212 protein-coding genes, 1 tRNA gene and 14 pseudogenes (1 of these 227 only partly in view) are annotated in these 227,420 nt (G+C 70.0%); 111 read left to right on the top strand and 116 right to left on the bottom strand.

Features of this window, described 5'->3' with window-relative positions:
- Positions 1–54: 54 nt before the first annotated feature.
- A pseudogene (locus tag OG858_RS01320) lies at positions 55–539 on the bottom strand (ATP-binding cassette domain-containing protein); the annotation flags it as partial.
- Between the two features lie 524 nt (positions 540–1,063).
- On the opposite strand from OG858_RS01320, the gene OG858_RS01325 reads away from it, so the two are divergent.
- The 4 genes from OG858_RS01325 (at position 1,064) to OG858_RS01340 (ending at position 6,959) form a co-directional block, all read left to right on the top strand.
- Complete coding sequence (locus tag OG858_RS01325; protein ID WP_319316017.1) at positions 1,064–1,522, top strand: GntR family transcriptional regulator; 459 nt, start codon at positions 1,064–1,066, stop codon at positions 1,520–1,522.
- Positions 1,522–2,463 (top strand): ABC transporter ATP-binding protein, encoded by a 942-nt coding sequence (locus tag OG858_RS01330; protein WP_408059465.1) that lies wholly within the window; start codon positions 1,522–1,524, stop codon positions 2,461–2,463. The genes OG858_RS01325 and OG858_RS01330 overlap by 1 nt, the downstream gene beginning before the upstream one ends.
- Positions 2,460–3,479: an ABC transporter permease subunit gene (locus OG858_RS01335; RefSeq protein ID WP_328545227.1), complete on the top strand. Its 1,020-nt coding sequence runs from the start codon at positions 2,460–2,462 to the stop codon at positions 3,477–3,479. The genes OG858_RS01330 and OG858_RS01335 overlap by 4 nt, the downstream gene beginning before the upstream one ends.
- 123 nt (positions 3,480–3,602) lie before the next feature.
- Positions 3,603–6,959: a S8 family peptidase gene (locus tag OG858_RS01340; protein ID WP_328545226.1), complete on the top strand. Its 3,357-nt coding sequence runs from the start codon at positions 3,603–3,605 to the stop codon at positions 6,957–6,959.
- A 672-nt stretch (positions 6,960–7,631) separates the two neighbouring features.
- On the opposite strand, the gene OG858_RS01345 is transcribed toward OG858_RS01340, so the two are convergent.
- Positions 7,632–7,705: transfer RNA gene (locus OG858_RS01345), tRNA-Met, on the bottom strand.
- 78 nt (positions 7,706–7,783) lie between these two features.
- On the opposite strand from OG858_RS01345, the pseudogene OG858_RS01350 reads away from it, so the two are divergent.
- Positions 7,784–7,930, top strand: a pseudogene (locus OG858_RS01350) (DNA-binding transcriptional regulator); the annotation flags it as partial.
- A 1,066-nt stretch (positions 7,931–8,996) separates the two neighbouring features.
- Positions 8,997–9,263, top strand: coding sequence for a hypothetical protein (locus tag OG858_RS01355; RefSeq protein ID WP_256960395.1), 267 nt, complete (start codon positions 8,997–8,999; stop codon positions 9,261–9,263).
- 758 nt (positions 9,264–10,021) lie between these two features.
- On the opposite strand, the gene OG858_RS01360 is transcribed toward OG858_RS01355, so the two are convergent.
- Positions 10,022–10,387, bottom strand: coding sequence for a hypothetical protein (locus tag OG858_RS01360; RefSeq protein WP_328545225.1), 366 nt, complete (start codon positions 10,385–10,387; stop codon positions 10,022–10,024).
- Between the two features lie 234 nt (positions 10,388–10,621).
- Complete coding sequence (locus tag OG858_RS01365) at positions 10,622–11,533, bottom strand: LysR family transcriptional regulator (RefSeq protein WP_086748259.1); 912 nt, start codon at positions 11,531–11,533, stop codon at positions 10,622–10,624.
- Positions 11,534–11,682: 149 nt separating this feature from the next.
- Between OG858_RS01365 and OG858_RS01370 the strand changes: the two genes are divergently transcribed.
- From OG858_RS01370 to OG858_RS01390, 5 genes are all read left to right on the top strand, one after another.
- A complete protein-coding gene (locus tag OG858_RS01370; protein ID WP_319316031.1) occupies positions 11,683–12,129 on the top strand; it encodes a nuclear transport factor 2 family protein in 447 nt (148 codons plus the stop codon).
- A gap of 75 nt (positions 12,130–12,204) precedes the next feature.
- The gene (locus OG858_RS01375; RefSeq protein ID WP_319266153.1) at positions 12,205–13,401 is read left to right on the top strand and encodes an NAD(P)/FAD-dependent oxidoreductase; all 1,197 of its coding nucleotides are present in this window, start codon (positions 12,205–12,207) and stop codon (positions 13,399–13,401) included.
- 149 nt (positions 13,402–13,550) lie between these two features.
- On the top strand, positions 13,551–14,384 hold the full coding sequence (locus tag OG858_RS01380; RefSeq protein ID WP_086748256.1) for an NAD(P)H-binding protein: 834 nt from the start codon (positions 13,551–13,553) through the stop codon (positions 14,382–14,384).
- Complete coding sequence (locus tag OG858_RS01385) at positions 14,381–15,049, top strand: NAD(P)-dependent oxidoreductase (RefSeq protein WP_319266155.1); 669 nt, start codon at positions 14,381–14,383, stop codon at positions 15,047–15,049. The genes OG858_RS01380 and OG858_RS01385 overlap by 4 nt, the downstream gene beginning before the upstream one ends.
- Positions 15,050–15,199: 150 nt before the next feature.
- Positions 15,200–15,706 carry a DUF1772 domain-containing protein gene (locus tag OG858_RS01390; RefSeq protein ID WP_319266158.1) on the top strand — a complete coding sequence of 169 codons (507 nt, stop codon included), beginning with the start codon at positions 15,200–15,202 and terminating at the stop codon, positions 15,704–15,706.
- 74 nt (positions 15,707–15,780) lie between these two features.
- On the opposite strand, the gene OG858_RS01395 is transcribed toward OG858_RS01390, so the two are convergent.
- The 4 genes and pseudogenes from OG858_RS01395 to OG858_RS01410 form a co-directional block, all read right to left on the bottom strand.
- Positions 15,781–16,544, bottom strand: a protein-coding gene (locus OG858_RS01395) for an IS5 family transposase (protein WP_319266196.1) whose coding sequence is annotated in 2 segments (ribosomal slippage) — positions 15,781–16,241 and positions 16,241–16,544 — 765 coding nt in all. Because the reading frame shifts where the segments join, the coding sequence is not laid out codon by codon here.
- Positions 16,545–16,773: 229 nt separating this feature from the next.
- Entirely contained in the window at positions 16,774–16,944 is a 171-nt protein-coding gene (locus OG858_RS01400; protein WP_086747943.1) for a hypothetical protein, read from the bottom strand.
- Between the two features lie 202 nt (positions 16,945–17,146).
- Positions 17,147–17,954 (bottom strand): annotated as a pseudogene (locus tag OG858_RS01405) (transposase family protein).
- A 765-nt stretch (positions 17,955–18,719) separates the two neighbouring features.
- Positions 18,720–18,929, bottom strand: a pseudogene (locus OG858_RS01410) (NF041680 family putative transposase); the annotation flags it as partial.
- Between the two features lie 80 nt (positions 18,930–19,009).
- Here OG858_RS01410 and OG858_RS01415 point away from each other — a divergent pair.
- From OG858_RS01415 to OG858_RS01445, 7 genes and pseudogenes are all read left to right on the top strand, one after another.
- A complete protein-coding gene (locus OG858_RS01415; RefSeq protein ID WP_319266160.1) occupies positions 19,010–19,162 on the top strand; it encodes a hypothetical protein in 153 nt (50 codons plus the stop codon).
- Between the two features lie 196 nt (positions 19,163–19,358).
- Positions 19,359–19,922: pseudogene (locus OG858_RS01420) on the top strand (flavodoxin family protein); the annotation flags it as partial.
- 78 nt (positions 19,923–20,000) lie between these two features.
- Positions 20,001–20,393, top strand: coding sequence for a nuclear transport factor 2 family protein (locus OG858_RS01425; RefSeq protein WP_086747944.1), 393 nt, complete (start codon positions 20,001–20,003; stop codon positions 20,391–20,393).
- 27 nt (positions 20,394–20,420) lie between these two features.
- Positions 20,421–21,119, top strand: a complete 699-nt coding sequence (locus tag OG858_RS01430) for a type 1 glutamine amidotransferase domain-containing protein (protein WP_319266162.1) — start codon at positions 20,421–20,423, stop codon at positions 21,117–21,119.
- A 175-nt stretch (positions 21,120–21,294) separates the two neighbouring features.
- A complete protein-coding gene (locus OG858_RS01435; protein WP_328545224.1) occupies positions 21,295–22,164 on the top strand; it encodes a helix-turn-helix domain-containing protein in 870 nt (289 codons plus the stop codon).
- 188 nt (positions 22,165–22,352) lie between these two features.
- Positions 22,353–23,609: an MFS transporter gene (locus OG858_RS01440; RefSeq protein WP_086750289.1), complete on the top strand. Its 1,257-nt coding sequence runs from the start codon at positions 22,353–22,355 to the stop codon at positions 23,607–23,609.
- A gap of 122 nt (positions 23,610–23,731) precedes the next feature.
- Positions 23,732–24,664, top strand: coding sequence for an NADP-dependent oxidoreductase (locus OG858_RS01445; protein ID WP_086750290.1), 933 nt, complete (start codon positions 23,732–23,734; stop codon positions 24,662–24,664).
- Positions 24,665–24,996: 332 nt separating this feature from the next.
- Here the strand turns inward: OG858_RS01445 and OG858_RS01450 are convergent, their stop codons facing one another.
- Positions 24,997–25,866: a helix-turn-helix transcriptional regulator gene (locus OG858_RS01450; protein WP_327742950.1), complete on the bottom strand. Its 870-nt coding sequence runs from the start codon at positions 25,864–25,866 to the stop codon at positions 24,997–24,999.
- A gap of 107 nt (positions 25,867–25,973) precedes the next feature.
- Positions 25,974–26,849, bottom strand: coding sequence for a helix-turn-helix domain-containing protein (locus OG858_RS01455; protein ID WP_327742952.1), 876 nt, complete (start codon positions 26,847–26,849; stop codon positions 25,974–25,976).
- Positions 26,850–27,221: 372 nt separating this feature from the next.
- Here OG858_RS01455 and OG858_RS01460 point away from each other — a divergent pair, with 372 nt between their 5' ends.
- From OG858_RS01460 to OG858_RS01500, 9 genes are all read left to right on the top strand, one after another.
- Positions 27,222–27,758 carry an alpha/beta hydrolase gene (locus tag OG858_RS01460; protein ID WP_328545223.1) on the top strand — a complete coding sequence of 179 codons (537 nt, stop codon included), beginning with the start codon at positions 27,222–27,224 and terminating at the stop codon, positions 27,756–27,758.
- Positions 27,759–27,957: 199 nt separating this feature from the next.
- Positions 27,958–28,290, top strand: coding sequence for a carboxymuconolactone decarboxylase family protein (locus OG858_RS01465; RefSeq protein ID WP_327723150.1), 333 nt, complete (start codon positions 27,958–27,960; stop codon positions 28,288–28,290).
- 122 nt (positions 28,291–28,412) lie between these two features.
- The gene (locus OG858_RS01470; protein ID WP_306300405.1) at positions 28,413–28,583 is read left to right on the top strand and encodes a cupin domain-containing protein; all 171 of its coding nucleotides are present in this window, start codon (positions 28,413–28,415) and stop codon (positions 28,581–28,583) included.
- Between the two features lie 128 nt (positions 28,584–28,711).
- On the top strand, positions 28,712–29,728 hold the full coding sequence (locus OG858_RS01475; RefSeq protein WP_319266178.1) for a zinc-dependent alcohol dehydrogenase family protein: 1,017 nt from the start codon (positions 28,712–28,714) through the stop codon (positions 29,726–29,728).
- Positions 29,729–29,837: 109 nt separating this feature from the next.
- Positions 29,838–30,263, top strand: coding sequence for a nuclear transport factor 2 family protein (locus OG858_RS01480; RefSeq protein WP_086750295.1), 426 nt, complete (start codon positions 29,838–29,840; stop codon positions 30,261–30,263).
- 134 nt (positions 30,264–30,397) lie between these two features.
- The gene (locus tag OG858_RS01485) at positions 30,398–30,769 is read left to right on the top strand and encodes a DUF2255 family protein (protein WP_086750296.1); all 372 of its coding nucleotides are present in this window, start codon (positions 30,398–30,400) and stop codon (positions 30,767–30,769) included.
- Between the two features lie 67 nt (positions 30,770–30,836).
- Positions 30,837–32,423, top strand: coding sequence for a Na+/H+ antiporter (locus OG858_RS01490; protein WP_327723152.1), 1,587 nt, complete (start codon positions 30,837–30,839; stop codon positions 32,421–32,423).
- Between the two features lie 50 nt (positions 32,424–32,473).
- The gene (locus OG858_RS01495) at positions 32,474–33,427 is read left to right on the top strand and encodes an amidohydrolase family protein (protein ID WP_328545222.1); all 954 of its coding nucleotides are present in this window, start codon (positions 32,474–32,476) and stop codon (positions 33,425–33,427) included.
- Positions 33,428–34,067: 640 nt separating this feature from the next.
- The gene (locus OG858_RS01500) at positions 34,068–34,298 is read left to right on the top strand and encodes a hypothetical protein (protein WP_327723153.1); all 231 of its coding nucleotides are present in this window, start codon (positions 34,068–34,070) and stop codon (positions 34,296–34,298) included.
- A 19-nt stretch (positions 34,299–34,317) separates the two neighbouring features.
- Here the strand turns inward: OG858_RS01500 and OG858_RS01505 are convergent, their stop codons facing one another.
- The gene (locus OG858_RS01505) at positions 34,318–35,382 is read right to left on the bottom strand and encodes a quinone oxidoreductase family protein (RefSeq protein ID WP_328545221.1); all 1,065 of its coding nucleotides are present in this window, start codon (positions 35,380–35,382) and stop codon (positions 34,318–34,320) included.
- 451 nt (positions 35,383–35,833) lie between these two features.
- Between OG858_RS01505 and OG858_RS01510 the strand changes: the two genes are divergently transcribed.
- Complete coding sequence (locus tag OG858_RS01510) at positions 35,834–35,962, top strand: hypothetical protein (protein WP_319318067.1); 129 nt, start codon at positions 35,834–35,836, stop codon at positions 35,960–35,962.
- 473 nt (positions 35,963–36,435) lie between these two features.
- Here OG858_RS01510 and OG858_RS01515 read toward each other — a convergent pair whose 3' ends face one another.
- From OG858_RS01515 to OG858_RS01525, 3 genes are all read right to left on the bottom strand, one after another.
- Complete coding sequence (locus OG858_RS01515; RefSeq protein ID WP_328545220.1) at positions 36,436–37,566, bottom strand: sensor histidine kinase; 1,131 nt, start codon at positions 37,564–37,566, stop codon at positions 36,436–36,438.
- A 22-nt stretch (positions 37,567–37,588) separates the two neighbouring features.
- Positions 37,589–38,629, bottom strand: coding sequence for a response regulator transcription factor (locus tag OG858_RS01520; RefSeq protein WP_319266184.1), 1,041 nt, complete (start codon positions 38,627–38,629; stop codon positions 37,589–37,591).
- Positions 38,630–38,841: 212 nt separating this feature from the next.
- A complete protein-coding gene (locus tag OG858_RS01525) occupies positions 38,842–39,930 on the bottom strand; it encodes an amidohydrolase family protein (RefSeq protein ID WP_319266186.1) in 1,089 nt (362 codons plus the stop codon).
- A gap of 736 nt (positions 39,931–40,666) precedes the next feature.
- On the opposite strand from OG858_RS01525, the pseudogene OG858_RS48495 reads away from it, so the two are divergent.
- A pseudogene (locus OG858_RS48495) lies at positions 40,667–40,835 on the top strand (IS701 family transposase); the annotation flags it as partial.
- Between the two features lie 322 nt (positions 40,836–41,157).
- Here OG858_RS48495 and OG858_RS01535 read toward each other — a convergent pair.
- Together OG858_RS01535 and OG858_RS01540 are read right to left on the bottom strand one after the other, a co-directional pair.
- A pseudogene (locus tag OG858_RS01535) lies at positions 41,158–41,328 on the bottom strand (IS6 family transposase); the annotation flags it as partial.
- Positions 41,329–41,420: 92 nt separating this feature from the next.
- Entirely contained in the window at positions 41,421–41,693 is a 273-nt protein-coding gene (locus tag OG858_RS01540) for an nSTAND1 domain-containing NTPase (RefSeq protein ID WP_327723154.1), read from the bottom strand.
- Between the two features lie 98 nt (positions 41,694–41,791).
- Between OG858_RS01540 and OG858_RS01545 the strand changes: the two genes are divergently transcribed.
- From OG858_RS01545 to OG858_RS01560, 4 genes are all read left to right on the top strand, one after another.
- Positions 41,792–42,103 (top strand): histidine kinase dimerization/phosphoacceptor domain-containing protein, encoded by a 312-nt coding sequence (locus tag OG858_RS01545; RefSeq protein WP_328545219.1) that lies wholly within the window; start codon positions 41,792–41,794, stop codon positions 42,101–42,103.
- Positions 42,104–42,121: 18 nt separating this feature from the next.
- A complete protein-coding gene (locus tag OG858_RS01550) occupies positions 42,122–42,649 on the top strand; it encodes a sensor histidine kinase (RefSeq protein ID WP_328545218.1) in 528 nt (175 codons plus the stop codon).
- A 208-nt stretch (positions 42,650–42,857) separates the two neighbouring features.
- On the top strand, positions 42,858–43,034 hold the full coding sequence (locus OG858_RS01555) for a hypothetical protein (protein WP_179201397.1): 177 nt from the start codon (positions 42,858–42,860) through the stop codon (positions 43,032–43,034).
- A 218-nt stretch (positions 43,035–43,252) separates the two neighbouring features.
- Positions 43,253–43,660, top strand: a complete 408-nt coding sequence (locus OG858_RS01560; protein ID WP_408059369.1) for an MmyB family transcriptional regulator — start codon at positions 43,253–43,255, stop codon at positions 43,658–43,660.
- Positions 43,661–44,229: 569 nt separating this feature from the next.
- Here the strand turns inward: OG858_RS01560 and OG858_RS01565 are convergent.
- Complete coding sequence (locus OG858_RS01565; RefSeq protein WP_086752833.1) at positions 44,230–44,829, bottom strand: TetR/AcrR family transcriptional regulator; 600 nt, start codon at positions 44,827–44,829, stop codon at positions 44,230–44,232.
- Between the two features lie 142 nt (positions 44,830–44,971).
- Between OG858_RS01565 and OG858_RS01570 the strand changes: the two genes are divergently transcribed.
- Both OG858_RS01570 and OG858_RS01575 read left to right on the top strand, forming a co-directional pair.
- On the top strand, positions 44,972–45,766 hold the full coding sequence (locus OG858_RS01570; RefSeq protein WP_328545217.1) for an alpha/beta fold hydrolase: 795 nt from the start codon (positions 44,972–44,974) through the stop codon (positions 45,764–45,766).
- Between the two features lie 168 nt (positions 45,767–45,934).
- Positions 45,935–46,306, top strand: a complete 372-nt coding sequence (locus OG858_RS01575; protein ID WP_086748252.1) for an antibiotic biosynthesis monooxygenase family protein — start codon at positions 45,935–45,937, stop codon at positions 46,304–46,306.
- A 160-nt stretch (positions 46,307–46,466) separates the two neighbouring features.
- Here OG858_RS01575 and OG858_RS01580 read toward each other — a convergent pair whose 3' ends face one another.
- The 5 genes from OG858_RS01580 to OG858_RS01600 all read right to left on the bottom strand — a co-directional run bounded on the left by OG858_RS01580 (position 46,467) and on the right by OG858_RS01600 (position 51,606).
- A complete protein-coding gene (locus OG858_RS01580) occupies positions 46,467–47,342 on the bottom strand; it encodes a CoA-binding protein (RefSeq protein WP_328545216.1) in 876 nt (291 codons plus the stop codon).
- Positions 47,343–47,421: 79 nt separating this feature from the next.
- Positions 47,422–48,960, bottom strand: coding sequence for an FAD-dependent monooxygenase (locus tag OG858_RS01585; RefSeq protein ID WP_328545215.1), 1,539 nt, complete (start codon positions 48,958–48,960; stop codon positions 47,422–47,424).
- A 23-nt stretch (positions 48,961–48,983) separates the two neighbouring features.
- Positions 48,984–49,706: a maleylpyruvate isomerase family mycothiol-dependent enzyme gene (locus OG858_RS01590; RefSeq protein ID WP_328545214.1), complete on the bottom strand. Its 723-nt coding sequence runs from the start codon at positions 49,704–49,706 to the stop codon at positions 48,984–48,986.
- Complete coding sequence (locus OG858_RS01595) at positions 49,703–50,533, bottom strand: fumarylacetoacetate hydrolase family protein (RefSeq protein WP_327742963.1); 831 nt, start codon at positions 50,531–50,533, stop codon at positions 49,703–49,705. Before OG858_RS01595 ends, OG858_RS01590 begins: the two co-directional genes overlap by 4 nt.
- Positions 50,530–51,606 (bottom strand): cupin domain-containing protein, encoded by a 1,077-nt coding sequence (locus OG858_RS01600; protein ID WP_328545213.1) that lies wholly within the window; start codon positions 51,604–51,606, stop codon positions 50,530–50,532. The genes OG858_RS01595 and OG858_RS01600 overlap by 4 nt, the downstream gene beginning before the upstream one ends.
- 119 nt (positions 51,607–51,725) lie before the next feature.
- Between OG858_RS01600 and OG858_RS01605 the strand changes: the two genes are divergently transcribed.
- Positions 51,726–52,499 (top strand): IclR family transcriptional regulator, encoded by a 774-nt coding sequence (locus OG858_RS01605; protein WP_327742965.1) that lies wholly within the window; start codon positions 51,726–51,728, stop codon positions 52,497–52,499.
- Between the two features lie 98 nt (positions 52,500–52,597).
- Here OG858_RS01605 and OG858_RS01610 read toward each other — a convergent pair whose 3' ends face one another.
- The 5 genes from OG858_RS01610 to OG858_RS01630 form a co-directional block, all read right to left on the bottom strand.
- Positions 52,598–54,088, bottom strand: coding sequence for an aldehyde dehydrogenase family protein (locus OG858_RS01610; RefSeq protein WP_086748248.1), 1,491 nt, complete (start codon positions 54,086–54,088; stop codon positions 52,598–52,600).
- A 79-nt stretch (positions 54,089–54,167) separates the two neighbouring features.
- Positions 54,168–54,626 carry a zinc-binding dehydrogenase gene (locus OG858_RS01615; RefSeq protein WP_328545212.1) on the bottom strand — a complete coding sequence of 153 codons (459 nt, stop codon included), beginning with the start codon at positions 54,624–54,626 and terminating at the stop codon, positions 54,168–54,170.
- Complete coding sequence (locus OG858_RS01620; RefSeq protein WP_256960391.1) at positions 54,518–55,087, bottom strand: alcohol dehydrogenase catalytic domain-containing protein; 570 nt, start codon at positions 55,085–55,087, stop codon at positions 54,518–54,520. The genes OG858_RS01615 and OG858_RS01620 overlap by 109 nt, the downstream gene beginning before the upstream one ends.
- Positions 55,088–55,149: 62 nt before the next feature.
- Positions 55,150–56,115: an amidohydrolase family protein gene (locus tag OG858_RS01625; RefSeq protein ID WP_256960390.1), complete on the bottom strand. Its 966-nt coding sequence runs from the start codon at positions 56,113–56,115 to the stop codon at positions 55,150–55,152.
- A gap of 478 nt (positions 56,116–56,593) precedes the next feature.
- Complete coding sequence (locus OG858_RS01630; RefSeq protein ID WP_319269662.1) at positions 56,594–58,129, bottom strand: aldehyde dehydrogenase family protein; 1,536 nt, start codon at positions 58,127–58,129, stop codon at positions 56,594–56,596.
- Between the two features lie 336 nt (positions 58,130–58,465).
- On the opposite strand from OG858_RS01630, the gene OG858_RS01635 reads away from it, so the two are divergent.
- Positions 58,466–58,717, top strand: coding sequence for a hypothetical protein (locus OG858_RS01635; RefSeq protein ID WP_319269664.1), 252 nt, complete (start codon positions 58,466–58,468; stop codon positions 58,715–58,717).
- 479 nt (positions 58,718–59,196) lie between these two features.
- Here the strand turns inward: OG858_RS01635 and OG858_RS01640 are convergent, their stop codons facing one another.
- The gene (locus OG858_RS01640; protein ID WP_086748246.1) at positions 59,197–60,012 is read right to left on the bottom strand and encodes an SDR family NAD(P)-dependent oxidoreductase; all 816 of its coding nucleotides are present in this window, start codon (positions 60,010–60,012) and stop codon (positions 59,197–59,199) included.
- Between the two features lie 73 nt (positions 60,013–60,085).
- Here OG858_RS01640 and OG858_RS01645 point away from each other — a divergent pair, with 73 nt between their 5' ends.
- From OG858_RS01645 to OG858_RS01665, 5 genes are all read left to right on the top strand, one after another.
- The gene (locus tag OG858_RS01645) at positions 60,086–60,541 is read left to right on the top strand and encodes a MarR family winged helix-turn-helix transcriptional regulator (protein WP_086748245.1); all 456 of its coding nucleotides are present in this window, start codon (positions 60,086–60,088) and stop codon (positions 60,539–60,541) included.
- A 183-nt stretch (positions 60,542–60,724) separates the two neighbouring features.
- Positions 60,725–61,180, top strand: a complete 456-nt coding sequence (locus OG858_RS01650; RefSeq protein WP_086748244.1) for a MarR family winged helix-turn-helix transcriptional regulator — start codon at positions 60,725–60,727, stop codon at positions 61,178–61,180.
- A gap of 4 nt (positions 61,181–61,184) precedes the next feature.
- Positions 61,185–61,403 (top strand): hypothetical protein, encoded by a 219-nt coding sequence (locus tag OG858_RS01655; protein WP_327749407.1) that lies wholly within the window; start codon positions 61,185–61,187, stop codon positions 61,401–61,403.
- A gap of 108 nt (positions 61,404–61,511) precedes the next feature.
- The gene (locus OG858_RS01660) at positions 61,512–62,783 is read left to right on the top strand and encodes a sensor histidine kinase (protein WP_328545211.1); all 1,272 of its coding nucleotides are present in this window, start codon (positions 61,512–61,514) and stop codon (positions 62,781–62,783) included.
- The gene (locus OG858_RS01665; protein ID WP_328545210.1) at positions 62,780–63,445 is read left to right on the top strand and encodes a response regulator transcription factor; all 666 of its coding nucleotides are present in this window, start codon (positions 62,780–62,782) and stop codon (positions 63,443–63,445) included. The genes OG858_RS01660 and OG858_RS01665 overlap by 4 nt, the downstream gene beginning before the upstream one ends.
- A gap of 64 nt (positions 63,446–63,509) precedes the next feature.
- Here OG858_RS01665 and OG858_RS01670 read toward each other — a convergent pair whose 3' ends face one another.
- From OG858_RS01670 to OG858_RS01685, 4 genes are all read right to left on the bottom strand, one after another.
- Positions 63,510–64,673 carry an XdhC family protein gene (locus OG858_RS01670; protein ID WP_327749406.1) on the bottom strand — a complete coding sequence of 388 codons (1,164 nt, stop codon included), beginning with the start codon at positions 64,671–64,673 and terminating at the stop codon, positions 63,510–63,512.
- 148 nt (positions 64,674–64,821) lie between these two features.
- Positions 64,822–67,008, bottom strand: a complete 2,187-nt coding sequence (locus tag OG858_RS01675) for a xanthine dehydrogenase family protein molybdopterin-binding subunit (protein WP_327723161.1) — start codon at positions 67,006–67,008, stop codon at positions 64,822–64,824.
- Positions 67,005–67,985, bottom strand: coding sequence for an FAD binding domain-containing protein (locus tag OG858_RS01680; protein ID WP_319269679.1), 981 nt, complete (start codon positions 67,983–67,985; stop codon positions 67,005–67,007). Before OG858_RS01680 ends, OG858_RS01675 begins: the two co-directional genes overlap by 4 nt.
- A 12-nt stretch (positions 67,986–67,997) precedes the next feature.
- Entirely contained in the window at positions 67,998–68,645 is a 648-nt protein-coding gene (locus tag OG858_RS01685) for a (2Fe-2S)-binding protein (RefSeq protein WP_086752398.1), read from the bottom strand.
- An 849-nt stretch (positions 68,646–69,494) separates the two neighbouring features.
- Here OG858_RS01685 and OG858_RS01690 point away from each other — a divergent pair.
- The 3 genes from OG858_RS01690 (at position 69,495) to OG858_RS01700 (ending at position 71,857) form a co-directional block, all read left to right on the top strand.
- Complete coding sequence (locus tag OG858_RS01690; RefSeq protein ID WP_327742972.1) at positions 69,495–70,682, top strand: sensor histidine kinase; 1,188 nt, start codon at positions 69,495–69,497, stop codon at positions 70,680–70,682.
- Positions 70,679–71,371, top strand: a complete 693-nt coding sequence (locus OG858_RS01695; protein WP_086747985.1) for a response regulator — start codon at positions 70,679–70,681, stop codon at positions 71,369–71,371. The genes OG858_RS01690 and OG858_RS01695 overlap by 4 nt, the downstream gene beginning before the upstream one ends.
- A 138-nt stretch (positions 71,372–71,509) precedes the next feature.
- Positions 71,510–71,857 carry a DUF4333 domain-containing protein gene (locus OG858_RS01700; RefSeq protein ID WP_319269073.1) on the top strand — a complete coding sequence of 116 codons (348 nt, stop codon included), beginning with the start codon at positions 71,510–71,512 and terminating at the stop codon, positions 71,855–71,857.
- 166 nt (positions 71,858–72,023) lie between these two features.
- Here OG858_RS01700 and OG858_RS01705 read toward each other — a convergent pair whose 3' ends face one another.
- Entirely contained in the window at positions 72,024–72,509 is a 486-nt protein-coding gene (locus OG858_RS01705; protein WP_328545209.1) for a MarR family winged helix-turn-helix transcriptional regulator, read from the bottom strand.
- A gap of 175 nt (positions 72,510–72,684) precedes the next feature.
- Here OG858_RS01705 and OG858_RS01710 point away from each other — a divergent pair, with 175 nt between their 5' ends.
- The 3 genes and pseudogenes from OG858_RS01710 (at position 72,685) to OG858_RS01720 (ending at position 75,057) form a co-directional block, all read left to right on the top strand.
- A complete protein-coding gene (locus OG858_RS01710; protein ID WP_328545208.1) occupies positions 72,685–73,644 on the top strand; it encodes a YhgE/Pip domain-containing protein in 960 nt (319 codons plus the stop codon).
- Between the two features lie 144 nt (positions 73,645–73,788).
- Positions 73,789–74,247: a MarR family winged helix-turn-helix transcriptional regulator gene (locus OG858_RS01715; RefSeq protein ID WP_328545207.1), complete on the top strand. Its 459-nt coding sequence runs from the start codon at positions 73,789–73,791 to the stop codon at positions 74,245–74,247.
- Between the two features lie 179 nt (positions 74,248–74,426).
- Positions 74,427–75,057: pseudogene (locus OG858_RS01720) on the top strand (TetR/AcrR family transcriptional regulator).
- A gap of 130 nt (positions 75,058–75,187) precedes the next feature.
- Here the strand turns inward: OG858_RS01720 and OG858_RS01725 are convergent.
- The 5 genes from OG858_RS01725 to OG858_RS01745 all read right to left on the bottom strand — a co-directional run bounded on the left by OG858_RS01725 (position 75,188) and on the right by OG858_RS01745 (position 78,835).
- The gene (locus tag OG858_RS01725; RefSeq protein ID WP_179200928.1) at positions 75,188–75,340 is read right to left on the bottom strand and encodes a hypothetical protein; all 153 of its coding nucleotides are present in this window, start codon (positions 75,338–75,340) and stop codon (positions 75,188–75,190) included.
- Between the two features lie 172 nt (positions 75,341–75,512).
- Complete coding sequence (locus tag OG858_RS01730) at positions 75,513–76,616, bottom strand: alcohol dehydrogenase catalytic domain-containing protein (RefSeq protein ID WP_086747983.1); 1,104 nt, start codon at positions 76,614–76,616, stop codon at positions 75,513–75,515.
- Positions 76,616–77,605, bottom strand: a complete 990-nt coding sequence (locus OG858_RS01735) for a hypothetical protein (RefSeq protein WP_256960352.1) — start codon at positions 77,603–77,605, stop codon at positions 76,616–76,618. The genes OG858_RS01730 and OG858_RS01735 overlap by 1 nt, the downstream gene beginning before the upstream one ends.
- 93 nt (positions 77,606–77,698) lie before the next feature.
- On the bottom strand, positions 77,699–78,442 hold the full coding sequence (locus OG858_RS01740) for a methyltransferase domain-containing protein (protein WP_086747981.1): 744 nt from the start codon (positions 78,440–78,442) through the stop codon (positions 77,699–77,701).
- Positions 78,443–78,556: 114 nt separating this feature from the next.
- The gene (locus tag OG858_RS01745; RefSeq protein ID WP_327723166.1) at positions 78,557–78,835 is read right to left on the bottom strand and encodes a hypothetical protein; all 279 of its coding nucleotides are present in this window, start codon (positions 78,833–78,835) and stop codon (positions 78,557–78,559) included.
- 566 nt (positions 78,836–79,401) lie between these two features.
- On the opposite strand from OG858_RS01745, the gene OG858_RS01750 reads away from it, so the two are divergent.
- Complete coding sequence (locus OG858_RS01750; RefSeq protein ID WP_328545206.1) at positions 79,402–81,102, top strand: FAD-dependent monooxygenase; 1,701 nt, start codon at positions 79,402–79,404, stop codon at positions 81,100–81,102.
- Positions 81,103–81,112: 10 nt separating this feature from the next.
- Here the strand turns inward: OG858_RS01750 and OG858_RS01755 are convergent, their stop codons facing one another.
- Positions 81,113–81,697, bottom strand: coding sequence for a TetR/AcrR family transcriptional regulator (locus OG858_RS01755; RefSeq protein ID WP_179200927.1), 585 nt, complete (start codon positions 81,695–81,697; stop codon positions 81,113–81,115).
- 172 nt (positions 81,698–81,869) lie between these two features.
- Here OG858_RS01755 and OG858_RS48040 point away from each other — a divergent pair.
- Positions 81,870–81,998 (top strand): annotated as a pseudogene (locus tag OG858_RS48040) (helix-turn-helix domain-containing protein); the annotation flags it as partial.
- A gap of 599 nt (positions 81,999–82,597) precedes the next feature.
- On the opposite strand, the pseudogene OG858_RS01760 reads toward OG858_RS48040, so the two are convergent.
- A pseudogene (locus OG858_RS01760) lies at positions 82,598–82,848 on the bottom strand (helix-turn-helix domain-containing protein); the annotation flags it as partial.
- A gap of 115 nt (positions 82,849–82,963) precedes the next feature.
- On the opposite strand from OG858_RS01760, the pseudogene OG858_RS01765 reads away from it, so the two are divergent.
- Positions 82,964–83,913 (top strand): annotated as a pseudogene (locus tag OG858_RS01765) (LysR family transcriptional regulator).
- 715 nt (positions 83,914–84,628) lie between these two features.
- On the opposite strand, the gene OG858_RS01770 reads toward OG858_RS01765, so the two are convergent.
- Positions 84,629–86,005 (bottom strand): DUF5685 family protein, encoded by a 1,377-nt coding sequence (locus OG858_RS01770; protein WP_319269059.1) that lies wholly within the window; start codon positions 86,003–86,005, stop codon positions 84,629–84,631.
- A 549-nt stretch (positions 86,006–86,554) separates the two neighbouring features.
- Here OG858_RS01770 and OG858_RS01775 point away from each other — a divergent pair.
- Positions 86,555–86,683, top strand: a complete 129-nt coding sequence (locus tag OG858_RS01775; RefSeq protein ID WP_319269057.1) for a hypothetical protein — start codon at positions 86,555–86,557, stop codon at positions 86,681–86,683.
- Positions 86,684–86,850: 167 nt separating this feature from the next.
- Here the strand turns inward: OG858_RS01775 and OG858_RS01780 are convergent, their stop codons facing one another.
- Together OG858_RS01780 and OG858_RS01785 are read right to left on the bottom strand one after the other, a co-directional pair.
- Positions 86,851–87,735 carry an aldo/keto reductase gene (locus tag OG858_RS01780; RefSeq protein ID WP_319269054.1) on the bottom strand — a complete coding sequence of 295 codons (885 nt, stop codon included), beginning with the start codon at positions 87,733–87,735 and terminating at the stop codon, positions 86,851–86,853.
- A gap of 14 nt (positions 87,736–87,749) precedes the next feature.
- Positions 87,750–88,688 (bottom strand): NAD-dependent epimerase/dehydratase family protein, encoded by a 939-nt coding sequence (locus tag OG858_RS01785; RefSeq protein ID WP_319269051.1) that lies wholly within the window; start codon positions 88,686–88,688, stop codon positions 87,750–87,752.
- A gap of 70 nt (positions 88,689–88,758) precedes the next feature.
- Between OG858_RS01785 and OG858_RS01790 the strand changes: the two genes are divergently transcribed.
- The 3 genes from OG858_RS01790 to OG858_RS01800 all read left to right on the top strand — a co-directional run bounded on the left by OG858_RS01790 (position 88,759) and on the right by OG858_RS01800 (position 92,043).
- A complete protein-coding gene (locus OG858_RS01790; RefSeq protein WP_328545205.1) occupies positions 88,759–89,667 on the top strand; it encodes a LysR family transcriptional regulator in 909 nt (302 codons plus the stop codon).
- Between the two features lie 101 nt (positions 89,668–89,768).
- The gene (locus tag OG858_RS01795) at positions 89,769–89,897 is read left to right on the top strand and encodes a hypothetical protein (protein WP_319269046.1); all 129 of its coding nucleotides are present in this window, start codon (positions 89,769–89,771) and stop codon (positions 89,895–89,897) included.
- A gap of 571 nt (positions 89,898–90,468) precedes the next feature.
- Complete coding sequence (locus OG858_RS01800; RefSeq protein WP_319315510.1) at positions 90,469–92,043, top strand: TIGR03086 family metal-binding protein; 1,575 nt, start codon at positions 90,469–90,471, stop codon at positions 92,041–92,043.
- 260 nt (positions 92,044–92,303) lie between these two features.
- Here OG858_RS01800 and OG858_RS01805 read toward each other — a convergent pair whose 3' ends face one another.
- The 5 genes from OG858_RS01805 to OG858_RS01825 form a co-directional block, all read right to left on the bottom strand.
- A complete protein-coding gene (locus tag OG858_RS01805; protein WP_086753389.1) occupies positions 92,304–93,563 on the bottom strand; it encodes an MFS transporter in 1,260 nt (419 codons plus the stop codon).
- 397 nt (positions 93,564–93,960) lie between these two features.
- Entirely contained in the window at positions 93,961–94,797 is an 837-nt protein-coding gene (locus tag OG858_RS01810) for an endonuclease/exonuclease/phosphatase family protein (protein ID WP_086753391.1), read from the bottom strand.
- Positions 94,798–95,372: 575 nt separating this feature from the next.
- The gene (locus OG858_RS01815) at positions 95,373–95,765 is read right to left on the bottom strand and encodes a hypothetical protein (protein WP_328545204.1); all 393 of its coding nucleotides are present in this window, start codon (positions 95,763–95,765) and stop codon (positions 95,373–95,375) included.
- 595 nt (positions 95,766–96,360) lie between these two features.
- A complete protein-coding gene (locus OG858_RS01820; RefSeq protein WP_328545203.1) occupies positions 96,361–97,467 on the bottom strand; it encodes a hypothetical protein in 1,107 nt (368 codons plus the stop codon).
- A gap of 390 nt (positions 97,468–97,857) precedes the next feature.
- On the bottom strand, positions 97,858–98,484 hold the full coding sequence (locus OG858_RS01825) for a class I SAM-dependent methyltransferase (RefSeq protein WP_319269035.1): 627 nt from the start codon (positions 98,482–98,484) through the stop codon (positions 97,858–97,860).
- 305 nt (positions 98,485–98,789) lie between these two features.
- On the opposite strand from OG858_RS01825, the gene OG858_RS01830 reads away from it, so the two are divergent.
- Together OG858_RS01830 and OG858_RS01835 are read left to right on the top strand one after the other, a co-directional pair.
- Positions 98,790–99,236, top strand: a complete 447-nt coding sequence (locus tag OG858_RS01830; RefSeq protein ID WP_319269032.1) for a pyridoxamine 5'-phosphate oxidase family protein — start codon at positions 98,790–98,792, stop codon at positions 99,234–99,236.
- A gap of 402 nt (positions 99,237–99,638) precedes the next feature.
- Complete coding sequence (locus OG858_RS01835; RefSeq protein WP_328545202.1) at positions 99,639–100,787, top strand: hypothetical protein; 1,149 nt, start codon at positions 99,639–99,641, stop codon at positions 100,785–100,787.
- Positions 100,788–101,222: 435 nt separating this feature from the next.
- Here OG858_RS01835 and OG858_RS01840 read toward each other — a convergent pair whose 3' ends face one another.
- Positions 101,223–102,101, bottom strand: a complete 879-nt coding sequence (locus OG858_RS01840) for an LLM class flavin-dependent oxidoreductase (RefSeq protein ID WP_319269028.1) — start codon at positions 102,099–102,101, stop codon at positions 101,223–101,225.
- A gap of 253 nt (positions 102,102–102,354) precedes the next feature.
- On the opposite strand from OG858_RS01840, the gene OG858_RS01845 reads away from it, so the two are divergent.
- Complete coding sequence (locus OG858_RS01845) at positions 102,355–102,753, top strand: hypothetical protein (protein WP_256960466.1); 399 nt, start codon at positions 102,355–102,357, stop codon at positions 102,751–102,753.
- Complete coding sequence (locus OG858_RS01850) at positions 102,713–103,156, top strand: sigma-70 family RNA polymerase sigma factor family protein (RefSeq protein ID WP_328545201.1); 444 nt, start codon at positions 102,713–102,715, stop codon at positions 103,154–103,156. The genes OG858_RS01845 and OG858_RS01850 overlap by 41 nt, the downstream gene beginning before the upstream one ends.
- Positions 103,157–103,217: 61 nt before the next feature.
- Here OG858_RS01850 and OG858_RS01855 read toward each other — a convergent pair whose 3' ends face one another.
- Both OG858_RS01855 and OG858_RS01860 read right to left on the bottom strand, forming a co-directional pair.
- The gene (locus OG858_RS01855) at positions 103,218–104,057 is read right to left on the bottom strand and encodes an aldo/keto reductase (RefSeq protein ID WP_327749399.1); all 840 of its coding nucleotides are present in this window, start codon (positions 104,055–104,057) and stop codon (positions 103,218–103,220) included.
- A 253-nt stretch (positions 104,058–104,310) separates the two neighbouring features.
- Positions 104,311–104,643 carry a cupin domain-containing protein gene (locus tag OG858_RS01860; RefSeq protein ID WP_086748814.1) on the bottom strand — a complete coding sequence of 111 codons (333 nt, stop codon included), beginning with the start codon at positions 104,641–104,643 and terminating at the stop codon, positions 104,311–104,313.
- A 575-nt stretch (positions 104,644–105,218) separates the two neighbouring features.
- Between OG858_RS01860 and OG858_RS01865 the strand changes: the two genes are divergently transcribed.
- The gene (locus tag OG858_RS01865) at positions 105,219–105,659 is read left to right on the top strand and encodes a maltose acetyltransferase domain-containing protein (protein ID WP_328545200.1); all 441 of its coding nucleotides are present in this window, start codon (positions 105,219–105,221) and stop codon (positions 105,657–105,659) included.
- Positions 105,660–105,724: 65 nt separating this feature from the next.
- Here the strand turns inward: OG858_RS01865 and OG858_RS01870 are convergent, their stop codons facing one another.
- Positions 105,725–106,654, bottom strand: coding sequence for a sensor histidine kinase (locus OG858_RS01870; RefSeq protein ID WP_179201028.1), 930 nt, complete (start codon positions 106,652–106,654; stop codon positions 105,725–105,727).
- Positions 106,651–107,010: a hypothetical protein gene (locus OG858_RS01875; RefSeq protein ID WP_256960467.1), complete on the bottom strand. Its 360-nt coding sequence runs from the start codon at positions 107,008–107,010 to the stop codon at positions 106,651–106,653. The genes OG858_RS01870 and OG858_RS01875 overlap by 4 nt, the downstream gene beginning before the upstream one ends.
- Before the next feature lie 287 nt (positions 107,011–107,297).
- Between OG858_RS01875 and OG858_RS01880 the strand changes: the two genes are divergently transcribed.
- On the top strand, positions 107,298–108,149 hold the full coding sequence (locus OG858_RS01880; RefSeq protein ID WP_086748815.1) for an RNA polymerase sigma factor SigF: 852 nt from the start codon (positions 107,298–107,300) through the stop codon (positions 108,147–108,149).
- 123 nt (positions 108,150–108,272) lie between these two features.
- Here OG858_RS01880 and OG858_RS01885 read toward each other — a convergent pair whose 3' ends face one another.
- The 3 genes from OG858_RS01885 to OG858_RS01895 all read right to left on the bottom strand — a co-directional run bounded on the left by OG858_RS01885 (position 108,273) and on the right by OG858_RS01895 (position 115,649).
- A complete protein-coding gene (locus OG858_RS01885; RefSeq protein WP_086754331.1) occupies positions 108,273–108,689 on the bottom strand; it encodes an ATP-binding protein in 417 nt (138 codons plus the stop codon).
- A 92-nt stretch (positions 108,690–108,781) separates the two neighbouring features.
- Positions 108,782–111,307: a SpoIIE family protein phosphatase gene (locus tag OG858_RS01890; RefSeq protein ID WP_327749396.1), complete on the bottom strand. Its 2,526-nt coding sequence runs from the start codon at positions 111,305–111,307 to the stop codon at positions 108,782–108,784.
- Positions 111,308–111,383: 76 nt separating this feature from the next.
- Positions 111,384–115,649 carry a HAMP domain-containing protein gene (locus OG858_RS01895; protein ID WP_319315525.1) on the bottom strand — a complete coding sequence of 1,422 codons (4,266 nt, stop codon included), beginning with the start codon at positions 115,647–115,649 and terminating at the stop codon, positions 111,384–111,386.
- Positions 115,650–116,460: 811 nt separating this feature from the next.
- On the opposite strand from OG858_RS01895, the gene OG858_RS01900 reads away from it, so the two are divergent.
- From OG858_RS01900 to OG858_RS01910, 3 genes are all read left to right on the top strand, one after another.
- A complete protein-coding gene (locus OG858_RS01900; RefSeq protein WP_328545199.1) occupies positions 116,461–116,868 on the top strand; it encodes a YciI family protein in 408 nt (135 codons plus the stop codon).
- Positions 116,869–116,876: 8 nt separating this feature from the next.
- The gene (locus OG858_RS01905; protein WP_319269265.1) at positions 116,877–118,022 is read left to right on the top strand and encodes an RNA polymerase sigma factor; all 1,146 of its coding nucleotides are present in this window, start codon (positions 116,877–116,879) and stop codon (positions 118,020–118,022) included.
- 210 nt (positions 118,023–118,232) lie between these two features.
- The gene (locus tag OG858_RS01910; protein WP_086750731.1) at positions 118,233–118,631 is read left to right on the top strand and encodes a hypothetical protein; all 399 of its coding nucleotides are present in this window, start codon (positions 118,233–118,235) and stop codon (positions 118,629–118,631) included.
- A gap of 223 nt (positions 118,632–118,854) precedes the next feature.
- Here OG858_RS01910 and hypE read toward each other — a convergent pair whose 3' ends face one another.
- From hypE to OG858_RS01995, 18 genes are all read right to left on the bottom strand, one after another.
- Positions 118,855–119,937, bottom strand: coding sequence for a hydrogenase expression/formation protein HypE (gene hypE, locus OG858_RS01915; protein ID WP_328545198.1), 1,083 nt, complete (start codon positions 119,935–119,937; stop codon positions 118,855–118,857).
- Positions 119,930–121,060 (bottom strand): hydrogenase formation protein HypD, encoded by a 1,131-nt coding sequence (gene hypD / locus OG858_RS01920; RefSeq protein WP_319269254.1) that lies wholly within the window; start codon positions 121,058–121,060, stop codon positions 119,930–119,932. Before hypD ends, hypE begins: the two co-directional genes overlap by 8 nt.
- Positions 121,057–121,362 carry a HypC/HybG/HupF family hydrogenase formation chaperone gene (locus tag OG858_RS01925; protein WP_086750728.1) on the bottom strand — a complete coding sequence of 102 codons (306 nt, stop codon included), beginning with the start codon at positions 121,360–121,362 and terminating at the stop codon, positions 121,057–121,059. Before OG858_RS01925 ends, hypD begins: the two co-directional genes overlap by 4 nt.
- A gap of 31 nt (positions 121,363–121,393) precedes the next feature.
- Positions 121,394–123,781, bottom strand: a complete 2,388-nt coding sequence (gene hypF, locus OG858_RS01930; RefSeq protein WP_319269251.1) for a carbamoyltransferase HypF — start codon at positions 123,779–123,781, stop codon at positions 121,394–121,396.
- A complete protein-coding gene (gene hypB, locus OG858_RS01935; RefSeq protein WP_328545197.1) occupies positions 123,778–124,533 on the bottom strand; it encodes a hydrogenase nickel incorporation protein HypB in 756 nt (251 codons plus the stop codon). Before hypB ends, hypF begins: the two co-directional genes overlap by 4 nt.
- A gap of 3 nt (positions 124,534–124,536) precedes the next feature.
- Positions 124,537–124,935, bottom strand: a complete 399-nt coding sequence (locus OG858_RS01940) for a hydrogenase maturation nickel metallochaperone HypA/HybF (protein ID WP_328545196.1) — start codon at positions 124,933–124,935, stop codon at positions 124,537–124,539.
- Positions 124,936–125,077: 142 nt separating this feature from the next.
- Positions 125,078–125,182, bottom strand: a complete 105-nt coding sequence (locus OG858_RS48045; protein WP_373420869.1) for a DUF6893 family small protein — start codon at positions 125,180–125,182, stop codon at positions 125,078–125,080.
- A gap of 11 nt (positions 125,183–125,193) precedes the next feature.
- The gene (locus OG858_RS01945; protein WP_328545195.1) at positions 125,194–125,739 is read right to left on the bottom strand and encodes a hydrogenase maturation protease; all 546 of its coding nucleotides are present in this window, start codon (positions 125,737–125,739) and stop codon (positions 125,194–125,196) included.
- Positions 125,736–127,166: a hypothetical protein gene (locus tag OG858_RS01950; RefSeq protein WP_328545194.1), complete on the bottom strand. Its 1,431-nt coding sequence runs from the start codon at positions 127,164–127,166 to the stop codon at positions 125,736–125,738. Before OG858_RS01950 ends, OG858_RS01945 begins: the two co-directional genes overlap by 4 nt.
- Positions 127,163–127,855: a DUF6084 family protein gene (locus OG858_RS01955; RefSeq protein WP_086750722.1), complete on the bottom strand. Its 693-nt coding sequence runs from the start codon at positions 127,853–127,855 to the stop codon at positions 127,163–127,165. Before OG858_RS01955 ends, OG858_RS01950 begins: the two co-directional genes overlap by 4 nt.
- Positions 127,852–128,523: a DUF5947 family protein gene (locus tag OG858_RS01960; RefSeq protein WP_086750721.1), complete on the bottom strand. Its 672-nt coding sequence runs from the start codon at positions 128,521–128,523 to the stop codon at positions 127,852–127,854. The genes OG858_RS01955 and OG858_RS01960 overlap by 4 nt, the downstream gene beginning before the upstream one ends.
- The gene (locus OG858_RS01965; RefSeq protein ID WP_086750720.1) at positions 128,520–129,053 is read right to left on the bottom strand and encodes a hypothetical protein; all 534 of its coding nucleotides are present in this window, start codon (positions 129,051–129,053) and stop codon (positions 128,520–128,522) included. Before OG858_RS01965 ends, OG858_RS01960 begins: the two co-directional genes overlap by 4 nt.
- Entirely contained in the window at positions 129,050–130,834 is a 1,785-nt protein-coding gene (locus tag OG858_RS01970) for a nickel-dependent hydrogenase large subunit (RefSeq protein ID WP_037692601.1), read from the bottom strand. The genes OG858_RS01965 and OG858_RS01970 overlap by 4 nt, the downstream gene beginning before the upstream one ends.
- Positions 130,835–130,945: 111 nt before the next feature.
- Positions 130,946–132,034, bottom strand: coding sequence for an NADH-quinone oxidoreductase subunit B family protein (locus tag OG858_RS01975; RefSeq protein ID WP_086750718.1), 1,089 nt, complete (start codon positions 132,032–132,034; stop codon positions 130,946–130,948).
- Between the two features lie 138 nt (positions 132,035–132,172).
- The gene (locus tag OG858_RS01980) at positions 132,173–134,005 is read right to left on the bottom strand and encodes a hydrogenase maturation protein (RefSeq protein WP_408059371.1); all 1,833 of its coding nucleotides are present in this window, start codon (positions 134,003–134,005) and stop codon (positions 132,173–132,175) included.
- Positions 134,006–134,102: 97 nt separating this feature from the next.
- Entirely contained in the window at positions 134,103–134,360 is a 258-nt protein-coding gene (locus OG858_RS01985; RefSeq protein WP_086750716.1) for a hypothetical protein, read from the bottom strand.
- Positions 134,347–134,661: a DUF6400 family protein gene (locus OG858_RS01990; protein ID WP_086750715.1), complete on the bottom strand. Its 315-nt coding sequence runs from the start codon at positions 134,659–134,661 to the stop codon at positions 134,347–134,349. Before OG858_RS01990 ends, OG858_RS01985 begins: the two co-directional genes overlap by 14 nt.
- Positions 134,662–134,873: 212 nt before the next feature.
- Positions 134,874–135,491, bottom strand: a complete 618-nt coding sequence (locus OG858_RS01995) for a TOPRIM nucleotidyl transferase/hydrolase domain-containing protein (RefSeq protein WP_086750714.1) — start codon at positions 135,489–135,491, stop codon at positions 134,874–134,876.
- Positions 135,492–135,689: 198 nt separating this feature from the next.
- On the opposite strand from OG858_RS01995, the gene OG858_RS02000 reads away from it, so the two are divergent.
- Positions 135,690–135,815 carry a hypothetical protein gene (locus OG858_RS02000; protein ID WP_256960717.1) on the top strand — a complete coding sequence of 42 codons (126 nt, stop codon included), beginning with the start codon at positions 135,690–135,692 and terminating at the stop codon, positions 135,813–135,815.
- Positions 135,816–135,833: 18 nt separating this feature from the next.
- Here OG858_RS02000 and OG858_RS02005 read toward each other — a convergent pair whose 3' ends face one another.
- The 12 genes from OG858_RS02005 to OG858_RS02060 all read right to left on the bottom strand — a co-directional run bounded on the left by OG858_RS02005 (position 135,834) and on the right by OG858_RS02060 (position 142,494).
- Positions 135,834–136,283 (bottom strand): spore-associated protein, encoded by a 450-nt coding sequence (locus OG858_RS02005; protein ID WP_086750713.1) that lies wholly within the window; start codon positions 136,281–136,283, stop codon positions 135,834–135,836.
- A 394-nt stretch (positions 136,284–136,677) separates the two neighbouring features.
- Positions 136,678–136,833: a DUF6131 family protein gene (locus OG858_RS02010; RefSeq protein ID WP_086750712.1), complete on the bottom strand. Its 156-nt coding sequence runs from the start codon at positions 136,831–136,833 to the stop codon at positions 136,678–136,680.
- A gap of 150 nt (positions 136,834–136,983) precedes the next feature.
- A complete protein-coding gene (locus tag OG858_RS02015; RefSeq protein WP_037692589.1) occupies positions 136,984–137,262 on the bottom strand; it encodes a gas vesicle protein K in 279 nt (92 codons plus the stop codon).
- On the bottom strand, positions 137,259–137,486 hold the full coding sequence (locus tag OG858_RS02020) for a gas vesicle protein (protein WP_086750711.1): 228 nt from the start codon (positions 137,484–137,486) through the stop codon (positions 137,259–137,261). Before OG858_RS02020 ends, OG858_RS02015 begins: the two co-directional genes overlap by 4 nt.
- A gap of 3 nt (positions 137,487–137,489) precedes the next feature.
- Positions 137,490–138,293, bottom strand: a complete 804-nt coding sequence (locus tag OG858_RS02025; RefSeq protein WP_327742982.1) for a GvpL/GvpF family gas vesicle protein — start codon at positions 138,291–138,293, stop codon at positions 137,490–137,492.
- Between the two features lie 45 nt (positions 138,294–138,338).
- On the bottom strand, positions 138,339–138,674 hold the full coding sequence (locus OG858_RS02030) for a gas vesicle protein (RefSeq protein ID WP_086750709.1): 336 nt from the start codon (positions 138,672–138,674) through the stop codon (positions 138,339–138,341).
- Positions 138,667–139,764 (bottom strand): SRPBCC family protein, encoded by a 1,098-nt coding sequence (locus OG858_RS02035; RefSeq protein ID WP_327742984.1) that lies wholly within the window; start codon positions 139,762–139,764, stop codon positions 138,667–138,669. Before OG858_RS02035 ends, OG858_RS02030 begins: the two co-directional genes overlap by 8 nt.
- A gap of 6 nt (positions 139,765–139,770) precedes the next feature.
- Positions 139,771–140,655 carry a histone protein gene (locus OG858_RS02040; protein ID WP_319269224.1) on the bottom strand — a complete coding sequence of 295 codons (885 nt, stop codon included), beginning with the start codon at positions 140,653–140,655 and terminating at the stop codon, positions 139,771–139,773.
- Positions 140,656–140,662: 7 nt separating this feature from the next.
- The gene (locus OG858_RS02045) at positions 140,663–140,917 is read right to left on the bottom strand and encodes a gas vesicle protein GvpG (protein ID WP_086750707.1); all 255 of its coding nucleotides are present in this window, start codon (positions 140,915–140,917) and stop codon (positions 140,663–140,665) included.
- A gap of 1 nt (position 140,918) precedes the next feature.
- Positions 140,919–141,668 carry a GvpL/GvpF family gas vesicle protein gene (locus OG858_RS02050; protein ID WP_327742985.1) on the bottom strand — a complete coding sequence of 250 codons (750 nt, stop codon included), beginning with the start codon at positions 141,666–141,668 and terminating at the stop codon, positions 140,919–140,921.
- A 3-nt stretch (positions 141,669–141,671) separates the two neighbouring features.
- Positions 141,672–142,139 (bottom strand): gas vesicle protein GvpJ, encoded by a 468-nt coding sequence (gene gvpJ / locus OG858_RS02055; protein ID WP_086750705.1) that lies wholly within the window; start codon positions 142,137–142,139, stop codon positions 141,672–141,674.
- A 34-nt stretch (positions 142,140–142,173) separates the two neighbouring features.
- Positions 142,174–142,494 (bottom strand): gas vesicle protein GvpO, encoded by a 321-nt coding sequence (locus tag OG858_RS02060; protein ID WP_086750734.1) that lies wholly within the window; start codon positions 142,492–142,494, stop codon positions 142,174–142,176.
- A gap of 598 nt (positions 142,495–143,092) precedes the next feature.
- Between OG858_RS02060 and modA the strand changes: the two genes are divergently transcribed.
- From modA to OG858_RS02085, 5 genes are all read left to right on the top strand, one after another.
- Positions 143,093–143,917 (top strand): molybdate ABC transporter substrate-binding protein, encoded by an 825-nt coding sequence (gene modA / locus OG858_RS02065; protein WP_328545193.1) that lies wholly within the window; start codon positions 143,093–143,095, stop codon positions 143,915–143,917.
- Positions 143,914–144,780 (top strand): molybdate ABC transporter permease subunit, encoded by an 867-nt coding sequence (gene modB, locus OG858_RS02070; RefSeq protein WP_319315534.1) that lies wholly within the window; start codon positions 143,914–143,916, stop codon positions 144,778–144,780. The genes modA and modB overlap by 4 nt, the downstream gene beginning before the upstream one ends.
- A complete protein-coding gene (locus OG858_RS02075; protein ID WP_086750702.1) occupies positions 144,777–145,874 on the top strand; it encodes an ABC transporter ATP-binding protein in 1,098 nt (365 codons plus the stop codon). The genes modB and OG858_RS02075 overlap by 4 nt, the downstream gene beginning before the upstream one ends.
- Positions 145,875–146,063: 189 nt before the next feature.
- Positions 146,064–146,483 (top strand): TOBE domain-containing protein, encoded by a 420-nt coding sequence (locus OG858_RS02080; RefSeq protein WP_327742987.1) that lies wholly within the window; start codon positions 146,064–146,066, stop codon positions 146,481–146,483.
- Positions 146,484–146,699: 216 nt separating this feature from the next.
- Positions 146,700–147,905 (top strand): MFS transporter, encoded by a 1,206-nt coding sequence (locus OG858_RS02085; RefSeq protein WP_327742988.1) that lies wholly within the window; start codon positions 146,700–146,702, stop codon positions 147,903–147,905.
- Between the two features lie 95 nt (positions 147,906–148,000).
- Here the strand turns inward: OG858_RS02085 and OG858_RS02090 are convergent, their stop codons facing one another.
- Positions 148,001–148,297, bottom strand: coding sequence for a hypothetical protein (locus OG858_RS02090; protein WP_086750699.1), 297 nt, complete (start codon positions 148,295–148,297; stop codon positions 148,001–148,003).
- Positions 148,298–148,412: 115 nt separating this feature from the next.
- Positions 148,413–149,348 (bottom strand): ADP-ribosylglycohydrolase family protein, encoded by a 936-nt coding sequence (locus tag OG858_RS02095; RefSeq protein WP_327742989.1) that lies wholly within the window; start codon positions 149,346–149,348, stop codon positions 148,413–148,415.
- Positions 149,349–150,097: 749 nt separating this feature from the next.
- Between OG858_RS02095 and OG858_RS02100 the strand changes: the two genes are divergently transcribed.
- The 5 genes from OG858_RS02100 to OG858_RS02120 all read left to right on the top strand — a co-directional run bounded on the left by OG858_RS02100 (position 150,098) and on the right by OG858_RS02120 (position 153,878).
- Positions 150,098–150,616 (top strand): toxin-antitoxin system HicB family antitoxin, encoded by a 519-nt coding sequence (locus tag OG858_RS02100; protein ID WP_086750697.1) that lies wholly within the window; start codon positions 150,098–150,100, stop codon positions 150,614–150,616.
- Between the two features lie 82 nt (positions 150,617–150,698).
- Positions 150,699–151,553: a DUF4097 family beta strand repeat-containing protein gene (locus OG858_RS02105; RefSeq protein ID WP_086750696.1), complete on the top strand. Its 855-nt coding sequence runs from the start codon at positions 150,699–150,701 to the stop codon at positions 151,551–151,553.
- Positions 151,554–151,637: 84 nt separating this feature from the next.
- Entirely contained in the window at positions 151,638–152,633 is a 996-nt protein-coding gene (locus OG858_RS02110; protein WP_328545192.1) for an ATP-binding cassette domain-containing protein, read from the top strand.
- Positions 152,630–153,421: an ABC transporter permease gene (locus OG858_RS02115; protein WP_086751444.1), complete on the top strand. Its 792-nt coding sequence runs from the start codon at positions 152,630–152,632 to the stop codon at positions 153,419–153,421. Before OG858_RS02110 ends, OG858_RS02115 begins: the two co-directional genes overlap by 4 nt.
- Before the next feature lie 136 nt (positions 153,422–153,557).
- Positions 153,558–153,878, top strand: a complete 321-nt coding sequence (locus OG858_RS02120; protein WP_086751446.1) for a DUF6191 domain-containing protein — start codon at positions 153,558–153,560, stop codon at positions 153,876–153,878.
- Between the two features lie 118 nt (positions 153,879–153,996).
- Here OG858_RS02120 and OG858_RS02125 read toward each other — a convergent pair whose 3' ends face one another.
- From OG858_RS02125 to OG858_RS02145, 6 genes and pseudogenes are all read right to left on the bottom strand, one after another.
- Positions 153,997–154,248 (bottom strand): aldo/keto reductase, encoded by a 252-nt coding sequence (locus OG858_RS02125; protein ID WP_319268230.1) that lies wholly within the window; start codon positions 154,246–154,248, stop codon positions 153,997–153,999.
- The gene (locus OG858_RS48050; protein ID WP_086751447.1) at positions 154,232–154,924 is read right to left on the bottom strand and encodes a TetR/AcrR family transcriptional regulator; all 693 of its coding nucleotides are present in this window, start codon (positions 154,922–154,924) and stop codon (positions 154,232–154,234) included. The genes OG858_RS02125 and OG858_RS48050 overlap by 17 nt, the downstream gene beginning before the upstream one ends.
- Before the next feature lie 40 nt (positions 154,925–154,964).
- Entirely contained in the window at positions 154,965–155,075 is a 111-nt protein-coding gene (locus OG858_RS48055) for an SDR family oxidoreductase (protein ID WP_408059466.1), read from the bottom strand.
- Between the two features lie 131 nt (positions 155,076–155,206).
- Positions 155,207–155,770, bottom strand: a pseudogene (locus OG858_RS48060) (SDR family NAD(P)-dependent oxidoreductase); the annotation flags it as partial.
- Between the two features lie 103 nt (positions 155,771–155,873).
- Positions 155,874–156,071: an MmcQ/YjbR family DNA-binding protein gene (locus tag OG858_RS02135; protein WP_328545376.1), complete on the bottom strand. Its 198-nt coding sequence runs from the start codon at positions 156,069–156,071 to the stop codon at positions 155,874–155,876.
- Positions 156,072–156,237: 166 nt separating this feature from the next.
- Positions 156,238–156,633, bottom strand: coding sequence for an MmcQ/YjbR family DNA-binding protein (locus OG858_RS02145; protein ID WP_327723190.1), 396 nt, complete (start codon positions 156,631–156,633; stop codon positions 156,238–156,240).
- 234 nt (positions 156,634–156,867) lie between these two features.
- On the opposite strand from OG858_RS02145, the gene OG858_RS02150 reads away from it, so the two are divergent.
- Entirely contained in the window at positions 156,868–157,716 is an 849-nt protein-coding gene (locus OG858_RS02150; protein WP_327723191.1) for a helix-turn-helix domain-containing protein, read from the top strand.
- 491 nt (positions 157,717–158,207) lie between these two features.
- A complete protein-coding gene (locus OG858_RS02155; RefSeq protein ID WP_328545191.1) occupies positions 158,208–158,399 on the top strand; it encodes a hypothetical protein in 192 nt (63 codons plus the stop codon).
- On the opposite strand, the gene OG858_RS02160 is transcribed toward OG858_RS02155, so the two are convergent.
- Entirely contained in the window at positions 158,380–159,051 is a 672-nt protein-coding gene (locus tag OG858_RS02160) for a hypothetical protein (protein WP_086751455.1), read from the bottom strand. The two genes, OG858_RS02155 and OG858_RS02160, sit on opposite strands and share 20 nt — an antisense overlap.
- 297 nt (positions 159,052–159,348) lie before the next feature.
- Positions 159,349–159,810: a VOC family protein gene (locus OG858_RS02165; protein ID WP_328545190.1), complete on the bottom strand. Its 462-nt coding sequence runs from the start codon at positions 159,808–159,810 to the stop codon at positions 159,349–159,351.
- A 677-nt stretch (positions 159,811–160,487) separates the two neighbouring features.
- Between OG858_RS02165 and OG858_RS02170 the strand changes: the two genes are divergently transcribed.
- Positions 160,488–161,195 carry a hypothetical protein gene (locus OG858_RS02170; protein ID WP_086751459.1) on the top strand — a complete coding sequence of 236 codons (708 nt, stop codon included), beginning with the start codon at positions 160,488–160,490 and terminating at the stop codon, positions 161,193–161,195.
- A gap of 740 nt (positions 161,196–161,935) precedes the next feature.
- Here the strand turns inward: OG858_RS02170 and OG858_RS02175 are convergent.
- The 4 genes from OG858_RS02175 to OG858_RS02190 all read right to left on the bottom strand — a co-directional run bounded on the left by OG858_RS02175 (position 161,936) and on the right by OG858_RS02190 (position 163,931).
- Positions 161,936–162,301 carry a DUF805 domain-containing protein gene (locus OG858_RS02175; RefSeq protein WP_256960831.1) on the bottom strand — a complete coding sequence of 122 codons (366 nt, stop codon included), beginning with the start codon at positions 162,299–162,301 and terminating at the stop codon, positions 161,936–161,938.
- Between the two features lie 235 nt (positions 162,302–162,536).
- Positions 162,537–162,914, bottom strand: a complete 378-nt coding sequence (locus OG858_RS02180; RefSeq protein ID WP_319268180.1) for a GntR family transcriptional regulator — start codon at positions 162,912–162,914, stop codon at positions 162,537–162,539.
- Entirely contained in the window at positions 162,911–163,231 is a 321-nt protein-coding gene (locus OG858_RS02185) for a GntR family transcriptional regulator (protein ID WP_319268182.1), read from the bottom strand. The genes OG858_RS02180 and OG858_RS02185 overlap by 4 nt, the downstream gene beginning before the upstream one ends.
- Before the next feature lie 172 nt (positions 163,232–163,403).
- Positions 163,404–163,931 carry an aspartate/glutamate racemase family protein gene (locus OG858_RS02190; RefSeq protein ID WP_328545189.1) on the bottom strand — a complete coding sequence of 176 codons (528 nt, stop codon included), beginning with the start codon at positions 163,929–163,931 and terminating at the stop codon, positions 163,404–163,406.
- A 407-nt stretch (positions 163,932–164,338) separates the two neighbouring features.
- Here OG858_RS02190 and OG858_RS02195 point away from each other — a divergent pair, with 407 nt between their 5' ends.
- From OG858_RS02195 to OG858_RS02210, 4 genes are all read left to right on the top strand, one after another.
- On the top strand, positions 164,339–164,833 hold the full coding sequence (locus OG858_RS02195) for a MarR family winged helix-turn-helix transcriptional regulator (RefSeq protein WP_086751462.1): 495 nt from the start codon (positions 164,339–164,341) through the stop codon (positions 164,831–164,833).
- 153 nt (positions 164,834–164,986) lie between these two features.
- Positions 164,987–165,613: a DsbA family protein gene (locus tag OG858_RS02200; RefSeq protein ID WP_319268187.1), complete on the top strand. Its 627-nt coding sequence runs from the start codon at positions 164,987–164,989 to the stop codon at positions 165,611–165,613.
- A gap of 35 nt (positions 165,614–165,648) precedes the next feature.
- A complete protein-coding gene (locus tag OG858_RS02205) occupies positions 165,649–166,455 on the top strand; it encodes an MBL fold metallo-hydrolase (protein ID WP_319066232.1) in 807 nt (268 codons plus the stop codon).
- A gap of 2 nt (positions 166,456–166,457) precedes the next feature.
- On the top strand, positions 166,458–166,868 hold the full coding sequence (locus tag OG858_RS02210; RefSeq protein ID WP_218779672.1) for a nuclear transport factor 2 family protein: 411 nt from the start codon (positions 166,458–166,460) through the stop codon (positions 166,866–166,868).
- Between the two features lie 125 nt (positions 166,869–166,993).
- Here the strand turns inward: OG858_RS02210 and OG858_RS02215 are convergent.
- The 3 genes and pseudogenes from OG858_RS02215 to OG858_RS02225 all read right to left on the bottom strand — a co-directional run bounded on the left by OG858_RS02215 (position 166,994) and on the right by OG858_RS02225 (position 170,895).
- Positions 166,994–168,020, bottom strand: a pseudogene (locus OG858_RS02215) (alpha/beta hydrolase).
- A 169-nt stretch (positions 168,021–168,189) separates the two neighbouring features.
- Positions 168,190–169,710, bottom strand: a complete 1,521-nt coding sequence (locus tag OG858_RS02220) for a glycoside hydrolase family 43 protein (RefSeq protein WP_319268189.1) — start codon at positions 169,708–169,710, stop codon at positions 168,190–168,192.
- 99 nt (positions 169,711–169,809) lie between these two features.
- Positions 169,810–170,895: a LacI family DNA-binding transcriptional regulator gene (locus OG858_RS02225; RefSeq protein ID WP_319268191.1), complete on the bottom strand. Its 1,086-nt coding sequence runs from the start codon at positions 170,893–170,895 to the stop codon at positions 169,810–169,812.
- 434 nt (positions 170,896–171,329) lie between these two features.
- On the opposite strand from OG858_RS02225, the gene OG858_RS02230 reads away from it, so the two are divergent.
- Positions 171,330–172,007 (top strand): DNA alkylation repair protein, encoded by a 678-nt coding sequence (locus OG858_RS02230; RefSeq protein WP_408059372.1) that lies wholly within the window; start codon positions 171,330–171,332, stop codon positions 172,005–172,007.
- Positions 172,008–172,257: 250 nt separating this feature from the next.
- On the opposite strand, the gene OG858_RS02235 is transcribed toward OG858_RS02230, so the two are convergent.
- The 4 genes from OG858_RS02235 to OG858_RS02250 form a co-directional block, all read right to left on the bottom strand.
- On the bottom strand, positions 172,258–172,650 hold the full coding sequence (locus tag OG858_RS02235; RefSeq protein ID WP_086751550.1) for a VOC family protein: 393 nt from the start codon (positions 172,648–172,650) through the stop codon (positions 172,258–172,260).
- Positions 172,647–172,949 (bottom strand): ArsR/SmtB family transcription factor, encoded by a 303-nt coding sequence (locus OG858_RS02240; RefSeq protein WP_086751561.1) that lies wholly within the window; start codon positions 172,947–172,949, stop codon positions 172,647–172,649. The genes OG858_RS02235 and OG858_RS02240 overlap by 4 nt, the downstream gene beginning before the upstream one ends.
- A 113-nt stretch (positions 172,950–173,062) precedes the next feature.
- Positions 173,063–174,799 (bottom strand): hypothetical protein, encoded by a 1,737-nt coding sequence (locus OG858_RS02245; RefSeq protein ID WP_086751548.1) that lies wholly within the window; start codon positions 174,797–174,799, stop codon positions 173,063–173,065.
- Positions 174,800–175,033: 234 nt separating this feature from the next.
- A complete protein-coding gene (locus tag OG858_RS02250; protein WP_086751546.1) occupies positions 175,034–176,008 on the bottom strand; it encodes an amidohydrolase family protein in 975 nt (324 codons plus the stop codon).
- Positions 176,009–176,217: 209 nt separating this feature from the next.
- On the opposite strand from OG858_RS02250, the gene OG858_RS02255 reads away from it, so the two are divergent.
- Positions 176,218–176,829: a dihydrofolate reductase family protein gene (locus tag OG858_RS02255; RefSeq protein WP_086751545.1), complete on the top strand. Its 612-nt coding sequence runs from the start codon at positions 176,218–176,220 to the stop codon at positions 176,827–176,829.
- Between the two features lie 3 nt (positions 176,830–176,832).
- Here the strand turns inward: OG858_RS02255 and OG858_RS02260 are convergent, their stop codons facing one another.
- Positions 176,833–178,281, bottom strand: coding sequence for an eCIS core domain-containing protein (locus OG858_RS02260; RefSeq protein ID WP_086751543.1), 1,449 nt, complete (start codon positions 178,279–178,281; stop codon positions 176,833–176,835).
- A gap of 291 nt (positions 178,282–178,572) precedes the next feature.
- Here OG858_RS02260 and OG858_RS02265 point away from each other — a divergent pair, with 291 nt between their 5' ends.
- Complete coding sequence (locus OG858_RS02265; RefSeq protein WP_086751541.1) at positions 178,573–179,082, top strand: SRPBCC family protein; 510 nt, start codon at positions 178,573–178,575, stop codon at positions 179,080–179,082.
- A gap of 296 nt (positions 179,083–179,378) precedes the next feature.
- Positions 179,379–180,308: a hypothetical protein gene (locus tag OG858_RS02270; RefSeq protein WP_319268199.1), complete on the top strand. Its 930-nt coding sequence runs from the start codon at positions 179,379–179,381 to the stop codon at positions 180,306–180,308.
- A gap of 317 nt (positions 180,309–180,625) precedes the next feature.
- On the opposite strand, the gene OG858_RS02275 is transcribed toward OG858_RS02270, so the two are convergent.
- A complete protein-coding gene (locus OG858_RS02275; RefSeq protein WP_319268201.1) occupies positions 180,626–181,474 on the bottom strand; it encodes an SDR family oxidoreductase in 849 nt (282 codons plus the stop codon).
- Positions 181,475–181,621: 147 nt separating this feature from the next.
- On the opposite strand from OG858_RS02275, the gene OG858_RS02280 reads away from it, so the two are divergent.
- The 6 genes and pseudogenes from OG858_RS02280 (at position 181,622) to OG858_RS02305 (ending at position 187,131) form a co-directional block, all read left to right on the top strand.
- Positions 181,622–182,062 carry an RrF2 family transcriptional regulator gene (locus tag OG858_RS02280; RefSeq protein ID WP_086751537.1) on the top strand — a complete coding sequence of 147 codons (441 nt, stop codon included), beginning with the start codon at positions 181,622–181,624 and terminating at the stop codon, positions 182,060–182,062.
- A 142-nt stretch (positions 182,063–182,204) separates the two neighbouring features.
- The gene (locus OG858_RS02285) at positions 182,205–183,410 is read left to right on the top strand and encodes a globin domain-containing protein (protein WP_086751535.1); all 1,206 of its coding nucleotides are present in this window, start codon (positions 182,205–182,207) and stop codon (positions 183,408–183,410) included.
- 114 nt (positions 183,411–183,524) lie between these two features.
- Positions 183,525–184,067, top strand: a complete 543-nt coding sequence (locus OG858_RS02290) for a group III truncated hemoglobin (protein WP_256960840.1) — start codon at positions 183,525–183,527, stop codon at positions 184,065–184,067.
- Positions 184,068–184,124: 57 nt separating this feature from the next.
- Positions 184,125–184,376 (top strand): annotated as a pseudogene (locus OG858_RS02295) (FAD-binding protein); the annotation flags it as partial.
- Between the two features lie 309 nt (positions 184,377–184,685).
- Entirely contained in the window at positions 184,686–185,588 is a 903-nt protein-coding gene (locus OG858_RS02300) for a UTP--glucose-1-phosphate uridylyltransferase (protein WP_086752349.1), read from the top strand.
- Between the two features lie 469 nt (positions 185,589–186,057).
- A complete protein-coding gene (locus tag OG858_RS02305) occupies positions 186,058–187,131 on the top strand; it encodes a glycoside hydrolase family 5 protein (RefSeq protein WP_086752345.1) in 1,074 nt (357 codons plus the stop codon).
- 136 nt (positions 187,132–187,267) lie between these two features.
- Here the strand turns inward: OG858_RS02305 and OG858_RS02310 are convergent, their stop codons facing one another.
- Entirely contained in the window at positions 187,268–188,869 is a 1,602-nt protein-coding gene (locus OG858_RS02310; RefSeq protein ID WP_328545188.1) for an acyl-CoA synthetase, read from the bottom strand.
- A 932-nt stretch (positions 188,870–189,801) separates the two neighbouring features.
- On the opposite strand from OG858_RS02310, the gene OG858_RS02315 reads away from it, so the two are divergent.
- Complete coding sequence (locus OG858_RS02315) at positions 189,802–190,185, top strand: winged helix-turn-helix transcriptional regulator (RefSeq protein WP_319066229.1); 384 nt, start codon at positions 189,802–189,804, stop codon at positions 190,183–190,185.
- Positions 190,186–190,217: 32 nt separating this feature from the next.
- Here OG858_RS02315 and OG858_RS02320 read toward each other — a convergent pair whose 3' ends face one another.
- Positions 190,218–191,549, bottom strand: coding sequence for a cytochrome P450 (locus OG858_RS02320; protein WP_319066228.1), 1,332 nt, complete (start codon positions 191,547–191,549; stop codon positions 190,218–190,220).
- A 245-nt stretch (positions 191,550–191,794) separates the two neighbouring features.
- On the opposite strand from OG858_RS02320, the gene OG858_RS02325 reads away from it, so the two are divergent.
- The 3 genes from OG858_RS02325 to OG858_RS02335 all read left to right on the top strand — a co-directional run bounded on the left by OG858_RS02325 (position 191,795) and on the right by OG858_RS02335 (position 195,013).
- The gene (locus OG858_RS02325) at positions 191,795–192,520 is read left to right on the top strand and encodes a DinB family protein (protein ID WP_328545187.1); all 726 of its coding nucleotides are present in this window, start codon (positions 191,795–191,797) and stop codon (positions 192,518–192,520) included.
- A gap of 63 nt (positions 192,521–192,583) precedes the next feature.
- Positions 192,584–193,828: an LmeA family phospholipid-binding protein gene (locus OG858_RS02330; RefSeq protein WP_319066227.1), complete on the top strand. Its 1,245-nt coding sequence runs from the start codon at positions 192,584–192,586 to the stop codon at positions 193,826–193,828.
- A gap of 135 nt (positions 193,829–193,963) precedes the next feature.
- Positions 193,964–195,013, top strand: coding sequence for a glycoside hydrolase family 5 protein (locus OG858_RS02335; protein WP_328545186.1), 1,050 nt, complete (start codon positions 193,964–193,966; stop codon positions 195,011–195,013).
- Positions 195,014–195,627: 614 nt separating this feature from the next.
- On the opposite strand, the gene OG858_RS02340 is transcribed toward OG858_RS02335, so the two are convergent.
- Entirely contained in the window at positions 195,628–196,494 is an 867-nt protein-coding gene (locus OG858_RS02340; RefSeq protein ID WP_328545185.1) for a LuxR C-terminal-related transcriptional regulator, read from the bottom strand.
- A 439-nt stretch (positions 196,495–196,933) separates the two neighbouring features.
- On the opposite strand from OG858_RS02340, the gene OG858_RS02345 reads away from it, so the two are divergent.
- From OG858_RS02345 to OG858_RS02385, 9 genes are all read left to right on the top strand, one after another.
- Positions 196,934–198,166, top strand: coding sequence for an acyl-CoA dehydrogenase family protein (locus tag OG858_RS02345; protein ID WP_330346558.1), 1,233 nt, complete (start codon positions 196,934–196,936; stop codon positions 198,164–198,166).
- Positions 198,163–199,041 (top strand): SCO6745 family protein, encoded by an 879-nt coding sequence (locus tag OG858_RS02350; RefSeq protein ID WP_328545183.1) that lies wholly within the window; start codon positions 198,163–198,165, stop codon positions 199,039–199,041. Before OG858_RS02345 ends, OG858_RS02350 begins: the two co-directional genes overlap by 4 nt.
- 50 nt (positions 199,042–199,091) lie before the next feature.
- Positions 199,092–199,718, top strand: a complete 627-nt coding sequence (locus OG858_RS02355; RefSeq protein WP_179201236.1) for a nuclear transport factor 2 family protein — start codon at positions 199,092–199,094, stop codon at positions 199,716–199,718.
- A 10-nt stretch (positions 199,719–199,728) separates the two neighbouring features.
- Complete coding sequence (locus OG858_RS02360; RefSeq protein WP_328545182.1) at positions 199,729–201,387, top strand: PfaD family polyunsaturated fatty acid/polyketide biosynthesis protein; 1,659 nt, start codon at positions 199,729–199,731, stop codon at positions 201,385–201,387.
- Between the two features lie 158 nt (positions 201,388–201,545).
- Positions 201,546–207,827: an SDR family NAD(P)-dependent oxidoreductase gene (locus OG858_RS02365; RefSeq protein WP_328545181.1), complete on the top strand. Its 6,282-nt coding sequence runs from the start codon at positions 201,546–201,548 to the stop codon at positions 207,825–207,827.
- Positions 207,828–207,835: 8 nt separating this feature from the next.
- Positions 207,836–214,609 carry a beta-ketoacyl synthase N-terminal-like domain-containing protein gene (locus tag OG858_RS02370; RefSeq protein WP_328545180.1) on the top strand — a complete coding sequence of 2,258 codons (6,774 nt, stop codon included), beginning with the start codon at positions 207,836–207,838 and terminating at the stop codon, positions 214,607–214,609.
- A gap of 39 nt (positions 214,610–214,648) precedes the next feature.
- Complete coding sequence (locus OG858_RS02375) at positions 214,649–215,929, top strand: phenylacetate--CoA ligase family protein (RefSeq protein WP_086746407.1); 1,281 nt, start codon at positions 214,649–214,651, stop codon at positions 215,927–215,929.
- A 185-nt stretch (positions 215,930–216,114) separates the two neighbouring features.
- Entirely contained in the window at positions 216,115–216,978 is an 864-nt protein-coding gene (locus OG858_RS02380; RefSeq protein ID WP_319268220.1) for a helix-turn-helix transcriptional regulator, read from the top strand.
- Positions 216,979–217,013: 35 nt separating this feature from the next.
- Positions 217,014–217,838, top strand: a complete 825-nt coding sequence (locus tag OG858_RS02385; RefSeq protein ID WP_319268222.1) for a methyltransferase domain-containing protein — start codon at positions 217,014–217,016, stop codon at positions 217,836–217,838.
- A 60-nt stretch (positions 217,839–217,898) separates the two neighbouring features.
- Here OG858_RS02385 and OG858_RS02390 read toward each other — a convergent pair whose 3' ends face one another.
- From OG858_RS02390 to OG858_RS02400, 3 genes are all read right to left on the bottom strand, one after another.
- Positions 217,899–218,942, bottom strand: coding sequence for a 2-oxoglutarate and iron-dependent oxygenase domain-containing protein (locus OG858_RS02390; protein WP_086746405.1), 1,044 nt, complete (start codon positions 218,940–218,942; stop codon positions 217,899–217,901).
- A gap of 138 nt (positions 218,943–219,080) precedes the next feature.
- The gene (locus tag OG858_RS02395) at positions 219,081–219,740 is read right to left on the bottom strand and encodes a response regulator transcription factor (protein ID WP_046703799.1); all 660 of its coding nucleotides are present in this window, start codon (positions 219,738–219,740) and stop codon (positions 219,081–219,083) included.
- Positions 219,737–220,882, bottom strand: a complete 1,146-nt coding sequence (locus OG858_RS02400; RefSeq protein ID WP_319268224.1) for a HAMP domain-containing sensor histidine kinase — start codon at positions 220,880–220,882, stop codon at positions 219,737–219,739. The genes OG858_RS02395 and OG858_RS02400 overlap by 4 nt, the downstream gene beginning before the upstream one ends.
- A 359-nt stretch (positions 220,883–221,241) precedes the next feature.
- Between OG858_RS02400 and OG858_RS02405 the strand changes: the two genes are divergently transcribed.
- Entirely contained in the window at positions 221,242–221,712 is a 471-nt protein-coding gene (locus tag OG858_RS02405; RefSeq protein WP_086746403.1) for a cation:proton antiporter regulatory subunit, read from the top strand.
- A gap of 28 nt (positions 221,713–221,740) precedes the next feature.
- A complete protein-coding gene (locus tag OG858_RS02410) occupies positions 221,741–223,048 on the top strand; it encodes a cation:proton antiporter (RefSeq protein WP_319066225.1) in 1,308 nt (435 codons plus the stop codon).
- 39 nt (positions 223,049–223,087) lie between these two features.
- On the opposite strand, the gene OG858_RS02415 is transcribed toward OG858_RS02410, so the two are convergent.
- A complete protein-coding gene (locus tag OG858_RS02415) occupies positions 223,088–223,627 on the bottom strand; it encodes an SRPBCC family protein (RefSeq protein WP_328545179.1) in 540 nt (179 codons plus the stop codon).
- Positions 223,628–223,961: 334 nt separating this feature from the next.
- Here OG858_RS02415 and OG858_RS02420 point away from each other — a divergent pair, with 334 nt between their 5' ends.
- The 4 genes from OG858_RS02420 to OG858_RS02435 all read left to right on the top strand — a co-directional run.
- On the top strand, positions 223,962–224,891 hold the full coding sequence (locus OG858_RS02420; protein ID WP_086754089.1) for an ABC transporter ATP-binding protein: 930 nt from the start codon (positions 223,962–223,964) through the stop codon (positions 224,889–224,891).
- Positions 224,891–225,721, top strand: a complete 831-nt coding sequence (locus OG858_RS02425; RefSeq protein WP_319265184.1) for an ABC transporter permease — start codon at positions 224,891–224,893, stop codon at positions 225,719–225,721. The genes OG858_RS02420 and OG858_RS02425 overlap by 1 nt, the downstream gene beginning before the upstream one ends.
- An 87-nt stretch (positions 225,722–225,808) precedes the next feature.
- Positions 225,809–227,176: a sensor histidine kinase gene (locus tag OG858_RS02430; RefSeq protein ID WP_319265187.1), complete on the top strand. Its 1,368-nt coding sequence runs from the start codon at positions 225,809–225,811 to the stop codon at positions 227,174–227,176.
- Positions 227,173–227,420, top strand: partial view of a response regulator transcription factor gene (locus OG858_RS02435; RefSeq protein WP_319066221.1) — the start only. It continues 421 nt past the right edge of the window; 248 of the gene's 669 nt are visible here — the first part of the coding sequence; its start codon is at positions 227,173–227,175; its stop codon lies beyond the right edge, outside the window. Before OG858_RS02430 ends, OG858_RS02435 begins: the two co-directional genes overlap by 4 nt.

A 227,420-nucleotide genomic window follows, 5' to 3' on the forward strand; every position in this document is an offset into this window, starting at 1 on the left:
GCCGAGGCCGTGCACATGGTCACCGAGAGTTCACGTAACACGCGTTCGAGGCCGTCAGTGGTGGTGCTTCTTCTCGGCGACCAGGGGTAGCTCCAGGCGGGGTCCGTGGAAGCGTTCGCGCAGGAGCCGGTCGTGCCTCACCACGACCGGCGTGCCGGTGTAGTGGGCCAGGGCTGCCTCGATCCCTTCCGTCAAGGCAGGGGCCAGGTGGTTCGTCGGCTCGTCGAGCAGTAGCAGATCGAGCGGGCCGGCCGTCACCAGCCGGGCCAGTTCGAGCTTGCGGCGCTGCCCGACGGACAGGTTCCGAACCGGAACAGCCAGGTCCGCGGCATGGAACAGGCCGAGCGCGAGGATCACGTCGGCATGCTCGTCGGGCTGCCCCGCCTGTCGGCTGCGAAGGCCGCGAGCACCGTTCGGGCATCGTACGGGTCGTCGGTCGCACTGTACTGACGTAGGAATCCGACCCGGTGCGGTCGGCGCACGATACCGGTGTCAGGTGTCAGTTCCCCTGCCAATAGCCGGAGCAGGGTGCTTTTGCCGACGCATCAGAGTGGCCCACGAGGACAGTGTCCAGCTGCACCGGATGCATACGCGTCAGTCACCCGCCAGAACGTCGCGCCGTACCTGGCTCACCCACAGGACAGCGCCAACTCCGGCACCAGATAGCAGATGCCGTCCACGCCGGGTGTGACCGAAGCCCCTCTCTGCCAATTGAGAACATTCGCGATAGTTAATACAACACAGATGGAGGGAGTGCCGGACATGGAGACAGATCCCCACCGAGTCACGGAAAGCGAAGCCCAATTCGTTGTGAACCACGGGCAGAACCTGCTCAGTCCAGCATCCTACTCACCCCTGTCAGCCCGACAACCCCTGTACGCCTGACAGTCACCCCGACTGCGCGCGTAGGCGTTTCAGGCATTGCTGTCGAGAACATGTCCGTTCTTGCGGTGCCACTCCGCCACGGGCCACGCGCTCCGCCGCGTCGCCTGCGCCCCGACCTGTGGGCTTTGACAGGTCCGCGATCCGTGCTCCATCATCATTTCACTAGTCGACTAGTGAAATGGTGGTGAAGGGGTTGGAGTTCCGCATCGACAGGCGGAGCGGGGTCGCCGCCTATCAACAGATCGTTCAGCAGACCAAGCAGGCGCTGCGGCTCGGCGTACTGGGGCCCGGGGATCAGTTGCCCACCGCCAAGGCGGTTGCCCAGACCTCCGCGGTCAACCCCAACACCACGCTCAAGGCGTACCGCGAACTGGAGCGGGAGGGCCTGGTCGAAGCGCGGCCGGGACTGGGGACCTTCGTACGTCAGTCGCTTGCTCGTCCTCAGGCGGGGGCGGATTCGCCGCTGCGCGGTGAGTTGGCTGACTGGATGGACCGGGCCCGCGAAGCGGGTCTTGAGCAGGACGACGTGGCCGCTCTGGTCGCGTCGGTGATGGACGAGCGGTACGCCGGGACCGGGCCTGCCGCCGAGCACGAGCGAACAACAACAGGAACAACAGAAACAAGGGGACACGCATGATGAGCTATGAGACGGGTTACGGGGGGCCGGCGGACACCGCCGCGATAGAAGCCCGTGGGGTCGGCCGGAAGTACCGCCGGGGCTGGGCGCTGCGGGACTGCTCCTTCCGGTTGCCGGCCGGGCGCATCTGCGGTCTGGTGGGTCCCAACGGGGCCGGTAAGACCACACTGATGGCCATCGCCGCCAACCTGCTGGAGCCGACCACCGGCGCCCTGCGCGTGTTCGGCGCGGCCCCGGAGTCGGCGGAGGCCACTCGGCGTACCGCGTTCCTCGCTCAGGAGAAGCCCCTTTTCCGGCGATTCACCGTCGCCGAGACCCTGAGAATGGGCCGTGAACTCAACCCTGGCTGGGACCAGCGGGCCGCCGAGAACATCGTCCGCGCGGGCAACGTGCCCTTCGACGCGAAGATCGGCACACTCTCCGGCGGCCAGCGCACCCGGGTTGCCTTCGCCGTCTCCTTCGGCAAGCGTCCCGACCTGCTGCTCCTCGACGAGCCGATGTCGGACCTCGACCCGCTGGTGCGCCACGAGTTGATGGGCACGCTGCTGGCCGAGGCCACCGAGCGCGGCACCACCGTGCTGATGTCCACGCACATGCTCGCCGAGCTGGAGAACACTTGCGACTACCTGCTGGTCATCGCGGGTGGTGGACTGCGCCTGGCCGGTGAGGTCGACGAACTGCTCACAGCCCACGCCGTGCTGACCGGGGTCCACATGGACGGGCGGACGCCCCCGGAGCTGGCATACCACACCATGGTCGAAACACGTACCAGCGGACGGCAGTTCACCTCACTGGTACGTCCCGACGGACCCGTCACCGGCCCCTGGGAGGCGAGCACCCCGAACCTGGAGGAGCTCCTGCTCGCCTATCTGCGCTCGCCCGAAGCCCCGCCGCTGATCAGTCCCAGTTCCTACGTCGCCCCGCAGGCGGTGGCGGCATGAGCACGATGACCAGCACCGGCGGCACCGGCAGCACCTTCTCCGACTCCGCCCGCAGCGAGACCGGCCGTGGCCGTGGCCTCCGGCTCAGCGGCATGAACTGGCTCGTCTGGCGTCAGCACCGCGCCGCCTACTGGACGCTGCTGGCCGCCGCCGCGATCACCGTCGCGGTGATCGTCTACCAACGCCAGCAAATGATCACGTACCTCGACGGGTACGGCTACCCCGACCTCAAGTCGGGCTGGGAAACCAAATACGACCAGGATCCGCTCAACGTGGCCGCCACGACGCTCGGGTTCCTGCCCGTCCTGATCGGTGTCTTCGTCGGTGCGCCCCTGCTCGCCGGCGACCTGGAGACCGGCACCGCCAAGCTGGTCACCGCGCAGTCCGTCAGCCGCGTTCGCTGGATCGCCACCAAGCTCGGGGTGACCGCGCTCGTGGTCGTGGTGTGCACCATGGCGCTCTCCGCCGCGTTCACCTGGTGGTGGTCGCCCGTCAAGTCGTCGCCGTACGTCATGAGTTGGATCGACGGTCCCGCCTTCGACAACACCGGACCCGTGCCCGTGGCGCTCACCCTGCTCACCGTCGTCGGTGGCGTGGCGATCGGCATGCTGCTGCGCAGGACCCTGCTGTCCATGGTCGTCACCCTGGGCTTCGCCGTCGTGCTGCAGGTGGTCTGGTCGTACTTCCGGACGTCCCTCGGGAACGTCATCACGGTCACCACCCACAACGGTGTCGGGAACGACTCCACGCCGAACATGCCCGAGGGCGCCCACCAGCTGGACGAGTTCTACCTCACCGCCTCCGGCGACCTCATCGGCTGGGGCAGCTGCGCCGAGGCGACGGAGAAGGCCCGCGACGCCTGCCTGGACAAGGCACAGGTCGTCGGCTGGTCGGTCGACTACATCCCGATCTCCCAGATGTCCGCCATGCAGTGGCTCGGCGCCTCGATCCTGCTGGCCCTGACCGCCGGCATCGCGGCGTTCGTCATCCTCTGGGGTCGCAAGCGCCTCGTCTGACATCCGTCCGAGCGCCTCGTCCGACCCGACCCTCCTCGCAGTTCTCTCTCCGTACGCGGCCGAGCGGCCACAGCGTCGCTCCGCCGCGTCCCGAGGCTGCCCCGATTCGGTGAGCACATCGCCATGAACCATGTCGAAAGGCCCAAGTTGAAGTCGCACAAGCGCAGGAAACGCGTGGTCACCACCGTCCCGCTGGCGGCCGCCCTGGCGGCGGCGCTCGGCGCCGGGCTGCTGGCGAGCACGCCCGACAGCGCCAAGGCCGCGCCCTCCACCGGCACCGGCACCGGCGCCCCCGCCAGGACCGTCACCCTCGTCACCGGCGACCGGGTGACCCTCGACGCCGAGGGCAAGGTGACCGGTGTGACGGCCGCCGAAGGCCGCGAGGGGATGGCCTTCCGCATCCAGCAGGCCGCGGGCCACGCGTACGTCCTGCCGCGCGATGCCGAACCGCTGATCGCGAACGGGACCGCCGACCGGCGGCTGTTCGACGTGACGCAACTGGTGAGTTCGCGCTACGACGACGCCCGCCGCTCCGACCTGCCGCTGATCGTCACCTACGACAAGGGCGCATCCCTCTCGGCGAGTACGTTCCGCAGCTCGGGCGCGACCGTCCGGCGGGACCTGCCGAGCATCAACGGCGACGCCGTACGGACCCGCAAGTCCGAGGGATCCGCCCTGTGGGAGACCCTCACCAGCGGCACCGGCTCCGCGAAGGTCAGGAAGATCTGGCTGGACGGCAAGGTGAAGGCGACCCTGGACAGGAGCATGCCGCAGATCGGCGCGCCCGCGGCCCACGCGGCGGGATACGACGGCAAGGGCGTCGAGGTCGCCGTCCTCGACAGCGGCGTCGACTCCACGCACCCGGACCTGAAGGACCGGATCGCGGCGGCGAAGAACTTCTCCACCGCCGCGGACACCGTCGACCGAGCGGGGCACGGCACGCACGTGGCCTCGACGATCGCGGGTTCCGGGACCGTGTCTCCCGCGGGCGCGAAGTACGAGGGCGTCGCGCCCGGCGTCCGGCTCCTGGTCGGCAAGGTGCTCGACGACGAAGGCTCGGGTGAGGACTCTGGTGTCATCGCCGGTATGCAGTGGGCCGTCGCACAGGGTGCCAAGGTCGTCAACATGAGCCTGGGCGGCACCGACACCCCCGGCATCGACCCCGTCGAGCAGGCCGTCAACGACCTGTCGGCCAGTTCCGGCGCCCTGTTCGTCATAGCCGCCGGCAACGAGGGCCCGGGCGAGGGCACCATAGGCACCCCCGGCAGCGCGGCCGCCGCGCTCACCGTCGGCGCGGTCGACCGCAAGGACGCCATCGCCGAGTTCTCCAGCCGCGGCCCCACGGCCGACGGCTTCCTCAAGCCCGACGTCACCGCGCCGGGCGTGGACATCGTCGCCGCCAAGGCCGCCGAGGGCTTCATGGGCGACCCCGCCGCCGACGGCTATGTCTCCATGAGCGGTACGTCGATGGCGACCCCGCACGTGGCGGGCGCCGCGGCGATCCTGGCGCAGCAGCACCCGGACTGGTCGGGCCGGCAGATCAAGGCCGCCCTCACCGCCTCCGCGAAGCCGACCGCCGCCACCTCCGCGTACACGCAGGGCACCGGCCGGGTGGACGTCGCCAGGGCGATCGACCAGCGGCTCACCAGCAGTCCGACCGCGCTGGGCTTCGGGACACAGGCGTACCCCCACACCGACGACCAGCCGGTCAGCAAGGACGTCACCTACCGCAACGCGGGCACCGAGCCGGTCACCCTCGACCTGGCCACCGAGGCCTACGGCAACGACGGAAAGCCCGCCGCCGAGGGCCTGTTCACGGTCTCCCCGCAGCGGCTCACCGTCCCGGCGGGCGGTGAGGCGACCGCCACCGTGACCACCGACACCCGCGTGGGAACGGCCGACGGCAGCTTCGGCGGCTCGCTGACCGCCACCACCGCAGACGGCACCACGACCGCGCGCACCTCCCTGGGCGTGGTCCGCGAGGTCGAGTCGTACGACCTGACCCTCAAGCACCTCGACCTCAAGGGCAAGGCCCCAAGAGACGCCGCGACGGGTATCTACGGCCTGGACAACGACATCTGGACGGAGGCCGTCTCCGACAGGGACGGCGAGGTCACCATCCGTCTGCCGAGGGGCCGTTACGCCCTGGAAGGAATGTTCGTCACCGGCAGCGCCGGACGGTCCGTGCTGCTGCACCCGAAGTTCGCGCTGACCAAGGACACGACCCTGGTCATGGACGCCCGGAGGACGAAGCCCGTCAAGGTCACCTTGCCGGACGGCGCGGCCAAGCCCAATGGCGCGATGTTCTTCTTCCACGTCGACGTCAACGACAAGCCGTACACCTCTGTGTACGACGCCCCCTCTTTCGGCAGCATCCGCGTCGGACAGCTCGGTGCCCCGGCGCCGGCCGCCGAGGTGTCCGCGATGTACCACGGCATCTGGACCCACAAGTCCGTCAACTACCGGCTGGCCTGGAACCGTACGGGTGACCTGTCCGGCTTCACCAAGAACGTCAAGCGCTCGCAGCTCACCAAGGTCAAGGTCGTCGTCGGTGCGCCGGTCAAGGGCAGGACGGGGAGCGTCTGGGCCGCGCCGCTGATGCCCGGCGGCTTCTACAACCTCTTCCAGACCGAGGGCCGCCTGCCGCTGACCGGCACCGACTACGTACTGCCCAACGGAATCAAGTGGTTCTACCAGACCAGCCAGCTCGGCGCCCCCGACGCCGAGGGCGAGCCGACATGGGAGAACACACAGGTCAGCACGGCCAGGGCGTACGCGGCGGGCAGGGACTACACACAGCGCTTCAACATCGGCGTCTTCGGCCCGTCCCTCCCTTCGGACCCCTTGGCGAACGGCGGCGACAGTACCGGAGCGGTCCGCGTCGGCAACACCTTCGCGGCGTACGTGCCCTTGTTCTCCGACGGCGTCGGCAACACGGGCACCTCCACCCACACCAAGGCCAAGAGCTCCCTCTACGCCGACGGCAAGAAGATCTTCGCCGTGAACGACCCGCTGAACGGCGACTCGTACACGGTTCCCGCAGGCAAGCGCACGTACAAGCTCGGCGTGGACGTCTCCCGCGCTCCGGCGCAGTTCGCGGTCAGCACGCGGACGACCGCCACCTGGACCTTCACCTCGGCCCACGTCCCCGGTGACACCGCCAAGCGGCTCCCGCTGACCGTCGTCCGCTACACGCCCAAGCTGTCGACGGCCAGTACCGCCAAGGCCGGTACGACCCTCGCCGTGCCCTTCGGCCTGGAGGGCGCGGCCACCAAGGTCGGCACGCTGCGCAAGCTGGCCTTCACCGTCTCCTACGACGACGGCAGGACCTGGAAGAAGACCACCGCCGTGAACGGCAAGCTGCTCAAGCTGCGCAGCCCCGCCGAGCCCGGCCCCGTCTCCCTTCGCGTCGCCCTCACCGACGCCGACGGCAACACCCTGACCCAGACCATCCACCGCGCCTACCGCACCACCAAGTAGACGGACAGAGGACGCGGTTGGCCCCTGACGGTAGCCCGTCGGGGGCCAACCGCTTTGCTAGCAAGTCCAGTTCGGTGGTGTTGCGGAGCAGCGCGCGGCAAGGCGTCGTAGACGAGACACGCGGCCTTTCCCCGTGTCCCCGCCGAGTCCGGCGAGGAGGCGGGAGACGAGACGCCGCACGGACTCGGAGTGGACGGGCTCACAGCGGGCGAAGCGCGGGGCGCTCGCCGATCGAAGCAGCGCGGTGCACTCGCGGCTGAACCTCATCACGACGATGCGGGCGCGACGGCCGGCACGGGACCGACTGCGTGGCCTGACGTCGTCCATCCGGGCATCCCGCGCCTGCCCGCAATCGTTCGTCCTGCGGGTGGGGTGTCGGGCGCCGGGCGGGAAGCCTGACCGTCAGAGCCGGCCCTGCGCGGGCGGGACACAGCCGCAGCGGTCAGTGGTGCGCGTCCTGCCGGACGGCCTCGTAGCTGGCCGGCAGCAGCCCCTCCCCCGGCACGGTGTGAGCGGTACGGAGGTGGGGAGGGACAGGGGCGGATCCATCCCGACCGGATGTGGCCGAGCCCGCGAGGCCCGGCGCGGCAGACACCTTCTTTGGCACCGAGCCCGCGGGTCGGACATCGCGCTTCATGCGGAAGGGCCCGTTCACCCGGGCCCTTCCGTTCGTAGCGGGGACAGGATTTGAACCTGCGACCTCTGGGTTATGAGCCCAGCGAGCTACCGAGCTGCTCCACCCCGCGTCGTTGCTCCCACTGTACACACCATCCGTGCGGACCATGACGATTATGGAGTCGGCCGGGGATATGTGAGGAACGGCTCAGCACAGAGGTTTCGCGTTGTTGCCCGGCTTCAGGACCGAACTGACGGGTCTGAACCGCGACGAGGCCCTTGCGTTGCTTACCGCCGGATCGGCGCGCGGCGAGCAGGTGTTCGGCCTCGGCTCGGCACTCGCTTCGGACATGCGAATGGGACGGGAACGCCCAGGGTCTTCGGATACTCGCCCTGTGCGGCGTCGGTACGCGCATCATCTGGCGGCAGGCCGGGCGGTTCGTACGACGCGGACCACTGATACGCCAATAGGTTGATCTTGCCACGCGGCTCTCAAGTCCGATGATCTGCGGGTCGATGCCGCAAGGGGAACGGAGATCGTTCCGGAAGCACACGCCTTTAGGTCCCTCAAGGAGCGAACATGAACCCTGATCGCGGGCAGAGGTCGACGCTCGGTCCGCTCCCCAGAAGGGGGAGATGGACTGCCGGCGGCGCGATGGCATCGCTGGTGCTCGTGATGCTGGCCTTCAGCAGCCCTGCGCTGGCGACCGCTGCGCCCCAACCGGAGGCCCCGGTAAGCCAGGCAGACCCGGAACCCGACTGGGGCTATGGTGGAGTCCCGACCGGTCCTGCGGGTCCGGCCGGACCGGCAGGACCCACGGGGCCGACCGGGCCAGCTGGAATCGCAGGGCCCACGGGTGCAACGGGGGCGGCCGGACCCGCAGGAACCACAGGTGCAACCGGGCCGGCCGGACCGACAGGCCCTGCCGGAACCACAGGTGCAACCGGTGCTACCGGTGCTACCGGTGCAACCGGTGCAACGGGCCCGGCCGGTTCGCCGGGTACGCGCGAGGTCGTCACCTTGACCGAAGGCGTTGACGTGGGCGGCGGCCTCACTCGTACTCCGGTATGCCCGGAGGGGCTGGAGCCCGTCTCGGGCGGCGCGCAGTCGGGCACTACAGCGACGGTGATCGGCCAGTCCTACCCCAATACAGAGGCCAACGGCTGGACCACCAGTGTGACGAACAACTTCCCAGTCCCCCTCGACGTAACCTGGTACTCCGTCTGCGAAACGCCTGCATGAGGCGCACGGGGCGGCGCGTGAACGGGTGACCAGCGCGGCCGCCGGTTCGACATGGTCGACCTCGCCCCGTTCGGCTACGCCACCCCGCCGAGATCACCGCCTTCCTTGACCACCTGGCAGGCATTGAGTACCAACTCGGGCTCCTGCGCTCTTTCGCGGGCCTGCCGGCCACCGGCGAGATGCCCGAGTACCTCTTCGACCGGACCCACGGCGTCGTCGGCCTGCTGCGGCGCCTGATCGAGGACGACTGCACCGACGCGATCACCACAGGCGAAGAGCGCCTCACGCCCGGCCTGCTCGCGCGTGCCACGATCCGTCTGGGCAACCTCGACGATCTCGATCCCGGGGCCGGCAAGGTCCCCGACATCCCGCAGATGGCACCGCCTCGCCCAGCCAAAGCCCCGCCGCCGACGCGGACGAAACACTGTCCTCGACGACCGCGGTAACAGGTCGGCCGCAGGTGATCGACACGACCTCAGGGATGGCCTGGAACGGCGGGCGCCTCCATCACTGCGGGCGTGTCGTTGCCATCGCCCTCCGTGCCGGCCACGGTCGAGGCGTCCACGGCGACCAAGTTCACCGCCGTGCGCACCGTGGCAGTTGCCGGAGTTGGTCACGGCGGTGCACGGTGTGCAGTGTGCGTACGGTGTGCGGGCGGTGCGGGTGGCTGCGTAGTACCCCGACGAACCGGTGCGGTGTTGCGCCGTACCGGATACCGCCGATCGCGCGGGCGCCTCGCACGCCGAAATCGATGCGTTGGGCGTGGTGGCCGGCCCGGACCGCAGTGAAGAGCCGCGATGAACAGCCCGCCTCAACCGCAACCCAGCGGTTTCCGTTGAGGCCCTGTTCTGAGGTGGCGGCGACTCGTCAGGTACCGGGGCTGAGACGGTTCCCGGGGCGGGGGGCCATCCCGCGCGGAGCGCCATGATGCACGGCTTCGCCCGCGGCAACGGTCTGGTGTCGCCACAACCACAGGGACGTCACGGACAACAGCCCCATGAAGACCACCAGTAGGAGCAGAGACACCCACGTGGGCCGGCTCCCTGGATGCTCCCAACCCTCCCAAGCAGCCAATGCCGCCCACAGGGTGGCAGCCGCCGCATAGAAGACGCGAATCCGGCGCAGCTGCCGCACTGCCCGCAAGGGCATTGAGTGATCACTTTTCGGTGCCATGTCAGTCCGTGTACCCCCAACCTTCCCTGATTCACGAGGCCTGCGGCCAGAAGACCGGGCTGTAGGGGAGCCTGCCGACGCCTTCGGCGTCGAGTCGCGGCCTGCGGGGAGGGCTTGCCCCCTCCGATCCCGCTGCCCGCCTCGTCCGCCGGGGATGACGGGACGCCGCTGCGCTTGTGCGCCGACTGTCCGCAGGGGCGAACTTCGGGTCGGTGGCGGTCTTGGCGTTGGTGACGGTCACGGTCACGGTCACGGTCACGGTCACGGTCACCGGAGCGTCGGGCCTTGCGGTGAACGACTTGGACGGCTTGTAGAGGTCGTACCCGGCGGAGGCCTTGATCTCCTTGCCCCAGAGCTCCGTCTTCCGGCTCGACACCGGCAGTTCTCGGGAGGCCATGCCCTTGTTACCGCGACTGCCGCCTCTTCCTACGATTCGCCGCCCGACACCCCCGACGACTCCGCTGTGATCAGGAACCGCGGTCCGATCGCTGAGTAGGGATTCGTCAGCGAGGTCGTCTGTTGTACAGGTAGACATACGCCCCTCGCGGCGTCGGCTCTCCCCAGCCGACCGGAGCAGGGTCAGGCCGGCGCTGCCGGCTCCGGTCGAACCGACGCGGCTTGCGCTACCCGATCAACTGCCCGTCATCGGCTGCCGCAGGGAGATGGGACCGAGGTCAGCGGCGGTCTGAGCCAGTGCGCGGAGGGTGGGACCGTCGGCGGTGGATCGCCACGTGAGGGCCCAGTGCATGGTGGGGGCGTCGTGAATGGGGAGGAAGACGATGCCGGGGGGACGGTTGTAGCGGGCGGCGATCTCGCCCAGCGGGTGGACACACTGTCCGGAGGCGACCAGAGAGAGAACCTCGTAGAAGGTCCGCGCGGCGGGCCCGCGCGGGATACGGCGGCCGAGCGGCGTACGCGTGGGGATCATGGCCGCGATCCAGTACTCGGGGGCGTCGGGGCCGAGGTCGACGACATGGTTGTCGCCGAGGTCTTCCAGGGACGCGATGCCGCGCTCGGCCAGCGGATGGTCTGCCGCCACGGCGAGCACGCGGCCTCCGGTCAACACGGTCGGGCCGACCATGAGGTCCGGTTCGGCCACCGGAAGCCACAGCACGTGCGCGTCGTGCTCTCCGGTGCGCAGCGCGGTGAACGGGTCGCTGCCGTTGATCTCGCCGAACTGGACATCGCTGCCGGGGTGGCGGGAGCGGAAGGCCTCGATGAGGGGGCGCAGTTCGTGGCCGGCATGGCCGAACACACCCAGGCGCAGGGTCTGCCCCGTCCTCGCGCCTGCCGCTTCGGCGCGGGCGAGCCCCTCCCGGAGAAGGTCGATGGCCTGCTGGAGGTCCTCGCGGAGACGCCGGCCGACCGGGGTCAGGGCGACGCGCCGGCTGGTGCGGTCGAACAGAACGACGCCGAGGCGCCGTTCCTGCTTGGCGATGGCCTGACTGACACGGGCCTGGGACACATGAAGCCGCTCCGCGGTGCGTCCGAAGTGCAGCTCCTCGGCCAAGGTCAGGAAGATCTCGATGTCACGCAGCTCCATGCACAACCCCCGTCCATGCATAACCACCACATTATGAATAGCCCAAGGAACCTTACATTGTTCCGCCGGCCCGCCCCGCCGATGCTGGATGCATCACCACCGGACAGGCGGCACACGCCTGACGCACACATGGATGGGGAGGGAAACCGATGGGCGACATGCGGGCCATCGCCGATCGCATCGAAATAGAGGCGCTGCGAGCCGAGCTCACGGACGCGGTGATGATGCGTGACTTCGACCGCGCCGTCTCGCTGTTCACGCCCGAGGGCGCCATGGGCTGGCCGCACATCGACAAGGAGTTCGTCGGCCGCGAGGAGATCCGCGTGGGGATCGAGTGGGGCCAGTCGCTCTGGGAGTTCTTCGTGCAGAACGTCCACCCGGGCGTCATCCGGCTGGACGGCGACACCGCGGCCGGCCGGGCGTACATCCAGGAGTTCGGACGGATGCGCGACGGCAGCTCCCACCTGAACTACGCCTTGTACCACGACCGTTACGAGCGAACCGCCGACGGCTGGAAGTTCAGCGAACGCATCTACGAGGTCCGGTACCTGGACTCCACCCCGCTCCGTGTCTCGTCGCCGGAGCGCCTCGTCTGATCCGTCCCGCACGCCGTCATGGCGTGCCGAGTCGACATCTTGCATGCGAATCCCCCAAAGCGGAGGAAAGAAACCATGGCTGAGAACACCGAAGTCGTCGTGATCGGAGGCGGTTACGCCGGGGTGATGGCGTCCAACCGGCTGATGCAGCGCGACGACGTGACCGTGACGCTGATCAACTGCCGCCCGGACTTCGTCGAGCGGATCCGGCTGCACCAGCTGGCAGGCGGGACGCACGACGCCGTCAGCGACTACCGGAAGGTCCTGGGCGAGCGCGTCCGGCTGGTGGTCGACACCGTGACCCGGATCGACGCGACGGGGCGCGGGGTGGAGCTGGCGAGCGGCGACACGGTCGGCTACGACTACCTGATCTACGCGGTGGGCAGCGGCAGCGCCGACCCGGGCGTGCCCGGAGCTGCCGAGTTCGCCCACCCGATCGCCACGTTCGAGGAGGCGCAGCGGCTGCGGTCGGTCCTCGACGCCGCTCCCGCCGCGGCCCCTGTGATGGTGGTCGGAGCCGGTCCGACCGGTATCGAGACCGCCGCCGAACTGGCGGAGGCGGGCCGCACCGTGACCCTGGCCTGCGGCGGGCTGCTCGGGCCCTACCTGCACCCGAACGGCCGCCGCTCGGTCGCCGAGCGGCTGGCCCGCCTCGGTGTGACCGTGCTGCAGGGCCCCGGCACAAAGGTCACGGAGGTGACCGGCGACACCGTGCGGCTCGGCGACGGCCGTGAGCTGTCGAGCGAGGTCACCGTCTGGACCGCCGGGTTCGGCGTGCCGGACCTGGCCGCCCGGAGCGGGCTCACCACCGACGCCCTGGGCCGGCTGCTCACCGACGAGACCCTGACGAGCGTCGACGACGAGCGGATCGTCGCCGCCGGGGACTCGGCGGCACCGTCGGACATGCCGTTCCGGATGAGCTGCCAGGCCGCCGGCCCGCTGGGCTCACACGCCGCCGACACGGTGCTCAGCCGCATCGCGAACAAGCGGCCCGCACCGATCGACCTGGGGTTCGCCGGCCAGTGCATCAGCCTGGGGCGCCGCGCGGGCATTTTCCAATTCGCCCACAAGGACGACACCGCCAAGCGGCTCCACCTTGGTGGCCGAACAGGCGCGAAGGTGAAGGAACTCGTGTGCAAGCTCACCATCAAGCAGCTGGTGAACGAGGCGCGCAAGCCCGGCTCACACACCTGGGCCAAGGGCGAGCAGGGCCGCCGACTGCTGCGGACCCAGCGCCGCGAGACGGCGGCCACCGCCGAACGGTCCGCCTGAACCACGCACCGGCAGCCGGCGTGGGGCCGCATGCCGATGGTCCTGGCGCACGGCTCAGCCCGTGACGTCCTCCCGCGACACGAACGGCGATCATCCACCGCGCAAGATCGATTACCGACACAGGTATGACACGTACTGGGGGTTCAGTCATGATCCTGATTACCGGGGCCACCGGCGTCGTCGGCCGGACAACCGTCCGCCTCCTGGTTGAGGGCGGAGCGAAAGTCGCCGCTGTCACCCGCGACCCGCACGCCGAATTCCCCGCGGGTACACAGCTCGTCCACCCCGCGGAGGTTCCCGCCATCGACGGCGTGGAGGCCATCCTGCTCAGCCCGCGTGCCGCCGGATCCGCCGCTGTCGACCTGTTGGCCCGTGCAAGCGAGACGGGCGCGGCAAGAGTGGTCGTACTGTCCGCCGTGACCGTGCAATACCCGGCTGGGCACCCACGATTTCGACAGCAGTTCCACGCGGTTGAGGACATCGCCAAGGGGAGCCGCTTGGACTGGACGATCCTGCGCTGCGCCGATTTCGCCGCCAACACCCTGGCTTGGGCCGGGCAGATCCAGGCGACCGGAACCGTGCGGGCGGCATACCCGCACGCGAGGACCTCGACCGTCGACGAGCGTGACATCGCCGCGGTGGCCGCCCTCGCCCTGACCCACCCGCAGCACAGCGGTCGGACGTACCTGCTCACCGGAGAGCAGTCGCTGAGCCAGCCGGAGAAGGTCGCCGCGCTCGGCGCGGCGCTCGACCGGACACTGTCTTTCGTCGAGGCCGCACCGGACGAGATCCGCCGCGGCATGCTCGCCGCCGGCCTGCCCGACGAGGTACCCGACCGACTGCTCGGCTCGCTGGCCGACTACACCCGCGAGGCCGGGCCCACCACCGACACCGTACGGCGGCTGCTGGGCCGCCCGGCACGCACGTACGCCACCTGGGCACAGGACCACCGCGCCGCCTTCGCCGCAGGAGGACCCCGATGAAACTCACGATCGTGGCCGCCACCGGCGGCATCGGACGGCACCTGGTCGAGCAGGCGGTGGCCAGCGGGCATGACGTCACCGCCGTGGCCCGCCGCCCACGTGAACTGCCGGACGGCGTCCGGACGGTCGCCGTCGACCTCACCCGCCCCGACACGCGGACGCTCGCCGCAGCGGTACGCGGCGCCGACGCCGTACTGTCCGGGCTCGGCCCGCGGAACCCGCGCGCGGACGCGGGCATCACCTCGCGTGGCACCCGCGCGATCGTCGCGGCGATGCGTGCCGAGCACCTCCGGCGGATCATCATCGTCAGCGCCGCACCCGTCGGACCGGTGCCGGTGCCTGGCCGGCCGACGCCACCCAGGCACGATCCCGGCGACGGCTTCTTCATGCGCTACCTGGGCGTCCCGTTGACCCGCGCAATGTTAGGCCGGCACTACGCCGACCTCGCAGTCACCGAGCAGACCCTGCGTGACAGCGGGCTGGAATGGACGGTGTCGCGCCCGCCCAAGCTCACCGACAAACCCCTGACCGGCAGGTACCGGACCGCGTGGAACCGCAACATCCGAGGCGGGTTCTCCGTGTCACGCGCCGACGTCGCCCACCACATGCTCGCCATGGTGAACCAGCCGGACACCATCGAGCAGGTCGTCGGAATCGCGAACTGACGAATACCGGCCACGCACACGACCCGGGCGGCGGGTGAGGAAGCGGGCGACGACCCACGACGGTCACCAACAAGGTCAAGAAGATGCCTCAGCCGTCCCGCCCGCCCCTTCGCCGCCCGGGTCGGTCACCCATCACGAAGGAGCGTGATCATGACGAAGTACACCCGTTTCGTCAGTCTCGTATTCGCGGGGCTGTTCGCCGGATTCCTCACTTCGGTCCTGGTCCTGGAACTCTCGCTGCGCGACTTCGACAGCACCGTCTACACCCAGGTCCGGCTGGTCGAACTCGACTCCCTCGACAAACTCGCCGTCGCCACACTCCTGCCGGCGCTGATCGCCACAGCGGTACTGGTCCACCAGACCTACCGAACGAACACCCGATGGTTGACCGTGGCCGCACTCGCCCTCCTGGTCTTCGTTTTCGGCCTCACGCTCATCGTCAACCTGCCCATCAACTCCGACCAGCTCCACTGGAACGCCCAGGCCCCGCCCTCCAACTGGACCGACATACGGGACCGCTGGCAGATCGCCCACGCCGCCCGGACGATGGCCGCGGTCCTCGCCTTCGCGGTCCTCGCCCTTGCAGCACCGTTGCCTTGTACACGCCGTTCAAGCTCGCCGAACACCTCGGCGCGGAGGGATCGGCTGCGCGCATGAGGTGAGGGAGTCCAACGTCAGTATGTGAGAACAGAGTTGGACTCCCTTTCGCGACCGCGCTCTAAGACGTCATCTCATTTGGTGAGTCTGCGATAGCAGATGAGGGTGCAGGCGATGCTGGTGAAGGCCAGGAAGTGTTCGGCTTTGCGCTCGTAGCGGCGGTGCAGTCTGCGGCATCCGGCGAGCCAGGACATCGTGCGTTCTATGGTCCAGCGGTGGCGGCCCAGTCGGGTCGAGGACTCGATGCCTTTGCGGGCGATACGGTGCCGGATGCCGCGCCCACGTAACCATCGCCGCAGGTGGTCGTAGTCGTATCCCTTGTCGGCGTGGAGCTTTGTCGGTCTGCACAGCCGGCGTCCGCGCCGCGAGCGGATCGGCGGTATCCCCTTCACCAGCGGGATCAGCGCCTGGCTGTCGTGCAGGTTCGCCCCGGAGATCCCGACGGACAGGGGCAGACCGGTCCGCTCGGTGATCAGGTGGATCTTTGAGCCGTACTTGCCTCGATCGACAGGATTCGGACCTGTCAGCTCCCCCTTTTCAGGGCCCGCATGTTCACCGAGTCGATCGCGCAGCGGGACCAGTCCAACTCGCCGCCGGAGCCGAGTTCGTCGAGGACCAGGCGGTGGAGTTTTGCCCACACGCGGGCCTTCGTCCACTCGGTGAATCGTCGGTGGGCCGTCGCACCCGATGGCCCGAACGATGCGGACGGCAACTGCTGCCACGTGCAGCCCGAGGTCGCCACGAAGACGATTGCGGCCAGCACCTCGCGGTCGCCGTGCCGACGTCGGCCACCTCCCTGAGGCCGCGACGGCGCTTCCGGCACCACCCGCTGGAACATCTCCCACAACTCGTCCGGCACCAGCCGCTCAACGATCCCTGCCACGGTCGGCAGCTTACCCAGCCAAATGAGATGACGTCTTAGTGCCTCATCTCTGTCCGTGCGCGCCGCTTTCGTGCCGTTTCCGTAGTCAGCCCGGGGCCCGAAGGCGCAGGCCAGTGTCCGTGCAGCCAACCGGGGCGAGGTGAGATGCCGTTATGGCCTCACCCCACCCCGGGTTCCGACTCTGTCAGCGTCTGCGGCCGGACCAGCCACTCCCGATCCCCGCGACGTGCAGGGCCAGGAGCATCAGGCCGAGGAGCATGACGTTCGACGAAGAGAAGACATCGTTCGTCGTGATCTCGGCGGCGTTGATCAGGAACGCGATGAAGAACAGTACTGCCGCGGCTATACCAAGCATGGAGCGATTCCTCTCGAAAGACTGAGGTCCGTGTGCCCCCGTATCCCCTGGGTAGACATCTGAGCGTCAGAACCGCGTAGCTGTTGATTTGTTGTCCGTGTCCCTGTCATGGGTTGGTATCGCCGAGATCTGACAGTTCTGTGTGCGGCCGGCGACCGCAGCTGGAAATCCGAGCCCTCTCGACGTGGTCACTGAACCTCTTTCATCCTGAATATGCGCAGGTCAAGAGTGTGTGGATGGATGGCTTGGACAGCGGTGCCGATACGCCGGGTGGAACATCGGGCTCGCCGGAGCAGTCGCCAGGACTTCAGCTGCGCCAAGGCGCGCTCGCCGGGAGCCCGCAGCCGGGCGTGGTCACGGTTGAACTCCTGGTAGTGCTCGGGCTGTTCGCGGTGGTGGTAATAGGGGGTGCGGACAGTGGCGCCGGCACCCTGGTAGGCCCGGTCCGCGAGGACGAGGATCTGTCGGGTCAGGCACGCTTGGATGATGCCGTGGGTACGGGCCGCGGTGAGGTCATGGGTACGTCCCGGTGTCGCGCGTGAGAACCACAGTGGTGTGCCGTCCGGGGCCGCGATGACCTGTACGTTCATGCCGTGCTTGCGGTGCTTCTGTGAGTAGTAGGGCTCATCCGCCTTGATGCGGTCGGTTGGGATGAGCGTCCCGTCGACGATGACCAAGTCCCCCTCGCCCAGCCCGACCAGGGCCTCGTGCAGGCCCGGCGCCCAAGCGGCCAAGACCTCAAGCGTCTCGTCGACGTAGCGCCAGGCCGCCGCCTCCGACACCCCGAACCCGGCGCCGACCTGTGCGAACGTCTCGTTCTTCCGCAGGTGGGCCAGTGTCAGCAGGGCCTGCTTGAAGCAGCTCAACTTCCGCCATGGTGAGCGAAGTTCACGCCTTCGGGTGTAGACGCGCCAGGAGACATGCTCGACCAGCTCGTACGGGATGTCGAGCATGGAAGGATACGGAACCAACGAAGCCTCGGCCGTCGGCGTGTTGAGTGAGATCACCACACCAACGACGAGGGGCTTCGCCACGTCACCACCCACGCTGACCAGTCTGTTTCACTCCTCAGACCCCAGGATGAAAGAGGTTCACTGATCGGGTGACGCTGAGGAGATGCGCAGCAGACGCACGAGTCCCGTATCACTGTGGGCGTTCGCAGGCGCAACCAACATGCACAGAGGCCCCGTTGGCTCTCTCGATTCTGCCGCACTCGAACTACCCCATGTTTCCGGTGTACCTGCGCAAACACGACACCCTTCTCCCCTCCCCAGATCACGATCACCGCCGGATTCGGACGGCGTCGTTTCCGGTGGCAAGGATCCTGGTCTTGGGCTTGGCGGGGTTCTTGCCCAGGCGGACACGGTCTGCCGTAACGGCGCCCCCATTGGCCCGGCTCTTCTTCGGCGGCGGAGGGCGGCAGGAGGGTCGGCTGGCACGCGGGGTACCGCTGCTACGGGGGCGTGGACACGCCATGAAGCTACTGCACACGCAGCTCGCGCATGGCGTGGTAGCCCCTCGACCGCCGCCTCTTCACCGATGGTCCCGGCACCGTTCACCCCCGCGTGGATGTCCTGGGCGTAGGTGTCGTTGAAGGCCTTCGCCTCACCTGAGCCGAGACAACAGCTGCTGGGCTGTTGACCCATCCTCGTCGACCTTGATCGCGGAGACATACGCTTCGAGACCCTCGAGCGCCACCAATGGAAAACCCAACCACCTGACCTGGCTGCGTCCGTCCAGGACCGCACTTACGGGACATCACTTTAGCTTGAGCTTTAACCTGTGCGGCGAGGTCGTGGGGTGGTTGACTTCTTCGTTCGCTGCTTCGGCGCCGGTGTTTTGCGGGGTGTGTGCACGTCGTGGCGGGGTGTGGGCCGGGCAGGTGGCTTGTGGGCGGATGTGCCGGAAGTCGCGGCGGACTCGGGCGGGGGTGAGTCTGTCGGCGGGGTTGGTCTCTCCCAGGGACGTCGTAGGTCGGCTGCCAGCGTTCAACGACGGGCTCGCCGCTGCGCGGGCCCGAGGGTGGGTCGGCGGGCGCCGGCCGAAACTCACCGTGGACCAGGCCGTGCTTGCTCAACGGCTCTACGACGAGCGGGAGAAGACCGTCCAACAGATGCCCGACATGTTCGGCGTCCCGCGGTCCACGGTGTACGGGCACCTCGACAAGGCCAAGACTGTGCCTCGCCAGCCGAAGAAGACTGTGATCACGAAGCCCTGAAAGCTACCGGCTGGTTACATGTTCCCTGGCGCCCGGGCCAGAACTCCGGGGCCCGCTCTGCAGGGTCCGGACGTCGGACCGGATCCCATATCTGGAGAACAGTAGGGAGGGGAAAATTTCTTACCCCTCACAGTGCGCTCATCCGATGCGATGCTCGGTCACACACCGCACAAAGCCTTCGAGGAGCCCGATCGCCATGTTCCCTTCCGGCCGCACCACGATCGCCATTGCCTTTCATTCGGGCCACGGCCACGCGGCCGTCGTCGCAGAGGCCGTGGCGCGGCGGGAGCCGGCGCCGAGGTGGTCTTGATCTCCGTGGACACCATCACCGACGAGCAGTGGGCGCAACTGAACGCCGCTGACGCGATCATCTTCGGTGCCGCCACGTACATGGGTACCGCCTCCGCGGCCTTCCACACGTTCGCCGAGGCCAGCAGTCGGCGCTGGTTCTCCCATGTCCGGGTGGACAAGTTCGCCGCGGGCTTCACCAACTCCGTTGCCAAGAGCGGCGACAAGACTTCCACCCTGAGCTATTTCGCCACCTTGGCCGCCCAGCACGGCATGCACTGGATCAGCCTGGGTCTGATACCGGGCTGGGGTTCCACCAAGGGCAGCGAGGACGACGTCAACCGGCTGGGCTTCTTCGTGGGCGCCGGCACCCAGAGCCCAAACCGAGGCCGGACCAGAAGTGGTCCACAGGTCTGACATCGCCACCGCCGAGCACCTGGGTGCGCGCGTCGCACGCCAGGTCGCTGTCGGGCCGGGCGGGCCGCTCTCGCCGCCTGATGACCAGGTCATTTTTCCCGTATGCGATTTCCCCCGCCGCAAGGAGCAACTCGTGTCCGACTCCCCGAACCTCGCCCTCATCCGCCGGGTATACGAATCCCGAATGGCGCCCGAGGTGACCTCGGAGGTCATGGCCCCGGACCTCGTCTGGGACATCACTCCGGGCTTCCCGAACAGCGGCGTGTACCACGGCTGGAACAGCGTGGCGAAGGACTTCTTCGGCACGCCGATGCCGAACATCGTCTCCTTGGGCGCGGTGCCCGAGGAGTTCTACGCCGACGACGAAGGCCATGTCTTCGTGTTCGGGCACTACCACGCCGAGACCAAGACCGGGAACACGGCCGACGTCCGGTTCATCCACCTGTGGACCGTCCGTGACGGCAAGGCTGTCAGCATGCGGCAGGCCGCCGACAGCCACGTCCTCCAGGAAGCCCTCAAGGGCTGAGCCCACCCCCCAAGGAGCCCAACTCTCATGGCGAAGATCCTTTTCGTGATCACCGCGTCCGACCACTGGACGCTGGCCGACGGAACCCGGCAGCCGGCCGGCTTCTGGGCCGAGGAGGCAATCGGCCCCTTCCAGGTCTTCAAGGAGGCCGGATACGAGATCGCGGCGGCGACACCTGACGGGGTGCCGCCCACAGCGGACGCGCTCAGCCTCACGGCGGAGTTCAACGGCGGCGAGGAAGGCGCGCAGCGCATGCGCACCGCCTTGCGCGAGGCGACCGAACTGTCACACCCGATGCGCATCGAGGACGTGAACATCGACGAATACGTGGCCGTGTTCTACCCCGGCGGCTGGGGCCCGATGGAGGACCTGCCCGACAACGCTGCCTCCGGCAAGCTGCTCACCGAGTGGCTCGCCTCGGGCAAGGCGGTGTCCCTGGTGTGCCACGGCCCCGCGGCACTGCTGGCCACTATCGGCCCGGACGGATCGTCCCCGTTCGCCGGCTATCGGATGACCGGCCTCTCCAATGCCGAGGAGAAGCTCAACGGCCTCGCGGACCGCGCGAAGTGGCTGCTTCAAGACCGCCTCGTCAACGAGCTCGGCGCGGACTACCGCGAGACCGAGCCGTTCGCCCCGCACGTCGAGGTCGACCGAACCCTGTACACCGGTCAGAATCCGGGCTCGGCTGTTCCGCTGGCCCATGAGCTCGTCAAGGCACTGGGCTGACGCCACAGCGTCGTGTGCTCGCTCGGCGGCCCGGGGACGCACTCCGGGCCGCCCAGTCCCCTTGCGTCTTTTGCCATACAGGCCGGAGCCGATACCATTCTCATATATACTTAAAGCCCCACATGGGCAGAATCTACCCCTTACAGCACCGGGCTTTTGTGCGAGGCTGCCATTCATGACCCGCAATCCTCATCTGAACGAGCTGGGTGAGTTCCTCAAGGCCCGCCGCGCCGGGCTCAGTCCATCCGAGGTCGGACTCCGCGCCGGGGAACGACGGCGTGTGAGCGGTCTGCGCCGTGAGGAGGTGGCCCTTCTCGCCGCGATCAGCACCGAGTACTACACAAGGATCGAGCAGGGCCGGCTCCAGGCATCGGCCCCCCTGCTCGATGAAATCGCCAAGACGCTCCGTCTGAACGACGACCAGCGCACCTACCTCTTCGACCTCGCGGCGAAAGAGAGGGTGCGTCCGCCCGCGTCGGGCGATCGCCAGCAGGTGGACACGCAGCTGCAGCGCATGCTGGACGATCTCACCGCCTCCCCGGCCTTCGTCATCGGCCGACGCACCGACATCCTGGGCTGGAACCAGCTCGCCGCCGCCCTGTGGACCGATTTCGGGCGCTACCCGGAGCAGGAGCGCGTGTTCGTCCGGCTACTGTTCACCGAACCCTGGATGCGCGAGCTGTACGCGGACTGGGAGGAGGTCACCCGGCTGGCCATCGCGCAACTGCGGATGGAGAGCGCGCGCTACCCCGGTGACCAGCGCCTCACCGTTCTGGTCGAGGAGCTCTCCGCCCGTGACGCACAGTTCCGGCAGTGGTGGACCGCGCATGACGTCGCAATGCGGGGCAAGGGCGTCAAGAAGCTCCGTCACCCGGTGGTGGGCGAGCTGACACTCGACTGGAACACGCTCACGTGTGGCACGGACCCCGACCAGCACATCATCGTGTGGAACGCCGAACCCGGTTCCCCGTCCCACGACGGGCTACGCCTCCTGGCCTCCTGGGCCGCTGACCAGAAGCGGACGGCGTCCGACACCGTCTCGTAACACTCCCCCAAGACCACTGCGGCTGCTCCAAGGGGGAGGTTTCCCCCTTGGAGCAGGGCTGTCCCGGGTGGAAGGTCTCCCCTGCACGGACTCAGATACGGAGAGGAGAAGTCGGCGAACATCGCCGCGCGAGAGAGCGATCTCACCAACTGCCTCCCGTATCGAGCCCAGCCCAGAGGAGAAGGATCATGGCCACGCCGGAGAAGTCGACGCCATCGCCGGCTGTGACCGAATCCGAAGCCCGGACGCCGCCCACCCCGCACCGGAAATTCATGACCCGCGGGCTGACCTTCCTCTTCGCGGTGGCGGGCGGCGCCGCCGTGGGCAACCTCTACTGGGCGCAGCCGCTGCTCGACTTCATCGCCGAGGACCTGCACGCCACGACCTCCGCCGCAGGATGGCTCGTCACGGCCACCCAGATCGGTTACGCCGCGGGCATCCTTCTCCTCGTGCCGCTCGGTGATGTACGGGACCGGCGAAGGCTCATCCCCGTGATGCTGCTGTGCTCTGCGGTCGCGCTGCTCTTGTGCGCGCTGGCACCCTCGTTCGGCATGCTGCTGGTCGCCATCACCCTGCTGGGGGTGACGACCGTCTCCGGGCAGCTGCTTGCTCCGCTCGCTGGTGACCTGGCCGACGACGCCGACCGCGGGCGCGTGGTCGGGACCGTGGTGTCCGGCATCCTCACCGGCATCCTGGTGTCCCGGACGGTCAGCGGACTGGTCGCCGATGCCGCGGGCTGGCGCACCATCTACGTGGTGGCAGCGGCTGTCGCCGTCGTGTTCGCGGCGCTGATGTACCGCGCGATCCCTTCACTCCCGCCGAAGACACGTATGCCCTACCCGGCACTCATCGCCTCCGTCTGGACGGTCGTACGACGTGAGGCCACCGTGCGCTGGACGCTGGGCCTGGGATCTACGGCGTTCGCCGCGTTCACAATGTTCTGGACGTCGCTGACGTTCCTGCTCAGCGCCCCGCCCTTCAGCTATTCCGTGGCCGGGATCGGACTCTTCGGGCTCCTCGGCGTCGCCGGTGCCCTCGCGGCCCAACGGGCCGGCCGCCTGCACGACCGCGGGCTGTCGCTGCCCGCGACCGGAATCGCATGGACCCTGGTCCTGGCCTCGTTCGTCCTGGCGGCGTTCGCAGGGCGCTCCGTGGCGCTTGTCGTGGTCGTGATCATCCTGCTCGACGTAGCCGTCCAGGGCGTCAACCTGCTCAACCAGTCGCGGATCTTCGCCGTGTCGAACGAGGCGCGCAGCAGGCTCAACACGGCCTTCGTCACGAGCAACTTCCTCGGTGGCGCCATCGGCTCGGCCCTCGCCTCGGTGCTGTGGACAACAGGCGGCTGGACGGCAGTGACGATCGCGGGCATGGTCCTCAGCTGCTTCGCCCTCGTCGTGTGGGCGCTCGGGCGCCGGGGCCCACTCCGAATCGCACCAGGGGTATAGGGGGGCAGATCTTTACCCCCCATGCGGATATCCCGGCCAAGAACCTTCCCCTTTTCCCGACGTGCGCGAGGCGCGAATGTCGGAAGCCTCAACGACCGCGTGCCGAGCAATGAGGTAATTCAATGAAGGCTGTAGGTTTCACGGAGTTCGGGGGGCCGGAGGTGCTTCAAGTCCTGGAGCTGCCCACACCCGAGGCCGGTCCGGGCGAAGTGCGGATCCGGGTACACGCAGCAACCGTCAACGCGGTCGACGCCCTGCAACGGGGCGGGCCCTCCGGATCGCCGGACGCCCAGCCGCCGTTCGTTCCCGGCATGGAAGCAGCAGGGGTCGTGGACCAGATAGGCCCGGGTGCGGACACGGATCTGAGGGTCGGCGAACGCGTGATGGCGATCGTGCTCCCCAACGGCTCGCACGGCGCTTACGCCGAGCAGGTCGTGGTGCCGGCGGAGTCGGTCGCCCGCGCTCCGCACGGCGCGACCCACGTGCACGCCGCCTCTTTGCCGATGAACGGCCTGACCGCGCGCCTGGCACTGGACACACTCGGCCTTGAGCCCGGCCGGACCGTCGCGATCACCGGCGCGGCCGGCGCGGTCGGCGGCTACGCCGTCCAGCTGGCCAAGGCGGACGGTCTGCGGGTGGTGGCCGACGCCGCGGAGCAGGACGAGGCACTGGTCAAGGAACTCGGTGCCGACGTCGTACTCCGTCGCGGTGCCGAGTACCCCGACCAGGTACGCGCCGAGATCCCTGACGGCGTCGACGGACTCGTCGACGCCGCGTCGCTCGCCGGTCTCACCGCTCGTGCGGTCCGCGACGGCGGCCGGGTGGTGACCCTGCGCGGCTACGACGGCCCCGGCGAACGAGACATCACCTACGAGCCGATCGTCGTGTTCCGCTACGGCCGGGAGCACGCCAAGCTCGACCGGCTCCGACAGCAGGTGGAGGACGGCCTCATCACGCTCCGGGTCTCCAAGTCGTTCCCGGCGGAACAGGCCGCCGAGGCGCACCGGCTCCTCGCCGTGGGCGGCGTGCGGGGCCGACTGGTCCTGACGTTCTGAACAGAGTCAGGTACGGGCACAGGGTCGGCGGCCCTCAGGGCCACCTCACGGCTGCGGCCGGACGTCGAACGACGTCCGGCCGCACACGCGCGGAATCGGCCAGAGCCGGACCACGAGCCGGATCTTTCGCGAGAAGCCGCACCACGCTGGTACCGGCGCTACCCGTGGCACCGGAGTCCACGATCTTGCGGGCCGGCACCGCTCACCCAATTTCGGGGAGTGAGGACTCGCCCTCAGCGCCCCCGTCCGGCACCCGGCGGCCGTACAGAAGGCACACATGCTGCAGCCTTGAACACAGGTATGGCGGCGCGAGCCGACTGCGCCCGCCACGGTCAAGCTGCCGCATCACGTTGCCGCTCATGCGGGTCCGCAGTCCATGACGCGAGGAAGAGAAGTCCGTCATGGGACAGGGTCCCTGGATCGGCGGTCGAGATCACCAACTTCTGTGCGGGGTCGGCTGTACTGGTCAGACTGTCCCAGTCGAGGGTGAGGTCGCCGACGAGCGGGTGTCGCAGCCTCTTGGTGCCCATCCGTATGCCGGTCATCTGGCGACCTGCCCACCACTGCCGGAAGTCGGCGTCGGCCATCGAGAGCTCGCCGACGAGGGCGGCCAACCCGGGGTCGCCAGGGCGCCTGGCAGCCTCCAGACGCAGGTGGGCGACGCAGGTCCGAGCGTTCGTCCGCCAGTCGAGGTAGAGCTCCCGGAAGGCGGGGTCGGTGAAGAGCAGCCGGGCGTAGTTGCGTTTCTTCTCGGGGACCCGGTCGAAGTCGGTGAGCAGGGCGGCAGCCAGAGGGTTCCAGGCGAGGATGTCCAGGTGCCGGCCCAGTACGAGCGCGGGAGTCGCTGTCAGCTCGTCCAGGATGCGCCTGAGCTGCGGGTGGACCTTCTGCGCCGGCCGGCGACGCGGTTCGTACTCCCCGCTCACGGCCAGCTCGAACAAGTGGTCACGCTGGTCGTCGTCGAGGTGCAGGACACGGACCAGAGCGATGAGCACAGACCTCGGTACGGGGGCACGCCCTTGCTCCAACCGTGCGTAGGAGTACGTGCTGATCCCCACGAGTCGGGCGACCTCCTCACGGCGCAGCCCCGGCACGCGCCGGGGTGCCCCGGACTCGGGCAGACCCACGGTCCGCGGGCTGAGTTGAGCTCGGCGCTCCTTGAGGAATTCTCCCAGTTCAGACAAGTGCGCTTCGCTGTACATAGCAGCCAGCATCGCAGCTTTCACCCGAAAAACGAGGGGGAGAGTTTTGTCCCAGGGCTCGGCAATTCACCTTGATCCTCCCGAGTGCACGGCACCGGATCAGACCGTCAGACCAGCCGACCGGACCGGCCTGCGGGCCCGCCGAGTTGACCGGAGGCCTGTGAGGCGAGGTCACGCAACCCGTCGTACGACGGCGTGCCGGGCTCAGCCGTCCAGACGACGAGTTCCTGATCTGGATCGCTGCTGCAGGTGAACGTGTGCCGGTCGAGGACGAGTTCACCGACGACGGGGTGGTGGAACCTCTTCATGCCCAGCTCGCGCGACGGCACGTGACGACTTCCCCACCACTGCCCGAAGTCCCCGTCCTGCACGGATAGTTCACCGACCAGGCTGGTCAGCCGCGGATCATCCGGGTATTTGGCGGCCTTCATACGCAGATGGGACACGCAGCCACGGGCGACGGCCCGCCAGTCCGCGTACAGAGTCCGCATGGAGGGCTCGGTGAAGAGGATACGAGCGCAGTTCCGCTTGCCTTCCGGCACCTTCGCGAAATCGGTCAGCAGTGCGGCGGCGAGCGGATTCCACGCCAGAATGTCCATACTGCGGCCTATCACCACGCCGGGACTCGCGGTGAGATCGTCGAGCAGGCGGCGCAACTGAGGCTGCGCCTTCTGTACGGCCGGGCGGCGGCGTCGCATCCCCTGCCGGCCGGTCAGCTCGAACAGGTGGTCACGCTGGTGATCATCCATACGCAGGACATGGGCGAGAGCGGCCAGCACTGACGCTGACGGCCGGGTGCGGCCCTGTTCCAGCCGTGTGTAGTAGTCAGCGCTGATGGCGGCCAGCAGCGCAACCTCCTCCCGGCGCAGGCCAGGCACACGCCGGCCACTGGTATCGGGCAGACCGACGGTACGCGGAGTCAACTCCGCCCTCCGCATCTTGAGGAATTCTCCCAGCTCGTTCAGATGCGCGTCGCTGGTCATGTCAGCCAGTGTCGCACCGCTCGGTCTGCACGAGGGGGGTAAGGATCTCTCCCCTGGATAAGCGATGCCCGGGATGGAATTCTCCCCTTTGCGGATTCCCTCAAAGGTGGCAGGGTCGATGGCGGGCTCGGCGACCAGAGTCGGTCTGCGGAGAGGATCCACCCGAAAAGGCGGGACGGTCAGCCCCAGGTAAGAATTACTTTCCGCACGCCACCGATATTCCGCATTTCCATGCCGCAGGCGGAGGAGGCGAGTAAAAACAGTGCGGACGGATGTCATCTTCGTCAGCAACGGCCTGACTCTGGCCGGCCACCTGCACACTCCCGACGCCCGCGCCGGACACCCGCTGCCCGCGATCGTGGTCATCCACCCGTGGGGTGGGGTGCGGAAGCAGACCGCCGGACTCTACGCCCGGCGACTGACCGAGCACGGCTCACCGCCCTCGCCTTCGAGGTCGCCCACCAGGGCGCGAGTGAAGGCGAACCCCATTTCCTGGAGAACCCCGCCCTGCGTGCCGCGGACATCAAGAGCGCCGTCAGCCATCTCGGTACCCAGAAGGACGTCGACCCCGACCGCATCGGTGCGCTGGACATACTCACCGGCGGCGGCCACGCGGTGGTGTACGCCACCATCAGTGACCAGCGCATCGGACCCGTCGGCACGGTCAGCGCCGCCTGCAGCGGCAGCCTGCGGCGCGACAGGCTCGGCGGCGGTCAGGATCCGGCGGTCTTCCGCGATCCCGTCGCGCGCGCCGACCTCCTGCGTAGGGACGAGGCTCTCGGCGAGCCCACCCTCCTCGGACACATCGTGCCCGAGGAAGCCGAAGGGACGACGCCGGACCATCGCGGGCAGGAGCACGAGTGCTATCGCACCGCACACGATGCGCACCTGCGGTCCGCGAACGCGTAGGTGCTGCGCGGTGTCGACCGGGAACCGAAGGGGTCGTTCTGGCTCGACGGCGCCTCCCACTTCGACCTGTACGACAAGGACGAATACGCCGCCCCCACCCTCGCGAAGCTCACCTCGTTCTTCGGTGCGCACCCGACCCAACCCCGGTCGATGGCCGGGCAGCCTGAATCCCCCTCCTACACGCAAGGAGCACCACCCCATGTCCGAACGGAAGAAGTTCGCGCCGCCTGCCATCCAGGAGTTCGCCCCCAAGCTCGCGGAGGTGACCGACACTGTGCTGTTCGGTGACATCTGGGAGCGGCCGGGGCTGTCTCCGCGCGACCGCAGTCTGATCACCGTCACCGCTCTCGCAGCCCTGTACCGAACAGACCAGCTCGGCTTCCACCTCGGCAAGGCGCTGGAGAACGGCGTGACCAAGGACGAACTGGTCGAGGCCATCACCCATCTGGCCTTCTACGCCGGATGGCCCAACGCCATGACCGCGATGACCCAGCTCAAGGACATCGTGGCGAAGTCCGACCAGTCCAGCTGATGCTCCTCCGCCCGCACGCACCCCACATCGCGGGCTCTCCCCCACACACCGCCGCCGCACGGCCCGGCGTCGGCACCACAGAGGGACGACACCCCATGGAACTGCTGAAGCAGCCTCCCCCCATGAAGCTTCCTGCCGAGTGGTTCACCGGCGACGCCTACGCCGACGTGATCCACCGCGGTGAGGAACCCTCCCGAATGCGGGCCAACAAAGTCCGGTTCACTCCCGGCGACGTCATCCACTCACCCCCGGGTGAGGAGCACTGGCACGGTGCCGCGCCCACCAGTTCATGACCCATCTCGCCCGGCGGGAGACGGACGACGCCACCTGGCTCGAACACGTCTCGGACGACGACTACAACGGCCGGCGCGTCAGTGCGCGTACCCGCCCCTGACACCACGACAAGAGCTGAGAAGGCACCATGCGAGCAACCATCATCCACGCGCCCGGTGACATCCGGGTGGAGAACGCTCCCGAGCCGAAGATCACGGCACCGACGGACGCGGTCATCCGCACCGTCGCCGCCTGCGTGTGCGGCTCCGATCTGTGGAGCTACCGGGGCGTCTTGCCGGTCGCCGGTCCGCAGCCGATCGGCCACGAGTACGTCGGCATCGTCGAGGAAGTCGGCAGCGACGTCTCGACCGTCAGGCCCGGCCAGTTCGTCATCGGCTCCTTCGTCGCCTCCGACAACACCTGCCCGATCTGCCAGTTCGGCTACCAGACCTCCTGCCAGCACGCGCAGTGGGTGAACGGCGCCCAGGCCCAGTACGTCCGCATTCCTCTCGCCGACGGCACCCTGGTCACCACCCCGGAAGAGCCGGCCGAGGAGCTGATCCCGAACCTGCTGGCTCTGTCCGACGTCATGGGCACCGGGTGGTACGCCGCCAAGGCTGCCGAGGTCAAGCCCGGTTCGACCGCCGTGGTCGTCGGTGACGGGGCGGTGGGCCTGTCCGGCGTCATCGCCGCGAAGGAACTGGGCGCCGAGCGCATCATCGCCATGAGCCGGCACGAGTCCCGGCAGAAGCTGGCCCTGGAGTTCGGCGCCACCGACATCGTCACCGAGCGCGGCGAGGAAGGCGTCGCCCGTGTGAAGGAACTGACGAACGGCATCGGCGCCGACTCGGTCCTCGAATGCGTCGGCACCCAGGAGTCGATGCATCAGGCCCTGCAGTCCGCGCGCCCCGGTGGCAACGTCGGCTTCGTCGGCTTCCCTCACGGCCTGCAGATCGAGGGCCAGGAGCTCTTCTTCTCCCACGTCGGTCTGCGCGGTGGCCCCGCCCCCGTACGCGCCTACCTTCCCGACCTCATCGACCGCGTCTTCAGCGGCCGTATCGACCCGGGCAAGGTCTTCGACCTCACCCTGCCCCTGGACGAGGCCGCCGAGGGCTACAAGGCCATGGACGAGCGCCGCGCCATCAAGGCGCTGCTGCGTCCCTGACGTGAAGTCCTGACGGTCGGTGGGCGCAGGCTCAACCGTGCCCACCGACCGCCGGCACCGACCAGCGGCGGCTCCCGTCGCCGCCACCCGTCAGAACGGACCGACAGTCATGGCCAGCGAAGCGATCACCACTGTCGAGGCGTACTTCGACGCCCTCGGCACACGCGACATGGAGCGGATCCTCGTCCACTTCGCTCCCGACGCGACGTGGACGATACCGGGCGACCCGGCGCTGACGCCCTGGGCCGGGCATCGCATCGGGCCGGAGGAGATCCGGCAGTCCCTCACCGCGTTCTTCGCCGCCGTCGAGCCGCTCTCATTCGAACTGCGGACCATGGCGGAGGCCGACGGACGGGTCCTGGCACCCGGCCGGTACTGCTCCCGGTTCCATCCCTCGGGGCAGGTACTAGAAAGCGAGATGATCCTACGTTTCACCGTGGTCGACGCCCTGATCACCGACTATCGCGTCTTCGAGGACTCGCTCGGCATCACCCGGACCTACCTCGGTGAGCCTCTCACCACTACTCCCGCCTGACCACAGGTCCACCGCCACCCCCGACCACAGATTTCTGCCGGCACCGCGGCGAATTTCCTGCTGCGGGCCGGTTCGACGACCGTGACGAGCTTCTTCGCGCCCTCACGGGATCATCAGGAGATCGGAGAACACCGATGACGACATGGACGAGCGACGAGCTCGACCGCATCGCCGGGGCCGACGAGTTGGAGATGGCACCACTCCGGCGTAACGGCACCCTGCGCGAGCCGGTGCCGATCTGGGTCGTCCGCGACGGTGACGACCTGTATGTCCGCTCCTTTCGGGGTACGGACGGCGGCTGGTGGCGCACGGCACGCGCGAACCACGAGGGGCACATCCGATCCGGCGGCGTCGACAAGGACGTCGTCTTCGCCGAGGTGGCGGACCCCGAGGTCAACGACCGTATCGACACCGCGTACCGCACCAAGTACGGCCGATTCGGCGGCGCGTACGTCGATCCCATGGTGGCAGCACGCCCGACGACGCTGAAGCTGGTGCCCAGATGAGCAACACACGCCCGGTGGCGGCCACTGGACTCTCGCCTGTGGCCCGCCCTGCTCAGGAGCAAGCCCCATGATCGGTCTCGAACTCGTCGTACTCCTGGGTGTGGCCGTGCTGGTCGGCCAGTACGTCGCGCAGCGCCTGGGTGTCGCACCGCCCGTGGTGCTGCTGGTCGTGGGTGCCCTTGTCGGGCTGGTCCCCGCCGTGCGCCAGACACAGCTTCCCCCGGAAGTGGTGCTGCTGCTCTTCCTGCCCGTGTTGCTGTACTGGGAGAGCCTCACCACGTCCATGCGGGAGATCCGCACGAACCTGCGCGGCATCGCCCTGCTCAGCACGGTCTTGGTGATCCTCACCGCAGGGGCCGTCGCGGTCGCCGGACACGCGCTCGGACTGCCGTGGGGACCGGCCTGGGCACTGGGCGCGGCCGTGGCGCCCACCGACGCGACAGCGGTGGGGGTCCTGGCCCGCTCCCTGCCGCGCCGTCAGGTCACCGTGCTGCGCGCGGAAAGCCTCGTCAACGACGGCACCGCCCTGGTCATCTTCGGCCTGGCGGTCGGTATCACCGTCGGCGAGGAACACCTCACCCTTCCGCACGTCGGCACGCTGTTCCTCCTGGCCTACGGCGGAGGAGCCGCGGTCGGCGTAGCGGTCGCCTGGGTCAACATGAACCTGCGGCGCCGCCTGGAGGATCCCCTGCTGGGCAATCTCGTGATGATCCTGGCGCCGTTCACCGCCTTTCTGCTCGCCGAGTTCATCCATGCCTCCGGTGTCCTCGCGGTCGTCGTGAGCGGGTTGATCATGGCTCAGGTGGCTCCGAGCCTCATCCGTGCCGAGCACCGGCGTCAGGCCCTGGCCTTCTGGCCACTGCTCACCTTCATCATCAACGGCACCTTGTTCGTCCTGGTCGGAGTGGAACTCCAGTACGCGCTGCGTCACCTGAACCGGTCCGATCTCCAGGACGCCCTGGCCGCGATCGCAGTGGTCAGCGTCGTCCTGGTCGCGGTCCGGTTCGCGTTCCTGTTCTCCTCCGCCTACCTGATCCGCGCCATCGACCGACGTCCCCGGCAGCGGGAACTGAGAATGAGTCACCGGGCCCGCGTGGTCAGCGGGTTCGCGGGCTTCAGGGGCGCGGTGTCGCTCGCCGTCGCACTCTCCGTACCGGAGGTCCTCGACTCGGGTGCGCCCTTCCCCGACCGTGACTTCATCGTCTTCGTCACCTCCGGCGTCATCGTGGTGACCCTCGTGGTGCAGGGACTGCTGCTGCCGCGCGTGGTGCGCTGGGCCCGGCTGCCGCACGACACCTCCGTCGACGAAGAAGAGGTCCTCGCCGACACCACCGCGACCGAGGAAGCCCTCCGGGAACTCCCGCACCTGGCCGACGAACTGGGCACCACCCCGAAGGTCACGGAGTGGCTGCGCCAGGAATACGAGGCCCACCTGGCCACCGTGCAGGCCAGAGGCGCGGGCTCCGACGGCGATCCCGCCCTGCTCCACAACCGCCACTACACCGACCTCCGCCTCGCCCTCATCGCCCACAAGCGCGCGACCGTTGTCCGCCTGCGCGACGAACGACACATCGACGACACCGTGCTGCGCCGCCTACAGGCCTCCCTGGACAACGAAGAGGTGCGGCTGGCCGGACGCGAACAGGTGGAGTGAGCCGAGCCCGCCCTCGCCCCAAGCCCGACGCGAAAGGACCCCCCTCGGTCATGTCCTCCGGCCTCATCGACGTCCATGCCCACCTCCTTCCCGACTTCTACGTCGAGCAGGCGACAGCGGCGGGCCACGCCCATCCCGACGGCATGGGCGGCTGGCCGTCGTGGTCCGTCCAAACGCACCTCGACCTGATGGACCGCAACGGCATCGACACCGCGATGCTGTCCATGTCCTCCCCCGGCGTCCACTTCGGCGACGACACGGCTGCCCGCATCCTGGCCCGGCGCGTCAACGAGTACACCGCCGAACTGACCCGGGACCACCCGGGCCGCTTCGGCAACTTCGTGTCGCTTCCGCTGCCGGACGTGGACCGCTCGCTGGAGGAGATCGCCTACGCCTTCACCGAACTCGACGCCGACGGCGTGGCCTTGCTGACTCACACGCACGGTGTGTACCTGGGCGACCAGCGCCTCGACCCTGTCTTCGCGGAACTCGACCGCCGGCGGGCCGTGGTATTCCTGCATCCCACCTCACCGGTGTGCTGGGAACAATCGGCGCTCGGCAGACCACGCCCGATGGTCGAGTACATCTTCGACACGGCCCGCGCCGTCACCGACCTGGTGATGACCGGCGTCCTGACACGTCATCCGAATCTGCGGGTGATCGTCCCGCACTGCGGGGGTGCGATTCCCGTCCTGGCCGACCGCGTCAACGAGTTCATGGGGCTGTTCCTGCCCTCGCAGAATTCGCCCTCCCCAGACGCTGTGCAGCAACTACGGGGCCTGTACTACGACCTGGCGGGAACTGCCTTCCCCCGCCAGGTTCCCGCACTGCTGAAGCTCGTCGACCCGGACCGCGTACTGTTCGGCAGCGACTACTGCTGGACGCCTCCCCCTCTGGCCGACGTCCACATCGCGGCGATCGACACGGCCGAGTCACCCTTGGAGGGAACCACGTGGCGCTCCCTGACGACAGCCAACGCCCAGCGCCTGTTTCCGCGGAAATGACGGTGCCCGCAAGCCTCCGGCCCAGTGGATCCGGCTGCAGGGTTCGGCGGTCCACCCGGCGAGTTGCTGTTCGGGCTGAGGCAGCCTTGGCGACCCGGCCGTGCGGCGGTATCCACCCCGCCTCCAAAGGTCGCGATTCTCTCGCCGGTAATTCCGGACGAGGTTGCCGTGATGCGGGGTCGACATGATTCTGGCCCGTCGGGGGCGTTGGTGTTCGGGTCCGCCTCCCCCGACATGGGGTCGGCCCTCAGGCCGGTGGGCAAGTGGAACCGCCGGGACAGGGGCGGGGAAAGGTCGGCGGTTCGTCCTGCTGAGAACCGTGTCGGGGCGGGGCACGTCTCAGGTGTCATCGACGAACGGGGCCCGTGGGACGGTGGGGATGGGTACGGGCGTCGGCTCGACCGGCAGGGTGTGGTGGCGTCCGGGGAGGGATGAAGCGACCGGAGTTCGAGCCGGGATGCCTTCGACCAACCGGTGCTGGGTGAGGGGCCCGGAAACGAAAGACGGAACATCTCGACCAGCGGCCACAGTGAGAGCGCGCCCCGATCCCCGGGCGCGCCCGCCCCGCCGCCGCAGCACCCGGACAAAGGGCCGGCTGGCCCACTTCGGCAATCTTCTGATTGTTGTCCGCTTCATTCGCTTGCGACTCGACGGAGACCTGGGCACCGCCGAGGGTGGTGGGGGTGCCCAGGTCTCCGTCGACCTCCTTGCCTTCACCGCCGTCGGCATCGGTGAACAGCCGCTCATAGGAGCCCAGTTCGTGCTACTCGACCTCGATGCGCGAGCCGACGGCGTGGGTCTGACCGGCGGGGCGGCAGCGTGCATCCTGCCGCATTCCCTCGATGGCGCGCCCGACCGCGCCTTCTGCTGACGTCAGCGATCGACTCGGGTCACGGCAGGAGGATCACTTTGCCGGTCTGCCGATGGCTTTCCAGGTACGCATGGGCCTCAGCCGCCTCTGCCAGGGGATAGGCCCGGTCGATGATCGGCTCGATCTTTCCTTCGGCCAGCAGTTCCAGGCACAGTTGCTGGTCCCGGAGGGTCGCGCCACGCACGCTGGCGATCTTCACCTGCCCGCCGATGAGCGCGAGTGCGTCCAGCTCGAGCCTGGATCCCTGGTCGGTCGGTGTACCCAGGACGATGACCGTACCGCCGAGCCGTATGCAGGAAAGGGAAAGCTGGAAGAAGTCGTTGCCGCCGACACAGTCCCAGACGGCGTCCGCGCCCAGCCCGTGCGTCAGCTCCCTGACCTGTGCCGACAGTCGGGGATCCGTGGAGCGCACGATGTGGTCGTAGCCGAGCTTCCTGAGCGCTTCGTCGTGGTCCGGCTTGGTGGTGGTGCCGATGACGGTGGCTCCGCTCAGCTTCGCCAGTTGTGCGCAGGCGATCGCCATCCCCCCGCTGGCGCCGGTGATGACCACCGTGTCGCCGGGACCGACAGGTGCTTGCCGCGCACAGTTGAGTGGGGTGGTGTAGGTCCACATGGTGGCTGCGGCGGTCTCGAAGTCGACGCCTTCCGGGATGGGCAGGATCGCGTCCTGGCGACGCACGACGTACTGGGCGTATCCGCCGAAGACCTGGTGTCCGGGGTAGGCGGTGTCGATGCACAGGTTTTCGAGGCCGCGCACGCACAGGGCGCAGTTGCGGCACGGCGGGTGCGGAAGCTGCACCACCCTGTCACCGGGGCGCCACCTGGTGACGTTCTCGCCGGTGGCGACGATCTCACCGGCCGCGTCCCGGCCGAGCTGGAACGGCAGAGGCCACCCGGGCCGTCCCGGGAGAGGCTTCGGCAAGTTGCCCGCGCGGTACCGGAGGTCCCAGCTGTTGACGGCTGTGGCGTGCACGCGCATCAAGATGTCGTCGGGGCCGACCTCGGGAATCGGTGCCTCGATGTACTTGAGCACCTCGGGCCCGCCATGTTCGAACAGGCGGACCGCCATCATGGTCTGTTCCACTTTCACGTTCCTTCAGATCGTTACGCGGTTCATCGGGGGCTACATACAGCCGTCTGCACCTCACCCGCCCCGGGAGACCGAGTACGAGAGAACTTCGACCAGGCGGCTACCAGGTGTGGACCAGAAAGCTGATCGGTCTGACGGTTGGTCACTTGCCCTTGGGGCGGGTTCGCATCAGCTCGGAGATCCGCTCCGCCGTGTCCGGGTCGGACGACAGGGTCGGGTTAGCGAGCAGGTCCCGACTGGGCTCGAGTCCGGGGCACCGGACGCTCGACGCAGCCGGGGCGACCTCGCGAACGGCCGACCGTCGGATACGGAGCAGCCCCGCGAGCGACCCCGCCGCCGCTTCCGCCACACAGGTCGTGAACGGGCCGCAGGCCGGGGGTTTCTTCAGGCAGCGCGTACTCGCTCAGCGTCCGCCCCACGGGATCCACGTGCTCCGCCCACCCACATGACGGAGCGCGCCGAGCACGACGAAACCCGGCAGGACGGCGTGAACCGCCGTAGTCAGGTGCCGCAAAGCATGGTGACCAACGGCGGTCGATGGCGGGACGAGGAAAGCCTGCATGCCCGCCAGTGAACAGCCGCCTGATAAAGCACCTACCACTCGGCATATGAAGCTTCCATGAAGCCCGGGCGGGCCCGGCTCCGCCGTCACCACCGCCGAGGTGGCCGCGCCGCGTCTCCTGGCGTCGGCGGGAGGGAGTTGGCCGGGCCGGTCGCGGTCGGCGTGCGCCGACGTGCCGGTGCGGGCCCTGGCCGACGGCGTCACCGAGCCCCGCGCTCTGTGATCCTCGTAAGAACTCAGGGCATCTCGCTGCCCGAGGGGCGTCCGACGCCCGCTCACACGCTGTGGGTCCTGCTGGCCGTGCGGGACCCGCGGACCGAGCGATCACCGGGACGCTGCCCCTGTCACGCGCCGCGACCGCCGCACGCGCTCTCGCCGTCTCCGAACTCGGCGACGCGCACTGAGCGCACTTCCTCGACGTCCTTCACGACCGCGACCTGCTCATCACCTCCGCTCCAGGGCCGATGGGTCGATGGGTCGATGGGTCAGCGGGAGACCGGTGACACGCGGCCCCCTGGGGCGGGTTCCTGCGGTAGGTGCAAGGTGAACGTTGCGCCCTTGCCCAGGCCGGCGGATTCCGCGGTGATGTCTCCGCCATGGGCTCGGGCGATGCCCCGGGCGATGGCCAGGCCGATGCCGCTGCCGCCGGCGGCAGCGGGTCGGCCGGGACGCTCAAGGCGTTCGAAGCGGTGGAAGATGCGCTCAAGATTGTGTTCGGCGATGCCGATGCCGTCATCCACGATACGGACGATCACATGGGGCACGGGAGACGGTTCAACGTGCACGGACAGCGCCACATGCCCATGCCGATCGGATGCGGCCAGTGCGTTGCCGAGCAGGTTCACCAGGACCTGGGTGATCCGGTCCGGGTCGCAGAAAGCGCCGACGGGTGTGTCCGCGTCCACGACGAGGGTCACCAGCTGGGCGTCGTACTGGGGGCGCAGTCGCTCGGCTGTGGCCCGAGCCACCATGGCCACATCGGTGACCCTGCCGTGAAGAACAAAGGCGCCCTCCTCCGACCGGGACAGGCTGGAGAGGTCGCCCGCCAAGCGCTGCAGCCGGTACAGGTCGTCGGCGAGGGAAGCGAACATCGCCTCGTCGGGGACGAAGATGCCGTCGGCCACGCCCTCGATCTGGGCGCGTAGAAGGGTGATGGGGGTTCGCATCTCGTGGGCGACCTCGGAGATCAGTCGGGCGCGGCGGCGTTCGGTGTCGGCTAAGGCTGCCGCCAGCGTATTGACGTCTTCGACCAGCGCTGCCAGGCCCGGCTCGCTGGGAAGTTCGAGGACATCGTCGTAGTGCCCCTCGGCGAGCCGGCGCGTGGCGGAACGCACCCTGTCGAGCGGGCGCAGCAGAAACCGGGACAGGGCGACGGACGCCGGGAAAGCCGCGGCCACTCCGAACAAGAGGCCGACCCGCAGGACCACGTCACCTTCGATGTCGTCAAAACCGAGCCACACCTCGATCAGCGCGCTGATCGCCGCCATGGCCGCCAGTGCCAGGAGGAGCACCATGACGTGCGAGAGCACCAGCCGGTTGCGGAACGACAGACGCTCCATGATCCGGCGCAGCCGCGCACGAGACCGGTGGTAGGCCGGGAAGCGGGAGGCAGACATGGGTGGGTGTCCTTCCTGGCCGCTAGGCGGGGCGCCCGATGAACCGGTAGCCGATGGTGCGGACGGTTCCTACGAACCGGGGCGCGCCCGCGTCGTCGCCCAGCGCACGCCGCAGAGTGCGGATGTGCACGTCCACGACGCGCTCGTCACCGAAGAAGTCCTCGCCCCACACCTGGGCCAGCAGGCCGCGCCGGGTGAAGACCCGCCCAGGGGCCCGGGCCATCGCGAACAGCAGATCGAAGTCGAGAGCGGACATCTCCACCATCCGGTCGGCATCGACCAGCACGGTCCGCGTCACGTGATCGACTGTCAGTCCGTCGAAGCGCAGGACGCCGTCCTCGTGGTCCGCCTCGGACCGGCTGTCGATGCGCCGCAGGATGGCGCGCACCCGCAGGGCCAGTTCGCGGGGACTGAACGGTTTGGTGACGTAGTCGTCGCTGCCGGTGGTGAAGCCGATCAGCCGGTCGACCTCCTCGTCGCGGGCGGTGAGCATGATCACCGGCACCTGACTCGCCTCCCGGATGCGGCGCAGGACCTGGAATCCGTCCAGCCCCGGGAGCATCACATCGAGCACCACGAGGTCCGGCCGGTCACGGGTGACCGCCTGCAGGGCGGACGGTCCGTCCGCGGCTTCGACGACGTGGAACCCGTCCGCCTCCAGGTAACCGCGCACGGTCATACGGATCTTGGGCTCGTCATCGACGACCAGAACGCGCTGCGTACTCATCGTGCTCGCTTTCCATCGCCGGGTGGGAAGAGGGAGGCGGAGGGTCGTCATGGCCGCGGGGTGACCGGCGGCGTGGAGGCAGCGGGCCTCGATTGCGGCCAGCGTACGGTGTCTGTCGTGGCCGGCGACGATCTGTGGGCCGGCCTCGCCCATCCGGCGCCGGGCCGCCGGGCAAGCTCCATGAGGCGGTCCGCAGACGGCGAAGTGGGACGGGGTGTGCACGACGTCCGAACCGATCTCCTGCAGCAGCCGGGCGGCGGGCCGGGCGACCTGCCAGGACAGGCAGACGCGGAAGGCGAGGCGGAACGGGGTACGGCGGCAAGCCGGCCGGTGCACCGTGATCCCCTTCTCCACGCTGGTCCCGGCACCGACCCCGCCGCCGAGCAGATGAGGAACCGACTTCCCATCCTGCGGGCCGTGTTCACGCGGCCGGGCGACGTCGATTTCCGTCGGTGGCCCCTCCGTCGGCTGGCGCTGATCTTTGCGCCGCCCGCCGCCCGCGGCTCGTCGGCAGGCAGCAGGCGGCGGGCTTGGCGTGCGGTCGCGGCTCAGCGCGAGCCGGCGCGGCGTATACGCGCCTTCAGCTTCGGGAACTGGTGGAGGGCGTTGTCCCGCTCGAGAGCGATTCGCTCGCGCCGGCTGTAGATCTCGTCGACGGTCGGTTCGGGGTCGCCTGCCTTGAGATTGGGCAGGCTGCCCTTGAGGAAGGGCATCGTCTCGACGTTGTCGGCCGCGTAGAGATGGCGGGTCGCCGGCCAGTCGCTGCCGAACATGATGTGACTGTCGGGCACCAGCGACGACAGCGGCTGCAACTGCGCGGCGGTGAACGCCTGCGCGTTGTCGAAGAACATCCGCTTCATGTACTTGAGGGGCCCTTCGGGCAGCACCTCGTTGAACGGCGGGAAGGCCGAGTGCCGGGTCGCGAGCCGGAAGGCCAGGAACGGCAGTGCCCCGCCGCTGTGGGTGAAGTGCCAGCGGATGTTCGGGTAGTCCCGCAGGACACCGTTGTAGATCAGACTCGTCATCGCGCGGGTCGCGTCGAAGTTGTACTCGAAGACGTTGTTCCCGGCCGGGATGTCGGGGCCGAAGCACAGCTTGGGAGCCGGGTTGTTCTCCGGACCCGTCGGGTGGACATAGACGTAGGCATGGCGGTCGTTGAGGATCTCGTACAGAGGCGCGAAGGAGGGATCCCCGAGGTAGGTGCCCTTGTAGTTGGTGAGCAGGCAGATACCGTCGAGATCCAGTTCACCGAGCGCGCGGTCCACCTCGGCGACCGTGCCGTCGATGTCGGGCATCGGGGTGACCGCGAAGATCCCGAACCGGTCACCCCGGGTCTGCACGAGGTTGTGGGCGTAGTCGTTGACCGCCCGGGCGGTGGCGCGCCGGTCGTCGACCGGGCCGACGGTGACCTGGAGGTCGCCGAACGACAGGACGCTGGCCTGGATCCGGTACTGGTCCATGAAGGCCACATGCCGCTCGACCGACCACGGACCGTACGCCCCGGTAATGGCGCCGAGGAGGCCGTAGCGCTGCAGGTAGTCGTTGTACACGTCGGGCGAGTAGTGGGCGTGGGTGTCGATACGCCAGTTGCCCTTCGGCAAGCCCGAGCCGGACGATGCCGTCTCCGGACTGGCCATGGCAGCAGGCACCGTGGCGGCCGCCGCCGTGACAAGCGCCGCGGCCGATGCCCCTTCGATCATCCTTCGACGCGAGATGTTCCGTCGCAGGTTCATTTCAAGTTCCCCTCTTCCTTATGTGTGTGAGTCAGGCCGTATGTGCGTGCGTCACGGCGCCGTCGCCAGGCCGGGCAGGGCCTGCGCAGGACAGCGATGGTCCCCGCCGCGATGGAATCCGGTGTCTCTACGGGCGTGCGAGCGCGCGGTGCAGGCCGATCGGGGAGTGCAAGCGGGTAAGCCGCGCTCCTCGGCTGGGCCAGTCGCGGCCAACAGGTCGATTCGGCGCTCAGGCGTGGGAACCCCAGGGCGCCGATGCAGCCGCGCCGACCGGCAGTCGCCTGTGGAGCGGACCCGCGAACATCGCCGCCGGCCCCGCCGCCACTGCCCCCACCCAGGTCGTGAACAGGCTGCCGGTTCCTTCATGCAGCACGTCATCGCCGCCCGCCTGCCCGACGGGGTCCACGTGTCCGGCCGACTCCGGACGAGGGAACGCGCCGATCACAACGGAACCGGACAGCGCTGTGTGAATCGCCGTAGTCAGGTGCCGCGCAGCAGGGTGATCAGCGGTGTCCACCGGTGCGACGAGGAGTGCGTGCATGACCGCCAGACAACAGGCGCCTCATAAAGCACGTACGACTCAGCTCATGAAGCTTCCATGAAGCCAACCGCCGGACTGGCCCTCTTGGGTACGTCCGCCATGACCAGCCGCCGCCCCTGTCCGCCCGCGCCGGGGCTGTTGGAGGACTACGCGGCCCGGTTCGACGACCTCTTCTTCAGCCTCGCACAAGGCGCCGCGGGAGCGGAACAAGACGATCACCTGCTTGGCAGGGGCGCAGTCGGCGGCGGGTGCGGGGATGCCAGGGATGGGTCATGCCTGCCGGGATGGTGTACCCCACTGCGGTGCCCCTCATCCAGCCCAGCGCCTCGAACTCCTGGACGCCACCGGCGCAGACGTAGGTGGCGCGGGCGTTGAAGACGGTGGCCTGGTCGATGCCCATCAGGCCCCGGCCGTCGTCGTAGTGGTCGGTCTGGACACCGATCACGGCTCCGGCCGGGGCGTCGACCTTCAGGTACGGGGTGACCTGGTGTTGGACGGCAGGGTGGCCGAGACGGCGGTGGAGCCCTGGCCGGTGGCCGGGAGCGAGGCGGCGTTGGTACAGGACTTCAGGTAGAACCCCGGGTTCGTTGCTCATCCCGGTTGTTCAGCCCCTTGTACGAGCGGTGTCCGACCGAGGACATGGCCTCCCAGTGAGCGGCGCCGTAGGAGCGGAGCTTGTCCGTGACGACCACCCGCGGCACCGTGCGGGTCCCCTTCACCAGACGTCGGAAGAATCGTCTGGCCGCGAACCGCCGGCCCCTCCCGCCCCGCCCCGCCCCGGCAGTACGACTGGACTTCCGGCTCGCGAACTGGTCGACCACCACCCAGATTTCAGGCTCGTCAGGGCACGGCTTCAGCAGGCGGTCGTAGGCGGCCGCGGGACCCTCCCCCGGCGTGAGCAGCCGGACCAGGGCGGAAGGCCGAAGCCGTCCCGCCGTCTCCTGCAGCGCCGGGACCAATCCCGCCCGCAGCAGGGGGACTTCCCACTCCCTGAGGCACCGGACAGAATCGCGAACCGCCGCTCGGTCACCAGTGCCACCAGCTCCGCCACCAGGCGGTCCCGACCGAAGAAGAAGGCGCGGTCCTCCGGTTCATACGGGGCCGGCCCCCGGTAGGGCGGCGGCATACCGCCGGCGTCGAGCGTCGCATGGAACCCGATACCCCGCTCTCCACGGCCGTCCGGCGTGCCATCACGGTCTCCCTCTGCGTGGGCCTGGTCCTGGTGTGGCTGTTCGACCTGGCGGCCTACTACGACCCGCAGGGCACTACGAGGTCCTCACCTTCTCCTTCCTGCTGACCTTCGCCGTCGGCGCCGCCGTGGGCCTCGGTTGCTATCTGCGCCTGCTGGACGCCCGCCGGGCCCGGGCCGTGGCCTCCGTACGCCAGAGCGAGCGCATGGAACTCGCCCGGGACCTGCACGACTTCGTCGCCCACCACGTGACCGGCATCATCGTGCACGCCGACGCCGCGCTGGTGATCCAGGAGACCTCGCCGGAGCAGATCAAGCCCCTGCTGGAGGGCATCTCCCGAGCCTGAGGGGAGGCCCTGGACTCCATGCACCGCCTGGTGCGAGTGCTGCGCGAAAACGACCATCAGGCCACCCGCCCGGGTGAGCTGCCGGCCGAGCTGAAGCGCCTGGTCTCCGCGTTCGCCGAGAACGGAACCGACGCGACGCTGAACGTCGCGCCCGAGGTGCGCGGGATCCGGCTGGCTCCCGAGGTCGAGACATCCGTCCACCGCGTGGTGCAGGAGGCACTGACGAACGTGCGCCGCCACGCCCATGGTGCGGACGTCGTCGTCCGCCTAGAACTGGACCCCCGAGGTCACCTCCGGGTCGAGGCGCGCAACACGGCGCCGCAGACGCGCGCCACCGGGCCGATCGGCGGGTTCACCATGACCAGTCCGACGCCTTCGCCGCATGCGTCCTGCGGTTCCTGGCCCCCGCCGACACCATCGCCAACCCATAGCTCACCGGTTCTGTCGCTCGGATCGCGGTCGCCATGCCTGCGCCGATCGGCCGCCACCGATACTCGCTGCGGGCCGACTGCTCCACTACAACCAGTGACGATCGCGGACAGCTGACTCCCGAGCACCGGGCGGCCGCTGCCACCCTGCTCTCCGCGTGAGCGGAGGTGAACCGCTGCAGCGCCAGGCGGACCGGCGCCGCCGTCGGCCCGACTGCACTGCTCTCCGCGAGAGCGGAAGTGAACCGGACGAACGGCGCTGGCCTCTCTGGCCCTGCGGCGGGCCCTGGAGGAGCATGGGAGATGAGCGACCAAGGGAGGCCGCCATGAAGACCGGAGCCTCGGATTACGACCGCTGGCTGTACTCGCACACGCCCTCCCAAGCCGAGGGCGAGCGCGATGAACCGACCGAGCGTGCGGCAATGGAGCGGCACCCGGACGTCCCCAGAACCGAGCCGTCCCAGGCGGAGGGCGAGCGGGTGGACGACATCCGGACCACATGACCGCCGATAGATGATCAATGAACGCCAGGGCTGCGCGCGGCTGATCCACTCCGAGGACACCTGGAGCGCTGCGCTCAAGGTGCTGATGACGCTGCCCGACCCGTGCCCTCCTTCACCGCGGTGCTCGGGGTGGACGACTTCGCCATCCGACGTGGGCGCAGACACGGGACGGTGCTGCTGATCGGGTCCATGCAGAGCACTATCCGGAGCAGGAGCGCGTGTTTGTCCGGCTGCTGTTCACCGAACCCTGGATGCGCGAGCTGTATGCCGACTGGGAGGAGATCGCCCGGCCGGCCATCGCCCAGCTGCGTATGAAGAGCGCGCGCTACCCCGGCGAACCGCGCCTCACCGTTCTGGTCGAGGAGCTCTCCGCCCATGCCGCACAGTTCCGGCAGTGGTGGACCGCGCATGACGTCGCGATGCGGGGCAAGGGCGTCAAGAAGCTCCGTCACCCGGTGGTGGGCGAGCTGACACTCGACTGGAACACGCTCACGTGTGGCACGGACCCCGACCAGCACATCATCGTGTGGAACGCCGAACCCGGTTCCCCGTCCCACGACGGGCTACGCCTGCTGGCCTCCTGGGCTGCGGAACGGAAGCGGACCGCGTCCGACACCGTCGCGTAACAGCTGTCCGGGGCGTCCACCTGTTCCAATCTTCGTCGTCGAGCGCAGCGCTCCGTGCCTACTGCCGTCTGTCGCGGGTAGTGCGTCCACCACGGCCTGCTTCAGCCGGACGCCCGTCGAGCGGGCGGGGCCCCGAAGGAGGAAGCTTCCATGAAGCCAATCGCCAGATCGATGCCCACTTCCTGCAGCGGTCTCCGGCCTGTTCCAACTTCAAGGGCCTCCCGTGCCGCCGGGTGCTGGTGAAGCGGCGATCCAACATTGCGGAGGTCGTCCTGCCTGTTCTCGAGGTTCGAGGCCCCCTCGACGCCCGTGCCGTTGAGAGCCTCGTGCGCATGCCGGGCCACGTTCAGGTCCGTGGTCGACTCCATCGGCTCGGCCGACCGACGTCGGCGAACACGTCCAAAAGTAACTGAGTGCCCTCCACGTGCGGGCACGGGCGCTGAATGGCAGCCATTGCAGGATGTGCGGTACCGCTCGGCGGGGTGGCGATGACGGGTTGACAGGGATCCGGATTCGCTACTTGGACGCGACTGTTCCGGTTCTCCTCCGTGAAGAGCTCTCGGTGACCACTACTTCGAGTCCTGCGGTGCGTCGGCATGCTGCAGCGTGGTGATCCACTGGGCCACGACGGCGTCGATGAAGGCGTCGGTGACCTGGCCGCGGTCGAGGAAGAGCCGGGCGAGGACGGGTCCGTACAGCAGGGTGAACTCGTCGTCGCTGATCTGGACGCCCGAAGGCTCCAGCAGTCTGTTGAAGCCGGCGTAGCGGTCTTCGCCGATGCGGACGAGTGCCCGGGCACTGTCGGGGTCGTGGTCGGCCTGGGCGGTGACGGCCAGAGCCGCGGTGCGCACGGACGGCACGCCGACCCCGGCACGCAGGCTCTTCAGCCAGGCGGTGGCCACGGCGCCCACGTCGCTGCCCGGTTCCGGATAGTTGCCGAGGTCGGGGCCTTCGAGGACGAGGTCGAAGAGCAGCGCGGCCCGGGTGGGCCAGTGCCGGTAGAGGGTCTGACGGGTGACCTCTGCCCGCTCGGCCAGCAGGGCATAGGTGAGCCCGGCCGGTCCGACCTGAGGCAGAAGTTCGCGCGCGACGGCCAGCACGCGGTTGCGGGTGCGCTGCACGCGCGGGTTGCCCGGAGTCGGCTGGCGACGGTGGGGAGGCTCGTTCATACCACCACCCTACCGCCAAATCATACGGGGAGTGTGATTGGCGTCACAGTCTAAATCATACGACGCGTGTGATACAAATGAAGAGCAATCACACGCACTGGATGATTCCTTGCGTGTCGGTGACTGTGAAAGGTAGATGGCCATGTCGTCTCGCAACCTGCTTGAGCCCACGTTCGCCCGTACTCGCCTCGGGTCCGGCCCCGGCCTGCTCCTCGCCCACGGCGCCGGCAGCAGCCTGGCCGGCACCTACGGCCCCGTTCTGGAAGGGCTCGCCGCCCGCCACACCGTCGTCGGCATCGACTACCCCGGCAGTGGCGACACCCCCCGCTCCACCACCCCGCTGTCCGTCGACGACCTCGCCGACCAGCTCATCGCCGCCGCCGACGCAGAGGGCCTCGACCGCTTCGCCGTGTCGGGATACTCCCTCGGCGGCCCGGTCGCCATCCGCGCCGCCACCCGCCACCCCGAGCGCGTCACCGCGCTCGTCCTGACCGCCGCCTTCCCGCACCGCGACAACCGGCTCGCTCTCGCCTCCTCGGTCTGGAGCAAGATCGCCGCGTCCGGCGACCGCGAGCTGCTCGCCGAGTTCCAGCTCATGATGGCCCTCGGCACTCAGGCGCTGGAGTCGATGCCGGCCGAGCAGCTGCGGCAGACCCTCGGCTACGTCGCCGCCGGCTCGGCCGACGGCAGCTCCGAGCAGACCGACCTCGTCGGCCAGGTCGACGTCCGGGACGACCTCGCCGGCATCAAGGTCCCCACCCTGGTCGTTTCGACCACCGACGACCGGCTGACCTCCCCCGCCCTGCACCGTCAGCTCGCCGAGACCATCCCCGGCGCCCAGCTCGCGGAAATCGCCACCGGCCACCTGCCGATGCTGGAGCGGACCGAGGAGTGGCTGCAGCTCACCACGGACTTCCTCGGCAAGCACCACGCCTGAACGCACACCACCGGCGGGGCCACGCGGCGGTCATCGGCATACCCCCTCCCGCGCACCGCCCATTGATCACGACTCACCAACACGCAGACGGGCGGTCTCCTGGTCCCGGATCACTTGGATCCCTGTGGGTCGGCAGACCCTCTTCCCCCTCGATTCCATGGAGGAATCATGCTCAAGTTCGGCCACCTCGACGAGTCCACCCACTTCCACGACCAGCAGAAGGAGGAGACCGGCCCGGTCACCATCATCAACACATTTGTCGCTCCGGAAGGCAAGGAGGACGAGGTGGTGGCCGCCTGGACGGACGACGCGGAGTACATGAAGAAGTCGGGGAGCCTTCTCTCGGTGCAGCTGTACCGGGGCATCGGCGGTAGCCGACTGTTCACCAACGTCGCGGTCTGGAAATCCACCGAACACCTCCGTGCGGCGCTCGGCACGCCGGAGTTCGCCTCGCACCTGGAGGGCTACCCTGCCGGCACCGTCGCCTACCCGCACCTGTACCAGAAGTTCGCTGTCGAGGGCGTCTGCGAAGGGGAATGACGACCGCTCCCCGATTCCGGGCGCCGTTCGCCACGCGCACGACGGGTGGCGACGTGTAGTCCCTGGTCAGCCAGCGGCTCGCACCGATGACGCCGATCTGTTTCCTCTGACCGCCCGGCCGGTGCTCTACGTGCTCAACCTGGTCCGCCCAGAGAAGAACTCAGCGGCAGGACGTACGCGAGGACGCATGAGGCTGGTCACCAGCCGACGCCCGGACTTGGGTGGGCGGGGAGCCGCACGCGGCTGAGCGCGGTGACGGCGTCGACGAGGTCGCGTTCGTCGTCGACGAGGACGGCTCCGGCCTGCCGCAACGCGGCCCTGGTGACGCGCCGGAGGTGGCCAGGGCGCCGGTGTGGGAGCGAGCGAAGTCGCCGATGTCGTTGCGTCCGACGACCAGGGCCACGACGGGGACCCGGTCGGTCAGGCGGCGTACGGCCTCGGTGAGACGGCGTCCTTCCGCGGCGGTCTCCATTTGCAGGGCGACGGCCCGTACGCCCTCGTCCTCGGCGAGGTGCAGCAGGACGTCGGCCTGGGTGACGTCCAGGCTGTTGCCCAGCCCGACCCCCAGGCGCAGACCGACGCCGGCCTCGGCAAGGGCGAAGGCCAGCGCGTGGTTCACACCGCCGCTGGCGGCCACGACCGCCACCGGACCCGCTTCCAGATCGGCCACGCCCGGGACGAAACTGGCCGTCAGCCGTCGATACGGGGCGAGGAAGCCCGAGGTGTTCGGCCCGAGGACACGGATTCCGGTGTCCCGCACCACTTCGGCCGGGGCCTGTTGGTGCAGCGCGCCATCGTCGCCGGATTCGGCGAAACCGCCGGCGCACACAAGGGCGGCGCGGGCTCCCGCGTTCGCCGCGTCGCGAATGGCCCCGGCAGTGGCGGCGGCCGGGATACAGGACACCACCAGGTCGGGTGCGATGCCATGGCTCGCGGCGGCCTCGGCGACGGTCGGGAAGAAGCCCCGGTCGGGATCCGGCCGGCCGCCGTTGACCTTCAGTACCGGTCCGGGGAACGAGGCGAGCGAGTCGGTCATCGCCGCACCGAGCTTCCGGGTGTGGCGGAGGCGCCGAGAACGATGATGGCTCGGGGTGCGAACAGCGGGTCGAGGGCGGTCACTTGGTGCCTCCGACGAGGTCGGCCCGGCCGGACAGCAGGAGGGTGGTCGCGGTGTCGTCGTCGTACGCGCCGATGACCGCCGCGGGCAGGCCGTGCGCGAGTCGGGCCTCCTCAGCCACCAGTACGCGGGGCAGCGTCGTACCACCGCGTACGCCGACGAGCGGGGCGCCCGATTCCGCCGTCTCACGCACCTGGTCGAGGGCGAGCGGCAGACCCTCCTCCCTGTCGGGGGCGTCGATCCACACACCCGCCCCGGACGGCTGACCGCCGAAGGGGACCATCGGGATGTCGGTGCCGTCCGTCCCGGTCAGGAGGTCGTCGCCGACTGCCACGCGGCGCGAGGGAATCCGGAACGTCCCGCCGCGGAAAGGTGTCTCCAGGGGCGGTGTCGCGTGGCGTTCACGCCACCATCCGTCGACGCGGTCCACGTACGCCGCGTCGCGCACGGCGAGTTTGCCGCGCGGGATGCTGCGGGTGAGGAAGTGGAAGGCGAACTGCGTCGGATCGTCGAACGAGCGGACGTAGCGGCCGAAGTGCTCCCACCACGACAGGCTGGGCCGCGCGGAGTTCTGGATCTTCTCGACCTTGGGGCGGCGGCGCACCTCGTAGGCATCGAGTGCCTCCGGCACGCTGTGCGGTGACTCCCCCAGGGCCCCGGCCAGCGCGACGGCGTCCTCCATTGCCATCTCGGTGCCGGACCCGACGGAGAAGTGCGCGGTGTGCGCCGCGTCGCCCAGCAGCACCCACTTCCCACGCCGCCACGAACTGGCCCTGCGGGTGGCGAAGTTGGCCCAGCGGGAGTTGTTGCCGACCAGCGGGTGCCCGTCGATCTGCTCGCGGAAGAGGTCCTCCAGGTAGGCCTTGGTCTTCTCGTCGCTCGGGCCCGGCGGTGTCGAGGGATCGAAGGTGTCGAGTCCGGCCCTGGCCCAGGAGTCGGCGTCGGTCTCGACGATGAACGTGCTCAGCGAGTCGCTGATCGGATAGGCGTGGGCGGCGAAGACACCGTGCGGGCCATCCTGGTGGACGAAGGTGAGCCCGTCGAACATGTGCGAGGCGCCGAACCAGACGAACTTCGCGCTCGCCACGTCCGCCGTCGGTCCGAAGTCGTCGGCGAACACGGTGCGGAAGCGGCTGTTGGCGCCGTCGCACACCACGACCAGGTCGAAGTCGTCCAGCTCGGCGGGATCACGGATCTCGTGCTGGAAGCGCATCCGAACGCCCTCGGCGCGTGCCCGCTCCTGCAACAGGCTCAGCAGGGTCTTGCGTACGACAGCGGCCATGCCCATGCCGCCGACGCGTTCCCGTGCACCGTGCACGCGGACCTCGATGTCGTCCCAGTGCCTGCCGTGCTTCTCCAGCGCCTCACTGAGGACGGGGTCGGCGGCGTCGATGGCGTCGAGGGTGGCGTCGGAGAAGACCACTCCGAAGCCGAACGTGTCGTCGGGGCTGTTGCGTTCGAAGACCACGACCTCGGCGCCGGGCCGGCTCCGCTTCAGCAGTGTCGCGAAGAACGGGACCTGCGCCGATGCAGGCAAATTTCATCATCTTTCCTTCGCGCTCACAGCCACGCGGGCAGCTTCGGCGGGGATTCCCCACCGGCGGGATACAGAGGGCCGGGCACAGGGCGTCCGGTCGCGTAGGCAGCCAGGCTGGGCAGGTCACCGCTCACCACGACCGGCTCCGCGCCGCCGGGCGCGCCCAGGGTCCAGGTACGGACGTCGCCCTTGATCCGCAGCTCGACGGGGGGACAGTCCGGGCGGGCCCGGAAGGCGGCCGCGACGTCGTCGACAAGGGCCGCGCACACCTCGCGCGGGACATCGTCGAAAGTGGTGATGTTCAGGTCGACGGTGTGGACCCACACCTCGCGCACTCGCATCCAGGGCACCTGGGAGACGGGTACCTCACGGCCTCGCGCGGTGCGGACGGTCGCTTCCCAGCACTCGTCCGGCATAGCGGCGAGTTCCCCGGCGAGTCGGCCGTCGGCCGCGAGCAGGTCGGCACGCAGCTCCTCGGCCGGCCGCCGGGCACCTTCCTCGATCTCGCGCGCACGTTGGTCGCCGCTGGCGTACATGGGTGTCTCGACGCCTGTCCGCGCCCAGGTCAGCAGGTTGACGAGGGCGTCGGCGTTGCGGGCGACATGGGCGACGACGTGGGCCCTGCTCCAGCCCGGCAGGTACGAGGGCATGGTGAGCCCCGAGTCGGTCAGCCAGTGCACGGCGGCTTCGAAGGCCGCCGTGCCCTTGGCCGCCCACTCCAGCGTCGCGGCCGGGCGGGCGTTCACCGTGTCTCGCGGCGGCAGGTGTTGCGGCACTCGCCGATCCCCTCGATCCGGGTGACGAGGGTCGTACCGTCGTGCAGATAGCGGGCGGGCTTGCGGGCGTGGCCGACTCCGCCCGGAGTGCCGGTGGCGATCACGTCGCCGGGCACCAGCGTGATGATCTCGGACAGGTACGCGACCAGCGTTGCCGGGTCGAAGACGAGGTCACCGGTGTCGGCCTTCTGGACCGTGTCGCCGTCGACCTCACAGGTCAGACTCAGGCCCTGGGCGGACACCGCCGGGTCGTCGGCGGTCACCAGCCACGGTCCGATGGGGGTGGTGGCCTCGAACGTCTTGCCCTGGTCCCACTGGGTGGTGCGGTACTGCCAGTCCCGGGCGGTGACGTCGTTGAGCACGGTGTACCCGGCGATCGCGGCCCGCGCCTGCTCCGTGTCGGCGTGCCGGACCTCGGCACCGATGACGACGCCGAGTTCGGCCTCCCAGTCCATCTGCGTGGACGCGGCGGGCAGGGTCACGTTGTCGTACGCGCCGACCAGCGCTCGCGCGAACTTGGAGAACAGCGTGGGGTGCGAGGGGAGTTCGCGGCCCATCTCCAGGATGTGGGTGCGGTAGTTGAGGCCGACGCACACGACCTTCTCCGGCGCGATGACGACGGGGGCGTAGTCAAGGGCGCCTTCGTACGTTTCGCCGTCGGCGTCCGCGGCACGTGCCGCCCAGTCGCCGTGGCTCAGGAAGGCCACGAGGTCGCTCTCGCCGAGGTCCACGGCCTTGTCCTCGTCGACGCGGACGGCGCGCGTGGTGCCGTTGACCCGGATGGTGGCGAGCTTCACTTGTGTTCTCCTCGGGAGGTACGGGCGAGTCCCAGGGCTTCGTAGACGGGCTCGTCGCTGAAACGGAAAAGGTCGACCTGGGTGCGGGCGGACAGCGAGACCTCGCACCAGGACGGGACTACGAACAGGTCGCCCGTGGCGATCTCGAAGACCTTGTCGCCGACTCGGGCGACCGCCTCACCCTCGAACACCTGCCAGACCGCGGAGCCGACCGAACGCACGGAGGCGGTCTGTGCACCGGCCCGCAGTCGGCGCATCTCGGTGCGCATCGTGACCAGGGCGTCCCGGCCGGTGGTCGGGTTGGAGAAGCGGACTCCGGCGTGCCCGGGCTCGATCACGCCGGCTACGCCTTCGTCCTCCAGCTCCAGCTGGGCGGTCAGGGCGGCGTCGGTGTGCTCCCAGCGGTAGGCGCCCAGCGGGGAGTTGGGCTGGTCGGGCCGGCTGATCGGGCGCAGCCCGGGGTGGCCCCACAGTCGCTCACCGCGAGAGCGTTCGGGGGTTTCGCGGGTGGAGAGTTCGTCGGGGCCGAACTCGAAGAAGCCCGCGTCCAGCTTGGAGACGAGGGGGATGTCGAGTCCGTCGAGCCAGGCCATCGGCTTGTCGGTGACGTTCTGGTGCTCGTGGAAGGCCCAGCTGGGCGTGAGCAGCAGGTCGCCCCGCCGCATCGCGACCGCGTCGCCGTCGACGTTGGTCCACACGCCCTCGCCTTCGAGAACGAACCGGAAGGCTCCCTGGCTGTGCCGGTGCGAGGGGGCGATCTCGCGCGGCCCCAGGTACTGGATCGCGGTCCACAGGGTCGTGGTGGCGAAGGGAAGGCCCGGGAGGCCGGGGTTGGACAGTGCCATGGCACGGCGCTCGCCGCCACGCCCCACCGGTACGAGCTCTCCGGAGCGCTGCGCGATGGGCAGCAGCTCCGACCACCGCCACAGGTGCGGTACCGCGGCGGGCTGCGGCGACATCGGCATGAGACCGTCCACCTGCGTCCACAGCGGGATCAGACCCGCGTCCTCGAAGTCCGCGTACAACTCGTCGAGCAGCTTGCGCTCGGTCTGCTCGCTGGTGGTATCGGTCACGGAGACCTCCAGGTCGTGTGTTCGGCGACCGCCGGAAGAAGCGCGCATCGTTCAGCGCTGGTCCTGACGCTACGCCGCCGTTTCCTCCCAGAGGAATCCATGAAGCGTAGAATTCCTCTATGGAGAATTCAGCGGGCGCTGCGCCCAGCCCCTCATATCCGGTGAGCGCCGCGGGCAACGCCCTGCGCGTCGTCCGGCTGCTGCACGAGCTCGACGAGCTGCGGGTGATGGACGTCGCCGACCGGCTCGGCGTCGCGCGCTCGACCGCTCACCGCATCCTCGCGATGCTCGTCTTCGAGGGATTCGCGGCGCAGGACCGCCACAAGGTGTACCGGCCGGGGCCGGCTCTGCAGGCGATCAGGGGAAGCCAGGCCGCCCCTCCCCCGGACCTGATCACCATCGCCCACCCCCACCTGCAACGGCTGGCGGACGCCGTCCGTGAGACGACCCACCTGATGGTGCTCGATGGCAACGGAGCCCGCTTCCTGGACGGCGTGGAGGGCCCACAGGCGCTGCGGGTCAGCTACCGCACCGGCACGCTCCTGCCCGCCCACGTCACCTCGGGCGGCAAGGCCATGCTCGCGGCACTGCCGGCCGACCGGCTCCGGGCCCTCTACCCCAACGGGCTCCCCGGGGAGGGGTCCGACGCTTCCGGCGACGTGGAGCGGCTGTTCAACGAGCTGGTGGCGGTACGACGGGACGGCTACGCGATCAACCTGCAGGAGAGCGAGCGCGGAGTGCACGCCGTCGGTGCCTGTGTGCGCGATCGCACGGGCACCGCCGTGGCCGCCGTGGCGGTCGCGGCTCCGTCGGTCCGGTGCACCCGCGCGAGCCTGGCAGCGTTGTCCCGTCCCCTGCTGGCAGCCGTGCAGGACATCGGTCAGGGGCTGTGAACGGCGCGACGGTGTGCGGCACCGTCCGTCTCAGGGGTGCCGCACGCCGTGTCTTCGCGTCTTCGCGGCGGGTTACGTCGCCTCGAAGACCGGGTTGCTCACTTGTCGTGTCCGGTCACCTCGAGGGACGGCGCCCAGCGCGGCATCTCGCCCCTCCCGGAGACCAGGCGGATGTTCTTGCTGTAGCCGTACTCGCCCAGGGTTTGCGCCGAAGTCTCCCGGCCGTAGCCGCTCGCGCCGACACCACCGAACGGCGTGCCCGTGAAGTTCCGGTTGTAGTTGTTCACGAAGACGAACCCGGTGTGCAGGGCGCGGCTGACCCGCAGTGCGCGCTCCGAGTCCGGCGTGAACACCGCGGCGACCAGGCCGAAGTCGGTGCCGTTGGCGATCCTGACGGCCTCGTCCTCGTCGTGGAACGGGATCATCGAGATGACCGGGCCGAAGATCTCCTCCTGCGCGATGCGCATGTCCGGGCGGACGCCGGTGAACAGTGTCGGCGCGACGTAGTAGCCGCCCGCCAGCTCCGGGTCGTCGGGGAGCGGCGCCTGCGCCGCGATCGTGGCACCCTCCTGGACACCTATGTCGATGTAGTCCAGCACTCGCTTGCGCTGGGCGGCGGACACCATCGGTCCGATGTGCGTGCCGGGGTCGACGCCGTTGCCGACGCGCAGCCGCTTCACCGCGTTGCCGTAGCGGCGCGCGACCTCGTCGTAGATGTCGGCGTGTACGAGGACACGGGACGCCGAGGTACAGGCCTCGCCCTGGTTGAAGAGGCCGCCCTCGATCGCCCACGGCAGCGCCAGGTCGAGGTCCGCGTCCTCGAAGATGATGAACGGGTCCTTGCCGCCGAGCTCCATCAGGGTCGGCGTCAGGTTGTCGGCAGCGGTCTTGATGACCGAGACGCCGGTGGTGGGCGACCCGGTGAACGAGATTTTGCCGACGAGCGGGTGTCCGGCGAGCCGGGACCCGATCGAGCCGGTGCCGGGAAGGATGTGGACCACGTCGTCGGGCAGGACGGACTGGATGATCTCCACCATGCGCATGGATGAGAGCGGGGCCTGCTCCGGCGGCTTGATCACCACCGCGTTGCCGACGGCCAGCGCCGGGGCCAGCTTGCTGGCTGTGTGGATCGGCGGCCAGTTGAACGGCACGATCGCGGCGATGACGCCGTAGGGTTCGAGCACGGTGATGTCCAGCAGGTTTCCGCCGTCGTTGACCTGGCCGGGCATGGAGTCGCACAGGCTCGCGAAGTACTCGAAGAGCCCGATCGCCGCGTTCACGTCCCCGTTGCGCGCCTGGGTCAGTGGTTTGCCGTTGTCGCTGCACTCCAGGGTCGCGATCTCGTCGGCGTGCTCGCGTATCGCCTGAGCGATCTTCCGCAGCCAGCTGCCGCGCTCGCGGGCGGTGCGGGCCCTCCAGGAGAAGTGCGCGTCGTAGGCCGCCTGTACGGCCTGGTCGACTTCCTTGTCGCCGGCGCCCTGGACGACGGCCAGTGGCGCGCCGGTCGCGGGGTTGTCGACGGTGAACTGATCGGCGGCGTCCTGGGACGACCACCGGGTGCGGATCTCGCGTGGTGACGACTTGGCCACGACCTTGCTCCGTTCAGGGGTGTGCTTGGTTTGACGGCTCGCTCGCAGGATGCGGTGGCAGCCGGTCGATGACGGCCCGTCAGGGCCTGAGAACGATCTTGCCGTTCGTGTGTCGGCGTTCCAGCTCTCGGAAGGCCTCTCGGACTTCGTCGAGCCGGTAGACGCCTGCTATGGGGATCTCCAGATCCCCATCGGCGATCAGCGTGGCGACTTCCCGCAGGACGTCGGCGCTTGCCGCCGCCGCGCTGCCCTCCGCCTTGGTGCCGTGCTTCGCCGCGCCGGGGAAGTCGATGATCATGTTGATCCGTTCACCGGGTACACCGAGTTCCAGGGCCAGTTCGATGTAGGGAGCGCCGAGGGTGTCGATGAAGGCGTCGATCGTGCCGCCGGCCACCGCGCGGATGCGCTCGCCGACATCCTCGCCATAGGTCAGTGGGATCGCTCCGTGCCGGGCAAGCCATGCGTGGTGGGGCTCACTGGCCAGGCCGATGACGGTGGCTCCGGCGCGCCGGGCGAGTTGGACGACGAGAGAGCCCACTCCACCTGCGGCCCCGGAGACGACGACGGTCTCGCCACGCTTGACCCTGACGCGTGTACGGCCGCGTACCCCGTGGTCCCGGCGACGAAGAGCGCGCCTGCCCGCTCCCACGGGACCGCCGCCGGTCGGGGGGTGAGGTGGTCGTCGTCGACGATCACGTACTCGGCGTGGCTGGCCTGCTTGTGGGTGAAGCCGATCACTTCGTCACCGACGGCGAATCCGGTCGCTCCCGCACCCAGTTCCTCGACAATCCCGGCGAGGTCGCTGCCCTGCCCCGACGGAAACGTCGCCGGAAACCTGTCGTGCAGGAACCCCCGCCGGATCGCGGCCTCGCCCGGGTTGATCCCGGCCGCCACCACCTTGACGAGGACCTGGCGTTCACCGGGCACGGTCCGTTCGACATCGACCACGTTCAGTACGTCGATGCCGCCGTACTCGGTGAATCGCACTGCTTTGGGCATCGCGGCTCCTCAGGTCGCACCGCGGGTGAAGGGAATGCGGGCCCACGCGGACTGTCGGCCGTTCACAGCCCCAGAATGCGTTCGGCATTGCCGTGCGCGATGCGGGCGAGGTCGGCCCGCGCGTATGGTGCGGAACGCAGGAACGCCACCGCATCGGCGCTGGACTCGAACGGGTAGTCGATGGAGAACAGCACCCGGTCGACACCGACAGCATGGACGGCTCCCAGCAGCGCGGCATGGGACATGACTCCGCTGGTGGTGACGTACACGTTGTTGCGCAGGTAGTACGAGGGCAGGTGCTGCACCCTCCGCTCAACCGGAACTTGGGCGGGGTAGCGGCTGTCGAGCCGAGCCATCTGGAACGGCAGCAGCTCGCCCATGTGACCCAACATCACTGATGCGCCCGGGAACTCGTCGAACACGCCGCCGTAGATCAGCCGGAGCGCATGGGCGCCCACCGTCGCGGTCCAGCCCCAGGACGGCCCGACCAGCACGGGATGCCCGTCGAAGACACGCCACTTGTCGGCCGGAATGACAGCCGGATGCAGATACAGCGTCACGCCGAGGCGCTCCAGCTCGGCCCATACGGGCCTGAACTGCGGCTCGTCCAGGTAGTGCCCCCGCACATGGTCGTTGTACAGCACACCCTTGAGCCCGAGCTCCTTCACCGCCCGACGCAGCTCCACGACCGCGGCCTTCGGGTCCTGCAGCGGAAGCACCGCGAAACCCGCGAACCGGTTCGGATGACTGGCGACCGCCTTGGCCAGATGGTCGTTGACCCGTCGCGCCACGGCCACCGCCTCCGCCGGATCCTCGATCACTTCCAGGCCCGGCGTGGAGTAGGAGAGGACCTGCATGTCGACGCCGTTGGCGTCCATGTCGGCCAGCCGCAGCTCGGTCACGTCGTCCAGGCGCCGGAACCACTCCCGCTTGGTCTCGTCCGTTGCCTCCAAGCGCTCACGGATCGCCGCCTCCTGCCGGATGGCTCCGGGAATGGAGAACGCCTCCTCCACAGCTACGATGCGCATCTTCTTCTCCTTTTTGGCGTTCCGATGGTCTTTCGAGCCGCCGACTGTCATGGAGGCAGGGCTGCCAGGCACTGCCTCCGCGGCGAGCGCGGGTCGTCCCGCGACCAGACCGCCGGCCGCGGCGGCTCCTCCGGCAGCTGCGGTCGCGGCGAGGAATCCTCGCCGGGTGGCTGCGGTCAGGGGCTCGGCGGGTGGAGTCACGGCTCGGAAAGGACGTTCGTCGGACATGTCCGCTCTTCCTCGATGGTGGCGCGGTGGTTGTCGGGACGTCCCATCGCAATCGTGCTCCGCGGAGGTGCGCGTCGTTCCCCAGTGGGACATCGGCTGTCGTGGTCGGCTCGCACTGGGCGACGGACCGTGTCCGGCGACCGGGTCCGAGGCGGGCACCGCCCTCCCGGACCCGGTGCCGTCAGTCAGTGACCGGTCTGGCGACGGGGTGGATGTCGGCCCGGACAGTGCGCCTCTGGCCGCCGGTCGATCAGGCGGTCTTCTTGTCGCTCTCGGCCAGGATCCTGTCGCGCACACCGGCGAGAGCTCCCTCAATCGCGCCCGCGGGCCTGCCGAAGGTGCTGGCCGAGAACTGAGCGGGGCCGGTCTTGGCGGTGAAGGAGTGCGGGTAGGCGAACTCCCGGAGTCCTTCTTCGCCCTGCTTGCGCCCATAACCACTGTCGCCGCGACCGCCGAAGGGCACCGCGGGGTTCATGGAGAACACCAGTGCGTCGTTGATGCTGGTCATTCCGACGCGGAGCTGACGGGCGATGGCTTCGCCGCGGTCGCGGCTGAAGACGGCACTGCCCAGTCCGTACCGGCTGGCGTTGATGTGAGCGATGGCCTCTTCGGTGTCGGCGACCTTGACGACGGCCAGTGTCGGACCGAACGTCTCCTCCGTCGCCGCGAGGGAGTCGGGGGTCACGCCGACGAGGACGGTGGGGGTGACATAGCGGTCACCCACCGCGTCGAGGCCGCCTACGGTGGCTGTCGCACCGCGTTCGAGAGCGTCCCGGATGTGCTCCCGGATGATCGGGATCTGGGTGGGCAGGGGAACCGGCCCGATCTCCGCGTCCTCGCCACTGCCGACGCGAACCTGCTTGGCAAGCTCACTGACCTTCTCGACGAACTCGTCGTGGACCGACTCGACGACGTAGGCCACTTCGAGACTGATGCAGCCGTGTCCGGTGTTCTGCATGGCACCCCACACGACGTGCTTGGCGGCTTCGTCCAGGTCGGCGTCCTCGGCCACGACGACGCCGTCCTTTCCTCCCAGTTCCAGCAGAACGGGGGTCAGGGTCTGCGCGCACTGGGCGGCCACGGTCTTGCCCGTGGTGACGCTGCCGGTGAAGGCGAGCTTGTTCAGGCCGGCCTCGATGAGCGCCCCGCCCGTGGCCCCGAACCCGTTCAGGGTCTGCAGGACGGAGGGAAGGTCCGGAACGGCCCGCTGCCAGGTCCGGACGAGCCACTCCCCGACGCCGGGCGTGATCTGGCTGGGCTTGAGGATGGCGGCGTTGCCGGCCGCGATCGCCTCGATCAGGATGGCCCCGGGGGTGAGCAGGGGGAAGTTCCACGGCCCGATGACACCGACGACGCCGTAGGGCTGGTATTCGAGCCACGCGCGCTGATTGGGCACGGTACGGCTGCCGGGGAGCTCCCGGCGTCCCAGCACACGCTCGGCGTTCTCGATGGCGTACTGCACGTGTTCCAGAATCCCGAGCACTTCCACGCGGGCGTCATCGAGGGGCTTGCCGTTCTCGGTGTGAATGAGCGCGGCGCCCTCCTCGCCACTGACGGCTATCTCCCGTCGCCAGGCACGCAGCCGCTCCGCGCGGCCCTCGAATCCGAGGTCCCACCAGGCCGCGGCGACCGAGCGGGCGTCAGCGACGGCCGCGGCCGCCTCCTTCTTCCCCGCCACGGGGTATCGCGCGAACTCGGCTCCGGTGGCCTGATCGACGGTGATCACCTCACTGCCGTCCTGTCCGATGACTCCATCACGCGTGCTCGTCGGATTGTTGTTACTCACGGTTTTCTCCCACTTTGTTACGACCTCCAGCACCCGGACTGCACCTTGAGAGCGCCGGGGTGGCGGGCGCGGTGTTCGGCGCGGCGAAGAGGCGCTGCATGAGAGCGGGCGCGCGCCGACGTAATGAACTTCAGTGATGGCCCAAGGGCCGTCGCAAGTGCCAGATTATCAACCGCTGAGCCACTGTCAAGCATTTGATACTCAACAAGTCACTTGTGATTCTGCCGCTCGGATCAGTCCACGCCAAGGGACAGAACAGGCACACGGTCGACAGTGGTCAAGAAGGCCAGGGTGTGCGGACGGCTGTCGAGGACCGCGCCCAGGGGCCTGGCGCGCTTGGCCGGATGCCTGATCCAGCACAGAGAACTCGGCCTGTTCGTGGCCCTACCTGTCACGCACCACCCCGCACAGGAGGTTCGGGCCGATGTCACCCACCCCACTCGCCGGTGCGCCGACCCGCGCCGCCGGTCAGCCCCTGCCGGCACCGGCGCGCCCCTCGCGGCGATGGCGCCCGCCGACATCTCCGACAAACGGGAACTGCCGCCCGGCACCCACGTCGCCGACGGCGGCATTGGCATAGCGCGGTGACAGCACTCCCCAGATTGGAGTGGTAGCGCATATACGGACAGACCCTGCCGTTCAGTCGACGGGTTCGGGATCCTTGGACCGGCTCGACAGCTCTACAGGCCGCCGAACTCACGCAGTCTCGGTAGACGCCAAGGCAGCCAAGTCGACCTCCTCGGCTCCGAGGGGACTGGTCACCACGTCGGCGCAGCAAAGAGCTGTTGCCGACCCGGTCCACCCTTGACCGCTGCGGGTCCACCCATCTCGTCGCTCTTGAACGAGAGCCAAGCTTGTTGCGGAACAGCAACCGGTCAACAAAGGGAAGTAAACGAGCACCGGCCTGTGGCCCATCTTGACTCAAAGTTCAGAGCGACCGGCCCTCGGCCTCGCCCGACCGTCACGGTCACCCGACCTGCCACCCCATCGGCCACAGGCCGACAGCCGGGTCCGGAGAGGCGGGCGGACGACAGGAGATCCACCAACCGCCCGCCGGCCATCGCCACCTAGGCTCGCTGATCCGTGTAGCGAGTCGCGAGGGCGGGCCGGAAGCCGCCTCCCATCACACCGGCCTCCGCAGCGAGCAGCGCGTCCAACGCGGAGTCCTGGTCCTCCAGGCCAGGGACACAGACGGTCTCACCGAGGCGCAGGCCGGCCAGGCTGGCCGAGGCCACGTCCTCAGGCAGCATGGCCCGTGGGTTGCCGCGCGAGACGCCACCGTTCCACTCCGTTGCCACGATGCTGGGGCACACCACCTGGACACGGACCGGGGTGTCGGCGAGTTCGCCCGCGAGCGTGCGCGTGAATCCCACGGTGGCGGCCTTCGCAGCGACGTAGAGGGTACGCCGGGGTGCTTGCGGGGGCGCGCCGTCCGTTCGGACGGCGAGGGTGCTGCCCGCACTGAAGGCGAGAAGCGAGGCGACAGTGACGACGCTTCCTTCCCCCGCCGCGAGCATTCCGGGCAGCGCAGCGCGGACCAGCAGGACGGGGGCGACCGCGTTGAGGGTGAGAAGGCTCTGGATTTCGGCCGGGTCGACATCGGTGAGCGGAGCGTAGCCGCCGGCACCGGCGTTGCTGATCAGCATGCGTACGTCGCCGACGGCCAGCCGGGTGGCGACTGCGGCGATGCCGTCCTGGGTCGCGAGGTCGGCGGGCAGTACCTCGACGGCCGCTCCACGGGCGCGGAGTTCCTCGGCGAGCTCGGCGAGCCGGTCGGCACGTCGCGCGACCAGGACGAGGTCGTGGTCGTCCGCCAGGAGACGGGCGTAGGCGGCGCCGATGCCGGATGAGGCGCCTGTGATCAGTGCATTGGTGCGAGTCATGGGGGTTAGTGTTCTTCAAGCGCTGTTCTGCTGTCAAACGCTTGATGTATATGAAGTGCCGTATCCTGCTCCTGTGATACGAAACAACGAGGAGCCCGTCGGGCTCAACGCGCTCGACCGGGTGACCTGGGCCTTGCGTCGCGCGGAGCTGGCTGTGCAGTCGCTCAAGGAGCAGCGGCTGCGCCCGCTGGGCTTGATGGCGGCGCACTACACGCTCCTGATCTCGGTGCACGACGAGCCCGGACTGACCGGCGCCGAGTTGGCCCGCCGCCTCAACGTGACCCCCCAGGCCATCGCCTCACTGGTGGCACGCCTGGAAAGCCGCGGCCAGCTGGAGAGGCGCGAGCATCCGCGCCACCGGCATGTACAGGAACTGCATCTCACCGACGCCGGGCGGGAGTCGCTGAGCGCCGCCGACAAAGTGATCGCCGGCATCGAGCTGCAGGTCGCCGACAGTCTCGGTCCGAAGGAGAGCACGCAGCTGCGGGCGCTGCTCAACCGGGTGACCGAGGCGATTCGCGAGGACTGACCCCAAGGCCCCGTCGAGCGACGGTCGCCCCGCGAGGGGTGGTCCCTGGCGCACCACCTGGAGAGCCGGAGGCCATCCCCTCCCCTGACCCCACATGCCTACCGCCACGCGCAGCTCCAGGCCTCCAGCTGGTTGATTGATATCAGCTGTTTTATGCAAGCCCAGGTGTCGTATTCTCGCGGCGTGACACATGATGACGAGCGGACGATCGCCGCCAACGCGCAGGACCGGGTGACCTGGGCTCTGCGGCGGACGGAGTGGGCGGTTCAGGCACGGAAGGATCAACGGCTACGACCGCTGGGAATCGCGGCCGCGCAGTACACGCTACTGATCTCCGTCCACGGCGATCCCGGCCTGACCGGTGCGGAACTGGCCCGCCGCCTGAACGTCACCCCGCAGGCGGTGGCCTCGCAGGTGGCCCGTCTGGAGGAGCGGGGCCAACTGGAACGACGACCGCATCCGCGCCACCGCCATGTACAGGAGCTGCACCTCACCGACACGGGCCGTGACTCCCTGCGCGATGCCGATGCCGTGATCGTGGGGATCGAAGAGCAGATCGCCGAGAAGCTGGGCCCCGAGAAGGCCGCACAACTGAGGACTCTGCTCGACGAGGTGGCCTGCGTGGTCCGGGAGACATGAGCCGGTGAGCCTGATCCAACTGCTGCCGAGCGGTGGCACCGACGCCGTCGGTCCGTACCTGCCGTCGAACGCGGTCATGACGGTGCGGACGACCGGCGACTCGCTGTCGCCCGGGTCCGGGCTCGCCTTGTTCGCCTTGTTCGCCTTGTTCGCCTTGTTCGCCTGCCACATCGTCGTGGTCCTGGTCGGCGCGGCCGTGCTGCTCGAACAACGTGATGCGTGACCCCGGTTGCTGCGGGGACACGGCCGATCCGCTCCTCCGCCTTCGATCGTGAGGCCGGGCGGCCGCCTCCTCCCCAACCAGGGATCCGTACCGAAGGACGGTGAAGTCGTGCTCGCACCGGCGTCGCTGCGACGGGTGACCGGCGCTCACCCGCGCCTGGTGGATGCCGCCCTCGCCACACTCGTGGGTGGTATCGGCCTGCTGCCTCTGCTGTTCGGACGATGGCCCGACGGCGCACGGCCGTCGGGCGCCGACGCCGTCGCCGCGGCGGCCGCGCTCCTGCTTCTGCCGGCCCGTCGTCGGGCACCACTGCCCGTCCTGGCGCTGGCAGTGCTCGGGGAGGTGGCCTTCACCGTCCTCGCGTCGTATCCGTCGCAGCCGCTGAAGCTCGCCGCGTTGATCGCGGTCTACACCGTGGCCCGAACGGTCCGTCGGAGGACCGCCTTGATCGCAGTCTCGGGCACGGCCCTCGCCCTGTACGCCGTCATCACCTATGCGACGGATTCGGCCACCGGCCCGGAGGCCGGCGCCGTGTTCGCCTGGACCGGGATGTTCGCCGCCGTCGGGGCCACCGTACGCACCTGGCACGACTACGTCGCCGCGATGGAGGAGCGAGCGCTGCGGGCGGAGGCGAGCAAGGAGGAAGAGGCCCGCCGCCGGGTCGCCGAAGAACGGCTGCGCATCGCAAGGGAACTCCACGACGTGATCGCCCACCACATCGCCCTGATCACCATTCAGGCAGGAGTCGCCGGTCGCTTCCTTCGGGGTCAACCGGATCGGGCCGAGGTGGCGCTCGGCCACATCCGTGAGGCCGGACGCACAGTCCTGGACGAACTGGGCCCGCTGCTGTACGTACTGCGGCTGTCCGCCGACGAGACGGACGCGGGGCAGCCGACCGAACCCGTGCCCGGCCTGTCCCGCCTGGCAGGGCTCCTCGAATCGCTGACCGCCGCCGGGCTGAGCGTGCGCCACCGGCAGGCAGGCCACCCGCGCCCCCTGCCGACCGCCATCGACCTGGCCGCCTACCGCGTCATCCAGGAGGGGCTGACCAACGCGCACAAGCACGGCGCGACCGCCGAGGCGGACCTGGTCGTCGACTACGGGCCCGACGAACTGGGCGTTCGGATCACCAACCCCCTGCACTCCGGCCCGTACCCGGCGTCGGCGGCGACGGGTACCGGACACGGGCTGACGGGCATGCGCGAGCGCGTCCACGCGGTCGGCGGCAGCATCCACGCCGAAGCAGTCGACGACGGTTGTTTTCGCCTCGCTGTGCAGCTGCCGCTGCCCGCAGACGGACCACCGGCCGACAACCGCGCGTCGGATCGGTCCGGCACGGCCCTGCCCGCCACGGCCGCCGCCGAGAGGAGGCAGCGATGACCATCCGCGTTCTGCTCGCCGACGACCAGGCCCTCGTCCGCACCAGCTTCCGCATGCTCATCGAGTCGGAGCCGGACATGTCGGTCGTCGGAGAGGCGGCGACGGGCGAAGAGGCGGTCGAACTGGCCCGCAGCACCCTTGCCGACGTCGTACTGATGGACATCCGGATGCCCGACATGGACGGTCTCGCCGCCACGCGCGCCATCTCGGCGGACCAAGACCTCGCAGGCGTACGAGTGCTGATCCTGACGACCTTCGAAGCCGACGAGCACGTCTTCCGGGCGCTGCGTGCCGGGGCCAGCGGATTCCTCGGCAAGAGCGTGGAGCTCTCCTACCTCCTCGACGCCATCCGGCTGGTCGCCCTCGGAGAGGCGTTGCTGTCACCCAGGGCGACCAGGGCACTCATCGCCCACTACCTCACCACACCCGACAGGACGAACGCTCCGGCCCCGGAGTTGACGACCCTGACCGACCGCGAGCGCCAAGTGCTCGATTTCGTCGCCGCCGGCCTCTCCAACGAGGCCATCGCCGAGCAGCTCCACATCTCGCCCTCGACCGCCAAGACACACGTGAACCGCATCATGGCCAAGCTCCACGTCCGCGACCGCGCCCAACTCGTCGTGATCGCCTACCAGACCGGCCACGCTAACCCCGGCCCGTGACCGTCCGCACCCCGCTCGGTGCGCCGGGTGCGCCCTGCGGCTGCCGGACGGAGTCTGTGCGGGGTTACGGCGCCGTCGCCCGGCCGGGCAGAGGCTGCGCGGAAAGGTGGATGGGGCCGACACCGTCTGACAGGGGCCGTCCTGTGGCGCGGTTGGTGTGGGCGATGATCTCCGACGTGATGGAGATCGCTGTCTCCTCGGGAGTACGGGCGCCGATGTCCAGGCCGATCGGTGAGTGCAGACGCGCCAGTTGGTCCTGGGAGAGGCCGGCTTCCCGGAGCAGGCCGACGCGGTGCTCGTGGGTGCGTCGCGAGCCCATGGCGCCGATGTAGCCGACCGGAAGGGTCAGTGCCAGGCTCAGCAGGGGGATGTCGAACTTGGCGTCGTGGGTGAGGACGCAGACGGCGGTGCGGGCGTCGATCTCGGTACCCACGAGGTAGCGGTGGGGCCAGTCGCTGACGACTTCGTCGGCGTGCGGGAAGCGGGCAGGGGTCGCGAAGACCGGGCGGGCGTCGCAGACGGTCACCCGGTAGCCGAGGAAGCTCCCCGCCCGGCTCAGGGCGGCGGTGAAGTCGATGGCGCCGAAGATCAGCATGCGTGGGCGGGACGCGTGGACGTGGACGAGGACGGTGAGCTTGCGCAGGCAGGTGCCGTCGTCCGAGTTCTCTGCTCCTCCCCCACCGCCACCGACCTCGATCAAGGCGGTACGGCCCGCCCGCAGGAGTGCACGCGCATGCGCCACGACCGCCCGGTCCTCGTTCTCGTCGCCGAGCGTGCCCTCGTGGGCCCCCTCGTCGGGGACATGGAGCGTACGGCCGACGAGCTCACCGGGACCGTCCACGACGTGGGCCACGGCCGACGGACGTCCGGCGGTCACGGCATCGAGGGCGGCGGCGAGATGGGGTTGGGCAGCGGGCTCCACACGCTGCACCAGGACGTCTATCTCTCCGCCGCAGGTCAGGCCGGCGGCGAAGGCATCCGAGTCGGAGTACCCGAAAGCAACGCGTGCGGGGGCAGCTCGGTCGGCCAGCACCTGGCGGCCCAGTTCGTACACCGCTGCCTCGACGCAGCCGCCGGAGATACCACCGACCGCGTTGCCGTCGGCGTCCACGGCCAGTGCGCTGCCGACTGGTAGAGGGGCGCTGCCTCTGACGCCGATGACGGTGGCGAGGGCGAACGGCCGGTCCTCGTGGCACCAGCCGTGCAGTGTGTCCCTGATGTTCAGCATGGGGGCTTTCCGTTAGGTGGGGGTCAACGGGCCGTCGCCGCGCCCTAGGGGAGGAAACCGCGACGACGGCCCTGGCGCCCGGCGGTGTGACGTCACGGGCGCCGGACGGCCCGGGTGGCCGGGTGGGGTACACCGGCCCCCCGGGGGCTCAGAGCAGTGCTTCGGCGGTGATGGGCAGTTCGCGGATGCGGCGACCGGTGGCGTTGAACACCGCGTTGGCGATGGCGGGTGCCACTCCGACGATGACGATCTCACCGAGCCCCTTGACGCCGATGGGGTCGGCTTCGTAGTCCTCCCCGTCGATGAAGATCGCCTTCAGGTCGTGGATGTCGGCGTGGCTCGGCACGAGGTAGTCGGCGAAGTTCGCGTTGACGATCCGGCCGTCGCGGTGGTCGGTGACCGTGTGCTCGAGGAGGGCCTGACCGATCCCGCCGGTCATGGCTCCGATGGCCTGGCTGTCGGCGAGTCTCGGGTTGACGATGCGGGCGGCGTCGTAGACGCCGAGCATGCGCCGGACCCGTACCAGGCCGAGGCGGGCGTCGACGGCCACCTCGGCGAAGATCGCGGAGTAGGCGTAGAGAGAGAACCTCTCCGGTTCCGGCGCCCCGGCGTACGAACCGAGCACTTCGAGATGGGTCCGGTCGTTGCGGGCCAGGAGCCGCTGGTAGGTCTCCCCGCGCGCGGGGTCGTCCTTCACGTACAACCGACCGCCTCGCACGACGATGCCGGCCGCATCGGCGCCGTACAGCGGTGATCCCTCGTCGTCGACCGCGAGCGTGATCGCCTGCTTGCGCAGCTTGTCGCAACCGTCCTGAACAGCGGATCCGACACTGGCCATGGTCATCGAGCCTGCGTGGACGGGGGCCGGGGGCATGAGGGAGTCCCCGAGCCTGAAGGTCACCTGGCGCATGGTCAGGCCGAGGGCGTCGGCAGCGACCTGGGACATGGACGTGGCCGTGCCGGGGCCCATGTCGCTGGTCGAGGACTGCACCAGGGCTGTGCCGTCGGCGTCGAGCCGGACCGAGGCCTGGGCCTGGCTGCGCGCGGTGTCGTAGACACCGGCGGCCACGCCCATGCCGATGAGCCAGTCACCGTCACGCGTCGAGCGGGGCTTGGGGTTGCGCCGGTGCCAGCCGAACTCACGGGCGCCCGTGCGGTAGCACTCGCGCAGGCGGCGGGTGGAGAACGGCAGGCCGCTGGACTCGTCGTCGGCCGGTTCGTTGCGCAGGCGCAGCTCGATCGGGTCCACGCCCAGCTCGTGGGCGAGTTCGTCCATGGCCGACTCGACGGGGTAGGCGCCGCTGGCGTAGCCGGGGCCGCGCATGAACCACGGCGTGCTCACGTCCAGCGGGACGTGGTCATACGCCTGGCGGACGTTGGGCGTGCTGTAGAGCATCCGGCCGGGGACGAGAACGCTTTCGCTGTAGGTCTCGTAGCGGGAGGACTCGGCGCGGACGTCGTGCGTCGACGCGGTCAGGCGGCCCCCTCGCTCGGCGCCCAGTCGCAGTCCGTACTCGTATGCGGGACGGAATCCCACGGTGAAGTACATCTGCCTGCGGGTGAGGACGAGTTTCACGGGGCGTTTCACTTCGCGTGCGGCCATCGCCGCGATGACGGAGTGCACCCAGGTGCGGGCGGCGTTGCCGAAGGCTCCGCCGACGAACGGCGAGATGACGCGGATGTTGCCCGGAGGGATGCCGAACTCGCCGGACAAGGTGAACACGGCGCCCTGCACGTACTGGGTCTTCTCCCAGACGGTCAGCCGGTCGCCGTCCCAGTGGGCGACGATGCCGGCCGGTTCCATCGGGTTGTGGTGGTTGCGGGCCGTCCGGTACGCGCTCTCAAGCCGGACGGGGGCGGAGTCCAGGGCCCGGTCTGCGTCGCCGCGTGCATAGGTCTGGGTTTCTCCGGCGGCGTCGGCGACGCTCAGGTCGGTCGAGGAGGTCTCGGCGGCGTAGGAGACCTTCACAAGGCTCGCGGCGTGCTGTGCGATCTCCAGCGTGGTCGCCACCGCGACCGCGACGGGCTGTCCGAAGAACTGGACCCGGTCGTCCTGAAAGGCGCGCAGCGGCTTGCCCGGCGGGAACCGCCCTTCCACGGGCGGCAGTTTGGGCGCGTTGAGGTGGCTGATCACCTTCAGTACGCCTGGCTCGGCTTCGGCGGCACGGGTGTCGATGCCGGTGATCCGGCCCCGCCCGATGCTGCTTTCCACGATGACCGCGTGCACAACCCCGTCGGGATTGTTGTCGGCGGCGTACTTCGCTCCCCCGGTCACCCTCAGCCGTGCGTCGACCCTGGGCAGCCCCGCACCGACAGCTGCCTGCGGCTGGCTCATTTGGTGCCTCCTACGGTGCGCAGCTGGCGTTCGACGGTGCGTTTGAGCAGCTCGGGCTTGAAGCCGTTGTGGCTGAGGGGGTGGGCCCCGTCGGCCGCGTGCTCGGCGGCCTCGGCCCACAGCCGGTCGGAAGGGCGCTCGCCGATGAGGTGGCGCTCGACGGCGGGCAGCTTCCACGGCACGGTGCCCACCCCGCCGGCGGCGACCTTCGCGTCGCGGATGACTCCGCCACGGATGTGCAGGGCCACTGCGGCCGAGGTGAGCGCGAACTCGTAGGACTGCCGGTCGCGCACTTTCAGGTAACCGGACTTCAGTGGGCGTGCGTGAGCCGGGATCTCCACAGCGGTAATCAACTCACCCTTGCGCAGGGCCTGTTCGCGGTTCGGGGTCAGGCCGGGCCGCAGGAGGAAGTCGGCGAAGGCGACACGGCGCTCGCCGTCCGGGCCCAACAGGTGCACGGTCGCCTCCAGTGCCGCGAAGGCCACGGCGACGTCGGAGGGATGTGTGGCCACGCAGTGGTCGGAGGTGCCGAGGATCGCGTGGCTGCGGTTGTAGCCCTGCAGCGCGGCGCACCCGGAGCCGGGCTCGCGCTTGTTGCAGGCGGCGCTCACGTCACGGAAGTAGGCGCAGCGGGTGCGCTGCATGATGTTGCCACCGATGGTGGCCATGTTCCGCAGCTGGGCCGAGGCGCTCAGCTCCAGCGCTTCGGAGACGACGGGGTACAGGACACGCACCTTGGGGTGGGCGGCGGCCTCGGCCATGCGGACCAGGGCGCCGATGCGCAGGCCCCCGCGCGCGGTGACGGTGACTTCGCGCAGTGGCAGGGTGCTGATGTCGACCAGTGAGCCGGGGCGTTCGACGGTCTCCCGCATCAGGTCGACGAGCGTGGTGCCGCCGGCGATGTAACGCCCGCCGCGCCAACCGGCGCTGAGGGCCTCACGCACGTCCGCGGCCTTGGTGTAGCTGAAGGGATGCACGGGGATCGATCCTCACTTCCGGCCGGCGGCGGCCTGCTCGACCGCGCGCTCGATCTTCACGTAGCAGCCGCAGCGGCAGAGGTTGCCACTCATCCACTCCCGGATCTCCTCCGCGGAGCCCGTGTGACCCTCCTGGATGCACCCGACGCCGGACACGATCTGGCCCGATGTGCAGAAGCCGCACTGGAAGGCGTCCTGGTCGATGAACGCCTGCTGCAGCGGGTGGAGCCGGTCGCCCTTCGCCAGGCCCTCGATCGTGATGACTTCGGCGCCCTCCAGGCGGACCGCCAGCGTCAGACAGGAATTGACCCGGCGTCCGTCGACCAGGACCGTACAGGCGCCGCAGGCGCCGGCGTTGCAGCCCTTCTTCGAGCCGGTCAGGTCGAGTCGCTCGCGCAGGAGGTCCAGCAGCGAGGTGCGGTTGTCGATCGTGACGGTGCGCCGGACGCCATTGACGGTCAAGGAGACACGGCTGCCGGGCGACACCTCGGCTGCCACTGTTTCCTCGGCAGCGAGCGCGGGCGACGCCGCGATCAGGCCGCCTGCCACGGCGACTCCTCCGACAACGGTGGTCGTGGCGATGAAGGTACGCCGGGTGGGTGTTGGCGTGGGGGACTTGCCGGGGAAGGTCTCTGCTTCAGCGGGATGCTCGGTGGACATGTCCACTCTCCCTCGGTGGGGGTGCGGGTGGTTATCAGGGGTGTGTTGGTGGCAGAGCCGTCCGCGAAGGTGTGCCATGCCCGTTGCTCGGGCGGGCTGCCGTTCTCTCGGGACGGCGGGAGATGAGTGGCGCCGGGTCCGGCACGGCGTTCCAGCAGCCGGACGTCATCAACGGTCGGACGGTGCGCCGCGACCGGGCCGACCACGTCCGGATCGATGGCCCGGTCGCCACGCCGCCCCGCCGACAGGAACACCAGGAGGAGGCCGCAGTCTGCGGCCGAGGGCACGGCACAGGTGACACCGCCGACCGAGGAGTCACCGGTGATCAGCGCCAGGGTTCTGGACACAGGCCAAGCATTAACCTCCTGATCCACATCAAACAAGCGTGAGTGCATCAACCACCTTTATATCTCCACGCGCGGATGACTTGGCCGAGCATGTCCGGGACGGGAGTAGCTCAGGCCAGGACACGGGGCGGCGCCTCCCGCGCGTGGCCCTTGACGGGCCCATGAGCGCCGGCGACTCGCCCCGGGACGGACACGTCGACACCGTCAGGGCCCGGGTTGGACCACAGGTCTTCTTCAGACCGGCCCACATCAGGAGTGGGGAGGCGGTGGCCGTACGGAACGACTTCATCGGGCGGGAATCGACAGTGATGAGGGCGCACAGGACGAGGCACAGCCCGGTGAGCGCCGCCAGGGCCCATTCGAGAGCGGTGAGGATCTGCATGCCGTCGACGATCCCGTCGGACGCACGCTCCCGCCCTCAGCCGCCGGGCCGGTCCGAGGCGGCCGACATCGGCCTGCGGGCCGACCCACTGCCCGGCCGTACCTCCGTACTCTTTGCGGCGTGGAACCTGACACTCCGCTCTCCCCAGCCGTCCGGCGCGCCATCACAGTGCCCCTCTGCGGAGGCCTGGCCCTGGTGTGGCTGTTCGACCTGGTGACCTTTTACGACCCGCAGGACCGCTGGTCGAGCTGGCTGCCCCTGGTTTCCGGCCCCCTCGCCGCCGCCGCGCTGCTCTGTCCCGCGCGCCGGCCGGGTCCCGAATGGCGTGCCGGCGCCGCCGCGCTGGGCTCCTTGGCCCTGACCGTGGGCCTGTGCGTGTATACCCCGATCTACAGCGGCACGTGGGGCCTGCTCGAAACCGTCGCCCTGCTCGTGCTGCTCGCCCGGACCGCGCGGCGGGTGGAGCACCCGGCCACCGCCGTGACACTGTCGGCGGCGCTGGCTGTCGCGGTGATCGCCCTACCGCTGCGCTGGGGCGCGGAGCACGAGTTCTTCGGATACTCGTTCTTGCTGACCTTCGCCGTCGGCGCCGCCGTGGGCCTCGGTTGCTATCTGCGCCTGCTGGACGCCCGCCGGGCCCGGGCCGTGGCCTCCGTACGCCAGAGCGAGCGCATGGAACTCGCCCGGGACCTGCACGACTTCGTCGCCCACCACGTCACCGGCATCATCGTGCACGCCAACGCCGCGCTGGTGATCCAGGAGACCTCGCCGGAGCAGATCAAGCCCCTGCTGGAGGGCATCTCCCGAGCCGGAGGGGAGACCCTGGACTCCATGCGCCGCCTGGTACGGGTGCTGCGCGAGGACGACCACCGCTCCGCCCGCCCGGGTGACCTGCCGACCGAGCTGGACCGCCTGGTCTCCGCGTTCGCCGAGAACGGAACCGACGCGACGCTGAACGTCGCGCCCGAGGTGCGCGGGATCCGGCTGGCTCCCGAGGTCGAGACATCCGTCCACCGCGTGGTGCAGGAGGCACTGACGAACGTGCGCCGCCACGCCCATGGTGCGGACGTCGTCGTCCGCCTAGAACTGGACCCCCGAGGTCACCTCCGGGTCGAGGCGCGCAACACGGCCCCGCAGACGCGCGCCACCGGGCCGATCGGCGGGCGGGGCGGCTTCGGCCTGGTGGGCCTGCGGGAACGCGTCGAGGCAGTGGAGGGATCGCTGACCAGCGGACTGACAGCGGACGGCGGCTGGTGCGTGAGCGCCGACTTCCCCGTCCTGGCCGCTGTGCAAGGATCATCGGCATGAGCGGCGACAGCGATCGCAACGGGCCACGGACGCGCGTACTGATCGCGGACGACCAGGAGATGGTCCGCACCGGCTTCCGGCTGATTCTCGGCACCCAGCCCGACCTCGAAGTGATCGGCGAGGCCGCCGACGGCGCCGAGTGCGTCGAACTCGCCCGAAGGACGCGCCCCGACGTGTGTCTCGTCGACATCCGTATGCCCAGGCTGGACGGTCTGGAGGTCACCCGGGCCCTGGCCGGGCCAGGTGTCGTCGACCCGATCCGCGTGGTCGTGGTGACCACCTTCGACCAGGACGACTACGCCTACACCGCCCTGCGCAACGGTGCCTGCGGCTTCCTTCTCAAGGACGCCGGCTCCACCCTGCTGATCGAGGCCGTGCGCTCCGCCGCCCGCGGGGACGCCCTGGTCTCCCCCGCCGTCACCGTCCGGCTGCTCAAGCACCTCGCCGGACAGCAGCCGCCGGAAGCGGTCCCGCATCCGCTCTCCGAGCGGGAACTCGACGTCGTACGCCTGGTGGCGGTGGGCCGCACCAACCACGAGGTCTGCGGCGAGCTGTTCGTGTCCCTGGGCACGGTCAAGACCCACCTGGCCAACATCAAGGACAAACTCGGCGTGCGCAACCGCGTAGAGATCGCCGCCTGGGCCTGGGGCAGCGGGCTCGTACGCGACCGCCAGACACCGCCCGCCTGACCTGTGCGGCCGTGGGTCGGCCCACAGGCCGACCCCGGCCGCACGCTCTCGGCCGGCGGGCCGAAGCTCGGCCACCGTCCGGTGGGCCACTCTCCCGGTGACAGCATCACCGCAGCGAACACATCGCAGGAGAGAAACATGAAATACCTCGGCGCTTCCGTCGCGACCGCCACCGCCCTGACCATGGGCGGGCTCGTGTTCGTGGCCGTACCCCGGCTGCTGAGCACGGAATCGACCAGCACAGTCACGTCCACCGGGACCGTGAGCCGTGGGGAGGTCGAGAAGCAGGTCCGCGAGAACTACTCCCTGCCGCTCCAGAGGAATCCGAAAACCGTGAGGTGCGCCGGAGGCCTCAGGGCGCGGCACCTCGACTCGGTCGAGTGCACTGTGACTTCCGAGAACGGGAAGCGACAGCAGATCATGGTGTCCGTGACCAAGGCCAAGGGGAACACGGTCTCGTACGACTATGTGGCGCTGGAGCGTTAGGAGTGGTGCCTGTCTGGCCTCGCCCGGGACGCGGACACAGCGCGCTCGGTTCTTCCGGACGCAGCCCGGGACCGCGCCCGGAAGAACCGCCACTACGACGGCACGACGCAACGGGGACAACCGCGGGAGAAGGCGCACCAAGGCCTCTCTGCGAAGCCCACCAAGATCACGCCACTCCGGAGTCCGCACCACGCGGATCCAACGGCGGCAAGGCATCAGGATTGAGCTCGGCAAGCACGCGGAGCAGCAAGGAATGAATTGCCGCCCGCTCGGCGGGGGCGAGGACCGCGAGCGCCTCCGTGTCCAGTCGCTCCACCAGTTCCCGCGCCCGAGCGGCGAGCTTCGCGCCGCTGTCGGTGATGGTCAGCTGCACGGTTCTGCGGTTCGACGGATGCTCGCGGCGCACCAGAAGGCCGCGGTCGACCAGCGCGTTGACGGCGGCACCCATGGACTGGGGAGTGAAGCCGGTCCGACGCGCGATCTCCGCGGCGGAGATGCCCGGCGTCCAGACGACGTGCTGCAGAGCGTTGTGCTGGGCAGCCGTGAGGTCGAGCGAACGCAGAGCTCTCTCAAGACGCGTTCCCATGACGTGCACCACCTGCCACGCCAGGTAGCCCATGCGCGTGGACGGATCTGCGTGCGTGCGGCTCATGAGCGGCTCCAACAGTAAGGCACCTTATATTTCTATGATACAACTATAAGGTGCCTTACAATCAGAATGAGAGCCCTCTCCCATGCCCACAACACCCACCGCTTCCGTCGAACCGCGCCACGCGCCCCATCACCATGCGTTGGACACCGCTCCAGCGCCGCGAGGGGCCACTGGAATGAAGGGGGTTCTGCTCCCGGTCGGGATCGTGCTGATCATCGGCTCGATCTTCGTCAGCGTGTTCCTGGCCGCCTTTCACGCCCCCCAGCCGCACGACCTTCCGGTCGCCGTCGTCGGGACGACCCAACGGCTCGAACAGGTCACCGGAGGACTGGAACTCGGACTGCCCGGTGGATTCGAGGTGAAGCGCTACCCCGACGAGACCGCGGCCCGCCACGCACTGCAGGACCGAAAGGTGTACGCCGCCTACGTCACCGACTCCGGAAGCTCCGCCGAATTGCTCTATGCCGGGGCCAACGGTCCCTCGGTGACCTCGACGGTCACCGGCGCCTTCTCCGGTGTCGCCAAGGCAAACGGTGAGCGGATGAGCGTGCAGGACGTCGTGCCGGCTTCGGTGGGCGACACCCGCGGTATGTCGGTGTTCTACGCCGGGTTCGGCGTCGTACTGGCCGGGTTCCTGTTCGGCATGATGACCTACCAGATGGCTCCCCGACTGGAATACCGGTGGAGGCTGGTCAGCCTGGCCTCCTTCAGCGTCCTCGGCGGCATTCTGGTGGCCGTGATAGCCGGAAGCCTGGGTTTCTCGGCGCTGCCGGGACCCTTCCTGGGCATAGCGGGGGTCATCGCGCTGATGGCCGCAGCCGTCGGAAGCGCGACCATGGCGTTCATGCGCGTCTTCGGCAGGGCCGGGATGTCGCTGGCCGCCGTGGTCCTGTTCACCTTCGGCAACAGCACGAGCGGCGGCACTCTGCCCACCGCCTACCTGCCGGACTGGCTCCACCCGTTCTCGGAGATCCTCCCGGTGGGAGTCGGCGTACGAGCCGTCCAGGGCTTGTCCCACTTCAACAATGACGGTCTCACCGTTGGTGTCGTCGTCCTTGTGGCGTGGATCCTGGTTGCCGCCGCGACGCTCTTCTGGCGGGATGTCCGCGGGTCACGCGGCGCAGCCGTCGGCTGACCGGCCCCCGGTCGAGGGCCGGTCGCCCGCGCCGCCTTCAGGCCGGAAGGCGGTCCAGGCCCACGGTTCATGACACAACGGCGCAGCTCCGCCGACCGGTGACACGCTCGCAAGCGGCACGCCGCACTCTCGTAGACTGCGGCCGTGACCGACGCGGCGTTCCCCACCACCACCGGGTATCTGGCCTGGCAGTTCTCGCAGCTCATCGCCGGACGACTGGAACGGACGCTGCGCGCGGAGGACCTCACGTTGGCGCAGCACAACGCTCTGCAGCAAGTCCTCTGGACGCCAGGGGTGTCCGCCGCGGAGATCGCGCGCCGCTCCAGCATCACGGCCCAGTCCATGGGGGCAGCGGTGAGCGGGCTCGTCGAGCGAGGACTGCTGCGACGTGAGCCGCATCCGACCAGCCGCCGCAGCATGCGCCTGTTCGCGACCGCCGAAGGACACGCGACGGCCGCTCGTGCCGCGTCGATCGCCCGCCGCGTCGAAGGGGAGACGACCTCGCCGCTCTCTCCGGACGACAAGGACACCATTCACCGTCTGCTCTACCGTTTGGTCGAGGAACTGAATCCCGACGCCCTCGCCAGTCGATCGTCGAACTAGCCCTGGCTGTCCGGCGGATGCCCTGCGGACGGAGATTCACAGCGGCGGCTCCCGGGCGGCTCGACCACGACATCCAGGTCGCGCGATGCTGTGGCAACACCCACCGCCGCCCTGAGCACGGCACAAACCCGGACCGAGGGATGGCCGTCGGCGCATCGCGAGTGAAAGGACGAAACGCCATGAGCCGTGCCGAGACCCGTCCGCCGGCGTACGAACCCACTCGGGGCCGTCCCCGCAGCGAGGCCGTGCAACAGGCCATTCTGGACGGGGTGATGAGGCTCCTGGAGAACGGCGTTGCGCTGGCCGATGTCTCCGTCGACCGCATCGCTCGCTCTGCCGGGCGTCGGCAAGGCGGCCATCTACCGCCGCTGGAGCGGCAAGGAGGATCTCTTCGTCGACGTCATGCGCGCCGCCGAGCCGGCCGAGCGCACACTCCCCGGTACGTCGATGCGGGACGACCTGGTCGTACTGCTGGAGTCGCTGCGCCAACGCAGCCTGCTCAGCCGCTCGTCGGCGATCCTGCTCAACGCGCACGCCCAGATGAGGAGCAGCCCGAAAATCTGGGCCGCCTATCACTCCGGTGTGATCACTCCCCGACGCGACCTCGGACTGCAGGTCCTGCGCCAGGGCCGGCTGAACAGGGAACTCCGTACGGACGTCGACCTGGAACTGGCCATCGACCTGTTCGTCGGCCCCCTGCTCATCCGCTCGTTCGCTCGCCGCGACCCCGATCTCCCGGATGGGCTGCCCGAACAGATCGTCGACACCGTCCTCAACGGCCTACGGCCCGTCAGCTCCCCGAGCCCTTGACCAGAACAGCCTTGAGAGAAGGGCCCCAGGTCGCCGCGCGCGAAGTCGCAGAGCCGGGCAGCGGGGTGCGGCCGCGCGCCGAAGCCGCGCTCGCCTGCCGGGCCTGACCAGAGCCGGCAGGAGTGCGCTGTCAGCGGCAGCAGCTTGTGTCGACGCCGAAGTTGTAGGACCCCGAGCCGATCTCGGACACGGCGTCTCCGTTCTCCATACGGAGGAACCGGACGCCCTTGGCGTTGCGGGCCGGCAGGCCGCCCTCGGTGACCGTCCCTGACGAGCCATGCACGGACCCGGAATGGAGCCCGCAGCGCGGCCTCCAGCACGTACGTACCACAAAGCCCTGCCGCCCCGATCACCGGCACTTCTGGCTGTGTACGGCTTCTGATTCGGACGCTATCCCGGTCTCCTCTCGCTGCTCCGAGGTGACTCCGCGCAGGCGTACGCGCTCGTGCGTCGGGTCAGGGGTTGATCACGGTCATCCACATGGGGTCGTCGTCACGTTGCTGTATGGCGTCCATGGCCTTGATCGCTTCGGTGAGCGGGAACCGATGGGTGATGAGCTCGTCGACGGTGAGGGTGCCCGTCTCGAGCAGACGCAGGACATCCGTCGTGTCCTGGCGGGTGCACGCGCGCGTGGTGACGAAGCGCCAGCAATGCATCATCAGGGCGATGGGAGGCAGGGGCAGCGGGGTGGAGTTGCCGCCCATGTGCACGAGTGTCCCGCCGGTCGCCATGCCGGCCATGGTCTGGCTGAGGGCGGGACCCTCCGGGATGAAGTCGATGACGGCATCAGCTCCCTCGGGTGCCAGCTCGCGCAGCCGGCGGGTGAGAGTGCCGTCGGTCGACCAGTTCTCGGGGAGTTCGTCGAGTGCGACGACACCGCCCGGTATGCCGCCTGCGAGCCCGGCGACGCGGTGGAGACGCTCGGCGTCGCGGCCGACGAGGATCAGACGGGCGACTCCGAAGTGCTCCGCGAGTTTGACCGTCGCGGTTCCCATGGTGCCGGTCGCGGCGGTGACCACGAGAGTGGCCCGTTCCGGCAGGTCCGCGCACTTGAGTGCGCGCACGGCGTTGGCCAGATCCTGGACCTTGGCCGCGACGTCGAAGCTGACGGAGTCCGGCAGGGAATCGATCAGCCAGTGCGGGACGCGGATGTACTCCGCGAGTCCACCGTCGTGGTACTGCTCGTACATTGGCATCCGGGCATCGCCGAAGGCGGCGTGGCCGAGCATGGCCTGCTGGTCGCACATCATGTCCCGGTCGGTACGGCAGTAGTCGCACTCACGGCAGTTCAGCAGGGGGTGCACCCGCACTCGGTCGCCGACCGCGTGGCCCGTGACATCGCGGCCGATGGCGGAGATGACGCCGGCGGCCTCGTGGCCGAGGGTGGTGGGCAGATGCTTGAGCGCCCCCATATGGAGCAGGCGCATGATGCCCGGCGCCAGGCCGGCCGAGGCGACCTTCACGACCACGTCGAGCGGACCCGGCTCGGGGACGGGTATCTCGTCCAGGGCGAGTGCTTCGGCGCCCTGGTGCGCTCGCAGGGCAAGCATCGTGGCCATCAGTGGACCTCCACGGTGAGGTTCGGGAGTTGTTCGGGGGTGTAGGCGGCCGCCGTCCGCGTGGTCTCGGCGACCTGGGGCAGTTCCTGGTGCGAGAGGAGACTGACGTAGTCACCGGGCTCGGTCACGACGCTGGCGTGGGAGATGCCGAGTGGAATGCGCACGAAGTCGCCCGGCTCGAGGTCGACGACGCCCCGCTGGGTGATCAGCGTGCGGTGGCCATGGGCCTGGTACTGGATCTCGTCGGCGTCGAGGGTGCGCCGGTAGCGGCGCTGTCCGCCAGGATCGGTGGTGACCATGGCGAGGCGGATGCGGTCGGTGGCGTACAGGCGAGTGACGTCCTGACCGGGATCGGCCCGCAGCACCGCCATCCGCCGGTCCTCCTGGTGCACCTGCTCGAGCAGAAGATGTTCGTCGACCCCGAAGACGGTGATGTCGTGGCCGAGCGCGGCCATGCACTGAGTGATCGCCTCATTGGCCTCGCCGGGCTGCCAGCCGGGGAACGGCGGGAACACGGCCCCGGACTCCCGCTGGGCCGGCGCCAACTCGGTGACCGGTGCGGGGATGTAGAACAGCAGGTGGCTGTCCTCGCGGCCGTAGTTGTCGTGGGCGACCCCGCGCGGGATACGGGAGAACTCGCCTGACTGGAACTCGATCACGCCGAGTTCGGACATCAGCGTCCGCTCGCCGCCGATCTGGTAGGAGATCTCGTCGACGTCGCAGTTGCGGTGGTAGAACGGCTGCCGGCCGTGGAGTTTCTGCCACTCGACACGGATCTCGTCGTTCTCGTAGACACCGCGCGGCGGGGCGAATGCCTCCGGCTCGTACTGCTGCGGGTAGTGCACCACGGTCAGCGGCGGGTGCTCCGCCCACAGCTTGACGGGCACCTTCGGGGGATGCTGTGGCGAGAGCAGCAGGTGCTCGTCGCGGACGACGCTGCGCAACGGATGGTCGGAGCCCAGGACCATGACGTCTTCAACAACACTCACGGGGACCTCCTTGTCCTTGGGTGAATGAGTGGATCGACCCGGGTGAGGGGGGAATGTGCGCCGCGGCCTGTTGCCCGAAGCGCACGGCAGTGCTCACCTCTTTCGGCCCCAGTACATTTCGATGCCCTTCCATTCCATCAGCTGAGGACTGTCGACCTTGTCCCCGAACGCCTCGCGGATCTGCTCTCCGGAGTAGTAGGGGATGTCGTCCGCGGGGACGTGCCCGAAGAGTTTGTCGAACCACTGCCGAAGGTGGACGTCGGAGTCGATTCGGGAGTAGAACGTCGCTCCCTTCAAGACCGCTTCGGCCAGCACGATGCGTCGGCCGGGCTTCATCACCCGCAGCAGGTCCGCGGCCGTCTCGGGCCAGTCGTCACAGTGCTGTGTCGCCTGCAGCACGGCGACACAGTCGTATGCCTCGTCGTCCACCGAGTCCGTGTACGACCAGCGCCAGCAGCCGACCTGGCCGTTCCGGCCGGGAATCTTACCCAGGACGGCGTTTCGTCCGTCCTTGATGATCTCCACGGTGTCGATGACTCCCTCCGGTCCCACCAGGGCCCGCATGTCCTCGACCCACCCGGCGGGCGCGATGCCCTCACCGATGAGCAGAACCCGGTCTCCGGCACGGAGTTCGAGGAGACCGTAGACGATCTCGGAGATCGGCCGGGCCAGCTCCTGCCAGATGTACGGCAGGCCACCGGCGATGGCCATGGCCATTTCCCACTTCACCCGCTGCTCGACGTCGTGGACCTCCGGGCCGAAACGCTCCTCGTCCCACGGCTGGATGTACCCCCATGGGTCTCCGCCGCCGAAGCTGTTCTTGGCTTCTGTACTCATGTCGTCATGTCCTCCGTAGGCTGCCGGAATCATGTGGTGAGGGCGCCGTTCCTCCGGCTGGAACGCCGCCCCGACGCGCCTGGTGCAGGCCGGGCCCGGAGAGCTCCGTCTCGCTCAGGCTTTCGATGCCGAACAGGACAAGTACCTTGTCGTGCGGGGCGTCGGCGATGCGGAAGAAGCCCAGCCGGACGTCGACCGCGCGCTCGGGCATGTCGGCGGGGCGTCGGGGTCAGGGATCCGCTCGTAGAACGGGCCGTGCCCGAGGACATGGGCAGAGAAGTCGGCCATGTCCTCGTAACGCGCGGTCTTGAGCACCAGCTCGGAGAGCTGCAGCGCGACGGCTTGCGTCCCGCCGGCCCCTGTCCCGGCCTCGGTCTGGGGAGTCGTCGTCATCGTGAGGGCCTCCTTGCCCGTCAAACGGTGGGGTGCAGCGGCCTTGGGATACGGCGCGTGATGCGCGACTTGCCCCGGTACGGCGGAACTGGTGGGTGGTGTTGAGGACACCGGTCCAGGGCGTACGCCCCATCGGGCTGCCGCACGTGCAGCAGGATCAGCGCCCGCAGCTCGACGGATTTGCCGTGGGCCCGCCGGCCTGAGCGGTGGTGAACTCATTGGCGAGTAGGTGGAAGGCCTGGCGCGCCGCGTCGGTCTCCCGCGCCCGGAGGAAGTCGAGAATCTCGCTTCGCCCACGGAAGACCTGACTGTGTGACTCGAACTCGGCATCGTCTGCGAACACGTCGATCCCGGCAGCGGCTCCCGGCATCTTCCTGATCAGCAGGAGTCACCATGACGTTCCCTGTCTCTTGAACCCGAGACGAGCGTAGCACCGCCTACGATCGGTCAAAAGTCTTGTATTTTTCCAGGCCTTCCATACAACCACATGTGCATGCGACTCTGACCCCGGTTCAAGAGATGGGGCCATGAGAGGTTCTCCCCTTGCTCAGGAAGGCAGATCTTCTATGTCCGACCAGCACGAGAGAGCCGGATCTCGGCGCGTCCTGGTCGTGGGAGCGGGGCCTGTGGGCCTCGCCCTCGCGACCGAGTTGGGCTGGCGCGGTGTACCGGTCACCGTGATCGATCAGGGCGACGGCCGCGTGCCCTTTCCCGCGGGCGAGGCCATCTTTTCGCGCACCATGGAACACCTGCGGCGCTGGGGCTGCGCGGAAGAGGCACGCACGGAGTCGGCACCGCCCCCGGACTACCCGCACCGCACGGTGTTCGCGACCTCCGCCACGGGGCACGTCCTCGCCGACTTCGACTACGGGGTCACCAACCGGTCTTCGGGCGTGTACGCCCCGCTGACGCCGGAGGGTCCCGCGTTCCTGTCCAAGTTCTCCTTCGTGCCGTTGCTCGCACGCACGGCCAGTGAACTGCCAGGAGTCGAGATCCGGTACGGCACCCGCCTGGAGACGATGGAGCAGGACTCCGAGGGTGTCCTGGCCGTGGTGCGCGACGTGGCGAGCGGGACCACCGAGACGCTGGCCTGCACATACCTGGTGGCCTGCGACGGAGGCCGCAGCGGCATACGTCGGGCGCTCGATATCGCGTTCGAGGGCATGTTCGCCCAGGGTCACAACTTCGCTGTGCACTTCCGTGCGCCGCACCTGCTGGACCTGCTGCGGGAGCGACTGGGCGGCCCCGCGGTACAGATCCACACACTGTCGTCGGCGCGCAGGCCGTACATCACGGTCGTCAACGGCGTGGACGAATGGCGGCTCTCGGTCTACCTGGACGAAGAGCCCGACCCCGATGACGCCGTCACCTGGATACGCGAGGCCGTCGGTGCGCCGATCGACGTGGAGATCCTCGCGGCGCAGCCCTGGAGCGGACACTGCGTCGTGGCCCGCACCTACCGTGAGGGGCGGGTGTTCCTCGCGGGCGACGCGTCGCATCTGCTGTGGCCGAAGGGAGGCTTCGGTGCCAACACCGGGATCGGTGACGCCGTGGACCTCGGCTGGAAGCTCGCCGCGACCCTACAAGGATGGGGAGGCCCGGCACTCCTGGACAGCTACGAACTGGAGCGGCGGCCGATCGCCGTCCGCAACGTCACGGAAGCCTCCAGCAACTGGAGGGCCGACGCGCGGCTCGTCCCCGATCCAGTGCTCGACCACACGGACGCGGAAGGCGAACGGGTCCGACGTGAGATGGGCGAGGAGATCCGCGGGTCCCGGGCCAAGGAGTTCCGCTGCACGGGCGTCCAGCTCGGATACCGGTACAGCGGCTCCCCGATCTGCGTACCGGACAGCAGTGCGGAACCGCCCGACGAGCCGGACGAGTACGTACCATCGACATGGCCCGGCTGCCGCGCACCGCACGTCTGGCTGCCCGACGGCACTTCGGTGCTCGACCACTTCGGGCGCGGGTTCACGCTCGTGGTCTCGGGTTCCGCGGACCCGACGCCGCTGGTGGAGGCCGCGCGCGGGTGTGGTGTGCCGTTGACGATGCTGCGCCTCGCCGACCCTGCCGCAGCGGAACTGTACGAGCGGCCGCTGGTGCTCGTCCGCCCGGACGGTCACGTCGGCTGGCGAGGCCGGCAGGTTCCCGCGGATCCCGTCGCCGTGCTCGACATACTGCGCGGTGCGACGGTCCCGCCTCCGGTCGCGAAAGCGGCCGGAGCAGCGCGGACAATATCAGCGGGAGTCGGTACCCACCTCGTGTGAGATACCGCTCTCAGCGCGCCCGCCCCTGGGCCCCCGAACTCCTGGCCAGGGCGGACTCCATCAGGAACCGGATCATCTCGTGGGCCGGCCTGTTCCGGTCGTTGGGCACGTTCGCGCCTTCGAACACGGCGACCGCGACATCGCGGACGAGCGCGGGATCGACGCCGGGGGCGTGATCGAGGCCGTGCTCGGCCATGAGCTCGTCGACCAGTCCCACGATCCAGTCCAGGAAGGTGTTGTGGGCCTCGCGGACTGCCTCCGAATGAGGAAGCCGGTCGTGCATGGCCTGGTGCAGCGGCCGGGAATAGCGCATGTCGGACAGCCCGCGCACCAGGCGGCTCAGTGGGTCGGCACCGGCCTGCTCCTCGTTGAGGATGCGGATCTCGCGACTGAGCATGCGGTTCATGACGGCGGCGAAGATGTGGTCCTTGGAGTCGAAGTACCAGTAGATGTTGCCCCGGGCTACGCCTGCGGCGGAACTGATGTCCGCCATCGTGGTCTTGGCGTAGCCCTTCGAGAGAAAGAGCTCGGTGGCCGCGGCTAGCAGATCACCCGTGCGCTCCTCCCGGGGGATCTGCTGACGGTTGCGCGGCATCCCGACTCCTCCCATGAGTTCACCACATCTCAAGTGAGTGTAGACACCCGGCAGGCCGCACCCTGCTCAGGAGGAAGGAGTGCTGTAACCACCGGCCCCCGGGCGAGGAGTTCCGGGAGATCCTTTACCGAGGAAGACGCGGCGCGGTCAGCCCGAGGAACATGCCGCGGAGCTGCTCGCCGCCGCGACGGAACCGTTCCGCACCCGCGGCTGTGCCGGCACGGCGATGGCGGACATCAGTGCGGCAGCGGGTGTCGCACGAGGCAGTGGCAACTGGTACTACTCGTCGAAGGACGACGTATTCGCCGCGGTGATGGACCGGACACTCAGCCGCCGGATCCAGGCGCTGGACCGCGAACTCCATGACCGCGATCCGCTCACCGCGCTGACCCGGCTCCTCGCGGACATGCGCACATTCCGCCGGCTGCATCGGGCGTCGCACGAGCGACTCGACCACTCATCGGCCGTGCGGAAGGCCCACGAGCGGTTCCTGCACTGGATGCGGTCGATGGTGTACGAGGTACTCGGTCGGCACCCGCCCCCAATGGACAGGGAGATGTTCGCGGATCCGAGCGTCGCCGTGTTCGAAGGCGCGAACGTGCCCCGCTCCCCTCAGCGCCCTGCCCACGAGCTGATCCGGTTCCTACTTGAAGGGGTCGTCGCAGGCGAGCTCCTGGGATGGGTCCCTAGAGGGGCAGGCCGACGTGCCCACACAAGGTGCGATCAGTTTGAGATCCGGCAGTCGTACGGCCTCATGGCGTCGCGGAAATGCTCAGAGCTCAAGCCGATCAAGCGGGCGCCAAGGAGGAACCTGGACATGGGCAGTACCGGCCGCAACGAGCTCCCCTCCTCGGTCGGTCCCGCCTCACCCGGGGCGCCGACGCCGCGGGAATGCGTCGGCGCCCCGGCCCCGTCGATCGGCAGCAGCGTCCCGTCCAGAATCAGATACGCCTTCATCGACGCAGCCCGTACGGCTTCGGCGAGCGTGGGGGCGAGGACGGCCAGGAGATCGACGGCCTCGGTGACGTACCGGTAGACGGTGGTGGTGCCGATCCCGAAACTGGCCGCGAGCTGGGCATAGGGCTGGCCGTTGCGGAGGTGGGCGAGGGTGAGCAGGGCCTGCCGGCCCGCGCTCAGGGCCGCCATCTTATCGAGCCCGGATTACGTCGTAAGCAAGCCGGATGGCCACGGAGAACAGCTCAACTGCTCTCGACCAGGGCGATGGTGTCCGCGTCGGTGAAACGCGGCGTTTCCGCTTCCGCGACCATGAGGGAGGCGATTGCCGCGCGCGGGACCGTGGGCGGGAATCAACTCACCGCGCTCGACGCTCTGCTGGAAGAAGGCAGCGTGACCGACGCCGCCGCCCGTCTTCATGTCTCGGCCCCGCGATGAGCCGCACCCTGGGCCGCATCCGCCGGGCCACCGGAGACCAGATCCTCGTCCGCACCGGTCGAACCATGACTCCCACCCCCCGCGCCCTCGCTCTGCGTGCGACCGTGCACGACCTGGTCCAGCAGGCCCAGTCGGTTCTCACAGAAGTCGACCTGACAGCCTTGGAGCGAACTTTCGTTCTGAAATGGCACGACGCTCTGGCCGCGGCAGCCGGCCCAGCCCTGCTCGACGCCTTGCGCGCCGAGGCACCCGGAGTACGTCTGCGCTTCATGGCCGAAGCCGGTACCGACTCCCATGACCCGCGAAGAGGAGACATCGACCTCGAAGCCGGATCCAGCGAGCCCTCCTCGCCCGAGATCCGCCACGAGCTCGTGGGCCACGACCGGCTCGTCCTCGCCCTGCGCCCCGCCCATCCTCTGCGCAACGGCCCGCTCACCCTTGAGGGCTACGCGGCCGCCGAACACATCACCGTCTCCCGCCGGGGACGGCTGCGTGACCCCATCGACGACGTGCTTCAGACCCTGGGCGTGAGTCGGCGAGTAGTGGCCGCCGCCCCCACCAACGCCACAGCCCTGCAGTTCGTCCGCCACCACGACCTTGTCGCGGCAGTCCCCCGACTCATCAGCCGCCCTGTCCTGGACGACCTCGGCCTGCGCATCCTGCCCCTACCGCTGGACATGCCCGTCATCCCCATCCACCTCGCATGGCACCAGCGCTACGACAACGACCCTGCCCACGCCTGGCTGCGCGGGCAGGCCCGCACCGCTTTGCACGACGCATGCAACCCCACCGACAACACCACCGAGGACCACACCAGAGCCTGAAGCCCCAACTGAAAACGAGGTAAGCCCACTCCAGGGCCCCGCCCACTCGCGAAGTCCCGCGCCGCTCACGAACCAGCAGCACAACGTCGCGGGCCGTATCCGCACCGGCTCCGGAATCCACCGCCCCGATGCGGCTTTCACAACCAACCACCGAACCGGCCCCACCCCAACAGCGGTTGTCCGTGCGGGTGGAGCACCTCGAGCCCCAGGAATCCGCGAACTCGCGCTCCGACCCATGCGATGTCCAACGTCCGCTGCAGCGAGGGACGCCGCAGCGGGGCCGTCTCCGTAGCACGACCCGTCCGTCCCGCCCATCCCGTCCGGCAAGGGCGCGGACACCAGCTCCCTCCCAGACCGTGCGGGGGGGGTGCGGTCCCCTTCGCTTGTCCCACGTCGTAGTGGGTGGCGGGTTGCCGGTTCTTCGAGCCGGGCGGTCGGCCGGGGCCGGGCAGGTTGGGTTTCGGCGCACGGGTCGGGCCAGGGCCGGTCAGTTCGGGCAGAGGCTCAGAACCCCCGGCGTCCCCCGACCGGGGTGAGCCAGCCGCGCTCGGCCGACTCCTGGCAGGGGCGGCGAACGCCGGAGCGCGGTGGGCGCGGTGGGCGCGGTGGGCGCGGTGGGCGCGGTAGGCTACCCCGCTCTCGACTCGCACCGTGACGAGAGGCCCCCTCGCCCAACTGCCCTCCGGGGCGAGGGCCCGCCCGGCTCATCCGTCATTCAGTCGCAGCAGTCGCAGCAGCACTTGCACGGGTTGCAGCAGCCACCGCCATCGCAGCAGCCGTCACCCGAGCCACCACCGGACCCACGGCCGCCGCCTCCCGAGCCGCCAGAGTTGCCGCCGCCCGAACCGCCGTAAGAGCCTCCCGAGTTGCCGCCGCCCTGGCCGTCACCCCAGCCGCCGTCCCCGGAACTGTCCCGACCCGAGCCGCCGTTGCGATTTCCTTCGCCGAACTGCCAGGGCTCTCCCTCATCCTGCCCGGCATCGTCGTCGCAGGTACAGCAGTTGAAGCACAACCCGCATGTGCCGCACAACCGGCGCCACTGGCCACACCGCCGGCACTCCCCCTCCCGCGGCCGAGCCGACGCCATCGACGCGCCCTCCTGGACCGCGCCCGCTGGCGCCCCGACGCCACAGGCCGTACCCACACCGGCCCCCGAAGGCGCTGCCGTCGCCGTACGGCGTCCCGGCCAGGGCAGCGTGAACGTGTCCCGCGCCTGGTGGCGGTGCCGGTGGTGACTACGAGGCTCGAAGACACGGTCGACGGCACGCTCCAACTCGCCGCCCAGAAGCGCCCGCACCAGGCGCCCATCGACGAACTCGGCACTGGACAGGGCGAGTCGGATCCCATGGACGGCATCGTCGCAGAGTCGGCGCACCTCGGCGCGATCGACGCCGGTCACGGCGATCGGGTTCCACGCGCCGGACGCCTCGTCCGCGTCCAGGTCCTCCACGGCGTCCAACAAATGAGCCAGTCGACCGAACAGACGGCCGGCTTCCGCCAGCGGTTCAACGTTCCCCGAACGGCCGGCGAGCACCGCTGTATGCGCGAAGGCAGCGGCGGTTGCTGTCTCCGTGGGCTCCGTGACCGTCAACAGCGAGCCACCGAGACCGGTCAACCGCTCGATCTGCGGCTGGCGTTCGACCGCGCCGAGCAGAACTGCCGTGTCGAAGCCGAGCCGTTCGCCGCCCGCGGCACCCGCACGGTCCCAGCCGTGGGCAATCCGGCGTGCCGCCAGCGCCACCGGGCGCCGCCTCAACAGGCCGTCGCCGTCGGACACATGATCACGTATCTTCGCCGCGGCCAGCACCAGCGACACCGTCGCCGCCAGCCGCGCGCCCTCGCCCTGCGCCACGTCCGCCGACCGCATCCCGCGCAGCGGGCACGGACCGGCGCCTCGCCGCCAGTCGCCGGTACGCTCCGACTGCGCCTCGGTCAACACCGAGACGATCAGGCCGTCGTAGTTCGTGGCCACCCGGGCGAACTGCCCGTACTCGCCGCGCAGCGCCAGGCACAGCCCACACAGATGCGCCATCCACTCGGTACGCAGGCCCTCACCCAGGCGATGACGGCATGGTCTGATGATTCCGAACACCGAAGTTCGCCCCCGTAGATACAGATACCCGGACACAGCCAGATGGACGGCTCAAGGACTCACGAGCGCCCATGAGGCACGACCGCGCGTGCTGTCCACCGCATGTGATGTCGACGCGCGGCCGACATCCTAGAGGGTCAGACCCGAGGGATTCTGCAGGCGAGAACGAGTTCGTCCAAGATCGTTATGTGACGGACAATCCGGTCACCCTCGCGGCAGTGCTCTATGCGCCGTCCGACGATCCACTCAAGGAGCAGCCGGACTGGCGCTGCGGCGGCCGACCGTGGGAAACACGTTCGGGGCACCAGGTGTGTTCGGGCGACGCGTTGTTCTGGACCGCTGACCGTACGCAGTTGGCCAATTCCGCCGACCGATCCGGTCGGTCTGCGCCGTCGGCCGCGCGGGCGCGGGAGCCGGCGTCGACGCCCACGACACCACCGAGGCCCTGCGGAGCCCCTCAGCTGCACTCCGCCCCATACTCTCAGCGGAACCGGCTCTCAGATCAGAGGCCGCCTGGCGCACGAGGCTGAGCCGGCCAGGAGGCATGTCGTGTCCGGCTGGGCGAGGAGTACGCCGGCCCGTCTGCTGAAGCCGGTCGCGGAGGGCAATGAGGACGGCACCGCGTTGCTGGCCGCGCTGAAACACGACCGGGTGCGGTGGGGCTGGACGCGCTGCTGACGGAGATGACCGCCTTGTTCTGGTCGAACGTCAACCCGTACGGCACCTTCCGCCTGGACATGGACAAGCGCCTCGACGCGGGCTCCTCGGCAATGGTGCCCGGGCAGCGGCACGCCGCAGGGCACAGCCGAACGCGGTCAAGGTCGGCAATCGACCCCTGCCCCAGCTCAGCCCGGCAGAACGTCCTCAAGTTCCACCAGTTCCTGCGTGTTCAGCGTGAGTTCCACGGCCCTGGCGGAGTCGGTGACGGAGGCCGGGCGGCTGGCTCCCGGTACCGGGATCATCGCCGGGGAGCGGGCGAGCAGCCAGGCCAGGGCGATCTGCTGTGGGCTGACGCCGCGTTCGGCGGCGATGCGGTGGAAGGCGGTGCCGATGGAGGTGGGGCCGGAGGGGCCGTCGAGGGAGCTGCGGGAAATTCCGCCGAGTGGGCTCCAGGGCAGGAAGGCCAGCCCCAGCTGTTCACTCAACCGCAGCTCGGGCTCGCTGTCGCGGATGGTTGGCGAGTACTGGTTCTGTACGGAGACGAGCCCGTCGCCGAGGATCTGATGCGCCTGGCGGATCTGGGCGGTGGTGACGTTGGAGATGCCGGCGGCGCGGATGGTACCGGCGTCGAGCAGCTCGCGCAGCGCGCCGATGGATTCCGCCCAGGGCACGGCCGGGTCCGGCTTGTGCAGCTGGTACAGGCCGATCGCGTCGACGCCCAGGCGCTTGGCGGAGGCTGCAGCGGCTTGCTTGAGGTGGGCGGGGGTGGCGGTGACGGTCCAGCTGCCGTCGCCGGGGCGGCCGCGGCCGCCCTTGGTAGCCACCAGGACATGGGAGGTGTCGCCGCCGTAGCGGGCCAGGGCGCGGGCGATCAGCAGCTCGTTGTGGCCCGCCTCGCCGGCGTGCCAGTGGTAGCTGTCGGCGGTGTCGATAAGGGTGACACCGGCGTCGAGGGCCGCGTGGACGGTGGCAGTGGCCCGCGTCTCGTCCGGGCGGTGCTCGATGGACAGCGGCATGGCACCCAGGCCGATGGCGCTGACGGCGGTGTGGGCGAGGGTGCGGTACTGCATGATGGCCTTGTTCCTTAAGCAGTGGGAGCGACGGATACGGCGAGGGCTTCTGCGACGGCGCGGGGCAGCCAGTCGGCGGTGCGGGAGAAGGAGAAGCCCAGCGCCTTCGCGCGGGCGTTGCTCATGGCGTAGTGGCGGTCAAAGGAGAACGGCGAAGCCTCCTCGCCCGCCGGGACGGTCCGGTAGACGGCCTCCCGGCCGGCCTGCGTGGCGACGATCTCAGCGAGGCCGTGTACATCGAGCGGGCCGTCGGAGCAGGCGTTGACCGGGCCGGTGAAGTCGGCCACGGTCGCCCACAGCAGCAGCTCCGCCAGCTCCTCGTAGTGAATGAAGACCGTGGGCAGCGCCTTCTCGTGCACAGTGATCTCCTCGCCCTGGGTGATGCGCCCGGCATAGTGCGCCAGCCTGCCGGTGAACTCCTGCGCGCCGCCGCCGAGCACATGGGCGCTGCGCACAGCGGCGAAGTCGAAGCTGCCGACGTGAGCGAAGACCGCCTCGGCCTGCCGCTTGCCCTCGGCGTAGTGCGCCTCCAGGTAGGCGTCGTCGTGCCAGGGCAGGTCCATGGCCACCTGCCAGGTGGCCGGGTCCACGCTCTCCTCGGGCACGGGCGTCCCCGCGGGCACGGCCTGCAGCGCGGCGGTCGCGGGGTCGTAAACCTCGATCGTGGAGGTCATGACGTAGCGCCGGGTGCGGTCGGCAAAGGCGCGTGCGGCGATAGCGGCCTGTACCGGGGTGTAGCAGACCTGGTCCACCACGACGTCGAAGACGCGGGCGTCGAGTGTGGCTGTCAGGGCGGCCTCGTCGTTGCGGTCGACGACGAGGTGCTCGACGCCGGCAGGCGGAGGGGTGGAGCCGCGGTTGATCACTGTGACCTGGTGGCCAGCGGCCTGCAGGCGCCCTAGCAGGAGCTTTCCGAAGTACCGGCTTCCGCCGATGACGCAGATCTTTTGCATGCCCCCATCCTGGAGACCTATCGTCATCAGCAGAAGTCCTGACTTACTTGGTGCGTGTTAAGGAAAACTGTTGATTGATGTGCAGCGGCTCCGGGTCCTGCGGACGGTGGCGGAGCACGGCAGCTTCAACCGGGCCGCCGCGGTTCTCCGTCTCACCCCCTCGGCCGTCTCCCAGCAGGTGGCTGCCCTGGAACGCAGCCTCGGTGCCCAGGTCGTCGCGCGCAGCACCCGAGGCGTCACCCTCACACGGGCCGGCCAGATCATGGTCGGCGCCGCCGAATCCGTCGCCGCGGAGCTCGAACATGCACAACAGCAGGTCGCCGAGCTCAGCACTGGCCGCACCCAGCTCACCGTCGCCACTTTCACCAGTGGCGGCAGGCTCATGCTGCCCGCCGCCCTCACCCAGCTCATGGCAGCGCATCCCCGCACCGTGCTCCACGTCAGGGAGGGCGAACCCGAGGACACCCTTCCCCTCGTCCGGCAGGGCGCCGTGGACGTCGCCCTCGCCTACCACTTCGATGGCCCGCTCCCCGTCGGACCGACCCCCAGCCCCAGCCTGGAGTGGACGCCGCTCCTGGAAGACCACCTGCACGTCGTCCTGCCGCCAGGGCACCGACTCGCCAACCACGACGCGCTCGACCTTGCCGAACTGGCCGCAGAACCCTGGGTGCTCGGCTGCCTGAAGACCGAGGCATACCTGCGCCGCTACGCTGAGCACGCCGGCTTCGATCCGGAAATCCGCGGGACCACCACCGACTACTTCTTCGCCCGCTCTCTTGTCGCCGCAGGCATGGGAATCTCCCTCATCCCCTCCATCGCACTCGCTCCCGAGGTCCCGGGCCTCAGTACCGTCCCGATCAAGTCGCCGGGCCCGATCCGGCACATCGGCGTCGCCACAATCAGCGGCCGTGACCGGCCCCACGTCACCACGCTCATTCGCTCCCTTCGCGAGCAGGCGATGCGGCACAACGGGCATTGATCCGCCGCGGACCCACCGAACGCCGACGGGGCGGCGTTTCAAAGGTGTTCGCCTGTGAAACACCTCGCCCGGCGACGCGCGACCTGCGGCGATCATGTTTCATGAGTTGTTGCAACGCGAAGCTCGTCATCACCACCGGCGAGAAGAAGGGTCAACACCCCTCGCCGGCCACCGTCATGCGCATGCTCCGCGACCACGACGAGCAGGCCGCCACGGCGGCGAGTACGTGATCACCCCGCTACTTTGCACCGTGGGGCACAGATAGAGACCGGGGCCTCACCCGCCGCATAAGCCCTGCTCCTCCTCACCTCCTGGACCGCCACCGCACAGCCTCACCCCGCCTCAGGCGGAAGGGTGGTCACTCTCTCAGCGATGGCACCGCGTCTTCACGCTGGATGCAGTGCCCTACGCCGTCGCCGCGCCGGACGGAATCGCCGGCGTTCGCCTCGCGACTCACTGGTCGTCGGGGTTGTGGCGGGCGAGGCCGGGCTCTCTCCTGCACCGCATCGACTCCGGAACCGGTTGGCACCGAGGCGGTCTTCGCCGCACTGGAAACCGGCTGAGCGACTCGTCCGACACACAGCAGCGCCAGGCATCGACGACCAGCCCGGAGAGTACGACCGTGGTGCGAGGCCCGCGCCCCCTGGCGCCGCGCCCCTGGCGCCGCGCCCCTGGCGCCGCGTCACCTGCCGCCGCGTCACCTGCCGCCGCGTCACCTGCCGCCGCGTCCCGTGGCGGTGGCGCGGCCGGGGTGAGGTGCGTGTTGACTCTCCCTTCGTGGGAGACCTCAGGGTGGAGCCTATGCACGTCGGTGACAACATCTTCTGGAGCATCGGAGAGGTCGCGCGGAAGACCGGACTGTCGGTGAAACTGATCCGCCACTGGTCCGACGTCGGGATCATCCACCCGGCACACCGCACCCCGGCCGGCTACCGGCTGTACGGCCCCGAAGCCCTCTCCCGCCTGCAGCTGGCACAGACACTGCGCGGGCTGGGGCTGGGACTGGCCACGATCCGGGCCGTACTGGAGCGCGAGGACACCCTGTCGCAGGTGGCCGCGACCCACATCGACGCGCTGGAGACGCAGATCCGCGCACTGCGAACGCAGCAGGCCGTGCTGCGCTCCGCCATCCGCCGCGACACCACTGCCGAGGGGCTCACCGCCATGACCGAGCTGGCGCACATGTCGGCCGCCGAACGCCGGGCCGTCATCCAGGACTTCGTCACGGAAACGCTGGGAGAACTGAACGTACCCACCTACCGGCGCGGCCTGCTCGCGGCCACCCCGGACCTGCCCGCCCAGGCCACCGACGAACAGGTGGACGCCTGGCTCGAACTGGGCGTACTCGTCACGACCCCAGCCCTGCGCGCCGGCTTGCGACGCATGGCCCTCTACGCCGCCGAGCACCACCCGGGCGAGCACGACGACAACGCGCTGCGGGAGGCGGAGCGCGTCACGGACGACTGGCTGCGGCGGGTGGACACCGCGAGGGACCAGGGAATCGCCCCGGACTCACCGGCGGCCGACCTCGTCGTCACCGCCGTCATGGGGACGTGGATCCCCACACAGACCGCCTCCGACGGAATCACACCGGTCGACGATGCCGAGGCCAGGTCCCTGCTCCTGCGCCAGCTCGAGGTCGCCTCCGACCCGCACATGGAGCGGTACTGGCAACTGCTGTGCGTCATCAACGGACACCCCGTGCGACCCAGCATGGCGGCAGCCGGCCAGTGGCTCACCACGGCACTGCGGGCGCACCCCGAACCCGGTGCACGAGCCGCGCAGCTCGACGCGCTGTACGACGCCGGGGAGAACACGTGGGAACCGGTCGGCGTGCTCCACGCCTGCGACGAGGTTCTTGATGCGGTCGGCGTGCTCGTCTCCGCCGTGGAACCGGAGCAGTTCGACCGACCGACGCCCTGTGCCGACTGGGACGTACGCACTCTCCTCAACCATCTGGTCTGGGAAAACCTGTTGTGGGCCTCGTTGGCCGACGGAGCCCCTCGCTCCGACTTCACCGCCGACCACATCGGGGCCGACCACGTCGCCGCATTCCGTTCCGCGTCCCGGGCCGCACGGTCGGCCTTCGGCCGCCCAGGCATGCTCGACCAGCGCTACGGCCCCGCACCCGGGCGACGACTCGTCGAACAGCTGGTCATCGAGATGCTGGTCCACGGCTGGGACCTGGCCCAGGCCGTCGGACACCCCTACGACACCGTCCAGCACCTCGCCGTGCCAGCCCTCCCCGTCGTACGGGAGATCTACGGCCCCCTGCCCCGGACCCCGGCCGGCTCCTTCGCCGCACCGCAGCCGGCACCCGCGAACGCCACCCCGCTCGACCACCTGGCTGCCTACCTGGGCCGCATCGTCACCTGACGATTGCTCACCCCGCAGTCCGCAGGGTGAGGTCCCGGGCCGATGCGTCGAGGACTCTCAGAAGATGCCACCGCTGATCACCACGTGCTGTCGCCGAATCAAGGCTGTGACCAGTGAGAATTCCTGGTATCCAGTGCGGGTCGGGTAGACCGTCGCCGAGAGAGGTCGCACTGCGGGCACCTGGATCACCGCGGGCACATTGCACATTGGGGGCGCTGCGCCCCTGGGCACGACCCCAGGCGGTCTGTTCATCCAGCCACTCAGTCCGGTGCGGCCACCGGGGACTCCGCGTGCCGAAATCCCGGCAGAATCAGGCACAGCCCGGCCGCAATGGCGGTCGTGGCGGCGAAGGCACCTACGGCCCAGGCGCCGGACACGTTCTGGATGATCAGGCCGGCGATCAGTGGTGCCAGTGTCGCCAGCGCGGTGGCCGCCATGATCACGGTGCTGATGACCCGGCCGCGCATGTCTTCCGGCGCGTTGCGAAGCACCACGGCTACCAGCGCGCCGTTCGCGGACGGCGCGAGCAGCAGCGCCAGGGCGACCGGCGCCGCCACCAGCGGTGACGGGATGAGCAAGGCGGCGGCGCCGAACAGCAGGGCTCCTGCCAGGGTGATCGTGGTGGTCAGCGTTGCCAGGTGCATGCGCCCTTGCAGCCGGGGGGCGACCACGGCACCGAGCAGCCCGCCTGCCGCGATGGCTGCCTGCACCAGGCCGATCACCACGCTGGAAGTGCCGCCCTGGTGCATCGCGAGGGTGATGCTGAAAATCACGCCGGTGAAGGAGAAGTTCACCAGAGGTGTCTGGATCACCGCCGCTCGCAGGACTGGCACCTGCCAGACGAGCTGCAGGCCGTCGGTCACCTCCCGCCACAACGGCTTGCGCCCGGCCGCGTTCTCCGGGCGGAACCGTCCGCGGATCCGGCTCACCATGCACGACGAGACGGCGAAGGAGACGGCGTCGGCCAGGAAGGGGACGGCCCGGCCAACCCCGAAGAGCAGCCCCCCGAGCGCCGGGCCGGCCAGGCTGGCACCGTACGTCCGGCCTTCGGTGGCAGCCCACGCCTGCTCGAGTTGCTCGTCCGGCACAATTCCCGGAAGAGCGGCGGCGGCGGACGGGTCGAAGAGGGCACCGGCGGCGCCCTCGATCAGGCTCACGGCCAGGACCACCTGCCAGGACGCGAGATCCAGCACGATCAGGATGGCGAGCAGAGCCAGCAGGACGGCGCGCACGATGTCGCAGATGATCATCGTCAGCCGCCGGTCGAACCGGTCCGACAGCGCTCCGGCGGGCAGTTGCAGGCACAGCATGGTGATCGCCCGCGCCGTACCCACCACCCCGGCGAGCACTACCGAGTGGGTCAGGGCCAGGATCAGCAGCGGGTAGGCAATCCCGCTGATCTGCGTGCCGGTATCGGACAGCAGCTGGCCGATCCACAACATCCGGAAGTCCTTGTTGCGCCGCAGCGGAACCTGCCGCGTCCCATCAGCTGCTGTCTCGATTCCGCCGGCGTCGCTCACCCTCAATACGATAGGCGTCTAGATCGTGACCACCGGAGGCCGAGAACTGACCGCAGCCTCCCTCCCGCCGCCGACCGCCGGAACCAACAGTGATCGACATCGACGGAGCAGGCCGCAACCTCACAGGCAGAGGAAGACAATGGACGTCCGCAGGACCGATCATCGGAGGTCAACTTGCCGTTCAAGCACGGTCTTTCGCCCTGGCGGCGAAACCCCGCCTGTTGCCCTGCTCCGCAGGAGCTTCGATTCCTCCCCGCCCTGAAGGACGGGGCATCCTCGAAGGAGATCAGGTGAACAGGCGGCCAGTCGCACGCTCTCGTCCTATCCCCACCAACCCTGACGATCGCTCGACGGATCGCGCCAAGAGCTCCGAGAGGCCGACGACCGTAAGAGCGAATCAAGTTGGGTCCACGTCGGCGTGGAACAGATGGTGGTCCGAAGACTCGGAGGGCTGCACCCGGTGCCCGAGCGGGGCGACGCCCCGTAGGAAGATGTAGTCGAACTTGCTTTGCCAGTCGGTGGTCAGACCGCAGGCGCCGGCGGACGGGGGACGACATTCGGGGTCCGCGTCCGCGGCCAGTGTCCACATCCGGGCGAGTTCGGGGGCTTCCGGCACCGCGTTGAAGTCACCGAGAACTATCGCGCGGTCGTACCGGGCGACTTCGGCGGCGAGCACATCGATCTGGTCCGCCCGGACCGCCTCCTGACGCCGCTGGGCAAGGTGCGTGTTGAAGACCCGCATCGGCCGACCTCCCACCTCGGTAGTGACCGCCATGTACCCACGGTCCTCCGACCCACCCTCCGGGTACTGCACGCTGACGTGGTCCGTCAACGGCGCCGCCGAGAGAATGGCCTGCCCGAAGCCTCCCGGATTCCACGGCACTCCCCCGCACCGGCCCCAACTCCGAAGAACCGACCCGTACTCGACGTGATAAACCAGCCCGTGAAAACTCTCCAGATACTCCCGGATTCTCTCCACGTCACGCACGCACGCCTCCTGCAGGCCGATGACCTGGGGCGCGACCGCGGCGATCTCGGCAGCCCGGTCAACATTGCTCGCATCGCAAGGGTTGCAGATGTTCCATGTCATCACCCGGTTCGGAACGACATCCTTGACGGCATCGACGGGCGAGGACCTACCGAAGAGGGCGTCGCTCGGTGCGCTGGGGCCGACGAGCACCATGCAGGCCACGATCACGGCGCCCGCGAGCAACCGCGTGTCCCTTCCGAACACCGCTGCCTCCTCAAGTTAGATCTATATGGCACCTGATGCCTCCGTCTCCACGCACGAGGCGAAGACGGGGGTAGTCAGCAAACCATGCTTCCGGGCCTTCACCAGACTCTCCGCCGAGGCTTGCCCACCACCACCACTGCGTCAGGAACCGGGGCCGTCGAACTCGAGGCACGCGTCGCGCCCAGCGGAGAGCCGAACGTGGCCGCCGGAGTCCAGAAGGTCTCTCACACCGCGCGGGCTCCAGCGGGCGCGCCCTCACCGTCCGGTCCGGCCTGAGCCGCATTCTCCCCACCGAGGACGACCACCCGAGGCGGCCCGGTGATCGAGGCAGCCGGTGACGGAGTTGGCTTTCCGGTTCCCGCCGTTGCATTCGAAGCCCAGCGGCGGGCATCGTCGACGCCGTGGTCGGCGGTCTCGTAGGCGAAGGGGACCAGCCATCGCGTGACGAGGGTGACGAATGCGGAGGCGGCGTAGCCGGATCCGGTTAAGGACGTCTCGCCGTTCACCGAACTAGTGCCTGCGTGGTGTGCGCCTCACTGTGCCGGACAAGACGCTCCTGAAGCACAGCTCGTTCTTCATCTTCCGTCTGAGACCGGGGAGGTCGGGCCCATGAAGGCGTCAAGTCGGTTGATGATCCTGCGGAGCTCGCGGGCAGCCTTCGGCGACAACGCTTGTATCACGCCTTCGAGTAGAGCGCGTCGTTCGAGAGGGTTGCCGCAGCAGTACCAGTGCACGTTGCCGTACTCGTAGTCGTGCCAGAGTTGGCGCTCGGGAAGGTGGACGTACTCCTTCCACAAGTGCAACGCCTCGCTGGTGTCTCCCGGCTGGAGGTAGTTCCGCGTACGTTCAAGGCGAACGATCTCGGAGAGTGCCCGCGGCGAGAGGCGGTCGACGGCCGGTGTTGCGCCCTGCGACCGGCGGCGGTCCGGGACCTGGGCCCGGATGCGTCCTGGCCGTCTACGCGGCATGGACCTTTCGGTGAGTCGTCATGCTGTGCATGCTGCCACAATCTCGCAACACTGTCTCAAACTTGATGTCGACCCCACTGCCGGAACGACTGGCCGAGCGGGTCAGGAGCAAACCAGGTGCCGATACCTGAGCCGTGGAAGCAGGATCCCCGCATGTCCACCGAAGTGAGCGGGATGATCGAAGGTCGACCCGGGGCCCGTCTCTGGGGCCCCGACAACGAAGACTCCCGTTGGCACCCCGGCATCGGCCTCTTCCTGGTCAACAACAGCAACGCCTACGACGCCATCGGCGGTCTCTTCGGCATCCGCAACCACCTCGGCTTCCGCCCTCCCGCCGAAGGCCGCGGCCTTCCAAGCGACGCACTCCCCGCGACGAAAGCGGGAAGGCATTCCGACTGCTGGTCGCGCTCCTCACGATCGCCGACGGACGACGCCGCGAGTGATGCTGCTCCGCCGGGTGCGGTCACTGGTGGCGCTGACTGTCCGTCGCCGGCTGGACCCTCCGCGCCGTCGGCGCCTGCACACGGCTCGGCTCCTGTATCGGGCGCGTACGTGACCCCGAATGCTGGGGTGCTGGTGCCATCTTTCGAGCCGGCTAGAAGAGACGAGCGCGCCTGTCCTGCGTGACGCTCTCAAGGATCTCGCGCAGCCAGGAGCTGCGAACAGCCGGCAGCCGGACCAGGGTGTGCTGGAACGCTTGCGCGTCCACCCGGAAGCGGTGCCGGGGGCGCGGCGCGGGCGGGTCGTCGCGGAGTACGCCGTCGGGCATGACGCCCGACGCGGGGGCGGGCAGGGGCGGCTGAGGGAAGGCCAACCACAGCCACACCCCGAACGGCAGCGGCACCGGGTACTCCGAGGCAGCCGCGTTGACCGGGGTCCAGGTCTCCCCCGTCTGCGGATGGACCGGCACGAAGAGGATGTCGGCGTGCGCGTGGGGGGTGGGCCGCCCCGGTCCCGTCAGGACGGCGCGCCGCGGCGCCGGACCCGCGGGGAGCAGGGCGTCCAGGGTGCGTCGGAACAGTTCCGCGATCAGGCCGTCCGGGACGGTCACCGGCCGGCCTTCCGAGGCCGCCAGCAGGTGGGCGAGTGCTCGGCCGGCTGCCGCCGCCCACTGCGGGCTCCATGACCACCACTGGTTCGGCCCCAGCCGCGCTGCCCACGTGGTGATCGGCTCGAACGGGGGCGTGCCCTTCCCCTCTGCCATCAGCTCCGCCCAGGAGAGCGGTACGGCGCCAGTGTCGTCGACGCGGCGGCCACGCACGGCGTTCGGGGCGAGCCACACCGACTGCCAGAGCGAGCAGTCGTCGATCCTGCTCGCCACGGGCAGGCCGCACGCCTCGCAGGCCATGTTGGGGCCGTCGGCCCCGTCGAGGCCGCAGCAGTAGCCACCGCCCTTCTCCGGGATCAACAAGGTGCCGCGTGTATCTCCGGGTGCGATGACGATCGCGCCGGGCGCGCCGTCGGACAGGGCGTAGACCGGCGCATGGATGCCGCGGGCCGCCGCCTCGTCCGGATCGATCTCCTCCCACCTCCGCCACGGCGGCCCCCAGGGATCCGGATCCACGGCGAACGTTCCCGACTCCATGAGCACCGGGAGCTGCAACCCGTTCCCGAACTGCTGATGGGCGTGAACCGGCAGGACGACCTGGGACAGCGGGGCGGTCAGCCTTGCGCCACACCCCGCACACACAAAAACGAACAAATGTCCTCCATCTTGGAAACAGAGGAATAGTCGCAGCACAGCGGCGGCCGGCCAACACGTTTTGGTCCGCCGCGAGTCCAGAGCGCCACCGCGGTGCAGAGCGTCATCCGGCGCGTCGGACTTCTGAGCTGGAGGTGGCGCGCGCAAGGCAAGCCTGTCTACCGGTACTTGGTGGGGGTGAACTTGCGCATCGGTCGCCCAGCGGCGGAAGAGATGAACTCCACCAGATCATCGGCTCCCCGCGGAAACCCGACGGTGGCGGTGCCACCCGGCCTGCGGCCTGCCGACCGCCCAACCACTGCTGCCGTGCCGGCGCGATACGAACGCGTCGACGTACGCAGCGAGCGGCACAGCATCCGCTGGACAGAACGGCCGCCGACAGGCGCGGACTCAGGTGGTGGGGCGGGAGTGCACGCTGACGGCGTAACCGCAGCCTTGGTAGTAGGGGTCACCGCTCCAGGTGGCGTAGCGCTGTCGCAGGGTCAGTCCGGCCTGGGTGCACCAGTGGTCGAACTCCGCGAGGGTCACCGGCGGTTCGGGCAGTGGCAGGTGTGCCGCGTCCAGTCCCATGCCCGTGACCAGCAGTCCGCCGGGACGCAGTGCGGCGGCCAGCTGCCGCACGACGGCTGATTCGGTGCCGGGGGCAAGCAGAGGGATGACGTTTCCGGCGGCGAGTGCCAGGTCGAAGCCCGGTTTCAGGCCGAGGGTGTCCAGGCGGGCCAGGTCGCCGAGGAGCCATTCCTGTGTGGGGGCGTCGCGGCGGGCGACGGCGAGCATCGAGGGGTCGACATCCACGCCGGTGCACAGGTGGCCCAGTTCGGCGAGTCGGATCGCGATCCGACCGGTGCCGCAGCCGGCGTCGAGTATCCGGGAGGCGGGCTTCAGCAGCGCGGCGCAGAAGGCCGCCTCGCCGTGGATGTCCTGGCCCGATTCGGCCAGCCGCGCGAAACGCCGGGAGTACTCCTCCCCGGCTTGTCCGCCGGTGAGTTCCGCCCAACGGTCGCGTTGCCCGGTCATGTGCGACGTGCCTTCCGGTCAGCCTCGCCCAGCAGGGGAGAGGACGGTACATCGCACTTTACGCTCGTTCGAACGGGCCCGCGCCCCTCGGCATCGACCACCTCGGTCCTTCCCTTCGAGTACCGCAACTCAGACGCCTCCCCCGGACGCCGGGACTACGCCGATGACCGCGACGAGCTTCGCACCGACGGAGAGTGAGCATCGGAACGCCGGGCCCGGCCACGGCCCGCTCGGCCTCCGTGGGGCTCTGGTCCTACGTCGTAGGTCGGTGGGCAAGGGGCGTGTGGCACCGCAGGATTGGCGATGTGACAGCCAGTAGCTTCGATGTGGACACGTTCCTGCAGCAGCCGCTCACCGCTCGCATCGCCACCAGCGGGCCCACGGTGCGCCCCGTCTGGTTCCTGTGGGAGGACGGCGCCTTCTGGGTACTGACGGGCCCATGGGCCCGTTTGTTCGACCGCGTGAAGAACGACCCGCGCGTCGCGCTCGTGGTCGACGAATGCGATCTCGTGACGGGACGCGTTCAACAGGTGATCGCCCGGGGGCAGGCCGAGCTCGTGCCGTTCGACGTGCCGAGGGGCCGACGTAAGCTGACCCGCTATCTGGGAGCGGACGAGGCTCTGTGGGATGCCCGGTTCGTGCGCTATCTGCACGACGACCCCGGCGAACGAGGCACGAGATGGCTGCGTTTGACGCCTGCCTCGCTCACGGTCCAGGACCTCAGCTACTCCGTCGCCCCATCCCGGGACTGACGCAAAGGAGATGGGCTCCGGCGGCGGTGCTCTCGGTGAGGCCGACCGGGTTGCTGGAGCCGGGGACAGCCAACTCGTGAGGTCCGCGATACGGGGTCGCGTGCCGGACGGCAACGGCGGCTCGGCCGGCGGTCAACCCCGCGGACGCGGTGCACCCCGTCCGAGGTGACGACACGGCGGACGAGTCGGGTGTGACCCACGTCACCTCGAAGCGCGAGTCCCTCCCCGGCCGGGACACGTGTTCCGACCGGGGAGATGAGCACCGGTGGGTGTCTCCGCGAAGGTCGCTCAGCACAGGCGGGACCCCCGGCCGGGACCCCGGGCGGGACCCCGGTTGATGTCCGTCGGGCCACGGCGAGGATACTGGTACACGCACGTGTGCCCCTGCTCCCCGATGGACTCATGCCGACTTCCCCCACCGCCCGTCCCACCACTCCTCCCACGGTGTGGCCGGCTCGCGGCCGCCACGTCGGACCCGACGCGGAAGACGTACTCCGTCGCACCCTGCGACAGCTCAAGGACAGCCAGGTCATCGACGACTTCCTGGAGGTTCCCGACGCCGTGGGCGACTCGCCGGAGCCGGTCTTCGAGGCCCGTTGGCGGGTTCCACACGAGGTGACCGTACGCGCCCGGCTGAGCCTCGCGCCCGACCTGGGCGGCGGGCGCGAGTGGACCCTGCTCGCGGAGGCGGAGCAGCCGTGGGACCCGGCGTGGCCGTCCCCCGTCACCCGGTTCTGGCCGGAGTACGGCGACTGGGACCACGACGCCGCCACAGGCGTTTCGCTGAGCAGGATCAACACCCTGCCCGAGGACGACAAGGACGTGAGGCGCCTACTCAGGGACTCCGGGCACGGCGGATGGTGTGTCCACGTCGTCGTCCACGAGGCAATGACCACGGACGAGCGCGGTCGGCTGCCCGTGGCGCGATGGCTGCCGCCGAGCCTGCGTCACCGCGTCGTGGAACACCGGGCCGCGCCGCATCAGCTGCGGGTCGTGAACTGGGCGGTGCGGGAGTTCGACGTGGAGGTGCCGCGCGGCGGTGCGGTGGTGCTGCCCGGCACCCCGGCCCCGCCCGGCTATGACGCCGAGGACTTCACCGTACGAACAGTGTTCCTGGACGGTTCCGAGCCGACCGACCTCGTCGCGGCGGTGAAGCGGTTCACCACCCTGGCGCAGCCGCTGCCGGACGGTGCCGAGGAGGCCCTCACCGCGCTGCGCAAGGACTGGCATCTCCTCACGCTCGAAGAGGAACTCGCCAGGGAACGGCAGCGGGTGGCCGTGTACGCCGAGGCGCTGAAGGCCATGACGGAGTCCCGGGACCTTTACCGGGAGGCGACCGAGCGCGCCCACGAGGCGCTCGCCGCCTACCGCGAGGCCGCCGAGGCCGCTCCCGCCGCCCAGCAGCCGTCCGGGACGCCGACGGCATCCGCGTTCCAACAGCTGACACGCACACTGGACCGCCTCAAGGACAGCGCCAAAACCCTTCGCCCCGCCGCCAAGGCCCAGGGCGAGAAGGACACCGACAACCAGTCGACCGGTTCCGAGCACTGACCCGTCGGCACCGGAGGGCCGTCCGGGATACACGGCCAGGAGCGGGGCGAGCCACACGCCGACGCCCGCCGGAAGGCGCCCGCCCGTACGGCGGGTGAGCACGTCCCGTAGCGCTTCGTCTCGCCCGCAGAGCTCGGGCTGCGAGACACCGTGCCCAGCCCGAGGAGCGACTGGAACTCATCTGCACGGACACGCGCTCGATGACCACGTCCTGACGTGCGGCGAACCGGCGGAGTCGATCGAACCGGCGGAGTCGATGCGAACGTACGGAAGGTCGCATGTCCGGATCGGTCAGGAGGGAGGGCTCGCGGGGTCAGCGCCTCGGCGAGCGGGTCGACGTCGGCGAGCGGGTCGGCGTCGGGTGAGCTGGTCAGTGTCGGTGAACCGCTCCGGCGTGTGGTCACGTATCGACTCCGCGGGGCCCCTCCGTCAGACCTAGGCCGAGGGTGCCTGCCAGGCGCCGAGCACGGCCTCCAACTGCCCCAGCGGATTCTCGCCCACGAAGCGCAGGACGACCGTGTCGGCGCCGGCCCCCGCGAGTTCGCGGATGGCGGCGGCGGCCCGGGAGGCATCGCCGGAGACGGTGAAGACCTCCTCCTGAGAGCGGCCCAGCCAGGCGCCGTGGCCCTCGGTGTGGGGGTGGAGGGTGCGGGCCACCTCGTCGGCGTCGTCGCCGACGCACGCGAAGGCGAAGGCGGTCAGGGTGTGGTCGCCGGTGGCACCCTTGGCGGTCAGCTCGCGGATGTGCTCCAGATCGCGCGGACCGTGGCCCTCGGCGATCAGTGTGCCGTCGGCGACCCGGCCCGACAGTTCGAGGGAGCGGGGGCGCACCACGCCCGCGACGACCGGCGGGACCTCGGTCGGGGGATGCACCAGCTTGACTCCGTCCAGCCGTACTTCGCGCCCCGCCAGTTCGACTCTCTCACCGTGCAGCAGCGCGCGCACGGAGGTGATCGTCTCCTCCAGCAGGGCCAGCGGGGAGCGGGGCGCTACGCCGACCTGGGCCATCCACTCCCGCACGCCGTGCCCGATGCCGGCCACGAGGCGGCCGGGGAACACCCGGGCCAGCGTGGCCAGTTCCATCGCCAGCAGCGCCGGACTGCGCAGCGGAGCCGGAGCGATGCCGATGCCCACCCGCAGGCGATGTGTAGCGCCCAGGGCCACGGCCGCCGCCGTCACGCCGCCGTTCCAGCCGAGGTCCTCCACCACCCACAGGTCGTCCACACCGAGCGACTCGGCCCGCCGCGCGAACTCGGGCAACCCCTCCGGGGCCCAGTCTCGGTCGTGCATCACACCGATCCGTACGTTTGTCATGCGGGGGAACCTACGCGGCGGACGAGGAGCGGATCAACGGCGTTTCCCGCCTGGCGTACATCGGCCGGTCTCCGACGCGGACTCGGCCTCGGGCTGCCCTCACCGGACACGAAGTACCCGAAATGCCGCACCTGCAGCGGGTGGGATGACGAGCAGCGGAGACCGGGGCCTGCGAAGACTGGGAGACCGGGCCTGCGAAGGCTGGCGGAGACCGGGCCTGCGAGGGCTGGCGGAGCCCTGCCAGAGACCTGTTGTGCGGTGCCGCATACAGACCGGCCCCGACCCGGTCTTCCTGAGCACCCTCAAGGCCGACCACGAGGCGTTCACCGCACGGCACCCCGACATCACCGCGGACGCCGACCGGATGCTGCGGAGCATGCTGACGAAACCGAAGACCGAGCACCACGTCGACGGCCTCCACGACCGGGTCGGGCCGCTCGCCCGGCGGGCCCGCCGGCCGGAGCCCAGGAACCGTCTCCGTTCGCCCCATTCGGCTTCCCTCCGCACCCCCAAGGGGAGTGACGCGCGTCACGTCACCCCGTGTCACGTCTCGGCCGACTACGACGGCATCGCCGGGGCGGTGGGCAAAATCCGTGGTGCCGGTGCGCCAGGTGGCACACCGTGCCCGCGAGCACGTGCGGGCGCGGCGTAAACGGTTCGTGCCCTTCGACGCGGCGAAGACCGCGCGGATCACCGAGCAGTTCATGACCGCGGCGGCAACCGGTGACCTGGAGGGGCTGCTCCCGCTCCTCGCGCCGGACGTCACCTGGACCGCGGACAGCGGCGGCAGGACCACCGCGGCGCGTCGGCCGGTGCTGAGAGCGGAGAAGGCGGCCGCGGTCCTCATGGGTATCTTCCGCAGGGGCAGGCCGGCGGGCCCGCGGATCGAGGTGGTCAACTGCAACAACACGCCCGCGCTGGTGGTTCACAGCGGCGACCGCCCCGAAGGTGTCTTCCTGGTCGAGATCACCGGCGGGAAGATCACCGGCATCTACGCCATCCGTAACCCGGACAAGCTCGTCGCGATGGCGGTTCCACGCCGGATCAGCCGGTGAAGAGACCAAGAAGGACGAGACCGGAAAGCCTGACTCCGGTCATGACCGAAGAGGCAGAGCCCTAAGGCGACGGGGTCAGGCGGTCGAGGCGGTCGCGGTGTGCCGGGGTCAGATGGAGGCGTTCCGCGGCGAGGTTCTCTTCCAGGTGGTCGATCCGGGCGGTGCCCGGGATGGGGACGATGACCGGTGAGTGGCCGAGGAGCCAGGCGAGCGCGACCTGCGTGGGGGTGGCGTCGACCTCGGCCGCCACGGCGGCGACCTCGGCCCGCGCCCCCGAGTTTCCCCAGGCCACGGGACGCCACGGCAGGAACGCGATCCCTGCCGCTTCGCAGGCCGCGAGGACGGGCTCGTGCTCGCGGTCGAGCAGGTTGTAGCGGTTCTGCACACTCGCGACGTCGACGACTTCCCGTGCCTCCGCGATCTCTTCGACGGTGACCTCGGACAGCCCGATCCGGCCGATCTTGCCCTCGGTCCGCAGGTCCCGCAGCGTGCCGAGCTGGTCGGCGAGCGGCGTCCGCGGATCGATACGGTGCAGCTGAAGCAGTTCGATCCGCTCGACCCGCAGTCGGCGCAGAGCCTGATCGACCTGATCCCGCAGAACAGCCGGCCTCCCGTCGAGCTTCCACTCCCCTGACGGGCCCGATCGGGCGACGCCGATCTTGGTGGTGATCAACAGCCCGTCCGGGTAAGGGTGCAGGGCCTCGGCCAGGAGTTCCTCGTTGGCTCCCCCGCCATACAGATGCGCGGTGTCGATCAGAGTGACGCCCAGCTCGACGGCCCGTCGGGCGACCGCCAGAGAGGCCTCACGGGCCGGGCCCGGCTCCGTCGGCAAGTGCATGCCCCCGAACCCGAGACGCCGTACCTTCAGATCCCCGCCGATACGAAACACAGTCGATGTCACGTGCTGTCTTCTCCCCCTCGCCCAAGGGGCAACGCTAACAGCCCAGTTGGCCACGGCATCGGTCCCCGGACAAGACCGGCCGACCTGCCCGGTCGAGGGGACGAGCCCCCTGGATACGCGTATCAGGCCGACGTGACGACCCCCGTCCGCGGGTTCAATACGCCCGGCCGCGTCCCCCGACCGTCGCCGCAGAAGCGGTCACGGTCCTTCGCACCGGCGCCCCTCGCATCCCATGCGGCGCATCGACGGCGTCTCAGCCGCCGGCCACGTAGACCTTTCGCAGGGGTGAGCGGACCTCCCACTCGGTCCGCTCACCTGCGTGCAGGCGGACGACAGCGCCGGGGGTCAGCTCGATGCTCTCGCCGGTATCGAAGCGCAGGGTCGCGTCTCCCTCGACCACCACGAAGACCTCGTCGGCCTCGACGTCGCGGACCGTGCCGACCGTCAACGTCCACAGTCCGAATTCCGTGCCCCCGAACTCGCCGAGAGTCTTCGCGGCTGCCACCGGGCTTCCGGCGAGGACGTCGTGCTCGTCCAGTGGCAGTGGGGCGAGCACGACCTCGTGTGCGTTGACGCAACGGTCCATGACGACTCCGTCCCTCGGGATTCAAGATCTGCCAGCCACATTCGATCACGAGGTCCGCCGCCGGGACCGAGGTACCGAGCAGCACTCGTCCGTCCGGGGGCTCCATGCGTGGGTCGACGAGGTGTGCGGTGCTGGGCCTTGCACGATGCCGTGCTGGAGTACGGGCGCACGGCCCTGCGCGACGAGGAACTGGGCGCGCAGTCCGTCGCCACCTACGACGGATGGCTGCAGCTCGTCCGGGACGGCGTACGAGCCGCCGTGGACGCAGGCTTGATCCGCGAGCCGGACGACATCGACGGAGAACGCGTCGGCGCCACCAAACCGACCTGCCCGCTGCCTCTCTCGACTGCCCGCAGATCGCCCGATGACCGCCCCACGGATGCCCAACCCCCGCGTTACCGGCGCCCTACAGGGCATGAGCCGAAGGCGGCTTCCGATCGATGGCGTAGCGCAAGCACTGCACGGTGACCTCGGCGAGGAGAGTCCTCACGGTGCACATAGGCTCTGGGCGCGCGGTCGACCGGAGACGCGTCGGGCCCGTTGCCCGAGCAATTCGACGAAGGGAGCGTCCCGTTGTGACGGATTCTCACGAGGAGGAAGTCCTGGCCCGGATCGCCAAGGGGCTCGTCCACACCGAGTCGGAAGCGGCCTTTCAGGCCCCTCGGCGCCGCACGGAGCAGATCTTCGAGTACAACCACACACCACCGGGCGAAACGGAGAAGCGTCGCTCGCTGCTCGTCGCGATCCTCGGCTCGGTCGGTGAACGCACGGTGCTGCTGCCACCGTTCCACGCCGGGTTCGGCAGCAACGTCCATACCGGCGACGACTTCTTCGGAAACGTGAACCTGACGTTCGCCGACGACGTGGACATCCGCATGCGCCGAGCCGAGCGGCTCCACACCGGACCGGCCGGCGGCTCTTCATCCTTCAGTGCAACGCACAGCCGGGCGTTCGGCCGCCGTGCCGGGCCACACCCGGCGGGTCCACCGTTGATCCGCTCCGGAGTCGGCGGCTGATCCCGAGGCCATGGCCGTCTGTCCGACCGCCGCTAGCAGCAGCCCGTGCGGCGCAGGCAGGCCCGTCAGCGGTTCAGGTAGAAGCGGATGGTGGTGCTGTCCTGCGCGGTGTGAAGGCGTACGAGGTCGGTGATGTAGTGGACGAGCATCAGACCCCGCCCGCCCAACTGGTCGCGAGCCGGTGGCCGACGGCCCGCCAGCGGATCGGTCATCCGGCCGTGGTCGTGGACCTCGCAGACGATCTGTTCGCCCTCGGCCCAGATCCGCAGCGTCCCCGATCCACCGCCGTGCACGACGCTGTTGGTGGTCAGCTCCGCCACCGCCAGCGTCAGATCCTGCAGCCGGTCCTCGGCGAGGCCCAGCTGCTTGGCCTCCCCGACCGCGAAAGTACGGGCCTGCGGGAGTGCTTCCGCGTCGAACGACAGGGACGCGGCTCCGGGCGGGTACGTGAGCGGCTGGTTGTAGTGAGCGACGACCCGCTCGGGGTCGTAGACGTCGCTGGTCAGTTCGACGCCGGTGTCGATGACGACGGGATGGGTGGCGCGTGCGTCGGCGAGCGCCTCCGGTTCCAGGCCCTCCGCGTCGTACGGGCACAGGATCGTCACCTCGCGGCCCTGGAAGGCCGCGTTGATGAGAGCCTCGTGCTGGACGCACGCCGGGTACTCCACGGCCGAGCGGCCGGCCCAGATCGGTTCGCCGATGATCCTCACCCGGTCTGCGGGGTGTGCGTCGGCGAAGGCACGCAGTACGCCGGGGATGATCCGTCCCGGGTTGCGGCCCGCCCGGGTCATGTCGAGGAACGTGACCTCGGCGGCGCTCGCTCCCAACTCGGCCTTGATCAGCTCCAGGTTGGGGCCGGGAACGGCGACCGCGACGGCTTCCCCGGCGGCCAGACCTTCCACGAGGAAGGGCACCGTGCCCGCGGTGTACTGCTCCTTGCCCCGGTAGAACAGCGCGGGGTGCACGAAGGGTTCGCTGCTGGTGGCCGTACTCATCGTCCTGCCACCTCGATCGTCGTAAGGCCGGGCCAGAACATGTGCAGAATGCGCTCCAGCTCCGGCGGCGGACGGTCCACGACGATACGGCCGGCGCCCAGTTGCTGCGCGGTGACCGCCAGCGCCGCCGTGCCGCCCACATCGATGGACATCAGGTCGGCCAGTTCCACGAAGGAGACATCCGTGTGGACGCTCGCCAGATCCTCCAGTCCCTGTTCCCAGAATGAACGGGTGATCACATTGATCTCTCCAGCGGCACGAATACCAGGGCGACCGGACAACGAGCGGATCTCCAGCAGAGCGCCGTCGCCCGACGGCGCCGGAGCCGTCCTGTCCACGCCGTGGGAGACGTCCACGTTCTCTCCCCTGTCTCAGGTGCCGCCGTACGGCGCTTCCCCGTCTCTCCGTTCACCGCGCCTGCTCAACGACGGCTACGGACACCTCATCGTATAACCCGCCGGTGCGCGGAGTGACCGTATGGCTGCTCGTCCATGAGGATGCCGCTGCTCGACGGGCACGGCGGTGAGTGAGCGGAACCGATCGAGAACATGTACGCATGGCCGTGGGTAAACGGGGTAGGCGGCTGGCCGTCGGACCGCGTCACGGGCACAGGCCGGCCGACCTGCGAGGGAGGAAAGCAAGGATGACGGCGACAACGAGTCTGCGGACGAGCGTCGATCACGCCACCGCTCAACTACCGGAAGTCACCGATCCGCTGAAGGTGGCACCGAAGGACGCGCGGTCGCTGTCGAAGCTGTTCTTCGAACAGCTGGCCGTTCTGGAAGAGGGCACGCGCGAGTACCAGTACGCGCGCAACACACTGATCGAGATGAACATCTCCCTCGTCCGCTATGCGGCCGGCCGGTTCCGCAGCCGGGGCGCGGCCGAGATGGAGGACATCGTTCAGGTCGGCATGATCGGACTGATCAAGGCGATCGACCGGTTCGAACTCTCGCGTGAGGTGGAGTTCACCACCTTCGCCGTTCCCTACATCGTCGGCGAGATCCGGCGGTTCTTCCGCGACACCTCGTGGGCGGTGCACGTCCCCCGGCGGCTGAAGGAAGCCCGCGTCGAACTGGCCCGCGCCACCGACGAACTCAGCAGTCGTCTGGGCCGCACTCCGACGGTCAAGGAACTGGCCGAACTGATGAACCTCTCGCAGGAGGAGGTCATCGAAGCGCGCCTGGCCGCCAACGGCTACAACTCCTCCTCCCTCGACGCCGCCATCAACGGCGACGAGACCGGGGAGGCGGCGCTCGCGGACTTCATCGGCGCCGAAGACGCCGGCATGGAGCTGGTCGAGGACTTCCACGCCCTGGCCCCGCTCCTCGCCGAACTGGACGAACGCGACCGGCGGATCATTCACATGCGGTTCGTCGAGGAACTCACCCAGATCCAGATCGCCGAACACCTCGGCTGCTCCCAGATGCACGTCTCGCGCCTGCTCTCCCGAACCCTGAACCGTCTGCGCCGGGGCATGCTCACCACGCACTGAACGAAGCGGCAGCCGACAGTTCCTGCGTCTGGCCACGGCTGTACGCAGGAACTGTGACGTCCGTACCCGGGCACCGCTCCCGCCGTACGCTGGAGCCGTCGGCGGGAGCGGTCGAGCCGGTGCTCAGCTGTCACCTGCCCGGCCCGTGACGGCTGGGCGGAAGCACGCCGACACCGTCTTGCCGTGCCGCTGGCACGTCATCTCCAGCTCATCGGCGAGCATCCGCACGATGCCCACGCCGCGGCCGGAGGTCTCACCGGCCTGCGGATTGCGCTGACGCGGCAGGGTCGGGTCCTCGTCATGGACGCTCACCTGCAGGCATTCGCCGTCCCAGGTGAGGATCAGATGCGCGTCGCTGTGCGCGTGGACATGTGCGTTGGTGAGCAGCTCGGACACGGTCAGGACGACGGCGTCCACCGTCTCGGGCGCAGCGGCGGTCCACGGAAGGGACCCCAACTGCCTCCGCGTCCACTGCCGGCCGGCCTGTACCCCTCCGGACACGGGAAACGAATGCGCCCAGCCCATCGCCTTGATCGCCACCGACTTCCCCGTCCTGTCGTCCGAACCCACCTCGTACATACCATGTGCCCGCCACCCGCGTTCGCAGACGTCCCGTCGACCGGTTCCCTGCCCTAGGCCACCCGGACGCCCACGAGGCAGGTGTCGTCGTCCGTGTCGGACTTGCTGTGGGTGAGCAGGCGGTCCAACTGCTGGTCGAGCGTGCTCGGGACCGTGCGCGCGGCCGTCAGCAGCTGGGCCAGTGACTCCTCCACGGACCGGTCACGGCGTTCGATCAGGCCGTCCGTGTACATCAGCAGGGTGTCTTCGACGGCCAGTTGCACCTCGTGCTCCTCGTACACGGCCTCGGGCAGGGCGCCGAGCAGCAGCCCCTTGACCAGGGGCAGCGGCGTCGCTTCGCCGGCGCGTACCAGGACGGGCGGCAGATGGCCCGCCCTGGCCCAGCGCAGGGTGTGGCGGTCGGGGTCGTACAGGCCGCAGACCGCCGTGGCGGTGACGGCTCCGGTCAGATGGTGGGCCACCATGTTGAGCCAGGACAGCAGCTGCCCCGGGCCGGCCCCGGTCACGGCGAGACCGCGCAGGGCGTTGCGCAAAACGACCATGCTGGTGGCCGCCTCGATGCCGTGTCCGGCGACGTCTCCCACGCACAGCAGCACCAGCCCGGACGGCAGCACGACCGCGTCGTACCAGTCGCCGCCCACCAGGTGCTGGGTCTCCGCGGGCCGGTAGCGCACGGCCACGCGCAGCCCGGGGGCCTCCAGCGGGGCCTGCGCCGGGGGCATGATCGCGTGCTGGAGCTGGAGGGTGAGCCGGTTGCGTTCGCTCGCCTGCTGCTCGGAGTGGGCGAGCTGGTCGCGGGTGGCGGCGAGGGCGACCTCCGTCCAGTGGTGGGCGGAGATGTCCTGATAGGCGCCCCGGACCACGAACAGCCGGCCGTCGGAGTCGAGGACCGGCTCGGCAACCACGCGGATGTGCCGGGTCACGCCGTCGGGCCGCTGGAGCCGGAAGGCCGCGGACGCGGGGCGGCGGTGGTGCAGCAGGGTGCGCAGGAACCTGCCGATGGCGACGGCGTCGTCGGGGTGGGCGTGGGCGGGCAGGTCCTCCAGCGGGACCGGGCCGCTGACGGAGGGCTTGCCGTAGAGACTGTAGAGCTGGCCGTTCCAGGTGATCTCGCCGGTGAGGAGGTTCTCCTCGAAACCGCCGATGCGGCCGAGTCTCTGGGCGTGCTGCAGCAGGCTCGCCAGCCGGGCGGTCTCGTCCTCTATGCGCCAGATGAGCAGGACGCTGCCACCGTGCCGGCTGATGTTGATGTCGGCGACCGCCGCCAGCGGGACGTCCTCCAGCAGGGCGGTGAGCCGCATGCGCCGGGCACGGAACGGCTCACCGGTGGCGTAGACACGTTCGACCTGCTCGAACAGCTCGCCCTCGCCTGCGGCCATCGGATACGTCTCCAGGAGCAGGGCTCCGTTGACGACGCCTCGCGGCCGGCCCACCGGGTCGAGGAAGCGGCTGTTGACGTGCTGGATGCGGAAGTCGACGAGCTCCCCGGTGGCGTCCAGGTGCGGGTGGAGCACCAGGGCGGGGTCGTGCAGGCCGTCGGCCAGGTCCATCAGTTCGGCGACGTCGGGCAGGATCCCGGGACGCGCATCCCCGTCGGGGTGGTGCGGGGCGTAGGTCTCCATCGTGTGGGCGCACAGTTCGGCCAGTGCCTCGACCTGACGGACGATCTGCGGGGGCTGGGCTGCCAGCGGGGTGGGCCAGACGATTTCCAGCACGCCGTGGATGCGGCCGCCGGTGCCCGCGGGGAGGGCGACCCGGCCGCCGTCGGGGTGCTGGTGCCGGCCGATGGAGGGCAGGCCGGTCTCCGACAGACAGCCGATCCACCGACCCGTTCGCTCGCCGAGCCCGTGGCGGGCCACCGTCACCACGCCCGGCGGCACGTACCGCCAGCGTGCCGCCTCCGCGGCCGAGAATCCGGCGCTGCCCGCCAGGGTGAGGGAGCCGTCGGCACCCAGCGCCCAGATGGCCACCGCTTCCGCGCCGAGCGGCGTCAGAGCGTGTTCCAGCAGGGAGTCGGCCACGGCCTGGGCGTCGTGGGCGGCCAGCGCGCCACTCTCGGCGGTCCGCAGCCGTACGGCCATGGAGCCGCCCCCCGACGAGTCGTCGGCGTCGTCGCGGCCCGCCGTGAGCGCCAGGAAGGCGGTCGTCGCTTCGGAGAGCCGGTCGCGCGCGGCTTGGTTGATGACATCGACGGCGAATTCGAGGGGTGTCACGCCCGCTTGTTCGGTCAGCTCGGCCAACTGCCGTGCCGCCTGCGACGGCCCGCACCCGAGCCGCTCGACAAGGATGCCCTTGGCCAGCTCGATCAGGGCACGCCCGTCCGCTTCCGCATGGGCCGCCTGCACCTCGCTGCGCAGTCGCTTCACGGTCGCCGCGAGTCGGCCGACGGGGGAAGGCTGCTCCTTCCCGCCTTCTTCCGGCGGGCCGGCCGCGGCCGGCCCGCCGCCCGGGGCGGCGGACATCGTGTCGGGTGGGTCGTCGGAATGCAGGCCGTTGTCCGCCGTCGGGTCGTCGACGGGCGACTCGTCCGTCGGCGCGCCAGCGTCCTGCGGCCCGTCCGGTTGGTGGGCGTTGCTCACGTTCGACCTGTTCCTCGGCTCGGGTGTCCGGGGACACCACGCGGTGGGCTGGTACGCGGGGCGGCGTGGCTCCCCGTCATACGGACAGCCAGCGTCGGACGCGCCCGATGAGGTCGTTGGTGTCGACGGGCTTGGTGACGTAGTCGTTCGCACCCGATGCGAGGCTCTTCTCCTGGTCGCCGGGCATGGCCTTCGCGGTGACGGCGATGATGGGCAGATCGGCGTACCGGGGCATCGACCGGATCTCCGTGGTGGCGCTGTAGCCGTCCATCTCCGGCATCATCACGTCCATCAGGACCAGCGAGATGTCCGGATGAGCGAGCAGCATCTCGATGCCCTTGCGGCCGTTCTCGGCGTGCAGGACGTGGAAGCCGTGGAGTTCCAGCATCCCGCTCAGCGCGAAGAGGTTGCGCGCGTCGTCGTCGACCACGAGCACCGTACGGCCGAGGAAGGCGCCGTCGACGACCTGTGCGGCCGGGCGCTGGGACTCCTCGGCGCGTACCAGTGACAGCACGTCCCCCGGCTCCTCGGCGGACAGGTGCAGGGTGATCCGTTCGCGCAGTTCGTCCAGGCTGGAGAGGAAGTCCAGCGGGCGGCCGTCAGCGCGGGAGCGCAACGTCTGTTCGTGCGCCAGGTCCACGCGATGACCGGTGTGCACGAGTACGGGCACGCTGGCCAGCGCGGAGTCGCCCTCCATGGCCTCCAGCAGGCGCGCGCCCTCGTCGTCGGGCATGGCGAGTTCGAGGACGACGCAGTGGCAGGGTTCGGCGGCCAGCGTGCTCGCTGCTTCCTGCGCCCCGATCGCGGTGATGATGTCGATCGTCCCGAGCGGGTCGTCGTCGGGCGCGAGGTCCGCGACCGCTCGTTCGGCGACGAGGGTCAGCAGTCCGCGGGGGCGGTCCTCGACGACGAGCAGGCGGCGTCGGCGCTGCTCGGGCACGGCGGGGGCGGTGGCGTCCGGCCGGGAGGCCGGCGGGAGTTCCCGGCCGGTGGTGTGCGGGTGCTCCGACAGGCCGCCGCCGTCGAGCAGGTCCTCGAAGTCGGCGCGTGCCACGGGAAGGTAGAGGGTGAAGGTGCTGCCCTGGCCGGGTGTGCTGTCGACGGTGACGGCGCCGCCGAGCAGATGGGCGATCTCCCGGGTGATCGACAGGCCGAGGCCGGTACCGCCGTATTTGCGGCTGGTGGTGCCGTCCGCCTGCTGGAAGGCCCCGAAGATCGTCTCCAGCTGCTGCTGGGGGATGCCGATACCCGTGTCCTTGACCCGGAAGGCCACGACGGGTCCGCCGCGGATGACGCCGACGGGGATCTCCCGGTCCACGGCGGGTTCGATGCGCAGGGCTACGCCGCCCTGTTCGGTGAACTTCACCGCGTTCGACAGCAGGTTGCGCAGGATCTGCCGCAGCCGGGAGTCGTCGGTGAGCAGGTCGGCGGGCGTGCCCGGCGCGGTGGCCACCGTGAAGTCCAGACTCTTCTGCGTCGTCATCGGCCGGAACGTCGCCTCGACGTACTCAAGGAGCTTGCGCAGAGGGACCCGCTCCGGCGTGACGTCCATCTTGCCCGCCTCGACCTTCGACAGGTCGAGGATGTCGTTGATCAGCTGCAGCAGGTCCGAGCCCGCCGAGTGGATGATGCCGGCGTACTCGACCTGCTTGGGCGTCAGGTTGCGCGAGGGGTTCTGTGCCAGCAACTGGGCCAGGATCAGCAGGCTGTTGAGCGGGGTGCGCAGTTCGTGGCTCATGTTCGCCAGGAACTCCGACTTGTACTTCGACGCCAGGGCCAGCTGCTGTGCGCGTGTCTCCAGCTCCTGCCGCGCCTGTTCGATCTCCAGGTTCTTCGCCTCGATGTCGCTGTTCTGCGAGGCCAGCAGGGAGGCCTTCTCCTCCAGTTCGGCGTTGGAGCGCTGCAGTTCGTCCTGCTGCACCTGCAACTCCTCCGAACGAGCCTGGAGTTCGGCGGTCAGCCGCTGGGACTCCCCCAGCAGCTCGTCGGTGCGGGCGTTGGCCACGATGGTGTTGAGGTTGACGCCGATGGTCGGCATCAGCTGGGAGAGGAAGTCCTGGTGGATCTGGGTGAAGGAAGTGACGGAGCCCAGCTCGATGACACCGAGGACCTGGTCCTCGACCACGATGGGCAGCACCACCAGGGCGCTGGGCACGGCCTGTCCGAGCCCGGAGGAGATGGTCACGTAGCCCGGCGGCAGCTCCTCCACGCTGATGGGGCGGCGGTTGCGCGCGGCCTGCCCGACCAGCGAGCGCCCGACGGGGATGCGCTGGGGCCGGTCGGTGTCGTCGGGATAGCCGTACGAGCCCACCAGCCGCAGCTCGGGTCCGCGCTCGGTGTCCTCGGCGAGGTAGAAGGCGCCGTACTGTGCGGAGGCCAGTGGCGCGAGCTCGTCCATGATGAGTTCGGCGACGACGGGCAGCTCGCGGTGGCCCTGCATCAGGCCGGAGATCCGGGCGAGGTTGGTCTTCAGCCAGTCCTGCTCCTGGTTGGCCCGTGTGGTCTCCCGCAGGGACTCCACCATGGAGTTGATGTTGTCCTTCAGTTCGGCGACCTCGCCGGACGCCACCACGGTGATCGATCGGGTCAGGTCGCCCTCGGCGACGGCGCTCGCCACCTCCGCGATCGCGCGGACCTGGCGGGTGAGGTTGCCGGCCAGTTCGTTGACGTTCTCCGTGAGCCTCTTCCAGGTGCCTTCGACGCCCTCGACCTCGGCCTGTCCGCCGAGCCGGCCCTCGCTGCCGACCTCGCGGGCGACGCGGGTGACCTCGGCGGCGAACGACGACAGCTGGTCGACCATCGTGTTGATGGTGGTCTTCAGCTCCAGGATCTCGCCGCGGGCGTCGACGTCGATCTTCTTCGACAGGTCGCCGCCTGCCACCGCCGTCGTCACCAGGGCGATGTTGCGGACCTGGCCGGTGAGGTTGTTGGCCATCGAGTTGACGTTGTCGGTCAGGTCCTTCCACGTGCCCGCGACGTTCGGCACGTGTGCCTGGCCGCCGAGGCGTCCCTCGGTGCCGACCTCACGGGCGACGCGCGTGACCTCGTCCGCGAACGCGGAGAGCGTGTCGACCATGGTGTTGATGACGTCCGCCAGGGCCGCGACCTCGCCCTTTGCCTCGACCGTGATCTTCTGGGACAGATCGCCGCGCGCGACGGCCGTGGCGACCTGCGCGATCGAGCGGACCTGGCCGGTCAGGTTCGAGGCCATCACATTGACGTTGTCCGTCAGGTCCTTCCAGGTCCCCGAAGCTCCCCGGACGATCGCCTGTCCGCCCAGATTGCCCTCGGTGCCGACCTCACGGGCGACGCGCGTGACCTCGTCCGCGAAACCGGACAGCTGGTCGACCATCGTGTTGATGGTGTTCTTCAACTCCAAGATCTCACCACGGGCATCCACAGTGATCTTCTGCGACAGATCACCCTGAGCCACCGCCGTGGCCACCTGGGCGACGTTGCGGACCTGCGCGGTGAGGTTGCCCGCCATGAAGTTCACGGAGTCCGTGAGGTCGCGCCAGGTGCCCTTCACGCCCTTGACGTCCGCCTGGCCGCCGAGGCGCCCCTCGGTGCCGACCTCACGGGCGACGCGCGTGACCTCGTCCGCGAAACCGGACAGCTGGTCGACCATGGTGTTGATGGTGTTCTTCAACTCCAGAATCTCACCACGGGCATCCACAGTGATCTTCTGCGACAGATCACCCTGAGCCACCGCTGTGGTCACCTGGGCGACGTTGCGGACCTGGGAAGTGAGATTGCCCGCCATGAAGTTGACCGAATCGGTCAGATCACGCCACACTCCGCCCACGCCGGGCACCTGGGCCTGTCCGCCGAGCCGGCCCTCGCTGCCGACCTCGCGGGCGACGCGCGTGACCTCGTCGGCGAAGGCGGAGAGCTGGTCGACCATCGTGTTGACGGTCTCCTTCAGCTGCAGGATCTCGCCACGCGCGGGCACATCGATCTTCTGTGACAGGTCGCCCTTGGCCACCGCGGTCGCCACCTGCGCGATGTCGCGCACCTGTGTGGTCAGATTGCCCGCCATGGCATTGACCGAATCGGTCAGATCGGCCCAGGTACCCGAGACCCCCGGCACCTCGGCCTGACCGCCGAGCGTGCCCTCGGTGCCCACCTCCCGCGCGACCCGGGTGACTTCCGAGGTGAACACGGACAGCTGGTCGACCATGCCGTTGAACACGGTGGCGATGTCACCGAGCAGGCCCTCACCGTCGGACGGCAGCCGGGTACCGAAGTCACCGTCCCGCACGGCGGTCAGTCCGGCCAGGAGCTGCCGTAGCTCCTGCTCGCCCGGGGCCCGGTCGACAGCCTCGATCGTCTTGCTGCTCATGCGCACCCTCGTTCCGCTCCCCAAGAGCCCTCGCGCCGAGGACTCGGAACCCGCGCCGGGCCGTGGAAGGCCCGCTCACCGACCGCGTTTCCGCAGTTCACGGATCAGCCTGATGAGAAAATCCGGTGAAGGTTAACTCAGTTGCCGTCCGACAACCAAAGCCTGATACAGAGATCCCGACCCCTCCGAAAAGATACCGCCCGGGGCGGAATGCACGGCCTGTCGCGGGGCACTCGGCAGGGTTGGGCACGGCACTCCCGCAGCACCCCGAGGACATACAGGCCCAAGGGCGAAAGCCCAGGCGGCCGGGACGCGATCCGGATGCCGCTCCGGCGCCCGACCGCCCGGCTGAACTCGTCACACCCGGCGCACGGTTCGGCGGTCGCGGGCGGGCGTCCTTCGAGGATCGGCGGACGGGCCGCCGCTTTGGCCTCGACCGGCGCCCGACAACCGAGTGCCGCGATGCCTCACCCCCGGGAGCTGGATGGAAAAGCGCTCGACTGTACGACGCGAATGGAATTCGACACTGCCGGCATTCCGCTCCCGCTGACCCGCTTCACCACTTTTTTCTTGCATACGATGCTGATCCTTACAGGCGTTCCCAGGCCATTTCGGGCACGTGCACGCCGGCCACTCACCCTGCGGCTCCCTCTCGACCCGTCGGCAGGTACCTGCCAGAAGACGGCTCACCCGGGTGCATCCACCAGAACCCCAAAAAAACTTGGCCGCCGATGTCGAGAACCCGCGCCCGGCTCCGTCCCCGCCGTGAACGCGACCACAATGGGCCGCATCAGCACCAAGGAGAACGACCATGGCCAAGTACCTGTTGCTCAAGCACTACCGCGGCGCACCGGCCGCAGTGAACGACGTACCCATGGACCGGTGGACGCCGGAGGAGATCTCGGCCCACATGCAGTACATGCAGGACTTCGCGGACCGGCTGGAGAAGACCGGCGAGTTCGTCGACGGTCAGGCGCTCGCCCCCGAGGGGACGTTCGTCCGCTACGACGGCCAGGGACGCCCGCCGGTCACCGACGGCCCGTTCGCCGAGACGAAGGACCTGATCGCCGGCTGGATGGTGATCGACGTCGACAGCTACGAGCGTGCCGTCGCGCTGGCCGGAGAGCTGTCGGCGGCCCCCGGGGCGGGCGGGAAGCCGATCCATGAGTGGCTGGAACTGCGCCCGTTCCTGACCGCGCCGCCCACCATCACGGAGTGACCTCACCGATGAACGAGGCCCTGCTCCGGAGCCTCACACCGAGCGTGCTCGCCGTCCTCGTCCGCCGCGGAGCCGACTTCGCGGCGGCCGAGGACGCCGTACAGGAGGCGCTGATCGAGGCGGTCCGCGTGTGGCCCGCCGACCCGCCACGGGACGCCAAGGGCTGGCTGGTCACCGTGGCCTGGCGCAAGTTCCTCGACGCGACCCGCGCGGACGCCGCCCGCCGCCGGCGTGAGGGCCTCGTCGACGAGGAGCCGACGCCCGGCCCCGCCCCCGGGGTGGACGACACCCTTCAGCTCTACTTCCTGTGCGCCCACCCGTCGTTGACACCGTCCTCCGCGGTCGCGCTCACCTTGCGCGCCGTCGGCGGGCTGACCACCCGCCAGATCGCCCAGGCCTATCTGGTGCCCGAGGCGACCATGGCGCAGCGCATCAGCCGGGCCAAGCGCACCGTCTCCGGAATACGCTTCGACCAGCCCGGCGACGTCGCCACCGTGTTGCGCGTCCTCTACCTGGTCTTCAACGAGGGCTACTCCGGCGACGTCGACCTCGCCGCCGAGGCCATCCGGCTCACCCGGCAGCTCGCGGCCGCGATCGACCACCCCGAGGTGGCAGGGCTGCTCGCCCTCATGCTGCTCCACCACGCCCGGCGCGCCGCCCGGACCACGCCCGACGGCAGCCTGGTGCCGCTCGCCGAGCAGGACCGCGGCCGGTGGGACACGAAGTCGATCGTCGAGGGCGTCGAGATCCTGCAGGCGGCCCTCGCCCGGGACCGGCTGGGCGAGTTCCAGGCCCAGGCCGCCGTCGCGGCACTCCACGCCGACGCACGCACAGCCGAGGAGACCGACTGGGTGCAGATCGTCGAGTGGTACGACGAGCTCGCGCGCCTGACCGACAGCCCGGTCGTCCGGCTGAACCGCGCCGTGGCCGTGGGTGAGGCAGACGGACCACGCGCCGGCCTGGCGGCGCTCGCGGCACTGGACGACTCACTGCCGCGTCACACAGCGGTGGCGGCGTACCTCCACGAGCGCGACGGCGACCTGGCGAGGGCCGCTCAGCTGTATGCCGAGGCGGCCCGGAAGGCACCCAACCTCGCCGAGCGTGACCACCTGACGCGCCAGGCCGCCCGGCTCAACGTCGGCCGACATGACTGACGGATCGCGCTCTGCCTCGGCCGCAGCACATCGGCGCGGCCCTGCAGCGGCAGCGGCGCCTCACGCTGCGCAGTAGCCACCTCTGCGCCGCGTGAGCGACGGACTTCGACACAGGCGCAATATGCCCGAAATATTACAAGAAGGGATACTTGAACCATCGCGGCGACGCACGACCGGCGTCCCCATCGACCATGAACAGGCAGGTCGGCCATGTCGAAGAAATCACGTTCGTCCGAGCCACCGCACGGAAAGGGCCCGAGCCGTCACGAGGGCACCGAACAACACGGCTGGTCGCCCGATGTGGACGAGACACACCAGCAGGACAATCCGAGCGCCCACCGCTCCTTCCGTGCGGCCGAGCACGCCGAGGAACGGGGCCGGGGCCGGACGAAGTCCGCGGAGGAGAAGAAGGCCGTCCCTGGTGACACGGTGAAGAGCCACGGGGCACGCGGCGAGGAATACGGCGACTCGGACGAGAAGGGCCGACACGACACCGGACGCAGGGGCCGGTCCCAGCGTCCCAGCGGCACCAGGGACGCTTCCTCCTCGACCGGCGTGGACCCGCAGGACTCACCGCCCTCCCCGCCGTCCGGCCGTCGGCAGGGCTAGGCCTGGGCTAGGCCGTTTCTGACGGCTCTTGAAGCCGTTCGTGAGCGGTTACGGACGAGTCCGGTGAGGCAGCAGCGCCTCACGAGTCACCTCGCGCGGCGCCGATCGGCCGGATGATCTCCGACCAAGAGCCATCAGAAGCGGCCTGGGGCAGCCCTAGGGCTTTTCGGCGCCCGCGAACGGTCGGCTCCTCGCCGCGCGAGGCAGCGAGGCCCGTGTCGTGTCAGCAGATCCGCGGCAGCTGTTCCCCGATCGGCAGATCGACCACCCGTGTTCCCCCCAGTCCGGTGCGGGCCACGACCATGCCGGGATGCGCCTCGACGGCCTCACCGATGATCACGGAGTCGGCGCCCAGAGGATGGGCTCGCATCGCCTCGAGGACGGCGTCGGCGTGCTCGCGCGGGACGAAGGCCACGAGCTTGCCCTCGTTGGCGATGTACATGGGGTCCAGTCCGAGAATGGCGCAGGCATTGGCCACGGCCGACGGCACCGGGACGTCGCGTTCCCGGATCACCACCCCTGCCCCGGAGGCCGCTGCGATCTCGTTGAGCGCGGCCGCCAGGCCGCCTCGGGTGGGGTCGCGCAGGACGTGCAGATCAGGGGTGACGGCGAGCATGGCGTCGACGAGGCCGCCGAGCGCCGCGCAGTCGCTCTTGATCTCCACACCGAATTCCAGGCCCTCGCGCACGCTCATGATCGCGATCCCGTGGACACCGATGGCGCCGCTGACGATCACCACGTCGCCCGGGACGACCCGCTGGGGACGCAGGTCCACGCCCGCCGGGACGAGTCCGATGCCCGCCGTGTTGATGAAGATCCCGTCGCCGTGGCCTGCCTCCACCACCTTGGTGTCGCCGGTGGCCACCTCCACACCGGCGGTGCGCGCGGCCGCACCCAGCGCCTGGGACACCCGGGTGACCACGTCCAGCTCGACGCCCTCCTCCAGGATGAATCCGCAGGAGAGGTAGGCGGCACGGGCACCGCTCATGGCGAGGTCGTTGACGGTTCCGTTGACCGCCAGGTCGCCGATGCTGCCACCGGGGAAGAACAGCGGCCGTACCACGTACGAGTCGGTGGAGAACGCCAGCCGGGCTCCACCCAGCGCGAGGACGGCGGCATCACCCATCTGGGCCAGCACCTCGCCCCCGAAGGCCGGTGCGAAGATCTGCTGGACCAGTTCGGCGGACAGGACTCCGCCTCCGCCGTGGCCCATCACGACACGCGGCCGGTCCCGCACCGGTGCCGGACAGGTCCATGCCTCGATGTCCAGGGCGGCGGGGGCGGTGAGATCGGTGGTGTCAAACAACGGGGCTCGCCTCCCGGACCGTCGTGGTGGTGGGCAGGTCCAGGCGCCGGTAGAGGTAGTACGCCGCGCAGGCGCCCTCGCTGGAGACCATCGTGGCCCCCAGCGGCGTACGAGGGGTGCACAGGGTGCCGAAGGCCTCGCACTCGTGCGGCTTGAGCAGCCCCTGCAGGACCTCTCCGCTACGGCACTCGGCGGGTTCGGCGGTCCGGATCCCGCCGACCGCGAAGCGGTGCTCGGCATCGTGGTCGCGGTACTTCGACGCCAGCCGCCACCCGCTGCCGGGGATCACCCCGATACCGCGCCATGCGCGGTCGGTGACCTCGAAGACGTCCTCCAGCATGGCTCGTGCGGCGGGGTTGCCCTCCGGGCGGACGGCGCGGGCGTAGGCGTTGTCGACGGTGTGCTCGCCGCGTTCCAGCTGGTGGACGGCCCGGCGTACGCCTTCGAGGATGTCCAGTGGCTCGAAGCCGGTCACGACGATCGGCACGCGGAAACGCTCCGCGAGTCCCGGGTACTCCCCCACTCCCATCACGCTGCAGACGTGCCCCGCCGCGAGAAAGCCCTGAACACGGCACTTCGGCGAGGACATGATCGCCTCGATGGCCGGGGGCACGCGGACGTGGGACACGAGCATGCTGAAGTTCTTGATGCCCAGCTTCCGGGCCTGATGGACCGTCATGGCGTTGGGGGGTGCCGTCGTCTCGAAGCCGATGCCGAAGAACACCACCTCACGGTCCGGGTTCTGCTGCGCGATCCGCAGCGCGTCGAGCGGCGAGTAGACGACACGCACGTCACCGCCTTCCCCACGGACCTGGAACAGGTCCCGGCCGGTGCCCGGCACACGCAGCATGTCTCCGAAGGAGCAGAAGATCACCTCCGGCCGCGAGGCGATCTCCAGCGCCTTGTCGATCACCTCTAGCGGGGTCACGCACACCGGGCAGCCCGGCCCGTGGATCAACTCGACCTGATCCGGCAGGAGTTGGTCGATGCCGTGCCGGATGATGCTGTGCGTCTGCCCTCCGCACACCTCCATCAGCGCCCACGGCCTGGTCACCGTGGCGTGGATGTCGTCGAGGAGCCGACGCGCCAGCTCGGGGTCCTGGAACTCGTCGATGTACTTCACTGGTTGCGCACCTCTTCCGCCGGGTCCACGCCCGCCTCCACCGCCGCCATCTCCCAGGGGTCGCCGAACTCCTCCTGCAACATGCCGAGTTCGGCGAAAAGTTCGAGCGTCTGGCGCGCCGATTCCTCGTCCAGCCGTTGCAGGGCGAACCCGACGTGGACGATGGCGTACTCGCCGACCTGAAGGTCGGGCAGATACTCCAGACACACCTCCTTGACGACACCGCCGAAGTCGACGGTGGCCATCCGGGTGCCGTCCCGTTCCTCGATGTCCAGCACTCTGCCGGGTACCGCCAGGCACATGAGCCTCTCCTCGCTGTGGGTCGCGCGTCGCTCAGTCGGTGGGCGCGGGTGTGGGTGTGGTCCGGGCGGCCACCATCAGCTGGCCCAGCGCCAGGCCGCCGTCGTTGGGCGGCACCAGGTGGTGCCGCAGGACCGTGAAGCCGTCCTCGCGCAGGCCGGTGGCGCAGGCCGAGGAGAGCAGCGTGTTGGCGAACACGCCTCCCGTCAGGGCCACCGTGTCCAGACCGTGCCGCTCGCGCGCCAGCACGCACATCGCGTGCACCAGAGCGACCACACCCCGGTGGAAGCGAGCCGCGACGAGGGCCGCCCCGATGCCCGCACGCAGGTCACGGACGATCGCCGCGAATACGGGTGCCGGATCGGCCCGTACGGCGCCGCCCCCGCTCTCCTCCGACGCGTGCAGGGCGAAGGCGTACGCCGTGGTGTCGCCGGCCGGGGCGCGCAGAGCCGCGCCCTCCAGCTCGACGGCGGCCTGCGCCTCGTATCCGGCTCGGTGGCACACACCGGCCAGCGAGGACACGGCGTCGAAGAGCCGGCCCATGCTGGACGTGGGGACACAGTTCAGACCACGCTGCAACTGCCGCTCCAGGACGCGGAGTTCGTCGGGCGGGCAGGCGGCGGTACAGGCGAGATCGTCGGACCAGCCGATCCCGGCCGTCCTCAGGTGGGCCAGCGCCATGCGGTACGGCCGACGCACCGCGGCGTCGCCACCGGGCATCGGGACGTACGCGAGGTGCCCGAACCGGGTGAAGCGGTCGTAGTCGGCGAGCAGGAACTCGCCGCCCCAGACAGCGCCGTCGTCGCCGTGGCCCGTGCCGTCGAAGGCGACGCCGATCACCGGCCGGGCGCCGTCCAGCCCGTGTTCCGCCATCGCGGCGGCGACGTGCGCGTGATGGTGCTGGACACGCACGACGGGCCGGTGTGCCGCGTTGCGGTCGGCCCATCCGGCGGAGCGGTAGCCCGGATGCCGGTCGGAGGCCAGGGTCTCGGGCCGTACTCCCGTGATCGACTCCAACTGCGCCGCCGCGCGCTCGAAGGCCCGCTGCGTGCCGACGTCGTCCATGTCGCCGATGTGCGCCGACAGCCAGGCCTGGCGGCCCGACCCCAGGCAGAAGACGTTCTTCAGGTCTCCGCCGACGGCGAGGGCCGGCCGCACGGGCAGCGGGAGGGTGAGCGGCAACGGCGCGTGACCACGCGAACGGCGGATCATCAGCGGCTGCCCGTCGCAGACCCGGACCACGGAGTCGTCGCACGGGACGTGGATCGGCCGGTCGTGTGTGAGCCAGGCGTCGGCCAGGTGCGCGAGCCGCTCCAGCGCCTCGGTGTCGTCGGTGACGATCGGCTCACCGGACACGTTGCCGCTGGTCATGACGAGCAGCCGGGGACCGTCCGCGTCACCGGGCAGGCCGAGCAGCAGATGGTGCAGGGGCGTGTACGGCAGCATCACGCCGAGATCGGGGCTGCCGGGCGCGACGGCCTCGGCGGGCCACGGATCCCCCAGAGCGTGCGGACGGCGCCTGACCAGTACGACCGGTCTGGCCCGGTCCTCGAGCAGGTTCCGCTCCTCGGGGCTCAGCCGCACGAGGTGCCGGACATCGTCAGCCGTCCTGGCCATGACGGCGAACGGCTTGTCCCCGCGCGCCTTCCGGCGCCGTAGCAGGGCGACGGTCGCCTGGTTCGTGGCGTCGCAGGCCAGGTGGTAGCCACCCAGGCCCTTCACGGCGAGGATCGCGCCCCGCCTCAGCAGTGCGCGTGCCTCGGTGACCGGGTCCGCCTCGCCGACACCCCTGCGCCCCGGCTCCTGTCCGGCGACCAGCCGCAGCCGCGGCCCGCAGGCCGGGCAGGCGACCGGCTGCGCGTGAAAACGTCGGTCGGCCGGATCCGCGTACTCGCGGGCGCAGTCGGGGCACATCGTGAAGCCCGCCATGGTCGTGCCGGCACGGTCGTAGGGCACGCCGGTGACGATCGTGAAGCGCGGGCCGCAGTGGGTGCAGTTGACGAACGGGTGGCGGTGGCGCCGGTCCGCCGGGTCGGCCAGCTCGGCGAGGCAGTCGGCGCAGGTGGCGGAGTCCGGGGAGACCAGGGTGCGGGCCCGTCCGTCGGCGCGGGAGGCCAGGATGGTGAACGCGGTGCCACCGACGGGAGGCATCTCCCGGTGCTCGACGGAATCGACGCGGGCCAGTGGGGGTGCCTGGGCGGCGATCCGGTCACAGAACCCGGCCACGGCCGACGCCGTGCCCTCGACTTCCACGACGACGCCCTCGGGAGTGTTGCTCACGTGTCCGGCCAGGGCGAGTTCGGTGGCGAGGCCGTACAGGTAGGGCCGGAAGCCGACACCCTGCACCACTCCCCGGACGGTGATCCGGCGCCGTAGCGGCGTGCCCTCGGCGACGAGGGCCGGGGCCTGCGGACCGCTCACGGGTGGGCGCGGGCCATGGCACCGGTGGCCTCCGGGTGCGCGTGCGTGTGACCGTGGTGGTGCGGCTGCCGGGCCATGACCGGCGAGTGGACGAGTGCGCCGTCCACGGCCGCCATCGCCCTGTCGAGCAGCGCGCCGACTCCCCGCCCCCGGCGTGCCGAGGTCATGACCACCTCGACTCCCGGGTTGACCTGCTGCACGTTCGCGCGGAACGCGACCTCGTCGAATTCGACGGCCTCCGCGAGGTCGGTCTTGGTGACCACGACCAGCTGGGCCAGGCCGAACGCGGTGGGGTACTTGAGCGGCTTGTCCTCGCCCTCCGTCACGGAGGCGAGCGTGACCCTCAGCGTCTCCCCCAGGTCGTAGGAGGCAGGGCAGACGAGGTTGCCGACGTTCTCCACGAACAGCAGCCGGGTGTCGTCGGGCAGCCACCCGTCGAGGTGCCCGGCGAGCATTCCGGCCTCCAGATGGCACAGTCCGTCGGTGAGCACCTGCTTGACCGGGACGCCCGAACGCGCCAGGCGGACCGCGTCGTTCTCGGTGGCGAGATCGGCGCTGAGCGCCGCCACGGGAACGGACCGCTCGCGTGCCCGCAGCAGTTCCTGTTCCAGCAGCGCGGTCTTGCCGCTGCCCGGACTGGACAGCAGGTTGACGACCGCGGTGCCTCGGGCCGTGAGGGCGGCGCGCAGTTCATGGGCGCTCGCGTCGTTCTTCGCGAGTACGGCTTGGCGCAGGTCGGCGACACGGCACATGGTTCAGCGCTCCTCGGAGATCGGTTCGCGGTTGGGCACGTGCGCGGGGCCGCCGTCCTCCCAGCGCACGTCGACGATCTGCAGTTCCCGGCCCGCGAGCAGGTCGGTACGCGTCCCGCCGCACGCGGGGCAGGTCAGCCGGGGCGGCATGCCGACGGCCCATTCGTGTGCGCAGGGAGTGCAGCGGGCCCGCCCCGGCACCGCTTCGGTGACCAGTTCGGCGCCCTCCAGCAGGGTTCCGGCGCAGGCCAGTTCGAAGCTGAAGGCGAGCGCATCGGGTACGACACCGGCCAGTTCACCCACCTGGAGCCGTACCGAACGCACCGCCGTGACGTCCCCGGCCCGCTCGGCGGCCTCCACGACCTGGTCGACGACGGCCAGCGCGACGGACATCTCGTGCATGGGTCCTCGTCCTTCCGCCGACCGCTCCCGCCGGGGTTCATTACAGGCCTGCACACCCGGGTCGCAGGGCCCGGCACGCCGTCACGGGGCGGCAGGTACGCCGTTCGACGCAACCGCACGGTGCACGGGGTGGCGCCCCGGTTCACATCCGTCGGATCCGCAGATAGCGCCTGACATCCGGCAGCACCTCTGCGGCGATGGCGACCATGGCGGCAAGGGCCGCTCCACCGATGACGATCTTCTTCATCCCGTATCTCCTCATGTCGGGGCCTCAGCGGTTGAGGCCTGCGCCACGGACGGCTCACCGTTCCGCAGCAACTCTTCGATCAGCCGGACCGCCTCCGGTACGGCATCGGACACCGGCGCGCTGAGACCGATGCGTTCGTCCACCGAGGCCGGTTCGCACCCGACGACCAGGACGCGGCGTGGCGGCTCCGCGCCGGTTCCGGCGCAGAGCGTGCCCAGCAGCGCCAGGACGGTGTCGGGGGTCATCCGGTGGCCGTCCAGCGCGGGGGCGCCCGGCGACGGGTTCGGGCCGCCGACATCGTGTTCGATCACGTACAGCGTGCCGGGGGCTTCGCCGCGTGCCGTGGCGTCCACGAGGACAAGGGTGTCGTAGCCGTCCAGCAGCTGATAGGCGAGGTGCACGCCGCGCACCCCGATGTCCACGACCTCGACGTGGCCGGGCAGGTCGCGCCCGGCGAGCCGGCGCGCGGTCTCCACACCGAAGCCGTCGTCGCCGAGGAAGATGTTGCCGATGCCGGCGACCAGAGTCCTGGGGCCCGACCGCGCTGAGTGGTTCATACGTCGTCCTCCAGCGGGGTGACCTCGTCGGGCTGGAAGTACAGGAAGCGTCCCTGCTCCCGGCGGATGTCGGCACCCGGGTCGCCCTCCACCGTGACGGCCAGGTGCACCCCGCCGTCGACGTCGTGCAGCACCGCCTCGACCTTGGCGGTGCGGCCCCGCAGGAAGATGTCCTGCGCGTCGGTGTGCCGCAGGCCCGGGTGCAACTCGACGCGGCTGCCCTGGCCCACCGACCGGCCGTCCACGACCACACGGTCCCGCGACGGGTCGAAGCCCGCGTCGCTCGCGGGGTCCCACCAGGGCGTGTCGGGCCGCTGCACCCCGTACTCGTCGGGGAAGCCGTCGGTCGAGGCGACAGGGCCGGGGCCGGTCACCTCGCGCAGCCTCCGTACCGCTCCGTGCAGCCGCTCCAGCACCTCTGCCGGCATCGAGTCCGCGAGTTCGATCACGGCGGCCGCCCGTTCGTCGGTGCCCCGGGCCTCCCGTTTCTCCTCGTCGGTGAGGGCCGCCGTGCGCAGCGCGAGGATCTCGTCGATCTCGGTGGCGTCGTAGAGCGCGCCGGGGCTCTCCGGGGCGATGGCCGGATGGTCCTCCAGGATGATCGGCGAGGACAGCACGAGGTCGGACCGGCCGGGTTCGCCGGCGAGTACGGGCCAGGTGTGCAGGTTGCGGCAGGCGGCGACCGCGCCCTTCGCCCACTCGGGAGGATCGGTCATCGACAGGAACGATCCGGCGCTGAGGGCCATGAGGAGGTGGGTGGCCACCAGGGAGTGCGGCAGCGCCGCGTCCCGGTCGGCGGCGCGGCCCTCGGGCGGTGTCCAGTCGCTGGTGTTCTCGACGACGGCGGTCAGCCGCAGGGTCCGGTAGGGACCGTCGAGTTCGCGGGCGGACAGCCTGACCGTCCCGCTGATCTCCTCGCGCCGCCGGAGCAGTCGGCCGACGGTACGGCCGGCCGCGTCCAGGACGGGTGCGGTGTCCTCCCGGGCCGGGAGCCGGAAGGGGTGGGTGACGCCGTCGCCGAGGAGTTGGTCCACCGGCGCGATCACCTCGACACGTTCCTCGATCCCCTCGTCCCAGGGCACCAGCACCCGGTCGTCGAGGTCGAGTTCGGCGACGGTGTCGAAGCCGCCGTCCGGGCGGATCCGCTGGACCGTGCGCCGACGGGCGTGCAGGAAACGCATCTCGACCGAGAGGGTCGCGCCCGCTTTCGGTTCCATCAGGCATTCGGTGTGCTGGAAGTCGTGCTCCTCGCTCTCGGCGCCCCAGGCGGGCGGCACGAGCACTCCGAACTGCCAGCGCAGCCGGTTCTTGGCCGCCGATGCGCGGTACGGGTAGAGCACATAGCCCTCGAAGAGGACGGCGTCGGCCACCTGCCGGGCGAGGGCGAACCGCTCCTCGGTCTCGGCGGCGAACGCGGTGACGGTCACGGGTCGGTCCTTCCGGTGGTGCCGGTGAGCGCGCGGAACGGGTCGCTCGCGGGCGGGTCGGCGTCGTCGACGCCGTCGAGCAGGGCCTTGAGGGTCGCTTCCCAGGAGGGCAGCGCACGCCGGGAGCGGTAGGCGAGGAGGGCGTCCATGGTGTCGCGCGGCAGCCGGATCCAGCCGCACCCGGGAAAGTGCTGCTCGACCATCTCCCGCCAGGCGGCGACCGGCATCCGGAAGGCCGCCTCCCGGTCCCACGGGACAGGTTCGACCCGGAAGCCGGCGTCGCCGGTGAAGGCCGTGCCGGAGAAGAGCATCAGCAGGGGGACCTCGCCGTCGGTGAGGGCGGTGAGGTAGCGGGTGGCGGCGATCTCCATGTCGTAGGTGCAGGGCACCACGAGGTCGGTCTCGATCTCTCCGGTGAAGCTCGGGACCATGACCGAGACCTGGGCGAACTGCACCGGCTGGAGGGTGCTGCCCCAGCGTGAGCGCTCGCCGAAGAGGTCCGCCAGCCCGTCGGCCTCGGCGGGCTCGTAGCCGCGGCGGGCGGGTTCGATGCGGATCTGGCAGCGCAGGGCGAGAGCGTGCACGCGTGCGTTGTCGGCGGCGGTGACGCGCAGCCGGAAGACGAGGGTGGGTCCGGCCGCGTAGCGGTCGGCGCGGACGCCGGTGCAGGCGAAGGAGAACTCCGTCATGGCCGCACCGCCTCGTCCGACGGGCGCGACGACTTGTTCGTCGGGGCCCCCGGCTCGCCCACGGGCCGGGCGCGGCGCGCGACATCCGCGAAGAACGCGTCCAGAGCGGCGCGTGCCTCGGCTCCGCCGTCGAAGCCCTGCCACAACAGGCGCATGCGGCCGACGAGTTCGTAGCAGATGTCGATCGGCACGAGGTGGGTCTCGCAGCGTCCGTCGGTGCGGCGCAGCAGCAGCGCCTCCACGTCGGGTTCGAGGAGTTCGGCGAGGTGGCTGCCGCCGAGGACCTCCTCCCAGGTGGCCGGTTCGAGCTCGCTCTCGGTGGCTCCGGCCGGGCTCGGGTAGAGGGCGACCAACCGGTCGAGCGCCGCGTTGCGGAAGAGGAAGGCGACACCGACCGGGATCTGCAACGCCTCCCACGCGCTGTCGTCCAGGCGGTGTCCGGGGTCGGTGAGGTAGCGACCCGGGACCGTCCGGAAGCGGCCCGCGGCGGCACCCGGCTGTTCCATCAGCAGCGCGCAGGGGGCGCAGGCGCAGACGAGGGCGCGTTTCTCGGTGTCGACCAGGTGGCGGTGGTCCTCGGGCACCGCCACCGCGCACAGCTCGCACCGCTCCGGCTGCGGCGGACGCTCTGTCAGGAACCTTCTCAGACCGACGGTGGCCGCGGTCATCGGGCCCCCGTCGGTGCCGTGCTGATCTGGAGGAGCGTGGGCCCGGCGGGTGCTGTCGCCACGTCGACGGCCCTGACCTCTGGTGCGAAGCAGGCGAGCGCCGCTTCGGCGGCCTGCCGGGCATCCGCCTCGGATCCGCAACCGCAACCGCCGCCCGCTCTGGCGCGCACCCGCAGCGTGCCGCTCTCCTCGTCGAAGTCCACGACGTCCAGGGTGTGTTCGCGGACGCTGTCGAGGGCGCGGACGATGCGGGTGTCCCGGTCCTCGGGGTGCAGGTCGTGCAGGACGAGCAGGCTCGCGACCAGTTCGTCGCCGAGCAGTCCCGCCGACGGTTTCCCGGGCGCGGAGGACAGCAGGTGGAGGATGCGGGCCAGGCCGGCACCGTAGAAGTCCATCAGGGAGCGGACGAGTTCCTCCGCCGCCGTGGCGGCGGCCGGGTCCCCGCTCGCGGCCAGGCGGTCCAGCACCTCCTCGACACGGCGTCCGGTCTGTTCGGCGTTGACGGGCCGTGCCGCCGTCGGCGCGCTCATCCGCCCAGTCCGCTCAGGCCGGTGGGCACGTGCATCGACTTCACGGTCTTGCCGCCGCCGACGTACATGTGGACGCCGCAGGGCAGACAGGGGTCGAAGCTGCGGACGGCGCGCATGATGTCGATGCCCTTGAAGTTCTCCGGGGTGTTCTCCTCGAAGATGGGCGTGTTCTGCACGGCGTCCTCGTACGGGCCGGGCGTGCCGAAGGTGTCCCTGGTGCTGGCGTTCCAGGGGGTCGGCGGGTACGGGTGGTAGTTGGCGATCTTGCCGTCGCGGATCACCATGTGGTGGGAGAGGACGCCGCGGACCGCCTCGGTGAAGCCGACGCCGATGCCCTCGTCCGGGACCTCGAACTTCTCCCAGGTCTGCGTGCGTCCGGCGCGGACCTCCGCCAGGCCCTTCTCCGCGCAGTGCAGGGCGACGGCGGCGGCGTACGCCTGGAAGTAGGTGCGGGCGCGGTTGCGTTCCAGGGCGTTGGACCACTTCGGGATCTTCCACTCGAAGGTGGTCTCCGGCTTGGTCATGGTGCGGGGCAGGTTGATGACCACGCTGTGGCCGGTGGCCTTGATGTACCCGATGTCGACGAGCCCGGACAGGGCGGTGGACCACAGGCGGGCGATAGGGCCGCCGCCGGTGTCCAGGGCGAGGTGGTCCTTGCCGTCGAACCAGCGGGGTGACATGACCCAGCTGTACTTGTCGTCGAAGTTGCGCTTCTGCGGGGCGGGGATGGTGTGCTGGTTCCACGGGTGGCGCGGGTCCACCGGGTTGCCGAGCGGGTCGTGGGTGACGAACTGCTCCTGGCCCTGCCAGTCCTCGTAGTAGGAGCTGCCCAGCAGGATGCGGATGCCGAGATTGATCTCGGTGAGGTCGTTGGTGACCAGTTTGCCGTCGACGACGACGCCCGGGGTGACGAACATCTTCCGTCCCCAGTCGGTCATGTTGGCGTAGGTGAAGTCGCAGTACTCGGGGTCGTTGAGCGCGCCCCAGCAGCCGAGCATGACGCGGCGGCGGCCCACTTCCTCGTACCCGGGCAGGGCCTCGTAGAAGAAGTCGAACAGGTCGTCGTGCAGGGGGACGACGCGCTTCATGAACTCGACGTACCGCATGAGGCGGCTCATGTAGTCCGTGAAGAGCTGTACGGAGGCGATGGTGCCGACGCCGCCCGGGTAGAGCGTGGACGGGTGCACGTGGCGGCCCTCCATCAGGCAGAACATCTCGCGCGTGTAGCGGCTGACCTGGAGGGCCTCGCGGTAGAACTCGCCCTCCAGGGGGTTGAGCGAGCGCATGATGTCGGCGATCGTGCGGTAGCCGTGTTCCGCGGCGTGCGGGGCCTCGGTGCGTTCGGCGAGTTCGAGGACGCCGGGGTTGGTCTCCTTGACCATCTTCTCGCAGTAGTCGACCCCGACCAGGTTCTCCTGGAAGATGTTGTGGTCGAACATGTACTCCGCGGACTCGCCGAGGTTGATGATCCACTCGCCGAGGTGCGGGGGCTTCACGCCGTACGCCATGTTCTGCGCGTACACCGAGCAGGTGGCGTGGTTGTCGCCGCAGATCCCGCAGATGCGGCTGGTGATGAAGTGGGCGTCGCGGGGGTCCTTGCCGCGCATGAAGACGCTGTAGCCGCGGAAGACCGACGACGTGCTGTAGCACTCCGCGACCCGCTTCTGCTTGAAGTCGATCTTCGTGTGGATGCCCAGGCTGCCCACGATCCGGGTGATCGGATCCCAGGCCATCTCCACCAGGCCGCTGCCGTCGCCGGCCGTCTTCGTCTTGGGTGCCATCTGTGTGCGTGCCCTTCGTTGCGTCATTGCGCGGAGGTTGAGGTGGGGGGTGCGCGAAGCGGGGAGCGGACTACTCGCGGCCGCCTCGGCCGCTTCGGTCGCTTCGACGGCTCACCACGGGGGCCGGTATCCAGTGGTGATCTTGTCTCCGGTACGGCGCCACTTGGGCTCCTTGTCCACGGTCTTGGCGGTGATCGACCGGAGCTTGCGGACGACGGCGCCGTACGCCCCGCTGGCGTTGCTGGAGAGCTTGGCGCCGGGGGGCTCGTCCATGAACGGCATGAACTTGTCGGGGAACCCGGGCATGGTGCAGGCGATGCAGATGCCGCCGACGTTGGGGCAGCCGCCGATGCCGTTCATCCAGCCGCGCTTGGGCACGTTGCACTTGACGACCGGGCCCCAGCAGCCGAGCTTGACCAGGCACGTCGGCGAGTCGTACGACAGGGCGAACTGGCCCTGTTCGTAGTAGCCCGCACGGTCGCAGCCCTCGTGCACGGTGGCCCCGAACAGCCAGGTGGGACGCAGTTTGTCGTCCAGCGGGATCATCGGGGCGGAGCCGGCCGCCTGATAGAGCAGATAGGTGAGCGTCTCGGAGAAGTTGTCGGGCTGGATCGGACAGCCCGGGACGCACACGATGGGGATGCCGGCGTGGGACTTCCAGTCCCAGCCGAGGTAGTCCGGCACGCCCATGGCACCGGTCGGGTTGCCCGCCATGGCATGGATGCCGCCGTAGGTGGCGCAGGTGCCGATGGCGACGACCGCCAGCGCCTTCGGGGCGAGCCGGTCGATCCACTCGCTGGTGGTGATCGGCTGGCCGGTCTCCGGGTTGTCGCCGAAGCCGCACCAGTAGCCCTCGGGCTTGATCGACTCGTTGGGGATGGAGCCCTCGACGACCAGGACGAACGGGTCGATCTCGCCCCGTTCCCCCTTGAAGAACCACTCGATGAACGTGTCCGAGCCGCCGACGGGACCGCATTCGAAGTCGATGAGCGGCCAGTGGACGGCGATCTTCGGAAGGCCCGGCAGCACACCGAGCACGATCTCCTCGATGCTGGGCTGCATGGCCGCCGTCAACGCGACTGAGTCGCCGTCGCAGCTGAGCCCCGCGTTGATCCAGAGAATGTGGATCGTGGGTGTCTCGTCGGCGGACGCGCCGTCCGCGTTCGCGGTGACGACTGTTGCCGGCGTCGCCTCAGTCATGGGACCGCCTCCTGGGGAGGTTAGGGATGAAAGCCTTCATTTCGACCATCGTTCTTCTTCGTATCAGCCGATCGGCCGTGACGAGATGCCATCGAGGGCCGTTCCAGTGACGCGGGCGGTGGAGGGGATCGGGCCGGTTCACGCAACCGGGGCGGGACCGAGGTGCGGCGGGGTGCACGTCGGCCGCGACTTGTGCACGAAGGAGCGGCGCAGGGCGTGGTACGGGGCGTCCGGGTCGTCGAAGGTCCGGCGCATCCGGGCCAGCTCCTTTGCGCGGAAGCCTGCCAGCGGGGTGGCGCTCTCCAGCCGGTCCAGCTCCGTCTTCTTCGCGGCGATCCGCGACGCCGTCGCCGGAAGCGCCGCCAGACGCGCCGCGAGGCCGCCGACCTCCCGTGCGAACGCGTCAGGACCGCAGTCCACCACCCGGTCGACGAGCCCGACGCGCAGCGCGCTCGCCGAGCCCACCGGCAGTGCCTCCCGCATGAGCCGCTCGGCCGTCGCGGGGCCCACCCTGCGCGGCAGCGTGAGCGTCCAGTACTCCGAGCCGTACAGGCCCATCAGACGGTAGTGCGGGTTCAGCACGGCTCCCGAGCGGCACCACACCTCGTCGGCCGCCAGGGCGAGCATCACCCCGCCCGCCGCGGCGTTGCCGGCGACCGCCGCGACCACCAGCCGGTCCGTCGTCGTCAGGACTGCCTCGACCAGATCGTCGATGGCGTTGATGTTCGCCCAGGACTCGGCGGCGGGGTCGTCGTCGGCCTCGATGACGTTGAGGTGGATCCCGTTGGAGAAGAAGTCCCGTTCGCCGCCCAGCACCAGCACCGACGTGGGCCGCGCGCACGCTTCCCGGTAGGCGTCCAGCAGACGGCGGCACTGCTCGGTGCTCATGGCGCCGCCGGGGAAGGAGAACGAGAGGAAGCCGACGGTCCCGTCCTCCCGGTAGCGGATGTCCGACCAGGTCCGCCGACGCGCCTCGGGTAGGCGGGGCAGGGCGTGCTCGGGCAGCGGCGGCAGCCGGTCGCCCAGGGCCGACACGGCCGGCAGCTTGAACGTGGGCGGCTGCCCCGGGCCCCGCCGGGGCCGCAGCTCGGGGATCCACACGGCGCCGTCCCTGGTGGCCCGGCAGACCGCCCCGGCCCGGGTGGCCAGCAGCTCACCCGGACGGCCACGCAACACGCTCTCCGGATGACCACCGTGCAGATACCATTCACCGCCGAGCAGCACGTCCAGCACACCGGGCTGCGAGTCGGCCGCTCTCAGCCTGCGCAGGACGTCCTGGGTGGAGTCCTCGGCCCAGTCGATCCGCCGGACGCTCTGGTCGAGGTACGGACGTGTGCGCGGGCGTGGGCCGGCGTCGGGCTCGGCGGCGGCAGCGTCGGTCGTGCCTGACGCGTCCTGTCTGCGCGGTACGTAGGTGCCCCCGGCGAAGCGCTCCACCGCGAGCATGACGGCCTCGATCGCGGCGTCGGCGATCTCGCCCCGGTACAGCTCGCTCTTGGATACCTGAGGAATCCGGCACGGTACGAAGGCCCACAGGTCACCGGCGTCCATCTCGCCGTCGGCCTGCAGGACGGTGACACCCCACTCCTCGACGCCCTCGTGGATCGCCCAGTCCAGGGAGGACGGTCCTCGGTCGCCCACCGGGCCGGGATGGACGACGAGACAGGTGTACGCCGTCCACACCTCCGCGGGGATGGCCGTCCTCAGCATCGGCGCCACGATGAGCCGCGGTGCGTGTCGCCGCACCGCATCCGGCAACGGGCTTCCCGGCAGGGCGAGTTCGACCGCCACGGTGTGGCCGCGATCGCGCAGTTCGGCGTGGGCGCGCTGGGTGAGACTGTTGAACGCGCTGGCTAGGAGCAGGATGTGCACGGCTGCCTCCGGGCGGGCGAACGGCAGGCAGGGATGACCGCCGACCGCGATCCTCGGCCACGGCGTCCTGCCGGCCCCGGCGACAGACGGAGAGGTCATCCGAAAGCGGGCGCCCATCGGCCGTCCGGCCTCACCCGCCCTCGCCCACGACCGCACCGGCGACCCGGCTCACCTCGCGGTCAGCCCCGGCGCACGATCAACGTCGTCGCAGGCCGCTGGTGATGCGCTCCCACGGGGAGCGGGTGGCACCGAAGTGGGTCTCGTGGGTCCAGATGTGGGTGCACGACCGGCACTGCAGATGGAGCAGGCTGCCGACGTTCGAGAGCAGGTAGCGCCAATGGTCGGAGCAGGTACGGCCCTGCTCACAGATGGCGCACCCGCGCCGGTCGTCACAGTTCGGGCAGGCCACCCAGGCGCGGCGACCGACGTCGGCCTGCGGGTCAAGCGGCAGCATGACCGCCGCCTCCGCCCGGAAGCACACCGGCCGAGACCAGCTCGTCGTACACGCGCTGCTGCTCCGCGCTGAGACCGGAGTACAGCAGTTCGTACGCCGCTTCCTCGCCGCGCAGCGCCGCCATGGGATCCCAGTCGTTGCCGAGGGCGTCCAGGACATGAGCGCGCCGGAGCAGTTCGTGTGCACTCAGGTCGACGACCAGGTCGATCGTCGGGGAGGCGTCAGGACGGTCCGCTGCAGGATCACTCGCTGCGACGGGTTCGTCCGGTTCTCCGGGAAAGGCGCGGCCATGGTGGGACATACGACCGAAACTAGGTAAGCGTTCCGCGCTGCGGCAAGAGCAGGTGGGAGAAGTCACACCAGGTCAGGGTCCTCGGAGATCCCGTAGGGAGCAGCTCCCCGTGTCGGCGGGGGTGGAGCTGGGCGAACGTCTCGCACCGCACGGATGCCGCCGCGCGGTGTCCCGCGGACGGTCCCGACTTGATCACCACCGACAGGTCCGGGAGCGACCCCTCACAAGGTGGCGAAGAGGTCGTCCAGCGGGGCAGGCACCTGGTCGGGGGCGAGGGCTTCGACAAGGAGGCGGCCGTAGCGGATCTTGCGGCCCTTCTTCGTGCCGAGGAAGCGCCGCAGCTGCTGGTGCCGGGGCCGGCCGAGCTGGGCGGGCTGCTGTACGAAGGTCTGCCAGGGGCGCAGCTCGTCCGCGGCCTGGATGATCTGCTCGATCCGCGCCGTGCCCAGCGCACGGATGAGCTCGTCCTCCAGATCCGCCGCGCAGACGAAGACGCTGGGGCGCGGGGCCCGGGCCGGGTCGAGACCCCGGTCGAAGAAGGGCTTCTCCCGCTCGTCGCACAGACCGAGCAGGCGCAGGCCCAGACCGGACGGCCCGAGGAGCCCCGCATAGCGTCCGACGCTCATCGCCCCGCCCATGGACATCACGCACACCCCCTCGCCCGCCAGGTCACGGCCGCGCCCCGCGGCCAGCGCCTCGACGGCCGCGAGGTCGCTCAGCCCTTCCAGCAGGACCACCGTGTGCACCCCCTGGAGCTCCGCCAGCTCGCTCGCCGCCCTGCCGGAGCCACCGGCGGCCCACCCTGTGACCTCGTCCCGGAATCTGCGCATGTCGGCCATGCCGGGAGTCTGCTACGTCCACCGACGGCAGCGCACACGGTATTCGGCTGCGCGACCGCGCAGGCATGGCGTCGCGCAAACCCTGGCGGCCGCTCTGCGCTCCATCGAGCTGAGCGGACCGCTGTCCCGGCCACTGCTGCGAAGCGCCGGTGCACGGCCTCACGGGCCACGGCCGTGAGACCGTGCACGCTCGTCGGTATGCCGACCCACTGTGAGATCCCGCGCCGCCTGCGGCTCGTGAACGCCTTCCCGATGTCCTTTCGGCGGCAGGACCGCAACGTCGGACCACGAAAGGCGGCGGCGCGGGAACTCATGGCCGGTTGACCGACCGGATCAGCCGGATCAGCGAACCTCAGTGACCCGGTGCTCCTTCAGGGAGGCGCAGTTGGAGTTCTCCACCGACACGTACACGTTGTCGATGTTGCCGCCCCAGCTCACGCAGTAGCCCTTCCCGTACACGTAGGCAGGCCCCGCGTACGACGAGAAGCTCCCGTCGTCCCCGGCCCACTCGTCGGTGGCGGGGACGTAGATGTACGTGGACATGTACTTGAGCGTGCCCGGGTTGGCGCGGATCGTCGCGACGCAGTTCTTGCCGTTCTTGGAGTTGTACGTCAGGTAGACCGTGCCCAGCGAGCCGACGGGCGCGGAGTTCACGGTCTTGTAGGCACTGCCGCAGACACCCTGCGGAGTGACGTTGGGTGCGGCGGAGGCGGTCGTGCTGAACGCGGTGCCGGCGCCCACCGCCAGTGCCGCTAACGCCCCGACGGTCGCCACACTACGCATGTTTCGCATATTTCCCCCTTGGGTCTTTGAGAGCACTTTGCTCCCACTTGATGTGACCCTCGGGCGGTACGGATGGTTGTGCCGGGTTCCCAAGAAACTTCGGATGGCCCTGACGAACAGCTCGGGGCCGATCACGCGGAGCTCCTGACGCAGGGCCCACCTGTGCCAGGCAGGGTTCGTGGGGCCGCCGTGACGGCCGCCTCGATCTCTGCGGGCGTGCGAGGCGCGCTGCCTGTGCGGGCGTGCGAGGCGCGCTGCCTGTGCGGGCGTGCTGCAAGGGGCACAGCCATCGTGGGGGTCGGGCTCACGTCGGCCCGCCGCGGGATCGGGCCCGAGGGTGTGGCGAACCGTGCCCGGTGCCGTGTCGGCCGGGGATGCTACGTGAAGGCCCGGCGTACAACCGCTACCAGTAGTGCCGACGTCCGCCGACGGCGTGCCCCACCGATCCGAGGATCCACAGAATGATGCCGATGACGACCAAGATGATCCCGATGGTCCACAGGATGGCGATACCGGCCACCAAGCCGACAACGAGGAGAACGACTCCGAGGACGATCATGAGGACCTCCGATGGTGAACCGGGCTCCCTCCGTTCCAGAGTAACTCCGTCCCTTCCTGTGGGGCACGACTTCGCAGGCCGGACTCCTTGCACCCGGGGACGGCCATCAGACTGCCTCGGCCCCGTGACCTGGGCCGAGGACCAACATCTTCAGTTCTGGGGCAGAAGGGTTCCGAGCGGCCCGAGGTCGAGATTGAGATCCTCCGGACGCACTCCGTGTTGCTCGCAGAGTTCCGTCATCCGCTGATCGAGCAGCATCAGCGTGGTCCCGATCTCGTCAGCCTGTTCATCACTGAGATCGCCCTGCTCGACCCGGCGAATCGCCTGGCGCTCCATCAACTGCCTGAGGAGTTCGACCACGGTGAGAACCAGGGTGACGAGGTCACGTCCCACCTGGTCGGAGTCCAGGTCGAGCCGGGAGCCGGTCACAGCGGGCCTCCGTCCGCCCAGGGCGCCGGGACACGTTCGTTGACGGACGACAGCAGGGCATGGAGTGACAGTCGTACCAGCGGAACGTCGGCGATGGCGATGACCAGGTCACCGCTGATCACTACGCCGGTCGCCAGGACACGGTCCAACAGGTCGACGAGCGGCACCCCGATAGGACCGTCCAGGGGCCCGGGGCTGTCCCAGAGCGCCACTTCCCGCGTCATGATCTACACCTCGCCTACGAATGAGTAGGGCACCCACGGCCCTGACAGCTCGATCTGCGCCCCGGTCCGTTCCCGCAGCGCCTGTGTCAGTCGGGTGAGCTCGTCGGCGCGGCTTTCCGGCACCAGATAGCTCGCGTTGAGGACCTGAACCCGCTGTTCCCCGGAAGGCTGGGTGGCATGCAGTCGCAGCCTTCGGCACGCTGTGGCAAGGCTGCGGACTTCGGCATCCACCGCCTCCGCCGTCCGCAGCGCCTCTTCCTGACGACGCTCGCGACGCTCCTGCGCGCCCCGCTTGCGATCCAGGTAGGCAAGGCCGGCTCCGGGCACCGGGCGAGATCGGTCGGCCGGCGTGGTACTGCGGATCGAATCGTCCGGCGGGCGGGGCGGCGCGTACACCTTCACGCCCCATTCGGCGTGGTGCGCGATGCGCTTGAGCGCCGCGTGGAACCGGACCGCCTCGTGGGCAAGCGCGTCCCGCGCCCTCTCCGCACCCTGGTAGAGCGTGGCCATCGGCAGGGGAACCGTAGGGCAGCAGGCAGCCACCGCGGAGACGACATCGTGGTGGGCGCGTGCGTATCGCTCCAGTTCCCGCTGGTCGCACAGGCGCGCCTGCCAGGCTTCGTGGGTGAAGTCGCCCGCTCGGACGGTCTGGACGATCGCTGTCAACGTCTCCAGCGGCAGGGTGCTCACGGGCGCCTCGTCGGTGACACCTGACAGCCCGACGAGTGCCGACGGATCCGGGTTCCAGCAGACAGCGAACACGTAGGTGGCGTTGGCGTCCGAACGCTCAGGGCCGCGCTCCGTCATGTGCTCGGTTCTCCTTCGGTCCTTGCTGGGGGTATCGCTGCGGGGTCACCGCTCGGGCAATTCGTCCTTCGTGTTGGATTCGAGCGCCTCCAGACGCTCCCGCAGTTCACGGTTCTCGTCCTGCAGCGCGCTGCGGAAGGCGCGCGAACTGAGTGCCGGATCGGCTTCCCACCAGTCGATTCCGGCCTTCTTCGCGGTATCCACGGAAGCCACGAACAGGCGCAGCCGGATAGTGAGCAGCTCGATGTCGAGGAGGTCGATCTTGATATCCCCGGCGATCACGATCCCTTTGTCGAGAACGCGTTCGAGGATGTCGGCAAGATTGGTTGTCTGCGGGCCGGAGACGGGATAGGACCTCTGCTGGAAGTCGACGTCAGGCACGGCGCCGCCTCTGCGCTCGTCGCTGCCTGGAAGTGGACTGGTCCTCGTCCTCTTCGTCCTCCACTCCGTCTTCGTCCTCCTCCTCGGCCTCGTCCTCGTATGCGCCTTCGGTTTCCTCTTCCTCCTCCGCGCCCTCGCCCTCGTCCTCGTACACGTCTTCGTCTTCGTCTTCGGTTTCGTCCTCGTATGCGGAGTCGGCGCCTTCCCCGGCGTCGCCGCCGCCTTCCCCCTCGGGCTCCTCGCCCTCGGATTCCTCCTGATCAGCCTCTTCTTCTTCCATGGCGTCCTCGTGGGACAGGACGACTTCACCGTCACGGATTTCACCGCGCCAGCCTTCGGGCTCCTCATCGGTGAGGGTGACGTACCGCTGGAAGTTCTTGAAGTCCAGTCGCATGCGGCGCCCTTGGGCCCGCCACAGGTTGCCCGTCTTCTCGAAGAACCCGGACGGGTAGTACTCCACGACCAGGACGATTCGAGTCAGGGTGGGTGCCAGTTCATGGAAGCTGACCACGCCGCGGGTGGTGCCCTTGGCTCCTTCGGAGGTCCAGACGATGCGGTCGTCAGGAATCTGTTCCTGAACGGTCGCTTTGAAACTGCGCGAGGAAGGGCCGACTTTGACCTTCCAGTCGCTCTCCATCTCGTCGCTCTTCGAGACGTCGCGAACGCCCTTCGCGAAGCTGCTGAATTGGTCGTACTGCGTCCAGAAGTCGTAAGCGTCGCGCAGAGGCACCCCCACATCCAGAACCTCGATGATGTTCATGACCTTGCCGCCGCTGGACTTGCGTTTCCCTTTCCCCCCGCCAAAGGCTTCCTTGGCCTTTCCCACAACGCTGTCCTTGACACCCTTGACCTTTTCCGAGACGAAGGCCTTCATCGGGGATTCGCCCTGAAGAACGCGGGAGCCGATCGCAGGGAGCGAGCCACCGGTCTCGGCCACGTCGGAAAGCTTCCCGGTGACGTCGGTCAGTTTGTCACCCGCCTTCTCGGCGAGATTCTCCACCTGTGCGGAGAGGAAGTTGGACAGCTCTTCGCGGAGCCGGCCCACACCCGATTCCTTCTCTCCGGTTCGGTCATTCTCCGTCTTGGTCATGGCTGGCTACCTCCGACGATCGACGCGCTTGGATGCTGCTCGCTTCGATGACGTCGTCTTCCTGGCCGCGGACTTCTTGGCAGGAGCGGACTTCTTCGCCGCCGTCTTCCTGGCGGGAGCCGACTTCTTCGCCGCCGTCTTCCTGGCCGCGGGCTTCTTGGCAGGAGCGGACTTCTTCGCCGCCGTCTTCCTGGCGGGAGCCGACTTCTTCGCCGCCGTCTTCCTGGCCGGTTCAGCCTTCCGCGGCGCCGCCTTCGCCGTCCGAGCCCTCTCCCCATGGGCGGGAGCAGCCTTCTTACGTGCCCCCGGTGTAGGTGTCCTGCGGGACCGAGCCGATCGCGGAGAACTGCGGCGCCGCTGCCGCCCCGCCTCTTCCGGCTCTTCTTCCTCCGGTTCTTCCTCCTCGTCCTCGTCCTCGTATTCGTATTCCGGCTGCTGCTCCTCCTCTTCCTCTTCCTCGGCCTGGTCCTCTTCGTACTCGGCCTCCGGTTCTTCCTCTTCCGGCTCTTCCTCGTCCTCGTATTCCGCGCTTTCCTCGTCCGGCGCGTACTCCTCCTCTTCCTCGTCCTCGTCCGCCTTCTCGCCGAGCCGGGCCGTGCGGTCGCTGATGGCGTCGGCGAGTGTGCTCATGCCCCGGTCGGCAGCGGCAGCCACTGCCTTGCGGCCCGCTTGAAGGACTTCCCCTCGCAACTGCTCCTGCAGCTCGGCGAACTGCGGAATCTCCCCCAGCCTGCGCATCCCTTCGGCCGCGAGCTGGCGAGGTTCGAGGCCGAAGCGCCGACCCGCCAGATAGGTCGCGATGGACAGGGCCAGCCGGCCCTTCTTCGTCCGGCCCAGCACGTAGCCACCCACTACAGCGGCCGCGAGCGTCACCTTTTCCTTGTCGTCCATGAGTGCGTCACCTTCGATCGTTCGGTGCAGGGCAGACCCGCGTGGCATGCAGCCGGTCGAGCAGTCGTTCCTCCTCCCGTTCGAACTCCTCCAGGCTGATGTTTCCGTCTTCGAGTTCCTGGTTCAGCAGAGCCAGCTGGGCACGGAGCACTTCCGGGTCGTGCAACTCGCGCTCAGCTGCGTCGTTGAGCTGCTCTGCCACCCACATCACGCCGCGGACCGGGGCGATGGGGAGCGTGAGCAGTCCGGTGATCAGTCCCATGTCAGACTCCGACGGTCCGAACGTGTGCGCCTTCAGCGGAGACAAAGCTGTAGCAGGGGAGCGGGCCCGCGAGACGCAAGTCGACACGTTCGCAGTGCGCCTCGGCGAATTGCTCCGCCTGGCTTCGGAATTCGACGCTGTCGCCGCGGTTGACGAGGAACGACATGTTCAGCACGCATCCCTGAACTTTGGGCCCCGAGGCAACCGCGCGGGCCCTTGGTGTGAGATCGCGCAGAAGTCGCCGACCGGCTTCGGCGGCCCTGCTCTCCAGAGCAGCCGCCACAGCTTCCCCCAGTCGGAGGTTGGCTTCGTAACCAGGCCGTCGACGCGCCTCGTCCCGCAGCCGCCGGACCGTCCTGTCCTCCGCGACGAGGCTCCTCAATGCGTTCTGTGCCGGGAACGCCTTGACGTTGACCTCGACCCCGTCGGAGAGGTGTTCCAGTGCGACCATGTGGTCCGCCTCGCCGACTGCCAGCTGACCCCGCACCGTCTCATCGTCCGGTGCGACCATCCCGAACCGCATGGGTAGCACCGGACCCTGGTCCGAAAGGCGCAACAACAGATCCTGGTGGGCCAGAAGATCGCGACGTCTGGCGCGGAGTTTCGGGGGAGCCGCACTGACGACGGCGGCGACCCGCCCCTGCCGGATTGTCCGCAGCGGGGCAGCCGGGCTGCCCACACCACCCATGTCCGTCGGCAATGGTCTCCCGGCCTGGATGATCGCGTAGACATACACACCGTCGGCTGTCACGGTTCATGCCTCCACGGGTCGTCGTCGGGTCGTACCGCCACGGGCGGGAGCACGCCGCTTCCTCGGCCTTTCCTCCCGCGCCTCCTCTTCTTCATCAGGCTCGTCGGAGTCGTCGTCCCGGCCCCCGACCGCCTTGCGCACGGTGTCACCCACGTTTTCCGCGGCCTTGCGGACCTTGCGTCTACCGATGGACTTGGCAGCGCTTCCGCTGAGCAGCTCGGGAATGGTGGTGCTGCCGGAGTCACGTTCCAGGTCCAGGCGGTTGCATGCCTCGGCGAACCTCAGGTATGTGTCCACACTCGCCACGACAATGCGCGCGTCTATCTTGAGGATCTCGATGCCGACCAGGGAGACCCGGACGAACACGTCGATCACCATGCCCCGATCAAGGATGAGTTCCAGCACGTCGTACAACGTGCCGGCGCGCGGCGGGCAGGCCACTACCTCGTCGGAGTAGGTGGTCGCAGGCATGGGGCGTCCTTCCGCTAGTCAGGCAAACCTGGGGTCACTCATCGGCGGACCCTCGCCGATAGCGGCGGACCCTGCAGTACTCCAAGAGTTCGCCGTCCTGATCGAGCTGCACCTCGTACGAGGCAAGAAGGCTCGTCGTGTCCGGAATCCGGGGCAGCTCAAGGACATCCACGACGACGCACCAACCGTCGTCGACACGTCTCACCGCTGATACGCCCTCCATGGGGTGGCCGATCAGCCCCTCCAGGCTCCGGCCGGCAGCACGCGCGGCATGTTCCGCTCCCCGCACCGGTGCTGTGCGGCGAGCCGCTTTCGTCGGGGTCTTCCCGGCGCGCGACTGACGTTCTTCTGCCATGAACACAAGTCTGGTCGGTATCGGACGCCGCGCACCTTGAGCGGAGCAGACGGGCGCACGTGCGGGGCCGCGTTGCCGTCGCCTGCGATCGATCCCTCGGAGGGATCTGAAAGACCGCGCCCGGTCCCCCAGGTTCTCCCGGAGCAGCACGTCGTGCAGCAGCTCCGGTGAAGCGCTGACGCTGGATACCGCTGGTGGCGCACTCGATGGTGACGGCGGCCTCGTGCTGGGGCCCGGCCGGCAGATCGGGCACTGGCAGGCGGGACAAGCAGGCCGGATCACCGGCGAGAGCGAGTCCTGGCATCGGAACGGCGGCCGTACCGGCGGCTGCGAGGGAACGATCCCATGGGCTACCGCCTCCCGAGCGACCGGGCACCCGAACACGCACCCCATGCGACTGCATGTGCTAGCCGCGGAGCTGCAGGATCCGGCTCATGCAAAGCCAAAGGCGACACTACCCTTGCATCTGCGGCACTATCATCAGCATAGTCTTCAGCTATCGGATCCGGGATGCCGAGACCGTGGATGGCGAGACCGTTGATGGTCCGCCCGGACCGAGGTGATCGTGTCCGTCAGGACCAGAGGGAGTGGACCCGTGATGACCCGTACCGAGCACCGGACCCGTGGGCCGATGCAGGTGGCCACCCTGGGAGCCACCGTGCTGCTGGCCCTGAGCGCCTGCACGTCGTCCGGCGACTCCTCGTCGGCCAAGTCGGGCTCCGTCGCGGGCGCCTCGTCGGACAAGCTGTCCGGCACCGTGACGGTGTTCGCCGCCGCGTCGCTGAAGGAGAGCTTCACGACGCTGGGCAAGCAGTTCGAGGAGGAACACCCCGGCACGAAGGTCACCTTCAGCTTCGGTGGCAGTGACTCCCTCGCCGCGAGCATCACCGGCGGTGCTCCCGCGGACGTGTTCGCCTCGGCAAGCCCCAAGACGATGGCGATCGTGACGGACGCGGGGGACGCGTCGGGGACCCCCGCCACCTTCGTCCGCAACCAGTTGGAGATCGCGACCCTGCCGGGCAACCCCGACAAGATCGCCTCCCTCAAGGACCTCACCAGGTCCGGCCTGAAGGTCGTACTGTGCGACAAAGAGGTGCCCTGTGGTGCCGCCGCCCAGAAGGCCCTGGACGCGAGCAGGTTGACGCTCACTCCCGTCTCCTACGAGCAGGACGTCAAGGCCGCCCTGACGAAGGTAGAACTGAAGGAGGCCGACGCCGCCGTCGTCTACAAGACCGATGTGCACGCGGCGGGTGACAAGGTGGAGGGCGTGGAGTTCCCCGAGTCCGCCGACACCATCAACGACTACCCGATCGTCCGACTCAAGGGCGCCCAGAACGCCGAGGCCGGCAAGGCGTTCATCGCGCTGGTGCAGTCCGCCGAGGGCCAGCGGATCCTCACCCAGGCCGGGTTCCTCAAGCCGTGACCCTCCCGACCGACAGGTCCGACGCCGCGCCCGACACCCTCCGGCGCGGGCCGCGGCGTCGACGTGTCCGCACGGGCGACGGCGGCCGAGGCGTTCCCCTGCCACTGCTGGTGCCCGCACTGATCGGACTGGCGTTCCTGATCGTGCCGCTGGTCGCGCTGCTCGTACGGGCCCCGTGGCGCAGCCTGCCCGACCTGCTCACCAGCGCCGAGGTGTGGCAGGCGCTCCAGCTGTCCCTGGTCTGCGCCACCGCCGCCGCGGCGGTGAGCCTGGTCATCGGCGTGCCGCTGGCCTGGCTGCTGGCCCGCGTCGAGTTCCCCGGACGCGGCCTGGTCCGGGCCCTGGTCACCCTGCCGCTGGTCCTGCCGCCGGTGGTCGGTGGCGTGGCACTGCTGATGGCGCTCGGCCGTAACGGCATCGTCGGGAGATCGCTGGACTCCTGGTTCGGGATCACGCTGCCGTTCACCACGGCGGGGGTCGTGGTCGCGGAGGCGTTCGTCGCGATGCCCTTCCTGGTCATCAGCGTCGAGGGCACCCTGAGAGCCGCCGACCCGCGTTTCGAGGAGGCGGCCGCCACCCTGGGCGCCTCCCGGTTCACCGCCTTCCGCCGGGTCACGCTCCCGCTGATCGCGCCGGGCATCGCGGCCGGCGCCGTGCTGGCCTGGGCACGGGCACTGGGCGAGTTCGGCGCGACGATCACCTTCGCGGGCAACTTCCCCGGCCGTACCCAGACCATGCCGCTGGCCGTGTATCTGGCCCTGCAGAGCGACCCGGAGGCCGCCATCGCCCTCAGCCTGGTCCTGCTCGCCGTGTCCGTCGCGGTGCTGGCGGGCCTGCGCGACCGTTGGATGACAGCACGATGACCGAACCCCGTCATGCCGCCGAAGCCGCCCACGACGTCCGTGCCATCGCCTCCGAGGAGGGCCTCGACGCCCGCCTCGTCGTCGAGCGCGGCGCCTTCCGTCTCGACGTGGCGCTGAGCGTCGCGCCCGGCGAAGTCGTCGCCCTGCTCGGCCCGAACGGCGCGGGGAAGACCACCGCCCTGCGCGCCCTGGCCGGTCTGACCCCGCTCACCGGCGGCCGGCTGCGGCTGGACGGCACGGCGCTGGAGCGTACGCCGCCGGAGGCACGCCCGGTCGGCGTCGTCTTCCAGGACTACCTGCTCTTCCCCCACCTGACGGCCCTGGACAACGTGGCCTTCGGACCACGCTGTCACGGCGCCACCAAGGCGGAGGCCCGCGCACAGGCCGCCGAGTGGCTCGACCGCCTGGGGCTCGCGGACCACGGCGGCGCCAAGCCGCGCAAGCTGTCCGGCGGCCAGGCCCAGCGTGTCGCCCTGGCCCGTGCCCTGGCCACCCGCCCCCGCCTGCTGCTCCTGGACGAGCCACTTGCAGCGCTGGACGCCCGCACCCGTCTGGAGGTCCGCGCCCAACTCCGTCGGCATCTCGCCGAGTTCGAGGCCGTCGCCGTCCTGGTCACGCACGACCCGCTGGACGCCATGGTGCTGGCCGACCGGCTGGTCGTCGTGGAGGACGGCCGGGTCGTTCAGGAGGGCGCCCCGTCCGACATCGCCCGCCATCCCCGTACGGACTACATCGCCCAGTTGGTCGGCCTGAACCTCTACCGGGGGGAGGCCGACGGCCACACCGTCCGCCTCGACGCAGGCCCCTCCATCACCACGACCGAGATCCTCACCGGCCCGGTCCACGTGGCGTTCCCGCCGAGCGCGGTCACCCTGCACCGTGACCGTCCGACCGGCGTCAGCGCCCGCAACCTCTGGCGCTGCGAGGTCGCGGGCCTGGAGACCCACGGCGACCAGATTCGCGCCGACCTCAGCGGAGAGCTTCCGCTCGCCGCGGACCTGACCACGGTCGCCGCCGCCGAACTCGGCCTCCACCCGGGCGCGGAGGTCTGGGCGGCCGTGAAGGCGACGCAGACCCACGCCTACCCCGTCTGAAGACGCACAGGCCGGGACCGGTCCGGGCCGTGTCCGCGGCCTGCTAGCGACTACCGCCTCACTCATCACAGGTGCGAGCGGCAGCGGACCATTCACGCCCGACCCGGCTTGCATGACTCGCACAGAAGGAAGATAGAAGACATAAGCAAGCAATAACGGCATATCACTCCTTCCCTGTGAGGCGTTCCCATGAGCCTGAGCATCCGCAACCAGATCCCCGGCACCGTCGTCTCCGTCACTTCCGGCGAGGCCATGGCGACGGTCAAGGTCCGCCTCGACGGTGGCCAGGACCTCACCTCGGCGATCACCCTGGACGCCGTCAGGGAACTCGGCCTGGCCGAGGGCTCTCCCGTGCGCGCACTGGTCAAATCCACGGAGGTCTCTCTCGCCACCGGTTCCGTGGCTGGCCTGTCCATCCGCAACCGGTTGCCCGGCAGGGTGAGTGACATCGCCACCGGCGCCGCGATGGCCTCCGTCAAGGTCACCGTCGGCGGAGGCGAACTGACCGCCGCCGTCACCAGGGACGCCGTCAGCGACCTCGGCCTGACCGTCGGATCACCCGTCACCGCACTGATCAAGTCGACCGAGGTCTCCCTCGCCACCGTGTGACTCGGTACCGGGGCCCGCCGTCGCCGCCAAGTGGCCGGTCGGCGTTCCGGGGTGTGGTGCGACGGGCGGACTCCGTGCCGGGCGGGCAGGCGTTCGGCCGACTCCGGGACCGCCCCGCACGGCGGTTTCGGCAGTGGCCGGCCAGCGTGAGCCCGTGGCAGGTGCTCCGAGGGCGTCCGGGCGCGTTTGGCGGCGGGCGAGGTTACCTTCAGCGGTATGGACGGTGATCGTGGACGCTGGCGCCGGTGCGTGCTCAGCGGGGCGGTGTTCGCCGTATGCATGGCCGGCACGACCCTGCCGACCCCCCTCTACGGCCTGTACCAGGAGAAGTTCGGATTCTCCGAGCTGACGGTCACCGTCGTCTACGCCGTCTACGCCTTCGGAGTCATCGGAGTGCTGCTGGTGGCGGGCAACGCCTCGGACTCCGTGGGCCGGCGTCCGGTGCTGATGTGGGGCCTGGGATTCTCGGCCGCGAGTGCCGTCTGCTTCCTGTGCGCCACCGCGCTGGGCTGGCTGTACGCGGGGCGGCTGCTGTCGGGTCTGTCCGCCGGCCTGTTCACCGGGGCGGCGACGGCATACGTGATGGAGTTGGCACCGCACGGCAGCGCCTCGCGGGCCACGTTCGTGGCGACCGCCGCGAACATGGGCGGGCTCGGCTGCGGTCCACTGCTCGCCGGGGTGCTCGCGCAGTACGCCGACTGGCCGCTCCACCTGCCGTTCGCCGTCCACCTCGCTCTGGTCGCCTGCTCGGCCGCCGCCCTGTTGCGACTTCCGGAGACCGTGCGAGAACGTCGGCCGCTGAGCACCGTACGGCCGCAACGGCCCAGCCTGCCCCCGCAGGTGCGGGTGGTCTTCGGACCGGCGGCTGCCGCCAGCTTCGTGGGGTTCGCCCTGTTCGGGGTGTTCACGTCGGTCAGCCCTGCCTTCCTCGCCCAGTCCCTGAACGTCCACAATCACGCGGTGAGCGGGCTGGTCGTCGCACTGGCCTTCTTCGCCTCGACCGCCGGGCAGCTGGCCGTCGGCCGGGTCGGCATGAGCCGGTCGCTGCCGCTGGGATGCGCCGGGCTCCTGGCCGGGCTGGCGCTGCTGGCCGGCGCACTGCGATGGGAACTGCTGGCGCTGGTGGTGCTGAGCGCGGTCGTCGGCGGGGCCGGGCAGGGGCTGGCGTTTCGCGGGGCACTGTCCGCCGTGGCCGCGGCCTCCGAGGCGGACCGGCGCGCGGCCGTGATCTCGGCGCTGTTCGTGGTGGCCTACACGGGTATCTCGGTACCGGTCATCGGCGTGGGGCTACTGGCGGAACCGCTCGGCCTGGAGGGCGCCGGGCTGGTGTTCATCGCCTGCATGGCTCTCCTGGTGTCGATCGCAGGCGTCTACCTGCTGCGGCGGGCGGTACCGACGACGGAGGCCGACCGGGTGCGTTGACCGCGCGCCCGATGAAGGTGGGGGGCGAGGGTAGGTGCGTGGGACGGGTCGACGATCTGCGGGACCCTTCGGCGACGAGCCGGGGGCAACCTGGGTCAGGCGGTGCGGGTGCTGCGGTGCGCGCTCAGCACCCGCTCGGCCCGTGTCCGCAGCTGCGGACACGGGCCGCCGTGTTCGGTGTGGGTGACGTGCTCCGGCCGGTCGACGTCGTCGGTCTCCCAGAGGGCGATGGCACCGACGACCCCCGCGCGATGGGCGGGCACGGGCACGTTGCCCAGCAGCTGCGCGGGCAGCGAGGGCATGGTCAACGGGCCCCCGGTGCCTACGAGGACCATCAGCGCGGCGACCACCCATGCCGGAATCGTCGTCGGCGAAACCGCGAGGACGGCCATTCCCGCCGCCCTCGCCGACAGCCCGCACGTGGCCTCAGGAAAGTTGCCCGCCCGGCACACGGCGGGTTCCGGGCCTTGAACACCGTGCAAGCGGAGTACGAGGAAGCGTCCCTGCCTACTCAGCGCCGCTTCGGGCGCCCGTAGGAGCTTCCCAACGGCTCCAGGCGGGGATGTCTTCCCGGGCCTCGCGCCACGCCACGGGAAGCCCACCGGTGCCGGTGCGGGCCGCGACGACGCCTCCTGCGATCGCGCAGGTGGTGTCGCGGTCACCCCACCCGGCAACGGTCTGCCACAGTGCCTCGCCCAGGTCGTTCAGGTGTCCCGCGGCGGACCACAGGGCGAACGGGACCGTGTCCGGAGCCGATATCAGCGTCCCCGAGCCCAGTACGGACGCCGCGTGGCGAACCGACGTACGGTCGGAGAAGTTCGCGGCCACCAGCAGACGGGAGCGGACGTCGCTGTCCGGTACATGGTCGGCGACCTCCCGCAGGAATTCCATGCGTGGCGGGGCGTCCGCACTCTCGTCGGCGGCGGCCAGCGCCGCGGCGACCGCTACGGCCACGGCGCCGGCGACGGCCTCGGGATGAGCGTGCGTGGCCAGCGCGGACAGCCGGGCCTGCTCGCCGGCGGCCGGCAGATCGTCCCGGAACCATGCTCCGAGAGGGGCGACCCGCATCGCGGCGCCGTTTCCGTGGGAGCCCTGTCCGCCGAACTGCGCGGTGGTGATGGCCCGCCAGTCCCCGCCCTCGCGAACGCCGCGGAGTACACCGTGCATCGACGGCCCGTACTTGCGTCCCGGATCCCGGTCGTACTCGGCGGCGAACTCATTTGCCAGGCCGTCCGGGCGGATCTCTCCGTGGGTCGTCAGGTGCGCGAACAGGACGAAGGCCATGGCGGAATCGTCCGTCCACAGCCACGGTTGCGGACGCAGCTCCCTGGCAGCCCACTGCTCCTCGGCGTTCTCGTCGGAGCGCGTGAACCAGCTGTCACCGAAGGCATCGCCCATCGCAAGGCCGTCCAGACTGGCGTGGGCGTGCTGCGGACTGGTCATCGGAAGGCTCCTCTGCGCGATGGTGCGGCCAGCGCATTCTCGTCGCACACCAGCCACGCGCGCGACTGCATTGCCGACTGGCGGCGAGGCTCGAGGGGCGGGCCGGCAGCTCGGGCGGGCTGCCACCGGTGGATCACATCTCGGACAGTGTCCTCGTCGGCCTGCACCGGCTTCGCGATGGGCTGCCGTCTGCCCGGCTCCACCCGGACGCCCAAGGATCACCGGGACCCGGTTCCCACCGACCGAGGCCAGCAGCACCATCGCGCGCCGGTAGCGCACCGGACCGGTACTGCCACGGCGCACGATCTGCTGCAGCTTCTGCCCTTCCTGGTCGGTCAACCTGCGTACATGGACAGGCTCAGCCGCCATGCCCCCCGGCAGTCGGAACGGACGTCACCGCACATCCAACCGCCGGAAAACACCACCCCGGCCAGCCTTCCCGGTCAGAGCACTGCCGGTCTGGTGCGCGCGTTTGCCCATGGCCTTTTCGCATGACCTGGCCGGGCAGCCAGGGCCCTATGCGCCATCGCACGGCATCACTTGCCACCGGGTGGCATCACTTGGCGCCACGATGGCGCCATCCAGCACCATTTCGCCATCCCAGAAATGAGTCAGCACGCGTGGCGCCACACCGGACCATCTGGGCGCCAGCACGTTTTAGCAGCTCAGGGCGGCATCGATGATGCATCACCCCGGCAATACCGGTCCGCCACTTGCACATAGAGCCAATATGGCGCCATGATGGCGCCATGGACCTCACGCCGTATGTCGACACCCTCCGCCGCGAACTCGCGGTGGCCGCCGAAGCCGGCGGCGAAGAAGCCCGCGAGCTGGCAGAGCGGCTCACCGCTCCCCTGGAGTCGGCGACCCGGCTGACCATGCTCAACGTGCTCTCCGCCGCCATGGACGAGATCACCCGCGAACTCGCCCCCGGCTCGGTCGACGTACGGCTGCGCGGACTCGACCCCGACTTCGTGGTGACGCCGCCGCCCACCTACGGCAGCGCCCCGGCAACGCCGACCGCCCCCGCCGAACCGCTCACCACCCCGTACCCCGCCGACGGCGACGAGGGCGGCACCGCCCGGGTCAACCTGCGCCTGCCGACCCAGCTCAAGGCCCGCGCCGAGGAGGCCGCGAACCGCGAAGGCCTGTCGGTCAACGCATGGCTGGTGCGCACCGTGTCCGCGGCGGTCGACGGCGGCACCCGGACACGTACGACGGAGAAGACCCAGACCGTCGGGCAGAGCTTCACGGGCTGGGTGCGCTAACCGCGCCCTTCGCCCGCACCCTTCACCCACACCACGTCCCACCAGCGGGGACGACCCAAGGACTCATGAGGACGGGACAGCCATGCCTTCTTTCGACACTCCCGAACCGATCTCGACCACGGCGCATGTGGAGGCCGGATCCATCCAGTTCACCGCGGGCGACCGCCTCGACACCGTCGTCGAGGTGCGGCCCCGCGACGCGAAGAAGGACCTGGATGTGCGGACGGCCGCCCAGACCGAGGTCACGTTCGTGAGCGGCGTACTGACGGTCAGGACGCCCAAACCCAATCTGCTCGGTCTCGGCATCGGCCGCACCGGCACCGTCGACGTGACGGTCGAGCTGCCCACGGACTCGCACATCGACATGACCGGCGCCTGGGCCCAGGTACTGGGCGAGGGTCGACTCGGCGAGGTCCGCGTGAAGACCTCGTCCGGCGACGTCCGCCTCGACACGACCGGCCCTCTGCACCTGACCGCGTCGCACGGCTCGATCACCGTGGACCGGGTGGTGGGCAGGGCCGAGATCACCACCAGCTCCGGCAGCATGCGCGTCGGCCTGGTCGACGGTCCCGCCGTCCTGAAGAACTCACACGGCACCACGACCGTCGGTGCCGCGACCGGCGAACTGCGGGTGCGCGGCGCCAACGGCGACATCGACATCGCACGCGCAGAGGACTCGGTCACCGCCTCCACCGCCCACGGCACCCTGCGCGTAGGCGAAGTGGCGCGCGGCACGGTCCAGTTGGAGACCTCCTACGGCGCCATCGAGGTCGGCGTCCGCGAGGGCACGGCCGCCTGGCTCGATGTCAGCTCGAACTCCGGCCAGGTGCGCAACACCCTCACCGTGTCCGAGGCCCCGGACACGACCGGGGACACCGTCGAGGTCCGCGCCCGCACCCGGTACGGAAACATCGACATCCGTCGCGCCAAGGCCTGACCCCCGGAAGCACCGGACGCACCCCACTCACTCCCCCCAGTCGCCTCAGCCTTCGAACGGGAGGGCACCATGCCTTCATCTGTCATGCCCACATCCAGAGTGGGTGACGGTTCTCAGTCGCCTGCCGCAATCTCCGTCATCGGTCTGCGCAAGTCCTACGGTGACAAGGTCGTCCTCGACGGCATCGATCTGCACATCCCGGCCGGGTCCGTGTTCGCGCTGCTCGGGCCGAACGGTGCCGGCAAGACCACCGCCGTGAAGATCCTCTCCACGCTCATCGGCGCCGACGGCGGGAAAGCCCGGATCGCGGGCCACGACCTTGCCGTCGACCCGCAGGCGGTGCGTGCCGCGATCGGTGTCACCGGGCAGTTCTCCGCCGTCGACGGCCTGATCACCGGCGAGGAGAACATGCTCCTCATGGCGGACCTGCACCACCTGTCCAAGCCCGAGGGGCGACGCGTCACGGCCGAACTCCTGGAGCGTTTCGACCTGGTGGAGGCCGCGGGGAAGCCCGCCTCCACCTACTCCGGCGGCATGAAGCGCCGCCTCGACATCGCCATGACCCTGGTCGGCGACCCGCGGATCATCTTCCTCGACGAACCCACCACCGGCCTCGACCCCCGCTCCCGCCACAACATGTGGCAGATCATCCGCGAACTCGTCACCGGCGGCGTCACCGTCCTCCTCACCACCCAGTACCTGGAGGAGGCCGACGAACTCGCCGACCGCATCGCGGTGTTGCACGACGGAAAGATCGCCGCCGAGGGCACCGCCGAGGAACTCAAGCGGCTCGTCCCCGGCGGGCACGTCCGGCTCCGCTTCACCGACCCGGCCGCCTACCGGTCCGCCGCCTCCATGCTGCGCGAGGCGACCCGGGACGACGAGGCCCTCGCCCTGCAGCTCCCCAGCGGCGGCACCCAGCGCGAACTGCGCTCCATCCTCGACTGGCTGGACTCCGCCGGCATCGAGGCCGACGAACTCACCGTGCACACCCCCGACCTCGACGACGTGTTCTTCGCCCTGACCAGCGGGACCACCGTCCCCACTCAGCCCAGCCAGTCCAAGGAGGCTGTCCGATGAGTTCCCTCTCTCTCGCCGTGCGCGACTCGTCCACGATGCTGCGCCGCAACCTCCTGCACGCGCGCCGCTACCCCTCCCTCACCCTGAACCTGCTCCTGACCCCGATCATGTTGCTGCTGCTCTTCGTCTACATCTTCGGAGACGTGATGAGCACGGGCATCGGCGGCAGCGGCGCCGACCGCGCCGACTACATCGCCTACCTCGTGCCGGGTGTCCTGCTGATGACCATCGGCAGCAGCGTCGTCGGCACGGCCGTGTCCGTGTCCATGGACATGACGGAGGGCATCATCGCCCGCTTCCGCACCATGTCGATCCACCGCGGCTCCTTCCTCATCGGGCACGTCGTCGGCAGCGTGCTGCAGTCCATCGCCAGCGTGGCCCTCGTGGGCGCGGTCGGCGTGGCCATCGGCTTCCGCTCCACGGACGCCACGGCTCTGGATTGGCTGGCGGCGTTCGGGCTGCTCGCGCTGTTCGCCGTGGCGCTCACCTGGATCGCGGTCGGCATGGGCCTGGTCAGCCCGAACGTAGAGGCGGCCAGCAACAACGCGCTGCCGCTGATCTTCCTGCCGCTCATCTCCAGCACCTTCGTGCCGATCGACGCGATGCCGGGCTGGTTCCAGCCGATCGCCGAGTACCAGCCCTTCACCCCGGCCATCGAGACCGTGCGCGGTCTGCTGCTCGGCAGCGAGATCGGCCACAACGGGTGGCTCGCCCTCGCCTGGTGCCTGGGCCTCTCCGCGCTCGGCTACTTCTGGTCGAAGTCGGTGTTCAACCGCGACCCGAAGTAGCCGGGACGGCACGCCCACTTGCCTCCCGCGGGTCGTCCCGCCCGCGGGCTGCGTACCCCTACGAGTCGGGGTACGCAGCCCTGCCGGTGTGCTCTCATGGCCCGCGGGCTGTCCTGTGACGACGAATACTCGAGGCATGGAATTTGTCTTCTTCATGACTCTGCCCGGGCTGGTCATCGCTTTGACCCTGCTGGCCTTCGTCGACCAACTGCTGTTGCGCGCGGGACGGTCCGGAGCGTTGCCGTGGCGAAACATCGCCCGTCAGGGGCAGATATCATCGACCGGGTTCGAGCAGTTGCACGCGAGCTTTTCGCCGGGCAAGCAGAACGAGCTCAAAGAGCGGCAGTCTGCACTGGTCCTGCCGGACAACCAGGACGACGGAGCGCCGCCGAACCGAACGACGGTGGATCTGGCCGGAGGGACTGCGGTCGTCCGGATACCCCGCCCCGACCGGTGACTGTGCCTGGTCTCCGTCCACGCATCTGGTCCAGTGGCCCCGCCGTGCGCAGGCGCTTGCCGGTCGGGCCGACTCTGCGGTGTCCGTCGGGAAGGGCGGCTCGGGTCCCGGGGCGGACTCAGATCCAGACGGGGGCGTGGTCCTCGGAGTAGCGGGCGCCGAAGCCGCCGTGCGGCAGGATCTCGTCGATCGTGGCGAGGTCGGCCCCGGTCAGAGGGACGTCGGCGGCGCCGGCGTTCTCCTCAATGCGCTGGACGCTACGGGTGCCGGGGATCGGCACTACGTGCTCGCCCCGGGTGAGCGGCCAGGCCATGGCCGGCTGGGAGACGGTGATGCCCTTGGTTGTCCGGGGTTCAGGATTCGGTGCGATAGCGGGTGAGCATGAGGGCGACGGCTTCGTCCACGATCGTGGTGTCGGTGGGGTCGGGCGGGACGAAGTCGGTCCGTACGAGTTGAGGCCACAGGAGCTGGCCGCAGATCATGCCGAGGAACTGTTCGGCCACTGCGGATGCCGGCTGTGTCTGTCCGTCGGCCGAGCGGAAGTCGAGTGTGCCGGCCTGGGCTTCGGCGTCCAGGTAGTCGCGGAGCCGGTCGAAGAAGGGTCCGCGGTCGATGGCGAAGCCGGTGCCGACGATGTCGGCGAGTTCCGGCATCTGGGGAAGTTCGGTGATGATGAGACGGCACAGCGCCGCCGTGCCGGGCCGCGAGACCAGGCAGGCGTAGTCGCGGCCGATGTGGTCCAGCCCGTACCGGGGGTCTCCGGGCGGGGGTGGTGCGGCGTACTGCACGTCCAGCTGCCACTGTTCGGAGGTGACGGCTGCGAACAGTGCGGCCTTGGAGGGGTACCGCTTGAAGAGGGTGCCGGTGGAGACGCGGGCCTCCCTGGCGATCTGTGCCAGGGAGGTCTTGTCGTACCCCCGGGCGAGGAAGAGGTCGCGGGCGGCGCGGATGATGCGCGCGCGGTTCTCCGCTTTGATCTGCGCGTGATACCCGGCCTGGCACGTATCGCCACCGGTTTCCGATCGGTCACGGTCCGCCACCGACATACCCACGCCCCTCGCCCGTCTCCCAGCTGCATCCTCGCTGTCAGAGGACGGTCTGGCCGCCGTCCAGGATAAGGTCCTGGCCCACAGTGAAGGCGGAGGCATCGGAAGCCAGATACACGACGGCTTCCGCGACCTCCTCGGGCATGCCCATGCGACCCAGGGGATGCCGGAGCTGATCGCCTCCAGAACCGCCTTCTGCTGCTCGGGATCCTCGATTCCGAGCTTGGAGCCGGAGTACAGCGGGGTGTCCACGGGGCCGGGGCTGACCGCGTTGAACCGGATGCCGTGCGACCTGAGCAGGTCCGCGTTCCACGACCGCATCAGGGAGGCGACAGCCGCCTTGGTCGCGGCGTAGGCGTTCGAGTGACCGTAACCGCCGTGCGCACTGTTGGACGCGTTGAGGATGACCGAGGACGGGTTGGCCAGCACGGGCACCAGGGCCTGCGTGAGGAAGAAGACACTCTTGACGTTGATCTCGAAGAGCCGGTCGTAGCTGTCCTCCGTGTGGTCCTCGAACGGCCGCCAGTCCGAGACGCCGGCGTTCAGGAACGCCACGTCCAGTTGTCCGAAGTGCTCACGCACCCGCTCCGCCACGCCGCGCTGCGCATTGAGATCGCGCGCATCGGCCTGGACCACCGGCACCTTGTCCCCAAGGGTCTGCCGCGCCTTCTCGATGCCGGCCGGGGTGACCCCCGTGACCAGCACGTCGGCCCCTTCCGCGATAAAACGCTGCGCGGTCTCCAGACCGATCCCACTCGTGCCGCCGGTGATGAGGGCACGCTTGCCCGCAAGACGATTCATCTTCATTGTTCCTTGCCGAGGCGTAAGGTAAGTCGATGGACTCATCACTGGAAGGTGGCCCCCACGCCACCCATGAGGCAAGTTGATCCACTTACCATCGGCGGTCCGGGACGGTTCGGCCAGGCCGGAGAGGGGAGGCTCGCGGCGCTCATCGAGCACTGGGGCGGTCTCGTCGCGGCAGCCGCTCGGCGACCAGGTCGTAGGAATCCTCGACCGCGTCGGTGACCAGCCGCTCGGTGACGCCGGGTCCCGGCCCAAGCGAGATCCAGTGGCGTTTGTCGAGATAGCGGCCCGGTGTGATCGAGGCGTAGCCACGTACGTGAGCGCGGGCGTGTTCGGGTCGCACTTGACCGTGATGATCTGATCGTCCGGGTCGTCGGTGACGATCAGGAACACCTTGCCCGCGACCTTGTACACGTCGAGTCCGGGGGTGAAGGGGTATCCGTGACTGACGTCGGGGAGGGCCAGGGCCGCCCGGCGGGCGGTGTCCTGGAGCCGGTCACCGGCCGCGCTCACCTGGCCGCCCGCGTTCCGGTGCCGTAGGTGTGCGGGTCGACGGGCCGCTCGGCCTTGGGCAGGTGGGCGACCACGAGCCGGTAGGAGTCGGTGACGAGTTCCTCGATCAGCTTCTTGTCGACACCTTCCCCGCTCTCCAGGGTGATCCAGTGCTTCTTGTTCATGTGGTAGCCGGGGGTGATGTGGCTGTACTGCTGCCGCAGGGCGTGGGCCTCGCCGGGGTCCGCCTTGAGGATCACGACGGGACGCCCCGGGACTTCGGTCATCAGCATGAACACCTTGCCGCGTACCTTGTAGACCTCCCAGTCGGGGCCGAAGGGGTGCCCCAGCCGGGCTTCGGGGAGTACCTCCGCGCAGTCGGTGGCGGTCTTGTGCAGGGTCGATGCGTTCATGGGTGGTGAGCCTTCTCAGGTGGTGACGGACCGTGGCATCGAAGGAGGTGGACGGCGCGCCGCGCGGGCGCGGTGGCACGTCCCATCCTTGCGTCGAAGCCGACGGGAAGGGCGGTAGGCTGCGGACACGTGATGGTCGACAAGCGACACTCCGGGCCGAGCAGGCAGGCCGGATCAGCTGCGGTTCCGTTGTACGGTTTCCAGCCCCCGGTCGGTACTCCGTACGGCCTTGAGGTGAGTGCCGTCGAGGATTTCTTCGCCCGGCACGACGACTGGCCGTGGAATCCGCCCCGTCCGGGCCGTGCCACCTTCCACTACCTGATCCTGGTCACCGAGGGTGAGCTGCGGCACGACGTCGACCACGTCACGCGGACGGTCGCCTCCGGCCAGTGGCTGTGGGTGCGTCCCGGGCACGCGCAGTGCTGGCATCCGCCCGGCGCGGCCCGCGGCCCGTTCATTCTGTTCGAACCGGACGTGCTGCGGCCCGACCTCGCCCGTCTCTTGGCACCGCTCACCGCGCACGACGCCCCTGCCGTGCTGAGCCCGCATCCCGACGACGCCGCCTGGCTCCAGCAGACGGCACTCCAACTCCTGGACGAACACCGCGCGCTGGGGCGCCGCCCCCTCGACGTCCACCACGCCCTGCGGCGCAGCCTGCTCGAGTCGCTGCTGCTGCGTCTGGCCAACTCCCCGGGCATCGCCCCCGTCGGCACGGCAACGGCCGCGGCCACGGCCCGCGCCGGCCGTGGCCGTGCCGACAGGTACGGGCGCTTCCTGGACGCCCTGGAGCTGCACTTTCGCGAGCTGCATCAAGCCGCGGATTACGCCGAGTTGCTCGACTGCTCGGTCCGCACCCTCAGCCGTGCCGCCCAGGACGCCACCGGCAAGGGGGTGCGTGAACTCATCGACGAGCGGCGCCTCCTGGAAGCCCGACGCCTGCTCGGAGGTGCCCGGTGGGACGCCCGGGCTGTGGCTGTCCACCTCGGCTTCACCGACCCCGCGAACTTCGGCCGCTTCTTCCGCGACCGCACCGGTCTCACACCGGCCGCCTTCGCCGCCCGCGCAGCGAGGACCGACGCATGACGGAAACCCGGCGGAGGCCCCCTGCCCGTCAGGAGGCGATGGCTCCAGATGGCTCCCTTCTCGGTCTGCGTGAACGCCCTATGGGAGTGCACGATGCGCCACTCGCCGTCGATCACCTCATGACCAACCGCCTTGCCCGGAAAGGCGCCACCCCCAACTGGCCGAGGAAACCCGCCCCGGCCGACACCTGAACATGCGCAGTTCACGGCGAACTACCCGGGAGTCGTACGACTTGTCGCCCAGGATGGACTCGGGACGTCGAAGGACGGCCCGGACGCCAAGCCACCGGCGGGATGCCGTCGACGAGTGCGAGAGCCTGCGTGATGTCGTCGACGTTCGCCGCAGTCGTGATGGCGTGGAGCGAATTGCCCTCCCGTCGCAGATCAGAGGGTGTTTGCTGCCAGTCTTCCGCCCGTCGACCGGCGACGGACCGGTGGCGTCCCCCCCCTTTTTTGGCGCGGCGGCGGCCATCCGCCGACGCCGGGCAACGGGTGCCTGATGCGGCGCGGGTGCACGGATGCGTCTGCGACCCATGGCAGACCGACCTACTACCCGGCTCTGGCCGCCTGCTGCTCGTCCTCGTGGTGGCCGAGGCGCCGCTGGTCCTCGGGCTGGGCCATGTCGCCGTCCGCGAGTGCCGGCAGTCGGCGGTCGGCGGTCGGCTCATCCCCCCGGCCGCCTGAAGTGGGCGTAGGGCGGATACGGTTTGAAGCAGACCAGCACCTCCAGGGGGTGCCCGCCGCCGGGTGGCTGGACCAGTGCCGGGAGCGCCGTCATCAGCGCTGAGTGCCCCTTGGCGACGCCTTTCTGGTGCGGGCCCCAACCCGCCGCGTGAGCGAGGGAGGTGGCGGTCTCGGCGAAGACGTCCCGGCTGCCGAACAGGAAGAACGTTCGGGCGTGGGTGGAGTGCCGCAACTCGTCCCGGTTGTCGGCCCGTTCGCAGCGTTCGCGCCATGTGACGGCGTCCCGGGTGGTGCGTGCCTCGTCGGTGCGGGCGGTCAGCTGCGTTCCGTCGACCAGCTTGCGCCGCAGTTCGGGCCATTTGCTGGGGCGCAGGCCGAGCGTGTGGTGGGCCAGGACGAGGTCGACCAGCTCGCCGACACCCTCGTCGGGCGGCAGGCTGTCGCGCAGCGGCACGTGGACGATGGTGTGCCGGGAGTAGGCGGCGAAGGAGAGCAGGCCCGCGAGCCGGTTCAGGCCGTCGTGGTCTCCGAGCAGCATGCCGATGGGCTGGGGAGCGCGCAGCGAGGTGTGGCGCAGGGGCTGCCGCGGTTGGACGACACGGTGTTCGTGAGGACCGGTCCTGGGCCTGAACTGACGCAGCTTCAGCTGCATACGATGTACCTCATGGCCCCAGGATCGCGGGCGACAAGCCTCCCCGGCAACGGAGATTCGCGCACCGCGGCCGGGCCGCCTGGCACGGGCCGAGCGACGTTGTTCCTGGCCGAGCAACACAGGGGACGCCTGCCCCGACACGTTGGGCTGTCCGCGTGTCCACGATGTCGACGTCCGCCGCCGAGTTCGGTGTGGGTGTCGAGGACTTGCCTGGGGACGCGAGACGGAGTTGCGGAACCCCTATGGGAATCCGCTTCGGATCGGCACCCCGACGGGGTGACCCGGGGGCCCGCCCACTCAGCCGGGCATGGCCTCCCTGGCCCGCTCCTCCATCTCTTCCGGCGAGATGTCCTCCACATGCGAGGCGACGTGCCACCGATGGCCGAAGGGGTCCTCGAACTGTCCGACCCTGTCGCCGTAGAACTCGTCCTTGACCGCGGTCAGCTCGATGGCACCCCTGGTGAGGGCCTCGGCGAAGACCGCGTCCACGTCCTCGACGTACACGTACAGGTGCACCGGCGTGCCGCCGAGCGACTTCGGCCCGCGGAATCCCAGCTCCGGGAACTCGTCCGCGACCATGACGACCGAGTTGCCGATCTGCAGCTCTGCGTGGTGGATCTTGCCGTCGGGAGACGCCATGCGCATGCGCTCCGTAGCGCCCAGGACAGCGACGTAGAAGTCGATCCCGGCCGCCGCGCCGTCGACACAGATGTAGGGCGTGACGCGCGGGTCGTCCTCGGAGAAGGGCTTTGTGCTCACTGTTTGCCACCTTCCGACACATCATGGCCGTGTCCGGAACCTCTGACGGTCGTCGCCGTTGCCCGAGCACGTTCGCCACCCCGGTGAATGCCGAGATACAGAACAAGCCTGGCACTCATCACCGGCGGCTGCAGAACCAACCGCCTCGGAACGGCAAGCACGTACTCACAGGCCCTGCGCAGGAACGGCTGATACGCGTACATGTACGCCTCCACTTCGAGAAGGACCAGGGAACAGCCGGCACCGAGCCCCTCGGACACATCACGACCGGAAGGCCGTGGTGGTCTTCCAGAAGCAAGGCGAGGAGCCTCGTTGCCCGGCCGTCTCCCGCCACGGCGAGTACAGCACCCACCCGATCAACGAGGAGGTGCGGTGGACGGCAACCGTGTCAGATCGTCCACCACAGGGACGGTGGGCCTACGCACGCCTTCCGCTTCGCCAACTGGGGCATGGCCAACTTCCTGCTGTCCGCCGACTGCACCGACTGCACCGACTGCACCGACTGCACCGACAAGGCCTGGCCCGCCGCGATCCCCGCGTTCCGACGCCGGGCCCGGCATGGGCGGACGTCGGCGGCGCCCCCTCTTCGTGGGAATCAATGCAGACATACGGACTGTGGGCGAGCAATGGTGAGTAACATCCGCACACAACACATTCGTTTGTCGGGAGGGACCGCCATGACCGAAACACCATCGGAAACAACTGATCTCAAGGCGCAGTACACCGCCCAGGTCGCCGCCGACCTCGAGCGCAACGCCAAGGAACAGGAGCGTCTCCAAGCGGAGATCACCGCCCTGCAGGACCAACTCCGGAGTCTGCAGCAGGACCACGGCGTGTTGGCGAACATGCAACAGGCACTCGGCGTCGTGACACCTGAGCCCGCTCCCGCGGCCGACGAGGTCGCCACACCTTCCGTTCCCCGCCAGAAGACCGCCGCCACGCCGCAAGCCGCCAAGCGGACGCGAGCGAAGAAGGCCGAGAAGGCAGCTCCCCCACAGGGCGCCAAGCAGCAGGCGAAGAAGGCACCCGCCAAGACCGCTGCGCCGAAGACCGCGGCCCCCGAGACCGCGGCCCCCAAGACCGCAGCTCCCAAGGGCTCAGCTCCCAAGAGCAACCAGCCCACTCTCGTCGAGCTCATCCGCCGTCACCTCACCGAGCAGAGCGAACCGCGCTCCGCCGCCGAGGTCGCCACCGCGCTCACCAAGGCTCACCCCGAGCGCCGCATCCAGACCAACGTCGTCCGCACCACCCTCGAAGGGCTTGTAGCCAAGAGCAAGGCCCAGCGCACCAGGCAGGGCTCATCCGTCTACTACACCGCTCCCGACGCGCAGGAACCGACAGCACCGTCCCAGGCCGATTCCGAGCCCGCACAAGCGAACGGCTGAAGCTGGGACATTCCCTGCGTGACCGCGGTGAACGCGGTGACCGAGCGCCCGTACGCCTGCCCAGGTCATGCAACCGGCTGTCGACGAGGGGCCGGGCATGCGCGGAAAGGACAAGGGGCCGACGTCGTCGCAGGAGGACATGCCGAGCGTTCTCGTCGTGGCGGGCGAGGGAGCGACCTCGCCCGGGGCCGCCGTCTCGTACTGGACAAAGGTCGCCCGTCCTCCTCCTCATCACCTGCGCCTACCTCCACACCTGCCTCCCCGAGCTCGGCGGGGGGAAAGGGAGGACTACTTCACCAGGCCCTTCCGGACGACTGAGATCCTGGCGCGGGCCCAGGTCCTGCTGCACGGCCGACGTCCCGATCCGTGTGCGGGCATGCCCGTCACGGGGACCTGGTCCTGGACGACGTGGCCGGCAGCGCCCGGCGTGGCGCCAGACAACTCGGCCTCACCCCCGCCGAGTACCGGCTCCCCCGCCACCTGCCGATCAACGCGGGACAGGTGCTGCCGAAGGAACAGATCAGCCTGCACGTCCGGGGCGACTGCCGCGCGACCGAGTCCACGGGCGCCCATGGCCACGTCGGCGTCGTGATCGGCGCGCACCGCGTCGCCGTGGCGGTCGGTGGAGAGCAGTTGCGTAGGCGGGAGCCGACAATGCGGCGGGAGCCGACAATGCGGAGTATGTGGCATGTTCGGTCACACAACCTCGCCCGCTTCCTGGCCCTGCACACGAGAGCGTGTCAGCTCACGGCCTTGGGGGAGGGGCCGTACCGGTTGGCGCCCGGGGTGCTGTCCACCGTCATGCCGACGAGGTAGACGATCGCGCCGACGACCGGAATCAGAGCGATGAGCATTCTCCAGCCGGACTTGCCGGTGTCGTGCAGTCGGCGGACGGAGACGCTGAGCATGGGCGCGACGAACGGCAGTACGAGGAAGCTCAGCAGCGGGACCTCGATGGCGAAGCCGAGCCCCACGAACGCGACGGCGGCGCCGGCGTACACCACCGAGAACCACCAGTACTCCGCGCGCCGGGCGCGGCCGGAGAACGTGGCGTACTTGACGGTGAGGCACATGCGTGCCGCGTCGGCGAACGACATGGTGGCCATGGTGATCCTTTCGCAAAGGGGCGTGAGGGCAGCGGGGATCGCGCGACGGGGGCGAGGCCACGCCGGACAAGCATGCGGATAGGGCTATCCATTTCATGATCGAACAGCCCGCCGATCCACCCCGCCCCGCCACAGTAACAGAGAAGTGGATAGGGCAATCCAATTCGTGTCGGTGATGCTTGCCGTAGGTCAGGTGCCCCTCGCGGACCCGCCGACGATGTACCGGAGCGATGCCCTACCCGGCTGCCGCCTCGGCGAACTGATTGGTGTCGAAGAGCTGGTTGACGTGTCCGCCGAGTTCGGACCAGTGGCGTCCGGAGAGTTCGGCGGCGGAACGGGCGTCTGCGTCGGCGCAGACGTCGACGAGTTCGTGGTGGTGCTCCATGATGTTGTGGCCGCCGAGCAGGGTCGAGAACTTGCGGTAGAGGATGCGGTGGATCTGGGGGTGGAGCTGTTCGACGATCCGGCTGAGGACGGGGTTGTCCGCAGCCGTGATGGGGACGGCGTGGAAGCGGTCGTCGGCGTCGAGTGCGGCGGTGATGTCGTTGGCGGCGACAGCCCGTTCGAAATCGCGGTTGGCCGCTCGCATACGTCTCAAGTCCTGTTCCATCATGACCGGAACGGCTGTCCCGATGGCAAGCCGGTCGAGGGAACGCAGGACTGCGAGGGGTCTTCTCGACGTCGCGGCGGTTGAGGGTGGTGATACGGGTGTAGACGCCGGGCTTGGCCTCGACCAGGCCGATGTCGGTGAGCCGGGCGAGCGCCTCGCGCACCGGGGTGCGGGGTGTGGCTGAGGCCGAGGCGCTCGGCGAGCTCACCGTCCTTGACCTTCTCACCGGGGACGAGTTCGCCGCGCACGATGGAGTCACGCAGGCGGTGGAACACCTCGTCACTGAGGAGGCGGCGAGAGACAGGGCGGTCAAGTGACATATTGCGTACAGCACATCGCCGTTCACTCCCTCTTCATGACTCCCCTTTTACGGCTCTGCCTTCGGTCCGGGCCCGGCGGACCAGAGCCTGGCCAGGACGAGCGCCGGGTCGACGACGGGGACCTCCACGGCGTCCGGGGGAAGCCCGAGCGGAACCTCGGTGCATCCCGCGATCACCGCCTGCGCGCCCTGCTCGGCCAGCGCTGTGCGGCGCGGGCCGGCAACCGGGTAGCCGTGTCGTCGCGCACACCGGCTTTCACCGCCCGGATGGCGGTCATGACCTCACGGTCCTGGCCGACCTCGTCCGGCAGGACGAGGCGGACACCGAATCGGTCCAGCCACTCCTGATGGAGGCCGGCACGGACGGTGCCGGTGGTGGCGAGCAGTCCGACGGTGTGGGTGCGCGGGCTCAGCGTGGTCAGGTGCCGGGCGGTCTCGCCGATCATGTGGACGATGGACAGGCCGACGTGGTCGGCGATGCGCGGGACGAAGGCGTGCGCGGTGTTGCACGGAATGGCGATGACGGTGGCGCCCGCCTCGCGCAGGACGCGGCTGCCGTCGAGCAGCCAGGGGGTGGGGTCGGGGCCGTCACCCAGCAGTGCCTCGGTGCGGTAGGGGATGGTGGGGTCGGACCAGATGACCGTACGGAGGTGGTGCTGATCGCTGGAACCGGGGGTGGCGGCACAACGACGACGCTGCACACCGTCACCAGCACGCTGTTGGCCAACGCAGCGCCCAGCGCGCCCTGTTGCCAGGCCCGGCCGAAGTTGTCCAGCGTGGGCGAACTCGTCGGGCTGATCGGCGAGGAGGTGTCCGACGGGGGCCGCACCGCCAGGTTGACCAGGACGTACACCGGGAAGAGCGCTGGAAGCAGACCTTCGCCCTGTACTTCGGCGAGGTCGAGGGCGACCCCCCGCCCGGCCACCTCGGACTGCACCCGGGGGCATGGCGGCGGGCGGTGCCGCCGGCCCGTCCGTGAGCGGCGGCACCACTCCCGACGCCCTTCGGCCACCCCGCACCCGGGTGGGGTCCCGTTGGCCGCCGCTCCCCTCGCCCAGGGCAAGATCGGTACGGTGGCGGTCGGGACCAGGAGAGGGGCGGCGCAGCCGTGAGCGAGCAGGCAGGGATCAGTACGGCCAAGGAGGCCGCCGACCACGAACTCGTCCTCGCGTTCGGGCGGCTGCAAGGGGCGGCCAACCGGCTGGAGTACATCCTCGGGCGGGCGCTCGAAGTCGAGTGCGGCATCAGCCACCTGATGTTCGAGGTACTGCTGATCCTCGGGCGGGCGGGCGAGCCGGGACTGCCCATGCGGGCCATCGCCCAGGAGCAGGTCCTGACCACCGGCGGTGCCACCCGCCTGGTGGACCGTATGGAGGCGGCCGGGCTGGTGACCCGGGAGGAGTCCCCTGCCGACCGGCGGGGAAAGCTGGTCCGGCTGACTCCGCTGGGCGAGGAGACGGCGGTTCGCGCGGCTGTGGTCCATGTCGAGAACATCAAGGAGCACTTCCTCAGCCCTCTGCCGGTGGCAGACCGCGAGCGGTTCGCTGAGGATCTTCGCATCCTCAGCCATTCGGCTCGGGACGTACTGCCCCGACTGCCCTGACCCGCACGCCGACGCCCCTCACGACGTCCCGACCTGAACCACCTCCATGTGACCCACCTCACGCACACTCCAGAAATACCTGACACATCAGTTACTGTTCTGTCAGGTGATCGCCCGCGCCGGGCGGGCCGTCACGCGCCTGTTGAGGTCACGATGAAGCTGGTCTACGTTTTCGACGCCTACTGCGGCTGGTCCCACGGCTTCTCCGTGACCCTCCGCGAGGTGGCCTCCCGCCACCCCGAGCTGCCGGTGGAGGTGGTCTCCGGCGGTCTCTTCACCGGATCGCGCCGGGTGCCGATCCGCGAGTTCGGCTATGTCCAGGGCGCGAACGCCCAGATCGCGGAGCTGACCGGTGCCGAGTTCGGCGAGGGCTACGAGCGGTTGATCGCCGACGGTTCGTTCGTCATGGACTCCGAGGCCGCCGCCCGTGGCGTGGCCGCACTGCGTCAGGCCGCCCCCGACCGGGCCGCGGCCCTGGCCACGGAGGTGCAGCAAGCCTTCTACTCCGACGGCCGAAGTCTGTCGGACCCGGCCACGTATCGCGCGGTCGCCGAGGCCGCCGGACTGGACGCCGACGCCGTCGTTTCCGCCTTCGAGTCGCCCGAGGCGCGGGCCGCCGCCCAGGCCGACTTCCGCCGCGCGGCCGAACTGGGTGTCACCGGCTTCCCCAGCCTGCTGGCCGTCGAGGGCGGCTCCGTCGCTCCCCTGGCCTACGGCCGCGCCACCGCGGACGAGGTCGACAAGCGACTGGCGTCCCACGCGGCCACCCTTGCCTCCTGACCTTCCCCGTCCCCACCCCCCTCAAGGAGTTCCCCGTGAGCACCCTGTCCTTCAAGGTCCTCGACCTCGACTTCCCGGCCGGCAGCAAGAACAAGACCGCCACCCTGATCACCGGCGAGAGCGAAGCGCTGCTGGTCGACGCCGCCTTCACCCGCGCCGACGGTCACCGGCTGGCCGCCGAGATCCTCGACTCCGGCAAGACGCTGACGACCGTCTTCGTCAGCCACGCCGACCCCGACTTCTACTTCGGCGCCGAAGTGATCGCCGACGCCTTCCCCGACGCCGTCTTCGTGGCCACCCCGATCGTCATCGAGCACATCCAGCACTCCTACGAGGGCAAGCTCAAGGCCTGGGCCGCCCTCGGCGCGAACCTTCCCACCCGCCTGGTCGACCTCCAGCCGCTGACCGGCGACCTCACCCTCGAAGGCCACCTCTTCGCGCTCCGGGGCGGCCCCGCGGGCCTGCCCGACCGCCACTACCTCTGGCAGGCCGAGCACCGCGCTCTCCTCGGCGGCGTCCTGCTCTTCCAGCAGGAGCACGTCTGGGTCGCCGACACCCCCACCCCAGGTGACCGCGCGTCCTGGATCGACCTGCTGGACGAGATGGCCGCCCTGGCCCCGCAGCTCGTCGTCCCCGGCCACCGCCTGCCCGGCACCCCGGCCGACGCCTCCGCCATCACCGCCACCCGCGACTACCTCCTCGCCTTCGAGGAGGAACTGGACAAGGCCGCCGACGGCGCCGCCCTCACCGAGGCCCTCACCAAGCGCTACCCGGACCACGGCATGCTCATCGCCGCCCAGATCGGCGCGAAGGTCGCCAAGGGCGAGATGAAGTGGGGCTGAACATGAGCGAGTTCGCCACCTCCACCGCACCCGCCGACGTCGTACGCCGCCAGTACCTCGCCTCCGCTGCCGGCGACCTGGAAGCCCTGCGGGCCACCCTCGCCCCCGACGTGGAGTGGACGGAGATGGCCGGCTTCCCCCTCGCCGGTACCTACCGCACCCCCCACGGCGTCACCGCCAACGTGATGGAGAAGCTCGGCCAGGACTGGGACGGCTGGACCGCCCACGACGACACCTACATCGCCGACGGCGAGAACGTCGTCGTCCTCGCCCGCTACACCGCCGTCAACAAGGCCACCGCCAAAGCCATCGACGTCCGCGTCGCCCACCACTTCGTCGTACGCGGCGGACTCATCGTCCGCTTCGAACAGTTCGTCGACACCGCCCTCGTCCGCGATGCGGCGGCACCCTGACCGGACTAAAGCTCTCCCGGACCGGCAGGACCGGATCGGCCACGCCCCGCCCGATGTATCGGCCCGCCCCGCGCAGCGACGACCGCGCGGGGCGTGCCGTCGGCGCGGACCGCGGTCCTCTTCCGTCACTCCCCCAGCAGTCGCCGGAGCCACCGCAGCCGGGCCTCCCGGGCGTCGACCGAGAGGGCCGCCTCGGGTACGAGACCGTCCAAGCCGTGGAAGCCACCCGGCCACACGTGCAGTTCGGCGCTCCCCCCGGCCTGCCAGATCCTGGATGCGTAGGTGACGTCCTCGTCCCGAAACGTTTCCGCGGAGCCGACGTCGATGAAGGCCGAAGGCAGGCCGGAGAGGTCGGCCGCGCGGCCGGGGCGGCGTACGGCTCGACGTCGTCGGTGCCGCGCGCCTCACCCAACAGGGCGTTCCAGCCGGTTTCGTTGGCGGTACGGTCCCATACGCCGAGCCCGGCCATCTGGTGGGCGGACAGGGTGTCGTTGCGGTCGTCGAGCATCGGGCACATCAGCAGCTGGCCGAGGACGCGCGGGCCCCGTCGGTCCCGTGCGAGGAGGGCCAGGGCCGCGGCGAGTCCGCCGCCCGCGCTGCCCCCGGCCAGGACGACGCGGTCCGGATCGCCGCCGATCGCCTCGGCGTGTGCCGCCGTCCACACAAGTCCCGCGTAGCAGTCCTCGACCGGTGCCGGGTGCGGATTTGTGCCGCCGTCCACACAAGTCCCGCGTAGCAGTCCTCGACCGGTGCCGGGTGCGGATGCTCGGGGGCGAGCCGGTACTCCACCGACACCACGACCAGGCCCAGTTCCTCGGCCCAGTCGAGGGGCAGGCCCAGCCGGTTGGTGCCCACGATCATGCCGCCGGGATGCGTGAAGTAGACGATCGGGCGCGGGGCGGGCGCGGCGGTGGGCCGACAGATCGGCAGCGAGACGTCCGGCGGGCCCGGCGGGCCGGGCACCGTCCGCTCCTGTACGTCGAAGAGCCCGCCACAGCTCAGTTCGTCGTTCGTCAGGAGGGGGACCTCGCCGTTGAGCCGCTCCCTCGCCGCGGGGATGCCGTCCGGGGTCGCGGTCGTGGGCACCTGGTCGCCCGGTTCGGCGAGCACGGCGCCCAGCTCCGGGTCGAACGGCGGAGGGGGCGTGGTCATCTGAACCTCCGGGACGTGGCGTCGACGTGTGCGACCGGCCGCGGCACGCGTACACCCGACGCCTGGTCGCGGCCGCCCCCGTCCCGGACCCGGACCTGCAACGCGTGCGCCGACAGCAGCGGTTGCGGGTGGGAGCGACCGTGTGACGGCCGGTCCGAGCCCGGTTGCCTCAGCCGTCCAGCGGCTCGTAGTCGAACCAGTCGAAGTGGACGGAGCCGGCGGAGGCGAACAGGCCGAGGACCCGGCCGGTGAAACCGCCGGCGACCTCCGTGGACAGGTACCGGCCGTCCAGGGAGGCGAGTTCGACGAAGGTGCCGTCCGGCTCCTCGAAGCCGAGCGAGACGAGGTCGGGGCCGGTGCGCGCGTCCTTCATGGTTTCCACAGGGACGGTCTCGACGCTGAGAACCACGGGCCCCGAGGGCACCGGCCGGGACGCCACGACGGTGTTCAACGGGCCGATACGGGCACGGACCTGCACCTGCCCGGCGGTGACCTCGACGGAGTAGTGGTGGCTCTCGTCGAGGCGCACGGCCAGGCCGCCCTGGCCCTCCGCCGCGTCGACCAGGGTGCGCACCCGGCACGACCGGTGTCGCTGCCTGTGGCCCACGAACGTCACGTCGGCGTCGTCGAGTGATCCGCCTCGGGCACGCAGGGTCAGCCAACCGGGCCGTTCCTTCGTGGTGCAGTCCTCCGAGGGGCGCCGGCGCAGCGAGATCCAGTGCGGGGACAGCTCGGTCACATCGAAGTCGTCGCGGCGCTCCGGCGCGGCTGCGGGTGGCTGGAGGGGCCACGGCGGTGCGGGCATGACGGTCGACAGTTCGCCGACGACGGGCCAGCCGTCGACCCACTCGACCGGCACCAGACAGGTCTCCCGGCCGAGTACGTGCCAGCCTGGGGTGCCGCCGCCCGGCCGTACGCCGAGCAGCACCATCCACCACGAGCCGTCGGGTCCCTGGACCAGGTCTGCGTGGCCGGTGTTCTGGATGGGGTGGTCGGTGCCGCGGTGGGTCAGGATCGGGTTGGCCGGGCAGGGCTCGAACGGGCCCGTGGGTGCGCTGCCGCGGGCGATCGAGACACCGTGGCCCCGCTCGGTGCCGCCCTCGGCGATGAGCAGGTACCAGTGGTCGCCGATCCGGTACAGGTGCGGTGCTTCGGGGGCCTTGGCGCCGGGCGCACCGGACCACAGCTGGCGGCGCTCACCGAACGTCTCCCCGGTGTGGGGGTCGAGGCGGATCTGCCCTACTCCGGCGGTGGTGCACCAGCAGGTGCCGTCGTCGTCCCAGGCGATGTCCGGGTCGATGCCGTGCACTCCGGGCAGCCGGATCGGATCGGACCAGGGGCCGGCCGGGTCGGTGGCCGTGAACAGCAGATTGCCGTCACCGCTGACGTTGGTGACGATCAGCCAGAACCGGCCCTCGTGGTGGCGCAGGGTGGGGGCGTAGATCCCCCCGGAGGAGGCGGTCTCCGGCGGCAGGCGCAGTTGGCTCGGGCGGTCGAGCGCGTTGCCGATCTGGGTCCAGTGCACCAGGTCCCGGCTGTGGAAGACGGGGATGCCGGGGAAGTACTCGAAACTGGAGCACGCGAGGTAGTAGTCGTCGCCCGCCCGGCAGACGGACGGGTCGGGGTAGAAGCCGGGGATCACCGGGTTGCTGATGGTGCTTACCGGCTCGGACACGCTCGTCACCCTCATCGGGTCCTTTCGCCGTTACGAAAGTTTCTCATCCCATGACGGATAGTTTCCCGAATCAGGCTAGTCATGGCCCGTCCTGACGGTCAATGACCTCGCGGGTCAGCTCCTGGGGGGAGCTGTGCTGGCCCGGACCGTCAGGGTCGTCGCGATCTCCAGCCCGGCCTGGGGTGCGGCCTCTCCCCGACCGAGCGTGAGTGCCAGCTCGGTCGCGGCCACGGCCATCTCGGTCAGGGGCTGGTGAACGGTGGTCAGGGGCGGGTCCACCCAGGCCACGACCGGCAGGTCGTCGAAGCCGACGACGCTCAGGTCGTCGGGGATGCGCAGACCGGCCTCGCGTGCCGCCTGGTAGACACCGAGCGCCTGTAGGTCGTTGGCGGCGAAGACCGCTGTCGGGCGCTCGGGCAGCTCCAGCAGGGAACGCGCCGCCGCGTAGCCGTCCTCACTGGTGAGCTGCGCGTACACGACGAGTTCCGGCCCGACCGGCAGGTCGGCGGAGTGCATCGCGGAGCGGTATCCGTCCAGGCGGGCGCAGCAGTACAGCTGGTCCTGCGGACCGCTGATCATGGCGATGCGACGGTGTCCGAGTTCGGTCAGATGGCGGGTCGCGGCCCGGCCGCCGGACCAGTTGGTGGCACCCACGAACGGGACGTCGTCCGGCAGTTCCGTGGCCGGGTCGACGACGACGAAGGGAATGCCCTTCGCCTTGAGCTGCTCGCGCTCGGCCTCGGAGAGCTGGGCCACGGACAGGACGCAGTTGGGGCGCCGGGAGACGGTGTCGTCCCAGGTGAGCGGGTCCGTGTCGTGCAGCCCGAACTCGGACACCATGACGCCCACGCGGTGTTGGCGGGCCACCCGCTCGACACCCCGGATGATCTCGACCGCCCACATGTGCTTGAGCTCGCGGAACACGAGTTCCACGACGTTGTTCCGGTTGGCGCTGGTCGGCTTGCGGTAGCCATACCTGTTGACCAGCTCCTCGACGCGTGCGCGCGTGTCGGCGGAGACGCCGGACTTGCCGTTGATCACCTTGGACACGGTGGGGACCGAGACCCCCGCCGACTCGGCGATGAACGCGATCGTGACCGGCCGGGACGTGTCGCCCTGCCCGTCGTTCCCGCCCACCGGCCCGTCAGCCGCGTAGTCCGCCAAGGTCGCCCGCCCGTCTTCTGGATCTGCCCGGCTCATTCTGGCACCCCGTACGGCCGCACCTGTGGCCCCCGGAACATCGTCATGTTAATTTTCTCCGCCGCAAGAGCGAAACTTTCCTTCACCGAGTTGTATCTCTGTCGGCTTCCGGCCGAGGCCACGTGTCGCACACCCCCCAACCGCGACGCCCTTTACAGGGCCACGCTCCGCGTCGGCCCGGCAGGCCCCACCGCGCCGACGCCGGGCAGGAGCGGCTGACGCGGTACACGGGCCGATCGGCAAGGAGGGTCCGGGAAGGGTCTTGGTGGCGCGGGCGATGCCGTCGGTTCGTTCGTGGCCGCTCCTGGGCTGCCGAGCGGCACCTGTCTGCCTCCTCCCCACGGCGACGGCGACCGCTGACATCCGGCGTTCCGGCACAGATAGGCTGATCTCCCACGTGAGGGACGGGAGACCGAGGTGACCGGGAGACCGAGGTGACGCTGACCGGGACGACGGTCGTCGAGGTGTTGGCCGAGCTGGCCGATCTCGAGGACCCGAAGGCACGCGAGGTGAACGAGAGACACGGTGACGATCACGGTGTGAACCTCGGCAAGCTGCGCGCGCTCGCGAAACGGCTCAAGACGCAACAGGAACTGGCGTGCCTGCTCTGGGCGACGGAAGACAGCTCGGCGAGGCTGCTGGCACTCCTGACCTGCCGCCCGAAGGCGTTCGGGCGTGACGAGCTGGACGCCATGGTGCGCGAGGCACGCACACCCAAGGTGCACGACTGGCTCGTGAACTACGTGGTGAAGAAGAACCCGCACTCCGAAGACCTTCGCCTGGCCTGGTCCTGCGACCCGGACCCCGCGGTCGCGAGTGCGGGCTGGGCGCTGACCACCGAACGGGTGGCGAAAAAGCCCGAGGGCCTCGACCTCCCAGGGCTGCTCGACGTCATCGAGGCGGACATGAAGGACGCCCCGGATCGCCTGCAGTGGGCGATGAACCACTGCCTGGCCCAGATCGGCATCGACCACGCCGAGCACCGTGCCCGTGCGATCGACATCGGTGAACGCCTGGAGGTGCTCAAGGACTACCCGACCTCCCCGGACTGCACCTCTCCGTTCGCGCCCACCTGGATCACGGAGATGGTGCGTCGGCAGCAGGGCACGTAGGGCGCCTTTGCCGCACGTTCCCGCCGTCACCGGGTCAGCCGCCGTTCCGGGTCCGCCCAGGTTCTCTGCTGCCGCTCGGCGCATCGCTGCATGCGCCGACCCTGCGGGGCCGGCCCCGGCGTAGTCGAACGAGAACACATGTGGAGCGGCTGGAGGACAACAGCGCGAACTCCGTGGTCGTGACCACGCCACCGACGACCTGCGGAGTGGGGGCGGTCCTCGCTCCGGACGACCCGCACACGGTCGACCTCTACTGCGGCTGTGTCGCGATCTGGATCAGGTTGCCGCAGGTGTCGTCGAGTACGGCGGTGGTGACGGGGCCCATCTCCAGGGGTTCCTGGGTGAAGCGCACGCCGAGGCCTCGCAGGCGCTCGTACTCCGCCTGCACGTCGTCCACGGCGAACTGGGCGAGCGGGATGCCGTCCTCGACGAGCGCGTCGCGGTAGGCCTTGACGGCAGGATGGCCGGCGGGCTCCAGAAGGAGTTCGGTGCCGTCGGGCTCGTCGGGTGAGACGACGGTGAGCCACCGGTCCTTCTCGCCGACCGGGACGTCGTGCTTCTTCACAAAGCCGAGGATCTCGGTGTAGAAGTGCTCGGCCTTGGCCTGATCGTCGACGAAGACGCTGGTCAGACGGATCTTCATGAGGTGCTCTCCTGGGGTCCTGATGGGTCGGGCACGAGCCACCGGTCGGCGATCTGCCGCAGCGGGGCTGTGTTCAGATCGTGGAACTTGTAGCGGCCCTCCCGTCTGGTCTCGACGAGGCCGGCGGCCTCCAGCACGGCGAGGTGCTGGGAGATCGCCTGGCGCGAGATGCCGAGCTGATGCTTCATCGTCAGCCGGGAACAGATCTCGAACAGTGTCTGTCCGGACTTCTCGGTCAGCTCGTCGAGGATGGTCCGGCGGGTGGGGTCGGCCAAGGCTTTGAACAGGTCGTCGGCCACGACCACAGGATAGGCAACCAACCACTTGCCTATCAAGTCGAGCTGCGCCCCACCGGGGTGCCGCCACCGCCGGACACGGTGCGGGCGCCTGCTGGACGTGACGGGTGACGCGGTCAGGAGAGCGGGGGCAGCTCGCCGCCGGAAGCACCTGCACTGTCGGAGGACAGCGACTCCTTGAGCGCGCGGAAGAAGGTCCGCCGCTCGACCAGTTGCGCACCCGGCACCTCGGCCAGGGGCTCGGCGCGGTGCCCGAAGCCGGACGGGAGCGAGGGCAGTTCGAGTGCCGCGAACGCCTCGTCGACATGCCGGCGGGGATCACCGGTGCCGCGCAGTACCGCGGTGAGGGGCCGGTGGTCCGTCACGCCGTAGGCCGCCGCCAGCGCGGTCGCCCGTTCTGCCGCCTCCTTCTGGGTCGGCATCTCGGCCGGGTCGGCCCACCATGCGTGGGCGGCCACCAGGCGGCCGTCGCGGTACAGGTGGAGCGTGTAGTCCGCGCCCTCCTTGACCGCCACGAGAACCGGCCACTTCTCGCCCCGACTGAACGTACGGGCCAGCCGGGGCAGCCCGCCCTCGCCGAGCAGGGTCCCGCGCACGCCCTTGCGGCGGCCCGGCTGATCCGCCGAGGGCGCCGCCTCGACGAACGTGCTGCCGCCTGGTGCCGGGACCAGGCGCATGGTCACGCCGGTGATGAGGATCGCCTCGCGGGCGTCCCGCAGCGGCGCGCCGACGAGCGCGACGGCCATGGCCGCGGGCGGGGGCACGTCCTCCGCCGTACCGGCGGCACCCGACGGTCGGCCGACGGCCGGCGCCGGTACGCTGCCGCCGAAGTACGGTGTCCGGCGGGCGACATGGACGCGGACGCCCTGCCGCATCAGGAGGAAGATCTCCCTCGCGTCACCCAGGTACGCCCAGGGAAATGTTCGTGCGTCGGTACCGATGAGGCGGAAGACCTCCAGGGCCTCGGCCTCGCGCCCGGAGCGGATCAGTGCGAGCGCGAGGTGGTTGCGGAAGCCCGCCGCCCGCCGGTCGCCCGGTTCGAACGCGGCGGACAGCTCCAGCCCTGCCTCGACATGCCCCTCGATCCGGGACCAGGCCACCGGGCCCTTCCCGATCCCCGCCTTGTGGTCCAGCGCGTACTCGGTGACCGCGTGCAGGGGCAGTCCACGCAGCGGTGAACCGTCGGGGGCCGCCGCGGCGGCCGACTCGGTGAATTCGAACATCTCCGGGTGCGAGCCGTACCACTTCTCCGCCAGGTACTGCACCGCGCGGGCGTGCAGGCCCACATGGTGCGGATGGGCTTCGCGCCCTCGAGCCAGGTACTCGTCGAAAACGTCGCGGGGCGCACCGAGCCCCATGGCGTGGGCGATGTGGATCCGCCAGGGAACGGGATCGCCGGGGTTGAGGTCGGCGGCCGTGCGCAGGACCGGTGCGGCGTCGCGCAGGACCGCACGAAACGCCTGGAACTGTTCCTGCGACACATGGCGGGCGCGCGCGGCGGTGCGGATCTCCCAGGCGCGGTCGATCTCCAACTCGGCTGCCACCAGGGCGAGATCGGGATCGCCGGGCCGCTCCCGCCGCCAGCCGTCGAGCCATCCGGTGTGGTGCAGCGCGAGTTCGGCCAGGGATGCGCTGTATTCGCCGCGCCGGTCCCAGTCCAGGGTGGCGCGCGTCCGCGCCAGCAGTTCCGCCGCGGGTTCCCAGGCTCCCGACCGGGCGGCTGCGAGCGCAGCCCGCAGAGCGGAGTCCGGCCCGTCCACCTCGACCGCCCCGTCCGGCGGCAGTCCCTCGCCGGTGGCCGCCAGATGCCGCAGCATCCGAGGCAACGCGAGCACTCCGGGCAGCTTGCCCATAATCCAGTCCCTCCCCCAACGGCCCCCCGGCCGCACGCAGTCGATGATCGACAGGCGCAGACCCTACCGACCGGGCCAGGACGCACGACATGGAGGGGAGGGTCCCGCGCGCGAACTGCGGGGAATCATGCCCCTCTGGGCTTCCCCCCGGGCTCCTCCGGGCACCCCTGCAGGGGGACGAAGGGCGGATCGCGCCGGTGGTGCTCGGTCGGTCCGGAGGTCACGAACGGGCCCTCACAACCCGAACAGCTCTGCCGCGTTGTCGTGGCACACCGCCCGTAGCCATTCCTCTCCCAGGCCCAGTCGCTCCAGGGCGTGGAGTTGGTGCACGTACGGGTAGGGGATGCTGGGGAAGTCGGAGCCGAGGAGGATACGGTCACCGAGAGCGGCCAGCCGGGGCAGGGCCCGGCGAGGGAACGGCATGAACCCCTCGCTGAAGTCGGTGAACGCCATCGTCGTGTCCAGCCGCACTTCCCCGTACCGCTCGGCGAAACCGAGGAACTCCTCGTACTCGGGCATACCCATGTGCGCGACGACCAGCCGCAGCCGGGGATGTCGCGCCAGCACCCGCGCGATCGGCTCCGGGCCGGTGTACTTGCCGGGCGCGGGCCCGGAGCCGCAATGGATCACCACAGGGATACCGGCCTCGGCCAGCAACCCCCATGCCTGGTGGAGGAGTTCGTCGGCCGGGTCGTACGCCCCCACCTGTACATGGGCCTTGAAGACGCGTGCCCCCGCCTCGACGGCCTCCCGTACGTACGCTTCGACGTCCGGCTCGGGGTAGAGGGTGGCGGTGTGCAGGCAGTCGGGGGTGCGGCGGGCGAAGTCGACAGCCCAGCCGTTCAGCCACCGGGCCATGCCCGGCTTGTGCGGGTAGAGCATCGCGGTGAACGCCCGGACGCCGAACGCCCGGAGCAGGGCGGCCCGTTCCGCCTCCTCCTTCCGGTACGTGATCGGCCACTCCATCCCACCGGTCAGCGGTCCCAGCGCGTCGAAGTACTCCCACACCTTGCGCAGGACGCGTTCGGGCATGAAGTGCGTGTGGACGTCGACCAGTCCGGGGAGACCCAGCGACTCCCAGAACCGGCGGATCTCTCCGGCCTCCCCGGCCACAGGCACGTCACTCAGCGTCCCTCGCGAACCCGTGGGCGGGGGCGAGGGCGGCGGCGAACCGGAAGGGGTGACAGGTGCCATGGGGTGATCGTTCATGTCCCCACGATCGGTTCCAGTGGGGTGGCGGGTCCACTCCTTCTGCGCAAAAGATCCGTGAGGGACCCGTCAGCCGACTGTCCCCGGGCAGTGAGGTCTTCTCCACGAAATGATCTCGTGAGGCGACTCGGCCCAGGAAATCCCGCGAGCCGCGATGAGTCCTGCGACTCCGGCGGTCGTACTGTCGAACCCGTTACGAGGAGGTTCTGATGCGCAGCGTGACCTATTCGATGAGTGTCTCGCTTGACGGCTACATCGTCGGGCCGGACGGCGGCTTCGACTGGACTGTGCCCGACAAGGATGTCTTTCGCTTCTGGATCGACGAGATTCGAGAGGTCGGCGTCCACCTGATGGGACGACGGCTGTACGAGACGATGCTGTACTGGGAGACCGCCGACCAGGATCCCTCGCTCGACGACGCCGAGCTCGAGTGGGCCGCGCTCTGGAACCCGCTGCCCAAGGTGGTGTTCTCCACCACCCTGTCCGCGGTGCAGGGCAATGCCCGCCTGCTCTCCGGCGGCGTGGCGGAGGAGATCGAGCGGTTGCGGGCCGAGCCGGGGGAAGGCGATATCGCGATCGGCGGCGCGACTCTCGCCGCCGAGGCGGCTGCGTCGGGTCTGATCGACGAGTACCGGGCCATGGTCTACCCGGTGCTGGTCGGCGGTGGCATTCCGTTCTTCCCCCGGGACGAGCGCCGGGTGGATCTCGAACTCGTCGAGACCCGCACCTTCGGCTCGAGAGTCGTCTACCTCCGCCACCGCGTGGCGCGTCAGCCGGTTCGTCCGCGGAGCTCCGGGAAGAACGGGACGGCCAGTCAGTAGTGGCTACAGGTTCTTCTCGCCCTTCACGGCTCGCACGTCCTCCACGAACAGCTGAAAGAGAAGACGCGTGATGTCGGTGTCGCCGATGGAAAGACTGAACGGCTCCTTCTTCTCGGGCTTCAGACCGATGTAGCCCGGAAGCGTCCCTTCACCGGCCGCGGCTTGCGGAAACGCACTGCCGGTCTCAGCCTCACGGGTTTTCCTGATGTGATAGGGAGTTCCCTTGTCGCCGGATATCGCCATGTATTCCGGATGGAACAGGAGCTCCTCCGCACCCTCCTTGAGGGTGAACTCCATCAACACCTGAGCATCTTCATCAGCGAAATACTCCTCGGCCTGACCCATGTCACCCAGGTGATTCTTCACGGGCATGGCTCCGATCGGGCCGCGGCCCTCGTCCACCGTCTCACGGTACCGCTTCGCGATCCCGCTGCCTTCCTTGCTCTCCGTCTGCATCCACGCTTCCGTCTCCGCGGCCTTTCCCTTCCAATTCATGATGGCGACGGCCTCGCTCGTGAACATCGACCGGTACAGCTTCAGGCGCTCCGTGCCTTTTCCGCTCTTCTCCGCCAGTTGGGCCAGGAGCCCGGGCCCGACAGTCTGCAGAACGTCTTCCAGTTTCCGCTTCGGAGCTGCGGACGCCTTGCCCTTCTTCTTCGGTGTCTTGGGCGGAAGCAGCGGGAATCCCGCCTCCGTCATCTTGTCTTTCCAGTGTTTCTCGTGAAGCAGTTCCTGCGGGTCGCCGGGTGCCCGCTGAACCACCGCTCCGGAGTGAACGCCGTGAGAGTCCGTCGACGTCCGGCGAGTGTCGGCCGCCCGCTGCACCGCGGGCCGGGCCGGGCCCGACATCACCCTGTGCGCGTTGGCTTCAGCTGCCTGCTCGAACCGGTCGGACGGGTCGGAGACCTTCAGTCCGCCGCCGTCGTCGGTGCCTGCGACCGGCCCCTGACGCTGCTGAATGACATGGGTGAGCTCGTGGGCGAGAGTGTGCTTGTCCGCACCGCCGTCGCCGATGACCACGTGACTGCCGGAGGTGTAGGCACGGGCGCCGACCTCGGCGGCGGAAGCCCTCGCCACGCTGTCGTTGTGGATGCGGACGTCCGAGAAGTCGGCGCCGAGACGCGCCTCCATGTCCGTGCGGGTGGCGCCGTCCAGGGGCTGTCCGGGGGCGCGCAGGACGTCGTGGACGGCCGAGCGCTGCACGGTGGGCTCCGCGGCGCTCGGGTGGCCGCAGTCGGCACTGTGCCGGTGTTCCTCCTGGGCCCAGGAATGGCCGGCCCGACGGAGCAGCTGGACGACCGCGGCATTGCCCGTGGTGCCCTGCAGTGCGAGCAGCCCCTGGGGCGAGGACAGATCCGGTTGCTGCCGCGCGGGCGATCCTGCCGCCGTGACGGCGGAAGCCCGGTCGGCCTTCCTCTCGTCGCCTGCCTTGTCGCTACCGCGTTTCCGCACTGACAGCCCTCTCCCATGACCAACTGCTCGACATTCCTTGCTACACCGGCGTCGTCCTGTTCGAGGAGGTCCATAGGGGCAGACCTCGGCATCCGTTCGGGCAACGACAAAGCCCGACGTCCTGGACTCCTCATCCGGTCATCCGGCGTACGCCCCCGACCACGACCGGCCCACCCAGCGGCTGACCGGCCCTTGCGGAACGCTCCTCCCGCCCGCTGCACGATGTGGTGTGGATCTCATCGCGCCGGGCACTCGGCAGTCGACCGAGGCAGGACGGGCTGGAGGTGCGGCATGGCGGTACGGCATCGTCTGATCAAGGTGAGTCCGCAGGCAGTGTGGGCCGTCCTCGCGGACGGCACCGGGTACGCGGAGTGGGTGGTGGGAACGTCGGCCTCCGAGCCGGTGCGGGGGCGGTGGCCGGAGGTGGACTCGGCGATCGGGTACGAGGTCCGCGTGGGCCCCCTGCGGCTGCGCAACGAGACGGTCGTCCGGTACTGCGAGGAGGACGCCGAGCTGGGCCTGGAGGCGCGGGCAGGTGCGCTGGGAACGGCGCGGATCTCCATCCGGCTCCGCCCCTGGGGACGGTACTGCCTGGTGATCGCGGACGAACACCCGCTGCAGGGGGTGGGCGGAGCGCTCCACAACGTGGGCGTGGAGGCGCTGATCCAGCTGCGGCATCGCGCGATGCTCGCCCGGCTCGCCCGGCTCTGCGAGACCCGGGCCGAGACCGAGGCCGAAGAACCTCCGAGTCTTCACGGGCGGCGCAGGGCGGCAGCCCACGGCACCGGAGGCCATGCCTGACACGGTGGTGATCGAAGCCGGTCCCAACGGGCTGGTGGCCGCCAACCTGCTCGGCCGACGCCGGATGGAGCATGGAACAACGGCAGACCGCCGTCTACGCCCCCCGCTGGCTGCGCCTGGCCCAGACAACCCGAGCCGCGACCCCGCACCTCGCCCTACGCACCACTCGCCGCTGACTCCCCGCCTCGAAACCGAGCACCCCCTCTGCACCCCACGGCCTGCTCGGCCCGGGCCCACCCGGACACCACCACATCCACGGGCGGCGCGGCGGCCCGGCCCGTGCAATTCTGATGATCATGCGGCGTAAGGGTGCGCGGGGCGGCGGAGGCCGCGACGTGGAGGAGGCTCTCGACGAGCTCTACGCCACGCCGCCGCCGGAATTCGTCTCCCGCCGCGAGGAGCTGACCGCTGGGGCCAAGACGGACGGACGCGTGGAGGACGCACGTCGGATCCATGCCGCCCGCCGACCCTCCCTCGCCGCCTGGACAGCGAACCTGCTGCTGCGCTCCCAGCCTGCGGAGAGCCGGCGGTTCCTGGAGCTGGGGCATGCGCTGCGGGAGGCCTACGAAACCCTGGATGCCGACGGGATCAAGGAGCTGTCCGAGCAACGGCGGAGTATCGTCCACGCGATGTCGCGGCAGGCCGCCGGGCTCGCCGCCGAGGCCGGACACCGGTTGTCGGACACGGTGCAGCGAGACGTCGACTCCACCCTGCGTGCCGTGCTCGCCGACCGGGACGCGGCCGACCGGTGGGCCACCGGCCGTCTGGAGAGCGCCCTCACCCCGCCGACGGACTTTCCCAGCGGCACGACCGCGACGGCCGGCACACCCCGCGAGCCGACCCGCGCACCGGCCGCACCTACTCCGCCGCGGTCTCGCGCCAAGGACGAGGTCGCCGAACGGCGCCGCCGGAAGCAGGAGCAGCTCGGTCGGGCCCGTGAGGCAGCACGGGCCGCCGAGCAGCAGCTACGCGATCTGCGCGCCGCGCAGGCGGACGCCGACGCGCTGCTGGAGCGGGCGCGCGACCGACACGACCGGACCGGAAGAGACGTGTCCGCCGCCGAGCGGCAGCTGCGGCAGGCACGCGAGGACCTTCAGCGGGCGGACCAGGATCGGCAGGAAGCGGAGAAACAGCAAGAGGCGGCTGCCGCCGCCGCGTCCCGAGCCGAACAGGCAGCCCGCGAGGCCGCCCGGGAAGTGAAACGCCTGTCCGGGCGCCTCAGGTAGCGGGACACGCACGTTGTTCGACGGCCAGCGCCGGTCCACCTCCGCCCTCCGCTCTCATCGGTGCCGTAGTCAGGGCTCGGCCTGGTGGTGGGCCATCGCCCTGACCGCGTTCGCTCCGGCCTTCCCCCTGAACCGTGCGAAGGACTGCCTGGCCAGGGGACAGCACCTGGAGGGGGCAGCCTCTGGGAGTTGACGTCGGATGTCCCACCCGCGTCGGTTCTCCCGCGACCCGCGACCCGCGACCCTGCGACCCTGCGACCCTGCGACCCTGCGACCCTGCGACCCTGCGACCCTGCGACCCGCCGCCGTACCCCGTGCTACGCGCGCTCTGCAACCGTGAAGGCGTCCGCGTGCCGCGCAGTCCACTGGGCGAAAGTGCGGGCCGGGTTGCCGGTGACCTTCTCCACGGTGTCGACGACGGTACGGCCCACCTCCGGGGTGTTCCCGTACGCCTCCAGGAGGAAGCCGATGACGTCGTCCGGGTGGCCCGCCGCCCGCCATTGCGCGAGGGCCTCTTCCTCGGTGAGTTCGGTCAGGGCGATCTCCTGGCCCCGGGCGGCAGCGATCGCCGCCACCTTGTCGCCGACGGTCAGCAGCTCCGGGCCGGTGATCACGTACTCCTGGCCCGCATGACCGTCTTCGGTGAGGGTGACCGCGGCGACGGCGCCGATGTCGCCTTCATGGACCATGGCGCTCAGCCGGGAGACGAACGGTTCGCGGACTTCGCCCGAGGACACGATCGCGTCCGCCCACTCAAGGGCGTTCGCCATGAACTCGACCGGCATGAGCACGGTCCAGTCCACACCGTCGTCGGCGCGCACCGCGTCCTCCAGCGGGGACGGCCCGCCGCCGTGCAGCACCGTGATCCGGCGTACGCCGGCCGCGCGGGCCAGCTCCAGGATGCGCGGGCCGGTTTCCAGCGGGGCGAAGTAGGCCCCGCCGAAGGTGATCAGATGGACGCCGGTGACGCCTTCCAGTGCTGGGATCAGGCTGTCGGGTTCGGCCAGGTCGCCCTGGACGACCTCTGCTTCGGGCGGGAGAGCCGCCTTCGACGCGTCCCGGGTGAGGGCACGTACCGCGTGGCCACGGGCGAGGAGTTCGGCGACGACCTGACGGCCCACGGTTCCGGTGGCACCGGTGACAAGTATCTTCTGCGTCTGTGTCATGACACGACGGTAGGGAACCTTGCGGTCGACTTCTGTCCGCAAGGCCCGAGTTCACCAGCGGCGGCAGCCGTTCGGTCACGTGACGACGAGACCTACGCCACCTGCTCTAAATACTCATCTCTGATGCAACATTGCTAGACTGCCCCCGTGAGGCTGACCAGATACACGGATCTCGCACTTCGGGCAGTGATGCGCCTGGCCGTCGTGGACAGCGAGGAGTTGCTGACCACGAGGCAGATCGCCGAGTCCATGAACGTCCCCTATACACACATGGCGAAGGCCATCGCACAGCTGCAGCACCTGGGGGTGATCGAGGCGCGGCGCGGGCGCAACGGTGGACTGACCCTCACCGACGCGGGCCGGCGCACCCCGGTGGGGGACCTGGTCAGGACACTGGAGGGAGACCGGGAAGCCGTGACGTGCGAGGGCGACACCCCCTGCCCACTCTCGGGCGCCTGTCGACTGCGACGGGCACTGCGAGAGGCGCAGGAGGCGTTCTACTCCTCACTGAACGGCGTGACCGCGGCCGATCTGGCGAGGTCCCCGACAGGACCGATACTGCTGACACTGGGTGCTCCCCCGGGCTGACCGCCCACCGGTCGACGACAGCACTGGCCGCAACACCCCCACCGCTTCACATCGTTGGATCGTGACCATGAGCAGAGGTTGCGACCAAAAATTTGCATCCTGAATACCAATTCAACCGAACATCGATCCAGGAGTGTGTCTGATGCTTTCTGCGCGGTCGGCCCCCGTCGTACGGGCGACGCTTCCGGTGGTGGGAGCCTCACTGACCACCATCACGGAGCTGTTCTACCTGCGGATGTTCGAGGAGCGTCCGGAGCTGCTGCGGCATCTGTTCAACCGGACCAACCAGGCCACCGGTGCCCAGCGCGAGGCGTTGGCCGGCTCGGTGGCGGCCTTCGCCACCCTGCTGGTCGAGCGGCCGGACGAACGCCCCGACGCCGTCCTCGCGCGCATCGCCCACAAACACGTCTCGCTCGGCATCACCGCCGACAAGTACCCGCTGGTCGGACGCCACCTGCTCGCAGCGGTCGCCGAGGTCCTCGGTGATGCCGTCACGCCCGAGGTCGCCGCCGCCTGGGACGAGGTCTACTGGCTGATGGCCAACGCCCTGATCGCCATGGAGGCCCGGCTGTACACCGAGGCCGGCGTGGAGAACGGCGACGTGTGGCGGCGCATGGAGATCGCCGAGCGGCACCAGGAGTCCGCCGAGGCCGTCTCCCTGGTCCTGCGCCGGACCGACGGTCGGCCCACCGTTCCCTTCCTGCCCGGACAGTACGTCAGCGTCCGCGTGGAACTACCCGACGGCGCCCGTCAGATCCGCCAGTACAGCCTGTCCACCGCACCCGATCACAAGACCTGGCGCATCACCGTCAAGCGCGAGACGGGCGCCGACGGCACCGTCCCCGACGGGGAGGTCTCGTCGTGGCTGCACGCCCATGCGGAGGTGGGTGACATCCTCGACGTCTCGCTGCCCGCCGGTGACCTCGTGCTGCCCGAGGCCGACACCCCCCTCTTCCTCGCCTCCGCGGGCATCGGCATCACCCCCATGCTGTCGATGCTCGACCATCTCGCCCTCACGTCCTCCTCACGTCCCGTCACCGTCGTCCATGCAGACCGCTCTCCCCAGGACCACGTCCACCGTGACGAACAGGCGGACCTCGTCAGCCGTTTGACCAGGGCAGATCTTCACCTGTGGTACGAGAACGACGCCCACCGCTCCCCCGGCACCCACGTCCTCGCCGGCCGCGCCACACTCGACCACCTCACCCCTGCCCCCGACACAACCGCCTACCTCTGCGGACCGTTGCCCTTCATGCGCCTGGTGCGGGGCGAGTTGCTGGCCAAGGGGCTGCACCCCTCCGCCATCCACTACGAGGTCTTCGGCCCCGACCTCTGGCTCGACAAGTAGGCGAGGAACGGTGCTGACGACATCACCCGTCGCCATGTACGTCGTCGGAGAAGTCCCGCATCCGACGGCGCCGGTGGCGGCCGCGTTCGCCGCCGGAGGACCCGGAGGATCCGCATGACCCACGACGACCGGCGGCAGTCGCCCGCCGCACCGGGGCAACTTCCCGACATCCGCGACCGCCAGGACGTTGAGGGACTGGTGAAATCGTTCTACGACGAGGTCCTCGACGACCCCCTCATCGGTCGGCTGTTCACAGAGGTGGCGCGTGTCGACATGGCCACCCATCTGCCCGTCATGGCCGACTTCTGGGAGAGCGCTCTCCTCACCCCGGGCGTCTACCGCCGCAACGCCCTCCGCTCGCATCGTGACCTGCATGCCAAGAGCCCGCTGCGCGCCGAGCACTTCGAACGCTGGCTGGAGCTGTGGACCGCCACCGTACGTCGGCGGCACGCGGGTCCGGTGTCCGACCGGGCGGTCGCCAAAGCGCAGGCCGTGGCCGGGGCGCTGCTGCACAACACGGCGGGGGACGGACGGCCCCGCCCCGATCGTGGCCCTGTCTTCGTCGACATCGAACCGCAGATGAGACGCACGTCAGAGCCATCTTCGTCACCGAGGGGCGTGTCACAGATCGCGGGGCGACCTGGTCGTAACAGGTGACGTCACCGGGGATCGGAGCAGCCCGTGGCCCTCGCCGACCAACATCTGTCCACCACGGTGCCGGTGATCGGAACGGGAGGCGCTGGGCTGCGCGCGGCGATCGAACTCGCCGAGCCGGTATCCATGGCCTCGCGGTCGGCAAGCGCCCCATGAAGGACGCCCGTAACGGCCCTCGCCGCCGAAGGGATCAACGCTGACCTGGCCACCACGGACCCCGAGGGCGGCCGGCAGCAGCACGCGGCCGGCACCCTCGAGGAGAGCGGTCCCCGCACCACCCGGATCGTCACCGGGGGCACCGCCCTCGGCCTCTCCGCCGTGGGGCCGGACCCACGATGTCCCGGGTGCCCGGGATCGAGGCGGCATGGCGGCCACCCCGGGTGTCGGCGGCCCGCCGAGGTTGCCGCGCCGGAGATCCGGGGTGACGCGTTGCGCCAGGAGCCCGTGGACCTCGGCGAACGGGTGGAGGCCGGCCCTGACGCCCTGCGTCGGCTCGATCAGGGACGGGCACGTGGCGGCCGAGAAGTGCCTGGGTAGGCTTTCTCCCGGAGCCGCGCCATCGTGTGCGCCCGGGTGACCGTGCCGACCGGTACGGTGTGCCGCTCGACCAAGAGAGACGTGATGTCACCGACGATTCGCAGGGCTGTGATCCCCGCCGCCGGCCTCGGTTCCCGTCTGCTGCCCCTGACGAAGGCGACGCCCAAGGAGATGCTCCCGGTCGGCGACAAGCCGGTCATCGAGCACACCGTGCGCGAGCTGGTGGACTCCGGCATCACCGACATCACCATCGTCGTCTCCGGCGGCAAGAGCCTCATCCAGGACCACTTCCGCCCCAACCCCGCCCTCGTCGCCCAGCTGCGCGAAGACGGCAAGACGGCCTACGCGGACGCGGTGGAGGAGGTCGCGGAGCTGGCCCGCCGGGGCCACATCACCTACCTCGACCAGTACGGCCCGTACGGCAACGGCACCCCGGTGCTCAACGCCGCCCGTGCCTTCGGCGACGAGCCGGTGCTGGTGCTCTGGCCCGACGACGTCTTCGTGGCCGAGGTGCCCCGCGCCCAGCAGCTGATCCGCGCGTACGAGCAGACCGGCTGCCCGGTGCTGGCCCTCCTGCCGATGGACCCCACCGAATCCCAGCGCTACGGCGTGCCCATCGTCAAGGAGGACCTCGGCGACGGCCAGCTGCGCATCACCGGCCTGGTCGAGAAGCCCGAGCCCGCCGCCGCGCCCTCGGCGTACGCGGCCATCGGCGGTTACGTCGTCACCCCCGGCATCATCGACGAACTGCGCGAGCAGACCCGGCGCTGGTACGAGCACAGGACCGGCGAGGTCTACCTGACCGACGCCATCAACGCCTATGCCGCCACCCGCGCGGTGTACGGGCAGGTCATCAAGGGCCGCTGGTACGACACCGGCAACCCGGCCGACTACCTGGTCGCCCAGATGGCCTTCGCCCTCGCCCACCCGGAGTACGGCCCCCTCGTGCGCGGTTTGGTCAGCGGCCTCGACGCCGCCGCGGACTAGGCCAGGGCAAGAGCCTGGGCTGGGCCGGGGTCGCCCGCCTCGGCGTCGTGGGGTGCGGATCTCCTTGCGGGAGGAGGCGTCGAGCGCGTCGGCCCGTCGGGGGATCGTCAGGTGACGGAGCGCGGCCAGGTGCCCGCGCTCGTCGTCCCGGGGATCCGAGGCGAGGACCACTGCGAGCCGGGACGGATGCTGTCGGCGAAGGGGCAGGCGCCCCGCACGGTGAGCGCCTGACGCCAGACGCGCGTCGCCCAACCGGCGCAGCGCCCAACCGGCTCGGAGAAACGTCGACTTCGCCTTCCAGGGCAGCGGCGAACATCCCGGCATGGCATTGGCGGTCCTGTCAGATCTCTTGTAAAGGTCCGGACCAACTGCTAATTCCCTTTCTGTTAGGAAAGTTTCCTACCAGTTGGTCTCCCCATTGGACCGATCGGCGACCGTCGATCGACCCCACAGACCGCCAGGAGTCCCCATGAGACCGGCACGATCCGTTCCGCTCGTCGCCGTGCTGCTCCTTCTCGGCCTCGTCCTGACGCCAGGAAACGCACAGGCCGGCCGCACCGCCCCCACCCCCCTGCCCGTGACCACGAGCACGGCCAAGGCCCCGTCGGCAGTCACCCCGGTCGCCGCCAACGGACAGCTCGTCGTCTGCGGCACCAGGCTCTGCAACCAGCGAGGAAAAACGATCCAGCTCCGCGGGATGAGCACGCACGGACTGCAGTGGTACAGCCAGTGCGTCACCAACGGCTCGCTCAACGCCCTCGCCACCGACTGGCGGGCCGACGTACTGCGCATCTCCATGTACGTCCAGGAGGGCGGCTACGAGACCGATCCGCGTCGCTTCACCGACCTGGTCCACTCCGCCATCGAGCAGGCCACGGCCCGCGGCATGTACGCCATCGTCGACTGGCACATGCTCGACCCGGGTGACCCGCACCAGAACCTCGCCCGCGCCAGGACCTTCTTCTCCGAGATCGCCCAGCGTCACCGCGACAAGAACAACCTGCTGTACGAGATCGCGAACGAGCCCAGCGGAGTGAGCTGGTCCCGCATCAAGAGCTACGCCGAACAGCTCATCCCCGTCATCAGGGCCAAGGACCCGAACACCCCGATCCTGGTCGGCACCCGCGCATGGTCCTCCCTCGGCGTGTCGGAGGGCTCCGGCGAGTCCGAGGTGGTCGACAACCAGGTGAACGCGGCCAACATCATGTACACGTTCCACTTCTACGCCTACTCGCACCGGGACGAGTACCTCCGGACCCTGGCCCGCGCGGCCGACCGCATACCCGTCTTCGTCACGGAATTCGGCACCCAGAACTACGCGGGTGAGGGCGCGAACGACTTCGCCATGTCGCAGCGCTATCTCGATCTGCTGGCGGCCAAGAAGATCAGCTGGGTCAACTGGAACTTCTCCGACGACGGACGCACCGGCGCCGTCTTCAAGCCGGGGACGTGCGCCGACAACGGTTCGTGGACCGGCACGTCCTCTCTCAAGCCCGCGGGCGTCTGGATCCGCGACCGCATGAGGACGCCGGACGACTTCTGACCGGCGACGAACGGCACGACGGGAGCCGCTCACCGCCACGCCGGGGGCGGCTCCCGAGACCACCTGTCGAGCCGCATCCTGTGAAGTGACCCGACGACGGTCGCGGGGTGGTCAGCCACCAGGACCGTGAGCATGGTCAGGGCCGCCTCTCGTCGACGAGCCGCCGGACACCCGCCTTGTCCAGCTTTCCGGAGGCGTTCCTCGGGACGGTCGGCACGATCGTCAGGCGCCGGGGCAGCTTGTAGCGGGCCAGCTTTCCCTCCGCGTACGCGTGAACGGCCTCCAGGGTGATGTCCGTCGTGCCGTCCACGCTCATGACGGCCTGTACGGTCTCGCCCCACTGTTCGTCGGGGATGCCGACGACCGCGACGTCGACCACACCCGGCATGGGGGCCAGCGCACGCTCGACCTCCGCCGGGTAGACGTTCTCGCCGCCGCTGATGATCATGTCCTTGAGCCGGTCGACGATGTACAGGCAGCCGTCCTCGTCGAGGTGACCGATGTCGCCCGAGTGGAACCAGCCCTCCTCGTCGAAGGCCGCCCTGTTGGCCTCAGGGTTGTTCCAGTAGCCGGGAGTGACGTTGGGGCCCCGGACGACGATCTCCCCCGGCTCCCCCGGCTGCAGGGGCGTGTTGGTCATCGTGTCGACGACCCTGACCTCGGTGAACGGCATGGGAATCCCGGCGGAGCCGAGCTTGGCCAGAGTGTGTTCGACGGGCAGATGGGTGGCGAACGGGGCGGTCTCGGTCAGGCCCCACGCCTGCTGGAGCAGGACGCCGTGCCCGGCGTACAGCTCGATGAGGGCGGGCGGCACCGGGGCTCCCGCGACCACGATCGACCGCAGGTGGCTCAGGTCCTGTTCGAACAGGCCGGGTTGTCTCGCCAGGGCGGCGAACATCTGGGGCACTCCGAACATGGAGTTGACCCGGTGGGTGACCAGATCGTCGAGACACGTCCGCGGGTCGAACCCGCGCCTGACGACCACCGTGCCCCCGCGCACCAGGGTGCGGATCACGAAGCTGTTCAGGGTGCCGATGTGGAACAGCGGAGCGGCGGCATAGGTGACGTCGCCGCGGCGGGTGTCGAGTCGGAGTTCGACGTTCACCGCGTTCCAGAAGACGTTGCCATGGGTGAGGACGACGCCCTTGGGTGTGCCGGTCGTGCCGGAGGTGAACATCAGGACGGCCGGGTCGTCGGCGGACTTGGCTGCGAAGGAGGTGATGGGTACCGCCGCCGCGAGCAGGGGCGCCCAGGGCTCCCAGCCGGCCGCACCCCCGGTCGGCACCTCGGGGTCGTCGTCCACCAGGAGGAAGCGCGCGAGCGCGGTCCTGTCGCGTACCTCGTCGACGCTCTTCCGGTGCCCCTCCTCGCAGACCAGGGCGGTGGCACCGCCGCGGACGAGGACAGCCTCCAACTCGGCCGCCGCCAGGCGGAAGTTGACCGGGACGAAAACGGCACCCAGCCGGTGGGCGGCCAGCAGGGTGACGAGGAAGGAGCTGCTGTTGAGGCCGAGGTGGGCGACCCGGTCCCCGTCCCCGATGCCGCCGTCGGCCAGGACGGTGGCCAGACGGGCGGCCCTGTCGTCGAGTTCGGCGTAGGTGAGGTCGCCGCCCGCGTAACGGACGACGACGGAGTCGCCCTGGTAACGGGCGTTGCGCGCGACGGCGGCAGCCGGGTTGAGGTCGACCCGCAGGCCCGAGTTACGTGGGTGCGGTCTCGTCGCTTCAGGTGTGGTCACGAGCGGCTCCTCATCGAGCAACAGGTTTCGAGCGGCAGAGTTCGAGTGTCAAAGATCGAGAGTCGAAGTGGTCACCTCCGGCGGCACCGGCGAACCCTCGTACGCCGACACCTCCGTCGCCCTCGATCGCGTGCCCGGTGATCGGACCGCTCCGGAAACAGGAGGCGAGCAGTACGCAGGAACCCGTGACACCGCGCAGGTCGGTGTTCATGCCGCCGCAGGCTACGCCGTTGTGGGCCGTGCGGGCACTACGCGGCCCCGCGGAAACCCACTCACTGCGACCGACGCGCCGCACGGGACGCGGCCCATAGCGGGACCGGCGCCGGACTCGGGCGCGACGGCGGCCCGGCCGACTTCCTGCCGGTGCCGTCCCGGCGCCTCCTCCTACCGGCCGGCGCCTCGCCCCCACCCGGGCCGCCCGCTGTCCGACGCCGGGCTCACCTCGTGCACCGCGGTCGCCGGGATCCGGCCGGCGCCCGGGCCCCATCGAGGGGGCGTCTGAGTGGAAGTCGGCGCGAGCGTGACCGTCGTCGACATCGGCGCCCGGGGGCATCCGGCCGTCCGGATCCTCCGTGCCCACTACGTCCGCCCGGGTGCTCGCGGTGGACGTGCGGGAGGAGCGGCCGCCCCGATCCGACGAAGTGCGGCGCGCCTTTCGGCACCCTCGTACGGACGCACACGGCCGGTGTCCTGCGGAAGCGGACGAGCGATGCGGGGCCGCCGTTCCCGACCTCGTCGGCACCTCCGCCGCACTCCGGCTGAGGCTCGAAGTCCTCCACACCACCCCGCGACGGTGGCCTCCTCAGGGTCGCGGCGAAGCGGTGTGCAGGGCCTGCTCGCCCCGCGCTTCGACTGTCTTGTGGTTGCTGAGGAACTGCAGGAGAGTGAGCGTCGACCTGGAAGAACGCGGTGTTCGGCGACTGAGGAACCTGATGGTGACCAAGCAACAGCTCAAGGGCCGGCCCGAGGACGCGGATCTGAGGCGCGCGGACTCCCTGGCGCGGGAGATCTTCTCCGACGTGGCCAACAAGTGGGCGCTCCTGATCATCGAGACGCTCGGAGAGCGCACCCTGCGCTTCAGCGAGTTGCGCAACGAGGTCGAGGGCGTCAGTCACAAGATGCTCACCCAGAACCTGCGCATGCTGGAGCGCAACGGGCTGGTCGACCGGACGGTGTACCCCACTGTGCCGCCGCGGGTCGAGTACACCCTGACCGAGCCGGGCCGGGCCCTGCGCACCACGGTCGACGCCCTGTGCGACTGGACCCACCGGTACCTCGGACACATCGAGGGCGCCCGCGATCGCTTCGGCACCTGACGGGCGCCCGGCAGCACACCCCGTCGCCTCCTTCAGCGGAGCGACGGTTCCAAGATCGCGAGGGTGGGGCCGTCGGGACGGACGGTGATGCCGTGCACCGCCTTCGTGGGGGTGGAGCGGAAGGCCGGGGTGTGGGCCGGCAGCAGGTGTTCGAGCAGAACGGTCGACTCGCGCAGCGCGAACTGCAGGCCGAGGCAGGCGCGGGGACCGATACCGAAGGGGAAGTAGGCGCCCGGGTGGGTGGGCCGGCCGTCCGGGGTGGTGAAGCGCCGGGGGTCGAAGCGCTCCGGGTCCGGCCACAGTTCGGGATCGCGGTGGGTGAGGTAGGGGCAGACCAGGAGGTCGGTGCCCGCCTTGATGGAGTAGCCGGCGAGGGTGTCGTCCTCGGTGGCGTGGCGGGGCAGGATCCAGGCGGACGGGTAGAACCGGAGCGTCTCGTGGACCAGGGCCTGGATGGCCTGACGGCGTTCCGCCGAGCCCTCGACCCCGGCGGCGAGGGCCTGCTCGCGGGCCTCGGGGTGCCGGTCGAGGAGCAGGTGGAGCCAGGTCAGGGTGGTCGCGGTGGTCTCGTGTCCGGCCGCGAGCAGAGTGACGAACTCGTCGCGGATCAGCCGGTCGGTGTACTCGGGACGCTCTGTGGCGGCGTCGGTCAGAACGTGCAGCAGGCCCGGACCATGGGGGCCCGCCGTCCCGTCGCGGGCTGCCTCGATGGCGTGCCGGGCGACCGCGTCGATCCGGGCGAGATCGGCGGCGACGGCGTCCCGGGCCTCGTCGGCGTCGGCGGGCAGGGTCGGAAGGGCGGCGCCCACGGTTTCCACGGCTGCCAGTTCGCGCTGGGTCGCGTCGTCGAGGGGGTGGCCGGTGAGGGAGCGCCAGATGGTGTCGAGGGCGAAGCGGCGCATCTCCTGGCCGACGTCGAAGGTCTGCCCGGTTCGGGCGTACCCGTCCCAGCGTTCCGCGGCGGTCCGGGCGGCGGCGGTGATCCGCTGTTCGTAGCGGCGCATGCCGGTGCCGGTGAACTGGGACTGCAGCAGGCGGCGTTGCCGTTTCCACGCCGTGCCGGTGGCGGCCAGGACACCGTCGCCGATCAGCAGCCGGGCGCGGTGCGAACGCTTGACGTACCGCTCCGGCTGCCGGGCGAGGACGTGCTGCACCGCCGTCGGGTCCGTGACGAGAACCGTGGGCGCCGGGCCGATGCGGAACGCCGCGACACCGCCGTGCCGTTCGTGCACCTGGGTCAGCAGCTCGACCAGTTCGCCTCCCCCCGAACGCCACCGCTCCACCAGCCCCGGCTCGGCCTCGGGGACCGGCCGCACCGCCCCGGGAACGTGCCGAAGTGCGCCGGGACCGGCTTCGGTGTCCATGTGTCTTCCCCCTGATCGACCGCCGCGTCGGCCATGAACCGTTGAGCATGCGCAGTACGGACTGTACGGGAACGGGCACAGCAGGTGAGAGGAGATCGCCCGCCCGGAAGGCCTCGACGCCTGCTGTGCACCGGACGAGCCGCGCCGTTTCGTGTGCCGGTAAATCGGTCGCGTCCCGGGAACTGAGCCGTTACCTTCCGCCTGGCGCGGCGAGGCACGCGGCACGACGGCGAAGGGAGCCGGGGATGGGGACCGAGGGCACGCGGAACGGCCGATTGGGCTTACTGCTCAACCAGTTCGACCAGGCCAGGGAGATGGCCCAGGTGCGGCTGACGGGGCTCGGCGACGAGGAGTACCTGTGGGAGCCGGTGCCGGGTTGCTGGTCGCTCCGGCGCCGGGCCGAGGCGACGACGCCCAGGGCGTTCGGGCCGGGCGAGTGGGTGCTCGACCTGGGCGCCCCGGACATCCCGGCGAGCGAGTACGCCGAGGTCGCCCGGCAGGCCGCCGACGGCATGACCGTCGCCGGGATCGCCGACGACTGGAGTGTGAGCGTCGAGCGGGTCGAGCAGGTTCTCGCCCACACCGGTGCACCGGAGCCCGACCGGACGCCGGTGACGACCATCGCGTGGCGACTGGCACACCTGCACGTCCAGTTCGCGGGCGGATGGGAGTGGACCTTCGGCGAACGGCGCCAGGATCCGAAGCTGTCGGTCGACTTCACCCCGTCCGCCGCCTCGGCACTCGACCGGTTCTGGCCAATGGTCGACCGCTGGCGCGACAGCGTCGCCGGCGTCACCGACGAGCAACTCGACACGGTCGGCTTCTCGCAGTACCCGTACGGCTCCGCCCCGGACGACCCGTTCGTCGGCGTACTGTCGGGGGCCAACCTCGAATTCATCCACCACATGGCCGAGATCGCCCTGCTCCGCGACCTGTGGCGGACCCGCTCCAGCATCGCATCGCAATCGTGAACTACATCGCATACCCGGGGTTCAGGTTGCGGGCGGGGGTGGGGCACATGTTCGGATGAGCCGATGCGCTCCCCCCACCGCACAGATCCGCAACAGCATGCCCACGACCGCTCAGACGCGCCCCGCAACCCCTACGACGAACTCGGCACCCTCGACGACGGCCCACTGGAAGTGACCTCTCTGGAGGACTTCTTCGACGAGGGCGCCGCGGAGCGGGTGGAGGAGCCGGAGCCCGAGTGGACCCCGCCCGTCCATCGTCGCGGCGGCCGGCGTCGGCGTGGCCGTTTCGGCCGGCTGCCCCTCGCGGTGAAGGCGGTGGTGGGCGTCGTCGTCCTCGCCTCGTTCGTGACACTGGCCGACCGCTGGGCACTGCTGTACGCCGAACACGCGGCCGCGGACGCCCTGGAGGACCGGCTGGACCTGGCCGCAGCACCCGAGGTGGAGATCGGCGGCTTCCCCTTCGTCACCCAACTGGCGGGCAAGCGGCTGGACTCGGTGCGGGTGACCGTGCCGGACGTGGCGGCCGACCGGGTGTCGCTGGCGAAGGTGTCGGCCACGGCCCATGACGTACGACTGGACGTCGACGGTCTCACCTCCGTGCGCGGCGCCCGCGTCCCGCGGCTCGACGGGGACGTGCTGCTGTCCTTCGCCGACCTCAACCGTGAACTCGGCGCGTCGCAGGTGACGTTCACCGGGGACGGTCGTGACCGGGTGCGGGCGCGCGGCACCCTGCCGGTCGCCGGGCGTGACCTGCGGCTGCGCGCCGAGGCGACGATCCAGCGGCAGGGCGAGAGGGGCATCGCCACCCGGATCGGCGGCATGCGCCTGGACATCGGGAACCTGGCCACCTACCGCCCCGGCTCGCGCGCCTCGGACGGCCTGCATCTGACGCCGGAGGCGTCCGCCGCCCTCGCCCGGGAGGCCCGCAAGGCGAAGGCGCTGCTGTCGGTCCCTGCGATCGTACGGCGGCTGGGGGTGTCCGACGCGACCGCGCGCGAGGCACTGGGCGACGACGGCAAGCTCGCCGAACTGACCGGCTCCCCGCGCTTCGCCCGCCAGGCCCAGAGCCTCAATCTCATCGACCTGGCCCTGGACAACCCCGCCGTGCTGCGCGGCCTGGGCCTCGACCCCGACCTCCTCGACGCCCTGTCCCGGCTCACCCGCCCGGTCCTCGCCGACCGGCTGTCCCTGTCCTTCGAACTGCCGGAGCCGGAGCACGGGACCATGCGACTGCGGGACGTCCGCGTGGAGGAGGACGGCATCCGGGTACGCCTCACCGGGTCGGAACTGGCCGTGGGCGGGTCGTAGTTCTGTTTTCTTGATGAAATTTGGTGTGCAGATGTGTTGACCTCTGTTCGAGATCTCTTCTACTTTGCGGGAGTTACAGAGCCGCCGACCTGTACCCCAAGGTTTCGCGGACGCAACTGCCCTGAAAGGGATCTGGTGCCACTAAAGAACCATCGCGGGACAGCCTGCCTCGCGGCGTCGCTGGCCGGCGTCACGGCATTCGGCGGAGTCATCGCCTCCCCCGCGTCCGCCGCTCCCGCAGCCGCCGCCTCCCGCCACGCCTCGCCGCCGCCCGTCAGCGACTTCCGCGGCGTCAACTGGGCCGACCCGCGCGACAACTACGCCGACGACGCCGTCGTGCCCTCTGGCCTGTCCACCACCGACAGTTACGCCACGACCTACGCCAAGTCCCGGGCGATCATCGGCGGGTTCTCCAAGCTCGGCGCCAACACGGTCCGGCTCCCGGTCAACCCCACGTCCGTGAACGGCCCCTTCTGGAAGTCGTACCGGGCCGCGATCGACGCCGCCACCGCCAAGGGCTTCAAGGTCATCCTGGGCTACTGGGAGGCCGACAACGCCAAGGACGGCAAGATCGACGACCAGGCCTCCTGGGACCGGATGTGGAAGCGGATCACCTCCGCCTACAGCCCCAACTCCAAGGTGTACTTCGAGCCGATGAACGAGCCGTTCGGCTACACCTCCCAGGAGTGGCGCGACGTGGCCGCCCGCTGGCTGAGCAAGCACCGCTCCATTCCCCGCGACCGCGTCCTCATCGGCGGCTTCAAGTACAGCGAGGACGTCAAGCCGGTGTGCGCCGACAGCCGGCTCGACGGGACCCGGATCGCCCTGCACAACTACGGCTTCTGGCACACCGACTGGACCAGCGTCGACCAGTGGAAGGCGGACTTCAAGGAGCGCATCGGCACCTGCGCCTCGCGCACGATCCTCGACGAGTTCGGTGCCTCCATGACGACAGGCCTGGACTACAACGGCCCGGTCAACGGCTCCAACGAGGTCGCCTACATCCAGGCCGCGACCGACGTCATCCGGGAGTTGCGCCTCGGTTCGGTCTACTGGCCCGGCCTGCGCAACGGTGACACCTACTCCCTCACCACCCTTCAGGGCACGGGCACCCGCCTCAGCCTGAAGGTCAACAACCAGAGCGGGCTCGACCGCCTGCACTGGGCCTGGAAGATGAAGAAGTAGAGGAAGCGGAAGAAGCAGCGGCGTCGATACGACAGCCGCGATGCCCCCTCCCGGGTCCGGCGCCTCGGGGCAGCCGGACCCGGGAGGGAGTCATATCACCTGGGACTCAGAAGCTCCCCCGCACCACGCAGTTGACGGCCTGTGACCACTACGCGCTCCGCTATGTTCGGCCCCGTTCGAACGCATGACGACCGACCGAACGAGCGACGACCGGCGGGCACGCAGTCCTCCGGGAAGGAAACGTGAGAGAGCACGTGATACCCGGAGACGGCGATGACCGGACGGCGACGCGTGCACAGTGCACGTGACCGTCGTACACCGCGGTTGACGAGTACCGGGCCACGACCCCACACCCACCCTCAGGTGTGCACCGGCAACAGCACACGGAAGGCCGCGCCAGGACCACGGAGTCGATCAGCGGGATTCCGCCGATGAGCCGCCTGAGGGTGCCGTCCACCGCGCCGAGCGAACCGGCCACCACCACGCTGCCGCCGGGCCGCCCCGGGCGACCGCCGCCGTGCCCGGCCGGGACAGCCGGGGCGGGTGCCCCGTGGTGGGCGGCACGTCCGTGTCGCCCGGTGACTCCGGCCGCTCCGGTGGCGGATCGGCCGGGGTCACGGCAGCAGCCCCGCCCGCCGTGCCGCGGTGACCGCTTCGAAGCGGGTGGTCGTGCCGAGTTTGCGCATGACCGAGCGCAGATGGCCCTTGACGGTCTCCAGGCCGATGTCGAGCCGTTCGGAGATGTCGGGGTTGGTGCAGCCCGCGGCGACCGCGGTCAGGACGTCGAGTTCGCGTGGCGAGAGACGCGCCGCCTGCTCCGGCGGTGGCCACTCGGGCGCCTCGGCACAACAGCCCTGTTCCAGCAGGCAGCACACCTCGTGGAAGCGTTCCCTGAGGTGGTCGTCGCCGAGTGTCGCCGTGAGGTCCAGCAGTTCGGCGTGGGCTTCGTGGACGCGTTCCAGGGCGGCGCCGTCACGGGGCGCGGTACCGGCGCCTACGGCCCGGGCCTCCGACAGCACCCGGTGGACCTGTTCATGGGCGGCGAGGAACTGCTCCAGGTCGCGCGTCGCCTGCGTCACCGCGGTCAGCACCCGGTCGCCGAGGCGTACAGCGTCCCGCGACGCCACGAAGAGAACGGCCCGGACGGTGGTGCCCACGATCACCGGCGCCGCCGCCATCGCCCGCACCCCCTCGGCCTCGACGAAGGAGTCGTACTCATGGCTGATCTGCCGCGCCGACAGGTAGTCGCTCACCGCTGCCGGCCGGCCGGTCGTCAGCACCTTGCCGATCAGTCCGGTCCCCGCCGGCACGGACATCCCCCGGCGGTCCCGTGACCTCACCCCGCTCGTCTCGCTGATCCGCAGCTGTCGCGGGCCGACGACCCAGGCCACCCCGGCGACGGGCATCCCGCTCTCTCTGCGCAGAGCCAGGACCGCGGCGCGGGCGGCCGCGGCCTCTTCGCTGTCTTCCGCCGGTAGCACGGCCGGGTCGACTCCTTACCTGACCGACAGTGGGGACACTTCGCTGTGGTCGACTCCCCCGTCGTCAGAAGAACAGTTATTCAAGGGTTCAAGTACGTCAAGAGTGCACAGCAGAAACATAGTTGACGATCTGTCAGATCCTTCGTGAAGTGACACGTGCACGCATGGCGCAGGCATCGCGCCCCATGCCGGCCCCGTCGTCCAGGGCGGCTTTCTGACCCGGCATTCAGTAGTCGTCTCCCCGCGCCTCCCCCTCAGACGGGGGTAGCTGGGCGGCCCGGATTACCTCATGGTGGTGCCAGGGACAGGCCGCTCCCGGCTCCGGCCGTGCCGGGTGCGTGCCCCGCTTCCTCTCCCCCTCCGACTCAAGGCCCGCTGGAAGCAGGGCCGTTGTGTGCCCCCCAGCAGCACCGAGCTTGCGCGCACAGAGAGGCGCCCCATGGACTTCTCGTACTCTCCACGTCTCGCCGAACTCAAGGAAAGCGCTGTGGACCTCGCTCGCAGGATCGCGGTCTACGAGGACGAATGCGAGGCCGACAACGGGCTGAGCCCGGAGAGCAGAGCCGCCCTTCGGCGGACCGTACTGGCCAGTGGTCTGCAGGCGATGAACGCGCCGGTCGCGTGGGGAGGCGCGGGGCTGAGCTGGGTCGAGCAGGTCACTGTGGAGGAGGAGCTCGGGACGCTCACCAATGGTCTGTGGGCCGCCGTGTGGCGGCCGACCGCCGCCGCCCTGCTCGCCTCCACCCCGGAGCAGCGCGAGCGGTATCTCCTGCCGGAGAACCGGGGCGAGCGCTTCGGGGCCAGGGCCATCACCGAACCGGACGCCGGTTCCGACCCCCGGCGCATCGCGACCGTCGCGCAGCGCACCCTTGACGGGTACCGCATCACCGGTGAGAAGTGGTTCGTCACCCTGGGGGATCTGGCGGACTATCTGATCGTGCTGGCGATCGTCCGGCCCGACGGGGCTCCCACGCTGTTCCTCGTCGACAAGGACACACCGGGCGTACGGCTGGTCGCCACACCGCGCTACACCCACCACTTCGCCTACGAACACCCGCACTTCGCCTTCGACAATGTGGCGGTGGGCCACGACGCCGTCCTCGGGGAGCTGGGTGCCGGGCTCGACCTCGTCCAGGCCACCTTCTTCGAGGAACGGGTCCTGGTCGCGGCGCACGCCGTGGGCGCCGCCGAGCGCGCGCTGCGGCTGGCGTCGGACTGGGCGCGCGAGCGGGTGCAGGGCGGACAGCCCATCATCAGGCACCAGTTGATCCAGGCCATGCTGGCGGACTCCGCGACCGACATCGCCGTCAACCGACTGCTGGTGCACCGGGTCGCGTGGGAGATCGACAGAGGCGGCGACCCCAAGACACTGAACGCTCTGGTGGCCATGGCCAAGGTGTCGGCGACCGAGGCCGCCGGGCGGGTCGTCGACCGCGCGGTGCAGATCTTCGGCGGACGCGGCTACATGCGGGACAACCCGGTGGAACGTCTCTACCGCGACGTCCGCGTCGACCGGATCTGGATGGGCACCTCCGAGGTCCAACGGCTCATGGTCGCCAATGAGATCGACAAGCGGGGCCTGTCGGGTCTGCTGCGTTTCTCCACGGCTCCGGCCGAGGAGGAAGAGCCGGACGGGACGAGGGGCCCGCTGATGGAAGGTGCCGCCCGGTGAGCGCGCCGACCGTGACACCCCGGACCACGGCCCGGGCCCTGCACGACGTCATCGAGCCCTACCACGCGGTGCTCTACTACGCGCCCCAGGTTCAGGAGGCGTTCTCGGACGTCGGGCTGAAGGGCATGTGGCGCGGCTACTTCGGCGGACGTGCCGCTCCGCTGGGCCCGGCCCCGGCGGCCGTGGTCTCCGCGCTCTTCCATCACTTCGAGCCGGGTCTGGTCGCACGGGCGGTCCCGTCCGTGTGGGATGCCGCGCTGCCCGACGACATCCTGGCCGCCCGGCTGGCCGGCGTGGACGCGGCGCTGCGCGCGCTGCTGGGCGACGCGGTCGACGGTACGGACGTCGCCGAGGCCGCGTCGCTCGCGGCCTCGGCCGCCGCCGCGTGCGGTGCGCCCGGTCGTCCGCTCGGCGCCGCGAACGCCGTCCTCGCACTCCCGCGGGCACCCCATCTCGCGCTGTGGCAGGCGGCCACGACGCTGCGCGAGTACCGGGGTGACGGGCATGTCGCCGCCCTGACGCATGCCGAGTTCGACGGCGTCGAGGCACTGGTGACGATCACCGCGGCGGGCGGCGAGGTCCGCGAGAGCATCCAGGCACGCCGGGGCTGGACCGACGAGGAGTGGGCCGAGGGCGAGCGGCGGCTCCGCACCCGCGGGCTGCTGGACTCCGCCGGGGACCTCACCCCGGGGGGCCGCGCGGCCCGGGACGCCGTCGAGGCGCTCACCGACCGCTTCGCCTCGGCACCCTGGAACGCCCTCGGCGCGCAGCGCGCGCACCGGCTGTACACACTCCTCCAGCCACTCGGCGAACGGATCATCCACGGCCTGGGCATCCCCCTGCCGGTGGCCGCGAAGACCCCGGGCGGCGGCTGACCCCCGCACCACGGAAGACGACGACCCCCCACTCCCGCCTGGCGGAACACGTGACCCATCTGAACGACCTGGGCGAACCACACGCCCCCGTCCCCTCGCCTGATCCGAACAACCCGGTCGGCGCGAGCGAGTTCGACGAACCGAGCAACCCGACCGGCCCCGGCGCTTCCCCCGACTCCCGCCTCTTCCCCGGCTCCCCTCTCTCCTCCGGCCCGGTCGACGGCTGGCAGGAGGTGCGGGACCGGCTGGACCTGCGCCGCCTCGTCGACACGTACGCCTCCGCCCTGGACCGGCGGAGCACGGAGCTGTTCGCGTCACTCTTCGACGAGGACGGCGAGCTGGTCCTGAACCGCCCGTCCGGCACCGGCCGCCCGCCCCGCGTGTTCGACGGGCGCGACGGCTGGGCGAGCGCGCTGTCCGTGCTGGAGTCGTGCGTCGTGACCACGCACTTCGTCGGCAACCACACGGTGCGGCTGGCCGGGGACAGCGCCACGGGCGAGACGTACTGCCTGGCGCACGAGATCCGCCCCGCCGAGGCCGTGCACAGACTGCGGGTGCGGTCCATCCGCTACCAGGACTCCTACCGGCGTACGGCGGGCAGGTGGCGTTTCGCCCGCCGGGTACTGACCGTCGACTGGACAGAGGACCGCGTCCTCGTGTCCCCCAGCGCCGGATAAGGAACGGGACATGGTTGCAGAGAGCATGTTCACCGAGGACGGCCGGCGCGCGTACGGCGGGACATCGCCGCAGGGCACGGACGGCGGCCTCCCCTGGGCTCCCGACTTCGCCGACGACGCGCTCGTACGCCACGCGCACCGCGTCAGGGAACCCGTGCACATCGTGCGGGAGCAGGCCACCGGGCGCATGGGTCTGGCTCCGGGCGGCGATGCCGCGCGGACCGGGCCGGACGCCGACGGCCGGTACCGGGTGCTCGGCACACTGCCGCCGTTGTACCCCGAGTGGCTCGGCGATCACGGCTTCTGCGCCGATCACGGGGTCCGCTTCCCCTATGCCGGGGGCGAGATGGCCAACGGCATCGCGACCACCCGGATGGTGACCGCGCTTGCGGAGGCCGATCTGCTGGGGTTCTTCGGCGCCGGCGGACTGCATCACCGGGACGTCGAGCGGGCGACCGCGGAACTCGGCGCGCGGCTCGGCGGCCGACGGAACTGGGGGGTCAATCTCATCCACTCCCCGCAGGAACCGGAGTTGGAGGAGCGGGTGGCCGCCCTCCTGATCGACCGGCGTGTACCCGTCGTCTCCGCGTCCGCCTACATGGCCCTCACCCCCGCGGTGGTGCGGTGCGCCGCCGCGGGGCTCACCACCGACCCGGCGGGCCGTGTCCTGCGGCGTACCCGGATCTTCGCGAAGGTGTCGCGGCCGGAGGTGGCCGAGCAGTTCCTGTCCCCAGCCCCGCCGGAGATCCTGCGCGCTCTCGTCGGACGCGGCGACCTCACCGAACGGGAGGCGGACCTCGCCGCGCACGTGCCGGTCGCCGAGGACATCACCGTCGAGGCCGACAGCGGCGGCCACACCGACAACCGGCCGCTCGGCGTCCTGCTGCCCGTGGTGCTGGCCCTGCGCGCCGAACTCGCCGCCCGCCACGGTTACCGGACGCCGCCGCGGGTGGGCGCCGCCGGCGGTCTGGGCACCCCGCAGGCGGTGGCCGCCGCGTTCGCCATGGGCGCCGCCTATGTGGTCACCGGCTCGGTCAACCAGGTGTCCGTCGAGGCGGGACTGTCCGACGAGGGCAAGATCCTGCTCGGCGCGGCCGATGTGGCGGACGTGACGATGGCGCCCGCCTCCGACATGTTCGAACTCGGCGTCAGGCTCCAGGTCCTGCGTCGGGGCACGATGTTCGCCGCCCGGGCCCAGCAGCTCTACGACGTGTACCGCTCGTACGACTCCTTGGAGGAGATCCCGGAGGACGTGCGCGCCCGGCTGGAGCGGAACGTCCTGCGCGGCACGGTCGACGATGTGTGGACCACCACCCGCCGGTACTGGCGGGACCGCGATCCCGGACAGCTCGACCGGGCGGAACGGGACCCCAAGCACCGTATGGCACTGCTCTTCCGCTCCTATCTGGGCCGGTCGAGCCGCTGGGCCATGACCGGGGAGCCGGGCCGGCACACCGACTACCAGATCTGGTGCGGCCCCGCGATGGGCGCCTTCAACCGATGGACGAAGGACAGCTTCCTGGGCCGCCCCGAGAACCGCTCCGCCGTCCAGATCGCGCTGAACCTCCTCGAAGGGGCGGCGGTCGTCACCCGCGCGCAGCAACTGCGCAGCCACGGTGTCCCGCTGCCCGCCGCCGCGTTCGCCTACCGGCCACGGCCGCTGGCCTGAGTCTCTCCCCGCCCGTCAACGCCTCGGACCGCCCACCTCCCTCGTCCCCAGGCCGTCCGCGTCCGTCATCCCCAGGCCTTCCTCGTCCCAGGCCCTCCGCCTCGTCGATCCCCCGCCGCACCGCCCGGCATCCCCACGTGCTGCACACGGAGAACGCCATGACCGCATCGACCGAACCCACGGGATCCGTCCCCTCGACGGCATCGCCCACGCCACCCGGACCGACCCGACCAGCAGGACCGGCACGTCCCGCTCACGTCCCCGTCGCCGTCGTCGGAACAGCCGCACTGACCCCGGGCGCGTCCACCACCGAAGGCTTCTGGCGGAACGTCCTCACCGGCCGGGACCTGATCACCGACGTGCCCGAGGACCACTGGCTCATCGACGACTACTTCGACCCCGATCCGTCCGCCCCCGACCGGACCTACGCCCGGCGCGGCGCGTTCCTCCCGGCGATCGACTTCGACCCGTCCGCGTACGGCATCCCGCCCAACGCCCTGCCGTCCATCGACACCACCCAGCTCCTCGCCCTGTCGGTCGCCGAACGAGTGCTGGCGGACGCCGGTCTGAGCGACCCGGCCGCGTTCGACGGGGAACGGACCGGCGTCATCCTGGGCACAGCGGCCCTGGAACTGCTGCACACCATGAGCAACCGGATGCAACGGCCGGTGTGGCTGAAGTCGCTGCGGGAGAGCGGCGTGCCCGAGGAACACGCCCAGGAGATCTGCGACCGGATCGCCGCCCACTACGTGCCCTGGCAGGAGGAATCGTTTCCGGGGGTACTCAGCAACGTGGTCGCGGGGCGCATCGCGAGCCGGTTCGATCTGCACGGCACGAACTTCACCACCGACGCGGCCTGCGGCAGCTCCCTGGCCGCCGTCACCGCCGCCGCCAACGAACTGGCGGTCGGTACGGCCGACTTGATGATCACCGGGGGCGTCGACACTCTCAACGACATCCTGATGTACATGTGCTTCAGCAAGACCCCGGCACTGTCGCGCACGGGCGACTGCCGCCCGTTCTCCGACGCCGCCGACGGCACGATGCTCGGCGAGGCACTGGTGATGTTCGCGCTCAAGCGCCTGGACGACGCCGAGCGCGACGGCGACCGGATCCACGCCGTCCTGCGCGGCATCGGTACGTCCTCCGACGGCCGGGGAAGCGCCATCTACTCCCCCGTTCCCGCCGGGCAGGCCCGTGCTCTGCGCCGGGCGTACGCCTCCGCCGGGTACGGGCCCGACACCGTCGAACTGGTCGAGGCGCACGGCACCGGGACCACGGCGGGCGACGCGGCCGAGTTCACCGCCCTGCGCACGGTGTTCGAGGAGTCCGGCCGGCAGGACGGGCCCTGGTGCGCGCTCGGCTCGGTGAAGTCCCAGATCGGGCACACCAAGTCCGCCGCGGGCGCCGCCGGTCTGCTGAAGGCCGTCCTGGCGCTCCGGCACAAGGTCCTGCCTCCGACGATCAAGGTGGAACGCCCCAACCCCGCACTGGAGTTGGAGACCAGCCCGTTGTACCTGAACACGCGCGCCCGCCCGTGGGTGAAGGCGCCCTCGCAGCCCCGGCGGGCCTCGGTGTCGAGCTTCGGATTCGGCGGGACCAACTTCCATATGACGCTGGAGGAATACGTGCCCACGCAGGCCTCACGCGCCCGCCCGGCCGCGCTGGTACGGACGGCTCCGACCGAACTGCTCGTCTTCGGCGCGTCGTCGCCGGAGGAGCTGCTGTCCGTGGCGGAGTCGGCGGCGACCAGGGCGACCTCCGGAAGTGGAGGAACGGCGGGTGAGACCGGCGGGACCGGTGAGCCTGACGGGGCGAGCGGAGGGACGCTCGCCGACGTGGCCCGGGAGGCTCAGCGCGCCTTCCGCCCGTCCGATCCCTACCGGCTCGCGCTGACCGCGTCGTCCCCGGAGGATCTGGCGAACCGGCTCCGGCGGGTGGCCGGGCAGATCCGCAGCGCCCCCGACCTCCCCCTGACGACCCCGGACGGCACCGTCTACCGCACCGGAACCACCGCACCCGGGAGGCTGGCGCTGCTCTTCTCCGGCCAGGGCAGCCAGTACACGGGCATGGGCGCCGACCTCGCCCTGCATCTTCCCGCCGCCCGAGAGGTCTGGGACCGGGCCGCCGGGCTCGGCCTCGACGACGAACTCCCCCTGCACCGCGTGGTGTTCCCGGCCCCCGCCTTCACCGAGGACGAGCGGACGGCGCAGCAGGACCTGCTCACCCGGACCGAGTGGGCCCAGCCCGCCCTGGCCGTGCAGAGCGCGGCGCTGCTGGCCGTACTGCGCGCGACGGGCGTCGAACCCGACTGCGTCTCCGGCCACAGCTTCGGGGAGCTTGTCGCCCTGTACGCCGCCGGCGTCATCGACGAGTACGCGCTGATACGTGTAGCCCGCAGGCGCGGCGAACTGATGCGCGACGCCTCCTCGGAGCCGGGCGCCATGCTCGCCGTCGTCGGTGTCCCCCGCGAGGACGTCGACGCACTGCTCGACGGCTTCGGCGACACCGTCTGGCTCGCCAACGACAACGCCCCCGACCAGGTCGTCCTGTCCGGGAAGGCCGAGGCCGTCGCCCGGCTGGAGCGCCGGTTGGGCGCGGAGGGCGTCACGGTACGGCGGCTGCGGGCCTCGGGGGCCTTCCACAGCCCCCTGATGGCCGGGGCGGGCGAGCCGTTCGCGGAGTTCCTGAGCGGAGAGGAGTTCCGTCCGCCGCGGATCGACGTGTACGGCAACGCCGACGCACAGCCCTACCCGGAGTCCCCCGGGCAGGTGCGGGGCCGTCTCGCCGAGCATCTGCTGTCCCCGGTGCGCTTCGTCGACGGGATCGAGGCGATGTACAAGGCGGGCGTCCGCACCTTCGTGGAGGTCGGGGCGGGGGCCACCCTCACCGGGCTGGCCGCCGAGATCCTGGGCGACCGTGATCACCTGGCCGTCAGCCTGGACCGCCGGGGGGTGAACGGCCTCACGGCCCTCCAGCAAGCCCTCGGTACGCTGGCCGTGTCCGGCGTACGCGTGGATCTGGAGGCAACTTGGGACGCCTGCGGGACCTCGCCGGAGGCGGAGCGTGAAGCACGGCCCCGCCCGCGCATGGCCGTTCCGATCTCCGGCGCCAACCACGGTGCCCTCTACCCGCCGCCCGGCGGAGCCGAGGCACTGCCGCGTCCCGTCCCCACCGAGGCGGCTCCGACAGCCGGGGCCGCTACGACGGCGTCGACGAGCGCGGCCACTGCGGCGGCACTCGTACCGCCGGTCACCGCGCCGCAGCCCGTGGCCGCCGCGATGGGCGACCCGTGGCTGCAGGCCTTCCAGGAGACCCAGCGCCAGGCGGCAGAGGCCCACGCGGAGTTCCAGCGGACCATGGCGGAGACCCATCTGCAGTTCCTGCGGACCTTCGAGGCGTCCTCGTTCGGTTCGGCCGGTGCCTCCGCCGTGGAGCACGGCGCCGTGAGCGTCCCCGCGCTGGAACTCACCCCGCTCGCGCCTTCCATGCCCATGCCTGCGCCCACGCCCATGCCTGTATCCATGGCCACGCCCGAGCCGGCGCGTGTGCCCCCGGCGCCCTCGGTCGCCGAGCCCGCCCCGGCCGAAGCCGCTCCTGCCGAGGCCGGCCCCGCAGCCCCCGACGTGGATGCGCTGCTCCTCGAAGTCGTCGCCGAGAAGACCGGATTCCCGGCCGACATCCTCGAATTCCACATGGAACTCGAAACCGACCTGGGCATCGACTCGATCAAGCGCGTACAGATCCTCTCCGCACTGCGCGAGAAGGTCCCGGCACTCGCCACGGTCGACCCCCACGAACTCGCTCCGCTCCGCACTCTTCGGCAGATCGCCGACAAGCTCCACGGAGAGGGCGGCCCCGGCAGTCCCGCCGCCGAGCCTGTCGTGCGCCTGGCACCGCCTCCCCCTGCCCGGTCCGAGGTGGTGCGGGAGGAGGCGCATACGCCCGCCCCGCTCACCCGGGCCGTCACGACGACCGTGCCCGCGCCGCTGCCGGGGTCGGAGCTGCCGGGCCTGCGGGAAGGGCGGGTCCTCGTCACCGACGAGGGAACAGGGGTGGCGCGGCGCCTCGTGGACAGGCTGAGCGAGCACGGGATCCGGGCCGCCGTGACGACCGAGGCCGAGTTGTCCCGATTAGCCAAGTCGGCCGGCTTGGCCGGGTCGGCCGGGTCGGCGGGAGCGGCGAGTCCGGCCGACGAGAAGGTCTGCGGCCTGGTGCTGCTGACCGGTCTGCGTCCGTCGCCCACCGCGGAGGCGGCGACCTCGGTCAACCGCGAGGCGTTCGCCGCCGCCCGTTCCCTGGCCCGGTGCATCGCCGATCGGGCGGGCGTGTTCGTCACCGTCCAGGACACCGGGGGCGACTTCGGTCTCGGCGGAGCCCACGGGCATCGCGCCTGGCTCGGCGGGTCCGCCGGGCTCGCCAGGACCGCTGCGAAGGAGTGGCCCGGCGCATGGGTCAAGGCCGTCGACTGCGAGCGGGCCGACCGGGACGCCGACACCTTGGCCGAACTCCTCGCCACCGAGTTGCTCCGAGGCGGCTCGTCGGGCGACATCGGACTGCGCGCCGACGGCACGCGCCTGACGCTGGTGGACACGGTCCTGCCGCTCTCCCCGGCCGGGACGGAACCGGAGACCTCCGAGCGGCTCGGCCCCGATTCCGTGATCGTCGCGACCGGCGGCGGCCGGGGCGTGACCGCGCTGGCGCTGCTCGCCCTGGCCGAGGCCCATCTGCCGTCCGTCGTCCTCCTCGGCCGCACCGAACTCGTGGACGAGCCAACAGGGTTGGCCGACGCCACGGACGCGACCGCCCTCAAGAACCTGCTCGTCGCACAGGCCCGCGAGCGGGGCGGGAAGGTGCCCGGCCCGGCCGAGATCGGCGCGCTCGCCGCCCGCTTGCTGGCCGTCCGCGAGATCCGGGCCACCATGGACGCGATCGAGGCGACCGGCTCCCGGGTGCGCTACCTGTCCGTGGACACCCGCGACGCACAGGCTCTGGCCCGGGCGCTCGACACGGCACGCCAGGAGTACGGTCCCATCAGCGGCATCGTCCACGGCGCCGGCGTACTCGCGGACGGGCCGCTGGCCGACAAGACCGACGCCCAGTACGACGACGTCTTCGACACGAAGGTGGAGGGCCTGCGTGCGCTGCTCGCCGCGACGGCGGACGATCCGCTGGACCTCGTCTGTGTGTTCTCGTCCGTCGCGGGGCGCTTCGGCAACACCGGCCAGGGCGACTACGCCATGGCGAACGAGGTACTGGCGCAGGTCGCCTCCACCGTGGCCGCGGCCCGTCCCGAGTGCCTGGTGAGGTCCCTCGCCTGGGGCCCCTGGGACGGCGGCATGGTGGGGCCGGAGCTGCGGCAGCATTTCCGCGAGCAGGGCGTGGCGCTCATCCCGCCGGACGCGGGCGCCCGGGCCTTCGTCCGGGAACTGCGTGGCGAGCCCGGTCAGGTGAGGGTCACCCTCACCGCCGGTGACGCCTCCACCTCGCTGGGGTCGCCCGCCGAACCGGCCACGGCGGGCGACCTCCATCTCAGCGCCCGCTCCCACCCTCATCTGATGGACCACTCCGTCGCCACGGCACCCGTGGTGCCGATGGCGCTGGTCGTGGAGTGGTTCCTCGGCGCCGCCCGCGTATGGCGTCCCGACGCGGCCGGGTTCGTCCTGCGCGACCTGCGCGTGCTCAGCCGTATCGACCTCGTCGACTTCGCGGAAGGCAGGGACCCGGGACACCGGCTGAGCGTCCGGAGCACGTCCTCCGCCTCCTCCGGCAGCGGCACCACCGACGGTGAGTCCGGTCCGCACGGCATCGTCCTCGAACTCTCGGACGGCTCGCCCCGGCCCAACTACCGAGCCACGGCCGACGTCCTGACGGGCCGGCCCCTCCCCGGACGGACCCGCAGGACGCCCGAACACCTCGATCCGCCACCGGCCCAGAAGATCTACGACGGCAAGGTGCTGTTCCACGGGCCGGCCTTCCAGGCGATCACCTCGGTGGAGGGCATCTCCGCGGCGGGCGCCGAGGCCCGGGTGCGCGGTGTCCGCGACCTGGACTGGCCGGGAGACGGCTGGCACACCGATCCGGCAGCGGTCGACGCCGGCCTGCAACTCGCGCTGAAGTGGGCCGAGCACGCGTACGGCGCCGCCTTCCTTCCCATGTGCGTCGGCGAAGTCCGTACGCCGGGACGCGGCCCGGTCGGGGCGGGAGCGACATGTGTCGTGGTCGCCGGCAGCGGCTCCGGCGACCTCGACGTCACGTGCGACATCGCCGTGGTGGAGCAGGACGGCACGGTGCACTCGGAACTGCTGGACGTGACCCTCGTCCGTCGCCCCGACTCTCCCGCGTCCGCCTCGCCCACCGCCTCCGCCTCCGCTTCCGCTTCCGCTTCCAAGGGCTCGCAGCGACGGCCGGCCCCGGCGAGCAAGGGTGACAGGAGGTGAGCCCCGCCATGCGCTTCGAGCCGATCGCCGTCGTGGGACGGGGTTGCGCGCTGCCGGACGCCCCGGACCCCGACACCTTCTGGGACAACATCCTCGCCGGCCGGATGAGCCTGACCGAGGCCCCGCAGGGCCGTTGGCGGCTGCCCGACGCCTGGGCGGTCGGTGATCCGGCCGACCGCATCGACGGCCCCGACCGCACCAACGGCACGGACCTCACCGACCGGACGTGGTCCCGGATCGGCGGTTACGTCAGGGAGTCCCCGACCGGCCCGGGCACCGACCCGCTCGGCACGGTACGGGACCCGGCGCTCGACAAGGTGTTCCACTGGACCTCACACGGCGCCGCCGCGGCGCTGCGCGAGGCGGGACAGGAGCGCCTGCTCCACCGCGCCGGGCTGGTGCTCGGCAACCTGTCGTTCCCCACGACCGGCATGGCGGCCTACGCCGAGCAGGTCTGGCAGGGTGAGCGGGACACCGCCGGGCCCGCGGACCCCCGTAACCGGTTCATGTCCGGCCTGCCCGCCCACCTCGCCGCCGACGAACTCGGCCTGGGACTGGGCGGCTTCGCCCTCGACGCGGCCTGTGCGTCCTCCCTCTACGCGGTGGGGCTCGCCTGCCGCAAGCTGCACGGACGCGAGGCGGACCTAATGGTGGCGGGCGGGGTGAACGCCGCCGACGATCTCTTCCTCCACGTCAGCTTCTGCAGCCTGTCGGCGATGAGCCGCAGCGGACGGAGCCGACCGTTCCACCGGCACGCCGACGGGCTGGTGCCCGCCGAGGGCGCCGCATTCGTCGCCCTGATGCGTCTGGACGACGCGATCGCCGCCGACGCCCCGGTGTTCGGGGTGATCCGCGGGGTGGGCCTGTCCAACGACGGCCGGGGCAGCGGCCTGCTCGTACCCTCCGGAGACGGCCAGCGGCGGGCCATGCTGCAGGCGTACGAGGCCGCGGGCGTGGCTCCGGACAGCGTCGGCCTGCTCGAATGCCATGCCACCGGCACGCCCGTCGGCGACACCGTGGAGGTCGAGAGCGCGGCCGGCGTCTTCGCCGATTCGCGCGATCTGCCGACCGGGTCGGTCAAGTCCAATGTGGGGCACCTGATCACCGCCGCAGGCGCGGCCGGACTACTGAAGGCGCTCGGCGCGCTGCGCGCCGGGGTCCGTCCCCCCACGCTGGGCGCCGAGGAACCCGTCGAGGCACTGTCGGGGACACCGCTCCGGCTGCTGCACGAGCCCGAGGTGTGGACCGGGCCGCGTCGCGCGGCGATCAGCGCCTTCGGGTTCGGCGGCAACAACGCCCACCTGATCGTCGACGCCTGGACCGGCGACGACTCCGGTACTCCGGCTCTCCCGCCACGACGCGTACCCTCGGCTGCGGATCGGCCGCGATCCCGGTCCGCCACGGTGTCCCGCACCGAACCCATCGCCCTCGTCGCCATCGGCGCGCGCGTCGGAGACGGCAGGGACGCGGACGACCTGCGGCAGGCGCTTCTCGGCGGCGAGCACCGGAACGCACCCCGCGCCACCGTAGAAGTCGCCCTGGACGGGCTGCGGTTCCCTCCGCTGGACCTCGAACAGACCCTCGCCCAGCAGCTTCTGGTGCTCGAAGCGGCACGGGAGGCCGCTTCCCGGACCGCTCTGCCCAAGGAACGGACCATGGTGCTCGTCGGCATGGGCTGCGACCCCGAGGTGGCCCGGTACATCGCGCGCTGGCGGATACCGGAGCTGCTCGCCGAGAACACGGACCCCGACCGCGTACGGGCCCTGCGGGACGCGGTGCGGGCGCCCCAGTCCGCTTCCGCCGTCGTGGGGAGCATGCCCAACGTGGTCGCGAACCGTATCAGCGCCCAACTCGACCTCACGGGGCCGGGATTCACGGTGAGCGCCGAGGAGGCCTCCGGGCTGGTGGCGATCGAACTCGGTGTACAGGCACTGCGGGGCCCCGACGTCGATGCCGTGCTGATCGGCGCGGTCGACCTCTCGTACGAGCCCGTCCACCGGGCGGCGCTGGCGGCGTTGGACCGCGACGAGCCGCCCGGTGACGCGGCACTCGTCGTCGTCCTCAAACGGCTCTCCGACGCCCGCGCCGACGGCGACACCGTCATCGCCCTCCTCGATGTGGAAGCGACGGACGAGAGCGGTGCGGACCCGGCAGAACTATGGACGGTGGGAGACCTACCGGACGCGGGAGCGAGCGCAACGGACCACCTCGATCCGAGCGACCTGTTCGGCCGTGCCCATGCCGCCGCCGGGCTGCTCGCCGTGGTGGCCGCCGCGCTGGGCCTGCGCCATCGGGCCGTCCCCCGGGCCGGCGCCCCGGCCCGGCCCGCGCTGCGCGCACGGACGGCGTCGGCCGGGGTCACGCCGCTCGGCGGATCCGCCGGACGGGTCCGGCTGCGCGCCGGTGACCCGGCTCCGTACCTCGCCGAACTCCCCCGGCGGATCCACGTGTTCTCCGGAGACAGCCGGGCCGAGGTGATGCGGGCCCTGGCGGACGGCCGGGAATCACGGCGTGGGCCGGCGCGGCTCGCCCTGGCCGCCGCCGGGCCCGACGAGCTCGCCGCCCGCACCGAGGCCGCGAGGACGTGGCTCGTCGGCGAGGGCGTACGGCCCGACCTCACGGCCTTCCACGAACGACCCGTGGCGGGAGAGGTGGGCTTCGTCTTCTCCGGGGGCTCGATGGCGTATCCGGGGATGGGGGCCGACGTCATGCTGGCCTTCCCCGACCTGCTGGCGGCCGTGGAGGAGCGCAGCGGCCCGCTGCACGGGCTGGTGGGCTGGGCCCACGAGGGCGAGTCGCCACGGCCCCGGAGCGCGCTGGACCAGATCTGGGGCGCCTCCGTGGTCGGCCAGCTGCATGCCCGGATCACGCGCACGGTGCTCGGGATCGAGCCGCAGGCCTCGCTCGGCTACTCCTCCGGTGAGTCCAGCGCCCTCGCCGCGCTGGGCGCCTGGCAGGACGTCACCAGTCTGTCTGCCGAGGCCCGGCGGTCGGCGCTGTTCGCCGACGGTGTCGTGGGAGAGCTGCGGGTCCCGCGCCGCGCCTGGCGCGAGCAGGGCGTGCGGGGGACCGAGTGGGCGAGCTACCAGGTCGAGGAGCCGGTCGAGCGGGTACGGGCCGCCATCGGTGACGAGCCGTGCGTCCACCTCATGGTCGTCAACGCTCACGACTCCTGTGTGTTCGGCGGTGAGGCGACCGGCTGCCGACGGGTCCTGGAACGCCTGGGCAGCGAGCACGTGCTCCACATTCCCTACCAAGTGGCCGCACATGTACCGGAGTTGGCGGAGATCCGGTCCACCTGGCGGCAGATGCACCATCTGCCCACCGAGGACGTGGGCGTGCGCTTCTACACCTGTGCCACCTCCCGCTGGTACCACGCGAGCGCCGACGCCGCCGCCGACGCCCTCACCGAACAGGCCCTGGGGCCGATCGACTTCGCCCGGACCGTCGAGCAGGCGTGGGCGGACGGCGTCCGGGTCTTCGTGGAGCACGGTCCGCGCGGTCTCTGCGCCGGCTGGATCCGCCGCGTCCTGGGCGAACGCGAGCATCTCGCAGTGTCGCTGGACGCGCCCGCCGGACGCGGGGTCACCCAACTGCTGGGCGCGGCCGTCGAGTTGGTGGCGGCCGGGCTACCGGCGGACATCGACGCCCTGTGCGACCGGCTGGCCGCCGCCCGGCCCGGGCGGCGGCCGCCCGGCCGTCAGATCACGTTCCCCGCCCACCCGGCCCCGGTACGGCTGCCGCGCCCCGGCGAGGCGCCGTCCCACGAGATCATGCTCCGCGCGCCCCACCTGCCCGGACCAGCCACCGAGCCGTACGCTCCCACGCCTCCGGAGCGGCAACCGGCCCGTGTAGGCCCGCCTCCGGCCCCTGCCCCTGCCCCTGCCCCTGCCCTGGACCCGGACCCGGCTACGGTCCTGTCTCCGTCTCCGTCTCCGTCTCCTGCGCCGGCCGGAACGTCCGGGCACGACCTCGGTCGCGCGCCGGTCGTCGCGGCGACTGCGGGAACCAACGCCTTCGGACATACGGCATTGGGGGCCACGGCCTTCGGGCCTACGGCCGCCTTCAGGGACGCGGTCGTGGAGACACATCGCCACGTCGCCTCGGTCCACCGGCATTTCCTCGCCGTACACGCCCGGGTCCACGAGGAGTTCCTGGCGTCCCGCCACCGCGCAGCGATGGCCCTGGCGGCACACGGGGCCTCCGCCGTGCCCTTGACGGCAGCACCCCCACCCGCGGCGCCCCCTCCCGTCGTCCCCGCCCCCATCGCCCCCGCCGCTCCCCAGGAACCCCACGGCCCCTCCTTCACCCGAGCCGACCTGGAACGGCTGGCCACCGGCCCCGTCTCCGCCGTGTTCGGGCCCCTGTTCGCCCCACAGGACCGGTATGCACGGCAGACCCGGATGCCCGCGCCACCGATGCTGCTGGCGGACCGCGTCACGGGGATCGACGCCGAACCGGGTTCCATGGGTACGGGCACCGTCTGGACGGAGACGGACGTCCGTCTCGACAGCTGGTACCTCGACCCCTGCGGCCGTATGCCGGCCGGCCTCATGGTCGAGGCGGGGCAGGCCGACCTGCTGCTGATCAGCTGGCTCGGAGTGGACCTGCTCAACCGGGGGGAGCGCGTGTACCGCCTCCTGGGCTGCGAGTTGACGTACCACGGCAGCCCTCCCCTGCCGGGCGAAACCCTTCGCTACGAGATCCACATCGACGGCCATGGCGAGCACGGGGGCGTGCGGCTCTTCTTCTTCCACTACGACTGCTACGTCGGCGACGAGCTTCGGCTGAGCATGCGCGAGGGCCAGGCGGGCTTCTTCACCGATGCCGAACTCGCCCGGACAGGCGGGGTGTTGTGGTCCCCGAGGGACGAAACACCTGACCCCCAGCTGCCGTTCGACCCACTCCCCGTGTCCTCCCCCACCGCCCGGTCCTTCGGGCCCGACGCCCTGCGGGCGTTCACCGAGGGGCGCCCCGCCGACTGCTTCGGCCCCGGCTGGGAACTCACCCGCACCCACATCCGCACACCCCGGACCGGCGACGCCGCCACGCACTCGTCCTCGGACGCCGCCACGAACCCCGCCACGGACTCCTCCACGGACGGCCGCCGGATGCGGCTCCTGCACGAGATCCCCGTCTTCGACCCCGTCGGCGGCCCCTGGGGACGCGGCTATCTGCGGGCCGAGACGCCCGTCTCGCCGGACGACTGGTTCTTCGAGGGCCACTTCCCCGACGACCCGTGCATGCCGGGCACCTTGATGTTCGACGGCTGTCTCCAGGCCATGGCCTTCCACCTCGCCGCCGCCGGATTCACCGTCGACCGTGACGGCTGGCGCTTCGAACCGGGGCAGGACAGCCCCATACCCATGGTCTGCAGGGGCCAGGTCACCCCGGACAGCGAGCGGCTGACGTACGAGGTCTTCGTGGCGGGGCTGTCCGCCGGCCCCGAGCCGGAACTCGTGGCGGACGTGCTCTGCACGGTCGACGGAGTGAAGGCCTTCCACGCCCGTGGGGTACGGCTGCGGCTCGTCCCGGACTGGCCGTTGACCCACTGGCGGCAACTCGCGCCCCCGGTGGTCCAGCCCACCGGCGTACCGGTGCCGTCACAGGCACTCGCCGGTCTGACCGGCCACCGCGAGTCCACGGACGTCGCCGAGGTCCAGGGGTTCCGCTACGACTACGCCGCCATGCTCGCCTGCGCCTGGGGGAAGCCGAGCGAGGCGTTCGGCACCGCCTACACCCCCTTCGACAGCGCCCGTCGGCTGGCCAGGCTGCCGGGGCCGCCGTTCCACTTCATGAGCCGGGTCGTGGCGGTGGAGGGCCCGCCCTGGGTGACCCGGGCCGGGAGCGCCGTGGAGGTCGAGTACGACGTGCCCGACGAGGTCTGGTACTTCGAGCAGAACGGCTTCCGAGCGATGCCGCTCGCGGTGCTCATGGAGGTCGTCCTCCAGGCGGGCGGCTGGCTGGCCTCGTACGTCGGTAGCGCGCTCGACCACGATTCCGATCTGCTGTTCCGGAACCTCGACGGCACGGGAACGGTCCTGGGCGAGGTCCGTCCGGGGACGCGAGTGCTGCGCACCCGGACCCGGCTGCTCGACATCGCGCACAGCGGAGACATGATCATCGAGACGTTCGGGGTGGAGTGCTTCGCCGACGACGAGCCGGTGTTCACCCTCACGACGGTCTTCGGCTTCTTCCCTCCGGCGGCGTTCGAGGATCAGGTCGGCCTGCCGCCGTCGCAGGACGAGTGGCGTGCTCCGACGACACCGTGCACGTTCTCCGTCGACCTCACCACGCGGCCCGCGAAGTACTTCGACGGCTCACTCGCCCTGCCGGGTCCCATGCTGCTGATGCTGGACCGGGTGACCGGCTGGTGGCCGGACGGCGGACGCGCCGGGCTCGGACGGCTGCGGGCCGAGAAGGACGTGGACGCCGAGGAATGGTTCTTCAAGGCCCACTTCTTCCAGGACCCGGTGCAGCCCGGATCGCTCGGTGTGCAGGCGATGTACCAGCTCCTTCAGTTCCACGCCGTCGAGAGCGGCCTCGGCGCCGGTCTGCGGCGGCCCCGCTTCGAACCGGTGCTCCCGGGCCGGGCGGTCACCTGGAAATACCGCGGCCAGGTGACCCCGCGCAACAGGAAGATCACCGTCGAGCTGGAGATCACCGAGACCGGCGAGACCGAGCAGGGGCCCTACACCGTGGCCGAGGGCTGGCTGTGGGCGGACGGCACCCGCATCTACCACGTGACGAATCTCGGCCTGCGCCTCACCGAGAACGACTAGCCCCGGCCCGACGAACAAGGAACAAGGAGGTTCCCCACCATGGCCGACCGCGACCTCACCCCTCTCACTCCCCGCACTGGACTCACCGAACTCGTCGACTTCGTCCGCCGGCACTCGCCCTTCTACCGCGACCTCTACGCCCCTCTCCCACCCGGACCGGTCCGTATCGAGGACCTGCCCGTGCTCGACCACGCGGACTTCTGGGCGGCCAACACCGCCCACGAAAGCCGGGTCCTCACCGGCCCCCTCACCGACGGCATCGTCTTCAAGTCCGGCGGAACCACGACCGAGCCCAAGCTCTCCGTCTACACCCGGCGAGAACTGCTGGGTATGGCCAGGCTGCAGGGGAACGGTTTCGCCGAGGCCGGACTGCGCCCCGGCGACCGGATCGCCAACCTCTTCTACGCCGGTGAGCTGTACGCCAGCTTCCTGTTCAACGTGCTGTGTCTGCAGGAGTCGTCGGTACCGAACGTGCACCTGCCCGTGGGATCCGCGCCGCTGGAGTACACGGCCCGTGTGATCCACGAATTCTCCACCACCGCGCTGATGGGTCCCCCGACCACCATCTGCCAACTGGCCGCCCGCCTCGACGACTCCGGCTGCCCCGCCCCGGACGTGCACCTCGTGATGTTCGGCGGCGAGTCGTTCTACGAGGACCAACGCCCGCTCCTCGAAGCCGCGTTCCCGAACGCCTCGATCCGCTCCATGGGGTACGGCAGTGTGGACGGCGGAATGCTGGGCGCACCCGTGGCGGACGACCCCGACCCCCGGGTGCACCGCACCCACCGGCCGCAAACCGTGATGGAGATCGTCGACGACGGCACGGGCGAACCGGTCACGGAACCCGGCAGGCCCGGCCGACTGGTCGTCACCGATCTCGCCCGGCGTCTGATGCCGGTGATCCGGTACCCCACCGGGGACCGTGGCGAGTGGGTGGACCGTGAGGACGGACGGTTCCGGCTGCTGGGCCGCTCCGACGAGGGCGCCCGCGTGGGCCCGATCACCCTGTACCTGGAGGATCTGCGGGCCGTGGTCCGGCATGTGGCCGACGGCCGGCCCCTCGCCGGCATGCAGGTGGTGCAACGCCGCAAGGCCGCCAAGGACGAGCTGGTCCTCCGCGTCGCCGGCGATCTCGGCGATCCCGTCACCGCCGGGAAGGCCATCGCCGCGCGGCTCGACGAGATCCGCCCGATGTTCGCCGAGCACGTCGAAGCCGGACTGATCAACCCGTTGAGCGTGGAATGGGTCCCGGCCGCCCGGCTCACGGTCAACCCCCGGACGGGAAAACTGCTCCGCCTGATCGACGAGCGACAGCCATAGCGCCGGAAATCGCGGATCCCGCACCCCGAACTCCGCATTCGGGAGAGTCGAAAACCCCCTTGTCCACGTACTGGTCCACGTACTCGTTCACAGCAGACGCACAACAAGTACCACTCCCGCACGAAGCCCGGGCATGTATCGGGCAGGGGGCGCATCGCTGCCCCCGGGCAGATCGAGGTAGCCGCATGACAGTGAAATCACCCCCCACCCCGGACGACGACCGCCAGGTCAAACGTGGCATCACCGCGTTACGGGACACCGCCGACGTGGACCTCGCCTTCGGCGGTGTCGTGGTCAGGGGCCGGCACGCCCAGCTGACCGAGTTCACGGGCAACTCCACCAACGCCCTGTTCGGGCTGACCCTCGGATTCGGCATGGGCCTCGGCGGCAAGGTGGTGGCCCTGCACCGCCCCATCGCGGTCAACGACTACGCGAACTCCAAACAGATCAGCCACCATTACGACCTCATGGTCGCCGCCGAGGGCATCCACGCCGTCGTGGCGGCACCCGTGGTGGTGAACCGGAGAGTACGGGCGGTCATGTACGGCGCGGTACGCCGGTCCGTGGCCCTGGGTGACCGGACGGTCGACGCGGTCATGCAGGCCGCCCGTGGTCTGGAACAGAACCTGGCGGTCCGGGACGAGGTGGTACGCCGCCTCGACGCCCTGAACCAGCCCACGGAGACCACCGGCCGGTCCGCAGGCCCCACGTCCCACCGGTGGGAGACCATTCGCGAGGCATACGCGGAACTGCGGATCCTCGCCCAGCAGCTCGCGGACGACGAGTTGCGCGACCGGGTCGTCGGGGTGTGCGACAAGCTGGCCGGCGCCGGAGCTCCCGCCTCCCACCCTCTCAGCACCCTCTCGTCCCGCGAACTCGATGTGCTGTCCTGCGTCGCGCTGGGGCGGACCAATGCCGACGTGGCGGACGAACTCGGCCTCCGGGCCGAGACGGTGAAGAGCTACCTCCGTAGCGCCATGCGCAGGCTGGGCTGCCACACACGGATGGAGACCGTCGTGACGGCCCGCCGTCTGGGCCTGCTGCCCTGAGCGCCCGCACACGGCACACAGCCGGGAGACAACCCATGGACAAGAGAGACACCGACGACGGGGATGAGAAGGCGGCACGTCTCGCCGACGACTTCCACGATGTCGACTCATCCGGTGCGCCCGGGGACTTCATCGCCTATCTCCGGAAGGCGGAGGAGAGCGAGAGCGGGCGGCTCGTACGGGAAGCCACCTACCGCCCGCTCGGCGCCATCGCGGGAAGGGGCGCGGACATCGGATGCGGAACCGGGCGCGCCGTCGCGGATCTCACCCGGCTCGGGAAGGACGTGGTCGGTGTCGACAGCAGTCAGGCCATGGTCGACGCCGCCCTGACCCGGTTCCCGCACTGCGAGGTCGTCAAGGGTGACGCCTGTGATCTCCCTTTCGGCGACGGCGAGTTGTCGTGGTACCGGTCGGAACGGACCTTCGTCCACCTCCCCGACCCCGCTGAGGCCCTCTCCGAGGCGTCCAGGGTCCTGGAACCGGGCGGGACGATCGTCGTCGCCGATGCCGACCTCGACTCCATGGTGCTGAGTTCTCGGTTCCCCCGCACGACGCGGGCGGTCAAGGACGCCTTCTGTTCGGCGATACCGAACCCGCACGCGGGCACCCGTACGGCAGACCACCTCACGGCAGCAGGATTCACCGATGTAGAGGTGACGCCTGTCGTGGTGGTCATGCGCGACTACGTCTCCGCGCTCGACCTGATGGTGGAGCCGGCTCTCACCGCCGCCCTGAGACGGGGGTCCGTGAGCGAGGAGGCAGCGACGGAATGGACGGACGACCTGAAGGACATGTCCCGCCGGTGCGCTTTCACGGCGGCCTCGACCTTCTTCGTGACCACGGCCCGACGCGGTCCCTGATTCCGCGATCCGAAACCAGGGAAGCCGCCCGGCAGTCGCCGGGCGGCCATCGGACGCGGTTCAGGAGGCGAGGGCCTCCTTGCGGAGGCGTTCGAGGACGGCGAGCCGGTCCTCCTTCTCCATGCGCGCGGTGGCGGTGCGCTCGGGGTAGCACCGCATGAACATGTTGGTGAAGTGCGTGCCGTAGTGGATGAACTCGTCCGGCCCGCCCCCTTCCAGAGGCCGCGCGACGGCCTGGAAGGACGGCTCGTGGAAGTACGCGATGGTGTACCGCTCGCGGTCGGCCAGGCGCACCTTGTGCGGGGTCGAGAGGAGGGTCCCGCCTGTGATGAACTGCATGATGTCGCCGGGGAAGACGGTGAACACCGCGGGAACCGGGGTGACGAAGGTCCAGGGCTCCTCGTTCTCGTACCGTCCGGCCATGGACTCGCCCGGCAGCCAGTTGCGTCCGCGTGTCTCGCCCTCCACCGGGGGACGGATGTAGAGGCCGCCCACATCGTCCTGGACCGCGATGACCAGCAGACCGTAGTCGGTGTGGGAGCCGATGCCCCGCTCGGAGGTGGCGTCCGCCCGGGGGAAGCGCAGCACCCGCATATGGTGCCAGCCGTCCTCGGTGAGCTTCGTGAAGTGGTCCATGTCGTCCAGGCCGAGGCCCAGGGCGACCAGCCGGAGCAGTCGCTCGCCGATGTCGCCCACGGACCCCATGTAGTCCTTCATGGCGTCGGCGTACTGCTCGGACGGCCAGGGCGCGGGACCGTGGCAGGGCCACTTGTCGATGACGCGCGCGTCGTCCTCGGGGATGTCGGGACAGACGGTGAAGATCTCCGAGCCGTCCTTCTCACCGGCCGTCTCCTCCTCACCGGACGCGACGTATCCGCTGTAGGTGAGGTCGGACACGCGCCCGGCCTTCTCCTTGAACGGCCGTTCGAAGAAGCCCCGCGAGGCACCGAGGGCCCGCTCGGTGACGGCTTCCTGTTCCGGCGTGGCCTGGACCTGGAAGATACCGTCCGCCTGCCAGGCCGCGATCAGTGCCTGGCCGAGTGCCTTGTCCGTGTCACTGCCGTCAACCGTCGAGGGCAGTGCGAAGGTCTGCAGTTCTGTCATGCCCTTCACCCTGAACCGGACGCACCTGATCCACTACCCCCGTCTGAGGGGACCGCTGGAGTCACGATCCCCCAAATCGGCTGTCTGAACTGGGAGTTCAGGGTTCCACGCAGGTGTCCGACCGGGACAGGGGCGGAGTCAGGGCTCGGTCAGGCCCGTGCGGATGGCATAGCGGGTGAGTTCCAGGCGGTCGCGCAGGCCCAGTTTCTGGAGGAGGTTGGCCCGGTGGCGTTCGACGGTCTTGGCGCTGATGACGAGGAGGCGGGCGATCTCCTTGGACGTGTGGCCCTCGGCGACGAGTTTGAGGATCTCCTCCTCCCGTTCGGTGATGGGGCGTTCGGGGAGCCGGTCACCGGTGCGGGCACGGTCGAGGTAGGTGCGGATGAGGGTGGTTTCGGCGCCCGGGTAGATGAAGGGTTCGTCGCGCAGGGCGGCGCGGCAGGCTTCGACGAGATCCCGGTCGGCCACCGACTTGGGGACGTAGCCGGAGGCGCCGGCCTTGAGGGCTTCGAAGAAGTACTGCTCGTTGTCGTACATCGTCAGCATCAGCGTGCGCGGCTCGGGCCGCAGCCGGGCCAGTTCGCGAGCGGCCTGCAGGCCGGTCCGATGGGGCATGGCGATGTCGAGGACGGCCAGGTCGATGTCACCCTCACGGGCCCGTGCGACCGCTTCGATGCCGTCGGCAGCCTCGGCCACGACCGTCAGGTCGGACTGGGCGTCGAGGATGAGGCGCACACCTTGGCGTACGAGGGCGTGGTCGTCGGCGAGGAGGATGCGGGCCGGGGCCGGTCGGGTCATCGTGCGGTCTCCCGGAAGCGGTCGGCGGTGGGGGGCATGTCATCCGCAGGCAGGTCGGCCGCAGGCAGGTCGGCCGCAGGCGGGTCATTGGCAGGCGAGTCAGCCGCAGACGGGTCGGCCGCAGACGGGTCGGCTTGGCGCGTGTCATCCGGAGGCACCCCACCTGCGGTCGTCCCACCTGGTGCGGTGTCACCCCTCGCGGCGCCGTCGGTCGCGGCGTGCAGGGATATCTCCGTGCCGCCCTGCGGGCCGGGCCCGATGTGCAGGTCGGCGCCGATGAGGAGGGCCCGTTCGCGCATGCCGTTGATGCCGGCGCCTTCCGGCGCGGAGGCGATGCCACAGCCGTTGTCCCGTACCAGCAGGGCCGTCCGGGCGTCGGGCAGGGGCCGGAGGTGGACTTCGGCGCGGGTGGCGCCGGCGTGCCGGGCGGTGTTGGTCAGGCTCTCCTGGGCGATGCGGTAGAGGACGAGTTCGGTGTCCGGGTCCAGACGGGGCAGGCCCGGGGTGATGTGGGCGGTGACCCGCAGCCGTGCGGTGGTGAACTCCGCGGTCAGGGCACGCAGGGCGCTGTGCAGACCGAGTTCTTCGAGGACCCCGGGGCGTAGTCGGCGGGCGATGCGGCGTATCTCCTCCAGGCCGGCCCGGGTGGTCTCCTGCGCCTGGTGCAGGTCGGTGCGCACGGTCTGCGGGGCGAGGTCGGCGGCGTGTCTGAGCTGGAGCAGCACGGCGGTCAGGGTCTGTCCGACCTCGTCGTGCAGTTCACGGGCAAGGCGTCGGCGTTCGGCTTCCTGCGCGGAGAGGGCACGGCCCGAGCTCGTGGCGCGTTCGGCTTCGAGCCGGGCGAGCATGGCGTTGAAGGTCTTGGTGAGTTCGGCGATCTCGGCGGGCCCGGTGACGGTGGTGCGGCTGCCGGGCCTGAGGAGGTCCGCGGTCGTCATGGCCCGGGTCAGCCTGCCGAGGGGAGCCAGTCCGACGCGCAGCAGGACGGCGTTCGCGATCAGCATCACCACCAGCCCGGCGAGCAGCACGAGGGCCTCTCCGAACAGTACGGGCGTGGACACGGTGACCGGGCCCAGGAGCAGCAGAACGGCGACCATCAGTACAGCCGCGTTGGAGAGGAAGATCCGCCAGTACAGCGACATGATCCTGTGCTCCCTTCGCGGTGACCTCTTCTCACCCCCACTGTCTCTCACCGGCCGGGAACGCCCCCGCTCAGGGCCCCGGAGCGGCTTCGCGCACGGGCCTCGGCGGGCGGCGGTTCCGCTGCCCGGCCCTGCGGTGGGCCCGCTGCTCCGCCGATGGTGGGTCCACTGTCCCGCACCAACCCTGTCCGCCACGGACCGGCCCTGTCCATCCGTGCTGACACCCATATGCCCGACCTCTTCGCGGGTGGCACCATGGCCCCTCGTCACGCCCGGTCATCCCGTTTGACGTGGGGCGCGCGTGGTACCGCTGTCGCAGAGTTCTATGAAAAGGGGGAGGGGTTGTGCCTACCGGCCGGATGAGCACCACACCCTTGCCGGGGATCGGTGTCCAGTACGACCTGACCACCCGGGAGCACCGTCATCTGTCGGTGATCGCGCACCGGGACGGCACCCGGACGGTGAACGTCTACCGGGCCGACGACCCGGACGCCTGCGCCCAGGCCCTGCATCTGACGGAACCGGAGACCGCCCTCCTGATGGACGCGCTCGCGCCCGGTCACCACAACCCGAACCTGCTGTCGACCACCGACCTCGGGCTCGTGGCGGAGCGGATCGAGCTGTCGTCGACGTCCCACTGGAACGGGCGTGTCCTCGGCGAGACCCGGATGCGTACCGAGACCGGTGTCTCGATCGTGGCCGTACTGCGACGGGCGCAGGCGATCCCCTCCCCCACCCCTGACTTCCGGCTCGCGGGCGGTGACACACTCATCGTGATCGGCACCCGGGAGGGTGTGGAGACGGCCGCCGTGATACTCGGGCGGGCGTGAGCCGACCATGTACCTCGCTACACACCTCATGACGCAACCGGTCGCGCACCTCGCCGCGCAGTCGGAGTCATCGGGGCACTCCTCCGCCGTCTTCCTGATCGAGTTCGGCGCGATCATCCTCGGGCTGGGGCTGCTGGGCAGGCTCGCCGGACGCCTGCAGTTCTCCCCCATACCGCTGTACCTGCTGGCCGGGCTGGCGTTCGGGGAGGGCGGGCTGCTGCCGCTGGGGACCAGTGAGGAGTTCGTGGCGATCGGCGCCGAGATCGGCGTGATCCTGCTGCTGCTCATGCTCGGGCTGGAGTACACGGCGAGCGATCTCGTCTCCAACCTCAAGACCCAGTACCCGGCCGGCCTCGTCGACGCCGCCCTCAACGCCCTGCCCGGCGCCGCCATGGCACTGCTGCTCGGCTGGGGACCCGTCGCCGCCGTCGTACTCGCCGGCGTCACCTGGATCTCCTCCTCCGGCGTCATCGCCAAGGTCCTCGGCGACCTGGGACGGCTCGGCAACCGCGAAACACCCGTCGTGCTGAGCATCCTGGTCCTGGAAGACCTCTCCATGGCCGTCTACCTGCCGATCCTGACCGCGCTCGTCGCCGGTACGAGCCTCGCCGCCGGCAGTGCCACTCTGGCGATCGCCCTCACGGTCGCCGGGCTCGTCCTCCTGGCCGCCGTCCGCTACGGACGACACATCTCCCGCTTCGTCTCCAGCGACGACCCCGAGAAGCTGCTGCTCGTCGTCCTCGGTCTGACCCTGCTGGTCGCCGGGGTCGCCCAGCAACTCCAGGTGTCCGCCGCCGTGGGCGCGTTCCTCGTCGGCATCGCGCTCTCCGGTGAGGTCGCCGAGGGCGCGCACGGTCTGCTGGCGCCGCTGCGGGACCTGTTCGCCGCCGTGTTCTTCGTCTTCTTCGGCCTGCACACCGACCCCGCCAGCATCCCGCCGGTGCTGCTGCCCGCGCTCGCACTCGCCGTCGTCACCGCGGCCACGAAGATCACCTCCGGCTACTGGGCCGCGAAGCGGGCGGGCGTGGGGACGAAGGGCCGCTGGCGGGCCGGCGGCACCCTCGTCGCGCGCGGCGAGTTCTCCATCGTCATCGCCGGCCTCGCCGTCACCGCCGGCATCGAACCGTCCCTCGGCCCGCTGGCCACCGCGTACGTCCTCATCCTGGTGATCGTGGGCCCGCTCACCGCCCGCTACACCGAGCCGGCCGCCGCCTGGTTCATCCGCCGCCGCACCCCGCGCCCGCCTGCAGCCGGTACCGCTGCCGAGCACCTCGCCCCGCAGGCGCCTTCCGCCGACAACCATGCGGGGACCCCGCGAACCCGGTCCGATCCATGAGGGAGGGGTGAGGCTGCCGGCACAGCGCACGTCCGGACGCTACCCGCCGTTCCGGAAGCCTGGGTACGGCGGGTGAGTGCGACCGGGGGTCCCACCGGTCACCGGCGACTCCGCGCCGGAAGCCCAGGCCTCGACGAGCCGGGCCAGGTTCGCCAGTGCCATGTGTGTGCCCGTCTCGTTGTCGGCGGCGGGCACGGCGTCGGGAATCCCTTCGTGCACGACTAGGACATCGGTGCCGCCGTCCGCGTCCGTGAGCACGGTGGTCATCGTCATCGTGCCGCTGAGCGCGGGGTCCTCCGTCTCGAACCGGAGGACTTCGACCACCTTCTCGTCGGCCACGAGTTTCGCGAAGTGGCCGTGGTACGTGTCGGTGTGGGGCGCCGACTTGCCGGTTCGGGTCGGCACGTCGTAGGTGAGCGAGACGCGAAACCTGCCTCCCTCGCGGGAGTCGAACTCGTGCACCTGGCCACTCATACCGTCCGGTACCCGCCATCGCGCGATCGCGTCCGCGTCCAGAAGCGCCCGGTACACGTCCGCGCGTGGGGCGTTCACATGCCTGGAGACCCGCGTCGCGTACATGGACCCAACCTAGCCTCCGGACTGCTCACTGCCTCTCGGACAACGCCCGCAACCGGTACTCGCTGGGTGCGAGTCCCTGCGCGGTGCGCAAGGGGCGGGTGGCTCGCAGGCAACAACGCTGAACGGTCACGTCACAGCGGCACGCGACGACGAGAGGCCGCCGGTGCGGATGCCACCGCATCGTGCGGGTGGACCTCCGAGTGGTACCGCGGTACCACGGGGGCACCGAAGTGTCCCCCGCGGTCCCACGGTCGCGGGCGGCCGGGCTCATAGGTTCGAACACAGAGGTCGCGGGGAATCGCGGCCCGGTTCGAGGCGAGGAAGGCCCACTGCCATGATCGAAGCGCGTGAGCTGACGAAGCGGTACGGGGACAAGACGGTGGTCGACCGTTTGAGCTTCACCGTCAAGGCCGGTGAGGTGACCGGCTTCCTGGGCCCCAACGGCGCGGGCAAGTCCACGACCATGCGCATGATCATCGGGTTGGACTCCCCCACGGGGGGCTCGGTCACGGTCAACGGGCGGTCCTACGCCCGGCACGCGGCGCCGTTGCACGAGATCGGCTCGCTGCTGGAGGCCAAGTCGGTCCACCCGGGGCGGACGGCGTTCAACCACCTGATGGCGCTCGCGCACACGCACGGCATCGCGCGCGGCCGGGTCGACGAGGTGATCGAGCTGGCAGGCCTGACCAGCGTGGCCGGCAAGCGGGTGGGCGCCTTCTCCCTCGGCATGGGACAGCGGCTCGGGATCGCCGCCGCCCTGCTCGGCGACCCGGCGATCGTGATGCTCGACGAGCCGGTCAACGGACTCGACCCGGAGGGTGTGCTGTGGGTACGCAACCTGCTGCGCCGGCTGGCCGACGAGGGCCGGGCCGTGATGCTCTCCTCGCACCTGATGAGCGAGACCGCGCTGATCGCCGACCATCTGGTGATCATCGGGCGAGGGCGGCTGCTGGCGGACACCACCGTCGACGACTTCGTCCGGGACGCGGGCGGCGGTGGCGTGAAGGTCGCCACCAGCGAGCCATTGAAGCTGCGCTCCCTGCTGGCCGGTCCGGACGTCACGATCAGCTCCTCCGCCACCGAGGAACTGATCGTCGCCGGGCGGGACGCCCGGGAGATCGGGGCGATCGCCGCCCAGCACGGGGTGCCGTTGTACGAACTCACCCCGCAGGCCGTCTCCTTGGAGGAAGCCTTCATGCAACTCACCGCCGCCGCCGTCGAGTACCAGAGCGCTCCCGCCGAGCCCACGCGAAAGGCCGCCTGATGACCGCCACCGATCTCTCCGTGGTCCCCGCCCGCACCAGAGTGCACAAGGTGACCGGCCGCCGGGTGCTGCGCTCGGAGTGGGCCAAGTTCTGGTCGCTGCGCTCCAGTTGGATCACCCTCGGGGTGGCCCTGGTGCTGCTGGTCCTCTTCGGGGCCATCGCCGCCTACACGTACAGTCCCGGCGTCATCGCCGACGGGCCGCCCGGCCCCGGCTCCGGCAGCAGCGACGCGGTCAGTCTGGCGCTGACCGGCGTGACCTTCGCGTCCCTGGCGGTGGGCGTCCTCGGGGTGCTGCTGTCGGCCGGCGAGTACAGCACCGGGATGATCCGGTCCACGCTCGCCGCGGTGCCGCGACGGCTGCCGGTGCTGTGGTCCAAGAGCGCCGTGATCGGGGTGATCGCGCTGGTCCTCGCCACGGTCGGCGCGCTGGCCGCGTTCCTGCTGGGCGTTCCCGGCCTGGACGGGGAGAAGATCTCCCTCTCGCTGGGCGACGACGGGGTCCTGCGCAGCCTGGCCGGCGCCGGTGCCTACCTCGGTCTGGTCGCCGTGTTCGGGGTGGCCCTCGGCGTGCTTCTCCGCTCCTCCGCCGGAGCCATCGCGGCCCTGGTCGGCATCCTGCTCATCCTCCCGGGCCTGGCCACGCTGCTGCCGGACTCGTGGTACGACACGATCACGCCCTACTTCCCCAGCAACGCGGGGTCGGCGATCTACTCCCTCACCGGGTCCGCGGACTCCCTCTCACCCGGACAGGGCCTCGCGGTCTTCGCCGGCTGGGTGGCCCTGGCTCTGGCCGGGGCCGCGTACCGGCTGGTCCGCACGGACACCTGATCTGCGGGATCTCAAGCACCCGCACCTGCGAGACCACGGACGCCCGACCTCCGAGACCGAGGACCGAGACCGAGGACAATGAGGACCATGAGTCCGCACCGCGCGACACCCGCCGCGGAGACCGCCCCGGGTCCGGCGCTCCCGCCGTCCCCGGGGTTCGACGCCGCCTGGCACCCGGTCCTGGGCCGCATGCTGCGGGGACAGCACCGGCGGCAGCTGCTGGACCGGCGGCGTCCCTGGCTGCTCGACACCGCGGTGGTGCTGGTCGTGGTCCTGCTCAGCCTGCCCGACCTTCTCAACCACGGCGGCGACGGCGGCCCCTTCGGGGAGACGGAGTACCGCACCGACCTGCCCGCCGTCGTCCCGTTCCTCTTCGCGGCCGCACTGATCACCCCGCTGTGGTGGCGGCGCCGGGCCCCGGCCGTCACCTACTTCGTGATCGCGGCGGTCTCCCTCGTCCAGTGGTCGCTGGAAGTGTGGCAGCAGGCCGGGATGAGCATGCTCGTCGCCCTGTACAGCCTGGCCCTGCACGGCTCCCTGCGGGTGCTGGGCTGGGCCGTCGCGGTGACCGTCGGTGAACTGGCTCTCGCGGTCTGGCTCCTGGGACAGGTCGAGCATCCGCTGCTCGGTCTCTTCTTCCTGCTGGGCACGGCCATGGCGGCCGTCACCCTCGGTCTCACCCTCCGCATCCGCCGGATGTACCTGGTGACACTGGAGGACCGGGCCACCCGCCTGGAGGTCGAACGCGACCAGCGCGTCCGGCTCACCGCCGCCGCCGAGCGCTCCCGGGTCGCCCGCGAGATGCACGACATCGTCGGCCACAACCTCTCCGTCATGGTCAGCGTCGCCGACGGCGCGGCGGTCCTCGCCACCAACCGGGGCGAGCAGTCCGCCGACGCCCTGCGCATCCTCGGAGACACCGGCCGGCAGGCCATGGGCGAGCTCCGTCGTGTCCTGGGCGTCCTGCGCGAGGGCCAGGACGACGAGCAGCTGCTCGGCCCACAGCCGGGAGTCCGTGATCTGGACCCCCTGCTGGCGCGGGTCCGCACCGCGGGCCTGCCGGTCACCTACCGGACCGTGGGCGATCTCGACGCGCTGGGCAGCGGTGTGCAGCTCACCGTGTACCGCATCGTCCAGGAGGCCCTGACCAACACCCTCAAACACGCCGGGACGGGCACCGCGGCCGAGGTCGCGGTGACCGCCGAGGCCGGAACCGTACGCGTCCGGGTCGCCGACACCGGCGTACCGACGGGGACCCCCGGCCGCTCGGATCCGGAGCCGGGCGCCGACGACCCGGGGCACGGCCTGGTCGGCATCCGACAACGGGCCGCGATGTACGGCGGCGCCGTCGCCATCGGCCCCCGCGACACCGGACACGGCTGGATCGTGGACGTTCTGCTGGACGTGCCCCCCGGGCCACCCACTCCGCCGTCCTCAGGAGATCATCTGTCATGACCACCGTGCTGATCGCCGACGACCAGCCGCTTCAACGGCTCGGCTTCCGCATGCTTCTCCAGGGCACCCCCGGCCTCACCCCGGTCGGCGAGGCCGAGCACGGCGCCGAAGCCGTGCGGCTCGCCGCCCGGCTGCGGCCCGACGTCGTCCTCATGGACATCCGCATGCCCGGGATGGACGGTCTGGAGGCGACCCGCCGGATCGTCGCCGCCGGTGGCCGCACCCGCGTCCTCATCGTGACCAC

The sequence above is a fragment of the Streptomyces europaeiscabiei genome (genome assembly GCF_036346855.1).
Lineage (GTDB): Bacteria > Actinomycetota > Actinomycetes > Streptomycetales > Streptomycetaceae > Streptomyces > Streptomyces europaeiscabiei.

Excerpts from the sequence above, each read along its gene's own strand:
- OG858_RS01325 (WP_319316017.1), top strand. The coding sequence starts at position 1,064 with ATGGTGGTGAAGGGGTTGGAGTTCCGCATCGACAGGCGGAGCGGGGTC.
- OG858_RS01330 (WP_408059465.1), top strand. The coding sequence starts at position 1,522 with ATGAGCTATGAGACGGGTTACGGGGGGCCGGCGGACACCGCCGCGATA.
- OG858_RS01335 (WP_328545227.1), top strand. The coding sequence starts at position 2,460 with ATGAGCACGATGACCAGCACCGGCGGCACCGGCAGCACCTTCTCCGAC.
- OG858_RS01340 (WP_328545226.1), top strand. The coding sequence starts at position 3,603 with ATGAACCATGTCGAAAGGCCCAAGTTGAAGTCGCACAAGCGCAGGAAA.
- OG858_RS01355 (WP_256960395.1), top strand. The coding sequence starts at position 8,997 with ATGCCCGAGTACCTCTTCGACCGGACCCACGGCGTCGTCGGCCTGCTG.
- OG858_RS01360 (WP_328545225.1), bottom strand. The coding sequence starts at position 10,387 with ATGGCCTCCCGAGAACTGCCGGTGTCGAGCCGGAAGACGGAGCTCTGG.
- OG858_RS01365 (WP_086748259.1), bottom strand. The coding sequence starts at position 11,533 with ATGGAGCTGCGTGACATCGAGATCTTCCTGACCTTGGCCGAGGAGCTG.
- OG858_RS01370 (WP_319316031.1), top strand. The coding sequence starts at position 11,683 with ATGGGCGACATGCGGGCCATCGCCGATCGCATCGAAATAGAGGCGCTG.
- OG858_RS01375 (WP_319266153.1), top strand. The coding sequence starts at position 12,205 with ATGGCTGAGAACACCGAAGTCGTCGTGATCGGAGGCGGTTACGCCGGG.
- OG858_RS01380 (WP_086748256.1), top strand. The coding sequence starts at position 13,551 with ATGATCCTGATTACCGGGGCCACCGGCGTCGTCGGCCGGACAACCGTC.
- OG858_RS01385 (WP_319266155.1), top strand. The coding sequence starts at position 14,381 with ATGAAACTCACGATCGTGGCCGCCACCGGCGGCATCGGACGGCACCTG.
- OG858_RS01390 (WP_319266158.1), top strand. The coding sequence starts at position 15,200 with ATGACGAAGTACACCCGTTTCGTCAGTCTCGTATTCGCGGGGCTGTTC.
- OG858_RS01400 (WP_086747943.1), bottom strand. The coding sequence starts at position 16,944 with ATGCTTGGTATAGCCGCGGCAGTACTGTTCTTCATCGCGTTCCTGATC.
- OG858_RS01430 (WP_319266162.1), top strand. The coding sequence starts at position 20,421 with ATGGCGAAGATCCTTTTCGTGATCACCGCGTCCGACCACTGGACGCTG.
- OG858_RS01435 (WP_328545224.1), top strand. The coding sequence starts at position 21,295 with ATGACCCGCAATCCTCATCTGAACGAGCTGGGTGAGTTCCTCAAGGCC.
- OG858_RS01440 (WP_086750289.1), top strand. The coding sequence starts at position 22,353 with ATGGCCACGCCGGAGAAGTCGACGCCATCGCCGGCTGTGACCGAATCC.
- OG858_RS01445 (WP_086750290.1), top strand. The coding sequence starts at position 23,732 with ATGAAGGCTGTAGGTTTCACGGAGTTCGGGGGGCCGGAGGTGCTTCAA.
- OG858_RS01450 (WP_327742950.1), bottom strand. The coding sequence starts at position 25,866 with ATGTACAGCGAAGCGCACTTGTCTGAACTGGGAGAATTCCTCAAGGAG.
- OG858_RS01455 (WP_327742952.1), bottom strand. The coding sequence starts at position 26,849 with ATGACCAGCGACGCGCATCTGAACGAGCTGGGAGAATTCCTCAAGATG.
- OG858_RS01465 (WP_327723150.1), top strand. The coding sequence starts at position 27,958 with ATGTCCGAACGGAAGAAGTTCGCGCCGCCTGCCATCCAGGAGTTCGCC.
- OG858_RS01470 (WP_306300405.1), top strand. The coding sequence starts at position 28,413 with ATGAAGCTTCCTGCCGAGTGGTTCACCGGCGACGCCTACGCCGACGTG.
- OG858_RS01475 (WP_319266178.1), top strand. The coding sequence starts at position 28,712 with ATGCGAGCAACCATCATCCACGCGCCCGGTGACATCCGGGTGGAGAAC.
- OG858_RS01480 (WP_086750295.1), top strand. The coding sequence starts at position 29,838 with ATGGCCAGCGAAGCGATCACCACTGTCGAGGCGTACTTCGACGCCCTC.
- OG858_RS01485 (WP_086750296.1), top strand. The coding sequence starts at position 30,398 with ATGACGACATGGACGAGCGACGAGCTCGACCGCATCGCCGGGGCCGAC.
- OG858_RS01490 (WP_327723152.1), top strand. The coding sequence starts at position 30,837 with ATGATCGGTCTCGAACTCGTCGTACTCCTGGGTGTGGCCGTGCTGGTC.
- OG858_RS01495 (WP_328545222.1), top strand. The coding sequence starts at position 32,474 with ATGTCCTCCGGCCTCATCGACGTCCATGCCCACCTCCTTCCCGACTTC.
- OG858_RS01510 (WP_319318067.1), top strand. The coding sequence starts at position 35,834 with ATGACGGAGCGCGCCGAGCACGACGAAACCCGGCAGGACGGCGTGAAC.
- OG858_RS01515 (WP_328545220.1), bottom strand. The coding sequence starts at position 37,566 with ATGTCTGCCTCCCGCTTCCCGGCCTACCACCGGTCTCGTGCGCGGCTG.
- OG858_RS01525 (WP_319266186.1), bottom strand. The coding sequence starts at position 39,930 with ATGGCCAGTCCGGAGACGGCATCGTCCGGCTCGGGCTTGCCGAAGGGC.
- OG858_RS01540 (WP_327723154.1), bottom strand. The coding sequence starts at position 41,693 with ATGCCGCCGCCCTACCGGGGGCCGGCCCCGTATGAACCGGAGGACCGC.
- OG858_RS01550 (WP_328545218.1), top strand. The coding sequence starts at position 42,122 with ATGCACCGCCTGGTGCGAGTGCTGCGCGAAAACGACCATCAGGCCACC.
- OG858_RS01555 (WP_179201397.1), top strand. The coding sequence starts at position 42,858 with ATGAAGACCGGAGCCTCGGATTACGACCGCTGGCTGTACTCGCACACG.
- OG858_RS01565 (WP_086752833.1), bottom strand. The coding sequence starts at position 44,829 with ATGAACGAGCCTCCCCACCGTCGCCAGCCGACTCCGGGCAACCCGCGC.
- OG858_RS01570 (WP_328545217.1), top strand. The coding sequence starts at position 44,972 with ATGTCGTCTCGCAACCTGCTTGAGCCCACGTTCGCCCGTACTCGCCTC.
- OG858_RS01575 (WP_086748252.1), top strand. The coding sequence starts at position 45,935 with ATGCTCAAGTTCGGCCACCTCGACGAGTCCACCCACTTCCACGACCAG.
- OG858_RS01580 (WP_328545216.1), bottom strand. The coding sequence starts at position 47,342 with ATGACCGACTCGCTCGCCTCGTTCCCCGGACCGGTACTGAAGGTCAAC.
- OG858_RS01605 (WP_327742965.1), top strand. The coding sequence starts at position 51,726 with ATGGAGAATTCAGCGGGCGCTGCGCCCAGCCCCTCATATCCGGTGAGC.
- OG858_RS01620 (WP_256960391.1), bottom strand. The coding sequence starts at position 55,087 with ATGCCCAAAGCAGTGCGATTCACCGAGTACGGCGGCATCGACGTACTG.
- OG858_RS01625 (WP_256960390.1), bottom strand. The coding sequence starts at position 56,115 with ATGCGCATCGTAGCTGTGGAGGAGGCGTTCTCCATTCCCGGAGCCATC.
- OG858_RS01640 (WP_086748246.1), bottom strand. The coding sequence starts at position 60,012 with ATGACTCGCACCAATGCACTGATCACAGGCGCCTCATCCGGCATCGGC.
- OG858_RS01665 (WP_328545210.1), top strand. The coding sequence starts at position 62,780 with ATGACCATCCGCGTTCTGCTCGCCGACGACCAGGCCCTCGTCCGCACC.
- OG858_RS01670 (WP_327749406.1), bottom strand. The coding sequence starts at position 64,673 with ATGCTGAACATCAGGGACACACTGCACGGCTGGTGCCACGAGGACCGG.
- OG858_RS01675 (WP_327723161.1), bottom strand. The coding sequence starts at position 67,008 with ATGAGCCAGCCGCAGGCAGCTGTCGGTGCGGGGCTGCCCAGGGTCGAC.
- OG858_RS01685 (WP_086752398.1), bottom strand. The coding sequence starts at position 68,645 with ATGTCCACCGAGCATCCCGCTGAAGCAGAGACCTTCCCCGGCAAGTCC.
- OG858_RS01695 (WP_086747985.1), top strand. The coding sequence starts at position 70,679 with ATGAGCGGCGACAGCGATCGCAACGGGCCACGGACGCGCGTACTGATC.
- OG858_RS01700 (WP_319269073.1), top strand. The coding sequence starts at position 71,510 with ATGAAATACCTCGGCGCTTCCGTCGCGACCGCCACCGCCCTGACCATG.
- OG858_RS01705 (WP_328545209.1), bottom strand. The coding sequence starts at position 72,509 with ATGAGCCGCACGCACGCAGATCCGTCCACGCGCATGGGCTACCTGGCG.
- OG858_RS01710 (WP_328545208.1), top strand. The coding sequence starts at position 72,685 with ATGAAGGGGGTTCTGCTCCCGGTCGGGATCGTGCTGATCATCGGCTCG.
- OG858_RS01730 (WP_086747983.1), bottom strand. The coding sequence starts at position 76,616 with ATGGCCACGATGCTTGCCCTGCGAGCGCACCAGGGCGCCGAAGCACTC.
- OG858_RS01740 (WP_086747981.1), bottom strand. The coding sequence starts at position 78,442 with ATGAGTACAGAAGCCAAGAACAGCTTCGGCGGCGGAGACCCATGGGGG.
- OG858_RS01745 (WP_327723166.1), bottom strand. The coding sequence starts at position 78,835 with ATGACGACGACTCCCCAGACCGAGGCCGGGACAGGGGCCGGCGGGACG.
- OG858_RS01750 (WP_328545206.1), top strand. The coding sequence starts at position 79,402 with ATGTCCGACCAGCACGAGAGAGCCGGATCTCGGCGCGTCCTGGTCGTG.
- OG858_RS01755 (WP_179200927.1), bottom strand. The coding sequence starts at position 81,697 with ATGCCGCGCAACCGTCAGCAGATCCCCCGGGAGGAGCGCACGGGTGAT.
- OG858_RS01780 (WP_319269054.1), bottom strand. The coding sequence starts at position 87,735 with ATGCAGTACCGCACCCTCGCCCACACCGCCGTCAGCGCCATCGGCCTG.
- OG858_RS01785 (WP_319269051.1), bottom strand. The coding sequence starts at position 88,688 with ATGCAAAAGATCTGCGTCATCGGCGGAAGCCGGTACTTCGGAAAGCTC.
- OG858_RS01795 (WP_319269046.1), top strand. The coding sequence starts at position 89,769 with ATGAGTTGTTGCAACGCGAAGCTCGTCATCACCACCGGCGAGAAGAAG.
- OG858_RS01800 (WP_319315510.1), top strand. The coding sequence starts at position 90,469 with ATGCACGTCGGTGACAACATCTTCTGGAGCATCGGAGAGGTCGCGCGG.
- OG858_RS01815 (WP_328545204.1), bottom strand. The coding sequence starts at position 95,765 with ATGCCGCGTAGACGGCCAGGACGCATCCGGGCCCAGGTCCCGGACCGC.
- OG858_RS01825 (WP_319269035.1), bottom strand. The coding sequence starts at position 98,484 with ATGACCGGGCAACGCGACCGTTGGGCGGAACTCACCGGCGGACAAGCC.
- OG858_RS01835 (WP_328545202.1), top strand. The coding sequence starts at position 99,639 with ATGCCGACTTCCCCCACCGCCCGTCCCACCACTCCTCCCACGGTGTGG.
- OG858_RS01840 (WP_319269028.1), bottom strand. The coding sequence starts at position 102,101 with ATGACAAACGTACGGATCGGTGTGATGCACGACCGAGACTGGGCCCCG.
- OG858_RS01860 (WP_086748814.1), bottom strand. The coding sequence starts at position 104,643 with ATGGACCGTTGCGTCAACGCACACGAGGTCGTGCTCGCCCCACTGCCA.
- OG858_RS01870 (WP_179201028.1), bottom strand. The coding sequence starts at position 106,654 with ATGAGTACGGCCACCAGCAGCGAACCCTTCGTGCACCCCGCGCTGTTC.
- OG858_RS01880 (WP_086748815.1), top strand. The coding sequence starts at position 107,298 with ATGACGGCGACAACGAGTCTGCGGACGAGCGTCGATCACGCCACCGCT.
- OG858_RS01895 (WP_319315525.1), bottom strand. The coding sequence starts at position 115,649 with ATGAGCAGCAAGACGATCGAGGCTGTCGACCGGGCCCCGGGCGAGCAG.
- OG858_RS01900 (WP_328545199.1), top strand. The coding sequence starts at position 116,461 with ATGGCCAAGTACCTGTTGCTCAAGCACTACCGCGGCGCACCGGCCGCA.
- OG858_RS01905 (WP_319269265.1), top strand. The coding sequence starts at position 116,877 with ATGAACGAGGCCCTGCTCCGGAGCCTCACACCGAGCGTGCTCGCCGTC.
- OG858_RS01910 (WP_086750731.1), top strand. The coding sequence starts at position 118,233 with ATGTCGAAGAAATCACGTTCGTCCGAGCCACCGCACGGAAAGGGCCCG.
- OG858_RS01925 (WP_086750728.1), bottom strand. The coding sequence starts at position 121,362 with ATGTGCCTGGCGGTACCCGGCAGAGTGCTGGACATCGAGGAACGGGAC.
- hypB (WP_328545197.1), bottom strand. The coding sequence starts at position 124,533 with ATGTGCCGTGTCGCCGACCTGCGCCAAGCCGTACTCGCGAAGAACGAC.
- OG858_RS01940 (WP_328545196.1), bottom strand. The coding sequence starts at position 124,935 with ATGCACGAGATGTCCGTCGCGCTGGCCGTCGTCGACCAGGTCGTGGAG.
- OG858_RS48045 (WP_373420869.1), bottom strand. The coding sequence starts at position 125,182 with ATGAAGAAGATCGTCATCGGTGGAGCGGCCCTTGCCGCCATGGTCGCC.
- OG858_RS01945 (WP_328545195.1), bottom strand. The coding sequence starts at position 125,739 with ATGAACCACTCAGCGCGGTCGGGCCCCAGGACTCTGGTCGCCGGCATC.
- OG858_RS01955 (WP_086750722.1), bottom strand. The coding sequence starts at position 127,855 with ATGACGGAGTTCTCCTTCGCCTGCACCGGCGTCCGCGCCGACCGCTAC.
- OG858_RS01960 (WP_086750721.1), bottom strand. The coding sequence starts at position 128,523 with ATGACCGCGGCCACCGTCGGTCTGAGAAGGTTCCTGACAGAGCGTCCG.
- OG858_RS01965 (WP_086750720.1), bottom strand. The coding sequence starts at position 129,053 with ATGAGCGCGCCGACGGCGGCACGGCCCGTCAACGCCGAACAGACCGGA.
- OG858_RS01970 (WP_037692601.1), bottom strand. The coding sequence starts at position 130,834 with ATGGCACCCAAGACGAAGACGGCCGGCGACGGCAGCGGCCTGGTGGAG.
- OG858_RS01975 (WP_086750718.1), bottom strand. The coding sequence starts at position 132,034 with ATGACTGAGGCGACGCCGGCAACAGTCGTCACCGCGAACGCGGACGGC.
- OG858_RS01980 (WP_408059371.1), bottom strand. The coding sequence starts at position 134,005 with ATGACCTCTCCGTCTGTCGCCGGGGCCGGCAGGACGCCGTGGCCGAGG.
- OG858_RS01985 (WP_086750716.1), bottom strand. The coding sequence starts at position 134,360 with ATGCTGCCGCTTGACCCGCAGGCCGACGTCGGTCGCCGCGCCTGGGTG.
- OG858_RS01990 (WP_086750715.1), bottom strand. The coding sequence starts at position 134,661 with ATGTCCCACCATGGCCGCGCCTTTCCCGGAGAACCGGACGAACCCGTC.
- OG858_RS01995 (WP_086750714.1), bottom strand. The coding sequence starts at position 135,491 with ATGGCCGACATGCGCAGATTCCGGGACGAGGTCACAGGGTGGGCCGCC.
- OG858_RS02000 (WP_256960717.1), top strand. The coding sequence starts at position 135,690 with ATGCCGACCCACTGTGAGATCCCGCGCCGCCTGCGGCTCGTGAACGCC.
- OG858_RS02005 (WP_086750713.1), bottom strand. The coding sequence starts at position 136,283 with ATGCGAAACATGCGTAGTGTGGCGACCGTCGGGGCGTTAGCGGCACTG.
- OG858_RS02010 (WP_086750712.1), bottom strand. The coding sequence starts at position 136,833 with ATGATCGTCCTCGGAGTCGTTCTCCTCGTTGTCGGCTTGGTGGCCGGT.
- OG858_RS02020 (WP_086750711.1), bottom strand. The coding sequence starts at position 137,486 with ATGACGCGGGAAGTGGCGCTCTGGGACAGCCCCGGGCCCCTGGACGGT.
- OG858_RS02025 (WP_327742982.1), bottom strand. The coding sequence starts at position 138,293 with ATGACGGAGCGCGGCCCTGAGCGTTCGGACGCCAACGCCACCTACGTG.
- OG858_RS02035 (WP_327742984.1), bottom strand. The coding sequence starts at position 139,764 with ATGACCAAGACGGAGAATGACCGAACCGGAGAGAAGGAATCGGGTGTG.
- OG858_RS02040 (WP_319269224.1), bottom strand. The coding sequence starts at position 140,655 with ATGGACGACAAGGAAAAGGTGACGCTCGCGGCCGCTGTAGTGGGTGGC.
- OG858_RS02045 (WP_086750707.1), bottom strand. The coding sequence starts at position 140,917 with ATGGGACTGATCACCGGACTGCTCACGCTCCCCATCGCCCCGGTCCGC.
- gvpJ (WP_086750705.1), bottom strand. The coding sequence starts at position 142,139 with ATGCCTGCGACCACCTACTCCGACGAGGTAGTGGCCTGCCCGCCGCGC.
- OG858_RS02060 (WP_086750734.1), bottom strand. The coding sequence starts at position 142,494 with ATGGCAGAAGAACGTCAGTCGCGCGCCGGGAAGACCCCGACGAAAGCG.
- modA (WP_328545193.1), top strand. The coding sequence starts at position 143,093 with ATGACCCGTACCGAGCACCGGACCCGTGGGCCGATGCAGGTGGCCACC.
- OG858_RS02075 (WP_086750702.1), top strand. The coding sequence starts at position 144,777 with ATGACCGAACCCCGTCATGCCGCCGAAGCCGCCCACGACGTCCGTGCC.
- OG858_RS02080 (WP_327742987.1), top strand. The coding sequence starts at position 146,064 with ATGAGCCTGAGCATCCGCAACCAGATCCCCGGCACCGTCGTCTCCGTC.
- OG858_RS02085 (WP_327742988.1), top strand. The coding sequence starts at position 146,700 with ATGGACGGTGATCGTGGACGCTGGCGCCGGTGCGTGCTCAGCGGGGCG.
- OG858_RS02090 (WP_086750699.1), bottom strand. The coding sequence starts at position 148,297 with ATGGCCGTCCTCGCGGTTTCGCCGACGACGATTCCGGCATGGGTGGTC.
- OG858_RS02095 (WP_327742989.1), bottom strand. The coding sequence starts at position 149,348 with ATGACCAGTCCGCAGCACGCCCACGCCAGTCTGGACGGCCTTGCGATG.
- OG858_RS02100 (WP_086750697.1), top strand. The coding sequence starts at position 150,098 with ATGGACCTCACGCCGTATGTCGACACCCTCCGCCGCGAACTCGCGGTG.
- OG858_RS02105 (WP_086750696.1), top strand. The coding sequence starts at position 150,699 with ATGCCTTCTTTCGACACTCCCGAACCGATCTCGACCACGGCGCATGTG.
- OG858_RS02110 (WP_328545192.1), top strand. The coding sequence starts at position 151,638 with ATGCCCACATCCAGAGTGGGTGACGGTTCTCAGTCGCCTGCCGCAATC.
- OG858_RS02115 (WP_086751444.1), top strand. The coding sequence starts at position 152,630 with ATGAGTTCCCTCTCTCTCGCCGTGCGCGACTCGTCCACGATGCTGCGC.
- OG858_RS02120 (WP_086751446.1), top strand. The coding sequence starts at position 153,558 with ATGGAATTTGTCTTCTTCATGACTCTGCCCGGGCTGGTCATCGCTTTG.
- OG858_RS48050 (WP_086751447.1), bottom strand. The coding sequence starts at position 154,924 with ATGTCGGTGGCGGACCGTGACCGATCGGAAACCGGTGGCGATACGTGC.
- OG858_RS48055 (WP_408059466.1), bottom strand. The coding sequence starts at position 155,075 with ATGGGCATGCCCGAGGAGGTCGCGGAAGCCGTCGTGTATCTGGCTTCC.
- OG858_RS02145 (WP_327723190.1), bottom strand. The coding sequence starts at position 156,633 with ATGAACGCATCGACCCTGCACAAGACCGCCACCGACTGCGCGGAGGTA.
- OG858_RS02160 (WP_086751455.1), bottom strand. The coding sequence starts at position 159,051 with ATGCAGCTGAAGCTGCGTCAGTTCAGGCCCAGGACCGGTCCTCACGAA.
- OG858_RS02170 (WP_086751459.1), top strand. The coding sequence starts at position 160,488 with ATGACCGAAACACCATCGGAAACAACTGATCTCAAGGCGCAGTACACC.
- OG858_RS02175 (WP_256960831.1), bottom strand. The coding sequence starts at position 162,301 with ATGGCCACCATGTCGTTCGCCGACGCGGCACGCATGTGCCTCACCGTC.
- OG858_RS02180 (WP_319268180.1), bottom strand. The coding sequence starts at position 162,914 with ATGATGGAACAGGACTTGAGACGTATGCGAGCGGCCAACCGCGATTTC.
- OG858_RS02185 (WP_319268182.1), bottom strand. The coding sequence starts at position 163,231 with ATGTCACTTGACCGCCCTGTCTCTCGCCGCCTCCTCAGTGACGAGGTG.
- OG858_RS02200 (WP_319268187.1), top strand. The coding sequence starts at position 164,987 with ATGAAGCTGGTCTACGTTTTCGACGCCTACTGCGGCTGGTCCCACGGC.
- OG858_RS02210 (WP_218779672.1), top strand. The coding sequence starts at position 166,458 with ATGAGCGAGTTCGCCACCTCCACCGCACCCGCCGACGTCGTACGCCGC.
- OG858_RS02220 (WP_319268189.1), bottom strand. The coding sequence starts at position 169,710 with ATGAGGGTGACGAGCGTGTCCGAGCCGGTAAGCACCATCAGCAACCCG.
- OG858_RS02225 (WP_319268191.1), bottom strand. The coding sequence starts at position 170,895 with ATGAGCCGGGCAGATCCAGAAGACGGGCGGGCGACCTTGGCGGACTAC.
- OG858_RS02235 (WP_086751550.1), bottom strand. The coding sequence starts at position 172,650 with ATGAAGATCCGTCTGACCAGCGTCTTCGTCGACGATCAGGCCAAGGCC.
- OG858_RS02245 (WP_086751548.1), bottom strand. The coding sequence starts at position 174,799 with ATGGGCAAGCTGCCCGGAGTGCTCGCGTTGCCTCGGATGCTGCGGCAT.
- OG858_RS02250 (WP_086751546.1), bottom strand. The coding sequence starts at position 176,008 with ATGAACGATCACCCCATGGCACCTGTCACCCCTTCCGGTTCGCCGCCG.
- OG858_RS02255 (WP_086751545.1), top strand. The coding sequence starts at position 176,218 with ATGCGCAGCGTGACCTATTCGATGAGTGTCTCGCTTGACGGCTACATC.
- OG858_RS02265 (WP_086751541.1), top strand. The coding sequence starts at position 178,573 with ATGGCGGTACGGCATCGTCTGATCAAGGTGAGTCCGCAGGCAGTGTGG.
- OG858_RS02270 (WP_319268199.1), top strand. The coding sequence starts at position 179,379 with ATGCGGCGTAAGGGTGCGCGGGGCGGCGGAGGCCGCGACGTGGAGGAG.
- OG858_RS02275 (WP_319268201.1), bottom strand. The coding sequence starts at position 181,474 with ATGACACAGACGCAGAAGATACTTGTCACCGGTGCCACCGGAACCGTG.
- OG858_RS02285 (WP_086751535.1), top strand. The coding sequence starts at position 182,205 with ATGCTTTCTGCGCGGTCGGCCCCCGTCGTACGGGCGACGCTTCCGGTG.
- OG858_RS02290 (WP_256960840.1), top strand. The coding sequence starts at position 183,525 with ATGACCCACGACGACCGGCGGCAGTCGCCCGCCGCACCGGGGCAACTT.
- OG858_RS02300 (WP_086752349.1), top strand. The coding sequence starts at position 184,686 with ATGTCACCGACGATTCGCAGGGCTGTGATCCCCGCCGCCGGCCTCGGT.
- OG858_RS02305 (WP_086752345.1), top strand. The coding sequence starts at position 186,058 with ATGAGACCGGCACGATCCGTTCCGCTCGTCGCCGTGCTGCTCCTTCTC.
- OG858_RS02315 (WP_319066229.1), top strand. The coding sequence starts at position 189,802 with ATGGTGACCAAGCAACAGCTCAAGGGCCGGCCCGAGGACGCGGATCTG.
- OG858_RS02320 (WP_319066228.1), bottom strand. The coding sequence starts at position 191,549 with ATGGACACCGAAGCCGGTCCCGGCGCACTTCGGCACGTTCCCGGGGCG.
- OG858_RS02325 (WP_328545187.1), top strand. The coding sequence starts at position 191,795 with ATGGGGACCGAGGGCACGCGGAACGGCCGATTGGGCTTACTGCTCAAC.
- OG858_RS02330 (WP_319066227.1), top strand. The coding sequence starts at position 192,584 with ATGCGCTCCCCCCACCGCACAGATCCGCAACAGCATGCCCACGACCGC.
- OG858_RS02345 (WP_330346558.1), top strand. The coding sequence starts at position 196,934 with ATGGACTTCTCGTACTCTCCACGTCTCGCCGAACTCAAGGAAAGCGCT.
- OG858_RS02360 (WP_328545182.1), top strand. The coding sequence starts at position 199,729 with ATGGTTGCAGAGAGCATGTTCACCGAGGACGGCCGGCGCGCGTACGGC.
- OG858_RS02365 (WP_328545181.1), top strand. The coding sequence starts at position 201,546 with ATGACCGCATCGACCGAACCCACGGGATCCGTCCCCTCGACGGCATCG.
- OG858_RS02370 (WP_328545180.1), top strand. The coding sequence starts at position 207,836 with ATGCGCTTCGAGCCGATCGCCGTCGTGGGACGGGGTTGCGCGCTGCCG.
- OG858_RS02375 (WP_086746407.1), top strand. The coding sequence starts at position 214,649 with ATGGCCGACCGCGACCTCACCCCTCTCACTCCCCGCACTGGACTCACC.
- OG858_RS02380 (WP_319268220.1), top strand. The coding sequence starts at position 216,115 with ATGACAGTGAAATCACCCCCCACCCCGGACGACGACCGCCAGGTCAAA.
- OG858_RS02385 (WP_319268222.1), top strand. The coding sequence starts at position 217,014 with ATGGACAAGAGAGACACCGACGACGGGGATGAGAAGGCGGCACGTCTC.
- OG858_RS02390 (WP_086746405.1), bottom strand. The coding sequence starts at position 218,942 with ATGACAGAACTGCAGACCTTCGCACTGCCCTCGACGGTTGACGGCAGT.
- OG858_RS02395 (WP_046703799.1), bottom strand. The coding sequence starts at position 219,740 with ATGACCCGACCGGCCCCGGCCCGCATCCTCCTCGCCGACGACCACGCC.
- OG858_RS02400 (WP_319268224.1), bottom strand. The coding sequence starts at position 220,882 with ATGTCGCTGTACTGGCGGATCTTCCTCTCCAACGCGGCTGTACTGATG.
- OG858_RS02405 (WP_086746403.1), top strand. The coding sequence starts at position 221,242 with ATGAGCACCACACCCTTGCCGGGGATCGGTGTCCAGTACGACCTGACC.
- OG858_RS02410 (WP_319066225.1), top strand. The coding sequence starts at position 221,741 with ATGACGCAACCGGTCGCGCACCTCGCCGCGCAGTCGGAGTCATCGGGG.
- OG858_RS02415 (WP_328545179.1), bottom strand. The coding sequence starts at position 223,627 with ATGTACGCGACGCGGGTCTCCAGGCATGTGAACGCCCCACGCGCGGAC.
- OG858_RS02420 (WP_086754089.1), top strand. The coding sequence starts at position 223,962 with ATGATCGAAGCGCGTGAGCTGACGAAGCGGTACGGGGACAAGACGGTG.
- OG858_RS02425 (WP_319265184.1), top strand. The coding sequence starts at position 224,891 with ATGACCGCCACCGATCTCTCCGTGGTCCCCGCCCGCACCAGAGTGCAC.
- OG858_RS02430 (WP_319265187.1), top strand. The coding sequence starts at position 225,809 with ATGAGTCCGCACCGCGCGACACCCGCCGCGGAGACCGCCCCGGGTCCG.